Here is a 227,832-nt window from a genome sequence, read left to right on the forward strand (position 1 = left end):
AGTGCTGGCGCAACTATTCGCTTATTGTGGCAACCCACGCCACCGCTTCGATTTACCGCTTGCAGCGGCGGGAACCGCTTTTCAGCGCCGTGTCTGGACATTGCTGGTCGAGACGCCTTGTGGCTCAACGCGAACCTACGGCGAGGCGGCACGCAAACTGGGCAGCGCCGCGCGTGCTGTAGGTCAAGCTTGCGCCGCAAACCCCCATGCGCCGGTAATTCCCTGCCACCGTGTCGTGGCCGCAACGGGGCTTGGCGGCTTCGCTCATTCGCTCGATCCCGGCGGAGAGCTGTTGCGCATTAAACGGTGGTTGCTGCAACATGAGGGAGCGGTTCCGACCTTCGCTAAGGCGAGCCGGTGGGACGGCGGTGCTTGATGGGCGGGCCGCTTCGAGATGATCCGCTTTCCAGGCCGCCGCACGCGGCCGGTGCGGTGTCGGCACGTGAGATTGCCGCCGGCAATGCGCCCGAAGTGCGTGTGCCTCGGCGCGGCCGCGCGGCTGCACACGCCGACTGGCCTGCTGCGCCGTCGGCGTGTGCGGACGTGATCCAGCGCTTTTGCGACGGGCTATGGCTCGAGCAGGGCTTGGCAACGAACACGCTGAGTGCCTACCGTAGCGACTTGGTGCTGTTTGCCCGTTGGTTGGCACAATCAGGCCGGCAAGGGCTGCTCGCAGCGAGCGAAGCGGATTTGATGGCCTATCTGGCTGCCCGCTTTGCCGGTAGCAAGGCCACCGCATCCAACCGGCGTTTGGCCAGCATGCGGCAATTCTTTCGCTGGACTTTGCGTGAGCGGCTGCGGGGGGACGACCCCACGCTGAAGCTGGAACGGGCACGACAGCAGCCGCGCAGGCCCAAGACGTTGAGCGAACAACAGGTGGAAGCACTACTGCAGGCGCCCGATGCGACCACGCCCTTAGGTCTGCGGGACCGCGCCATGCTTGAAATCCTGTACGCCAGTGGCCTGCGTGTGAGCGAGTTGGTCGCGCTCAAAATCGTGCACCTTAGCTTGTCGGACGCGGTGGTGCGCGTGGTGGCTGGCAAAGGGGGCAAGGATCGATTGGTGCCCTTCGGCGAGCAGGCAGGGGACTGGTTAAGGCGCTATTTGGCAATTGCACGGCCAGCCTTGCTTGATGCCGGTGAAAGTGCCTATTTATTTGTTACAAGGCGCAGCGCGCACGCCGGCAGGCGTGCTACAGGCGGGATGACGCGGCAGTTGGTGTGGACTTTGCTCAAGCGCCACGCGCTGCACGCAGGCATCGATACACCACTATCGCCACATACCCTTCGCCATGCCTTTGCCACGCATCTTCTCAATCACGGTGCCGATCTGCGCGTGGTGCAGCTCCTCTTGGGGCACGCCGATATTTCCACGACGCAGATTTACACGCATATCGCGCGTGAACGGCTCAAGCAGTTGCACGCCCACCACCATCCCCGGGGCTAAAGCTCGTGTTAAACAATGATTTCTGGTCTGCCTTCGTCCTTCTGCTACTGATCCTCGATCCTTTTGGGAATCTGCCGTTTTTCATCGCCATCATGCGACAGTTGCCCGAATCCCGGAGGATCCCTGTTGCGCTTCGCGAAATCGGGATCGCCTACGTCGTACTTCTTATGTTCATGTGGGGAGGGAAGGGTTTTCTCGGCCTCATCGGTCTGAGTCAGCCTTCGCTCGAGGTCGCTGGCGGGGTGATTCTGCTTCTGGTTGCCATTAAGATGATTTTCTCCACCACATCGGAAATCTTCGGTGGGGGCGATGGCCGCGAACCCATGATCTTCCCTTTGGCCATCCCGCTACTTGCCGGGCCCTCGGCGCTCGCTGCCGTGCTGCTTCTGACATCGCGTCAGCCCGGGCAATTGTGGACGTGGGTGGCGGCTCTTACAGGAGCCATCGTCGTTACAAGCAGCCTGTTTCTGATGGCGGAGACCCTGCTGAAATGGGTGGGCGATTCGGTCATGCGAGCCGGGGAAAAACTCATGGGGTTGATTCTCACGGCGATCGCGGTAAACATGTTACTAGGGGGCTTGCGGACCTATTTTCTCGCCTGAGACGGGACTTTGTGGCTAGCATTCCTCGTGGATTCCTCACCATTGATGAGATAGCGACCAACCATGGAAAACCTACCAATCACGCAGCAAGACCGCGAGCACTTGGCCCATTTTCTGGGAACCTTGGGGGATACGAGCATCCTTACTCAGCGGGAGATCCATGATTTTCTCGATTATTGTGATCTGATGGCCCCGAAGAGAGGGGAGATCATCGCAGATATCGGCGATGTTGGTGAATCTTTGTTCTTCGTGCTGGAAGGGCAAGCGTGCCTGATGGCGCAACTTCCTGAGAGCGAGATGGAAATTGGCAAGATCCAGCCAGGCGAGATGCTGGGGGAAATGAGCTTTTTTGATCGCCAGCCACGTGAGGTTCGCCTGCGCGCCGGTGCGGACACCCGCCTGCTGCGCATCAAGCGCGGCATGTACGAGCGCCTGCGTCTGGAACGTCCCATCTTGGCCGTGCTATTGCTTGAGGTGGCCATCATCAGCCTGGATCATCTCTATCGCCGCACCTCCACCGATATGGCACAACTCAATCGCTACATCCACCGCACCGGGCGGTGAGTGGGCAGCCTTGGAACCCACTTTTACGCCTTTATTGAGAGCAATTGCCTTGCCATCCGGCAAAGACGCGGTTGCACGGCGGACGCTTCGGCCGTGCCTGCTTGCATCAAGTTAATCAGATGTCTAGCCGAATGCGCGACGGAGCAAAACCCGCAGCCGGCCAGCGAATTGGTTCACGGCCAGTCCGCTCAGAACCAAGGCTCCAGCCGCGATCTTCCACGTCTGTAGGGATTCGTGCAGAACGATGCTGGCCGACAGCATGCCGGCAACTGGCACGAGGAGGCTGAAAGGTGCAACCTGTGCCGCCGGGTAGCGGCGCATCAGCATTGACCATACGCCGAAACCGAGCAGCGTGTTGGGGTAGGACTGGAAGAGTACCGCGAGCGAGGATTCGAGGGTCAACGCGTGAAGGGCGTGCCATATCACGCGCGGGCCTTCGATCAGGGCCGAGGCCATGAGTAGGGGTGGCACGGCGATGAGGCTGCCCCATACGGCTAAGGCCAAGGGCTGCACCCGGCCCATGCGTTTAGAAAGAATGTTTGCCACCGCCCAGGACAAGCCGGCGCCCATGACGAGCAGCAATCCGACCAGCGTGGATCGCGTATCAAGATGCCAAGCCACAATGCCCATTCCGCTCAGTGCAATGCCAGCCCCGATCAATTGGGTCGCACGCGCATGCTCATGCAATATCCACCATGCCAGGGCGATGGTGAAAAAGGCTTGAAGCTGGATCACCAGTGACGACAAGCCAGCCGGCATGCCGAGCTTCATGCCGACGAAGAGCAAGGAAAACTGCAAAGCAAATTGCGCCAACCCCCAGCCTGTCAGAAGGTGTAAAGGAATCTCCGGCCTGCGCACAAAGAATACGAGAGGGACCGCGGCGAAGAAAAACCGCAAGCTGGTGAAGAGCAGTGGTGGCAGATCGCGCAGGCCAATCTTGATCACGACAAAGTTGAAGCCCCAGATCGACACCACGATCAGGGCCAGGACGAGATCCCTGGCTCGCATGCGAAAAGCTTCGTCAAGCCTCAAGGTGTTGGCGGCACAGTTGCCGAGAGCTGCTCTAGCCAATCGATCTCGGACTGCGTGAATCCTGCTTGCAGCCGGGCTGTGTGGTTGAACGGTGCTTTCAACCGTGGCGCCTGGTGGCGGACGGTCAGCTCGGCATAGGCGGCAATGGGGTCCAGGCCAGCTTGCGTGCAGGCCCAGCGGTACCAGGAATTGCCAATCTGCACGTGGCCAATCTCGTCCGCCAGGATGCGATCGAGAATGGCGGCTGCCGACGTATCGCCTGCAGCTGCCAGCTTGGCGCGTATGCCGGGGTTGACGTCCAATCCGCGTGCCTCCAGCGTGCGTGGCACCAAGGCCAAGCGGGCAAGCAGATCGTCCGCAGTTTTTTCGGCCATGTTCCACAGCCCGTTGTGCGCGGGAAAGTCGCCGTAGTCGTATCCCAGCGTCCGCAGATGCTCAAGGAGAAAAGTGAAATGAAGCGCTTCCTCGGCCGCTACATTGAGCCAATCACGGTAAAACGACTCGGGAAGGTTGGGGAAGCGCCAGACGATGTCTAATGCCAGATTGATGGCATTGAACTCGATATGAGCGAGAGCATGCACCAGCGCGGCACGTCCCTCCAGACTGCCGAGTCGGCGCCTGGGCACCTGCTGAGGTGGCAGCAGTACAGGGCGAGCGGGGCGCCCTGGCAGCGTTGCTGACGGCGCTTTGACGATGCGTTCGGAGGCAATGCTTACCGCACCACGTCTCAAATCATCACGCAGTGCTAAGGTCAAGCTTGTCTTGGCTGCAGGATCGCCACAAAGCAAAGCCTGCAGCGCTGCCTCGCGCGCGCAGCTTATGCACGAGCGGGCAGCGCGTTCGCTGCTTCCGGCAGCAGATGCTTCATCGGTTGGTGCGCAATGGCCGCGATTCAAGGCTGCAAGCTCACTGGGTCTTCTTCAGCACAGCCATCGCCGAGGCGATCAGCCCGGCCGCCTGGCTCATGTCGCCGGGTACGACGAGAGTTGTGCTTGCTTTGGCCAAGTTGGCGTATGCGTCCAATGCCTGCTGTGCGACTTTGAGCTGCACAGCATCGACGCCGCCAGGTTTTCCGATCGCCGATGCAACAACTTCCAGCGCACGCGCTGTGGCGTTGGCCACGGCCTCAATAGCGGCCGCTTCGCCTTGGGCTCGGTTGATCGCTGCCTGGCGCTCGCCTTCAGAGCGGGCGATGAAGGCCTGTCGTTCCCCCTCAGCCTGGTTGATCTGTTGCTGGCGCGCGCCCTCAGACGTGGCAATGACCGCACGCTTTTCGCGCTCTGCCGTGATCTGGCGTTGCATTGCGTGCAGAATTTCCGCCGGTGGCGTGAGGTCCTTGATCTCATAACGCAGCACCTTCACGCCCCAGTTGGCTGCTGCCTCGTCCAGTGCCGACACGACGCTGTGGTTGATGAAGTCGCGCTCCTCAAACGTCTTGTCGAGCTCAAGCTTGCCGATGACGCTGCGCAAGGTGGTTTGTGCCAACTGCGATATGGCAACCACGTAGTTTGAGGATCCATAGCTTGCGCGCATCGGGTCCGTCACTTGGAAATAGAGAATGCCGTCGACCGTGAGTTGAGTGTTGTCGCGCGTGATGCACACCTGGCTGGCGATGTCCAGTGGCACTTCCTTTTGCATGTGTTTGTATGCCACGCGGTCAACGAAGGGGACAATGAAGCTCAAGCCTGGCGCGAGCGTGCGGTCGTATTTACCCAGGCGCTCAACCACCCACGCATGCTGCTGCGGCACGACCTTCACGCCTCGAGAGACGATGATGATGCCGATGATGACCAGGACGAGTGCAAGTTCCACTGCGAATCTCCAGAATGGGCGGGTTGTTGGGGTGACCGTGCCTAATGAGGGTAGCCCGTCAGGATGGGTGAGCCCCTGATTGTGCACGCGCGTGGGCGGCGTCGCCGGCAAGCGGCTCAAGCACCAGCGTGTTGCCGTCCAGCGCCTTAATGCGGAATTGGCCCGGCTGCAGCGGACCCTTTCCTCCGAAGCGCGCCTGCCAGTCGCTTCCGCGGTAGCGGATGCGAGCTTCGCCACGGTTGTCCCAGGCATCGACTTCGACCACCGAGCCGATGTCCAAATTGATGTCGCGATTAGCCCCTGGCGCGGGTCTGACTCGTTTTTTTCGCAGCGAGTGCAGCGCGTAGACCGAACCGGTGCCAACCAAGGCTGAGCTCACCCACTGCAGCGGCACGTTCAAGCCCAGATGCGCGGCCATTGCCCCGGCCACGGCTCCCACCGCCAGCATCAGCAGATAGAAGGTGCCGCTGGTGAGTTCCAGTGCCACCAGCAGAGCAGCGGCGATCCACCATTGCATTGGGGTGCTCATCATGGCTTTTTCCTTAAACGAGACATTCATCATAGACACGGGGCGCGTGAACGTCGCAAGCATGGTGATTGCGGATCGGCGCAGCGCATCCTTAAGGCAGGCGGCTTCGCCGTGCATGGGTAGCCTTGGACCAGATGCGCTGGGGCTCGCGGTTGCATGTCCGCTCGAATGCAGAGGGTGAGCGCCCGCACGGCCACGCGACTCGGCGCATATTGTCCTCTAGTGACGCCGTCTGCGCGAGCCCAGATGGCGTTGCGGGCAGCCGCGCATCTGGGGCAACGAGGTAGGGCGAGCGGTCGAGATCTGAGGGTGTTGACGCCATGTGCGGAAGGCACGGACCAAAACGCCCGTGATCACGACTAGCAAAGGCTACCGGCTTTGCGGCGTGTACATGCCGCATTGCGCACGTTGCGCTCCGTGTTGGCCTCCAGGAAAGGCACACTGAATCGCGATGGTTAACGGGCTGCATCCAGAGTTGCGCCTTGGCGCTTCACGCAAATATGGCAGTTGTTTGCGCTGAAACAAACACACCGGTACGTTTCGAAGCGTACGCTATGAATCGTTGTGATTGTGGTGATTACGCATGCGAACAGCTGGGAGCCTGTCATGCAACTTGACGAAGAAACCCGCGGTGATCTGGAAAAGGGCATTGAAATCCTGAGCGGCATCTTGGACGGCGAACCGGTGGATCCCGATCTGATGCATTATTTGGGCATGCTCTGCTTGACTCTGTCGCAGGAAGCGCGCGAGGCCGATGATGATGAAGACATTGACCCATTGATCGAGCTTCCCTGACGCCACCAAGCCTTCGTTCGACGAACGCAGCAGAGAACAGCAATGGGCAATACAGTGCTTGATGCCTTGGTCGCGGTTTTGCTCACAACGCACACGTGGTTGATGTGGCAGCTGACTCGTGAGCATTGGAGCCTCGATAGGGCGCAGCCCGAGTGGCGCGCGATCGACCCATTTCAGGACGGCTAGGGAACGACCGGCCGGCGGCGAAGGCGGATTTGTGTTCTTCGTCGCGTTTCGGGGTGGGCCAAGGGCACAACAATCTCATTGTGCCCCCAGGATTTTCTACACTTCCCGTTTCGCTCAACTTCTGAGCGGGTCCCTTACCGGAGCTCATCATGCGCTTTCGTTTTCCGATCGTCATTATCGACGAGGATTTTCGCTCCGAAAACAACTCTGGCTTGGGCATCCGCGCCTTGGCGCAGGCCATTGAGGCCGAGGGCATCGAGGTTCTGGGTGTGACAAGTTTCGGCGATCTCTCCAGCTTCGCCCAACAGCAATCACGCGCGAGCGCCTTTATCCTGTCCATCGACGATGAGGAGTTCGCTGCGGCCGAGGCGGGGGCCGAAGCGCAAGTGGTGCAGACCCTGCGCAAATTCATTGAGGAAATTCGCTTTCGCAATGCCCAGATTCCGATTTATCTCTATGGTGAGACCCGTACATCGCGCCATATTCCGAACGATATCCTGCGCGAGTTGCACGGATTCATCCACATGTTTGAGGACACACCGGAATTTGTCGCACGCCACATCATCCGCGAGGCGCGTACCTATCTAGACTCGCTTGCACCACCGTTTTTTCGGGCTCTTGTGGGCTATGCGGCGGACGGCTCCTACTCCTGGCATTGCCCCGGCCATTCAGGCGGCGTGGCCTTCCTCAAGAGCCCAGTTGGGCAGATGTTCCACCAGTTCTTCGGCGAAAACCTGCTTCGCGCAGACGTGTGCAACGCAGTGGATGAGTTGGGACAGTTGCTCGACCACACAGGCCCCGTGGCTGCAAGCGAGCGCAATGCGGCACGCATTTTTTATGCAGACCATCTGTTCTTTGTCACGAACGGAACCTCCACCTCGAACAAGATGGTGTGGCATTCCACCGTGGCGCCCGGCGACGTTGTCGTGGTGGATCGCAATTGCCATAAGAGCGTGCTGCACGCAATCATCATGACCGGGGCACTGCCGGTTTTTCTCACGCCTACGCGAAACCACTACGGCATTATTGGGCCCATCCCGCGCGACGAATTCAAACCCGAAAACATTGAACGCAAGATTGCCGCCAATCCGCTCACCGCGCATCTGGCGGGGAAGGTCAAGCCCCGTGTGCTGACCATTACCCAATCCACGTACGACGGCGTGCTTTACAACGTGGACACCATTAAGCACATGCTCGACGGTTATATCGACACCCTTCATTTCGACGAAGCGTGGCTGCCGCATGCGACCTTTCACCCTTTTTACGGGGGCATGCATGCCATAGGTCAAGGGCGCCCGCGGACGCGGGAATCCATGGTTTTTTCCACCCAGTCGACGCACAAACTCTTGGCCGGCTTGAGCCAGGCCTCGCAGATTCTGGTGCAAGATTCCGAAACGCGCAGCTTGGACCGACCGCGATTTAACGAGGCCTATCTGATGCACAGCTCCACGTCACCGCAGTATGCAATCATCGCATCCTGTGACGTGGCGGCCGCCATGATGGAGCCACCTGGCGGTACCGCATTGGTGGAGGAAAGCATTCTGGAGGCCCTGAATTTCCGGCGCGCCATGCGTAAGGTCGACGAAGAGTTCGGCCACGACTGGTGGTTTCAAGTTTGGGGGCCGGACGAATTGGCGCCAGAGGACATTGGCGCGCGCGAGGATTGGCTGCTTGGTCCGCAGGCCAACTGGCACGGATTTGGCGAATTGGCGCCAGGATTCAACATGCTCGATCCGATCAAGGCCACGGTAATCACACCGGGCCTTGACATGCATGGGCGCTTCAGTGAGACGGGCATTCCAGCGGCCATCGTTACGAAATATCTGGCTGAACACGGTGTCATCGTTGAAAAAACGAGCCTGTACAGCTTTTTCATCATGTTCACCATCGGCATTACGAAGGGCCGTTGGAACACCTTGGTAACCGCACTGCAGCAGTTCAAAGACGACTACGACCGCAATCAACCGCTGTGGCGCATCCTGCCCGAGTTCATCGCCAAATATCCCATATATGAACGCGTCGGGCTGCGTGACCTTTGCCAGCGCATCCACACCGCTTACGAGGCTGCTGACGTGGCGAAGCTGACGACTGAAATGTACCTTTCCGATCTGCAACCGGCCATGACCCCCACAGAGGCCTACGCGCGTATGGCTCACCGTGACATTGAACGTGTCGGCATCGACGAGTTGGAAGGGCGGATCACGACAGCGCTACTCACACCGTATCCACCAGGCATACCGCTGCTGATCCCGGGGGAACGATTCAATCGCAAGATCGTTCAGTACCTGCAGTTTGCGCGGGAGTTCAATCGGCAGTTTCCCGGTTTTGCAACCGACATTCACGGTTTGGTGGAGGATGACGGGCCGAACGGCAAGCGCTATTGCGTCGATTGCGTACGCGGCGCGAGCGCAGGGGCGAACAAGGCGAGCGGCTTAATCTAGCCAGGAGTGGGGCAGTCAGCGCTGCCGTTCGCGGTATTGCTCCCTCAGGCGTTTTTGCTCTTGTGGCGACAAGCTTTGGTAGCGCTGTTGTTCGCGCAGGATGCGCTGGCGCCGATCAGGCGGCATGCGTTCCCATTGCTGCATGCGTTGGTTCCACTGTGGCCCTCCACCGGGGTTCGGGTTGGCTACCGCGGGCAGGGCAGTCACAAGCTCAGCCAGCATGATGGCCAGCAGCGTTCGACGCAGCGCGGACAGTCCGGTGCGACTGCCGATGTTGCGCCGGTCACCAAGCGCAGACTCAGGCCGGATTGCCATGGCGCACGTCCTGCAGAGCTTGGGGATGAGCGGCCAGCCACTCATAGAAATCCATATTCTGCACAGCATCCGCCAGTTGTGGGTTCACCTGCGCATTTAACTGTGCGGGTGGGGCAGGCATTCCGGCGCGGCTGGACAGCAGGGGAAGCGCGCTGATGGTGAAAATGGCAACGGTGACAGAGACAAATCCCGCTGCCATAACCCTGGGCCAGCGCAGCTTGCGCTGGGCTGGGCGCCGGCGTGCGGCCAGTTGGGGTAAGGCCGCCAATCCAGCGACAACCTGAGTGCCGAATTGTGCTTGCGCAGCGAGGTGAGCATCGGATTGCATGGCCAGCTTTACGGCATGCGCTTGCTGCGCGTCAAGCAAGCCAGCACGCCACCGGTCGAGCTCGACCGTAGTGATGGATGTGTCGGTGTTCATGGCGTCACCTTTCACGATTGAATACCCCCGAGAAACGGATTATCGCTCTGCAGCAGTTGGCGCAGCCTGGTGAGCGCGCGCAGATGGTGTGTTTTGACGCTGCCCTCGCTTACATGCATGACGCGGGCCGTATCCGCGATCGAAAGCCCTTCCATTTCGCGCAGCAGGAACGCTTCGCGCTGGCGCACGCTCAAGCTTGTCAGCGCATCAGCAATGCGCCCGGCGAGTTGCTGGTTGCTCAAGGCATGGTCGGGGCCGGGCGCCGGGTCAGCCAAACTCTCCCAGGGAGCAGGCAGATCTTCATCCTCGTCACTGGCGAAAAAAAAGTCGAAGACCTTCTCGATTTTCTTGCGCCGGTGCCAATCGGTAATACGGTTGCGCAGGATGCTATAAAAAAGAGGCGGCCATTCGTCGGCGGGCTTATTGCGGTAATTGCTGATCAGCTTCGCCAGACTGTCTTGCACAAAATCCGCTGCGAGATGAGTATTGCCAGCTGTTTCTAACAAAGCCAAGCGCATGGCGCGCGGACGTACCTCTACGCAGAACCTGTCGAGCGCAGGATCGGAACTCACGGCGTCAAGCGGGATCGTGAAGGCATGTGACATAGGATAGTGCGCTGCGGCTCGGACCAATCATGCACGAATTCGTTGCCACAACGTTTAACTGGACTGATTACGCGACAGCGTTGCGCAATGAGATGTAACGGTATGTTCTTTCATGTTCTGGCCCCGTCCACACTCATCGGGCCCATGCACGCGAACTTACTCACGCTAATTTCTACAATGCACGTCCACTCTGCCGTCTTGCCGTGAATCCCCTGCTCAACCGCCTTCAGCCTTACCCATTCGAGAGACTGCGCGCGCTCATGGCCGACGTGCGCCCCAGTCCAGCCTATAGGCCGATTAACCTTGGAATCGGCGAGCCGCAGCATCCGACTCCGAACTTTATCCGGCAAGCACTGGCCGACCATCTGGAAGGGCTGGCACGTTACCCGGCGACCGCAGGTGGTCCCGAGTTGCGCCAGGCCTGCGCGGCCTGGGCGGGCCATCGCTATGGGGTAACCATCGATCCAGGCACGCAGGTGCTCCCCGTTAACGGCTCGCGTGAAGCGTTGTTTGCACTGTGCCAAGTGGTGGTTGACAGCAGCCGGCCGCGCGCGACCGTCGTGTGTCCGAATCCCTTCTACCAAATCTATGAAGGGGCAGCGCTGCTGGCGGGGGCACATTGCCATTTCGCGCCGGTTGATGCGGCGCGAAATTTCGCGGTGGACTGGGATGCGGTGCCCGAGCAGGTCTGGAGCCAAACGCAGTTGCTGTATGTGTGCTCGCCTGGAAACCCCACGGGGGCGGTGATGTCCCTGGCTGAATGGAAGCGGCTCTTCGCGCTGGCGGATGAGTATGGATTCGTCATCGCGAGTGATGAGTGTTATTCAGAAATATGGTTTGGTGAAAATCCGCCACTCGGTGGGTTGGAGGCAGCCGCGCAACTGGGTCGGAATGATTTTCGGAGCCTGGTGATGTTCACTTCGCTATCCAAACGATCCAATGTACCCGGTCTGCGCTCGGGTTTCGTCGCTGGCGATGCGCGGATTCTCAAAGCCTTTTTGCAGTACCGCACATACCATGGCAGCGCGATGGGACCTGCCGTGCAGGCGGCAAGCTGTGCGGCTTGGGGCGACGAGGCGCACGTGGAGGAAAATCGACGCCTATATCGGGAGAAATTTGCGCGCGTCCTACCGATTTTGCAGCCTGTGATGGACGTGCAGCAACCGGACGCCGGGTTCTATCTATGGGCGGGAACGCCGATTGACGATGTCACCTTCGCGCGTGGCCTGCTCGAAAACTACAATTGCACCCTTTTGCCTGGCAGCCTGCTCGCGCGTGAGCAGGGGGGGCGCAATCCTGGCGCCGGGCGCGTTCGCTTGGCGCTTGTGGCCGACGTGGATTCCTGCGTCGAATCGGCCGAGCGCATCGCAGCCCACATTCGCAGTCTTTGAACGACCTAACCATGACGACACAACTCCAAACTCTCATCGACCAGGCTTGGGACAATCGTGCCAGCTTGAGCACTACGTCGGCAACCCCCGAGCTTCGCCAAGCGGTCGAGCACGTGCTGGCTGAACTTAATGTCGGGCGTCTGCGTGTGGCACAGAAGCTGGACGGGGCTTGGGTTACGAACCAATGGCTGAAAAAGGCTGTATTGCTGAGCTTTCGCCTGACGGACAACGCCATGATGCGGGCCGGCGATCTTCATTTCTTCGACAAGGTGCGCACCAAATTCAGCCGTCTGGGGGAGGAAGAAATGCGTGCAACGGGCGTGCGCGTGGTGCCACCTGCCGTGGCGCGGCATGGGTCATACCTGGCCCCGGGCGTGGTGTTGATGCCGTCCTACGTCAACATTGGCGCCTATGTCGACGAAGGCACGATGGTCGACACCTGGGCCACTGTGGGGTCCTGTGCGCAGATCGGAAAGAACGTGCACCTGTCAGGCGGCGTGGGCATTGGCGGCGTGCTAGAGCCGGTGCAGGCCAACCCGACCATTATTGGCGACAACTGTTTCATCGGAGCGCGCTCGGAAGTCGTCGAGGGTGTAATCGTGGAAGATAACTGCGTGATCTCCATGGGCGTGTACATCGGAAAGTCCACCAAGATCTACGACCGGGCGACTGGCGAGGTGATGTACGGGCGCGTGCCCGAGGGCTCAGTGGTGGTTTCGGGCAATCTGCCCAGCAGTGACGGCAAATACAGTTTGTATTGCGCCGTGATCGTCAAGCGCGTTGACGCACAAACCCGCGCCAAGACAGCGATCAACGAATTGCTGCGCGACTAGGTCGCGCAGCGCGTCAAGCCGAATTCGCCAACCAGGGGAAAAACGCATGTCCACCATGGAACGCCTGTTCAAGCTCATGGCCGAAAAGAAGGCCTCGGACATCTACATCAGTCCGCATGCGCCCATTCTCATCCGCATCAATGGCCAAGCGGTTGCTATCAATCGCCAAGTGCTCACCCCGGAAGATCCCTCAAAGCTGCTGAGTGAAATCGTCGATGCTGCGCGGGTGAAGCAGCTATATGACGAAGGCGAACTCAACATGGGGATTGCGCGCACTGGTATCGGCAGCTTCCGTTTGAGCGCGTTCATCCAGCGTGGCAGCGTGGCGATGGTGATCCGCTACATCCCAAGTGATATCCCCGCGCTGGAAAACCTGAATCTGCCGGGTGTGATGGCTGACCTGGTGATGGAAAAACACGGCCTGATTCTCATGGTGGGATCCACCGGTTCGGGCAAGAGCACAAGTTTGGCTGCAATGCTCGACCACCGTAACGCGCGCATGACCGGTCACATCCTTACGCTGGAGGAGCCGATTGAGTACCTGTTCACGAACAAGAAATCGATCGTGAATCAACGCGAGGTCGGCATCGATGCAAAGAGCCTGTCAATGGGGCTGAAGAATGCGCTGCGTCAGGCGCCAGACTGCATCATGATCGGTGAAATCCGAGACACCGAAACGATGACGGCGGCGTTGAACTATGCCCTGTCGGGCCACCTATGCCTGGCGACGTTGCACGCTAATAACAGTTACCAGGCACTGAACCGGATTCTTGGTTTTTACCCGCTGGACATGCGACCCGCCCTTTTGTCAGATCTGGCGGCAGGGCTGCGCGCCGTGGTTTCCCAACGCCTTTTGCGCGCCACAGCCGGGGGGTTACTGCCGGCCGTGGAGGTCTTGCTCAATACACCGCTCATCCGCGAACTCATCGCAAAGGGTGACCTGTCCGCCATCAAGGACACGATGGAAAAGACGATGGCCGAGGGTTCCCAGACGTTCGAGCAATGTCTTGCCCGTTTGGTCGTCGACGGTCAGGTCACGCGGGACGAGGCGCTGGCCTATGCGGACTCGCCGACCAATCTGATGTGGCGCTTGCAGAATGACTTCTCCAGCCGGCCAGCGAGCCAGCCGCCAGCCAATGCCATTCTCGATTCGGACGAGCCATCGTTTCGCGAGATCTCGCTCGACCTCGGCGTTCACTGAGGCACTCCTCAATGTCATCATCCACGCGCGCCCTCGCCGAGGCCCTGATCGCGCGGCGTTCCGTGACGCCAGACGACGCCGGCTGTCAGGACATCATCGCCGAGCGCCTCCGGGCCTCGGGGTTCACGTGCGAGTTCGTCGAGGCGGGCCCGCCGGGGTTTCGCGTGCGCAATCTCTGGGCATTGCGGTTGGGGCAGGGCGGGGCAGATGCGCCAGTCCTGGCGTTTGCGGGCCATACAGACGTGGTACCGACGGGTCCTCTTGAGAACTGGCACAGCGAGCCCTTCACCCCCACCGAGCGCGATGGCAAACTCTACGGCCGCGGCGCGGCGGACATGAAGACCTCGCTGGCGGCGATGGTGGTGGCTGTGGAGGCGTTCCTCGCGGGTCATCCGGCGCCTCAGGGCAGTATTGGTTTTTTGCTGACGAGCGACGAAGAGGGCCCGGCACGCGATGGCACGGTGCGCGTGTGTGACTTGCTGGCGACGCGCGGCCAGAGGCTGGACTGGTGCATTGTTGGCGAGCCAACGTCCACCACGTTGCTCGGTGATGTGATCAAGAACGGTCGTCGTGGCTCCCTCTCGGGTCGGCTCGTGGTGCATGGGGTGCAAGGCCATATCGCCTATCCGCATTTGGCGCGAAACCCAATTCATCTCGCAGCGCCAGCCCTGGCCGAGCTCGCTGCAGCGCAATGGGATGCTGGCAACGCGCATTTTCCTAAAACCGCATGGCAGATCTCCAATATCCATGCAGGCACGGGTGCCACGAACGTGATTCCTGGAGATCTGACAGTCGAGTTTAATTTTCGTTTTTCCACCGAGTCCACGCCCGCCTCCCTCAAGGAGCGCATGCAAGCCGTGCTCAACCGACATGGCTTGCAATACACGCTCGACTGGACCTTGGGTGGCGAGCCTTTTTTGACTCATCCTGGTGCGCTGTCAGAAGCACTGCGGATTGCCATTCTTGCGGAGACCGGCCAGCATGCAGAGCTGTCGACTACGGGCGGCACCTCGGATGGACGCTTCATTGCCAAAATCTGCCCGCAGGTTGTGGAGTTCGGCCCGCCGAATGCAAGCATCCACAAGATTGACGAGCACGTGGAACTGCGGTTTCTCGACCCATTGAGCGCAATCTACCGGCGCGTCCTTGAGGCCTTGGTGGCATGAATCGGCATGACGCGTAAAGCGGCGGCGCCACAATTTGGCCCGACTTGGCGCCGCGCTGTGCGCTCGCTTCGGGCCGCTGCCTTGCACTTTGGTCACGGGGCCGCCAGCGCCGAGGATGAAGCTGCGTGGATGCTGATTCATGCGCTTGGTTGGCCAGTCATGGAGAGCTTTGCGGCATTCGGCTCGCTTGCGCGCCGGCCAGTTCCACCGGGCGCAATGGCGCGATTCAATGATCTTGTTGGCCAGCGCATTGCCACTCGCAAGCCCGTCGCTTACCTGCTCGGCGAAGCCTGGCTCCAGGGTGTGCGATTCGTCGTGGATGAGCGCGTTATCGTCCCCCGCTCCTTCATTGCAGAACTGTTGCCAGAAGCGCTTGAGCCGTGGCTTGAAGCCGAGCCCCGCCGCGTGGCCGACATCTGCACCGGTAGCGGTTGTCTGGGGATTCTTGCAGCGCTGCGCTGGCCGCAGGCACGCGTGCTCTGCACCGATATTTCGGCAGATGCGCTGAAAGTGGCCGAGGCAAACGTGAGGCTGCATCGACTCTCGGACCGCGTCGAGTTGCTCCATTCCGATCTGCTGGATGCGATGCCAACCCCACCGGCGGGCCAGGGCATTGACCTTCTGTTGTGCAATCCGCCCTATGTCAATGCGGCGGCCATGCGAGCGCTGCCCCAGGAATACCAGCACGAACCCGCACTGGCCCTGGCTGGCGGCCGTGATGGCATGGAACTGGTGCGGCGTTTGCTTGCCGACGCCCCGCGGGTGCTGGCGCCACTGGGCCTCGTCGTGGTGGAGATCGGGCATGAGCGCGCGCATTTTGAGGCGGCTTTCCCCCGGCTGCCGGTAATCTGGCTCCCCACAAGTGCAGGGCATGACTCAGTGTTCCTGGTGCACGCTGCCGCGCTGCGGGAGGCTGCATGATCCGGCTGCAATCCGTGACGCTGCGCCGCGCTTCCAAGGTCGTGCTGGACGCTGCCGATCTCACGATACAACCGGGTGAAAAAGTGGGCCTGGTTGGCGCCAATGGCGCTGGAAAGTCCTCGTTATTTGCGCTGCTTCTGGGGCATTTGCATGAAGACGGCGGCAGCCTTGCGTTCCCTGCGCATTGGCGCGTAGCGGCTGTGGCGCAGGATGCGCCGGATTCAACATTGGCAGCCACCGATTTCGTTTGTCAGGCCGACACCGTCTTGCAGGGCGCCATCGCGGCGATGCACGATGCCGAAGTAAAGCGTGACGGCATGCTGCTTGCGGCTGCGGCGGAAGCGATGGAGTTGGCTGACGGTTACACCGCCAATGCTCGCGCCGAGGCATTGCTTCTGGGTCTGGGCTTCGCACCGCACGAGCTTCGGCGGCCAGTGCACGATTTTTCTGGTGGCTGGCGCATGCGCTTGGCGCTCGCACAGGCGCTGTTTCAGCCGAGTGACTGCATGTTGCTGGACGAGCCAACCAATCACCTTGACCTCGATGCGTTGGTATGGCTTGAAAACTGGCTTTCACGCTACCCGGGCACGTTGCTGATCATCTCGCACGACCGTGAATTTCTCGACGCGGCGACCCGAGTCACCGTGCAACTTGAACAGGGAAAGTTGCAGCGTTTCGCGGGGGGCTATACCGCATTTGAAGAGCGCCGCGCCCAAGCCATGCAGCAACAGGCGCAGGCGTATGCGCGTCAGCAGCAGGACATCGCCCACCTCACCAGCTTCGTCGAGCGTTTCCGTGCAAAAGCCACCAAGGCCCGACAGGCGCAAAGCCGGCTCAAGGCTCTTGAACGCATGGAGCGGCTGGCGCCAGTGATGCTGTCAAACCCATTGCGCTTCGATTTTCTGCCGCCGGTCCGTCAGCCGCAGCAACTGCTTCGGCTGCGCGGCGCAGATTGTGGCTATTCAGCGGGCCAGCCGATCCTTCACGGCGTCGAGCGCGACATCATCGCAGGCGCACGCATTGGCGTGCTTGGGGCTAATGGACAGGGTAAGTCCACCCTGGTTAAAACCTTGGCCGGACTGTTGCCGGCCTTGGCAGGCCGCGTGCAGCCGGGGGTCGACGTCGTAGTCGGCTACTACGCGCAGCAGGAGATGGATGTGTTGCGCCCCGACGAGTCGCCATTGCAGCATCTCGCGCGACTGGCTAAGCAAACCCAGCCGCAAACCACAACGCAAGACTGGCGCAATTGGTTGGGGCGCTTCCAGTTCAGCGGGGATATGGCAGAGCAGCATGTGGGGTCGATGTCGGGCGGTGAGAAGGCACGCTTGCTACTCGCCCTTCTGGTCTGGCAGCGACCGAACGTGCTCCTCCTCGACGAGCCGACTAACCATCTGGATCTGGCGACGCGCGAGGCGCTGACCTTGGCCTTGCAGGAATTTGGCGGGGCCATGCTTCTCGTGTCGCATGATCGGGCACTTCTGCGTGCGGCCTGCGATGAGTACTGGCTTGTGGCCGACGGCCAGGTGAAAACCTTCGAGGGAGACCTCGACGACTACCAGCGATGGGTGCTGGAGCGTGCACGCACTCGCATGCGCGAAGGCGCACAATCGGCCGGCGATGCTGGGGCCGCAGGTGCCGCAGCGGGATCCGCGTCAGCCAACAGCACTCGCAAGGAGCAGCGTCGTAGCGCTGCGCAATCGCGCCAGAACCTCGCACAGCAGGCCAAGCCGTTGAAGGCCGAGCAGGCGGCTCTTGAGAGCGAATTGGGCGCCCTCGAAGCCGAGCGTGCGGCTCTGGAGATGAGCCTGGCCCAAAGCGCAACCCCCGCCGCCCAACGCGTTGAGCAGGGCAAACGGCTCAAACTGGTGGCCGAGCGTATCGCCAGCTATGAGCAGCGCTGGTTGGACCTTGCCGAGTCGATTGAAACACTGCAGGTGTGAGCAAATGGAGCGTCGACACAGGGTGCGTTCAAGGTCGCCGCGTTACGCGCCACAATAGCCAGGCTAAGCTGCCAGCCGCCAGCGCCAGCCCTGCCGAGTTGCCCATCCAGAATCCGGCTGCACCTTGCAAGGCTGGCGCATGAAGGCCCAAGGTGTTGAAAGCCAGTACATAGCCTCCCCCCAAGCCCACGCCCCATAGAGAAAGAGCATACAAGGCGCTGGGCAGGGAGGCGATGTGATACGAGCGAAGCACGAACGCGCTGCAGGCCTGCACGGCGTCAAACACTTGGTACGACGCGATGAACACGAACAGATGGCTCGCTACGGCCTGCACGCCCGGATCGGGCGTGTACCAGGCAATAATCCGCATGCGCTCGAGCCACACCATCGCGCCCATCCCTGCTGATAGCAAGGCCGCTGCGCCAACGCCGCCCCAAGCTGCATGGCGGGCCGCACTGACGTGGCCAGCGCCTAGTTGTTGCGCCACCAGCGATCCGGCTGCAATGGAGACCGACAGTGGCAGCATGTACAGCACGGTTGCTAAATTGGCGGCGATCTGGTGTCCTGCCAGTTGGGTGTCGCCCAACCGGGCGATGAAAAGGGCCATAAATGTGAAGGCGGAGACCTCGACCAACAGGCCCAGGCCGATCGGGCCGCCTAGCCGCCAAAGCGCCCGTTGCTGCGCCCAATCCGGCCATTCCCAATGGCGAAGCGCTTTGTAGGGGCGAAGGGTGCGGCTGCGCTGGTGCTGCAGGAGGGCGATACCCACAAGCAGCCATTGCGTGACAACTGTGGCGATGGCGCACCCTGTGGAACCGAGCGCTGGTAGGTGGTGCAGACCAAAGCTTGCAGGGAGCAAGAACAAGGCGTTGAGCGCCAATTTCAGCAGAAGTGCGGCGACTTGCAGCAACGTGACCAGCAGCGGCTTTGCGATGGCCTGGCTAAGCGCTGTGTGGACTCTAAAAAAGAGGGCCGCCGGCAGGCCCAGGGCCAGGATTCGCAGATAGCGATCGACCGATGGATCATGCCAATTGCCGGTAAGCCGCAGCAAGGGCGCGGGCCAAACCAGCACCACAAGACCCAGCGCGCAAAGCATGACGGCCAGCCACATGCCTTGTCGGAACGCACCGCTTAAGAGTTGCGGCGAAGCTGCGCCATGTGCGCGGCCGAAGGTTGGAAGCAGCGCCTGCGTTACTCCCGAAAGCGCGACGAACATTGTGATGTAAATCGCTTGCCCAAGGGACAAGGTAGCCAGGCTCGCAGTGTCCGCATAGCGGCCAAGCATGACCGTATCGGCAACGCCAAAGCCGATGACGGCGAGTTGGCCGATAAGGACGCCGGCAGCAAGACGAAGCAGCGAAATGACCGATTGCCCAGGGAATCTGCCGGGTAGCGACATGGCGCTTTTAACCCCTCTTGAAAGGCGCAGAGGCAAGCATGCGGGGACCAGCCTTCACTTTGCAGCAGATTTGCCGTAAAGGCTCATGCTCTCGTCCGGCTCCCCTGGTCGATGTCCACTCCAAAGCAGAACGCCTCGTTCGGCCTGACGCATGGCGCGGATCTCGCCATGCATGTGCTCGGGCATGTGCCGGATGTCGCCGGGCGCGACGGCACGCAGAGGCCTCAGCACAAGGGCGAAGCGGCAGCCTGCGCCCCTTAACCCCGGCACCAATGTCGCGCCGCTGAAATATCCCACCAACGCTTGTTGCGGCTGGCTGAGCCCCAAGGTTTGCACGCAGGATGCTGGTTGCTGCGATCCCTGTTGTGCACGCAACACCGCAGCGAGGCTCGCCGCCAGCGGGCGGTAGGTACTGGCGTAATTCAGGACGGGAAGCCAAAGTAGCGCAACAAGAACCCACACCAAGGTGACCCCGCCAGCCGACAGGACCATGCCTTTCCACAACGGATGCCGGTGTCGTCCTGCGCGCCAGAACACCACGGTCGCCCAGCCCAGCGTGGCGAGCACGGAGAGGAGCGTGGGCCACCAGGAAAAATGCGCGACGAACCCCGGTGCGAGGCGCGCAATGTTGGCGGCAGGTTTGGCCGGAAAGCCGGTCAGCATAGCGAGCCACAACACCCACACGACCAGTGCGAGCAGGGTGAAGAACATTAGCGAGAACCAGTCAAGCGCCGCCAAACTGCCGCGGCGCATCACCGGCAATGCCAGAGCGGCTAGGACGGCAGCCGGGGGCAGGGCTAGCACAAGTGTGGCCGCATTGCCTGCTGCAAGCATCGCTGCTAGCGTGGCTAACGCCAGTAGCGTAAGCGGTGCAAGCACATGCCATTCTCCAAGTGATTCGCGCCATCGCCACACGGCCCATGCTGCCAATGGCCAAGCTGGCCACATGAACCACGCAATCGTGCCGAAAAAATGCTGGAGTGCGCCCCAGCTTGGCCACTGTGCCGAGGATTCGCCATGCAGTATGAATAAAACACCAAGGGCGGCGGTGATGCCGGCAGCAAGGGCCAATCCCGGGATCAGCGGCCTGCTGACCGCTGTGTGACGCGCGACGAGGATCGCCGCAGTCAGTGCCGCGAACAGCGCAAGCCATGGAGCTCCGCTGGCTGCAAGGATGAGTAGTCCGCCGAGTGTCGTTGCGGAAGCCCGGAGCGGTTTGGAGGGAAGCAAAGACAATCCCAGAAGCAAGGAAGTGAAGCCACCCAATTGCACCAACTCGGGAATGGTTTCATGCCCTCTGCCGAGCAAGCCGAGGCAGGCGACGAGGCTGAGTAACGCCCCATCCGCCATGGCCCTCGCATAGCTTCGCGCTGAGATGGGTGCTGCAAACGCAGGCTGAACTGGCTGCGCCGTGTCGCGTAGCGTGAAATGGTAAGCCGCGTACCAAGTTTGAACCAGGGTAAGGCCGAGCATGGCGACGAAGGGCACGCGGCTCGCGCCAATGGCGCCAAGCCAAGAGCCAAAGGCTCGCACGCTGATGGCCCCCAGCCAGTATTCCAGCCATCCACCCCCGACGCGCCCACCGTATAGCGTGGGCGTAAGCCAGTGTGAATGCCCCTGCGCAATCTGCCACATGACCCCGAAAGCCAAGCCGTCCCCTTTCCAAGGATCACGGCCGATGAATCCAGGCAGCACATACGCAACGCAAAGAAGCCATAGCGGCCAGCGCGGAAGCCTCGCCACGGCTTCAGGCGAAACCACAGGGCGCGCTGGCAATCTTTCTTGGCCAGGGATGGCGTTGGGCGTGCTCATGGTCCAGGCCTGCGGGGCGGCAATTGGCGTCGTGGTCAAGAAAAACGGGCAGCCAAGCTGCCCGTCTTGTGAAGGTGCAACGCGTCGCTGGCCGACCCGTTGCAAAAGCGCAGTGTTTTACTTCTTCGGGCCAGCGGCAGCGGCAGCTCGCGCAAACTTTTGGCGGAACTTGTCCACACGGCCGCCCAATGCGTCCACGCTCTTTTGGGTGCCGGTGTAGAAAGGGTGCGATTCCGATGAGGTGTCGAGCTTGAACAGTGGTAGCTCACGGCCATCGTCCATCTTGACGGTTTCGCGACTCTGCGCAGTCGAGGGGATCACGAATTTGCTGCCATTGGACAGGTCGACGAAACATACGTCGCGATATTCGGGGTGGATTCCAGGTTTCATGGTCGATTCCAAAATGAAGGTCAGCCGCAGCGCAGACAACAAGGGATGATGCGTGCCCGCTGTACTTAACCAAAAACGTAATTATTTCACGAATTCACCTTGCCGCAAAAACCGATGGTCGTCAGGCGGCAGGCCATATGGGGAAAAGCGGTTTGAGGCCTTCATCCTCCCCTGCGCATCATGTCGAAGAACTCCGCGTTGTTTTTCGTCTGTTTCATCTTTTCAAGCAAAAATTCCATCGCCTCGATTTCGTCCATTGGATAGAGCAATTTGCGCAGGATCCAGGCCTTTTGCAGGATGTCCGATTTCAGCAGGAGCTCCTCGCGACGCGTGCCCGATCGATTGAGCAGGATGGCGGGATAGACGCGCTTCTCCGCCAGGCGCCGTTCCAAGTGGATTTCCATATTGCCTGTGCCCTTGAATTCCTCGTAAATCACTTCATCCATGCGGCTTCCGGTATCGGTCAGCGCACTGCCAATGATGGTCAGGGAACCGCCTTCTTCAATATTGCGCGCCGCGCCAAAAAACCGCTTGGGGCGTTGCAGCGCGTTGGCGTCCACGCCGCCGGTAAGGACCTTGCCCGAGGCGGGAACCACGGTGTTATAGGCGCGCGCGAGGCGGGTGATGGAATCGAGCAGGATGACGACGTCTTTCTTGAGTTCAACAAGGCGCTTGGCCTTTTCAATGACCATCTCCGCGACCTGCACGTGCCGTAGGGCAGGCTCATCAAAGGTCGAACTGACTACTTCCCCCTTGACGGAGCGTTGCATTTCCGTCACTTCCTCAGGACGCTCGTCAATCAACAGGACAATCAGTACGACCTCGGGGTGGTTGGCCGTGATGGCATGAGCGATGGATTGCAGCATCACGGTCTTTCCGCTCTTGGGTGGCGCCACCAACAATCCGCGCTGTCCCTTGCCGATCGGGGCGATGATGTCAATGACGCGGCCGATGATGTTTTCCTCAGCGCGTATGTCGCGTTCGAGCTTGAGGTGTTCCGTGGGGAACAGCGGCGTCAAGTTCTCGAACATGATTTTGTTCTTGTTTTCCTCGGGCGTAACGCCGTTGACGCGATCCACCTTCACAAGCGCGAAATAGCGCTCGCCGTCTTTCGGTACACGCACCTCGCCTTCAATGGAGTCGCCGGTGTGCAGGTTGAATCGGCGGATCTGGCTCGGCGAGATGTAAATGTCGTCCGGTGACCCGAGATAGTTCGACTCCGGCGCCCGCAGGAAACCGAAACCATCAGGCAGCACTTCCATCACCCCGTCGCCGAAGACTTGTTCACCCGTGCGGGCGCGGCGCTTGAGGATCGCGAACATGAGCTCCTGCTTGCGCAGGCGACTAGCGTTCTCGATCTCCAGGCTCGTTGCCATTTCGAGCAACTGGGAGACGTGCATGGCTTTGAGTTCGGACAGGTGCATAGCAGGCGGGTGAGGCGAGGGAAGGTGAGGTGTGCGATATCCCAGGCGCTGGATTGGGAGTCCGAGATCGGAATCCGGCAATCTCGGCCTGGATCAGGCGCGTGACAGAACGCAAGAAGGGGTCGGATCTGTAGGGAATGCCGGCCTGACAGGCCGTACATCAGACGCCCATGAACACATGAGGTCGTCAAAGAGACCCGACTTGAGCCGGGATCTCAACACATGGCAGGGTTCTCTGCCATGTGTGTAAAGATGGATTATATATTGGCGTCCAAAAAGGACGTCAGTTGCGACTTGGACAGTGCGCCCACCTTCGTGGCCGCGACCTCGCCGTTCTTGAACAGCATAAGCGTGGGGATGCCCCTAATGCCGTATTTCGCTGGAATGGAGCGATTCTCGTCGACATTGACCTTCATGACATTCAGACGACCCTGATATTCGCCTGCGATTTCATCAAGGATGGGGGCCACCATGCGGCAGGGGCCGCACCATTCGGCCCAGTAGTCGATCAGCACAGGGGTGGCAGATTTGAGGACGTCTTGGTCAAAGGACGCATCGGTGGTGTGTTTGATGAGATCGCTCATGTGAATTCCTGATCAGAAAGCGCCGACTCTGACGCCGGGGCGCAGCCAATGCAAATGGTCGATTGAAGGGGCAGAACCCGTCAACACCCTCTATTTAACCCCGAATTCGCATTTCTGGCAGAACGGCGTGCACTGGATTGCAATATGGTTGCGCGAGATCAGCACTTCTTCGGTCGACTGGATGGTAATGCGCGGTCAACTTAACGGGGCCGGCGACCCATCGCCGCTTTTCCAGCACACCCGCAGCGACCCCCGGCCGAGGCGAGCACAACGCGCTGACGATGCGGTGCCACGCGAGGCCCCTGGCTGTCGCGACCGACCCGATCTTGCCACGTCCGGCCGCATCGCCGTGCCCGCCGCTGACCGGGACATATTCCGTACTTGCAAATCCTCGATACACCCCATCGCGTTGCTTTGGCTGATCGCAGCCGAGATGTTTTGCGGGAAGTCCCGGCGAGCATTGCCGATGCGGGAATGAATCCGCTAGACACGGGCTATCGCCTCTTCCAGTTGTTGCTGAAGCCGTTGAGGGGCGCGTGGAACGTGCTGCCCGAGACGGCGGCACGTTGGCGACACCCAGTTGGCACGCGCTGCTCTGCTGTTCGGGATCGACGTGGACCGCACGCCGCATGCCAAACTCACGGAGGACATTTCAGCGTGTCATTACCGTGTGCTCGCCCAGCAACGCACACATGTGTCGACGCAGGGCCAGCATCTGGCGCTTCAATTGTGAACGCATGAGCCATGGTCCCAGCAGCGGAGGGATCCAGACCCTGGGCAGGATAAGCGCGGTGTAGGTCACTGCACTACCCCGGTCATGGCCGGACACCTCAGCATTGCCACGCGACTCCAGGTTGCCGCGGGTGGTCACCCAGCTCGCAGCGTCTCTTTGCAATGTAATGGTCAACTGGCTGCGCAGGTTGACGCGGAACGGTGCAATGCCTGCACGCCCCTCCTGCAGGACCTGAATCGTATTGCCGCTGACGGCGAGCACCTCGCTGCGCAGCATGCCCGGCATGTAGCTGGCCATGGCGTCATAATCAGTCATGGCATGCCACGCCACACGTGGCGGCACAGGCGCGAAAAATTGAGTTTGCAAGTCAAAGCCCTGGCCCTGTTTCGAGGGCTGAAGGCTGACATGCAATGGATAGCGTTGCAAAGCGGCCTTGCACGCGCTGGCAGCGACGCGGCTCGAGGCGCCAGCGTGTGAAGGCGCGAAATCTGGGCCTGCACCGTAAGCTCCGGATTCCTGTGCCACAGCGGCTTGGTTTGAGTGCTCGGCGGTTGAGTACACCGGTGCCGCGAGGCCGTGGGTGCCTGCCAAGGAGCCATACGCCAGCAAGCTACCGAGCGCCGCTGCATGCGTTAACTGGTATCGGTTCCATTGCATGCCACATTGTGCACAGCCGAGCGACCATTGTGCGTAAAGGGGTCAATTGCAGACCGACCTTCGCCAGCAGAGGCGTTGCTTCAGCCAGTAGGCCATGAGACTAAGGCGATGGTGACGAGCCGTACCCCCGGCACTTGCGGTAAGCGGCTGTGGCTGCTCCGTTCCCGGCCTGACCAGATTCACCGCGCCACAATGCGGGGCGGCCCGTCACTGGACATTGTATAGCCCGGCGATGGCAGGCTCCTTCGCGCAGTGCTTCAGGGGGCCGGTTTTCGACCCCTACAATCCAGCTCATGTCCAGTACCGTCCTGGCGCGCAAATGGCGCCCCAAAACCTTCTCAACCCTGGTGGGCCAGGATCATGTGGTGCGTGCCCTCACGCACGCGCTTGAACAACGCCGCTTGCACCACGCATATCTGTTCACAGGTACGCGCGGTGTGGGCAAGACCACGCTTGCCCGCATTCTGGCCAAATCCCTGAATTGCACCGGCCCAGATGGCAATGGCGGGGTCACGGCCGAACCGTGTGGCGTATGCCAGGCGTGTTCCGAAATCGACGCGGGTCGCTTTGTGGACTACATCGAGCTCGATGCCGCCTCGAACCGTGGTGTAGACGATATGACCCGCCTGCTCGAACAGGCCGTCTACATGCCGACTGCCGGGCGTTTCAAGGTCTACATGATCGATGAAGTGCACATGCTGTCGAACCATGCCTTCAACGCAATGTTGAAGACGTTGGAAGAGCCGCCTGAGTCCGTGATATTTGTTCTGGCCACCACGGATCCCCAGAAGGTCCCTGTGACGGTACTCAGCCGCTGCCTGCAGTTCAGCCTCAAATCAATGACCCCGGCGGCCATTGCTGGACACCTCGAGGGTGTGTTGCGCGCCGAGGGCACGGCTTATGAGTCCGTGGCGTTGCAGGCTCTGGGCCGTGCCGCACATGGATCGATGCGTGACGCACTATCGCTTACCGACCAGGCGATTGCCTACAGCGGTGGCCACATCACACTTGAAGCCGTGCGGCAGATGCTGGGCTCTGTGGATTCTGGCTACTTGTTTGGCCTGGCAGGTGCCTTGGCTACGGGTGATGGCGTCGCTTTGCTGCGCCTAGCCGACGATATGGATGCGCGTGGTCTTTCGCTGTCCACCGCCCTGGAGGACCTGGCAGCGCTGCTGCAGCGCATCGCCGTCGTCCAAGTTGTGCCACAGGCGTTGGACGCCGCTGACCCGGATGCCAACGACATCCAAGCGCTCGCGGATGCCCTCAGTCCGGAAACAGTGCAGCTTGCTTACAGCATGGTTTTGCATGGTCGCAGTGAGTTGGCCTTGGCGCCCGACGAATTGGCCGGGTTCACAATGGTGCTTTTGCGTCTGCTGGCGTTTGCTCCCGTGGCCACATCGCCGGCCGCTGAACATCGCATCGGTGCATCGGCGCGGGCGGCTGTTGCGCCCCGCAGTGAAGGCACGCCGCCTGTTGGAGGCCATCCACCAGCGCAGTTCCTCGTCACGGCGCATCGTGCATCTCCCATTGCGGCGCCTGCCACGGCTGGGCAATCTTCACTTGATCGGGCGGGATCTGCGTCGGCAGGCAGCAACGTGGAGGGAGCATTGACTCCGCCAGAGCCAGCAGCGCCGCTTGTTCCAGAACATGACGCTGCGAGTGCCGCTCAGGCACCAAGGGCTACGCCCAATCTTGATCCGGCAGCGCAGACCGCGCCAGCCGCTGGTGTCGCAACCCTGCCTGAACTTGCATCCGACACGGCTGTTTTTCCAGGACCTGACGCCGATTGGCCCACGCTGGCGGCCCGCCTTGAACTCGTCGCCCTGGCTCGGAGTATGGCGCTGCAAAGTGAGTGGGTCGGGGCTCAGAGCGACACCTGGACCATACGCGTTCCCAGTGAGCAGTACGCGCGGGCGGGTTCGCTGGACAAATTACAAGCTGCGTTAGCCGATGCATTGGGCCGCCCGATTACCCTGCAAATCGAGGTGGGCCCGGTGCGTGACAGCGCCCATCTTCGCGCCGCGGCTGCCCGCATCCAGCGTCAGCAGCAGGCTGAGGCAACAATCGCGGCCGATCCGCTTGTGCGCCAGCTGGTCGAAGACCTGGGCGCGCAGATCGTGCCTGGCTCCGTGCGCCCGCTTAGCCCTGGCAACTGAGCAGGCGCGCAAATCTCCGTTTTTCACACTTCAAGAGGACATTCCCATGTTCAATAAAGGACAACTCTCAGGCCTGATGAAGCAAGCGCAACAGATGCAGGACAACATGAAGCGCGTGCAAGAAGAGCTCGGTCACATCGAGGTCGAGGGCCAATCGGGCGCTGGTTTGGTGAAGGTGTTGATGACCTGCAAGTACAACGCGCGCCGGGTGAGCATCGATCCCAGTCTGGTGGCGGAAGACCGGGACATGCTCGAAGATCTGGTCGCTGCTGCTTTTAACGACGCCGTGCGCAAGGCCGAGGCGACCACGCAGGAAAAGATGGCTGCGGTGACCGCGGGCATGCCATTGCCACCGGGCATGAAATTGCCGTTTTGAATGTGCTTGCATGAGCAGCTCTGGCCAACTTACGCGCGTTGCAGCGCTTGACGCGCTTATCGACGCATTGCGGGTCTTGCCGGGAGTGGGGCCGAAGTCGGCCGCTCGCATGGCCTTTCATCTCTTGCAGCATGACCGCACCGGCGCCGCGCGCTTGGCTGAATCCCTGGATCAGGCGCTGGCGGCGATCCGCCGCTGCAGCCTGTGTAACACCTACACGGAGCAAGAGATTTGTGCGACTTGCTCCGACCCGCGGCGCGACCGGAGGTTACTTTGCGTTGTGGAAAGTCCTGCCGACCAGGCTGCAGTTGAGCAGACGCTCACTTACGCCGGGCTGTATTTCGTGTTGATGGGCCATCTCAGTCCCCTTGATGGCATGGGTCCCAAAGATATTGGCATGGATCTCCTGATGCAGCGGGTGCAAGGTGGCGACGTGGAGGAAATCATCTTGGCCACCAACTTCACCAATGAGGGCGAAGCCACGGCACATGTCATTGCCGAAACTGTGCGTTCGCTGGATCTGCGTATCTCCCGACTCGCGCGGGGCGTGCCGGCCGGGGCTGAGCTTGAATACGTTGATCTGGGCACCATTGCTCGCGCCTTGATGGATCGGCGTGGCGCATGAACTCGACACACAAGCATGGATGACGTGAGGCATTAGGATTCCGGTCTCAATGTCAGCGACACACCACCTTTAGACGAGCCCATGCCAATCACACGTCGCCAGAGTTTGCAATGCACCGCCGGTCTTCTGTTGCTGGGGACAATGCCCTTTTTGCGATCAGCGCGCGCCAATGCACCGGGTGGAGTCCTGAGTTTGTTTGCAGGGCAGACAGACCTGCATGGTCACATCGATGGTCGGGGCGGTGACGCAACATTCTTCGACCCGCGGGGCCTGGCGTTGGATCCGCGAAATGGTGACACCATCGTGGCAGATGCGGCCAATGCGCTCATCCGCCGTGTCACCCCTTCAGGTGATGTCACGACTCTCGCGGGCGGTGCCGAGCAGCGCGTTAGCAAAGATGGACAAGCCTCCCAAGCACGTTTCGTTGGGCCCGATGCCGTGGCCGTGGCGCCCGACGGCACCATCGTCATTGCGGACTCTTATGCCAACACAATCCGTCTGCTAAGGGGCGGCACCGTATCCACACTGGCCGGGCAGGCAGGACGGCCGGGGTATGCCGATGGGCACGGCACGGCGGCGCAGTTTAATCATCCGGTGGGAATCGCCCTTGACCCGCAGACAGGCGACGTACTGGTCGCGGACGCCTATAACAGCACCCTTCGCCGTGTCACTGCTGAGGGAAAGGTGAGCACGATGGCTGGTCAGCCAGGCTTGAACGGCCACCGCGATGGCTCAATTCAAAAGGCGCTGTTCAATACACCAGTGGGGATCGCAGTGGCATCTGATGGCACCATCTATGTCAGCGAATTTTTCAACCAGGATGTCCGAAAGATCACCACGCAAGGTCAGGTTTCGACGTTGGCCGGCAACCCCGCGCAGCGTGGCGATGCCGATGGACAGGGTACAGCAGCGCTGTTTCGCAAGCCCCAGCAACTGTGCGTGGATGCGACCGGGAACGTCATTCTGGCTGACGGCGGCAACCACAAGGTGCGGCGCATCACGCCGGATGGAAGCGTGACCACCTTGGCTGGCAAGGGCCAACTCGACAAGGTGGAACTTGGCGCCTTGCCGGGAGCGCTCATCACGCCCTATGGCGTGGCGCCGGGGCCGCAAGGAAGCATTCTTGTGAGCAGCGGCGACGCGATTCTTCGCATTGTTCACAATGCCTAAACCCCGTGCCGGCTGATCCGTGTCTGGTGTTGCGTTAGCTTCCCGCTACCGCGGGTTGTCCCAACTCAAAGTGGGCCAGGTCTACGCGCGGTCGGGGTTTCCAACCCCGCTTGTGGTGTTCCACAACCACATTGGTGTAGATACCCCCGCGCACATACCACTGGGCGGTAACACGCAGGAAACGCGGTGCGATGGCCGCCACGACGTCGTCGAGAATCGTATTGGTCACCTTCTCGTGAAAGGCTCCCTCGTTGCGGTAACTCCACATATACAGCTTCAGACTCTTGAGTTCCACGCACTTCTTATCAGGGATGATGTCCAGCACGATGCGCGCGAAATCCGGTTGGCCCGTCAAAGGGCACAGGCAGGTAAATTCAGGTACCTGCATATGGATATGAAAATCGCGCTCAGGGGCAGGGTTAGGGAAGGTCTGCAGGTGTTTACTGGGCTTGGTGCTCATGGTGGAGGCGGGTACGCCGCTGAAAATTTGCATTATCGGGCGCCGTCACATTGACGCAGATGCCTGGGACGCCAGCAGGTCGATGCTATCATCCAATGCAAGTCTGATAAATGACTATTTTTCTTTGTAAATCAATTAGTTAACTCAGTGCGTCTTTCCTGGATCAAGCTCGCCGGATTCAAGTCCTTCGCTGACCCCATAGCCTTCCAGTTACCGGGTCAGCGGGTGGGTGTGGTCGGCCCGAACGGTTGCGGCAAGTCGAACATCATCGACGCTGTGCGCTGGGTTCTCGGGGAATCCAAGGCCTCGGAACTGCGCGGTGAGTCGATGATGGATGTCATTTTCAATGGCTCGACCACGCGCAAGCCAGCAGGGCGCTGCAGCGTTGAGTTGGTCTTCGATAACAGTGACCACCGCATCACCGGGAGCTTCGGTCAGTACACGGAAATCGCCGTCAAGCGGGTACTCACGCGCGACGGCACGTCTAGCTATTTCATCAATAACCAGCTTGTGCGCCGGCGTGACGTCCAGGACATTTTTCTTGGCACCGGACTTGGGGCTCGCTCCTACGCCATCATTGGGCAGGGCACGATCACACGCATCATCGAATCGCGCCCCGAGGAGTTGCGGGTGATGTTGGAAGAAGCAGCGGGCGTATCCAAATACAAGGAACGCCGGCGCGAAACCGAAAACCGCCTCCTCGGCACGCGTGAAAACCTGCTCCGGGTCAATGACATCCTGCGTGAGCTGGAAAGTCAGCTCGACAAGCTGGAACAGCAGGCTGCCGTCGCGCAGAACTTCCGCAGGCTTCAGGAACAACTGGAAACGAGCCAGCATGGACTGTGGTTGCTGCGTTGGAGGGAAGCGCAGGATCGGCAGGATCGCATCGCGCAGGATTCGACCCTGGCGCTGAATGCCCTTGAGGCAAAGACGTCGGAATTGCGCGCTGCCGAATCTGAGCTTGAAGCGCTGCGCCAGGCCCAATATGCCGCGACCGATGCGCTGGGCATCGCACAGGCCAATCTCTATGCTGCCCAGGCGGAAGTGGCGCGCCTTGAAGCCGAAATCCGCTATGTGGTTGACGCGCGCGACCGCGCTCAGCGGGGCCAACTCGAGCTGCAGTCCCAGCACGCACAATGGCAGGCACGCCAGCAAGAAGCGCTGCGAGATTCGGAGATGGCAACTGCGAAGTTGGCCGACGCGGAGCTTGCGCAGGCCGAGGCCGAGGGGCGAGTGAGCGAGCAGATGGACCAAATTCCTGCGCTCGAGGCTCGCCTGGCCGACGCGCAATTGAAGGCAACCGAGCAGCGCTTGCAGGCCGCCGCCGCACAACAGCGCTTGCAAGTGGAGGCGGAGCGTCAGCGCGCCCTTGGCCAACAGCTCCAGCAGATCGAGCAGCGGATGCAGCGCCTGCAGGCGGAGCGTCGCAGCTTGCACAAACCCGACAGCCTGCGTCTTGACGACCTCGGCCGGCAGCAAAGCAGGTTGGCCGCCGAGCGCGATGGAGCGCAGGCGCGTCAACAAGAACTGCATGAGCAACTGCCCGTTCTGCAACAAATTCGTCAGGAGCAGCAAGCAGCCGCGCAGGAAACCGCTTCTGCGCTGGCATCAACCATCGCGCGCGTGCACGCGCTCAAGGCGTTGCAGGACAAGGTGATGACGCAGGGGCGCATTCAACCGTGGCTGGCGCGCCATGGGCTCGAGGGCATGGCGCGGTTGTGGACGCGCATCCATATCGAGCCAGGATGGGAAACCGCCCTTGAAGCCGCGCTGCGCGAGCGATTGGCCGCGCTTGAGGTGCATTCCCTGGATGCCATGGCTGGATTCGCCGCCGACCCGCCGCCGGCGAAACTCACTTTTTTTGCAGCACCGCAGGCGGCTGGCCCCATGTCGAACGCCAATGGGCTGCAGCCACTGGCGAGTCTGCTGAACTACGTGGACCCGGGGTTGCGTGCCGTGCTCGACGAGTGGCTGGCCCTGGTCTTTACTGCCGAATCGGTCGAACAGGCCATACGGTACCGCACGGGGCTGCCGGCCGGTGCCATGCTGGTCACCCGCGAGGGGCATGCTGTGAGTCGCCACAGCGTGAGTCTTTATGCTGCGGACAGCGAGCAGGCCGGCATGTTGGCTAGAGCACAGGAAATCGACAACTTGGAGCGCCAGGTCAAGGCGCAGCAGATCCTCGCTGACGACACGCGCAGCACGGCGTTGCAGGCGGATGCGGCCTGGAGCCAAGCTCAGGAGCAGGCGGCTGCGGAGAGTCGCCGCATGCAGACGCTGACCCATCAGTTCCACGCGGTTCAGGTGGAGTGGCTCAAATTGCAACAGCAGCAGCAGGAATCAGTGAGTCGCGCTGAACGCCTGGATGCTGACCTTGGCGAGTTGGACGCGCAAGCCGAGGAGCTCTCGGCCAGTCAGGCCGAGAGCGAGGCTCGTTTTGAGCAACTCGACGCCGATCTCGCGCGGTGCCAGCAGGCCCAAGCGGACCTTGATGGTGATGTGCTACGTGAGCAGGCTGGGTTGGCCGCGGCGCGCTCCAGCCTGAGATTGCTGGAGCAGACCCAGGCCGAGGCCCTGTATGCGATACGCAGCTTGGAGCAGCGTCGAAGTGACTCTGCCAGAATGGCTGAAACCGCGAAGCAACAGCTCGCTGAACTCGCGGCGCGATTGCAAGCAGTTGACGAGGAGCTGACACGCCTAAGCGATGCCACGGCCCGCGCAGGCCTTCAGGATGCGCTTGCGGCTCAGCAACGTAGTCAAGAGCATTTGGCCAGTCGACGTGCTGAACACGACGAATTGGCCGCACGCTTACGCACGCTGGAGGAGTTCCGGGTGCAATTGGAGCGCGAAGCGGAGCCGCTGCGCGGCGCCATCACAGCGCGCCAACTGGAGGAGCAGGAGGCCAGGTTGCAGGCTGAGCAGTATCGCCAGATGCTGGCCGATGCGCAGGTTGATGTGGAGCAGCTTGCCGCGCGCCTACCGTCGGACTGCAAGCCCGAGGAGCTAGGGCGCGAAACGCAGCGCCTGAATCGCGAGATCGCCGCGCTCGGCGCGGTCAACCTTGCCGCGCTCGACGAGCTCGGTCACGCGCGCGAGCGCAAGGAGTTTCTCGATGCGCAGCTCGATGACTTGGAGCAGGCTGCCCGCACGCTCGAAGACGCCATCCACAAGATTGACGCCGAAACACGCGAGCAACTCCGCCTGACTTTCGACCAGGTCAACACACACTTCGGGCGCGTGTTTCCGGAGCTTTTCGGGGGCGGTGCGGCACGCCTCATCATGACGGGTGATGAGATTCTGGATGCCGGCGTACAGGTTATGGCACAGCCACCTGGCAAGCGCAACAGCACCATCCATTTGCTGTCTGGTGGCGAGAAGGCGCTGGTGGCAATTGCGCTAGTCTTCGGTATCTTTCACCTTAACCCGGCGCCATTTTGCATTCTCGACGAGGTGGACGCTCCACTGGATGACGCCAACACCGAGCGTTTTGCCAAGCTTGTGGAAGCCATGTCGGGAGCGACGCAGTTCCTGTTCATCTCACACAATAAGATTGCGATGGAAATGGCAGAACAGCTGGTGGGCGTCACGATGCAGGAGCAAGGTGTTTCCCGCTTGGTTGCAGTGGACATGGACACGGCGGCGCAATTGGCAGAAGCTGCAGCCTAAACATGCGGGCCGCACCGAGAAGCTCGTGGTGCGGAGGTCTATCGGCCCACCCGACAACACGCTAGACGACGAACGAGGACGATATCCATGGGTCAATTGCAGCAGGCCTTGCTAGTAGTGGGCGCGCTGATCATTGCTGCTGTCGTGGCATTCAATCTCTGGCAATCCTGGCAGCTGAGGCGACGTCGGCCGCGATCCGAGGGCGCGGGCCCGCTCATGGGCGACGAGCCGGGCACTGCTGCCGGCCGCGATGTGCAAAGGGAGCCGGGACTCGATGGTGAGCCGCAGTACGTCGAGCCACAACTCGCGTCTGCAGAGCCCACCCGCCTGCGGCCACCAGCGCTGCGCATTGATCCGCTTATCGACGCCATTGCCAGTTTCATGTTCGAGCAGCCAGTACCTGGCGAATCTCTACTGTCGCGCATGCCGCGCATTGCGCGTGTCGGAACCAAGCCTTTACTGTTCGAGGGGCGCAATGCGCAATCGGGTTTGTGGGAGACGCTACAACCCTCGGAGCGCTACGCGGAACTACAGGCTGGCGTGCAGTTGGCCAGCCGCAGCGGAGCGCTCAATGCGATCGAATACTCAGAGTTTGTCACGAAGTGTCACGCGCTCGGTGAAGCTCTCGGTTCATCGCCAGACCTACCGGACATGGCAGACGTGCTGGAGCAGGCTCGCGATCTTGACTCGTTCGCAGCAGCGAATGACGCTCAGCTCTCCATCAATTTGCAGGCCCATGGTGTAGCCTGGGGGGTTGACTACCTGCGTCAGCAAGCGCAAGCCGTGGGATTTAATACATCCCTGGCGGCAGGCCGATTAGCGCTCGTGGAGCAGTTCCCGGCGGAAGCTGCGGCCGATGGGTCTGATGTGGGCAGGCTGATTCCTTTGGTGCAGCTCCACTACGACAGTTTGGCGGACTTCGCGGAAAACCCAGAAATGCCGGTGAGTCGGGCGACCCTTTTACTCGATGTGCCCCAAGTGCCCCAAGCCCTGCAGCCGTTTGCACGTATGCGTGATGCGGCACGCCGGCTTGCCCAAGGGCTGGATGCGAGGCAGGTGGATGACAACGGCGCCCCCCTTTCACCAGCAGCATTAGACCAAATTGAGCAGCAGCTGACGCAGCTCTATGCCGCGCTCGATGAGCGTGGTCTGCAAGCGGGAACGCTCACCACGCAACGCCTCTTCAGTTAGGCGGTAAGCCTGTTCCACCCCAATCCTGGCTGGTTTTTCACTCGCGTCTTGCGCCATGCGGCCTGACTCAACTGATACTGCGGCGGCAGCCCGTGCAGCTAGCCTGCGCGAGCTGATTGCGCGCTATGACCGTGCCTATTACCAATTCGACGCTCCGCTCGTCGCGGACGCCGACTACGACGCGCTGTTTCAGGAACTGCAGCAACTTGAGGCCGCACACCCCGAGCTGCGCACACCCGACTCGCCGACGCAGCGCGTTGGAGGCCGGGCACTGGCCGCATTCGCCCCGGTTCGCCACAGCGTGCCGATGCTGTCCATTCAGACTGAAACCGACACCACGCCGGCAGGCGCGATCGCCTTCGACCAGCGCGTTCGCGCCAAGCTTGGGTTGGGCCCGCACGACCCGCCGGTTGGATACGAAGCTGAGCTCAAGTTCGATGGACTGGCCATCAGTCTGCGATATGAAGACGGCGTACTCGTGCGAGGCGCAACTCGGGGTGATGGCGAAACGGGCGAAGACGTCACACAAAACCTGCGCACCATTCGCAGTTTGCCCCTACGCCTTGCTGGCGCCCATCCGCCAGCGGTACTGGAGGTGCGAGGCGAGGTGGTGATGAAGCGCGCTGATTTTGAGCACTACAACGAGCGTCAGCGTGCGCGTAGCCTGCCAACGCTTGTCAATCCGCGCAACGGTGCGGCGGGCAGCATTCGGCAACTCGACCCCAATATTGCGGCGCAGCGGCCCCTGGCTTTCTACGCCTACGGTTGGGGGGAGATTCGCGGCTGGGCTGAGCAGCCTGGTAGCCAGCATGGGATGCTTGACGCTTTGGCGGAGTTTGGGCTTCCCGTGGCGAGTCAACGCGTCCATGGCCCAGGGCCGAACGCCCTGATCGACTTTCACGCTCGCATTGCCGCTCTGCGTGACCAACTGCCTTTTGATATCGACGGAGTGGTGTACAAGGTCGACAGCCTTGCGCTGCAAGAACGCCTCGGTTTTCGTAACCGCGAGCCGGTGTGGGCGGTGGCCCACAAGTACCCAGCGCAAGAGCGTGCGACCCGAGTGCTGGCGATTGACGTCCAGGTCGGCCGCACCGGTAAGCTCACGCCGGTGGCGAGGCTTGAGCCTGTGTTCGTCGGTGGTGTGACCGTGACGAATGCGACGCTCCACAACGAAGATGAAATACGGCGCAAAGACGTGCGCGTCGGTGACACTGTGATTGTGCGCAGGGCAGGCGATGTGATCCCCGAGGTTGTGGGCGTGGTGCTCGAACGCCGCACGCCTGAGGTTGGCTCCCCGTTTGCCATGTGGGCTTGGCTGGGTGGAAAGTGTCCGGTGTGCGGTTCGGCCATTGTTCGCGAGGAAGGCGAGGTTGATTGGCGATGCATCGGCGGCTTGTACTGCCCGGCGCAGCGCAAGCAGGCGCTTTTGCATTTTGCCAGCAGGCGGGCGATCGATATCGAAGGCTTGGGCGAGAAGTTGGTCGATCAACTGGTCGATGGCGGGATCGTTCGCGTCCTTCCGGACCTATACAGACTCGGCGTGGCCAAGCTTGCCAATCTTGAGCGCATGGCTAACAAGAGCGCTTCCAATTTGGTCGCTGCCATTGAGGGCAGCAAACACACGACGCTGGCCCGCTTCATTTATGCCTTGGGCATCCGGCATGTGGGCGAGGCGACGGCCAAAGACTTGGCGCAGCATTTCTGCAGCTTGGATGCCATCATGAGCGCCAGCGTGGAGGACCTTTGCCAGGTGGCCGACATCGGCCCGATCGTCGCGCAGAGTATCCACACCTTTTTCGAGCAGCCGCACAACCGGGAGGTCGTCGAACAGCTTCGTGCTGCCGGTGTGCATTGGAGCGAACTGCGGAGCCAGCGCGAGGGATCCAAGCCGCTCGCTGGAATGACGTTCGTGCTAACCGGGGCCTTGCCGAACCTAACGCGCGACGAGGCGAAGGCGCGGATCGAAGCCAGCGGCGGGAAAGTGGCAGGCTCGGTTTCGAAAAAAACCAATTACGTCGTGGCGGGTGCTGAGGCGGGCAGCAAGCTGGCAAAAGCGCAGGAGTTGGGCGTGCCCATCCTCGATGAAGCTGGTTTGCTTGGCTTGGTCAGCTAGATCAATTTCGATGAAAGACGACATCCTGCTGGGCATTGACCTCGGTGGCACCAAGATTGAATGTGCGGCACTCGATGTAGTTGGCAGCGTCATATGGCGGCGGCGCCTTCCGACGCCGCAAGGTGACTACCTTAATACGTTGGCTGCGATCGCCGAACTGCTGAGGCAGGCCGAGCTTGCATTGGGGTTAGTTGGTTGGCCCAACAAATTGCCGGTGGGCGTTGGGATCCCCGGCTCGGTTTCGCCCGTGAGTGGCTTGGTCCGCAATGCCAACTCCACCGTGCTTAACGGCAAACCATTCGTGCACGATCTGGAGCAGTTGCTCAATCGTCGAGTGCGCGTGCGCAACGACGCCAACTGCTTAGCCGTGAGTGAGGCAGTCGATGGTGCAGGGCAAGGGGCGCGCATGGTGGTGAGCGTGATTTTGGGCACGGGAGTCGGTGCAGGAATTGCAGTGGATGGGCGCGAGTGGTTGGGCGCCAATGCCATTGCTGGGGAGTGGGGCCACAACCCGCTGCCGTGGCCGCGATTGGCCGCGGCGTGGCGCGAGTTGCCCGGCCCCAACTGTTGGTGTGGACAAGCGGGTTGCATCGAAACATGGCTATCTGGCCACGCCCTCGCCATGGATTACGCCGCCCACTCGGGAGAACAACTCGCTGCTCCACTGATCGTGGGGGCCATGCGGGCGGGAGATCCTGTCGCGCGGGCCAGCGTGGTCCGCTACTGCGACCGCTTGGCTCGGGCCTTGGCGCACGTTATCAATCTCCTCGACCCTGAAATCATCGTGCTTGGCGGTGGCATGAGCAATGTCACTGAGCTCTACGCGGAAGTTCCACGGCGCTGGGGTAGTTGGGTGTTCTCCGACATTGTCCGCACGCGCGTGGTGCCAGCTTTTCACGGAGATTCGTCTGGGGTGCGGGGTGCAGCTTGGCTTTGGCGCCATGGCTGAAAGTTCGCTCGACGCAAGATCGGCTGTCCACCTGATGGTTGCTGGAGATACTTGGCATGGGAGCGGCGCTTAAGCCGTAGCCCTGGAAACAGCCCCGCGCCGCTGTGGCAGAACCGGCGGACCCGCACGACAACCGCAACAGCCGTTTGGTGGCGTGTGGTTTCGTTGGCCGTACCGATTTATGGGCGTCGTCTTGGCGCGCCAGTACGTTCAGGTTCGTTGGCTTTGGTCCTGCAATAGCCGCTGCACATAGCTCCGAACGCCCGTGCTGACGTCTGCGAACAGATGGTCGCAGCCCGCATTGCGCAGGTTGTGCAGACTGGCCTCGGTGAAGCATTGGTATTTCCCGACTAGCGCGGCCGGGAACTCGACATACTCGATGAGGCGGTCGGCCACCATTTGCTGCAGGCTGAGCACGTTGAGGCCGTGTGCAAAACGCATTGTGTTGATCACGGCATCGGCCACGTCATTAAAGGGCTGGGCGCGTCCGGTGCCGAGGTTGAATACCCCGCTGCTCTCAGGGTGATCAAAAAACCACAGGTTCACGGCAACGACGTCGTCGATATACACAAAGTCGCGCATCTGCTGGCCGGGTCCATAGCCGCCATAGGCGCCGAACAATTTGACTTTGCCTTCCGCGCGGTACTGGTTGAAGTGATGCAACGCCACCGAGGCCATTCGGCCCTTGTGCGCCTCCCCAGGGCCATAAACGTTGAAATAGCGAAAGCCCGCAACCTGACTGCGCGCCGTCGGCAGGGCACGACGCACGACTTGGTCAAAAAGCAGTTTGGAATAGCCGTAGACGTTAAGGGGCTGCTCGAATTGCGGCTGCTCGGCAAAGCTCGTGGATGCTCCGTAGGTTGCTGCGCTGGAGGCATATAGCAAGCGCGTGCCCTGAGCTAGGCAGGTGTCCAGCAGCGCGCGGCTAGTCGCATAATTGTTTTCGAGCATGTAGCGACCATCATGCTCCATCGTGTCAGAGCAAGCACCTTCGTGGAACACGGCCTGCACGTGGCCATAGCGTCCGCGACGGAACTCGTCATAGAACGAGTTTTTGTCGATATAGTCGCTGATCTGCAATCCAGCCAGGTTGTGAAACTTGTCGGCCTGCGTAAGGTTGTCGACCGCAATGATGTCGGTGATCCCTCGGGCATTTAAGCCTCGCACAATGTTGCTGCCAATAAACCCGGCGGCGCCGGTAACAATGGTACGTGTGGACATGGCGATCTTCGGGAATCAGATTGCGGGCCAAAGTTCTGCGGGACTGCAGCACGCCGTTCCCAGCTTGCCCACGACGATGCCAGCGGCACGGTTGGCGGTGCGCACGGCCTCTTCCAAGCTGCTGCCAGCGCCCAACATGACGGCTAGCGTAGCGATGACAGTGTCGCCAGCGCCAGAGACGTCAAACACCTCTTTAGCTTGCGCAGGGACATGCAAGGGGACGCCTTCCGTGAACAGGCTCATGCCATCCTCGGCGCGGGTTACGAGCACGGCCTGTAAGTCCAGAGCTGTACGCAGGGCATCAGCGCGTTGTCGTAGCTCAGCTTCGCTGTGCCAGTCCCCAGCGGCCAAGGTGAATTCGGCGCGATTCGGGGTGATGAGTGTCGCACCCTTATAACGCGAATAGTCGCGTCCCTTGGGGTCGACGAGGACAGGCAGCCCCCGGCGCTTCGCAAGTTCGATCATGCGCACCACGTGCGTCAATCCTCCCTTTCCATAATCTGACAGTAGCACCACATTGTGCATGTCAAGCTCCTGCTCGAACCGGTCCATCAGGTCAAGCAGCACTTCATGGTCTGGGGTGGACTCAAAGTCCATGCGGATGAGCTGCTGCTGACGGGAAATCACGCGCAGTTTCATTGTGGTCTGCAGGCCTACGACCTGTCGCAGTGCGCTGCGAATGGGCGAATCCGTTACCAGATGCGCCAGACGCCGGCCGGCGTCATCAGATCCCACGACGCTCAGCAACGTGGTTTGCGCGCCCAGCGTGGCGGCATTGAGCGCGACGTTCGCCGCGCCACCCATGCGGTCTTGCTCGCGCTGTACCAGCGCCACTGGGACGGGTGCCTCTGGCGAAATACGCTCGACCGCACTGAACCAGTAGCGGTCGAGCATGACGTCCCCGACGACGAGCACGCGGGCATTGGCAAGCTGTTCAGGAGTCATGGTGCGATGAGTTGAAGTTCTTCCGTACGGCGGGGTGGGTACGTTTCCCAGCCCTGGCAGGCAGGGCAATGCCACGTGTAATTCCGAGCCTCGAAGCCGCATGCGGCGCAGCGATAGCGCTGCCGGCTTTTCATGGCGCCATCCAGCGCCTGCGCCAACGCCAATCGGGCGGGTTCGGGTGAAATAGGGCTGCTGGCTTGGTCGAGAATCCGCCGTGCAGCCAAGAGACTTTGATGGGTTTGCAGATAGCCCAGCGCGAGATGGTAGCGCTCGCTCGCGTCATTTTCGAGTTGCAGGACGGCATCGAGAAGGTCGATGGCCGGATAACCCTGTAGCTGGGTGATAAGCCAAGCGCGACCCTCCTCGCTTTGACCCAGTTCCTGAAATAATCGGGCCATTTCGAGCGCGACGAGGGCGGTGAAGTCGGGTTGGATCTGCGCGATGTGGCGCAGATTGTCCAGCGCTCGTTGCGGATCGTGGCTCTGGATAGCCAGGGCGGCACGCAATTGCCAGGGGCGCACTGCTTGCGGCTGAGCCTGCATCGCTCGATCGAGAGCATCCTGAGCGGCCGGCAAATCGCCGGCCTGTTGGTGCTGCAGCGCCAGTTCGCACCAATAGTGTGCGATCTGGCGCCCATAGCTGCCGGCCCCGAGTCGCTCGAGTTGGCCGGCAATGTCAATTGCTCGCGGCCACTCCTTGGTTCGTTCGTGGATTTGTAATAGGGCCGCCAGCGCCTCCGGTTGGTAGGGCGTCGTGGTGAGAGCCGTGTAAACCGATTCAGCGCGGTCGAGCAACCCAGCCTTGAAAAAATCCTGTGCCAAGGCAACTTGCGCACGCTGGCGCTCAGCGGCAGGAAGGTCTGCGCGGGACAGCAGGTTCTGGTGCACCCGAACCGCGCGCTCATACTCGCCTCGCCTACGAAACAGATTGCCGAGGGCAAAATGCAGATCAACCGTGTTGGGATCTGCTGTAACGGCCTCGATGAAGGCGTCAATCGCCTTATCCTGCTGCTCGCTAAGCAGAAAATTTAGGCCGCGGAAGTACGCGACCGGCGCATCGCGTCGGATCTCACCTTCGCGCCTCCATTGTTGCAGATCCAGCCGCGAAGCCAGCCACCCGAGCGCAAACGTGATGGGCAACGCGAGCAGCCACCACAGTTCAAACTCCATCGGGCGTTCCGTCGATCACAGTTGGTGCAGAGCGGACAGGTTCATCGATCGTTGGCTCGGGCTTTCGCTTCTCGGTAGGCCAGGCGCGCATACGGCGATTGCGTATCCAGCCTGGCAACATCGCCAAGGCTCCCAGTACCGCGCCCAAGGTGAATGCTGCCAGCAGCAGCACGAATAACGGTGCCTTCCATTGGGTGCCAAACAGCAAATGCAGAACCGTGGGCTCGAGGTTGTTCAGCGCCAGGCCGAACAGCAGCATGAACAGGATGAGGCGAATGAACCAGTTAAGGGCGCGCATGGGGCGTTAAGGTTAGGTCACCTGGAGGACCATTCTAGGCTGGCAATCGCCCTTGCCTAAGTGCTCAGCCTTGGGGTGCGAAGTGCCAGCAAAAGGTCCACGTTCATTTGGCAGTTGCGTGAGTGGGCCTTAAGCCGGTGCCAGGATCACGAAGCCGCATCTAAGGGGGCGTCGATGGTGCCTTCGGTGCTCTGGTCAACAAGAAGGCGCAAAGACTTTCCAGGCTTGAAATGCGGCATCCGCTTCTCGGGTACGACGACCTGTTCACCGGAGCGCGGATTGCGCCCGATGCGGGCGGGGCGGTGGCTGACGGAAAAGCTGCCGAAACCGCGGATTTCTACGCGATGACCGCTCTCCAGTGCCTCCGAGAGGGCGTCAAGGATGGTTTTGACGGCGAGCTCTGCGTCACGATGGGTCAGCTGGGCGAAGCGCTCGGCAAGCAAATCCACCAGATCGGAACGGGTCATGGGTACGCTCGGGAAAAAGGTCAAGATATGCCCCGCAGGTGTTGATCGCGAGGCTCGATACCACGTGCGCGTCGTTCAAAAAAACGCCCGCGAGGCTTTTGACCTGCGGGCGATTGCTTGAAGCAAGCTTACTCTTGATTCTGGTTGTCGAGCTTGGCGCGCAGCAGGGCTCCAAGGTTGGTCGTCCCCGTGGCTTCGCGTTGCTCGCCAGCCAAGCGATTCATGACCTCCTGTTGGTCAACGCTATCTTTGGCTTTGACCGAAAGCTGGATACTGCGGTTCTTGCGGTCGATATTGATGACCATGGCCGTAACCTCGTCGCCGTCTTTCAGCAAATTGCGGGCGTCCTCGACCCTGTCACGCGAGATTTCAGAGGCGCGCAGATAACCTTCAATGTCCTGCCCCAGGTCGATAACGGCACCTTTGGCATCCACGGACTTCACCGTGCCGGTGACGACCTTGCCTTTGTCATTGATGGCGGCGAAGTTCATAAACGGATCGCCTTCCATCTGTTTGATTCCGAGGGAAATGCGCTCGCGTTCGATATCAATGCCCAACACCACAGCTTCGACTTCCTGGCCCTTTTTGTAGTTCCGCACAGCGGCTTCGCCAGGCTCGTTCCACGAAAGGTCGGACATGTGTACCAGACCATCGATGCCGCCGGGAAGGCCGATGAACACGCCGAAGTCCGTGATGGACTTGACTGGGCCAGTCACCTTGTCGCCTCGGTTGTGGTTCGCGGCAAATTCATCCCACGGGTTGGGACGGCACTGTTTCATGCCCAGGCTGATGCGGCGACGGTCTTCGTCGATTTCCAGAACCTGTACCTCGACTTCGTCACCCAGCTGGACGATTTTGTTCGGGGCAACATTCTTATTGGTCCAGTCCATCTCCGACACGTGTACCAATCCCTCGATGCCGGGTTCAATCTCGACGAAGGCACCGTAGTCCGTGATGTTGGTGATCTTGCCGAACAGGCGGGTGCCTGCTGGGTAGCGGCGGGCGACCCCAACCCAGGGATCATCCCCCATTTGCTTCAAACCGAGCGACACGCGGTTTTTCTCAGCGTCGTATTTGAGAACCTTGGCGGTAATTTCCTGGCCCGGTGTCACCACTTCGCTGGGGTGACGCACGCGGCGCCATGCCAGGTCAGTGATGTGCAGCAAGCCGTCGATGCCGCCGAGATCCACGAACGCGCCGTAGTCGGTAATGTTCTTGACCACGCCAGTGACAATCTGGCCTTCCTTGAGATTTTCCAGGAGCTTGGCGCGTTCCTCGCCTTGGCTGGCCTCAACCACGGCACGGCGCGACAGCACGACGTTGTTGCGCTTGCGGTCAAGCTTGATGACCTTGAACTCCATGGTCTTGCCTTCAAACGGCGTGGTGTCCTTGACCGGGCGCGTGTCAAGCAGCGAACCGGGCAGGAAGGCGCGAATGCCGTTGATCATCACGGTGAGGCCGCCCTTGACCTTGCCTGTAACCGTTCCCGTGGCGAACTCGCCGGATTCCAAGGCCTTTTCAAGCGACATCCAGGAAGCAAGACGCTTGGCCTTGTCCCGCGACAACATGGTGTCGCCATAGCCATTTTCTAACGCATCAATCGCCACGGACACGAAGTCGCCGACCTGGACTTCCACTTCGCCATGGTCGTTCTTGAATTCTTCGATGGGGATGTATGCGTCGGATTTCAGGCCGGCGTTGACGATCACGAAATTGGGGTCGACACCGACCACTTCTGCGGTGATGACCTCACCGGTGCGCATGTCGCGCGTCTTGAGCGACTCTTCGAACAGGGCTGCGAAAGATTCGCCAGACGTGCTGGCGCTGGGGTTGACTGACATGGACGGACTTTCTCATCCGCAAGAAGCCTTGCGGGGTTGGTTGCACAAACCTGACGCGGAATTTCCTGCGCTCAGGAACGTTGACGCCACCACTCCAACACCTGACCCACGGTCTGATCGACATCAAGCGTGGAGGTGTTGAATGGCACCGCGTCTTGCGCCGGCTTGAGAGCGGCAACGCTGCGTTTGCTGTCACGCGCGTCGCGCGCCTCAAGGTCGCGCAGGACATTCAACATTGTAGTTGAAATGCCTTGCGAAATCAATTGCTTATACCTGCGCTCAGCGCGGGCTTGCGCGTCTGCCGTGAGAAACACCTTTAGCCTGGCATCTGGGAACACCTCGGTGCCCATATCCCGACCATCCGCAACCAAGCCCGGTGCGCGGCGCAGACTGTGCTGAAGCGCGAGCAGCGCCTGCCTTACCCCGGGCAGCGAAGCCAGCGACGAGGCGGCCCGGCCGACTTTCTCGGTGCGAATTGCAGTACTGACGTTCTCTGGTCCGACCCAGACCTGGCTGCCCTCGCAGCGTATAGGCAAGCGCAAAGCCAGTTCGCTCAGCCGTGGTTCGTCATCAAGCTTGATGTCCTGGCGCAGCGCCAGCAGAGCTGTTGTCCGGTATAGAGCGCCGGAGTCGAGATAGTGAAAACCGAGCACTCCGGCCACTTTGGAAGCTACCGTGCCTTTGCCCGAAGCGGTAGGTCCGTCAATGGCGATTACGGGAACCGGGCGTGCGATGGAGGCAAAGGTCTGGAAATAGTCGGGAAAGGTCTTGGACACACAGCCCGGGTCGAGGATGCGAATGTCCGCTGGGCCAAAGCTAGCCAGCGAAAAGCACATGGCCATGCGATGGTCGTCATAGGTGCCGATGGAGGCGCTGTGCCATTGGCCCTCAGGCAGCGGATGGACCCGCAGCCAGTCGGCTCCGGCTTCGACGCGGGCGCCAATCTTGGTCAATTCAGCGCTCATCGCGGCAATGCGGTCGGTTTCTTTCACCCGCCAGCTGCCAATGCCGGTGAGCAAGGTGGGCGCATCAGCAAATAAGGCGGTGATCGCCAGGGTCATCGCTGCATCGGGAATGGCGACGCAGTCGATACTTCCGCCCGCCAAGCGCTTGTGCGCTGGCTTCAGTCCATGGGTGGAGATGAAACCGTCTCCCCATTCCACTTGGGCGCCCAAGCGTTCGAGCACGCGTGCAAACTCCACATCGCCCTGGATGCTATGCGCGTCCACCCCCTCCACACGTACCGCCGCGCCGTGTCCGTGCAGGCTGCCGAGCACACCTGCGGCGAGAAAATACGAGGCTGATGACGCATCACCCTCCACAGTCATACGTCCCGGGCTGGCATAGCGGCTACCAGTCGGAACGATGAAGCGCTGCCATCGCTGGTTTTCGACCCGCACCCCGAAGCGGGCAAGCAGTGCCAGGGTGATATGGACGTACGGCCGCGAAATGAGCGTACCCACGACTTCGACCACTACATCGTGCTGCTGCGAAACCAGGGGTAGTGCCAACAGCAAGGCCGTGAGGAACTGGCTGGACACGTCGCCGCGAACCCGGATCGGTGCGTCCACGTTCGGACTGCCCATATGGATGGCAAGTGGCGGGTAGCCCGGGTTTTCGAGGTAGTCAATGGAGCAGTTGATGGCGCGTAGCGCGTCGACCAGATCGCCGATGGGGCGTTCGTGCATGCGGGGCACACCGCGCAGGGTATACGTGCCACCAAGCAGTGCAAGCGCTGCAGTGAGCGGACGTATGGCCGTACCAGCATTGCCCATGAACAGATCGGCCCGATCCACCGGCAGACGCCCCCCGCAACCGTGCACGATGGCGTTCGTACCTTGCCTGACCACCTTGACGCCCAGGGCGTGCAGCGCCGAGAGCATCACCCGCGTGTCATCGGAGTCCAACAGCCCCGTGATGCAGGTTTCACCCTCTGCAAGCGCTGCAAGGAGCAGCACGCGGTTGGAAATGCTCTTGGATCCAGGCAACCGGGCTGTGCCGCCAGCACCGATGAGCGGCGGCAGGTCTATATGGTCAGACGATATCATCGGCGGGTGAGGGTGAGGCCCAATCCTTGCGCGATTGACTGGCTTGACGAATCAAAGACTCGAGCACGCTCCAATTGCCTTGGCGCATTTGCGCCTCGAATCCGGCGATCGCTTGCTTGAACAACTGCAATTGCTCCAGTACTTCAGCCCCATTGGTCTGGAAAATGTCGCGCCACATCGTCGGGTCACTCGCGGCGATGCGCGTGAAATCGCGAAAGCCGGGCCCCGCGAGTTGCAAGTAGCTACCACCCTTGGACTGGCGCGCGATGGCATACACATAAGCGAACGCCAAAAGATGGGGCAGATGGCTGACTGCGGCGAAAGCTGCGTCATGGTCTTGCGGGCTCATGACCGAAACCACGCCTCCCACTGCCTCCCAGATTTGGGTGGCGACCTCGACGAAACGCTCCGGATTCTCGACCATGGGCGTAATGACCACACGCCTGCCATCGAACAACGCAGATCTCGCGTACTGCAATCCGCTGTTCTCGCTTCCGGCGATCGGATGGCAAGGCACGAACTGGCGGCTCTTCTCTCCCAGCGCCTCCTGTGCAGCCATCGCCACATCGCTCTTGGTGCTGCCGACGTCCATTACCAGCGCGTACTGCGCCACCCCAAGCCGGATTTGTTTGAGCATCGGTCCGATGGCGGACACCGGAACGGCTAGCAAGATGAGATCGGCCCCCGTTGCTGCGTGCAAGGCGGAATCCGCGCCGTGATCGATGATGCCTGCGGCCTTGGCGGCTTTGAGGGTCGACGGTGACTTGCTGTATCCCACCACCTCCTGTGCCAGTCCTGCATGCTTCGCCGCCAGTGCGAACGAGCCGCCCAAAAGGCCTAGGCCCAGAATGGCCAAACGCTTGAATTGCGTCGGCGGCGGAGTGTCAGAGTCGGCGTAGGAGCCGATAAGCGTATCCATGCCTCAAACTGTAGTGAGGGCCACTTGCAACGCGCTGATGCAGCGGGCGTTCTCGGCCTGCGTGCCCACGGAAATGCGCAACCACGAACCCAATCCATAATTGGCGACGGGACGCACGATCACGCCCTTGTTGAGCAATTCGGCGTTGACGCGCGCGCCCGCCTGGTCGTCGTCGCCCACACGCACCAGCACAAAATTGCCATAGGAGGGGATGTAGCGCAGACCCATCGCGTCAAAAGCCTGTGTCAATTGGGCCATGCCCCTACGATTGGTGTCGACGGATCGATCGAGAAAATCTTGATCCTTCAGGCTGGCAATTGCCGCGGCCTGCGCCACGGTGCTTGTGTTGAACGCTGAGCGCACGCGGTTGAGCACATCGGCCAGGGCGGGCTGTGCGGCCGCATAGCCTAGGCGTAGGCCCGCCAAGCCGTAGGCCTTGGAGAACGTGCGGGACACCACCAGGTTCGGATGCTCGCGCAGCAGTGCGATGCTGTCCGTGCGCAAAGCCGGATCAATATATTCGATATAGGCCTCGTCGAGTACCACGACCACGTTGGCGGGGACCTGCTTCATGAATGCGGCGATGGCGTCATGCGAGGCCAGCGTGCCTGTGGGGTTGTTTGGATTGGCCACGTACACGAGCCGCGTATCGCGCTCAATGGCGGCTGCCATCGCGGGCAAATCATGGCCGTAGCTCTTTGCCGGCACCACGTGATGACGCGCGCCAGCCTGCTGCACCGCAAGGGCGTAGACGATGAAGCTGTATTGCGAGTACACGCACGAGTCCGCCTCGCTCAGCAGGGCACGCGCTGCCATCTCGAGAATGTCGCTGGAGCCGTGACCCAGGATGATCCAGTCAGCCGGCACGCGCAGATGCGTTGCGAGCGCCTGACGCAAAGCGTAACCGTCGTTGTCGGGGTAGCGTGCAGTTTCGCCCAGGGCGTCGACGACGGCTTGTCGGGCCTTGGACGACATGCCCAGCGGATTCTCGTTCGAGGCAAGCTTGACGATATTCGCCTCATCCATGCCAATCTCACGGGCCACTTGCCCGATCGGGCGCCCCCCCACGTAGGGTGATATCGTGCGGACATACTCTGTGCCCCATTGCGGGCGCGCGTTTGTGGTGGATGACATCGCTCGGGATGAAAAGTGGTGAGAAGTCCGGAGGGTCAATCCTGCCAGACGGGATATGAGCCAAGTTGTTTGAAAAATGCGCAGCGGTCGCGCAGATCCTCAAGGGCGGCGTGCACCGCGGAATCTTCGCTGTGGCCTTCAATATCCACGTAGAAGACGTATTCCCAACCTCCAGAGCGGGCTGGGCGGGATTCAAAGCGGGTCATGCTCACCCCATGGTCGGCCAATGGTTTGAGCATTGCCACCATGGCGCCGGCGCGGTTCGGAACCGCGAGAATCAGGCTGGTGCGGTCGTGGCCGGTTGGTTTCGCGCCATGGGGCCCAAGCACGATAAAGCGTGTGCGATTTTCAACTTCGTCCTGAATATGCGCGGCCGCTACGTGCAAACCGTAAAGCGAAGCCGCTTGCTCGCCGGCGAGGGCGGCCAGACGCTCATCGGCTGCCGCTAGGCGCGCGCCCTCGGCATTGCTTGACACAGCGCGACGTTCCACGCCAGGCAAGTGCGTGTCCAACCACTGGCGGCACTGGGACAGTGCCTGTGGATGCGCAAGGACTGCTGAGATGCCGTCCAGGCCCGGGTGCTTGCGCAGGAGATTGTGGTGGATGGCCAAGCTGATCTCGCCACAAATTTGCACCGGATGCGTCAGCAGCAGGTCCAGCGTTCGGGCGACTGCGCCCTCGGTCGAGTTCTCGATGGCGACTATGGCGTAGGCGCACGCGCCACTCAGCTGCTTGCGGAAAACCTCGTCCAGGTTCGCACACGCGACGAAGTCTCCACTGGAGCCAAAAAATCGGCGCGCCGCCTCCTCGCTGTACGTGCCCTCGGGGCCGAGAAAGGCCACCAACTGCCGCGCCTCAAGTGCACGGCAGGCTGACATGATCTCACGCCAAACGGCGGCCAGGCCATCATCCAACAGTGGTCCGCTATTGGCACTCTGCACCTTCTCGATGACTTCACGCTCGCGCTCAGGTCGGAATACGGGTAGCCCGAGCCGATGCTTTAGGCGCCCGATTTCTTGCGCCAGCCGAGCCCGTTGGTTCAGAAGATCAAGCAACTGTTGATCCAGCGCATCAATGCGCTCGCGAAGGGGAAGAAAGTCGGTATCCATGAACAGGAGGGTCTTTCAGTGGCTGCGCTCGAACTCGCGCATGTAGGCAACCAGCGCCTGTACGCCGGACAGCGGCATGGCGTTGTAGATGCTGGCGCGCATGCCACCTACGGATTTGTGCCCCTTGAGCTGCAGAAGACCACGCTCCACGGCACCTTGCAGAAATGGCTCATTGAGGCGTTCGTCACGCAGAAAGAACGGCACGTTCATGCGGGAGCGGCATGCCGGATTGACGCGATTCGCAAACAGGGCAGATTCGTCAATGCAGCGGTACAGCAAGTCAGCCTTCTTGCGGTTGCGTTCGGCGATGGCGGCAATGCCTGTAAGACCTTCCTCTGCCTGGCGCTTGAGCCACCGAAATACAAGCCCGGCGATGTAGATGGCGTAGGTCGGCGGGGTGTTGTACATTGAGTTGTTCTTGGCAACAACGGAGTAATCGAAGGCGCTCGGGCAGACGGGCAGGGCGTGCCCGAGCATTTCTCGGTGCACGATAACCAGTGTGAGCCCGGCGGGGCCGATGTTCTTCTGCGCGCCGGCGTAGATGCATGCGTGTGCACCCACATCAATGGGCCGCGACAATATCGAGGACGACATGTCGGCTACCAGCGGTAGGGAAAATTGCGACGGCAGATCGTGGAATTCCACACCGTCAATGGTCTCGTTCGCACAATAGTGCAAATATTGGGCCTCAGCCCGTGGCTTCCACTGCGAGAAGGCGGGAATCGTGCTGTAGTTGACGGTTTCATGGGCATTAATGACCAACTGCACGTCGCAGTACTTGCGTGCCTCAAGTTGGCTTTTTTGCGACCATGACCCCGTGACGACGTAATCTGCCTTGGCCCCGCGTGACAGATTCAGCGGCACGATGGCGTTTTCGGCCAGCGCACCGCCCTGCATGAACAGCACGTGGTATTCGGCCGAAATCCCCAGTAGTTCCCGAAGGTCCGCTTCAGCCTGCGCAATGATGCGTCCGAACTGTGGACCCCGGTGGCTCATTTCCATAACGCTCATGCCGCTGCCTTGCCAGTCGAGCATCTCGGCGGCAGCCTGTTGCAGAACTTCCTCGGGTATCGCAGCTGGGCCTGCGGAAAAGTTGTAGGGGCGGGCTGACATGGCAGTTGTGGTCGCTTTAGGCTTCGTCGGAAGGCAACGCAGCGCCGGGTCCGGCGTCGTCGGATTGCGCGTCGGATTCGGCCACGCGCTGCACACCGATAAGATTGGCTTTGTCGTCGAGCGCAATCAGTGTCACACCCTGCGTGGCGCGGCCGAGTTCGCGAATTTCCGCGACTCGGGTGCGCACTAGCACGCCAGTGTCCGTAATCAGCATGATTTCATCGTCTGGGCGTACCAGGCAAGCGGCGACGACCTTCCCGTTGCGTTCGCTCGTCTGGATTGCGATCATGCCCTTGGTGCCGCGGCCATGGCGGGTGTATTCGCCAATGGGGGTGCGCTTGCCATAGCCGTTTTCCGTGGCGGTCAGCACACTTTGGCTTTCATCCTCGGCGACGAGCATGGCAATTACCTGCTGCCCATCCTCCAGGTGCATGCCGCGTACGCCGCGCGCCTCACGGCCCATGGGGCGTACGTCGTTTTCGTCGAAGCGCACGGCCTTGCCGGCATCGGAGAAGAGCATCACGTCATGCTTGCCATCAGTGATGGCCACACCAACCAAATAGTCATCGTCGTCAAGGCCGCAGGCGATGATGCCGGCGGTACGGCGGTTGGCGAAGGCCGCCACTGGTGTCTTCTTCACGGTACCCCGCGCAGTGGCCATGAACACGAAATGGTCCTCGTCGAATGCCTTGACTGGTAGCACTGCGGTGATCTTTTCACCTTCGGTCAGCGGAAAGAGGTTCACCAGCGGCCTGCCGCGTGAGCCACGGCCGCCCTGCGGCACCTCATACACTTTCATCCAGTACACGCGCCCACGATTCGAAAAGCAGAGCAGCATGTCGTGGGTGTTGGCCACGAATAGCTGGTCGATCCAGTCATCTTCCTTGGTTCCGGTGGCGAGCTTGCCGCGGCCACCGCGCCGCTGGGCCCGGTATTCGTCAACCGGCTGACTTTTCACGTAGCCCACATGAGAAATCGTCACCACCATCTCCTGCGGGGCGATGAGGTCTTCAATGTCGAGCTCGGTGGCATTAGGTTCGATGGTCGAGCGCCGTGCGTCGTTGAACTCGCCCTTCAGAGCTGTCAGTTCGTCGGCGATGATTTGAGTGATGCGCTCGGGCCGCGCAAGGATGTCAAGGAGATCGGCAATCTGCGCCATCACGTCCTTGTATTCCTGCACGATCTTGTCCTGCTCCAGCCCTGTGAGGCGCTGCAGTCGCATCTGCAGAATCTCCTGCGCCTGCACGTCCGACAGATGGTAGCCGGCGGGCTTCAAGCCATAGCGAGGATCGAGGTCGCTCGGCTGGAAGTCCTGCGGATTGCCTTCAACGCGCGCAAGCATGGCGCGGGCCTCACCCGGTTCCCAGACTTCGGCGAGCAGTCGTTCCTTCGCAATGGGCGGGGTTGGCGCAGCCTTGATCAGTTCGATCATCCGGTCCAGATTGGCTAGTGCCACGGCAAGGCCTTCGAGGACATGGCCGCGCTCGCGAGCCTTGCGCAACTCAAACACACTCCGGCGGTTGATGACTTCGCGCCGATGCTGCAGGAAGGATTGCAGCATCTGTTTGAGGTTGAGCAGGCGCGGCTGGCCGTCGACCAGGCACACCATGTTCACGCCGAACGTATCCTGCAACTGGGTTTGCTTGTACAGCTTGTTGAGCACCACTTCGGCAAGTTCGCCGCGCTTAAGCTCAATCACCACGCGCATGCCGGATTTATCCGACTCGTCCTGAATGTGGCTGATCCCCTCAAGCTTTTTCTCCTGCACCAGCTCAGCGATGCGCTCCAGCAGGGTGCGCTTGTTCACCTGGTAGGGCAGTTCGTCGATGATGATGGCTTGACGTTGGCTGCGCTCGATGTCCTCGAAATGGCAGCTCGCACGCATGATTACCCGACCCCGTCCGGTGCGGTAAGCCTCGCGGACCCCACTGAGCCCATAGATGATGCCCGCAGTCGGAAAATCAGGCGCTGGAATATGTTGCATCAACTCCTCGACGTCCGCCTCGGGATGTCGCAGCAGGTGCTGGCAACCATTGATGATCTCCCCCAGGTTGTGAGGCGGAATGTTCGTGGCCATCCCCACCGCGATGCCTGCCGATCCGTTGAGCAGCAGATTAGGGATGCGCGCTGGCAGAACCAGCGGCTCCTGCTCCGAGCCGTCGTAATTGGGGCCGAAGTTGACGGTTTCCTTGTCAATGTCGGCCAGCATCTCATGCGCGATCTTCGAAAGACGGATTTCCGTGTAGCGCATCGCTGCCGCATTGTCGCCATCAACGGAACCGAAATTGCCCTGGCCGTCCACCAGCATGTAGCGCAGCGAGAAATTCTGTGCCATGCGAACGATGGTGTCATAGACAGATTGGTCACCGTGCGGGTGGTATTTACCGATCACATCGCCCACGATACGGGCAGACTTCTTGTAAGGGCGGTTCCACGAATTGCTCAACTCATGCATCGCAAATAGCACGCGCCGGTGCACCGGTTTCAAACCGTCGCGCACATCGGGTAAGGCACGCCCGACAATCACGCTCATCGCGTAATCCAGGTAAGAGCGGCGCATTTCTTCTTCCAGGCTGACCGGAAGGGTTTCTTTGGCGTAGGCGGACATTCGGGACCCAGTACAGGGCGCCGCCGCAAGTTTCAGAGCGCGGCGCCAATAAAAATCAAGCCTTCAATGGTAGCAGCGCGGGTTGGGATACCAGCAGGGCACCCAAAGGCTAAATCGCTGCTCGGTGGGGCGCAGCGAGTGACAAAGAGTGTGTGTGCCGCAGAGCCATCAAAGTACTCGTCGCTGTGGCAGAATTGAAACTGCAGGTGGTTGATCAGGGCCTTCCCTTGCGGCCTCCCTATAAATATGAGGCTTGACGGCTTATGATGTGTGTATAAGATTGATTGCGGTCCTTACTTTTGAAAGGAAAGAACGATGATTAAAGCCAACAAATTCGCAAAACTTTTGATAGTGTCCGCGCTTGCCGCCTCTGCGACGACGGTTGCCTTCGCTCAGGACGCCACAACCATTGACAATTGGCAGAACCCGTTTGGCCTGGATTGGAAAAACGGCGACAACTCCCTGTGCTGGCGTGACAATTTCTGGACCCCGGCTACCGCCGCCCAGGGCTGCGACGGCGCCATTGTTGCTAAGGCGGCACCGGCACCAGCCCCGGCACCAGTGCCCGAAGCTGCTCCGGCACCCGCTCCGGCCCCTGCTCCGGTTCCGGTAAGCGAGAAGGTGACTTACTCGGCGGATGCGTTCTTCCAGTTTGACAAGGCCGTATTGCAACCTGCAGGCAAACAGGCATTGGATGATCTGGCTGAGAAAATCAAGGCCGTCAATCTTGAAACTGTGGTTTCCACCGGTTACACAGATAGCTTCGGTAGCGTTGCATACAACCAGAAGCTTTCCGTGCGCCGTGCTGAAGCGGTCAAGGCCTATTTGGTAAGCAAGGGCATTCCAGCCGACAAGATCTACATCGAAGGTAAGGGCAAGACTGACTTCCGCGTCGACCCGAAGAGCTGCAAAGGCACGTTCAAGATGCGTGTCGAGTGCCAAGCTCCAAACCGCCGCGCTGTGGTCGAGATCGTTGGCTCCCACACCGTGACTCAGTGAGTTGGTGTTGGGATGCAAACAACCCCGCTACGGCGGGGTTTTTTCATGGGTTGCGCATGGGTGCATGGCGGTGTCATACTTTTTAATTGGTAACTGATCGCTTTCTCCGAATCGGGTCTCTTGATGAATGCTGAAGCCTCGGAACTGAAAAAATTTGCTGATGCCGCTCACCGTTGGTGGGATTTGGACGGGGAATTCAAGCCATTGCACGATATCAATCCCATTCGCCTGGATTGGATCGCCGGCCATGCAAGTCTACGGGGGGCCCGAGTGTTGGACATTGGCTGTGGTGGAGGAATCCTCAGCGAGTCCATGTCAGCTCAAGGGGCAGAAGTGACGGGGATTGACCTTGGCGACAAGGCGTTGAAGGTGGCCCGTTTGCATGCATTGGAAGCCGGGATCAAAGTTGATTACCGGCTTGTGTCCGCGGAGCAACTGGCCGCCGAGCAGCCGCGAAGCTTCGACGTGGTGTGCTGTATGGAAATGCTCGAGCATGTGCCGCGCCCAGCATCCATCGTGCAGGCGGCGGCCGAGCTGGTGCGCCCCGGAGGCTATGTTTTTTTCTCGACCATCAACCGCAATGCAAAGGCATTTGCGCTTGCAATACTCGGTGCCGAATACCTGTTGCGCATGCTTCCCAAGGGGACGCACGAATATGCGAAGTTCATCCGCCCCAGTGAGCTTGCCGCATGGGCACGGCGAGCGGGCCTCGATCCGGTGGAATTCAAGGGTCTCGAGGTCAGTCTTCTCGATCGCAGCTTCCGGCTAGGAAGGGACGTGGACGTGAACTATTTCCTCGCGTGCAGGCGACCCGCATGACCGGTGTATACAAGGCGATCCTGTTCGATCTTGATGGGACATTTGCTGATACGGCACCAGATCTTGCTGCGGCAGTAAATCGCATGCGCATGGATCGCGGTTTGCCCGCGTTGCCAGTCAAGGAACTGCGTCCCATGGCCTCTCACGGGGCCCGGGGGTTGCTCCAGATAGGCTTTGCGACGACACCGGGGGATTCGGGCTACGAGGCCTTGCGCGACGAGTTTCTTCGCAACTATGCCGAGAATATCTGCGTGGATACGCAGCTTTTTCCGGGTGTCGACCAGGTACTTGGGTATTTGGATCGACACGCTATCCCTTGGGGTATTGTGACCAATAAGATCGCAAGCCTCACGCTCGCTTTGCTCGACGCCCTGCGTCTGCCCTCCCGGCCTGCATGTGTCGTCAGCGGCGACACGACCGCCCATCCCAAGCCGGCTCCTGATCCTTTGCTGCATGCGGCAGCGATGATCGGCATTGCGCCGGCGCAATGCCTTTATCTTGGGGATGATCTACGTGACATGCAGTCCGCCCAGTCTGCGGGTATGGGCGCTGCAGCGGCGGCGTACGGTTACTGCGGTCAGCAGGAACCACGGAGTTGGGGAGCACACTATGTTCTAGAGCAGCCCGAACAATTGCTCTACCTGGGCTTGGTGTAACCTCAGCTGTGACACCTAGACGATAGGCTCAATGTCCTTGCCATAGGGAAAGAAAGACAGGCCAGCCAGCTTGAGGTGCTGCAGGGCGAACGGAATCCCGATAATGGTCGCGGCGCAGGCTACGGCCGACACCAGGTGTCCAACTGCAAGCCACCAGCCGAACAGCACCGCCCAGATCAGATTGCCAAGTGCGCTGAAGGTGCCCGCCACGGCGCCTTCAGGTCTGTCCACAACCCGCCTTCCAAAAGGCCAGAAACTGAAGGTGCCAATGCGAAACGCGGCGATGGCCCAAGGTATCCCAATAAGCGTGACGGAGCAAAGAAGGGCTGCGAGCCACCAAGCTATGCCCATGAGGAAGCCGCCAAAGATCAGCCAGACAATATTGCCGATAAGCCGCATGGACGAGTTGGAAGGCCAGGGACGAATGAAACGCCAAAGTCTAGCGGCTACACGGCGCCATGGGCTGCCCGCAGTATTGGCGCGTCTCAAAGAGGTGTGACATGTATGTCCTCTGGGTGCAGCTCGATGCGTATTGAATCACCCGGTGCAAGGCGCCATCGGCGCAACTGCCATGGCAGCACGTGGGCCATAACGACGACACCGTGGGCAAGCTCAGACTGCAGTTGGACAAAAGATGGCAATGGCCTCATTGCCATCAGCCGAGCCTCCATCACGTTTTCCAGGTCCATCGGCGCTTGTGTGCCAGGAGTAACGATGACGTTGGCGGCGCGCACGCACACGTGGACTTGGCTGCCCAAGCTCGGCGTGCCGTGACCGCTTTCACTTGGCGCAGCCTCTAGGTCTATACCCCCGGTCGGGCCGATGCGCACCCGTAATCGTCCTGTCGGCATGACTGCGGTAACCTTGCCGGGCCAGATGTTCTCGACATTCAGAAGCTGTGCCGTCAGCAAGTCGGCAGGGCGCGCGAACACCTCCGCAGCCGGAGCACACTGGCGCAGTTCACCCGCATGCATCACGCCCACCAATTGGCCGAGAGCCATAGCCTCCGTGGGGTCGTGCGTGACGATGATGGATGGCGCATGGCAGCGCTGCAAATGTCGGGCCAGTTCTTCGCGCAGGGCTGGACGGGCTGAAGGGTCAATAGCGGAAAGCGGCTCGTCGAGCAGCACGATGTCGGGCATCCCAGCCAATGCCCGGGCAAGGGCCACACGCTGGCGTTCCCCTCCACTCAACTGCCCGGGTCGTCGCGCGGCTAGTGCACGCAGATTGAACCGGTCGAGTAGGGCGCCGAGGTCTTCCGAGGCGAGGCGGCCAAATTGCAGGTTTTCCGCGACGCTACGATGCGGAAATAGCGCATCGGTCTGAAATAGATAGCCGACACGGCGGGATTCGGGTGCCGCCTCCGTGCAGTCGCGCCCTGCAATCCACACCCGCCCGCCTTGCGGATCAAGGAACCCGGCAATGGTGTCGAGCAGGGTACTCTTGCCCGCACCGTTGGCACCAACCAAGGCGAGTGTCTGCCCCCGCTGCAGGCGCAGGCTGATCGGCTTGCTGCGGTAGCGACCTACTGCAGTAACAAGCCCTTGCAACTCGAGCGCGGGCCCGGGCGGCGAGGGTGCAGGGCACACTGCGTCAGCGCTGGGCAGTGCGTTCGATGCGGCGTCCATAGGCCAGCAAGCGCAGAATCCAGAAAAGCCCGAGCACGATGATCAAGAACAGTACAGACGCTGCAACCGACTCATTGAGGCCGGCCTGCAAAAACAGCTCATAGATTTTCACCGGAGCGCTCATCGGATAGTAGGCGAGGAGGACGACGGCGGCGAATTCGCCGATGGCGCGCGCAAAACAAAGCGTCAAACCCGTCATCACGCCGCGCCAAGCCAATGGCAGGCTCACCTTCGCGAAGGTTTCCCAGGGCCCCGCCCCCAAGCTTCGAGCCGCCTTTTCCAGGCGGGGATCAATGGCATCAAAGCCCACCATCGAAGCATTCACAGCATAAGGCAGGCCAACGTAGGCCATGGCTAGGACCACACCGGCGAACGTGCCCCAGAACGACAGCCCAATTTGCGCTGCGGCTGGCCCCAGCCACCCATTGCGCGAAAACACAAGCAGCAGCGCGATGCCCGCAATGGTGTGGGGGATCGTCAGTGGTAAATCGACGATTGCTTGCACGATAGTCTTGCCGCGAAACTGCTGGCGCGCCAGCACATAAGCGAGCGGCACGCCCAGAAGCATGGACAAGAGTGTCGCAAGCCCAGCGCCTTCAAGACTGACAAAAAAAGAGTCGCGAATGCCCGCGTGCATGGCCGCCTCGCGCAGCTGACCGAGCGAGGGCCGCAACAGCAGCGCCAGCAGAGGCAGGCTGATGAAGGCGAGCACCACACTGGCGGCTAGCCAAAACATCCAGAACATCAGACCGCGCTGGGCCTTCATGGGCGTGCAAGCGTGGAGTTGGCGGCCCCAAAGCACCTGCACCAGCGTTTAGGGCCGATGTGCCGCAACGTCACTGGCCCGGCCAAGCCACCGTGAGCTTACGCAGCGTCTGCGGCATCATGTCCGCATGTTGGGCGTAGGCCGGATGCACCGGTGCGAAGCCGTTCTTCTTGATCAATGCCTGCCCCTTCGGCCCCAACATGTAGGCAATGAATTCAGCGGCGAGTTTAGGGTGCGGTGCGTCCTTGGGAATGGTTAGCGCATAGACAATGGGGCGTCCTGGCAAATCGCCGTTAGCTGTATGCGCAGTGGCATGCGCATAGTCGGCAGCGAAGCGCGGATCGCTCAGGTTGATTTGCGGCGGCAGCTTGATGTAGTTGAGGTGGTGCTGCAGTGCATCCGACTGGTAGATCGCCAGATAGTCAATCTGCCCTAGTTGAAGCGCCGACAGGAGGTCAGTTTCTGTGTCGCGCATATTCGTCTTGGGCGCGTTCGCGAGCACCTTTTCTGCAAGCTGGGGATCGTGGTAATACTTCGAGGCAAGATCGAGCATTTGCAGAGTCTGGTAGCCGGAAGGATCCGTGTCAGGGTTGGATCGGCCGATCTGCACGCCAGGCTGACTCAACACCTTATACCAGTTCTTTGTGTTGATCGTCCCGGCATCCTTACTCTTCGGCGTGTACACGAACGTGATGGCGTTGCCCAAAAAGCCAATCGACCAATCGGCCGTGGCCGCTTGGGTTCCGTGGGCGTACATGTATTTCGGGATGACCGAATAGTCGGCTACCGCCACCACGTCGGCAGGCTGATGCAACTCGGTGACCATTTTGACCATCTTCACACTGCCACCGAACTGTGGCTGCACTGTCACGCCGGGATGCAATTGCTCAAAGTTTTTTGCCGCTTCCTTGAACGTCTTGCCCAAGGTGCCGGCGGCAAGGATTGTGAGGGTTTCGGCTTGGGCCTGGGTGGCTGCTGCGAAGGCGAGGACACCGAGTAAAGCAGCTATCTTGGACGATTTGGTGATGTTTCGGGGGCGCATGTGGATCTCCATTCTCATTTTTATCGATGTATGGCCGACCATTTACGCGTGGCGGCCTCTGCAATGTCCATCAATCGATAGACATTTCCAGCATATCGTATGCGAGAACACATGCGCCTTGCAGGGATTGCCGTGGCTTGGCGAAAAAGGGTCAGCGTGGACGTCGCTGAGCCGATTTGGGGCGAAAGGCGGCGCAGACTTCGGGATTCGTCTCCATATAGGGGCCGCCAATGAGGTCGATGCAATAAGGTACGGCTGTGAAGACGCCCCTCACGGTGACCTGCCCCTGGGCGTCGCGCACGCCTTCAAGTGTTTCGCGGATGGATTTGGGCTGTCCCGGCAGGTTGATGATCAAGGTGGATCGGCGAATCGCGGCGACCTGCCTCGAAAGAATGGCGGTCGGTACGAAGTGCAAACTGATGCGTCGCATTTCCTCACCAAACCCTGGCATGAGCTTGTCGGCAACGTCTATCGTGGCTTCGGGCGTGACGTCGCGCACAGCTGGGCCCGTGCCGCCTGTGGTCAGCACCAAGTCGCAGCCAGCTTCGTCCACCAGTTCACGCAAAGTCTGTGCAATGGTTTCGCGTTCGTCCGGCACGAGACGTTCCGTGAAGCGCATGCTGTTGCGCAAGGCGCTTGCCAACCAATCACGCAGAGCTGGCAGTCCCTCGTCAGCATAGACACCGCTGGATGCACGATCGCTGATCGAGACCAGGCCGATGTGAACCGCGTCGAAATCGGCTGCGGGCAAAGCGTCAGAGGTTATCGGATTCATGGCCTTGAGGTTCGAGCAGAGCTTTGAGTCGTTGGAAGAGCGCACGGTACTGGCGGGGGGGTTTGCCGGCGGCTTGTTCGGCACGGGTTGCACGCACCAATTGGCGCAGCTCTTGTGCATCGGCGTGCGGGTACTGGCTGAGGAATGCGCTGAGGGCATCGTCGCCGCCGAGGAGGCGCTCTCGCCAGTCTTCAAGCAGATGCATGCGCGCTATGGCCTCGCGGCTGTCGCCCGTCGCGTCGAGGAGGGCCTGGCGCAGCGGAGCAGGGTCGATTTTGCGCATGAGTTTGCCGATGTACTGGGCATGGCGCCGACGCCCCTCGTGCGAGTGGATGCGTTGCATTTCGCGCAAGGCTTGGCGCAGGCCGTCCGATACATCAAGGACGTCGATGCGATGCGCGGGAAGCGCGGCAAGGCGTTCGCCCAAATCCTGAAGTGCCTGCATCTCTCGCTTGAGCTGGCTTTTGCTGGGGGGAAGGTCCAGCTCGGCCCCAGCATTTTCACCGTAAGGCTTTGCTGCAGAAGTGCGTGAGGTTCTCATCGACCGGTATTATCGTTTGGCTTGCGCGAGGACGGGTTTGGTGGCATCACCGGCCCGGTAGCATCGTGGAGCTTCGCTTTCCATTTCCAAGACCAGCAAAGGTTCAATGTGGGCCAATTCGCATACACCAAATCTCAATTTCAAGATCTTGCCGCGCTGGCGCTTCAGGAGGCTCAAAACGCGGGTGCCACCGATGCGGCCGTAGAAATCTCGGAGGGCCAGGGTCTGAGCGTGAACGTGCGCCGCGGAGAAATCGAGCAGGTCGAGCACAATACGGACAAGGGGTTGGACATCACGGTCTACGCAGGGCTGCGCAAGGGTCACGCCAATACCTCGGACTTTTCGCCGGAGGCCATCCGCCGTACTGCATTGGCTGCATTTGATATAGCCCGTTACACGGCTGAGGACGAATGCGCGGGCCTTCCGGAGCCGGGCCTGTTGGCCAAGTCGGTGCGGGATCCTCTGCTCTACCACCATTGGAACGTGGACGTGCAAGCGGCGGCGGAACTTGCGCGCCGCGCGGAAGATGCAGCCTTTGCCACGGACCGCCGCATCCATAACAGCGAGGGTGCGAGCGTCTCGGCCCAACACATGCACTTTGTGCTGGCGAACACCCGTGGGTTTTCCAATGGCTATGCAAGCAGTCGCCACAGCCTGTCGTGCGTGCCCATTGCTGGCCGCGGCAATGATATGCAACGCGACTACTGGTACAGCAGCAAGCGCAATCCGGCTCAGCTGGCGCGCCCGGAGGTCGTGGGCCGATATGCTGCGGAGCGGGCGCTGTCGCGTCTGCGCGCGCGCAAGTTACCAACGGGGCAATATCCAGTGCTGTTTGAGGCGCCTCTAGCCGCCGGGCTTATCGGCTCGCTTGTGCACGCGGCGAGCGGCGGAACGCTGTACCGCAAGGCATCTTTTCTGGTCGATCATCTAGGCAAGCCAGTGATGGCTGCACACCTTGACTTGGTGGAAGACCCGAAAATTCCCGATGGCATGGGCTCGGCACCCTTCGATGATGAAGGCGTCCGTACTCGCGCCCGGCGTGTGGTGAAGGCAGGTCGCCTGGAGGGTTACTTCTTGTCCAGCTATTCCGGGCGCAAGCTCGGCATGCCCACAACCGGCAACGCTGGTGGCCCTCATAATCTGACGCTGACGAGTGGGCTCACGCAATCGGGCGATGACCTGCCAGCCATGCTGCGCAAACTGCATCGTGGCTTGTTCGTGATCGAGCTCATGGGTCATGGCATCAACTACGTCACTGGTGATTACTCGCGCGGCGTCATGGGGTTCTGGGTGGATGGCGGTGCCATTCAATATCCTGTGCAGGAAATCACCATCGCCGGCAACCTTCGCAGCATGTTCCTCGGTATTGCAGCTGTCGGCAGTGACGTGTATCAAAGCGGAAGCCGTCGAACTGGATCCATTCTTGTCGATGGCATGACGGTGGCCGGCAGTTGAACCCAGCGGCCGAACTGCAGAGCATCGAGCCGCACAGTGGCGCAAGGAGCGAAGGCGTTTGTCGAACCGATCGTACGGACGCGACTTTCTGTGATGCGCGAACCGTGTGAGCGCAGCCGAATCAAGGACTCAGAACGCGTCGCGCTGCAACAGTTGTGTTGCTTCCGTGCGGTTACGCGCACGCCAAGTGCGCAAATAGGTAACTCACACTAGCAGGGAAGCCGCGCCAGGAGGCAGCTGCGTCGGTGCGAATTTGGCATCAGGCTTTGCGCTCGTATAGCGCGAAGTCAAAGGCAGGGAGGTCGCCCGTGGCTTCATGGGGATCGCGACTCGCCTGAACGAACGCTGAACGGTCCCAAGGGGGAAAATGTGTATCGCCTTGCGCGTCGGCGTGGATTTCCGTGAGCCACAGCTGTTGTGCCAGCGGCAGTGCTTCGGCGTAGATCTCGCCGCCACCCACCACGAAGACCTCGGGAGCGTCGGTGCAGAGCTGCAAAGCAGCATGTAACGACCCGGCGACCTCGGCTCCTCGCGCAACATACGCGGGATCGCGGCTAATCACCACGTTGCGCCGACCCGGCAGTGGCCTGCCGATGGCTTCCCAGGTTTTACGGCCCATCAGGATTGGATGTCCTAAAGTGACACGCTTGAAGTGGGCGAGATCGGCAGGCAGGTGCCAGATGAGGGCATTGCCATGACCAATCACCCCGTTTCGGGCAACTGCGGCAATGATGGCCACGCGCGGTAACGCAGCTAGGGGCGGAATAGTGGAGGAATTCGTTGGCATCTCGTTGCTTTCAAACGGCGACCGGGGCCTTGATTGCCGGGTGGTGCCGGTAATCCACCACCTCAATGTCGTCCAGGGCATAGTCGAACATGCTGGGCGGACGGCGCTTGAACCGCAGGCTGGGCGCTGGGTATGGTGGGCGCGAGAGCTGTAGCCGCACCTGTTCAAAATGATTGTGATAAATGTGGCAGTCTCCACCGGTCCAGATGAAATCGGCCACCTCCATGTCGCATTGCTGGGCCACCATGTGCGTAAGCAGCGCATAGCTTGCAATATTGAACGGCACACCCAGGAAAAGGTCCGCGCTGCGCTGATAGAGCTGGCAACTTAGCAGCGGCCTTCCGCCGGGGCGTTCTGGCGGCCCCACATAGAACTGGAACAAGAGATGGCATGGTGGAAGCGCCATCTCCCCGAGTTGGCCTACGTTCCAAGCGCTCACGAGATGGCGGCGCGAATCGGGGTTGCGCTTGAGGCCCTGGATAAGCTGGGCGATTTGATCGACGTGGCGCCCGTCGGGCGTAGGCCAAGCGCGCCATTGCACTCCGTACACCGGGCCCAGTTCCCCATCTGCCCGCGCCCATTCATCCCAGATCGTCACGCCATGCTCGTGCAAGTAGCGTACGTTGCTGTCGCCGCGTAGAAACCAGAGCAATTCAACGATGATGCTCTTGAGGTGCACCTTCTTGGTCGTGACGAGCGGAAAACCAAGCCGGAGGTCAAAGCGAAGCTGCGCGCCAAAAATGCTGCGCGTACCGGTACCGGTACGGTCCTCTTTGTCAACGCCGTGACTTAGCACTGTGCGCAGCAGGTCCTCAAAGGGGGTGGGGATGTTGGGAGACATAGTGAGGATACCGTCTGGGTCTTGCATCTGACTGAGAGTGTATTGATCTTGGCCGTGTGCGACCAATCAGGACGGCTCGCTCTAAGATCCGGGTCCACACCCTCACACGCGAGAACTGCAATGGCGGACGCCTCTGAAGCGCGGCTCGATTTCGTGCAATGTATACATCCTGGCGGGTTGCACCGCATGGCCTATTGGGAATGGGGCGATGCGGATAACCCGGACGTTGTCGTCTGTGTTCATGGCCTGTCGAGGCAAGGGCGGGACTTCGATCGTTTGGCACGGGCCCTGCAAGGTCGCTTCCGCGTGGTGTGCCCGGATGTTGCAGGCCGCGGGCGGTCGGACTGGCTAGCCAACCCCATGCACTATCAGTTGCCCCAATACACGGCGGACATGGTGACGCTCTTGGCGCGGCTCAACCCACGGCGACTGGCTTGGGTTGGAACCTCCATGGGAGGGCTGATTGGCATGGGATTGGCGGGATTGCAGGGCAGCACCATTCATGCGCTGGTGCTGAACGACATCGGCCCGTCGATCGCTGCCGACGGTCTGCAGCGCATTGCCGGTTACGTTGGGCAGCGCACGGCGTTCTCGAACGTGCAGGAAGCGGCGGACTACCTTGAGCAGATCTCCGCCGGTTTTGGTCCGCATACCCCGCAGGAATGGTTGGAACTCACCAAGCCGATGCTGGTGCCCGACGGCGCCGGTTGGCGTTTGCATTACGACCCACGCATCAACGTAGCCTTCGCGCAGGTCACACCGGAAGCGGCACAGGCAGGCGAGCAAGCGCTGTGGGCGCTTTATGACCGCATCACTGCGTTCACGCTTGTCCTTCGGGGCGCCGAGTCGGACATCTTGGCAGCATCCACGGCCCAATCCATGACACAGCGGGGACCAAAGGCCGATTATGTTTCGCTGCCCGGGGTCGGTCATGCACCGACACTCATGCATGAGGACCAGATTCAGTTGGTCATGCGGTTTCTGCTCCGTCATACGGACTTGCCATGAGCGCAACGCACACGCCGGCAGATACCGCCGAGCAGCAAGGCGACTCCCTTCTCGACAAGGCAAAGGCCTACGCAGCCGCCTTGCTTGAGGGCGCGGTCATGGAGACCGGCGAGCCTGCGCTGCAACATGCGGCTGGCGCATCCAGCATTCTCGAGGCGATTGGCGCCGACGTGCAGACCCGCGCAGCGGCCTACTTGAGCCAAGCGGCAACGCAGCTTGCGAAGCCCGAGGAGCAGATTCTTAAAGTTTTCGGGCGGGATCTTGCGCTGCTGGCGATGGAAAATCGCAAATTGGTTGACGTGTTTCGCGTTGCACGCAACGTCAGGGGGCAGGACTCGGGGCATGAATCGGCGCATCATCAGGAGTTGATGCGGCGATTGCTGCTCGCGTTCTCGCAGGACCTGCGCGTCGTTCTGTTGCGGTTGGCCTCGCGCTTGCAGTCTCTGCGCTACTACTTGGCTGAGGCAGGGCAGCCGTCGCCGGAATTTACGGAGGAATCGCTTCAGGTGTATGCGCCGCTGGCTAATCGTCTTGGTCTGTGGCAGATCAAATGGGAAATCGAGGATCTTGCATTCCGTTTTGCCCAGCCGAAGGCATATGGGCAGATTGCACGCTGGTTGGAAGAGCACGCCGCGCAACGCGAGGCCCTCATCTCCGAGGCAACAGCGAAGATCCAGCAAACCCTTGTGGCGCAGGGCATCGAGGCGCGCATCAGTGGTCGCAGCAAGCATGCCTACAGCATTTGGCGCAAGATGCAGGGCAAGGGGCTTAGGCTCGACCAGGTAATGGACTTGCTTGCTCTTCGCATCATCGTACCGAGCGTGGATGCCTGTTACGCGGCTCTCAGTGCCGTGCATGCGATTTGGACTCCACTCGATGCAGAGTACGACGACTACATCGCCAAGCCGAAGCCGAACGGCTACCAGTCGCTGCATACGGTGGTGCGCGGGCCTGAGGATGTGCCGATCGAGATCCAAATTCGCACCCAGGCGATGCACGATCATGCCGAACAGGGTGTTGCCGCGCATTGGGCCTACAAAGAAGCGGGGGCGCAGGGCTACAAGGGCGTGGCTGCGACATCCGACTATGACGCGAAAATTGCACTTGCGCGTCAATTGCTTGCCTTGCGTCGTGAGATTGTGGAGCAGGGCACCCATGCGCGTCCTGGCACGGCGGGTGAGACAAGTCCATTTGATGACCGCATCTACGTGCTCACGCCCCAGGCGCGCATTGTCGAGCTCGACAGCGGTTCGACTCCTGTGGATTTCGCCTACGCCGTGCATACCGACCTCGGTCACCGATGCCGTGGCGCGCACGTGAACGGCGCGCTCGTGCCGCTTAACACGCCTTTGCGCAGTGGACAGACGGTAGAAATTGTCGCGGCTAAACAGGGCGGTCCATCACGCGACTGGCTCAACCCTGAACTTGGTTTTCTGCATTCACCGCGGGCCCGTGCAAAAGTGCGTGCTTGGTTTAACGCTCAGGCGCTGGAGCAGACGCTGGCCAATGGGCGTGTTCTGGTTGAAAAGATCTTGCAGCGCGAGGGCAGGACCGGCATGAGCCTGCAGGAGTTGGCCGCCGGACTGGGCTTCCGCAGCCCTGAGCAGTTGTTCGAGCGGGTTGGCAGCGATGCCCTGCCTTTGCGACAAATTGAGCTCCACTTGCGCGGCGCTGGGGGCGGGGCGGCCCAGCAGGCCAGTCCGGAACTTTCTCTCAAGTCGGCCAAGACGCACCAGCAGGCAGGTGTGCTCGTTGTGGGGGTGGATGCGCTCCTGACGCAGTTGGCCAAGTGCTGCAGACCCGCGCCGCCCGATGCCATCAGCGGCTTTGTCACGCGCGGACGCGGGGTCTCCGTGCATCGCGCCGACTGTCCGAACGCTCGCAATCTCGCACGCCAGCATCCTGAACGCGTGATTCCAGTGACCTGGGGCGCGCGTGGCGATGCGATCTATCCGGTTGATCTCATCGTCGAGGCTTCGGATCGGCAAGGTTTGTTGCGTGACATCTCCGAGGTGTTCTCGAAAGAGAAGGTCAATGTCATTGGAGTGCAAACGCAAAGCCGCGGAGATGCGGCGCACATGCTGTTCACCGTGGAGTTTGCCGGTTTGGAAAAGCTGCCGCACGCGTTGCAAATGCTGCGCGAGGTCAAAGGCGTGCGCAGCGCAGCGCGTCGTTAGATTGGGTCGTTGTGCAAGCTCTGGTATGATTATGAGTTCACAGGCGGTTAGCTCAGATGGTTAGAGCGCTTGCTTGACATGCAAGAGGTCGTTGGTTCGATTCCAATACCGCCTACCAGAACTCTCTCCCGCACGAATTTGCGACACCATGGTTATGACACCGCGAACTTGCTCCTAGGCTTGAATTGCCGGGGTCTGGCTCGTGCGCTTTCCCCATAGAGGCGAAAGCGTCTGAAAGTGCGGCTTGACCGCAACTCTGTCTTTCCGGGTGATCATCCATGTTTCAAATTACGCTTCCCGACGGATCGCGGCGCCAGTTCGATGGCGCTGTCAGTCTGTCCGAAATAGCTGCGTCCATCGGTCCCGGCCTTGCCAAGGCGGCCATCGCGGGCAAGGTCGACGGCCGTCTGGTGGACCTTGGCACGACGCTGGACCGTGATGCGCATATCGCGATTGTCACGGACAAGGACCCGGAGGGGTTGGAAATCATTCGCCACTCCACGGCACATTTGCTGGCGTACGCAGTCAAAGAGCTGTTCCCTGAAGCGCAGGTCACCATCGGCCCGGTGATCGACAACGGCTTTTATTACGACTTTGCCTACAAGCGACCCTTCACGCCCGAGGATCTCCCGGCCATCGAGTCCAAGATGGTGGAGCTTGCATCACGCGATGAACCCGTGGTGCGCCGAGTGCTTCCTCGCAACGAGGCGGTGGCGTATTTCAAGAGCCTGGGTGAGCATTACAAGGCGGAGATCATCGCCGACATCCCTGCTGGCGAGGATGTATCCATCTATGCCGAGGGTGGCTTTACCGATCTGTGCCGTGGTCCCCACGTGCCATCGACGGGCAAGCTCAAGGTGTTCAAGCTCACGAAGGTAGCCGGCGCATATTGGAGGGGTGACCATCGAAATGCGCAACTTCAGCGCATCTATGGCACAGCTTGGGCGCGCAAGGAAGACCAGGCTGCCTACCTTCAACGCCTGGAGGAAGCCGAACAACGCGACCATCGCCGCCTTGGCAAAGAGCTGGACCTGTTTCATTTCCAGGAGGAAGCTCCGGGCCTGGCCTTTTGGCATCCCAAAGGCTGGGCATTGTGGCAAGCGGTCGAGCAATACATGCGGAGCGTGTACCGCCAGAGTGGCTATCAGGAAGTGCGCGCGCCGCAGGTGCTTGACGTCAGCCTGTGGAAGCGATCTGGTCACTGGGACAATTACGCAGAGAACATGTTTTTCACCGAGTCGGAGAAGCGTCAGTACGCGCTCAAGCCGATGAATTGTCCGGGCCACGTGCAGATTTTCAACGCAGGGCTTCGAAGTTATCGTGACCTGCCGATTCGTTACGGGGAATTCGGTGCGTGCCATCGCAACGAGCCATCAGGCGCCCTGCACGGGTTGCTGCGCGTGCGCGGGTTCACGCAGGATGATGGGCACATCTTTTGCACCGAAGATCAGATCGAATCCGAGGTCACGGCTTTTCACCGGCAGGCCATGCAGGTTTATGCCGATTTTGGGTTTACCGATATTGATTTGAAGATTGCGCTGCGCCCCGACAAGCGCATTGGCGATGAGGACGTATGGGATAAGGCGGAAGGCGCCCTGCGGGCCGCACTCAATGCGTGCGGTGTGGCGTGGACCGAGTTGCCGGGCGAAGGCGCGTTCTACGGACCCAAGATTGAATATCACATGAAGGACTCCATCGGCCGAGCCTGGCAGGTGGGGACGATGCAAGTCGATTTTATGATGCCCGAACGTCTGGATGCGTCATACGTCGACGAACGCTCGTCGCGGCGCCGCCCCGTGATGTTGCACCGCGCCATCGTTGGGTCGATGGAGCGCTTCATCGGTGTGCTCATCGAGCACCATGCGGGAGCGTTGCCGATATGGCTAGCGCCCTTGCAGGCCGTCGTTTTGAGCATTACGGAAGAATCTGCCGCTTATGCGGCAGAAGTGACACAAGAGCTGAAAAAACAAGGCCTTAGAGTTGACTGTGATTTGCGTAACGAGAAAATCACCTATAAAATCCGCGAGCATTCGTTGCAAAAAATTCCCTATCTGCTCGTGGTCGGCGGAAAGGAGCGTGAATCGCAGGCGGTTGCTGTGCGGGCACGTGGCAACAAAGACCTGGGTGTGCTGCCCCTTTCCGAGTTCTGCCAAAGAGCGCTTAAGGAAGTTGCTGATTTGCAATAGCCGCAGCACAGTATCGTCCACTTTATTGAAAGGTTGAACCATCGCTACTGTACAGAGCCGCAACGCCCCGGAAAAAAGGGCTCACCGCCTCAATCGTGAAATTACCGTTCCTGAAGTTCGCCTAAGTGGCGAGGACAACGAGGCTCTCGGCATCGTGTCCATCACTGAGGCCTTGCGTTTGGCCGAAGAGCAGGGCGTTGATCTTGTCGAAATCGCGCCTACCGCAACTCCGCCGGTTTGCCGCCTGATGGACTACGGCAAGTTCAAGTACCAGGAACAAAAGAAGTCGCATGAGGCGAAGCTCAAGCAAAAGCAAATCCAGATCAAGGAAGTGAAGTTCCGCCCTGCAACGGACGAGGGCGACTACATGATCAAAATCCGGAACTTGAAGCGTTTCCTGGATGAGGGGGATAAAGCCAAGGTGTCCTTGCGCTTTCGCGGACGTGAAATCACTCACCAAGATATCGGCATGCGTCTGCTGGAGCGTGTTCGGGACGATCTCGAACCACATGGCCAAGTGGAGCAGATGCCTCGTCTTGAAGGGCGCCAGATGATTATGGTGCTGACGCCCCGCAAGAAAAAATAGCGGCCGTCGGCTGCCAACAATCCGATGTGCAGGTTTTTGTCCTGTACACGGTTCACAGCCGGGTTCGCACAAGGCGAAGTCGGCTGATAACAAGTGGGCGCAGGCCCAAGTCCCGCATTGCGCGGGCGCCTGCGAGCATGTCAACTTCAAATGGAGCTTTCAATGCCCAAGATGAAAACCAAGAAAAGCGCTGCCAAGCGCTTTCGTGTTCGCCCCGGCGGCTCGGTCAAACGTGGCCAGGCCTTTAAGCGTCACATCCTCACCAAGAAGACGACCAAGAACAAGCGCCATCTGCGTGGCTCCACCGAGGTGCACGCCACGAACATGGGCCATATTGCCCAGATGATGCCGTTTGCCTAAGCCTCGTGCTCAGGCCTCTTTTACTGATGAAGGAGTGATGAAATGCCTCGCGTCAAACGTGGTGTAACGGCTCGCGCCCGCCACAAGAAAGTTCTGGATCAGGCCAAAGGTTTCCGCGGCCGCCGCAAAAATGTCTTCCGCATTGCCAAGCAGGCGGTGATGAAGGCCGGTCAATACGCTTACCGTGACCGCCGTGCAAAAAAGCGTGAGTTCCGCGCTCTGTGGATTACGCGCATCAACGCCGCCGTGCGTGAGTTCGGCATGAGCTATAGCGTGTTCATGAACGGCATGAAAAAGGCCGCCATCGAAATCGACCGCAAAGTCCTGGCTGAGATGGCCGTGAACGACGCGGCTGCCTTTGGCAAGATTGTCGAGCAAGTCAAGGCGAATTTGGCTTGAGTCGCCAATTTGCGGCGCGCGCTCTCGGGCGTGCGCCTGTTCAAGCTGTGCAGGCCTGGTCGTACCGGGCCTTTTTTCTCGCTGCAGCCTTTGCATCTCGACGGGTTTTTCAGCCATGACGCAATTGCAGGATCTGGTGCATCAAGCCGAGTCAGAGTTCTCGGCGATTTCACAGCCAGCCGAACTCGAAAACGCCAAGGCCCGCTACCTGGGTAAATCGGGCGTCATCACCGGGTTGATGAAAGAGCTGGCGCAGTTGCCGCCCGAGGCTAAGCGCGAGCGTGGCGCGGCCATCAACTTGGCAAAGCAGGGGATCGAGCAAGCGCTGCAGCGCCGGCGTGACTCGATGGCGGAAGCCGAGCTTCATGCCAGGCTCGCCGCGCAGGCGATCGATGTCACGCTGCCCGGCCGCGGCCAGCAAGGGGGTGGACTACACCCTGTGGTGCGCTCATGGATGCGTATCGAGTCGATCTTTCGCTCCATCGGATTCGACGTGGCGGACGGCCCGGAGATTGAAGATGATTGGACCAATTTCACGGCATTGAACTCACCGCAGAATCATCCGGCGCGTTCGATGCAAGATACGTTCTATGTCGACGTGCAGGACGCTCGCGGGCAGCCGCTGCTGTTGCGCACGCATACTTCACCGATGCAGGTTCGCTACGCGCGCGCGCACGTCAAACGCTACGCTGGCGCGGACATGCCCGACATCAAGGTTATCGCGCCTGGGCGAACCTACCGCGTGGACAGCGACGCGACGCATTCCCCGATGTTTCACCAGTTTGAGGGTCTGTGGATTGGTGAGAACGTGTCGCTCGCCGATCTCAAGGGTACCTATACCGAGTTCCTGCATACGTTCTTCGAGCGCGATGACATCACGTTGCGCTTCCGCCCGTCCTATTTTCCGTTTACCGAACCGTCGGCAGAGATCGACATGATGTTCGACAGCGGCCCGCTCCAGGGTCGATGGCTGGAGATCTCGGGCGCGGGCCAGGTGCATCCCAACGTGGTGCGTAATTTCGGACTTGATCCGGAGCGCCATATCGGATTCGCGTTTGGTTCTGGCATCGAACGGCTCACCATGCTGCGGTATGGCGTGGGCGATCTGCGCCAGTTCTACGTTGGTGACCTGCGGTTTCTCGAGCAGTTCAATTCAGACTGAGTGGGGCGCGCGAGCGTCTCGCCTCCTGCCTATTCTTCGCTCACAGCATTTTCCCACCCATGCAAGTGCCCGACTCCTGGCTTCGCCAATTTTGCAACCCTGCTCTAACCAGTGAGCAGATTGCCGACCGCCTGACGATGGCCGGCCTTGAAGTCGAAGAGATGCAGGTGGCTGCGCCGGCATTCAGCGGCGTAGTCGTCGGCGAAGTGATGACTGTTGAACCCCATCCGAATGCAGACCGACTGCGCGTTTGTCAGGTCAATGCGGGAGGCCCCAACACACTTCAAATCGTATGCGGTGCGCCGAACGTTGCAACGGGCATGAAGGTGCCTTGCGCGACGATTGGAGCGTTATTGCCGCCAACCAAGGACGGCGATGCACCGCTGCGCATCGGGCCGGCCACCATGCGGGGCATCGCATCGGAGGGCATGCTGTGCTCGGGCCGGGAACTGGGAATGTCTACTGATCATTCAGGCTTGTTGGCTTTGCCGCCTGAACTCGCGCCCGGCCAGAATCTGCGTGAGGCGCTGGAACTGGATGAATGCATCTACAGCATCAAACTCACACCCAATCTGGGCCATTGCCTAAGCGTGTTCGGCGTTGCACGGGAACTCGCTGCCATCACTGGGGCGCCGCTCAATCGGTCCGAGATCATGCCCGTTGAGCCGACCCTCGCTGAAACGCTGCCAGTGCGTATTGATGCGACGGATCTCTGCGGGCGGTTTTCTGGACGCATCATCCGTGGGGTCAATGCTCGCGCACTCACACCGGCTTGGATGCGCCAGCGTCTTGAGCGCGCGGGGCAGCGCAGCATCTCGGCACTGGTTGATATCTCAAATTACGTGATGCTCGAACTCGGCCGACCGTCACACGTGTTCGATTTGAACAAGATTGATGGTGCTCTGGAAGTGAGGTGGGGCAGGGCGGGCGAGACGCTGAAGCTGCTCAACGGTCAGGAGATCACGGTGGACGATCAGGTTGGCGTGATCGCTGCAGGCCGCGGCATCGAGTCCCTTGCGGGCATCATGGGGGGGGATGCGACTGCCGTCACGCTCGACACGCGCGATGTATACGTGGAGGCAGCTTTCTGGTGGCCTGACGCGATTCGTGGTCGGGCGCGGCGCTACAACTTCTCCACGGATGCGGCTGCCCGCTTTGAACGCGGCGTGGATTACGCCACCACGGTGGATCATGCCGAGCGCATCACGCAGCTAATCCTGAACATCTGCGGGGGACGCGCAGGTCCCATGGATGATCAAGTGCTGAACCTTCCCAAACGCGAGCCGATACGCATGCGCGTGGCTCGCTGCGAGAAGGTGATTGGCATGCCGATTGGGGAATCACGCATGGGTGAAATCTTCACCCGGTTAGGCCTCCCATTTCAGAAGGAGTGTGCTGCAGCGGGCGATGCATTTGTCGTGACGCCCCCGAGCTATCGCTTCGACCTTGAAATCGAGGAAGATCTGATTGAGGAGGTGGCGCGTATCCACGGCTATGCGCAGATTCCTGTGACCTCACCAAAGATGGCAGCGCGCATGTTGCCGGCACCGGAGGCGACGAGGAGTCTGCACGCACTGCGTCGAGCGCTGGCCGCGCGCGCGTATCAGGAAACTATCAACTTCAGTTTCGCTGAGCTTGAGTGGGAGGCCGACCTGGCCGGTAACCTTCAGCCGATCGCACTGCTCAACCCAATTGCCGCACATGCCAATGTCATGCGCAGCACTTTGCTCGGCGGGTTGCTGCAAGCCTTGCGGCTCAACGTGAGTCACAAGGCGCGCCGCGTACGATTGTTTGAGATCGGGCGCGTCTTTATGCGCAGCACGGAGCCAGCGGACGACAGCCGGCCCGGAGGTGTGAATCAGCCCATGCGGGTGGGGGGGCTGGCATATGGCCCGGTTGAGCCCACAGGTTGGGCTACGCCTGAACGCTTGGTGGATTTTTTTGACGTGAAGGGCGATGTTGAGCAGTTATGCGCCGGAGTCGGCCTGCTCGCGTTTGAGCCCGTTAACCATCCTGCCCTTCACCCTGGCCGCAGTGCTGCGGTGTTGGTCGACGGCCAAGCCATTGGCGTGGTGGGCGAGTTGCATCCGCGGTGGCTGCAAAAATATGCGCTTGCGCATGCCCCGGTCGTTTTCGAGCTTGATGCCGTGGCTGTGCAGGGCCAGGCCATGCCTGTTCTGCAACCAGTACCACGTACTCCCGCGGTGTTGCGTGATCTCGCCTTCGTCGTGGATGCCAATACGGCTGCGTCTCGCATACTGGAAGCGGTGGAGCGTGCAACGGTGAGCGACACGCGTTGCGCCATCGTCGCCAAGACCGTGATCTTCGATGTTTTCCAGCCGCAGCAGCAAGACGGCGTGCGAAGCAAGAGCGTTGCTCTGCGTCTGACTCTGCAGGGCGAAGAAACGCTGACCGACGCGCGGGCGGAAGCCGCCTGCGCTGGGGTGGTTGAGGCTCTGCAGGAGGCGCTAGGCGCTCGGCTTCGCGCCGCCTAGCTGACGGCTACGCAAACGCCTGCATCAGGGATCATTACGGGGAGAGGGGACCATGGAAAAGATTGTCACAAGCTTGCAGACGCCTAGCTTGACGAAAGCGGAATTGTCAGAGTTGCTCTATGAGCGGATTGGATTGAACAAGCGCGAGTCGAAGGATATGGTGGATGCCTTTTTTGACCTGATCCGGGACACGTTGGCATCAGGGCACGATGTCAAGCTTTCGAACTTTGGGAATTTTCATCTGCGCAACAAGGCCCAACGCCCTGGGCGTAATCCCCGAACTGGAGAGATCATCCCCATCCAGGCGAGACGCGTTGTGACCTTTCATCCGAGCCAAAAATTGAAGGAACAGCTGCAGGTGCAGGTGGAGGTTGATCCTGTGGGGAAGCGTTGAGTCTGAAGAGATTAACCCAGCGCCGCCTTATAGTCTCATCAACGCTCCTCACACCCTTCGCCCCCAGCCTCGACTGCAGCCATGACCGCCGCTTCGGACTTGCCACCAATACCGTCCAAACGCTATTTCACAATCGGTGAGGTGAGCGATCTTTGTGGCGTCAAATCGCACGTGCTGCGCTATTGGGAGCAGGAGTTCAGTCAGTTGCGACCCATGAAGCGGCGGGGCAATCGTCGCTATTACCAACATCACGAAGTGCTGCTCATCCGCCGCATCCGGGAATTGCTGTATGAACAGGGGTTCACGATCCATGGCGCGCGTGCACGGCTTTCTCAGGGTGACCTGCAAAGCGAACAGCAGTCATCGGAGGTGGCGGCTACAAGTTCAAGTGCGGACCTGTCGCATGGCAGTGAATGGAAAGACGCAGTCGATAAAGGCAGATCAGTTTGGCCTCGAGGCGAGCCGCTGACGTGGCCCGCACCGCTGCGCGATGACCTGCGGAGTCATTTGAAAGCCCTGCGTGAGCTCTTGGACTTGGAATAATCTGCTATAGTTTCCAGCTTGGTCGTCGGGGCGTAGCGCAGCCTGGTAGCGCACCTGCATGGGGTGCAGGGGGTCGGAGGTTCGAATCCTCTCGCCCCGACCAATACCATCGAGGAATAACGAAGGGCCGCGACAAGCGGCCCTTCGGCTTTATCGCGAGGCGCGATGAAATCTCCACGATTTCCCGCCAAGAACGCGCAGAACCGGGCTGAGCCCCGCGTCCCAATGGTCCCGGGCGTCCAGGCATGGACAGCCGCCTTACCCCGCGTTGGTCGTGTGTGTGCAATCGATCCCGATTTCTGGCGTGGCCGGCACCGGCCGGGTACTGCACCGTCACCCTGGTCGAACCGCCGTCGCCCCAACTCACGCAGGCGCAAACAGCACGTTGCCGCCAGGACGCGCACCCGTGTGGACCGATCTGCGAGATTTGTGCTGGCCATCCCATGGCGGCTGGCTGCGCCCCAGCTCTACGGCGCCGATTTACCTATGCACAGGGCCGAGTGACGTCGCGTCAGCCGCATGATCGAGCAATTGGGACAGCCGGACACGGTCGATGATCCGCACTTGGCGCAGATGCACCTGCAGCAGTCCCATTTCATCGAAGTGCGTCATCAACCTGCTTATTGTTTCCAGCTTCAATCCCAGGAAACTGCCCAACTCTTCCCGGCTCATGCTGAGGTTGAGTGCGTCGCCCGATAGGCCTCGCGCCTTGAAGCGGTCCGATAAATCCAAAAGAAAATACGCCAGACGCTCGGCGGCGTGCATGCTGCCGAGGGCAAACTGAGTCCGTTGCGCGGCTTCCAGGCAATTGCCAATGAGGCAATGAATCTGATGCTGCAAACCGGGCAGTTCGCGGGCGCAGGCCTCCAGAGCGCTCATGTCAATCGGGCTGGACTCGCAGTCTTCAAGAGCAACTGCATCAGTTGAGTAGGTCCTTGTGGCAAAGCTCTCCAATCCCAATATTTCGCCCGGGAGATGGAAACCGATGATCTGCTGTCGACCATCGGGGCTGCCCAGGATGGATTTGAAGGATCCCATACGCACGAGGTAAAGCTTGTTCGCCAGTTGCCCCGCCTCGAATAGCGGATTGCCTTTTTGTATCCGAATCGTAGACTGCACCATGTCCTGTATGCGTTCGCACGCGTCTTGCGATAGCAAGAGCGGGAGACAGAGCGGATTCTGAACGCCTGAGTCACAGGCAGAGGCGCCTGTTTGGGGGACGGTCTGTACGTGCCTAGTGTCCATATGCGGCTGAAGGATGCGTAAGCCGCAATATCGCATAGTTTGCATGTATTGCCCACTGGATATTTTCGTGCCTATGCCTGAGGCCGCCTCAGACAAGGAGGATGAGACGCCGATGCCCGCTGACTCGATCGACCTGGTTGTCACACTGAATGCGCTGCAAGCCCAAGCGCTCGCCCAATTTTTGACCAGCGCAAGCTTGGAGGATTTCGGGCGAGTGGCCGTGGATCGTCGCGAAGCCGCATTGATGGAGCAAGCGTCCGAGGTCATCCGTCGATCGTTGGCGGAGCATGGATTCGATCCGCGTCGCGCAGGCTCTGAGCATGACATTGGCTGAGCACGCGATCGGGCTTCCGACATTGCTGTTTGAGAACCAGAACCGCTTGTAGGGGCGCTCTTGCCGACAGTGACTGCGGGTTCGGAAGACGGTCCGATATTTCGCGTCGAATTGATCTGGATCACTCGGCCAAGGACTTACCCCGAAGACCGTGCGGGACGGCGTTCGCTACAAAGCGAGAATCTGCAGTTCACCCAGTGACGGGAACCAGTTGGTGACCGGGCCATGTTCGGTCGGTTCGCCTTGCGCAGTGGCGTCTGGTGATGCGGTGCGGAATCATTTCTAACAGCAACCTGAGAGGAATACCCCATGAGCGCCGTGCTCGATCCTGCGCGTGCAGGGACCCCTGCTGCCGATCATGCCCATGACCATCCCCGCGGGTGGCAGCGTTGGCTTTTTTCTACCAATCACAAGGACATTGGCACGATGTATCTTGTGTACGCGCTGGCGATGTTGTTTGTTGGCGGGGTGTTGGCACTCGGTATTCGTGCGGAGTTGTTTGAGCCGGGTATCCAGTTTCTCAATCCCCAGTTGTATCTGTCATTTTCCACGATGCACGGCCTGATCATGATTTTCATGGCTGTGATGCCCGCGCTCACCGGGCTTGCCAACTGGATGATCCCGCTGCAGATCGGGGCGCCGGACATGGCCTTTCCGCGCATGAATAATCTCAGTTTCTGGCTGCTCATCCCTGCTGCACTCCTCGGGGTGGCGGCCTTTTTCGTACCAGGCGGCGCCCCTGACGTGGGTTGGACCCTGTATGCGCCGCTTACGGTTCAGCAAGGCATGGGCATGGATCTGGTGATCTTCGCCGTGCACATCCTTGGTGCCTCGTCAATCATGGGGTCGATCAATATCATCGTCACGATCTTGAACATGCGCGCACCCGGCATGAGCTTGATGAAGATGCCGATGTTTGCCTGGACTTGGCTGATTACGGCTTATTTGCTGATCGCAATCATGCCTGTGCTGGCGGGCGCGGTGACCATGACATTGACGGACCGCCACTTTGGCACAAGCTTCTTCAATGCGGCCGGCGGCGGTGACCCGGTTCTTTATCAGCACCTGTTCTGGTTCATGGGGCACCCTGAGGTGTATGTGCTGATCCTGCCGTCATTTGGCATCATGAGCACCGTGGTGCCCACCTTTTCGCGCAAGCCCCTGTTTGGCTACAGTTCGATGGTCTATGCAACGGCATCCATCGCTATTTTGTCGTTCATCGTCTGGGCGCACCACATGTTCACGGCGGGCATGCCAACGTTCGGCCAGTTGTTCTTCATGTACGCCACCATGCTCATTGCAGTGCCAACAGGAGTGAAGATTTTTAACTGGGTCGCGACGATGTGGCGTGGGTCGCTGAGTTTTGAGACCCCGATGTTGTTTGCCATTGGCTTCATCATCGTCTTCTTGATCGGAGGCTTCACGGGCTTGGTATTGGCGCTGGCGCCGATCGACGTCCAGGTGCATAACACCTACTACGTGGTTTCACATTTTCACTACACGATGGTGGCTGGTGCACTTTTTGCGATTTTTATGGCCTTTTATTACTGGTCACCGAAATGGACAGGCACGCGATACAACGAGCGCGCTGGGCAGGTCCACTTCTGGCTGTCGATGATTGGCTTCAACCTGACGTTCTTCCCGCAGTTTTTCCTGGGCCTGGGCGGCATGGTGCGGCGCTACGCGGACTATCCCTTGCAGTTCACGGATTTCAATCAACTGTCGTCGATCGGCTCCCTGATCTTCGGGTTGGCTCAGGTGTACTTTCTCTTCGCCGTGGTGCTGCCCGTGGTGCGTCGGCATGGTGAGAAAGCCCCGCAGCGACCTTGGGAGGGGGCACACGGCCTGGAGTGGGAAGTGCCTTCACCTGCGCCGTTCCACACCTATTCGACCCCTCCAAAGCTGGACCAAACAGCAACGAGAGTTCTTGCAGGCGAATAACTTGCTAGCCCCGACGACGATCGCCGTCCCATGCGAGGCGGACGCTTGTCGCTGGGTGGCTGCACATATCTCCACTCAAGGCTTTTCCCCATGACCGCACCGTGCCATGCCTGCTCCAATCGGGCGACGTGTGGACTCTTGGGACTCTTGGGGGACGCACGCAATAATCCGCAGGCGAGGATTCAGATCGACGAATATCGTGCCGACGCCGTGATCCCCGTTCACCCAGCACATTTATACGTCGTCAGATCTGGGGCAGTCAAAGCGGTCTGGAATGCAGTTGGTCGTGCGGCTGAAACGGTCATTGAATTCAGCTTGCCCGGACAATTGTTCGGACTCGAAGCGCAAGTTGATGCGCAGACTCTCGAGAAGCATTTCAGGGCGTCGGTCGCCATGACATGTGTCTGCAGCATCGGATGCGCTATCAAGGGAAAGAGCCGCCCTTCGAAGGAATTATGCGAACGATTCAATGCCGCGCTTGCCAGTCGGATTGGATCGACGTACAGGCATACGCGCGTCATCCAAGCTGCGGCGCAGGCTCGCGTGGCGGAGTACATGATGCAAGTTCTCCAAGCGGCTGGGGCGCGCGGCGTCTGCATACCCCGAAGCCTGCCAAATGTGCCCCGGTCGGATATCGCCAGTTACTTGCGTTTGCGCACGGAGACGCTCAGCCGTGTCTTATCGCAGTTTAGGAAAGAGGGGTGGATACGCGGGCCGATTCATCGCATCGAGGTCCTCGAACCGGATGCCATTGCGGCGCTTAGGGAGCCGTAGGGAGAGAAGGCTCCGGAATTTTCGACCGGTCATTTGATAGCGCCCGGATTGCGCTTTTTGGGGGACAGATGACGGGCGCAACGCCGCAATCGAAACTGGACTTGCGCACCGCCTGCTTGGTCTTGGACGCGATTAGTCAGCCGCAAGGCCTTGGGCTTTTTTGGAAGGGGCGCGGTCTGTCGTGTACATGTGAACCTGGGGACTCGAGATTTCAGGCGGGGGCAAGCGGGCGTTTGTCGGACGCTACACCCGTGGGGAGCGGCGCGAGAAGCTGGCGCGGGATTTGCGGCGGGCATTGCTGGCGGCGTGAGGCGAGCGGCAAGAATCATTTTCAATAAGGTGACATTCGCGATGAAACTGAAGCACTATGTGACGGCGGCCTCGGCCTTGTTTGTTTGCACGGCGTTTGCCGACCAGAGTCTGCCGGGGGGGCCGCAGGTCAACGGCATTGATTTTCAGCATCCGGTGACGAGCATTGCGCGCGACCAGCGCGATCTGAACTACATGGTGATGCTGATTTGTCTGGGGATCGGCATTTTGGTGTTTGGGGTGATGTTTTATTCGGTGTTCAAGCACCGCAAGTCCAAGGGGGCGGTGGCGTCGCAGTTTCACGAGAGCACAACGGTGGAGATTGTGTGGACGGTGGTGCCGCTGCTCATTGTGATTGCCATGGTGATTCCGGCGACGAAGACGGTGGTGGCGCAGCAGAACGTGTCGGACTCGTACATGACGGTGAAGGTCACGGGTTATCAGTGGAAGTGGGGATACGACTACGTGGACGGTCCGGGCAAGGGCATTGCCTTTTACTCGACGTTGACCACGCCGATGTCGGAGATTTACGGCAGCGCGCCCAAGCCGGACAATTATTTGCTGCAGGTTGATCATCCGCTGGTGGTGCCGGTGGACAAGAAGATCCGGATTCTGACCACGTCGATGGACGTTTTGCACGGTTGGTACGTGCCGTCGTTCGGGGTGCAGATGGATGCCATCCCGGGGTTCATCCGTGAAACCTGGTTCAAGGCTGATCAGGTGGGTACCTATTACGGCCAGTGCGCGCAGGTTTGCGGCAAGGGTCACGCCTTCATGCCCATTGTGGTCAAGGTCATGTCGCAGCCCGATTACGACAATTGGGTCAAAACCGAGCAGGCCACGCTGAAGAAGGATGGCGGCGCCCTGGCCCCTTCCGGAGCGACGAGCTGATCGTCAAGACTGCGCTTGCATAGGTCGCTTGGCGGGCTTCGAGCTTTGAAGATGCCGAACTCAAGCGTGAGGTCGCGGGCTTCCCATGATTACCCGCCCGCATACTCCAGGGCTGTCCGCTGCACTTGATCAAGTACTCCATAAGCTCCGTCCTTGAAGGGCGGTGAAGGATGGCGTGGATGCCACAGCCATCCTTTTGGCGCTTGCGCGGGATTTTGTGGACTGCCTATTTAACCTAGATGCTACGGGCGGGAGATACCCGGAGCGTCGGTGAAGTCATTGGTGTAGCCATGCCGGCAGCAGCGGAGCTCACCGAAGCAGCTCAGGGGTAGCTTGGCGCTATGCCACACCTACGCGCTGCAGGACTCGCCGTCCTTGCCGCACAAGCGGTGGCTGCAGGCGAAGGGCTAGGCGATGGCCAATGCTGATTCGCTGGATTGGGTGACGGTCCTTTGGCATATGGCGCGCTGCGACCGAGTCAAATTTGGCTCATTCCTCGGGGGTGCCGGTGGATAGCCGCCGCACGGCGTGTACGAAGCGCTCCAGGGTTGGTGACAGTACTCCCGGAGCTAGCCTTATGTCCAGCAACTGAAACCGCCCGCGTGTGGCGTGCGCATGCTTCAGCGCGCTTTTGAGTTCCGCGCGGGTGCGAACCACGACGCCATCGCCTCCCATACCCGCCGCCATGGACGCAAAGTCCCAGGCTGGCAGCGTATTGAATCGCGCCGAAGGCTCAAACACGTGCAACATCTCCCAAGCGGCGTTATTGAACACGAGCACGATCGGATCCCAACCGTAGTGAGAGGCGTTTCCCAATTCCCACCCGGTCATTTGAAAGGCGCCGTCACCCACCAGAATAATGGGTCGTTGCCCAGTTGCCGCTTGCAAGCCAAGGCCGGCTGGTACGCCATAGCCCATTGTTGCGTAGTAACCGGGCGCAATCATCTCGGCGGGGCCTATGTCCATGGCCGTGAATAAACAGTCCCCGACATCGCTGGCCAGCGGCATCGACCCGTGTTGGCGGATCAGAGCGTTGACGGCCGCGGCGATGTCAATGGGCGCGACTGGCGAGTCATCCGCGACCCAGGCACCAGCAGGCAAAGTGTCCGCTCGCGGTGTCGCAACCACATGGGCATCGATCGGAGTCCGTTCCAGCATTGCGTCAATAAGCGCCGTGAGTGGTAGGTCCGGATAAACATGGTGGCCCATCACGACACGCCCCTCAAGCGCCTGGATGGCATGGCGAAGATCAATGCGTTGGGCCGACACGGCAAAGTTGGTGTCGGACACGATGACCCCGAGCAGCAGAAGCGCGTCAGAGCTTTCGACCAGCGCAGTGATCGACGGATCTCCCGCGAGACCAAGGTAAGTGCCTCGCAGATCGGCCGCGGATTCTGCCAGTAGCCCGCGTCCCATGAAACTAGTCACCACAGGAATGCCAAGCCTGCGCGCAAGCTCAGCCACGCGGGATTCCAGTGCGTACCTTCGCACCTCCACGCCGACCATCAAGACCGGATGCTGCGCGTCCTTAAGGCGGGCCAGGAGTTCAGCAGCGCAGGTGTCCAACGCCTCTTGATCAGGTTTTGGCAAAGGCAGCGTGGGAACTTCATCGCAGGTCCGCGAAGGCATATCTCGCGGGATTTCGATGTAGACGGGGCGCGAGGCGCGTAGCGCCGTGTCCAAAACTCGGGCGATCAATTCAGGCGCGGCCGACGGGTCATCCAGTCGTACGCGGTCCGCGGTGATCTCCTGATAGATCTTCCATTGGGAGTCGAGAGTTTTGACTTGGTGGTGCAGGAGAAAGCCGCTGGCAGCCTCATGCGTCGCTGGTGCCCCAGAAATTACGACGACGGGAACTCGCTCAGCGTAGGCGCCTGCCACCGCATTGATCATGTTCAGAGCTCCGGCGCCATAGGTGACGGCCGCCACCCCAAGGCCACCGCGCACGCGCGCCGAAGCATCCGCGGCGAAGCCAACGCCGGGTTCGTGGGAGAAGGTGTAGAGCGGCAGCACAGCGCTGCGCTCGAATTCGCGAAACAGTGGCAGGGCAAAGTCGCCTGGAATTCCGAATATCTCCGTAGCTCCCCGTTGCCTGAGGGCTTGAAGCAACCGTTCCGTCAATGTAGATGGCATTTCCTGCACTCCTCGAAGATCAGGTCACTGATGTTTTGCACCATAAGACATGGGGGACTCCATGCGCCATCTCGAGATGGTTGCAGGCCGAACGGGGTCGACTTAAGGCGCTCGGGGTTCCCCCTTTACCCCCACAGTGGGCCAATGGCATCCAGTGTGTTTTTCAGCAGCAAACCGAATTCAGTGTCGCCCTCCATCACCAATGCTCGCTCAAAGAACAAGCGATCGGCGTCATCGACTCCTCTGGCGAGGCGCCAAAGGGCTACGCTTGTGCTGTGAATGGTCACAGCTGGGGTCGATTGCGATGGAGCCAAACCGAAGCCTCGCGCATTAAGTTGCAAACGCAGACGCAAGCCGAGATCCTGGAGCTCCACATGTACCGCTCGCCCGGACAGCGCCAAGCGGATCTCGGCATCCAAGTGTGGCAGTAAGACGCGATCAAGCACACGAGCCAGCGCAAACGAGGGGGGCTGCGTCGGTAATGCGCGGATGATATTGCGCACCGGTTCGGGGACGGCGCCAGCCATGCGCACTGCAGTTGCACCCAGGCCATTGAGCCAAGATCCAAAGATGAAGTCGTGTGTGCCGGTGGGTCCACGTTCGCGATCAAGCGGCAATGTCATGTTGCGGTTCCATCAAGGGGTTCTTTAGGCATCATAGACTTCGCCGCCAGGTTCCACAAAATGCATCCCCGGATGGCGGTAGATATAGCCATTAACCAATGTCCCTGGCAAGGGAAGAGTGCGCAGGCTGGCCAGCGCGTCAATGGCTGATCCCCCGTGGTTGTAAACAGTATCGAAACACGAAAGCACATCCGTGAAGCGTTCGCTGCATGGTGAAAGGCGGACGCGCGAAACGCCAGCTTGGCGCAGACTGTTCGCCTCGCCAATAAGGGCCTGCATCCCTGCGGACTGGATCTGAGTGCCATTCAAGCTAAGAAAGGGCTCACCTTCGCTGCTGTTCAAGAGCAACCCATCCGCGTCATTGCGGCAGCGGAATTCACACGCATCCTTCGTCAAACGATGGTGTCGTGCGGTGAAGCATCGCGCCGAAAAAGACAACGGTATCCGGCCGAAGGCCCACACTTCCGTGGCGACTTCGCCTGCAACTCCACGTACCCGATCATCAACGGGATTTACTTTGGCAATGGAGCTCAAAGGCAGTTCGGGAGGAGCGACCCAACGGCACGCACCCATTTCTGCGTGTTCCGTGAGTGCTTCGCGGTTGTAAACATTGATGTGGGGTCCAAGCACGAAAGGCAGGCTTTTCCCTTGCCCCTGTCGCACTTGGGCAATCGCCTCAAGCGCGGAGGCGTCACCAGCCTCCACGGCAAATTCCTCCTGCTCCGCAATAACGCGCACTGATCGCAACTCGCCTTCACTCATGATCAAGGCCTGAGAGGCCAGAACAACCTCTTTGCCAGCGCGGGTCAGATCGCGCCCCAGCGCAAGCCAGTCCGAATGCTTCATTTCGTTGCGCCGCGAGCAGACGATCTCCCCCAACACGACGGTGTCGGCAGGACTGTCGGCGATGTGCTCATAGAAGTCGAGCAATGTGGACCGGGGCCACCAATATTGAAGTGGCCCGACGGTGATTGCGATTCTGGCGTGATTCATGGACTCGGGCATGGTGTGAATTCTCATGAGCGCGAAAAATTGACGGAACCCGGTGTTACCGCCACGGACGGTCATAAGCGCCAAGCGTATGCTGTTGGCCTTCGGCCCATCGACCAAGTTGGCTTGACCAGGTTTGCTGTACCGCGTACCGCTTGCCCGACGCAGCCAGGTCAATCGCAGCGCGCCAAACCCGCGTGACTTCGGCGACATAGCTGGGGCTACGTTGGCGGCCTTCGATCTTGATGGCTTTGACCCCGGCATCGACCAACTGGGGCAGGAGCTCGAGGGTGTTGAGACTTGTGGGCTCTTCAAGCGCGTAATCGTGCACGCCATTGACTTCGAAGCGGCCTTTGCATAGCGTGGGGTACGCACGCGGCTCATCTGGTGCATACCGATCAATCAGCACGCCATTCAGGCGAGCTTCCACGGCTCCGTGCTGATCAACCCAACGCACGGCAGACGGGGGCGAACAGACCCCAGCATTGTTGGGCGATGATCCTGTGGCATACGACGACAGTGCGCACCGCCCTTCCACCATCACACACAGACTTCCGAAGCCGAAGACCTCGATGTCCACGCTGGTGTGGCGAACGACATGCGCCACTTGTGACAGGGTCAGGACTCGCGGCAGCACGGCGCGCTGGATGCCATAGCGTTGGCGGTAGAACTCGATGGCTGCGTAGCTCGTGGCCGAGGCCTGCACAGACAAGTGCAGACGTACCCCTGGATGATGCTGGTGGGCATAAGCCAGCACTGCAGTGTCAGCGACGATGAGCGCGTCGGCGCCGAGGTCAAGCGCTTGGTCGACCGCCCGAAACCAGGGTTTAGGGTCGCGTGCATCCGCAAAGGTATTGAGCGCCATGAACACCTGCGCGCCGCGTTCATGGGCGTACGCAATGCCTGCGCGGACCTGCGCTGCATCGAAGTTCAATCCAGCGAAATTGCGTGCATTCGTCGCATCACGCAGGCCCAGATAAACGGCATTTGCGCCTGCATCAACCGCCATCTGAAGGGCACGAAGGGATCCGGCCGGGCAGACCAGTTCGGGTTGGCTATGCGTGGTTGGCATGGGAACTTTTCATGGAAGATTGAGAGAATCGCGAGGCATATGGGTCCCCTCAGGCTGCTTGGGCACCCAACTCGCGCAGCCCGACCCTAAGACCTCGCAGTGCTTTAAGCCGATCGGTAGGAAAACTTTGATCGACGGGCGCCCCATTGCGCATGAGTTGCGCAGGTAAGCGGCAGCCTTGCACTGTCCAACGACGCACACCTTGCGCGGCCAGTGCCGCTCCCATGGCAAGCAGCCTCTCCTGGCTATAGAGGCCAGCGTGCCAAGTGGTCCGGCACTCGAATGCCACGCCGCTATCCAAGAGTTGGCCAAGAGACGCCTTGGCGCGTTCTCCGCTGCCCGGCACGCCAGTGAGCGTGTCGTAGCGATCCCATGGAGCTTTCACATCAAAGCCAACCCAATCGGCTATTGCAAGCACCTCCTTCAGGCGCTGGGGATACATGCCTGCTGTGTGCAGGCCAAGCTCAAACCCGAGGTCCCGCACCTGCGTCATCGCCTCTGGCAGAGCAGATTGCAAGGTGGGCTCGCCGCCGGAAAAAACAACTGCGTCGAGCAGGCCTCTGCGACGCTGCAAGAGGGCCAATATGGCGCTCCAATCGTGCGCAACCGGGGCGCCTGCTTCAAGCAGGTGTGGGTTGTGGCAATAGCCGCAGCGCCAAGGGCATCCCTGACAGAAAACCACTGCTGCAAGCTTGCCCGGGAAGTCGATCGTGGTCATGGGAGTGAGCCCACCCACGCGCAGTGCCTCCATACGCACGCCTCAGGTGCCGAGCGCGCAGCGCTGCTCGCCGAAGAACTGACGTTCGTGGTGTTCACCTTGCTTGCCGACATTGAAGCTTGAGACGGGCCGGTGGTAACCCATAACGCGCGTCCAGACCTCGCAGGGTTGGCGTTCATCATCGCGCAGTTGTAGATATTCGGATTCATTGCAGGGGGCCGGGTTCGAGAAGTTTGTCATCGTGTTGCTCCGTCGTCGGTTGGGAAGCTCGCGCCGATCTCATGCGGCGAGCAAGTTGCGCTTGCGGGCCAGAATCTCGTCGTCACATTTCGGACAGAACCGGTGTTCACCGGTGAGGTAGCCGTGGGTTGGGCAAATTGAAAACGTGGGCGTAATGGTGATGTATGGCAAGCGAAACCGTGTGAGCGCGCGGCGTACGAGATCTCGGCAAGCTGAACCGCTTGAGATCTGCTCGCTCATGTACAGGTGCAGGACAGTGCCTCCTGTGTACCTGGACTGCAAAGGCTCCTGGCGCTCAAGCGCCTCAAAGGGATCATCGGTGAAGCCGACAGGCAGCTGCGAGGAATTGGTGTAATAGGGTTGTGCTTGGGTGCCCGCTTGGATGATCCCCGCATAGCGCTTGCGGTCCTCCTTTGCAAAGCGGTACGTTGTGCCTTCCGCCGGTGTTGCTTCAAGGTTGTAGAGGTGTCCGGTCTCCTCCTGAAAGGCGGTGATGCGGTCGCGAACATGGTCCAGCAACCGGATGGCGAATGCTTGCCCCCAGGACGTGGTGATGTCATGCTCGTTCGCAGTGAAATTGCGGATGAGTTCATTGATGCCGTTGACGCCGAGCGTGGAAAAATGGTTACGCAACGTGCCGAGATACCTTTTGGTGTAGGGAAACAGGCCTTCATCCATAAGGCGCTGGATGACCTTGCGTTTGATCTCCAGGCTTTGCCTTCCCATATCCAGCAAGGTGTCGAGCCGGCGCAGAAGCCCCTGTTCATCGCCGCTGTGTAGATGTCCCAAACGCGCACAATTGATTGTGACTACCCCGACCGATCCGGTCTGTTCGGCTGAGCCGAACAGACCGTTTCCGCGCTTGAGAAGCTCGCGCAGGTCAAGTTGCAGGCGGCAACACATGGAGCGCACCATGTTGGGCGCGAGATCAGAGTTGATGAAGTTCTGAAAATAGGGAAGCCCGTATTTGGCGGTCATGTCGAAAAGCCGCAGCGCATTCTCTGATTCCCATGGAAAATCCTTGGTGATGTTGTACGTGGGAATCGGAAAGGTGAACACGCGACCTTTGGCGTCGCCGGCGGTCATCACGTCGATGTAAGCCCGGTTGATGAGGTCCATCTCGGCCTGAAGGTCCCCGTAGACGAAGGGCATGTCCTGGTCGCCGATCCGGGGTGTCTGCCCGCGAAGATCCTCCGGGCAAGTCCAGTCGAACGTCAAGTTGGTGAAGGGCGTCTGGGTACCCCAGCGCGAGGGCACGTTGAGGTTGTAGATCAACTCCTGCACACACTGGCGGACGGCCGGATAGTCCATCCCATCCTTGCGCACAAAAGGCGCCATATATGTGTCGAACGAGGAGAACGCTTGCGCTCCAGCCCATTCGTTCTGCAAAGTCCCCAGGAAATTGACGATCTGACCGACAGCGGAACTCATGTGTCGAGGTGGTCCCGCCTCCACCTTCCCCGGTACACCATTGAGTCCCTCAGTAAGCAGGGTACGCAGGGACCAGCCCGCGCAATAGCCAGCCAACATGTCCAAGTCATGAATATGGATGTCGGCGTTGCGATGGGCCTCGCCAATCTCAGCGGGATAGACGTGGGAAAGCCAGTAATTTGCAGTGACTTTTCCCGCAACGTTGAGGATAAGGCCCCCGAGGGAGTAGCCTTGATTGGCATTGGCGTTGACGCGCCAATCGCTACGCGTCAGATACTCATTCACCGAGCTTTGCACATCCACCCAGGACCTTTGGTCTTGGCGCATCTTGGCATGCTGCTCACGATAGACGATATAGGCGCGTGCCGTTTTGAAGTGGTCCGCGGCGATCAGCGTGTGCTCGACAACATCCTGGATTTGCTCGACGCTTGACGCGCGGTTTCCGAAGCGATGAATGAGGACTTTGACCGCGGCATCGCAGAGGACTTGTGCTTGCTCTGAGCCAAACTCCCCGGTTGCCTCACCAGCGCGCCGCAGGGCCGATCGAATCTTGCCTGCGTCGAATGCGACTCGAACATCATTGCGCTTAATTACCTCACGTGGAAGCGTCAGACTATGGTCGGTGCTTGTGCTATTCATGGGGGTCTCCGTGCTTTGATGGCACTATATCTAGTGTCTGAAGCCTAAGTGATCTACTAGATGCAGTTATGCCTTAGGTCAAACAAGCTGAAGATTTTGAGCCTTTCCCGGAAATGCCGATGGGGGAGAATCGGCGCCTGCAGGTCCCATTCGCCTGCGCTGCGGGGGGGCTACGCGAACATCGCCGACCTTGGCGGCGCGCTCGATGCGTCAGGGGAAACGGCCTTGAAGCCCAAAGTTCAGTTTGCCGGCCGTGACGTCCCGCATGCCAATCAAGGCTCGTCGTGGAGCCGCATGCCTGGTGTGGAATGGGCCCGATGCACTAAAAGATTAGGCGACCCCGTTGTCGGATACCGGTTGGGTAGCGCACGGCGGCCGATTCGTGCGTCGCGAGCCGCGGGGCGGTGCAATCGCGGAGAATTGGCACAGTCGGGTTGTTCTGTGAAGCAGCAATCCATCGAAGCGTCCGAGTATGAGCTTACACGCGCCTCGCACGTCGTGGAAATTTCGTCCCATCCCGCGCAAGCGGTTGCCGCTGGCCAAGGACCGCGCTGTGTAGGCCATATGAACTCTTCCGCCGCTAAACGCATCGCGTTGTAGCGTGGGCTTCGCGGGTCAAGGATCTGGACTTGCCACGTTGCCGTGGCAGAGGTTTAGGTCTCGCCGACACGCCCGTCCCAGGCGTGTCCCGAAAAGAGATTTGCTGCACTGCATGCGCGTCGATGAGAACCACCAACGCGCTGTTCTGGTCGCGCGGCATGATGTTCCCGCAGTGCGGGCGGACATGCATGCGCTCGGCAAGCGTCTTGGGAGCGAGTTCCCAACAGGCCGAGCAGCGCTGCGACGGTTTGAGCTGGCGCGTATCGCTCAGGTGCAGTCGCGTCCAAGCCTCCAGCCGCGCCATCTGCGCGGCATTGGGGTACAGCTTGAGTGTGGTTTTGCAACGTTGCATGCTGTCGTGTTGTGCAGCTAAACACGGAACAACAAGCGAAAACCGCCCGCTTGCCCCCTCCTGCCCGGACGGCTTCGCCTAAGTGACGCTGCGCGTCAGCCCGGGCGAGGAAGGGGAATGCACGGGCATGTGTTCAATCGACACCGTGCGTCAAAAAAAGCTGGTGCAAGGCAGCAAAGCGAGCTGAAAAATCCCACCGAACGCATGTAATGCCAAGGCACGCCAGGAAACATTGCTCGCTCTCAGGATGCAGCGGGGCTTTGCGAAAAACTTGTCGATCGATTTACCAATTCCAAACGATCCGGTGTATCCAAGTCGATCGCGATTCTCATGCAAACCGTGCGACAGACCTGAAGAACCTCCTCGCTTTGAACGCGGTAGACAATCTCGTTGCCCATGCGGTGCTTCGCCACGAGTCCGGCAAGGTACAGCATCTTGAGGTGCTGTGAGACGTTTGGCTGTGTGGACGCAACTGCCTTAACAATCGCGCCCACGCTTTTGCCTTGATTGCAGATGGTGCTCAAGATGCGGAGTCGAATCGGCGTGGCCAGCGCGCTGAAAAACTCGGCGGCCAAGACGAACACCCTTTCTGATGCCTCGTCTTCAACGATACGTGTGAAGTTTACGGGGGGCACGGGAATCATTTTTGACTGCATGGGGGAGCGCCTTTGGATTGGTAATGAGCACCGTTGCGAGATGCCGGCTGATCATGTGCGCAAAGCGTTGCGTTTGAGGGGAGGCCCATGCGCGGATCAACGGGGCATGGCGCCGTAGTTGTGCGTATCAATCAGGAGCAACGGGGCTTGCGCCGACGATCCTCAGAGATACTGACTGGCGGCCAAGTAGCGCGGCAAGGGCAGTGCGGTCGGGGATCTGCACTTGATGCCGCCGCGTCATTTGAATCAGGCCTGCATTTTCAAATCGCGCAAAGAGTCGACTGACCGTCTCTGAATACATACCAAGATAGCTGCCGATGTCCTTGCGCGTCATGCGCAAAGCAAATTCGCGCGAGGAAAGCCCGAGCCCGCGATGACGATCCGACAAGTCCAACAAAAAATGCACCAGACGCTCAGCGCCTTGCATGCTGCCAAGGACAAGCAAGTTTTGCTGTGCGCGTCGCATGCTGTCGGCCACGAGGGCCTGGATCCGTCGCTGCACGATTGGGCGGGCCCTCGCAGCAGCGTCCAATGCGCGCGCATCGATCTCGCAGGCTTCGCTTGCTTCCACGGCGACGGCATCGCATAGATAAACCTGAGCGGCATATCCGTCGAGGCCGATCATGTCTCCGGAAAAATGAAACCCAAGCACCTGTTGCCTTCCGTCAGGCGCCCGCATCACTGATTTGAAGGACCCGGTCCGGATCGCATACACGCGATCCAACGTCCGACCGGCCGCAAAAAGGCGCTGCCCTTTCCGAAGTCGAACGGCTGCCGTTTGCCGCACCCGACGGTCACCCCCCTCATCTTGTAGCAAGGCAGCCTGAAAGCAGCTGCGACTCTGGAAGCATCGTGTGCAGGGATCCGACTCGTCCATACGGTGAAGGACGGAGCGTGGCGCCAAGCCGATTGCGCTGGATGTTTCCGTGCGGCAATTCAACAGTTTCTCGCAAGTGTCGCGCATCGCATTTCCTCTGAATCAATGAGCTTTTTTCGAGTGAATGAAGGCACCCATGCCCCTGCCTCGGCGACGCGTTCTTGCGGGCTCCGGTGCCATTGCATGCCGATTTCTCTATGGCACCCGTGCACTTGACGGGGCGGCTGTAATGCCCTCAGGACCTTGGGGTGGATCTGGAATCTGGAATCCAGCGCTCGGCCATGACCGAGCTGAGATAACGCACAAGTCGAGGTTCTTGCTGAAAATCGGAATCAACAGTGACCTCATAGATCGCGATTCCATATTCGGCGGCGCGCCGCTCATGCTCGGCGAGAGCCAAGTGTTCGACGCGTTCCTTGTGGCCGACGCAAACAACATAGCTGTGGCGCTCGGGATCGCCATGATGGAACGCTTGGGCGAGATACAGCGTAGACGGGGTCGTGGACATGCGAGCATCCTTGGTGGTTCAACACGAGGTGAGCGAGTTTCGGTGGCTTCCAAGCCGGCGCAAGTATCGGCGGACACCACATTGCTGACCAAAGTGATGGCGACATAGCACGAGCAGGTGACGCCCTGTGTCTCTCGCCCTGGCGTACGGATTTGGATTACATCTAGAAAGTGGGGCGGAGCAATGTCTGCCGCCGGAGACTCCCGATCGTGGTTGGTGCGTGCTCAATGCGTCAATGCAGGCCTGCAAGGAAATCCCGGACATGCTCATGGTGAAGTGATCGTCATGCCGCGTATGTATGAATGCCGCTGTTGGCATTCTCAGAACAGGAGTCGGGGGCAGAGTTGACCGGAGTCAAACAATGGAGCCTTTGCTTGTCTAAGCAGGCACGAAATCTTGTCGAAATGTTGCTGGCGATTCGGCTTGTAGGTCGTCCGGGGGAATTGCGTCGGCGCGTGGCTGTCTGCTCATCCGCCGCATAAGCAAACGATCTCCGTGATCTGCCCCCTTCAGCTGACAGCTGAACGCTGTGAGCGGAAGCATCAGGAATTAATCAGGGCGCATGCCGGCAGGGCAGGCCGATGGCGTTTGCGTCGCGCGCACGTTACGTAACACGTCCCAAAGAAGGGCCAACTGCACGGGCCAAACCGCTGGGGAGCGGTTGGTGTTGCACATGCCCATCATGCTGCAAATGCCACGGGGACCCCGACAACCATGAGCACAGCGCCGCCAAAGCGCCACCCAGTCTGCTTCCAAAGCAGCTAAGCCTTCCCATCGGCGAGCGGGTGCCCGCTCTTGCGGCGATTTCGGGCCTGCCGTCGAACCGGAGCGGTGAACGCCTGGCGTATCGCCGACAAATCAGTGAGTTCAGCAGCAACCAGAAAATTGATGGTTCCTTCCGGGACCATTCCATCTGCGTCAAGCTCGCCGGCAGGCACACCCGTTAAAAGCTCGATGGTTTCGTCCACGTTATGCACCGCATAGACATGAAATTTCCCTTCGGCGCAAGCTGTCACGACATCTGGCCGCAGCATCAGGTGTTTGACATTTGCGGATGGGATGAGAACCCCCTGTTCGCCCGTGAGGCCGCGAGCGCTGCAGATATCGAAGAACCCTTCGATTTTCTCATTGACGGCGCCTACTGCCTGTACATCGCCGAATTGGTTAACGGAGCCGGTGACCGCCAACGACTGCCGGATTGGCAGGTTGGCCAAATCGGACATCAAGGCGCATAACTCCGCCAAAGAAGCGCTGTCGCCTTCTACCGGGCCGTAGGATTGTTCGAAGACCACGCTGGCCGAAAGAGACAGGGGAACGGCACGGGCATACCGGGCCCCAAGGAAGGAGGCCAGGATCATTACCCCCTTAGAGTGAATCGAGCCTCCGAGCTCCGCCTCGCGTTCGATGTCTATGACTCCACCCTCCCCGATACGAGCCGTTGCGGTGATGCGCACCGGGTGGGCGAACTGGAAATCGTCCAGCGCTATCACAGATAGCCCATTGACCTGGCCGATGCGCTCACCGGTTACTGAGATGAGAAGGTTGTCGCGTAGGATTTCATCATGCAGGCGGCTTCGGAACCGGTCGACGCGGCGGACCTGTGCATCGAGAGCCGCGTCGACGTCTTCGCGTTGCACAACTGCGTGCGAGGCGCCTGCTGCGCAGTGATTGGCCTCCTGCAGGAGGTCGGCCATCTGCCTCCGGTTTGCACTCAGCCGCTGCGCGTCACTACAAAGACGAGCGCTATGCTCCACGAGGCGGCAAACAGCCTCGCGATTGAAAGGGCGAAGTCCAGCGTCGTGCGCCAGGGTGGCCACAAACTCGGCGTAGAGGTTCGTGTTCTTGGCGTCGCGCACCAGATCGCTCTCAAAATCCGCCGCAATCTTGAACAAGTCGGCAAAGTCGGGGTCCACAGCCTTGAGCAAGTAGTAGATCCGCCGCTCTCCAATCAGCACAACCTTGACGGCCAGCGGTACTGGTTCCGGTTCCAGCGGGACGGTCCCAACCAAGCCGTACGCCTGCCCGACGGACTCGATACGTACTTGGGAGGACCGCAATGCGCGCTTAAGTCCTTCCCAAGCGTATGGCTGGGATAACACCTTGAGCGCATCGAGCACGAGATAGCCGCCATTAGCCCGGTGCAGGGCGCCGGGCTTGATCAGCGTGAAGTTGGTCACCAAAGTGCCCAGCTGCGCGATCTGGTCAATGCGGCCCACAAGATTGGGGTGAATGGGGTTGTCCTCGAATACGACGGGTGCAGCGCTGGCTTCGGAATTCGCAACGAGTGAGTTCACCCTGTAGCGTGCCTGCGAGATGCTTCCGGTCATCACCAAGGTGGCGAGGCCATCATCGTTTTTCGGCTGCTCACGCAGTTGTTCGCCAACTTCAACGACGTCGCGCATGACCTCATCGAGGAAGGCGAGCACTTCAGCCAGGTCGTGATAGCGCTCCTTGAGTTCATCAATGAGATGTCCTGCTGCAATGCCCAGCGTGTCGCGACTGGCGTCCTTGATCTGTGCCTGTGCCTCGCGCCGCCAACGAGGTAGCTGCAGCATGAGTTGGGAAAGCCTTTCACCATACATTTCAATCAGTTTGCCTATACGCTCCTTGCGTTCGCCAGGAAGCTTGTCAAATTCCTCCGGCGACATGGCTTCTTCGTCTGCCTTGAGCGGTGCAAAGACGAAGCCTCGTGGGGTGCGAACCAAGGCGATGCCTTCCGCGGCAGCGCTCTTGCCAAGTCCTTGTAAGGCGGTTTCCTCCTTCTCCTTGTACACACCGTTGATTGCAGCAATGCGTGCTTGATATTCGTCACTGTCGAATGCCATTGGAATGGCTCGAGACAGCTCGGCAACAAATTGCTCCATATCGCGCGCGAGAAACCCGCCGCGGCCGGCCGGTACCTTGAGCAACCGAGGCTTGCTCGGTTCCGCAAAATTGTTGACATAGCACCAGTCACTCGGCGCAGATTCGCTAGCCGCCTTGGCATCCAGAAGCCGCCGGACGACGCTGTGGCGTCCGCTCCCTTGCTCCCCCAGAACAAACAGGTTGTAGCCCGGTTGCCGCACCGCGATGGCCAGTTCGATGGCTTCAACCGCGCGCTGCTGGCCGAGGACCTCAGTTGTGGCGCCAAGTGCGGCCGTGGTGTCAAATGCAAACTGCGAAGCGTCGCAGCGCGCATAAAGCTGCTCAGCCGTCAGCGGTTCAATGGTCGGCATAAATGGGTACCTATTCCTTTTTGCGTTCTTTTTTACGTACAGTTGGAACCGGTAAGGGAGGGTGTGTCGCCATTGCAGTGGAGCAGATTTTGCGCACGATCGCGACGACCTATTGCTCCTTGTCACTGGGAGCGTTGTTTGAATGGCACTTTCTAGTACCAACAGAAGGTAGCCAAAAATCATACGCAGCCCAGCCCCAGTCGCCTACTCTACGAGCAGCGCGATGGTTTGCCGCAAACGATCCGCCTGCTGCGCTTTGGTTTCGGGGGCAGGTCGGCGGGTTCACGGCCCAGCCGCGTCGGCTGACATCAATGGGGCAGCGCATCTTGCGGGTTTTGAAGCGGACACAGCCCTGGCGCGGCACTGCGCTCGGTTTGGCTCACGGTTCATGGTACGCCGCCAGGAAGCGTTTCGCGAGCAGGGTCCATGTCGATATGGTTGACCGTTCTTGTGCACAGCATCTCGGTACACCAATGCTGGTTTCGGCCTTTTCTGTGTAATTGACCGCGGTAACGCCTACCGCACCGCGTCAGACGTTACCACATCATGTTGCCAACCTTTGATCCCTGGCTTTCTGCTTACGTTGCCGCCGACGTGGCCTCATGCACGTACCTTCCGGCGCACCAATTGGCTGGCGTGCGCGGCCGAAGGTTGGCTTTGTTGCTCCGCGCGTCGGCGCAGAAGTCGCCCCTTTATCGGCGGATCCTTCGGGGTAAAGATCCGGAGGCCTGGCGCCTGGAAGATCTGCCAATTCTGAGCAGGGCTGAGCTCATGCACAGCTTTCAACAATGGGTTGGGGACGGGGAAATCCGCCTCGGGGCGCTGCGCCAATTTACCGCCGCGCGTGATCTCATCGCCGAGCCCTTCCTCGGGCGTTATACGGTTTGGGAGAGTTCGGGAAGCGGGGGCGGGGAACACGGGATCTTTGTTCAAGATGCAGCGGCGATGGCCGTGTACGACGCGCTGGAAGCCGTGCGGCGCATAGCTCTCCGACCGGGAATGCGGCTGGTCGACCCCTTTTACCTGGGAGAGCGTATTGTCTTCGTGGGTGCAACTTCAGGGCATTTCGCAAGCGCTGTATCGCTCGAGCGGATTCGTCGGCTCAACCCGCTTCTCGCGCCGCGTCTGCGTAGCGTGTCGATCTTGCAGGCGCTGGACAAGCAGATTGCAGAGTTGCATGCGCTCCAGCCAACTGTTGTGGCGACCTACCCAAGTGTTGCAGTGTTGTTGGCCGAGGAACATCATGCGGGGCGGCTAGGCATTGCGCCTCAGGAAATCTGGACTGGGGGCGAGACACTGACAGCGAACATGCGCGCCATGATTGAGAAGGCGTTCAAGTGTCCGGTGGTCAACAGTTACGGAGCGTCGGAATTTTTGACCCTTGCCTCACAATGTCGTTGCGGTGCTTTGCATCTCAATAGCGACTGGGCCATCCTTGAGTCCATCGATGAGGATGGTCGGCCTTTACCCACTGGAACTGCAGGTGCGTCGGTGCTGCTGACGAATCTGGCCAACCGCTTGCAACCGCTGATTCGCTACGACCTCACGGACAGCGTCACCTTGCACGCCGGTTCTTGTGCCTGCGGATCCAGTCTTCCCGTTATTGAAGTCCTGGGTCGTCGCGACGACATGTTGCGCCTTATTGGGGACAGCGATCAGTCCGTCAGAGTCGTGCCGCTAGCTCTGACCACGGTTCTAGAGGAGGAAGCCGGGTTGTTTGATTTCCAGATCGTCCAACAAGGGCCGCGTGACGTTGCGTTGTACAGCGGACTGCGTGGCAACACAGCGGCGGCAGCCTTAACGCGGGCGAAGGCGGCGCTCGGTGCGTATTTGAAGCGGCAAGGGGCGCATCACGTGCGCATCCATTGCTACGGCGGCGTGCCAGCCAAGCTAGGCACAAGCGGCAAGATTCGGCGCGTGATTGGCATGCACTGCAGCCCATGAAGCTGGGGGTTTGCGCGCGAAACGGGCTAAGGACGGCAGCGTGAGAAGCGCACAGTCATCGCGGTCGTTTTTGAACTGCCTGCCGCGAACGATGATGCTGGCTGGTCCGAGGAATCGTTGACGCGCGTGTTTCCGTCGGCGTCCGAATCGGGCAGGCATTTAGGCGAAGCAGCCGCAGCGACACCGGTTAGCCGAAGATTGGCTTGTATTTTCGCGCAAGCGGGAATGAGATTTGTGCGCTAAGTCAAAACAACAGGGGTGGAGTTGCGCCCACAATTAGCGAAAGGCAAATAGGAGGACCTGTCCCGATGCGGACACGTGGCAAGGAGCAAATGCGTGGCGCGCAGGCGATTCATGGATTCACATGGGGCCAGGGCAATGGGCCCACCCTGATGCATGGGCGACATCCATCCTTGCGGCTGCTCTGGCGAGCTTTTCAAGTCCATTTCTAGCATTTCCGATAGTGAGCAACGCGTTCAATTGATGGTGCCAGGGGCGTTGAAGAGAACGCCGACGGCGGTGCTCAGCGCCAGCCCTGCCCACGAAGCGTCGGGGGCTGCCTATGACAGTAAGCCGATTCGTAGCGAAGGAGAGATAAGCATGCAGATCGAACCAAGCATTACATTCCGCAACGTGCCTCGAAGCGAGGCTGTTGAGGCGAAGGCCATGGAGCGGGTCGGTCGTCTTGACAGACTCTTCCCCAATTTGACGAGTTGCCGTGTGATCATTGAGCAGCACAATCGGCATCAGCACCAAGGGCATCTTTTCCATGTTCGGATCGATGTCACGGCGCCGGGCCATGAACTCGTCGTTAACCGTGAGCCGAGTGAAAACCACGCCCACGAAGACGTGTATGTGGCCGTTCGCGATGCGTTCAACGCCATGGATCGGAAGGTGGAAGACCTTGCACGGCTGATGCGCGATGACGTGAAGCAGCACGAAGTGCCTCCGCATGGACAGGTTTCAGATCTCGTTCCTGAATCGGGTTACGGGCGGATTCTTGCGTCGGACGGACGATCCATCTACTTCCATCGAAACAGTGTGTGCGGGGAGCGTTTTGAAGACCTGCACTTAGGCAGCGAAGTCCGTTTCATCGAGGTCGCGGGCGAGGAAGGTCCGCAAGCAAGCGCAGTGCTGGTCGTTGGTAAACACCATTTGGTCGGCTAGCCTGCCTTTTGGGCGTCGTGTAGAGGCTGGGTGATCTTTGCTTGTGCGCCAGCTTTGGGCCCCATTCACCATGTTGACGTTGGGCATCGCTCAAAATGGTGATGGGATATCGAGACGGCAAAACCGACTCGATCAATGGCGCCCGATGCAGGACACGCCAGCATCGGGCGAGGCACGCCCTGAACACATGCCCGCGCATTCCCGTTCCGAGACCGTCCCGACGCGCCGCGTCATGCGGGCGAGGCCCGTCCGGGCCGGACGGGGACAAGCCGGCGGTTTTCGCGTGGCTGTCTGCTTTTGTCTGAATAAAATCACAGCATGCAAACTTTCTTCCGTTTCCGCTTTGAATCCGCCGCCGCACGGGTCCAAATCCTGCCGCACCGGATCGGCTGTCAATTGGCGCCGCAGGACCAGCAAGACGCGCAGTTAATCGGTGAGGGCACGGCCAGGCTACACGAGGGACTGTCTCTAATCCTTCGCAATGTTGCATCCGCCAAATCGGGGCTCAACGCCGCGATTCTGCGCAGTGCATTGGGTCTAGACCAAGGAATGCAGCACCGACAAGGCGCTACGCGCGGGCAAGCTGTGCCTGGCCGTGCCGGCGCAGTACATCTCGCAGGACTGTGCTGAGTGCGGCCACCTTCACCGGGACAACCGGCCCACGCGGCCGGTATTGGTCTGTCGGGCAACGTCCGACATCAACGTATCGCAGGTGATTGTGCAGCGCGGCGTGGATCGTGTCCTCTCGGATTCGTGCCGGGAGCGCGAATGCAAGCGCATGATGCACCTACGCCGAAACAGCGAGGGCAGGAGCGGTTCGAAGTCACGCCCACGGAGACCACCGTCAGTCGCGGCCGCGCAGACAGCCTCATACTCGATTCGGTGAACTGGGAAGCCCTCACGACCACGCCGTGCGTTGAACGGCAGGAGAGTTCATGATTCGCCCGCTTCCCTTAATTGTTTGGCTAATCTGTTTTGCCACCCCCGCCATTGCGGCTCGTCACGGTTCGGGCGGCGTGGCCCATCAAGGTCGTTATGCGGTTGTCTTCCCTGAGGCAGCAGCGCTGCCGAACCCACGAATCACGCCGGGCGCTTTGAACCCAGAGGTCACCCAGAGCAACTTGCGAGAGACGATTTGCAGGCCGGGCGGCTACACAAGATCCATTCGTCCGCCTGAGCGTTATACCGAGCGACTGAAGCGGCTACAGATCCGTCAATACGGTTACATTGATCTTCGCCTGCGCGACTATGAGGAAGATCACCTGATTTCGCTTGAATTGGGCGGATCACCCAGAAGTCGGCGAAATTTGTGGCCTGAGCCCCATCATGTCATCGGCGGTTGGGGTAGCTATGCGAAAGACAGATTAGAGAACAGACTTCATACCTTGGTGTGCCGCAGACAAATTGCGCTGGCAGTGGCGCAACGCGAGATTGCCACAGACTGGCGTGAATCCTACAAGCGCTATGTTGGGCCAGTCCCCACCGGTGGAAGATCACATAGGTACGGAGGCTGATCCGCTCGGTCTGCCGTTTTCTGCCGTCTGTCGATGTCCAGTCCGTACGCGTGTGCACAGGCCTCATGACCTGCTGCGTGACGCTCAGCACCCTTGCTGACATAGCTGCTGGCCGGACGGAAGATCTTCGCCAAGCTGTGCGCCTGTTCTGGGTCGGCGTTATCGCGGTTGATCGTCTTGGGATGCGTGCCTGCGACTTCTGGTGCTGTCAGGGGCCTTGTGCGCCGACCGAACGCGTGCATTCAATCGGGACGAACGCGAATGGCGCCAAACCGGAAATGTCTGCGGGTCATCAAGCGCGTTTGAGGCGCGCAGGTCGGCGCGATGTAATGGAGGCGGGGGTCGGAATCGAACCGGCATAGACGGCTTTGCAGGCCGCTGCATAACCACTCTGCCACCCCGCCAGGGTAGGCCGATGAACCCCGAAGCTCATGATCGTGGTTCATCGTTGCATACATCGAATACCAATCAGCGTTGCACGGACCAAGCCGTACACAGAATTTTCGCCGAAAAAAAAGGGAAGCGCTGACTTCCCTTGCGATTTGGTCTTTACCCTTTAACAGCCAAGGTAATGCTTTTGGCTGATCGCGCAAAAACCAGGAAAAATGGAGCGGGAAACGAGTCTCGAACTCGCGACCTCAACCTTGGCAAGGTTGCGCTCTACCAACTGAGCTATTCCCGCGAAACCGAAAATTATAAAGTAAAAATAGGGGCTGTCAACGGCCATCCAAAGCAGCCTTCGCGGATGACACCTCTTCCCTTGCCAGGTCGGCCCCAGTGAGCGACGGAGCGCAACATCCCTCGAGCAAGCGGGATCGCAGGAACATTCGCCAAAGCGCGCGTTCCCCCATGCATCCGAATTGACAAAGGGGCCCGATTCCCGAGTCTCTCAGCATGCAGTGCTCTCGCCACAATGCCAGCTCCGGGAGCGCGCACCGCTTTTCCCGCGATCTCTGCGATCCAGTGAGGCGCCGTACCGTTGTCGGTCAAAGCTGTCCAGCCAGCCCGCCAACGACTGCGTGCATGCCGGCGTCCACGTGCAAGATTTCTGCGGTGATGCCGCTGGCTAGATCCGACAGCAGGAAAGCGCTTGCATTGCCGACCTGTTCAATGGTCACGTTACGGCGCAGTGGGGTACTGGCTTCGTTGAATTTGAGCATTTTGCTGAAATCAGCGATGCCCGACGCCGCCAACGTTTTGATGGGCCCTGCGCTCACGCCGTTCACGCGCATGCCGCGTGGGCCAAGTGACTCGGCGAGGTAACGCACGGTGGCTTCCAGGGACGCTTTTGCAACACCCATGGTGTTGTAATTGGGCACTACGCGTTCGGCGCCGAGATAGGTCATGGTGATCAGCGACGGCATGCCACCTGCGGCCACGCTGGACTGCAGCATGGGCAATGCGGCCTTGGCCAAGGCAGGGAAAGAGTACGCAGAGATGTCATGCGCAATGCGAAATCCCTCGCGCGAGAGGCCGTCGATAAAGTCGCCTGCGATGGCTTCGCGCGGTGCGAAGCCGATCGAATGCACGAGTCCGTCGAGTTGGGGCCAGTGAAGCCCGAGACTGTAGAACAGCGATTCAATCTGCGCGTCGTCGCCAACGTCGCAGGGGAAAATGAGGGTGCTGCCAAACTCGGCCGCAAAGCTCTTGATGCGATCTTCGAATCGCTCGCCGACGTAAGTAAATGCGAGTTCCGCACCCTCATGATGGCAGGCCTTGGCGATGCCGTAGGCAATGGATCGGTTGGACAACAAACCGGTGATGAGGATGCGTTTGCCTGCGAGAAAGCCCATGGAGATGTCCTGTAGGTTTAGAGTCGATAAGAACCCGCGCCGGCCACTGGAACAGCAGGTATGGGTGTTGCCGGATTCCTGTCGCGCCGGCGATGCTGCAGAATTCTCGCATGGCCCACGCTCTCAGCCTTTCCCGTCGTAGCCTTTTGCAAGTACTGCCCCTTGGCCTGGTGCCTTGGTCCAGGAGCGCGCGCGCAGCGGATGGCTATGCGTTATATAGCGCGCCGAAATATCCGGCAGGTTTCAGCCACTTTGATTATGTCAATCCGCAAGCGCCAATTGGCGGCACCCTGTGGCTGACGCCGCCGTCGAGCGCCGGAAGCTTCGACAAGCTCAATCCATTTACTCTGCGGGGCACAGCTCCTCCGGGCCTTAGTAGTCTTGTATTTGAGTCGCTCATGACGCCGAGTTGGGATGAGCCCAACAGCATCTACGGACTGCTTGCCGAGGATATCGAGGTTGCAGCCGATGGGTTGTCGGTGCGCTTTCGCCTGCATCCCGCCGCAAGGTTTTCGACCGGCGATGCGGTAACCGCAGCGGACGTCTGCCACAGCTTCAATACCTTGACGGGATCCTCAGCCGCACCTGGCATCAAGGTGCAGTTCGGCGACGTCGCGCGCGTCGTGGCTGAGGGTGTGCAGCACGTGCGCTTTCTGTTTCGGCGCGCAAATCACGAGTTGCCCTTGATTGCCTCGGGCATGCCCGTTTTTTCACGTAAATGGGGAGCTGGCAAGACGTTCGATCAAGTGGTGAGTGACCCACCTGTTGCCTCTGGCCCCTATCGCATCGAACGTATGTCCCAGAATCGTGACATCATCTATGCGCGGCGCGATGACTATTGGGGCTGGATGCTGCCCACTAGACGTGGGCAATTCAATTTCGCTCGTGTCGGTTACAAGCTCTACCGCGATGACACGGCGCGCCTGGAGGCCTTCAAGGCTGGAGATTTCGACCTGATCCAGGAGTTCATCGCCAAGAACTGGGTGCGGCAGTACAGCGGTCCCAAGTTTCAAAGTGGGGAGCTCATCAAACGCGCGTTGGCCAACCACAACCCGGCCGGGTTCCAGGGCATGGTCATGAATCTGCGTCGCCCGCTGTTCCAGGACTGGCGGGTGCGCGAAGCATTGGCGCTTGCTCTGGACTTTCAGTGGCTCAACCGGATGCTGTTTTATGGTCAGTACGCGCGCATTCATGGCTATTTCGCCAATAGCCCATTCGAGGCCAAGGGCACACCGGAAGCCGACGAGCTAGCCCTCCTGGAGCCGCTGCGAGCACGATTGCGGCCCACCGTGTTTGGGCCGCTACCAACATTACCCAGCACAGACCACCCAGGCGGCCTGCGCACGAATCTGCTGGCGGCACGCAGCCTTCTTCGAGCCGCCGGCTGGCATTACCGTGATGGTGCTTTGCGAAATGCACGCGGTGAGGCTTTTGCGTTCGAATATCTTGACAGCCAAGGCTCGATGGCCCGGGTCATGGCACCATACGGGCAGGCGTTGGAAAAGCTCGGGATCAGCATGCGGTATCGGCAGGTGGACTTTGCCTTGTATCAGCGGCGTATGGACCGTTTTGAGTTTGACATGACCACGGTGCGCTATCTGGGGAGCCCCAGTCCCGGTAACGAGTTGCGCGACCGTTTTGGCTCGGCGGCAGCATCGGTAGAGGGAACAGACAACGTTTGGGGTCTGCGCAGCGCAGCCGTGGATGTTTTGATCGGCCATGTGGTGCGAGCGCAAACCTGGGCTCAACTGGTGGCTGCGTGCAGGGCGCTGGATCGAGTGCTGGTATGCGGGTGGTACTCCGTTCCGCAGTGGTATGCGGCGCAGCATCGTGTGGCATATCGCGCCAAGCGGTTCGGCATGCCCGATACGCTTCCCCTGTATTACGAGCCCGAGAGCTGGGCGATTGCCTGTTGGTGGGCCTCGGCGGCCCAGCTTCCAAACGCGGAGTCGCGCGCATGAACTTGAGCTGGTACATCGCCAAACGCCTGCTACTGATGGTGCCGACACTTCTGGGTGTGCTTCTGTTGACCTTCGCGGTTATTCAGTTCGTGCCGGGTGGCCCGGTGGAGCAAATGGTGGCGCAGCTGCGCGGCAAGGGGCCGGCCACCGAGGCGGCTGGGGGACTTGCCTATCGCGGACAGCAGGGCATTGATCCCAAGCAGCTCGAGGAGATCCGCAAACTCTACGGTTTCGATCAACCCCCAGCAAAGCGCTTCGTGCACATGGTCGGGCGATTTTTGCGCTTTGACCTCGGGCGCAGCTACTTCTACCACGAGAGCGTGTGGCAACTCATCGTGCAGCGCATGCCTGTGTCCATCACCCTTGGCCTGTGGAATTTCCTGCTCACCTATCTCATTTCCATTCCATTGGGTATCGCCAAGGCAGTGCGCAACGGTAGCCGCTTCGATTTTTCGACAAGTATTGCGGTTCTTGTGGGGTACGCCGTACCCGGGTTTGTGCTGGGCGTGGTGTTGCTTGTGCTGTTCGCAGGAGGCAGCTTCTGGCAGTGGTTTCCGCTGCGCGGGCTGACCTCTGATGGGTGGAGCACGCTATCACCTTGGCACAAGGTCACCGATTATTTTTGGCACATCACGCTTCCGGTGGCATCGATGGTCGCGGGCAGCTTTGCTGTCGTCACAATGCTGACCAAGAACGCATTTCTGGAAGAAATCGGCAAACAGTACGTCCTGACTGCTCGCGCCAAAGGCGCAAGCGAAAGCCGTGTGCTCTGGCGCCACGTGTTGCGCAATGCGCTCATACCGATTGTCACTGGCTTCCCCTCTGCGTTCATCGGTGCGTTTTTCGCGGGGTCCTTGTTGATTGAGACACTTTTTTCGCTACCCGGGTTGGGACTTCTATCGTATGAATCTGTCATGCGACGCGACTATCCGGTGGTCATGGGCACGCTTTATCTATTCACGCTTATTGGCCTGATGACCAAACTCATTTCCGACTTGTGCTATGTGTGGGTGGATCCTCGAGTGCAATTCGAGAGCCTGCAATGAGCGCGGCACTCGCCTTGGTGTCGCCCCCAGGCGGCACGCCGGTTGTAGCGGTGTCGCCGTGGCGACTGACTTGGCGCCGTTTCAAGGCGCAACGCCTAGGGTACTGGAGCCTTTGGGTGTTCGGTGTGTTGTTTGGTCTGAGCCTGCTCGCTCCCGTCTTGTGCAACGACAGGCCACTTTTGGTGCGGTACGGGGGACATTGGTATCTACCGCTTTTTCACGATTACCCAGAAATCACCTTCGGCGGCGATTTCCACACTCCAACAGATTATTTGGACCCCCTGATCCGCGCGAGGCTCTCGGAAAATGGCAATTTCGCCGTTTTTCCCCCGTGCCTTATCGATATGACACCATCAACTACTACGCCACGCAGCCCAATCCTGCTCCGCCGTCGGCCGAGAATTGGTTGGGCACCGACGACAGGGGCCGCGACGTCCTGGCTCGCCTGGTCTACGGTTTCCGCGTCTCGGTTTTGTTTGCCCTCGCGCTGACGATCACTGGCACCTTATTGGGCGTTCTCATGGGAGCGCTGCAGGGTTATTTCGCGGGATGGCTGGACTTGACGATGCAGCGCTTCATGGAGGTATGGGGCGCAATGCCAGAGTTGTATCTGCTCATCATCTTCTCTTCGATCTTCTCGCCCAGCTTTGCGATGCTTCTCGTACTGCTTTCGTTGTTTGGCTGGATGGGGTTGACGGACTATGTGCGCGCGGAGTTTTTGCGCAACCGACAGATGGACTATGTGCGTGCAGCGCGCGCGCTCGGCGCGGGTCATTGGCAAATTATCTGGCGCCATATCCTTCCAAACAGTATGACCCCGGTGATCACCTTCCTGCCATTTCGTATGAGTGGAGCGATCCTTGCGCTCACCAGTCTGGATTTCTTGGGCCTTGGCGTACCACCGCCTACGCCCAGTCTGGGCGAGATGCTTGCGCAGGCAAAGGCGAATCTGGATGCGTGGTGGATCTCAATTTCAGTGTTCGTCGCCCTCGTGCTTACGCTATTGCTTTTGACTTTCATTGGCGAAGCCTTGCGCAGCGCGGTCGATCCTCGCCATGACGCGCGCTGAGCGAGACGCCCCCAGCGGCGGGCTCCAGCCCGTGCACCAGCCGCCGCTGCTGCGCGTGCAAAACCTGCACGTGGCTTTTGGCACGAAAGAGGCGGTCAGCAACCTGTCGTTCGACTTGTTTCCGGGGGAAAAGTATGCATTGGTGGGGGAGTCAGGATCCGGCAAGACGATCACCGCACTGTCCATTCTGGGCTTGCTGAGCAACGCGCACAGTAGCGGGCACATTTTGTTCGATGGTCGCGACCTGATGGCGTTGCCCGAGCGGGAAATGCGCGATGTGCGTGGGCGCGACATCGCCATGATTTTCCAGGAACCAATGAGCGCGCTAAACCCGTTGCAACCGATCGGCAGACAAATCGCCGAGTCGCTGGAGTTGCACGAGGGGCTCTCGCGCAAGGCGGCATGGACGGGCGCCGTGGAGTTGCTTGCGCGCATGGAGATTGGGGAGCCTGCTCGACGCGCGAATAGCTTTCCCTATCAACTCTCTGGTGGTCAACGCCAACGGGCGATGATTGCGATGGCCGTGGCTTGCAAACCCCGCCTGCTGCTGGCCGACGAGCCAACCACGGCGTTGGACATGGGCGTTCGTGCCCAAATCCTGGCTTTGCTTGGCGAACTCCAGCGGGAGTACGGATTGGCCGTGATGCTGATTACGCACGATCTGCATCTGGTGCGAGGCTTTGCTCAGCGCATCGGTGTCATGCGAAGGGGGCAGTTGGTGGAGCAGGGGGCAATGGGCGCGGTATTTGCTCAACCCCGCCACCCTTACACGCAGACGTTGCTGGCAAGCCTGCCCCACCGCAATGTTCGGCCGCTCGCCGCGGATGCCCCGATAGTCCTGCGGGCGCAGAGCCTGCGCGTCCAATTCCCCGCAGGCGGCGGCTGGTTGCATCGGCGCCATCACACTGTCGTGCGCGATGTATCGCTGGATTTGCGAGCAGGCGAAACGCTGGGATTGGTGGGTCAATCGGGCAGCGGCAAGACCACGCTGGCCATGGCCCTTCTGGGCCTGCAAGCGATCACTGGCGGTGAGGTTCGGCTGGGGGGTGTGAAGCTTTCGACGTTGAACGCCCGCGGATGGCGTCAGGCACGACGCAAGATCCAAGTTGTGTTTCAGGATCCCTTCTCGTCGCTGTCGCCGCGCCGCACCATCGAGCAGATTGTCGGTGAAGGACTCATGATTCATGCTCCTGGGCTGTCGGCGGAGGAGCGTCGCACGAAAGTGGTCGAATCCCTGTCCACTATGCAATTGGAAGCGGGCGTGCTTCCCCGGTTTCCCCATGAGTTCTCGGGGGGGCAGCGCCAGCGCATTGCGCTGGCGCGCGCGCTCATTGTCGAGCCTGCCGTGCTCATTTTGGACGAGCCCACCAGCGCCCTGGACATCTCGGTGCAGCACCAGATCCTGCAGCTGCTCACTGGATTGCAGGAGCAACGAGGCTTGGCATATCTGTTCATCACCCATGATTTGGCAGTGATCGCGGCGATGGCTCACCGCATTGCGGTCATGCATGAGGGCCAAGTGCTGGAGATGGGCGAAGCGAAGCAACTATTGCATGAACCTCAGCACCCGTACACGAGGCAGCTTGTCAATGCCGCTGCACTTGTGTTTGATGGCAACGATGTCTAGCCAAGTGGGCGAAGGACTCTGTTTTCCGGAACAAGCGCGTGCTTGGGTCGGTTTGACTTGCTATGGCGGAGGATTTCCCCTAGAATTCATAGGCTGTTATCCCGTCGATTGTGATGATCGACGCGTGAATTGAGGCAGGGTTGACCAAAAAAGGGCGACACCAATCGCCCTTTTTTTTTGTCGGTATTCGTTCGCTGTGTAGATGCACAAGGCGCGTCGGCAAAGCGCTGATGGAGCAGTAGGTTCCGTAAAAGTGGGGTCTCGGGGTGTTGGGTTTGGGGCAGGGCGGCAGTGGCATGCATCAGTCATCGGTGATCGAGGCAACCATCGGAGGGATGGGGTACGCGTTCGTCGAGGCCATCTGGGCTTCGGGTGGCCTGCTGCGCGTGACGATCGATCGCACCGACGGCAAGTTCATCACGGTGGACGATTGCGAGCGGGTCACGCGGCAGTTGCAATACGCGTTGGAAGTTGAGGGCATCGACTACAAGCGGCTTGAGGTGTCCTCTCCAGGTCTAGACCGATTGCTTCGCCTGCCCGAAGACTTTATACGGTTCGCGGGCCAAACTGTCGATGTGCGACTGCTCATGCCTTTCCAGGGCCGCAAGAAATATCGTGGCGTGCTTCAGGCGCCCGAAATCGGCCATAAGGGCGAGGTGCCGAGTTACGTCATCGTCTGGGATGACAAGCTGTTGGCGGATATGGCTTCCGCAGTTCCGGGAGCCAAAAAGGCAAAGAGCGTTAAAGCCGGCGGGGTCAAAACGGCCAAGGCGGTTGTTGAGAATTCCGTCACCGGTGCAGCCGGCGGTGGAGTGCATGAATTGCGTTTTTCCTTGGCCGAGGTGCGTGAAGTCCGCCTCGTGCCCGTGCTTGACTTTAGGGGTCGAAAATCATGAACCGCGAGCTGCTGATGCTGGTCGATGCACTGGCGCACGAGAAGAATGTGGACAAGGATGTGGTGTTCGGCGCAGTGGAGGCCGCGCTGGCATCCGCCACCAAGAAGCGCTACACAGGCGAGGTGGACATTCGCGTGGCCATTGATCGCAACACGGGCGCCTACGAAACGTTTCGTCGTTGGTTGGTCGTGCCCGACGAGGCTGGTCTTCAGCAACCAGACGCGGAAATCCTGCAATTCGAGGCCGTTGAACAGATTCCCGATATTGAGGTGGGAGACTACATCGAAGAGCCGGTGGAAAGCGTAGAGTTCGGGCGCATCGGCGCGCAGGCGGCCAAGCAAGTCATCCTGCAGAAAATCCGTGATGCCGAGCGTGAGCAGATTTTGAATGATTTTCTCGAGCGTAATGACAAGATTTTTGTCGGCACGGTCAAGCGTATGGATAAGGGCGACGCCATTGTCGAGTCTGGCAAGGTGGACGCGCGGTTGCGCCGCGGCGACATGATCCAGAAGGAAAATGTCCGGGTTGGTGATCGTGTGCGCGCTGTCATCGCGAAAATTGATCGTCAAGCGCGCGGACCACAGATTGAGCTTTCGCGCACTTCGCCCGAGTTCATGAAGGAGCTGTTCCGCTTGGAAGTGCCTGAGATGGAGCAAGGTTTGCTGGAGATCAAGTCCTGTGCCCGCGACCCGGGCGTGCGGGCAAAGATCGCCGTGCTCTCGCACGATCGCCGCATCGACCCCATTGGCACCTGCATCGGCGTGCGCGGCTCGCGGGTAAATGCTGTGAGCAATGAACTCGGTGGTGAGCGCGTGGATATCGTGCTGTGGTCGGAAGATCCTGCGCAATTTGTAATCGGCGCGCTGGCACCGGCGAATGTGCAGTCGATCGTCGTCGACGAGGAAAAACATGCGATGGAGGTTGCGGTTGACGAGGAAAACCTCGCGCTGGCGATCGGCAGGGCTGGACAGAACGTGCGATTGGCTTCGGAGCTTACTGGTTGGGCGATCAACCTCATGTCGGCAGAAGAATCTCAAAACCGGCAAAATGCGGAAACCGAGGCGATGCGTGAGTTGTTCCGCACGAAGCTCGACGTAGATCAGGAAGTTGCCGACATTCTCATCCAGGAAGGGTTTACCAGTCTTGAGGAGGTGGCCTATGTGCCGCTAACCGAGATGCTGGAAATCGAGTCGTTCGACGAGGATACGGTGAATGAGTTGCGTAAGCGCGCCCGCGATGCCTTGTTGACCCAGGAGATCGCCCGCGAGCAAAAACTCGAGGAAGTCTCTCAGGATCTCAAGACCCTCGAGGGTCTGTCGACAGAGCATATCGCGAAGCTGGCTGACGCAGGCATTAACACCCGTGACGACCTGGCCGATTTGGCCGTGGACGAACTCACGGCCATTACAGGGGCCGACGAGGCCCAAGCCAGCGCGCTCATTCTCAAGGCTCGCGAACATTGGTTCAACGCCTGAGAGCCGAGGAGCAAGGAACCACCCATGGCACAAACAACCGTCGCGCAACTCGCCACCGAACTGCACATCCCCGCCGCTCAGCTGCTGGAGCAACTGGCTGCTGCCAGCGTGCACAAGCAAACGCCCGACGATCCCATCAGCGAAGCCGACAAGGCGCGCCTGCTTGATCACCTGCGCATTGCGCATGGGGTCGCCGGCGCGGAGCGCAAGAAGATCACGCTCACGCGAAAGCAAACCACGGAGATCAAGCAGGCCGATTCCACCGGCAAGGCGCGCACCATTCAGGTAGAGGTGCGCAAGAAGCGCGTGTTCGTCAAGCGCGATGAGGCGGCTCCCGTCGAAGCTCCGGCACCTGTCGCGGCACCGGTCGTTGACGAGGCCGAGTTGCGGCGCCGAGAAGAAGAAGCCAAGCGCCAATCAGAATTGCTGGCTCGCCAAGCCGAGGAGATCAGCAGGCGCCAGCGCGAGGAGGAAGAAGCCGCTCGCGCTCGGGAAGCAGAGCTTGAGCGCATCGAGCAAGAGCGCAGACTGCAGGCAGAGGCGCGGGTCAAAGCAGCCCAAGAGGCGCAAGCGGCCCAGCAGCCAACGGCCGAAGCCGAGGACAGCACCCGCAAGGCGGAAGAAAAGGAAGCTGCCGAGCGAGCCACGGCGCAGACCGATGCCGAAGCGAAGCGAGCGAGCGATGCGGCCGCGGCAGCAACGCGTGCAGCGGAGCTGGCGTCGGTGCAGTCGCGGCGCAACGCCGCGGAAAAGGAGGCGGCGGCTATTCGTGACATGCTGTTGCGTCCGCGCACGGTGCTGCACGCGCCCAAGCCGGAAGCGCCAAAGCCTGTGGAGGCGGCAATCAAGGGCACGATCCACAAGCCGGCTGCTGGCGCTGCCAAGCCGGCGGGTGCCGCTGCCGTTGCCGCTGCAGGCGATTCAAAGGCCAAGAAACAGGTCAAGTCCGAACAACTGTCGTCATCGTGGGCCGACGAAGCAGCCAAGCGACGTGCCATCAAGACGCGTGGCGACACCAGCGGCGGCACGGCGGCATGGCGTGGCGCAAAAGGCGGCTCGAGACGGGATGCGCGCGAGAAAGAACAACCGCGCTTTGTGGCCCCTGCGGAACCCCAGGTGCGTGAGGTACACGTTCCGGAGACGATTACGGTTGGGGATCTGGCGCACAAGATGGCCGTGAAGGCCTCCGAGGTCATCAAGATTCTGATGAAACTCGGTCAGATGGTGACGATTAACCAGGTCCTGGATCAGGAAACAGCGATGATCATCGTGCAGGAAATGGGCCATACTGCCATTGCCGCCAAGCTCGACGATCCCGAGACGTTCCTTGAAGAGGAAGATCAGGTTCCCCATGAGATCGAGTTGCTGCCCCGCGCTCCGGTGGTGACCGTCATGGGGCACGTCGACCATGGCAAGACTTCGCTGCTTGACTATATTCGCCGCGCCAAAGTCGCGGCAGGTGAAGCTGGGGGTATTACGCAGCACATCGGCGCCTATCACGTGACGACCCCGCGGGGCATGATCACATTCCTTGATACTCCGGGTCACGAGGCGTTCACTGCAATGCGAGCGCGTGGAGCAAAGGCCACCGACATTGTCATTTTGGTCGTGGCAGCTGACGACGGTGTGATGCCGCAGACCAAAGAGGCGATTGCTCACGCGAAGGCCGCAGGTGTGCCGATCGTTGTGGCCATTAACAAGATCGACAAACCCGAAGCCAACCCGGAACGGGTGAAGCAGGAATTGGTCGCCGAGCAAGTCGTTCCTGAAGAGTACGGGGGGGACTCTCCCTTTGTTCCGGTGTCGGCAAAAACTGGCCAAGGGATTGATGAACTGCTCGAAAATGTGCTGCTCCAGGCTGAGGTGCTTGAGCTTAGAGCGCCGGTCGAGGCTCCCGCCAAGGGGTTGGTGATCGAGGCGCAGTTGGACAAGGGCAGGGGGCCAGTGGCTACGGTGTTGGTACTGTCGGGGACGCTCAAGCGCGGCGATGCCGTTCTTGCAGGCTCCAGCTACGGCCGTGTGCGCGCCATGTTGGACGAGACCGGCCGTCCCGTTCAAAGCGCGGGCCCCTCAATACCAGTAGAGATCCAAGGTCTGAGTGAAGTGCCAACGGCGGGCGAGGAGATCATCGTGCTCGGGGACGAGCGCAAGGCGCGCGAGATCGCGTTGTTCCGCCAAGGCAAGTTCCGCGATGTCAAGCTGGCAAAGCAGCAAGCTGCAAAGCTTGAGAACATGTTCGATCAGATGGCAGAGGGCTCGAAGACGCTCAATCTCATCATCAAGTCTGATGTGCAAGGTTCGCAAGAGGCATTGGTACATGCTCTCACCAAGCTGTCCACGGAAGAAATCAAGGTTCAGGTTGTGCATGCGGCAGTCGGCGGGATTACCGAGAGCGACGTCAATCTGGCCATCGCTTCGCAGGCCGTGATCATTGGGTTTAACACCCGTGCCGACGCAGGTTCGCGCAAATTGGCCGAGCAAAACGGTATTGATATCCGCTACTACAACATCATCTACGAAGCGGTAGACGAGATCAAAGCGGCCATGTCAGGCATGCTCACACCGGAAAAGCGCGAGGAGGTGCTGGGTTTGGTCGAAGTGCGCCAAGTCTTCCGCATTACCAAGGTTGGAACTGTGGCAGGTTGCCGCGTGCAGTCCGGGGTTGTGCGTCGTTCGGCACAGGTGCGCGTGTTGCGCAATAACGTAGTCATTCACACTGGCGAACTCGATTCGCTCAAGCGTTTCAAGGACGACGTGCGCGAGGTTCAGGAAGGCTTCGAGTGTGGCCTATCGTTGAAGAACTTCCAGGACTTGGAAGAAGGTGATCAACTCGAGGTATTCGAGGTCAAAGAAGTCGCGCGCACGCTTTGATGCTATATACGAGGTGTACCTGCCCGCTGTGCGGGCAGGTCATCATGCGCCTTGACCTTTCAAGTCTCCAGACCCTTGCAGCTCATCATGCCACGACAGGCCAGCACTCCGCACCGTATTCACCGCATCGCCGATCAGATCCAGCGCGACCTTTCTGAGCTGATTCCGCGCGAACTGCGTGACCCGCGCACTGGTCTGATCACGATCGCCGATGTGCAACTCACACCGGATTACGCACACGCGCGCGTTTATTTCACTGTGCTCGGTGCGGAGCCCGAGCACGTTGCTGCTGTATTAAATGAGCGCGCAGGCTATCTCCACAGCTTGCTGTTCAAGCGTTTGCATATTCACACGGTTCCCACCCTGCATTTTGTGTTCGATGAATCGACGCGCAAGGCGAGTGATATGAACACGCTGATCGCGAACGCGGTTTCCAATACGGCAAAGGACGACTGAGCTGCGGAGCTCAGGAGTGCGGCGATGGCAGCAATGCAACAATCCCGGTGGCAGGCCGTGCATGGCGTCATGCTGCTCGACAAGCCGCGAGGATGGACTTCCCACGCGGCGCTGCAACAGGTCCGACGCGCGCTGAGAGCCGAAAAGGCTGGGCATACTGGTACGCTCGATCCACTGGCTGAAGGTCTGTTACCGCTGTGCTTCGGCGCAGCAACCAAATTTGCGCAATTGCACCTCGAGGCGGACAAGGCATATCGTGCGGTGTTGCAGCTTGGGGTGACGACGACGACCGACGATGCCGAAGGCGAGGAAGTGGAGCGCAAGCCGGTTCCACCATTGACGCGAAGCCAAGTTCAGGCGATGCTGCACTGTTTCGTCGGTGATATCGCGCAAACTCCGCCTGTTTATAGCGCTCTCAAACGTGATGGCAAACCCCTTTATGCCTACGCGCGCGCCGGACAGGAAGTCCAAATCCAGCCACGACAAGTCCGCATCGAAAACATGAGTCTTGTTGCTCTGGACGGTGACCGTCTCACTCTGGATGTGCGCTGCGGGAAGGGCACGTATATCCGGGCGTTGGCACGGGATATCGGCCAGCACCTCGGTTGTGGTGCACATTTGGCGGCTCTGCGCAGAACGGCTAGCGGCAATTTCGAGGTGGCGCAGGCGCACAAGCTCGACGCGCTGCGAACGCTCAGTGCGGAGATCGTGCAAGGCTGGCTGCTTCCCGTGCACTGCTTGGTGCAAGGCCTAGCTCGAGTGGATCTGGATTTGTCGCAAACCGCACGCATCTTGCATGGTCAGAGCTTGGCGTCTGATGCCTGGACACTCCTGCCTGAAGGACCCGTGCGCGTGTTTGGCGCAACGGGGGATCAAACACAGCTTTTTCTTGGCGTTGCGCAGTGGGATGGGCAAGTCCTGTCCCCGCAGCGCCTTCTCAGCAACGAGGAACTGCGTACGCAGTGAACATATCATGACCCGATCAATCCGCAATGTAGCCATCATCGCCCACGTCGATCACGGCAAAACAACCATGGTCGACCAACTGCTCAGGCAGTCGGGAACCTTCCGGCAGAACCAGCAAGTCGCTGAACGGGTGATGGACTCCAATGACCTCGAGAAGGAGCGCGGGATCACGATTCTCTCGAAAAACTGCGCAGTGGAGTGGAAAGGCACGCACATCAATATCGTCGATACACCCGGGCATGCCGATTTCGGTGGCGAGGTCGAGCGAGTGTTGTCCATGGTGGACAGCGTGCTGCTGCTGGTTGATGCGGTGGAAGGCCCGATGCCGCAGACCCGTTTCGTCACTAAAAAGGCACTAGCGTTAGGCCTCAAACCCATTGTCGTGATCAACAAGGTGGACCGGCCCGGTGCGCGCGCCGACTATGTCATCAACGCGACCTTCGAGTTGTTCGACAAATTAGGTGCGACGGAGGAGCAACTGGACTTTCCAGTGGTCTACGCGTCCGGGCTGAACGGCTGGGCTACGCTCAATCCGGGCGAAGTCGGCACTGATCTGTCGCCCTTGTTCGATGCGATCTTGCAGCACGTCCCCGCTCATGAGGGCTCAGCGACAGACCCCCTGCAGCTGCAGATCTGCTCGCTTGACTACTCCACCTTTGTGGGGCGTATTGGCATCGGGCGCATTAACAGTGGAACCCTCAAGCCTATGCAGGAGGTCGCCGTTTACAGCGGGCCTGAGTCCACGCCGTTTAAGGCCCGAGTCAACCAGGTCCTGAAGTTCGAGGGGCTGGAGCGCAAACAAGCCGAGAGCGCGGAACCGGGTGATATCGTGCTGATCAATGGCATTGAGAATATCGGTATTGGCGTGACGCTCACCAGCGTCGACGACCCTCGTCCACTTCCAATGCTCATGGTCGATGAGCCAACATTGACCATGAACTTCTGCGTCAATACGAGCCCGTTGGCCGGGCGCGAGGGCAAGTTCGTCACGAGCCGTCAAATTCGCGACCGACTAGACCGTGAGCTGCAAAGTAACGTGGCATTGCGCGTGCGCGATACCGAGGAGGATGGCGTGTTTGAAGTCTCGGGGCGTGGAGAGTTGCACCTGACCATCCTCTTGGAGAACATGCGTCGTGAAGGTTACGAGTTGGCAGTGTCCAAGCCGCGTGTGGTATTTCATGAAGTCCATGGCCAGCGCCAGGAGCCGATTGAAATGGTCACCGCCGATGTGGAAGAGCAGCATCAAGGTGGTGTGATGCAGGCATTGGGGGAGCGCCGCGGCGAGTTGGTGAACATGGAGCCAGACGGCATGGGCCGCGTGCGTCTGGAGTATCGCATTCCCGCACGCGGGCTCATCGGGTTTCAGAACGAATTCATGAATCTAACTCGCGGAACGGGGCTCATCAGCAACATCTTTGATGGCTATGACGCATACAAAGGCGAAATATCTGGCCGCAAGAATGGCGTGCTGATCAGCCAGGACCAAGGGGAGATCGTGACGTATGCATTGGGTAAGCTTGATGATCGTGGGCGTATGTTTGTCAAGCCTGGTGACCCGGTTTATGAAGGCATGATCGTGGGCATTCACAGTCGCGACAACGATCTCATTGTCAATGCGGTGCGCGCCAAGCAGCTCACCAATTTCCGGGTTTCAGGCAAGGAAGATGCGATCAAAATCACGCCACCGATCGAGCTCACGCTGGAATATGCGGTGGAGTTCATCGAGGATGATGAACTGGTGGAAATCACGCCCAAGTCCATTCGTCTGCGCAAGCGCTACCTGACCGAGCACGAGCGCAAGCGCGCAGGACGAGCGGAGGCACAAGCCGCCTGAACGCGGCGCTTTGTCGTTTTGCCCCAAAGCCAGATCGCCAGCATGCGCAACCCTGGGTCGCTGCGAGCGTCGATTAACCAGAGCGGCTCCCATCACCGCCTTGCTGTTCTGGCCATGGTCGGAGCCACGCTTCTGTGGAGCATCGCGGGGGTGGTCACCCGCCATCTTCATCGCAACAACGGCCTTGATCTGGTTTTCTGGCGGAGCAGTTTCACCGCAATCACCGTTCTGGTCTGGTTGCTATGCAAGCAAGGCGCAGGTTCTCTTTGGTCCGAGCTGCGAGGCGCCACAAAGCTGCTGTGGCTCTCCGCATTGTTCTGGGCTGTCATGTTTACCGCCTTCATGGTGGCACTGAGTCTCACCACCGTGGCGCAGACTCTGGTGACTGACAGTATGAGTCCCTTGGTCGCCGCGGTGCTGGGTTGGCTGATTCTTCGCCATCCACTGCCAGTGCGAACCTGGGGCGCCATTTTTTTAGCCATGCTCGGCATGGGTTGGATGGTTTGGCATAACCTTTATGCAGCCGTCAACCATCGCCAGCTTGTGGGGCTTCTTGTGGCCTTTGCTGTGCCGCTGGCGGCAGCGAGCAATTGGGTGAGCCTGCGTCGAGCGGGAGGCGTTGTGTCTATGCAGCCGGCCCTGATGATCGGCGCCGCGCTGTCCGCCGTCGCTGTGATTGGGTTCGCCACCCCTTTCGCGGTCGATGGCCATGATCTGGGTTGGCTTGCCTTCCTCGGGGTCTTCCAGCTTGCGGTTCCAGGTTTGCTCGCCATCTGGGCGGCGCAGCGCCTTGCACCGGCCGAGACCGGATTGCTCGGACTCCTCGAAGTCATCTTTGGCACTTTGTGGGCTTGGCTCGGCGCCGGAGAGCGGCCGGCGGTGAGCACCCTTCTCGGCGGTTTCCTGATTCTTGTCGCATTGGTGGGCAACGAGGTACTTGGGTGGCGCCAGGCACGCCGCCAATTTCGCAAGGCGTTGCTATGTAGCCGAGACGGCGCAGGGGCAGCGTTTTCGAGCGAGCGGGTGCGGTAGCGATCGACAGCCATCGCCTTTTCGCATTTCGTTGTGAAAGACGCTTGACACCTGTTTTAGTCTGTGCAAGAATCTCTTTCTTCGCTGCAAATGCAGCAGCTGCCGGAAGCGCCTGAGGGTGCGGAGGGCAGGATCCTTAACAAGAAGCAGCCGATAAGTGTGGGCGTTTGACTGTCTTGCAAAAGAGATAGTTGAATGCTCATGAAGAAGTACGGAGAAATCCGTGATTTCGATTGAGTAGCCTTCAAGGCAAAACCGAGATTGAACTGTAGAGTTTGATCCTGGCTCAGATTGAACGCTAGCGGCATGCCTTACACATGCAAGTCGAACGGCAGCACGGGGGCAACCCTGGTGGCGAGTGGCGAACGGGTGAGTAATGCATCGGAACGTGCCCAACGATGGGGGATAACTGCGCGAAAGCGTTGCTAATACCGCATACGACCTACGGGTGAAAGCAGGGGACCGCAAGGCCTTGCGTCGATGGAGCGGCCGATGTCGGATTAGCTAGTTGGTGAGGTAAAGGCTCACCAAGGCGACGATCCGTAGCTGGTCTGAGAGGACGACCAGCCACACTGGGACTGAGACACGGCCCAGACTCCTACGGGAGGCAGCAGTGGGGAATCTTGGACAATGGGGGCAACCCTGATCCAGCAATGCCGCGTGTGGGAAGAAGGCCTTCGGGTTGTAAACCACTTTTGGCAGGGAAGAAATGGCCTGTGTGAATACCACGGGTTGATGACGGTACCTGCAGAATAAGCACCGGCTAACTACGTGCCAGCAGCCGCGGTAATACGTAGGGTGCGAGCGTTAATCGGAATTACTGGGCGTAAAGCGTGCGCAGGCGGTTGGGAAAGATAGGTGTGAAATCCCTGGGCTTAACCTAGGAATTGCATTTATGACTGCCCGACTGGAGTACGGTAGAGGGGAGTGGAATTCCGCGTGTAGCAGTGAAATGCGTAGATATGCGGAGGAACACCGATGGCGAAGGCAGCTCCCTGGACCTGTACTGACGCTCATGCACGAAAGCGTGGGGAGCAAACAGGATTAGATACCCTGGTAGTCCACGCCCTAAACGATGTCGACTGGTTGTTGGACGGGAAACTGTTCAGTAACGAAGCTAACGCGTGAAGTCGACCGCCTGGGGAGTACGGCCGCAAGGTTAAAACTCAAAGGAATTGACGGGGACCCGCACAAGCGGTGGATGATGTGGTTTAATTCGATGCAACGCGAAAAACCTTACCTACCCTTGACATGTCTGGAATCCTGAAGAGATTTGGGAGTGCTCGAAAGAGAGCCAGAACACAGGTGCTGCATGGCTGTCGTCAGCTCGTGTCGTGAGATGTTGGGTTAAGTCCCGCAACGAGCGCAACCCTTGTCATTAGTTGCTACGAAAGGGCACTCTAATGAGACTGCCGGTGACAAACCGGAGGAAGGTGGGGATGACGTCAAGTCATCATGGCCCTTATGGGTAGGGCTACACACGTCATACAATGGACGGTACAGAGGGCAGCCAACCCGCGAGGGGAGCCAATCCCAGAAAACCGTTCGTAGTCCGGATTGCAGTCTGCAACTCGACTGCATGAAGTCGGAATCGCTAGTAATCGCGGATCAGCTTGCCGCGGTGAATACGTTCCCGGGTCTTGTACACACCGCCCGTCACACCATGGGAGTGGGGTTTACCAGAAGTAGTTAGCCTAACCGCAAGGGGGGCGATTACCACGGTAGGCTTCATGACTGGGGTGAAGTCGTAACAAGGTAGCCGTATCGGAAGGTGCGGCTGGATCACCTCCTTTCTGGAAACGCTTGATGGTCAAGCGCTCACGCTTATCGGCTGGCAGCCTGCAACGCAAGTTGCAGACGTTGGTGGCTAGATTGCAGTCCTCATGGGGGTCTGTAGCTCAGTTGGTTAGAGCACCGTCTTGATAAGGCGGGGGTCGTTGGTTCGAGCCCAACCAGACCCACCAGCCTGGCGCGAAGGCGTCAAGGGGCGTGGCAGGATCTGGGGTGTAGCTCAGCTGGGAGAGCACCTGCTTTGCAAGCAGGGGGTCATCGGTTCGATCCCGTTCACCTCCACCACAGACGATCAAGACACGGGGGAAGCTGGATCAAACGCCAGGGTACGCACGCGAGTGTGTGCGTTGACGTTTGATTCCGATCAAAAGATAGGCTGCGTTCTTTAACAATTCGAAAGCTGACAATTGCATATTGATTTATGCATATGCGATTGCATCAAAACTTTATCAACGAGAACTATGCTTTGGCCTAGGTCAAAGTTATAGGATCAAGCGACTAAGTGCATACGGTGGATGCCTTGGCGACTACAGGCGATGAAGGACGTGGAAGCCTGCGTTAAGCTGCGGGGAGCTGGCAATCAAGCTTTGATCCGTAGATGTCCGAATGGGGAAACCCACCCGCAAGGGTATCCCCTGCTGAATACATAGGCAGGGGAGGCGAACCGAGTGAACTGAAACATCTAAGTAACTCGAGGAACAGAAATCAACCGAGATTCCGAAAGTAGTGGCGAGCGAAATCGGACCAGCCTGTACGTTTTAGCATCGAGATCAGGGGAACGCTTTGGAAAGGGCGGCCGCAGTGGGTGATAGCCCCGTACCTGAAAATTTCGGTGTGGAACTAGGCGTACGACAAGTAGGGCGGGACACGTGTAATCCTGTCTGAACATGGGGGGACCATCCTCCAAGGCTAAATACTCGTAGTCGACCGATAGTGAACAAGTACCGTGAGGGAAAGGTGAAAAGAACCCCGGGAGGGGAGTGAAATAGATCCTGAAACCGTATGCATACAAAAAGTCGGAGCCCGCAAGGGTGACGGCGTACCTTTTGTATAATGGGTCAGCGACTTACATTCAGTGGCAAGCTTAACCGCATAGGGAAGGCGTAGGGAAACCGAGTCCGAACAGGGCGTTGAGTCGCTGGGTGTAGACCCGAAACCGGATGATCTATCCATGGCCAGGATGAAGGCTGGGTAACACCAGCTGGAGGTCCGAACCGACTAGTGTTGCAAAATTAGCGGATGAGCTGTGGATAGGGGTGAAAGGCTAAACAAATCCGGAAATAGCTGGTTCTCCTCGAAAACTATTTAGGTAGTGCCTCGTGTATCACCTTCGGGGGTAGAGCACTGTTTTGGCTAGGGGGTCATGGCGACTTACCAAACCAAGGCAAACTCCGAATACCGAAGAGTGTGAGCACGGGAGACAGAGCACCGGGTGCTAACGTCCGGACTCAAGAGGGAAACAACCCAGACCGCCAGCTAAGGTCCCTAAATATGGCTAAGTGGGAAACGAAGTGGGAAGGCTTTGACAGTCAGGAAGTTGGCTTAGAAGCAGCCATCCTTTAAAGAAAGCGTAATAGCTCACTGATCGAGTCGTCCTGCGCGGAAGATGTAACGGGGCTAAGCCATATACCGAAGCTGCGGATGTGCGTCAAGCACATGGTAGAGGAGCGTTCCGTAAGCCTGTGAAGGTGTTCTGAAAGGGATGCTGGAGGTATCGGAAGTGCGAATGCTGACATGAGTAGCGTTAAAGGGGGTGAAAAGCCCCTCGCCGAAAGCGCAAGGTTTCCTACGCAACGTTCATCGGCGTAGGGTGAGTCGGCCCCTAAGGCGAGGCAGAAATGCGTAGCTGATGGGAAACAGGTTAATATTCCTGTACCACTGTCCAGTGCGATGTGGGGACGGAGAAAGTTAGGTGATCCGGGTGTTGGATGTCCCGGTTCAAGCACGTAGGCGTGCCCCTTAGGCAAACCCGGGGGGCTGAGCTGAGATGCGACGACGAGGCGGCTTGCCGCTGAAGTCACTGATACTCTGCTTCCAAGAAAAGCCACTAAGCTTCAGCTGGACATGACCGTACCGCAAACCGACACTGGTGCGCGAGATGAGTATTCTCAGGCGCTTGAGAGAACTCGGGAGAAGGAACTCGGCAAATTTGTACCGTAACTTCGGGATAAGGTACGCCCCTGGTATGTGAAGCCGTACAGGCCGAGCAGAAGGGGGCCGCAGTGAAAAGGTGGCTGCGACTGTTTATTAAAAACACAGCACTCTGCAAACACGAAAGTGGACGTATAGGGTGTGACGCCTGCCCGGTGCCGGAAGGTTAAGTGATGGGGTGCAAGCTCTTGATCGAAGCCCCGGTAAACGGCGGCCGTAACTATAACGGTCCTAAGGTAGCGAAATTCCTTGTCGGGTAAGTTCCGACCTGCACGAATGGCGTAACGATGGCCACACTGTCTCCTCCCGAGACTCAGCGAAGTTGAAATGTTTGTGATGATGCAATCTCCCCGCGGAAAGACGGAAAGACCCCATGAACCTTTACTGTAGCTTTGCATTGGACTTTGAACAGATCTGTGTAGGATAGGTGGGAGGCTTTGAAGCCGGAATGCTAGTTCCGGTGGAGCCAACCTTGAAATACCACCCTGGTGTGTTTGAGGTTCTAACCTTGGTCCTTGAATCAGGACTGGGGACAGTGCATGGTGGGCAGTTTGACTGGGGCGGTCTCCTCCTAAAGCGTAACGGAGGAGTTCGAAGGTACGCTAGGTACGGTCGGAAATCGTGCTGATAGTGCAATGGCATAAGCGTGCTTAACTGCGAGACTGACAAGTCGAGCAGATGCGAAAGCAGGACATAGTGATCCGGTGGTTCTGTATGGAAGGGCCATCGCTCAACGGATAAAAGGTACTCTGGGGATAACAGGCTGATACCGCCCAAGAGTTCATATCGACGGCGGTGTTTGGCACCTCGATGTCGGCTCATCTCATCCTGGGGCTGTAGCCGGTCCCAAGGGTATGGCTGTTCGCCATTTAAAGAGGTACGTGAGCTGGGTTTAAAACGTCGTGAGACAGTTTTGTCCCTATCTTCCGTGGGCGCTGGAAGCTTGAGAGGGGCTGCTCCTAGTACGAGAGGACCGGAGTGGACGCACCCCTGGTGTACCGGTTGTCACGCCAGTGGCATCGCCGGGTAGCTATGTGCGGAAGAGATAACCGCTGAAAGCATCTAAGCGGGAAACTCGCCTCAAGATTAGGCTTCCCTGGAGACTCGATCTCCCTGAAGGGTCGTTGAAGACTACAACGTTGATAGGCTGGGTGTGGAAGCGCAGTAATGCGTTGAGCTAACCAGTACTAATTGCCCGTGAGGCTTGATCCTATAACTTTGATCTAGCATTGACGCAATCGCAGTCAGCTTCTCGAATTGGGTGCACGCCCCAGGCCTGCGCCAACAAGTTACGCCTGATGACCATAGCGAGGTGGTCCCACCCCTTCCCATCCCGAACAGGACCGTGAAACACCTCAGCGCCGATGATAGTGCGCATTCGCGTGTGAAAGTAGGACATCGTCAGGCACCCCTCCCAGCCCGGCCATCACCATGGCCGGGCTTTTTTTTGTCCGCCCGGCGCATTCCCCCGGCGAGACGTTGGGACAGATGCCCGCAGGCGTCAAATCGACTATCCTTGGAAGCACTCACGAACCACGGAGGCTTCGATGCAATACGCGCGTTTAGGCAAGACGGGCCTCACAGTTTCCCGCATTTGCCTCGGCTGCATGACTTACGGCATCCCCTTTCGGGGGGCTCATCCGTGGACGCTTGACGAAGCGGCAAGTCGGCCGTTGATTCGCCAAGCCGTAGAGCTCGGTATCAATTTTTATGACACCGCAAACGCATATTCCGATGGCACGTCTGAGGAAATCGTCGGCCGTGCATTGCGCGATTTTGCAAAACGCGACGAGATCGTCGTGGCGACCAAAGTGCATTACGCGTCGCGTCAAGCACCAAACGTGGGCGGACTTTCCCGAAAAGCGATTTTGTATGAGATCGACGCCAGCTTGTCCCGCCTCGGGATGGACTATGTCGACCTATATCAAATCCACAGATGGGATCCGGCGACACCCATCGAGGAAACGATGGAGGCACTACATGACGTTGTGAAAGCGGGCAAGGCCCGATACATCGGGGCCTCATCGATGTTTGCGTGGCAGTTTGCCAAGGCCCAATTCGTCGCACAGAGGGAGGGGTGGACACGGTTCGTGAGCATGCAGCCCGAGATCAATTTGCTCTATCGCGAAGAGGAACGCGAGATGTTGCCGCTTTGCCGGGACGAATGCATTGGTGTGCTGCCCTGGAGCCCTTTGGCTCGAGGGCGCCTTGCAAGACCGTGGGGCGAACAGACCGCACGCATGACCAGTGATAGTTTTGGGGCAAGCCTGTTTGCGCAAACGCAGGAGGCGGACCGACGGGTAGCGGAGGCTCTTGCCGAAGTCGCGGCGCGGCGAGCGGCGCCACGTGCGCAGGTCGCGCTGGCATGGCTACTGCAAAAGCCGGGCGTCACGGCTCCCATCATCGGCGCCTCGAAATCTGGTCATTTGCATGACGCGGTTGCATCACTTGAGCTGACGCTTACCGACGAAGAAATTTCAATACTCGAGGGCCCTTACGTGCCCCATGCGGTCGTGGGTTTCGAGTAAATGTAAGTGTGGAATGACATCAAGTCAGGCGGGCTCACGCGTACCTGACGTCGTCAAGACGCTGGTATTCGACCGCCAGACATCTCGAGGTGTTTGGCCATGGCGCCAGCCACTCTTGAGCCTCCTGCCGAAAACCCAAGTAGAACCCAAGCTCTGCATCGACTGTCAACAAAAGAGTCAGCGACAACGCATCTGCCGCACGCCATGCGTGAGCTGCGACCGGGGCATTGGACGGCTGCGTCCGAGAAAGGCCTACCTTTGGCGGCGCCATTCGCGCCACCAAAGCCACAGCCGGCGCCACCAAGGAAAGCGTCTTGGCGCTCGCTTTTTATTTGACATCACAGATCCAATACTTCATCCAGCAATGAAGCAGAGCTCTTGACCCCGAGCCCACCATGCTCCTCGTTTCGATGGTGCGATACCTAACACTGACCTTAGAAGGTCTCGCATTGGGGTACCCTCGCAAGATTTGCCAACAGTGAGATCGATAACCTCCAAACTACATTTCTGCGCCAATGGCAAGACGTGTCTGAGTTTGAGCAGATTGTTCGACGAAAATCTGCGCCAAAGGACGTCACGTTATTTGGCCAGGCATTGCCCGCGTGGAACGCAGACTCAGTTCAGGTCTCCTTCGCCGAACGTACGACCAACGCAGCATTTGTTCCCCCAAACCCTGCAGACAGCGTCATGGCGTACCGTACGGGATGATTCAGGATCGTTTCGGGGACGTGGTAGAGCCCGGTGCACTCAGGGTCCAGGTCGTCCAGAAATGCCGTTGCAGGGATAAAGGAATGGCGCATAGCCAAAATACACACGAGCATTTCCATGGCGCTTGCGGCTCCGAGCATATGGGCATGAAGGGCCTTTGTTGCACTGACTGGAACAGTGTGCGTTGCGTCACCGAGCACTTCTTTCAATGCCGCAACCTCAATAGGGTCGCCGCCGCGCGTGGCAGTTGCGTGCGCATTGATGTAACCGAGTTGTGACGCGTTGATCCTGGCACCCTTCAGCGCGGCGCGCATGGCGGCGATTTGGCCCCGCTGATGCGGAGCGCCAATGTGATGCCCGTCCGACGCGATGCCCCAGCCATCAATGAAAGCAAGAATTGGCGCATTGCGACGCTCCGCGTGTTCACGGGACTCCAACACATAAAACACGCTTCCCTCGCCCAAGACTAAACCTGTGCGCCTGCGAGAAAAAGGCCGGCAACTCTGCGAAGGCATGTGATCTACATCCGCCAAGGCGCGCAATCCATCCCAGGCACCCAGGAACATGGGCTGAAGAGCGGACTCCGCGCCGCCGGCAACGGCAATGTCCAATTCACCACCGCGGATATGCCGGCAGGCGTCAGCGATCGCCGCACCCGAGGACGAGCATGCGGATGAATGACACGCTGTCGGGCCCAGAATTTGATGACGGATCGAAATCTGCGATGCTGCTGCATTGGCCATGCAACCCATGATCACGTAGGGCTTCGCCGTCTTGCGGCCCTCTAAGTAAAACTGTCGTATGCCCTCCCATTCAGTGGCGCCACCACCACGGACCGTGCCGTAAAAAACCCCTGCACGGTCGCCAAACGTGGAAAAGTTGGCAAGTCCAGCGTTTTCTGTCGCCTGGCGCGATGCCAGGATCGCCATCTGCGTAGTACGATCAAGAAACGGGAGTTCAACCCGCGTGAACGCCTCATTGAACTGAGCGTTTACTGCCCCGATGGGAAAGGGACGCGCCATATCTGGTGAGTCAAAGGCACTGATCCCGGATTTCAGACCAAGAAGACTTTCGAGAACCTCCGTCTCGGAGGACCCAATAGGGGAGATGACTCCAATGCCCGTAATGGCAATTTCAAGCATGACTTGGAGCTTTTATATTTTTAATGACCATGTTCGCGACATCGATCAATGTCGGGTTTTTCGGTAAATCAATATCTTTGAGCTTGCAACCCATCGAATCTTCGAGAGTCATAATGACGTCAAGCACACCCATCGAATCGAGCCCAATCTCCGCGATATGCATCGAGTCGGGCTTGCCCGTCAGATCGATGTCAAACGTTTTATGAGTTATGCTTTTAATAGCATCAATGATTCGGTTTTGATCCCAGACTTGGCTCATGGCTTGCCTTCATGAAGGTTAATAGCTGGATGATAACCGAAAAATGGTGGCGGTGCAATCGGGTTTTGGTAATAATTGAACAGATATTATTTTGCGTCAAATTCATGAATCCTGCCGTGTGGCGTTTCTGAGAGTCTGAAGGGGGTTCACAATGCATCCGACAGCTATCGACCAAGGATGGGTCCGCGAGCCCGTTATTATCATCGTTGATGATCAATCGACAAACTGCCATCTGTTGGCGGAAATTGCGCACGGATTCTGTCCGGACGGAAAAATTCTTTCTTTTGATGACCCCCTGGCTGCGGTAGCCTACGCAAACGCGCATCAAGTTGATCTTGTGTTGACTGATTATCGTATGCCGCAAATGAATGGCGTAGCGTTAATACGCACACTCAGAACCATGAAGCACCTGAATGAACCGCCAATCATCTGCGTGACCGCAATCGATGATCTGAAAGTTCGTTATGAAGCCCTCGACGCGGGTGCGAATGATTATTTAAGTCGACCGCTTGACTATCGCGAATGCGCCGCGCGCTGCCGCAATCTATTAAATATGCGGCGATTTCAGCTCGCAACACTGCATCATGCGAAGGAACTTGAAAATCGCGTCGAGCAAGTTGTTCAGGATCTGCAGAAGAAGAAAATGGAAACCCTGTTTCGCTTAGCCAAAGTGGCGGAACAGCGCGACACAGATACAGGTGGCCATCTCAATCGCATCGGGCGTTACTCGAGGTTGTTGGCGCGAAAAATGGGCTGCGAAGAATCGTTCGCGACAATGATGGAGTTGGCAGCACCGCTCCACGATATCGGAAAAGTTGCCATTCCTGATAATATTCTTTTGGCGGAGCGCGTTTTGACGCCAGATGAGTGGGCAGTTATGAAAACGCACACGATCATCGGACACGCCATGCTTTCTGGTGGAGATTCAGAGGACTTGATGATCGCCGCAGAGATTGCTAGGTTTCATCATGAGAAGTTCGATGGAAGTGGATACCCGGACGGACTGTCGGGACAAGGTATTCCCATCTCCGCGAGGATCCTCGCAGTGGTCGACGTTTACGATGCGTTGACATCCAAGAGGCCGTACAAAAAGGCGTGGCCGAATGAGGAGGCTATCGCCTACTTGCGGGCGCAAGCGGGGAAGCACTTGGATCCGGAATTGGTTAATATTTTTCTTTCGTGCCGGCCCGACATCGATAAAATCCGGGTGCATTTGCAGTAGTCTTGCGTCCCGAATAAGCAGTGCTAAAGGCTGTTCAAGATCTCGAATCGACTCCACGTTTGTGAGGTGATGCGTCCCCCGGAGTTCGACAGTTTGAGTCAAAAATTGGCTGAAAACGCCGACCCCGGCCTTGACGGAACAAAGGGTTAGCATCGTTTTTGGAAAAGTACGTGTGGTGGCACGTTTTTCCACATTGTGAGGCTGTTGCCATTTGCAGATGGGTTGGTGTATTGTGGCGGCATGTTTATCAAGATCACCACCTCCGGCGGTCGCCGCTATGTCCAGCTCGTGGAGTCCTACCGGGATGAGAGCGGGCGGGTGAAGAAACGCACGGTGGCCACCCTGGGGCGCGCCGACCAAGCTGGCAGCCAGCTTGAGAGCGTGATCCGCGGCCTGCAGCGACTTCGCGGCGACATGCCGCCGGAGGCCGGCGCGGTGGCGACCGTGGCCGACGTGCGGTTCGAGTCCAGCCGCGCCCTGGGCGACGTATGGGCGCTGACCGAGCTGTGGGACGAATTGGGATTCGGCGAGCTGCGCCGGGTTTTTGGTCGCACGCGCAGCCGCATCGACGTCGAGGGGCTGGTGCGCCTGATGGTGCTCAACCGCCTGTGCGATCCGACATCCAAGCTCGGGGTGCTGCGCTGGCTGCAGACGGTGGCGCTGCCGCGCTTTGCGCCCAAGGAAGTGACGCACCAGCAACTGCTGCGGGCGATGGACGCGCTGGTCGAACACCAGGACCGCGTGCAGGCGGCGCTGGCCGGGTTGCTGCGCCCGCTGATCGACCAGGACCTGTCGGTGGTGTTCTACGACATGACCACCATCGGCGTGGAGGGCGAGACCGAGCTGGCCGGCGACCTACGCCAGTTCGGCATATCCAAGGACGGCGGCATTCGCCGCCAGTTCATGCTCGGAGTGGTGCAGACGGCCGAGGGACTGCCGCTGACGCATCGGGTCTGGGAAGGGAACACGGCCGAGGCACCGACGCTCAGCACCGTGGTTCAAGAGGTTCTGGCGCTGTACCCGGTCAAGCGCGTGGTGCTGGTGGCCGATCGCGGTCTGCTCAGCCTGGACAATCTGGAGTGGCTGCGCGGGCAACGCGTGGGCGGCACCGAGCAGCCACTGGAGTTCATCCTGGCCGTGCCGGGGCGGCGTTATGCCGAATTCTCGGAGATTCTGGAGCCGATCCACGCGCAGCGCTGCGCGGCAGCCACCCGCGAGGTCCTCGGCGAGACCCGCTGGCAGGACATGCGCCTGGTCTGGGCCCACGATCCGCGCCGCGCCCTGGAACAAACCGCAGCGCGCCGCCAGCATATCGAAGAACTCACGCAGGAAGCCCAGCGGCGTGCTGGCAAGCTTGATGCGCAAGAAGGCGGCACCGCCTTCAGAGGCCGGCGCCTGAGCGACTCCGGTGCTAAGGCCTGGCTGTACCGCGCGGTCTCCGAGGCGCATCTGGGCTCGATCATCAAGGTCGACCTGCAATCGGATCTGTTCACCTACGTCATCGACGACAAGGCGCTGGCGCGTGCAGAACTCAACGACGGCAAGCTGTTGTTGGTGACCAATGTGCCAGAGTTGTCGGCGCTTGAGGTTCTGCGACGCTACAAGAGCCTGGCCGACATCGAGCGCGGCTTCAAGATTCTCAAATCCGAGATCGAGATCGCCCCGGTGTTCCACCGCTTGCCCGACCGCATCCGTGCCCATGCGCTGATCTGCTTCATCGCTCTGGTGCTGTACCGCGTCATGCGCATGCGCCTCAAGGACGCCGGCTCCAAGCTGTCGCCCGAACGTGCACTCGAGCAACTGCGGCGCATCCAATACCACCAGGTCCACCTCGGCGGCGAGCGCCGCGACGGCACGTCCTCGCTCAGCGACGCCGACCACGCCATCCTCCAAGGACTCAAGCTCCCGAAACCCGCCATCGACGACCAACTCGCACTCCTGTAGGGGCACGTTTCAACGCTCACCCTAACGATATCGCGTACTTACGACCGTAACTGTCGAACTCCGGCGTCCCCGGGGCGAATCGCGCACGCCGAAGGTTGGATGGGAGCCAGACGCGGATGGGCAGCGGGATATGGCGATGCGGTCGAAATCGACCGGCGCGATAACACGTGGCGCAGCGAGCAAGCTCGGCCTCAGCGGCCGCCGGCTCATTGGCTTGGCAGGACGCGGAATGGAGCAAACCCAGATGCCGAGTCACCATTGGCGGCCGCGGCTGCGAAAAAAGTGGATACAGATGGATTGGCACGCGCAACATTGCCGAAACATGGAGCGCATAGTCTTCAGGGATGCGCCATTTGCCTCGTTCGACCGGTCTCGGAGTTGCATTACTCTTCCTGCTGTCTCCATCAAGCCAGGCTCTCGGGCTGGATTCGATGCGGAATTGGGTGGACAGCGCCGACCAGAATTTGACGAATATCTACGATAACGGCACGCCCGATGTGTTTTTCACGGGCTACACCTGGCATGACCCAGCGACCTACACCGCGGCCAAGCGCGCAACGCTCAACAGCCACGCTTGGGGATTGGGCTGGGGCAAACATCTGGTAGACGCGAACGGCAATGACGAGATGGTGTACGCGATGATGTTTTCTGACTCTCACCGCAATGCGCAGCCTGTTGTGGGGTATGGCAAGCAATGGTTATGGCGCCCGGCAGGAAAGCTGCACTTAGGGGTGGGATATACGGCTGGGATCACATCGCGTGCTGATATTTTCAACAATATTCCGTTTCCCATCGCATTGCCGCTGGTGTCCGTTGGTTATGGGCGATTTACGCTGTATGGCACGTTTCTGCCAAAGGTAACTAGCACATTGAACAATGGCAACGTGGCGTTTTTTTTCGCACGGTATGCCTTTCGATGAAGCGCGGGTTAAGCAGGCAACGCATGCCTGAGCAGTCGCCATGAGGACTCGCTCAAAGCGTCTTCGTCTGTGCATGCGGAGAAGCAATTGATCGGCATCCCGATCGTGTTGTGACCAAGTTCCACCCAGCACCTCCCTCGAGGTGACGCGCGTGTCTGACGGACGCCCCTGATAGGTCGCTCGTCAGTGCGCTGGTCAATTGGGCATCGGATCGAACTGCCAGTACGACTGCCTTGACACTGCCTGCGAAGTACTGAGAGTCACTGCGTTGGCAGACATGCGTGAAAACTGGCTTCGCCGCCACGCGATAGCTCATCGGGCCGCCTCGGATCCGGGGTACACGCATTTCCGTGATGTGCGTCAAAGCCGCAAAGGCTCTTGCCGGCGTATAAGCAATCCTATCGGGTTGTATTTGGACAAGGGTCTCATCTTGAGGCAAGAGCTAACAAATTGCACCGGCGGCAGGGACGCATTGCGCGTGGCAAGCCAAAGCGGCTTTATACGTACGCGCTGGGTCGTGACTCTTGGCATCGTTTTGTTTTTCGGGTTTGCGGGCGCCGGTTGGTGGGCCACACATCCCAAGACGCAAGTGGTTTACGTTACTGCACTTGCGGCGCGAGGTGCAGTGGCACGCACCGTTACGGCAACCGGAACGGTGAATCCTGTGCTCACGGTGATCGTGGGCACTTACGTTTCAGGCGTGATCCAGTCCCAATACTGCGACTACAACACCAAAGTCAGAAAAGGACAACTGTGCGCAAAAATTGATCCGCGCCCCTATCAGACGATTGTCGACGAGAACATGGCTCAGCTTGCGGTGGCACGGGCGCAGCTCGTGAAGGACCAAGCCAACGTCGAGTACACAAGGATCAATTTCAAACGCTTGGTGGGGCTTGTTGGCCGAGGTGTGGTTTCGCAGGATGCGGTTGACCAGGCAAAAAGCGCTGTGGACCAGGGCGCGGCTCAGGTCCAACTGGACAAAGCGACGGTGCAGGAGCGTGAGGCTTCGCTCGAGGCTGCCAAGGTCAACCTCGGCTACACGGATATAGTGTCGCCAGTTGACGGCACGGTTGTTTCGCGCAATGTCACCATCGGGCAGACTGTGGCCGCCAGTTTCCAGACGCCCACGCTATTCCTTATTGCCACCGATCTCACGCGAATGCAAGTTGACGCCAATGTCAGCGAAAGTGATATCGCTACGATCAAAGATGGTGATAAGGCGAGCTTTACCGTGGAGGCATACTCGGGCCGCCTGTTTCCGGGACGAGTCGTGCAGGTTCGCCAAGCGCCACAGTCGGTCCAAAACGTCATTACCTATGACGTGGTCGTTGCTTTGAACAATACCGATTTGCTGCTCAAGCCTGGAATGACGGCCACAGTGGGCATTGTGACCGCTGAGCGCGATAGTGTGCTGCGCGTGCCCGATCAGGCACTGCGTTATTTGCCGACAGGCGCCAGCGTCGCGCCCAAGTCCAGCAAGGGACTCACCAGGGTTTGGGTATTGCGAGACGGACGCCCTGTAGCCGTGTCGATCAAGACCGGTCTCGATGACGATACGTATACGGAGGTCGTTGGCGGCGACCTCAAGGCCGGGGATCGCGTGATTGTCGGCGAGCAGCGTGCGGGTGCTGCGACCCAGGGTGGCGCATCGGTGCGCTTCGGGCTTTAGGGTAGCGAGTCAAACGCCATGGCCGCGCCCGTGATCGAACTCCGGGACGTTTCACGCGTCTATCGCGTGGGCGACACGGAGGTGCGCGCACTCGATGGCGTGAATCTTTTGATCGAACGTGGTGAGTTCGTCGCCATCATGGGTTCGTCGGGCTCCGGAAAATCGACGCTGATGCACGTGTGCGGATGCCTCGATCGTCCTACGGGCGGCCAATACCTGCTTGAGGGTGTGGACGCCGTGCGTCTGAGCGAAACGGAACTCGCGCGCATCCGCAGTGAGCGCATCGGTTTCGTGTTCCAGAGCTTTAACCTGCTCGCACGCACAAGCGCCATCGAGAATGTTGCCCTGCCACTGTTCTACGCGGCATCCGGCCCCGCGCGGCGGTCGGAGCGCGTGGCCCGTGCACGGGAGTCGCTCCAGACGCTAGGCCTGAGCGGACGCGAAGACAACACTCCTAGCCAACTCTCGGGTGGACAGCAGCAACGCGTGGCCATTGCCCGTGCGCTCATCAATCGTCCCAGCCTTTTGCTGGCGGATGAACCCACTGGAAACCTCGACACGCGAACCTCCCACGAGATCATGCAGACACTGCGCGCTCTCAATCGGCAGCAAGCAGTCACCGTGCTGCTGGTGACCCACGAGCGCGATATTGCCGACTATGCGGATCGTGTCGTCACCATGCGCGATGGCAAGATCATTTCTGATGAACGCAATGTGGCTCCAGCCGGCGGTGGGTTGGCCCCAAGTGTTGCGGAAATCTCGGCAAGCGGGGCCAACCCCACCGCAGGTGGACTCGCCGACACGCTGCGCAAGACGCCGTCCCTGGGCTTCACCACCATGATTCTGGCAGCTGCCGCGCAGGCGATCGTCCGCAACAAGATGCGCTCAGCGTTGACCATGCTGGGCGTTTTCATTGGGGTGGCCGCACTCATCGCGATGGTCGCCGTGGGGCAGGGGGCTAATGCCGCTGTACGCAAGCAAATCGAAAGCCTCGGCACTAACTTGCTGGTTGTCATTCCTGGGGCGACCACCAGTAGCGGAGCGCGCGCCGGATCGGGCAGTGCCTCGACGTTGACAGTGACTGATGCTCAGGCTCTGCGCCGAGATGACCCAGCAGTGGACCAGATCGCCTACATGATCCGGCAAGCTAGCCAAGTGCAGTACGGGGGACAGAATTGGTCGACAGTGATCCAGGGCGTTACACCCAGCTACCTGCCGATGACGAACTGGCAGATCGCGGCAGGCCGCACACTGGAGCGCACCGACGAGACAGGCGCGTCCATGGTTGCAGTGATCGGCAACACTGTTTATCGCCAGTTATTCCGTCCCTACGAGAACCCCATCGGCGCCCATATCCTGATCAAGGGGCGCAGCCTGCAAGTTGTGGGATTGCTGGTGTCAAAGGGCCAGACTCCCTTCGGGCAGGACCAGGATGATTTGGTGATGATCCCCTTCACGACTGCGCAGCAAAAGGTATTGGGCGTCGCCGCACCGAGCCAGGCGCAAAACCTGGCAACAACGACGATATCGGGTGCGAGTGTGCCGGTCAATACGACGGCATCGGCATTCCCCGCACCGCCTAATCCCTACAACATCCCACCACGCCTCGCCGGATACGTGAACACTATCTTTGTGCAGGCCACGGGCGCTGGACAGGTTTCGGCTGCACTGACGCAGGTTCGCGAGACATTGATGCGTCGCCACCGGATTGGACCGGGCGCCACACCCGATTTCTCCGTGCGCAACCTTAGCCAAATCGCGCAGACTGCCGAAAGTTCATCCAGGATTATGGCGCTGCTGCTGGCCGTGGTGGCATCGATTTCCCTGATCGTGGGCGGCATTGGGATCATGAACATTCTGCTTGTCTCAGTGACCGAGCGCACACGCGAGATCGGCCTGCGCATGGCGATCGGTGCCAGGCGCGTGCATGTGCTGCTGCAGTTCCTAGCCGAAGCGGTGTTCGTGAGTGTCACTGGGGGAGTGGCCGGCATCGTCTTTGGCATCGCAGTCTCAGCGCTTGTCTCGGCTGTGGCGCACTGGCCCATACTGCTTTCGCCCGGTGCCATCGCAGGGGGGTTTGTGTTTTCGGCCGCGGTCGGCATTTTCTTCGGCTATTACCCGGCGCGCAAGGCCTCACGTCTGAACCCAATCGAGGCCCTTCGTTATGAATAAGCTGCGCAAAGGACTGTGGGCAGTGCTGGGTACGCTGGGATTGACCGCTTGCGCTGTCGGCCCAGACTTTAAGGCGCCTCCGGCACCGACGCAAAAGGCCTACACAGCGCGGCCGGTCACGCTTTCGCAGGCTGGCACGGCTCTTCCGGAGCAAAGCCTGACTATCGGCGCAACGGTTTCCACGCAGTGGTGGCGTCAATTTAAGTCTTCCACGCTTGATACAACCGTGGCGCTGGCTGTAAGCGATAGCCCGACGCTCGAGCAGGCTCGCGCTACGCTCGCTCAGGCGCAGCAGTCCTTGCGTGCGGCGCAGGCAGCCTTGTATCCGCAGTTCGATCTCGGGGCAGGCGTCAGCCGTGCCCGCTCACCTGCAGCTAATGGCTCCGGCAGCAGTGACCTGTTCAGCGTTGGTCCACTCGTGAGCTACAACGTTGATGGTTTCGGCGGCACACGGCGGCTCATTGAGGAGCAAAGCGCGGTCGCCGATGTGCAGCGAGCGCAGCTCGCTGCTGCACGCCTCGCTCTAACCGGAAACGTCGTGGCTCAAGCTATCGGTATCGCTGCAGCGCGCGACCAAACAGCGGCCGTCGAGGCAGTGTTAGCGGTCGACCAGCAAAACGTTGAGCTGGTGCGGCTGTCGGTGCAGTCGGGAATTGCCGCCGCAGCTGATCTCGTCGCGGCACAAAGCCAGCTCGCCGCTGACGAAACCCTGCTTCCGCCGCTGCGGCAGCAGCGCGCTGCTGCCGAGCACGCGCTGGCGATGCTGGTCGGCCGTTCCGCCGCGACTTGGACGGTTCCGCAATTCGGCTTCGAAACGCTCATCTTGCCCGCGAATCTTCCGGTTGTGGTCCCTTCTGCTTTGGTTCGTGTGCGCCCCGATATCCGCGCTGCCGAAGCGCAGTTGCACGTGGCCAGCGCGGCCATCGGCGTCGCCACGGCAGCGCTGTATCCGCAGATTTCCCTATCGGCATCGTGGACGCAGCAGGCGGCGACGATGGGCGCGTTGTTTGATGGAACCAACGGTTTATGGGCTGTGGCGGCGAGTCTGACGGCGCCGATCTTCCATGGCGGTGCCCTCAGAGCGCAGCAGCAGGCTGCGATCGATGCTTTCAATGCGCAACTTGCCGCATATCGCCAGACCGTGCTTGTGGCGTTTAACCAAGTGGCCGATGTCATGCAGGCTCTCGAGCATGACGCACAGCTGATTGCTGCACAGCGCAGGTCGCTCGACGCCGCATCCGAGTCATTGCGTCTAGCGCGTGACAGCTACGCTGCAGGCGCAGGAAGCTTTCTTCAGGTGCTTGCCGCGCAGCGCATCTATCAACAGGCACGATTAGGGTACGCCCGCGCCATCAGCCAACGCTACATCGATACGGCACTGTTTTTCGCGGCCATGGGAGGCGGGGCTGCCCAGCCTCCAGCGAGCCCCCCCGATTAAATGGTTTGCCGGGGCGGCGCTTCGATCCCCGGACACGCCCCAAGTGCACCGCCGCTGCGGACGTTTGCCGCCTGCCGAAGATATGCCAGCGACCGTCCCCGGCCAAATGCTTCAATCTGCGCATGGGCTGCGCGTGTGCGGAGGCTGTTTGATCGCTTCGGGGCCTCGGCGAAGAGCCTCACCTTGCTTGGCGGCGATGGGTGGGGAAGGCATCGGATTCGTAGACAGCGAAAACTTAAAGAGCAGCCTGTGCAAGCAACGCGGCATTGCCACCCGCTGCAGCGGTGTTGACCGTGACAGTCTGTTCGCTGCAAAAGCGCAGGAGATAGTGCGGGCCACCGGCTTTGGGGCCTGTGCCTGAGAGGCCTTCACCGCCGAAGGGTTGGACGCCGACCACGGCACCGATCATGTTGCGGTTGACATAGACGTTGCCGCAACGTGCGCGCGTGGCGATGCGCTGGGCGCGACCGTCAATGCGCGTTTGCACGCCCAGCGTGAGGCCGTAACCCAGTTCGTTGATCGCATCGACGAGTGCGTCGAGCGTGCCGGCCTTCCAGCGCACCACCTGCAGCACGGGCCCGAAGATTTCATCGCGCGCTTGAGCGACGTCAGTAATTTCGAACAGCGCAGGTGCGACGAAGTGCAGATTGCGCCCAGGAGGCTGAGCACATGGTGAGAGGGCAGACTCTGTGCACTGCAAACTCAGGGCGCCGGCTTCGGGCTTTGCGTTTGCCACAGGGGTTGCGCTGCTCGCGGCGAGGAATTCAGTGGGCCATGGGGTCGTGGCAATCAGTCGCGCTTCGCGTTGCAAGCGCTGGGTGTGTGCACGCAAACCTTCCCACGCCTCGGCGTCAATCACGGGCGGGACATCGGTGGCCAGATCGCAAGCCGGGCCGATGCGTAATTCGGTCATGGCTCCAGCGAGCATGTCCAGCATCGCGTCGGCCACGTCGTCCTGCACGCACAGCAAGCGCAGAGCGGAGCAACGCTGGCCGGCGCTACGGAATGCGGAGCTCACGACGGCATCGACGACCTGCTCGGGCAAGGCGGTGGAATCGACGATCATGGCGTTGACCCCTCCCGTTTCCGCGATCAGCGGGATGATGGGACCCGACTTCGCCGCCAGGGTGCGATTGATGATCCGAGCCACGGCCGTGGAACCGGTGAAGGCCACGCCAGCGGCGAGGGGGTGGCCGACGAGTGCCGCGCCGATCGTCTCGCCGGGGCCATGCAGCAGGGCGAGCACGGCGTACGGCAGGCCGGCCTCGAACAAAAGATTGACAAACGCTTGCGCGCAGGCGGGTGTCTGCTCGGCTGGCTTGGCGGCCACAGTGTTGCCGGCGGCCAGTGCTGCAAGCACCTGACCGGCGAAGATGGCCAGCGGGAAATTCCAAGGGCTGATGCACACGAAGGCTCCGCGTCCGCGGCTGCGCAGCTTGTCACTCTCCCCAGTGGGTCCGGGCAGGACCTGCTCGGCCAGGAGATGGCGCCCCTGCAGCGCGTAGTAGCGGCAGTAGTCAATTGCCTCTCGAACCTCCGACAAGGCATCGGCCACGGTCTTGTGCGCTTCGCGCATCATTAACGCGATGAAGGCATCGCGGCGCTGCTCGAGCAGATCCGCAGCGCGTAGCAAGATAGCACAACGCTCGCTCAGTGGCGTGGCATCCCATGCCGGAAACGCCGCATGCAAAGCGAGCATCGTCTGCTCGACCGCTTGCGGCGTGGCCTCGGCCACAGAAGGCAAGGGAAGGGCGCGCGCCGCCGCAAGCACGGGCTCGCGCGCAGGTGCATCGGCAATGTCAAAGCCCAATGGGTTAAGGCGTCGTTCGCCATGCAACAGACCGTACAACTCACGCGGAGAGGGAAGCGACGCACGCTCAGCTAACCACAGCGGATCCTGGAGCAATTCCTGCGCAGGCACGGACGTATCGGCCAGCAGATGCACGAACGACGTGTTGGCGCCGTTCTCAAGCAGACGGCGTACCAGGTAGGCAAGCAAGTCGCGATGTTCGCCGACCGGTGCGTAGACGCGACAGCGCAGCGTCGCATTCTTCAGCACTTCGCGGTAGATGCCTTCACCCATGCCGTGCAGCCGCTGCAACTCGAAGCGGGCTTGTGGACGCTGCGAAGCCAAGTTCAGCACCGCAGCGATGGTGCTGGCGTTATGGGTGGCGAATTGCGGGTACAGGGGTGCATCAACGGCAGCGGCCGCGTCCAGCATGATTTGAGCGCATGCGAGATAGCACGCATCGGTGTGGTGCTTGTGCGTGAACACCGGGTAGCCCCCGAGGCCAAGCTCTTGGGCGCGTTTAATTTCGGCGTCCCAATACGCGCCCTTGACCAAACGCACCATCAGGCGCATGCGGCGCGCGCGGGCGATGGCCACCACGGCCTTCACCGTCTCTGGCGCCCGCGTCTGATAGGCCTGAACGGCGAGGCCCAGCCCGCCCCAATGGGCTGTTGTCGGATCAGCAGCGAGGCGCTCGGCCAAGGCGTCGAGTAGGTCGAGGTGCAATTCCAGGCGCTCACTTTCTTCTGCATCGAGCGTGAGGTTGACGTCCGCAGCGGCGGCCTCGCGCGCCAAGGACTCGACCACCGGGACCAGTTCGGCAAATACGCGCTCGCGTTGAGTCTCCTCGAAGCGCGGGTGCAGAGCCGAGAGCTTGATGGACATGCCGTCACGCAATTCGGGTCCGCCGGGCGTTTGTTGCTTGGCCAGCGTGGCCAGTGTGGCCCGGTACGACGCGATATAGCGTGCGGCGTCCTGCGCCGTGCGTGCGCCCTCGCCGAGCATGTCATAGGAGAAGGTAAGGTTCGGTTGTTCACGCCGCATGGCCAGCGCGCGCTTGGCGGCGTGATCGAGCGTCTCCCCCAGCACGAACTGTTTGCCGAGCAAAGCGATGGCGCGCACTGCAGCAGCCACCACCGTGCCCGCGCCCAGGCGCGCAATGAGGCTGCGTGTGGCCGCATCGTCCTCGGGGAGCAATCGTCGCGAGAAGCCAAGCAGGCGCCCCGACAAAGCCTTGAGCGTGGAGTTGGTGTCGTCTTTCTCGAACTTGGCCTGTCCCAATTGATCGGCCGCGAGCAAGGCTGCCGTTCCGGTATCGGGCACACGCAGCAGCGCTTCGGCTAGGCGCATCAGCGCCAGCCCCTCGCTGCTGGCGATCGGGTATTCGCGCAGCAGCGATTCCAGCGCCCAGAACGGTGCCGGATGGGTGCGTACCGCCACCACCCATGGTTCAGCGGCCGCCATCGCGCTTGCCCAGTCGAAAGCGGCAAGGGTTTCGAGCAGCTGGCGGACAACTTCATTCTCATCGCGGACCGGGGCAGGCAGGCGGGGTGGAGCAGACGTGAGCGGGGTCGCGGTTGCAGTGGGAGTGTTCATATAGTCGGAGCAGTGGATTTGCGTTTGAGGTGAAGTGGGCAGGCACGCAGCGGCGATGGTTGCATCAGGCGGCTGAGGTGTGCGCGCGACGTGCTTGCATGGCTATCGGATCGCCTTCGCGGCTGATTACACTGCCTGCGGCGCGGGCGCCGCGGCAGCAGATTCCTTGCCGAGGTAAGTCGCCTGCACGTCTGGAGACTGCAGGAGCGCCTGCGCGCTGCCTTCCAACATGATGCGGCCGGTTTCAAGGACATAGCCGCGATCGGCCAATTTCAACGCCATACGGGCGTTCTGTTCCACCAGCAGCACAGTCATGCCTTGTTCGCGGATCTGCCGTAGCGAACGAAAGATGTCACGCACAATGATCGGGGCGAGGCCAAGGCTGGGTTCGTCAAGCAAAAGCAGCTTGGGCTTGGCCATCAACGCACGTCCGATGGCGAGCATCTGCTGCTCACCGCCGGACAGGGTGCCGGCAAACTGTCTGCTGCGTTCTTGGAGACGAGGAAACATCAGCAAGACCTGGGCAAGGCTCTGAGCGACTTCACCGGGAGGGCGCGTATAGCCACCAAGCATCAGATTTTCGGAAACGGTTAACGTGGGAAACACGCGCCTGCCTTCGGGGACCTGTGAAATGCCGAGGCGCACGATGCTGTTGGCGCCAAGCCGCGCAATGCTTTGTCCACGAAAGCGCAGGTCGCCGGAGTGCGGACGCAATAGGCCGCTAATGCTGCGCATCAGCGTGGTCTTGCCCGCGCCGTTGGACCCCAGTAGCGTCACAATTTCGCCCTCGGCCACACTCAGGCTCACGCCCTTGAGCGCCTGGATGTGGCCGTACCGCACATCCAGGTTGTCAATGTCGAGAAACCTCACGCTTCACCCCCTGCGATTTCAAGTGCCGGCGGGACGCTCGCGTCCGCATCCTCATCTTCATCCTTGCCCAAATACGCCTCGATGACTTCAGGATGGTTGCGGATGGCCTCAGGCGTGCCTTCAGCGATCTTGCGCCCAAAATTAATGCAGACGATACGGTCGGTCACGTTCATCACCACGTTCATGTCGTGTTCCACGAGCAAGACACTGATGCCTTGGTCACGCACGGCAAGGATGGTGCGATTGAGTGCCGCTGACTCCTGGTCGTTGAGACCGGCAGCGGGCTCGTCCAGAATCATCAGCTTGGGCTTGGCAATCAGCGCCCTGGCCAGTTCCACGCGGCGCTGTAAGCCATAGGCCAGCGCAGCCACGTCCTCATGGGCTACGGAATCGAGTTCCAGTCGTGTCAAAAGCTCCATGGCCTTCGCGCGTAGTTCCACCTCCTCGCGGCGTTGTGAGGGCGTGCCCAGCAATCCTTGCCACCAATGTTGGTGGGTCTGAAGGTGCATGCCCGCCAGCACATTCACCAGCACGCTCTGGCCGTAAAAAAGACGAATGGTTTGAAACGTGCGGAAAATTCCCGCACGAGCGACTCGATGCGGTGCCCACCCTGTGATGTCCGTGCCCTCGAGCGCAATCCGGCCTTCAGTGGGCCTGTAAACCCCAGTGATCAGATTGAAGACAGTGGTTTTGCCTGCTCCGTTCGGCCCAATCAGTCCGAACACCTCGCCGTGTTCAACGGCGAAACTCAAGTCCGCAACTGCTTGCAAACCACCAAAGCGGATACCAATGCCCTCCAACGTCAAAAGCGCCGCGCTCATTGCTGCAGCTCCTTACGCTGGCTCCGGGGCCAGATCCCTTGCGGGCGTAGAACCATGACCACGACCATCGCGATGCCAAACACGAAGTAGCGGTATTGGGCAAAGCCACGGAAGGCCTGCGGCACCACGAACATTAATGCCGTTCCCAGCAGAACGCCCGGAATTGAACCTTGTCCACCCACCAGAACAATCGCGAATAAGGTTACCGATTCCGTAAAAACAAAAGCGCCTGGACTGACCGCGGCCATCAGCGCCGCGAACAATGTGCCGCCGAACCCAGCAAGCGCTGCGCCCAGCGCGAATGCCAGAACCCGGTAGGCGCGCGCGTCCACGCCCATTGTGGTTGCAGCTAGCTGGTCATGCTTGATGTAGTACAGCGTACGACCCAGATGCGAACGGTCGAGATTCCGGATGAGCAGCAACACCGCTGCGAAGGCCAGCCAATCGAGCCAGAATTGGGCGTTCTGGCTTCCGATTTGCCAACCGAAAAGACTGGGGACGCCGATGCCGAAGATGCCATCCGCACCGCCCGTCATTCCAGCTACGTTATTGTTCAGAGCGAGGATGAAAATGGCATTGAAACCGATGGTGGCCACGAGCAGATAGTCGCCACGCAGTTTGGCGATCGGCGCGGCAAGGACGGCGCCTACCAGCGCTGCGGCAACCACGGCCAGGGGCCAAGTTGCAAAGACCGGCCAGTTGAATTGCGTGTTGAGAATCGCGGTAACGTAAGCGCCGACGCCAAAATACACCGCATGCCCCATGTCGAACATGCCGGCGCGGCCAAGCACGATGTCCTGGCTCAACGCGACAATGGCATACACGGCAAAAAGCGACGCGATGAACACCCAGGTTTGGTTCAGCAGGAGCGGCACCATAAGGCCGCCAACCCAGAGTGCAGCGCCAACCCAGGGGTGGCGCAGAATTGCCAGCATTTTCTTCATACTTTCTCCGCCACGCGTTCGCCCAAGAGCCCAGACGGCCTAATGAGCAAAATGCCTATGAGGAGCCCAAACGTGATGGCCTCCTGCCAGGAACTGGAGACGAAGCCTGCAGCGAAGGCGTTGAACAATCCCAGCAACACTCCTCCGAGCATTGCGCCTGGAATGTTCCCTATACCTCCAATGATGGCCGCAATAAAGGCATTCAAGCCGTAGGTCCAGCCCATTGTGAAATAGACCTGCCTGTAGTAGAGGCCGACAAACAGCCCGCCGACAGCGCCGATGGCTGGTCCGATCACGAACACGCTGGCAATCACCCGGTTGACGTTGATGCCCATCAACCGTGCTGCGTCCTGGTCGCTGGCCGCGGCACGCATCGCCGTTCCATAGCGCGTGTGATGCACAAACCAGTACAAAATGCCCATGAGAATGGCAGAGCCGGCCATGATGAGAAGTTGCACAAGGTCGATGCGAGCCCCGCCTAGCGTCCAATGCATGGATGGAAGCAGGTTGTCGGGAAATACGCGCAACTGGGGCCCCCAGATGAGCATGATGCCGTTTTCGATAAACAACGACGCCCCAAGCGCGGAAACCACGGCCGACAAGCGGTCCGCTTTGCGCAGGGGCCGGTAAGCCGTGAACTCAAGGAGCAACCCAGCGGCTCCTACCACCACCGCGGCCAAAATGAAGGCGGCACCGACCAAAAGCAGATGAGTCTGCCCGCTGCCAGCCCCGGATCCCAAGGCCACCAAGCCGATGTAGGCACCAAAAATGCACAGATCACCGTGTGCGAAATTAATCAGCCGCAGGACGCCGTAGACCATCGTGTAGCCCAGCGCGATGAGCGCGTAGATGCCACCGACGGTCAGGCCGTTAGCGAACTGCTGAAGCACTGTGCTCAGCATGAACCTGTCTCCTTGCCGAAACTCTTGACGGTCCGGCACGGGCCTCCAAGCCCGTGCCGCCGCGCCCTGTTCCGGGCGTGCCTTGCTTACTTCGCGACTGCTTCGGGCGGATAGGTGATCTTGTAGCTGCCAGTTGGCGTGACTTCAAAGGCAACATAGGGACTTCCTGTGCGCTCACCGACTGCGTTCCATGAGAACGTGCCCGTCAACCCCTCAAAGTCCTTCAATTGATGCAACGCGGGAATCAGCCGGCCCGCGTCCACGCTCTTGATCTTCTCAGCCGTGTAGACGATGGCGCGCAGGCCGTCAGCATTCGTTAGCGTGAAGATGCTCGGTGGCGGATGGCCATACGCTTGCTTGAATTGAGTCAGGAACTCCTTGGCCGCCGGGTAAGGCAGGTCCTCGGGTGCTGGGACATTGATGATCACAGCACCCGCCGCCGCCTTGCCTGCGATCTTGGCAAACGCCACATTCTGGTTGGCGTCACCGCCGACGAACTGCGCCTTCATGCCGAGCTGCGCCATCTGTGCTTTGACCAGGCCGCCATCCGTGTAATAGCCCGAGAAGTAGACGACTTGCGGGTTAAGGGCGTTGAGCTTGGTGAGCACGGGCGTGTAATTCTGGGATCCGGCGTTGATGAACTCCTTGTCCAGAACGTCAATGCCTTCCTTCTTGGCGTCCGCGATCACCGAATCGGCCAAGCCGGTCGAAAAACTGGAGTGGTCTGTAACGACGGTGATGCGCTTGTAGCCCATGGCCTTGAAATACGTGGCGGTGAACAGGGCCTCAGCGCTGTTCGGAGGGGCATTGCGGAAAAAGGTTTTGTAATTGCGCGCTGTCAGTTCATCGCTCGTGCCGTCCGACGTCTGAATCACATTCGCGCGCGCGTAGATGGGCTGTGCCGCCAGCGCTGCACCGCTTGTATAACTCCCAATGACGGCCAATACGCCGTCATTCACCAATTGCCTTGCGCAAATCGCCGCTGGTGCTGCCTCACCCTGGTCGTCGCAGACCTTCACTTCCAGCGGGTGTCCAAGCAAGCCACCCTTGGCGTTTTGCTGTTTGACCAAGAGCTTGACCGCGTCAGCGATGCCTTGGCCTTCGTTGGCATATTGACCGGTAATCGGCGCCTGCACGCCAATCTTGATTGGCGTTGCTGCGTAAGCCGAAGCAACGGAAAGGGACAGGGCCGCAACGGCAAACTGCAACGTTCGGGGTAAGGTTCGCATCTGAGTCTCCACTTTCGATGGCCCTAGGGCCGGTTGAATGGAGCCGCTCTTCGTTCTTGTATCCGCGAACAGACGAACTGCAACGGCAGCCGCATGATGACGGGCTGCATAAGCAAGTAGGCATGCTGCGCGGTTCATTGTGTGAACAGGCGGCCATCTGCTGAAACCAACGGGGTAAGTTGGCTGCAGCAGCGGGGAGTGTAGGCCGAACTCTTCGCGATTGGCAAATGCGATTGCCCGTGAAGCGGCGGCCGGCGAGCGCAACACTTGTCGGCTTACTCCGGTGGACGGCGTGCAAGCGCCGTGAGTGGCGATGCGGCATATCGCCTGTAGAACCACCGCTTCCCGAATTCCACCAGAGTTAGATAGAGCAGCAACATGACGATCAAGAGACCGAAGAACTCCAGCGGTAGCGGCACAAATCCCAGTTGGTTTGCCAGTGGTGAGAACGGCAGCAGCATGGACAAGCCGACCACTCCGAGGGATAGGCGTGTGAGCCAAGCCTGTGGATGGCTGCGAAGAGGGTTGCGGCGAGTGCGTATGACAAAAATAACGAGAACCTGGGTGGCGATCGATTCCACGAACCAGCCGGTGTGAAAAAGAGCCTCATCCGCTTTGAGCAATCTGATGAGCAAATAAAAAGTGAGCAAATCGAATACTGAGCTGATGGGGCCTATGGTGAGCATGAAATTGCGTATAAAGGCCATATCCCAGCGCTTTGGCATGATCAGGTCTTCATCATCCACGTTGTCCAGTGGAAGCGGCATTTCAGAGATGTCGTAGAGCAAATTGTTGAGAAGAATCTGGAGCGGCAACATGGGAAGGAACGGTAGCACCAAGGCGGCGCCAGCCATGCTGAACATGTTGCCGAAATTGGAGCTCGTGGCCATCATGATGTATTTCATGACGTTGCCGAAGGTGCGACGTCCTTCCAGAATGGCTGTGTGAAGCACATTGAGGTCATTCTGCAGAAGAATCATGGCTGCCGCTTGTTTCGCCACATCAACAGCGCTGTTCACCGAGATGCCCACGTCGGCTGTATGCAGCGAGGGCGCATCGTTGATGCCGTCGCCGAGATAGCCTACAACGTGCCCGCGTGACTTGAGGGCAAGAATGATCCGATTTTTCTGAGCGGGATTGGCTCGGCAGAAAATGTTCACGTCGGCCACGCGTGCACGCAGCGCATCGTCATTCATGGCAGCGATGTCGCTTCCGGTCAAAACGCCGGAAACCGTCACTCCGAGTTGCGCACAGACGTAGCGCGTAACCTTTTCGTTGTCCCCAGTGATGATCTTGATCGCTACCCCGCCATTCGCCATTGCTGCAAGCGCCTTGGCAGCGCTGGCCTTTGGTGGGTCGAGGAATGCTGCGAAGCCCGCAAAAACGAGCGCAGACTCATCGGTCAAAACTGCACGGTCTTGCGTTGCAGGAACCTTGCGCCAGGCAATAGCCAAAATCCGAAACCCGTCCTCGCCGAGGGTGCTGAAAAGGGCGTCGATGCGCTCTCGGTCGACCGCGCCCAGTGCGGTCGGTACTCCGTCACTATCTTCGTAGTCCGTGCACAGTGCAAGTATGTCCTCGGGTGCTCCTTTGGCCACCAGGATGCGCCCTTCATGGCCTTCGAGAAGGACGGAGACGCGGCGGCGTTCAAAATCGAACGGGACTTCGTCGAGTTTTTTCCAGCCCTCGATTTCGATCTCACCGTGCTGCAAGATGGCATCATCAAGTGGGCTTTTCAGACCAGTCTCAAAGGCGCTGTTCAGGTAGGCGAATACGAGGACCCTCGAGCTCTCTTGGTTCAGCGCGTTGACATGCCTCTCCAGGCGGATTCGCGCTTCCGTCAATGTGCCCGTCTTGTCTGTGCAAAGCACATCCATGGCACCCATATCCTGAATGGCGGAAAGACGTTTGACGATCACCTTCTTGTGCGCCATGCGCATGGCTCCACGCGCAAGCGTCACGGATACGATCATGGGAAGGAGTTCAGGCGTCAATCCGACGGCAAGAGCCACAGCAAACAGGAACGATTCGAGTAAAGGCCGGTGCAGAGCAATGTTCACCAGAAGGACAAAGAGCACCAACCCAAAGGTCAGGCGCATGATCAAGATGCCAAATTGGCGGGTGCCCCGCTCGAAGGCAGTGGCAGGCGGTTGCTTATTCAAAGACGTGGCGATCTGCCCAAACGCGGTGCGGATGCCTGTGCGTATGACGAGGAGCGTGGCCGATCCGCTTACCACCGAACTGCCCATGAGAATTGCATCGGGCGCATCGGGATCCCAAGTTTCAGGCGTGGGGGTGGGGCTGGCATGCTTTTCTACCGGATAGGGCTCACCGGTGAGCTGGGCCTGGTTGACGAAGAAGTCTTGGACCACGAGCGCCACTCCATCTGCTGGAACCAGGTTGCCGGCAGACAAAAAGACCACGTCGCCGGGAACCAACTGCGCCAGCGGGAGATCTCGGCGCATGCCGTCGCGCAAGACGCACACGGTTACAGCGACTTGGGCGGCCAGACGTTCTGCTGCTTGCCCCGCCCGATGCTCCTGAAAAAAATCAAGGGTGACGCTCGCCACGACGATGAGGCCAATGACCCAGCTTCCGGTCATGTCTCCTGTGAGCGCGGAAATGCCGATCGCTGCCAGAAGGATAAGGACCAGCGGGTTTTGAAATCGGGCGAGGAACTCCCAGACAAGATGGCGATGGTGTTCCGGGACGATCTGGTTGGGGCCGGATCGGCGACGCCGCCTCGTAGCTTCCGCGCTGCTCAATCCACGAGTCAAGGATGCCTGATCGGTTGTCGTCATGGCAGCGGGTCAATCTGGCGCGCAGGCATTTGTAGATACCGACCTGGTCGGTGCGCACATTGCAATCGTGAATTCACCAAGGCCGGCATTTCCTGATTTCTCTGGCGGCGAATCGCAAAAGACACAAGGTCAATGAATGCACCGCGATGCGAATGCGGGAGCTCGGTGGCGAGCTGCGCCGTGAGCGATGCGTCTGCGTTTTTCCTTGGAAGGGCATGGGCTTGAATCCCCGGCAAGTTGGGTGGGATGGTCCAGAGACGGCTGCAAACTTTTTGCAGTCTCGACGGCCCTGATGCTGCCGCTCTGCTGCGCAATGCCCTTCGAGCACGGGCGCCTCATCGCCAGCAATCGGCCCGCAGCGAGTATTGAAACCGGACGAGGGCTCACGCGAGTCCCCACTGCGCCGTTGCAAAGGCGTCGAGAAATTGGCCGAGCTTATGCTGTGGCAGGTGGTCGATGCCAGCCGCGCCGGCGCGTCCACTGCCACCGAAGCGCGTGCATAGGGTGCTCGCCCCCGACCCCCTGACAAGTGGCGCGCGCACGCTCACGACAAAGTCGCCGGTGGCATGTTGTCTTAGAACGGCATGGGCAAGAAGGGGCTCAGCCGCCGCCAGCGCATTGGCGAACGTTCCCATGACCCGTCGGCTCCAAGGCGCGTCATATAGAAGCCGCGCATGGCCTTGCGTGCACTCGAAAAGGACAGCGGACGTCTGGGCCAGCGCAAGATCTGCGCGGCGCATGGTATTGATGCGGTGGGCAATGCCCTCGTGCTCGAGGAAAAAAAGGGGAGTCGAATAGGGCGCCATCAATGCGTAGAGCTTGGAAGGTGCGATGTAGACATCGCTTTCATCGTCACCGTAGGCGTTGTAATTGATGGACTCTCCAAGTTGCCGCAGACTTTCGCGCTGGGCCGCGCTCAAATTGAGCGTGGAGGCTGCCTCGTCGGCAACGGCGTGCAGGTTGTCGCCGTAGGCGCCAACAACCGCCCACGCGCGAAAGCGCCCGGCGAGGTAGCGGTCGACCAACAGGCTTGTGCAGATGCTGGGAGAGCCGTCAATATGCGCCAACAGTCCTGGGTGTCGTGGAACGTCATGCACGTCGTGGTGATCGAAATACTTCACTCGTACCCCCGATTGGAGCAGCCGCATGAGCGCCGGACGATTGCGTTGCATCGATAGATCGCAGACAAGGACCTCATCGCCCGAGCACGCATGTACGCGGCCGAGTAAGTCGATTTGGCGCTTGAGCCCCGTGATCAGCTCGGCGGGGGCGGGCGTTGCGAGTCGCCATTGAAGTACCGCGCACAGGCCATCGGCATCCCCATTGCAAACATCGAAGTAGCGTTTGCACTGGATTGCGAGGGGGTCAATCGGGTTCGGATTCATGAAGCCACCGTCGAGCGAGGGTCTGCACGTCGATAGGCCCTCCCGTGTCAATATCGATGCAATGCAGCTGCTCCGCTTGCGTCAAAGGTTCGCAAAATCCGCGCTGTCGCTCAAGCACGGCAAGATCCGCTTCGGATGGATCGTTGGCACGGCAACGGCGCGCTTGAACGCGTCCGCGGAGCGTTGCATCATCAGCGTGGCAGTGCAGGATTGAGAAGCGAACGCCTTTGCGCCGCGCCAGATTGCGGAACGCGTCGCGCTCGTGCGCACGCAAAAATGTCGCGTCGACAATCACTGGGTAGCCGGCATCGAGCACCACGGCAGACGCGGCGTACAGCGCCTCGTACGTGCGTTGCGATGCAGCGCGCGCATAGATCCCCTGTGGCATGCGTGCCGAGGAGACATCAAGAGCGCTGAGCCCGAAGAGGCGCTTGCGCTCAACGTCCGAGCGCAGGCGAATGGCGCCGGCCACCTCTAAAAGTCGCTGCGCGACATAGCTCTTGCCCGATCCGGAAAGCCCGTGTGTGATCAACAGGCTCGCATTGTGTGCCTCCGCAAAGCTTCGCGCGACAGCAACATAGTCCGGCCCTGCCGCCTCCAATCCCTCGGAGCGGCGTAGGCGTATGACAAGCGCGCGGACCAAAGCACGGTAAACCTCGTAGTACCGCAGTACTGCAAGGCCTGCGTAATCGCCATGGACTTCAAGCCACCGGTCAAGAAATCGCCAAGCTAAGTCGCCGCGATTATGAGCGGCCAAATCCATGGTGAGAAATGCGATGTCACACTGCACGTCGATCCACCGCAAGTCGGGATCGAACTCAATGCAGTCAAACGCCGTGATGTCATCTCCGAGCGCGACAATGTTCTGCAGGTGGAGATCACCGTGACCCTCCCGCACCCATCCCTGGCGTTTGCGTATGTCGAACGTAGCGGCCAGATCGCGCCCCTGCGCATCACACCACGCATACAGCTTGCCAAGTTCACCCGTAGCGTCTTGTAACCCTAAGCCGGCGAGAACCTGTGCGGTCTGAGCACGAATTTGAGGCGCGCTGCCATGGGCCGTGACGGCAGGTGCGACGGCGGCAGCTTGATGAAAAGCCGCCAAGCGTGCCGCCAATCGATCGATCAGCGCACCGTTCACACAACCTGAAGCCAGTCGTTCACTCAGCAACGCACCCGAGGCGAATTGCCTCATCCGCAATGCATATTCGATGGGTTCTCCCCCATCGCCCAAGCATGGAGCATCAGGCCTTCCATGAATTGGTACAACGTCAAGATAGAGCGTTGGGGCAAGTCGCCGGTTCAAGCGCAGTTCATCCTCGCACGCGCGATGTCGAAGCTCGAGCGACGTAAAGTTCAGGAAGCCGAACTGCACAGGCTTTTTAATTTTCCAGGCGTGCTCCCCGTCAAGCAGCACCCACGATATATGCGTCTCGATACGCCGCACGGTACGCCCTGTGGAGATCTCCAACCTGCGCTGCAGGGCATGCGCCAGCACATCGCCGGCAGCCGCGTCGTTTCGTGGAGATTCGGGCATGGATGAATGGGGCCGGAGGCCGTTTCGTGTGCCGTTGGAAGAGCCATTCTCCATGTTTCATCGCTGGTCGCCTTGGATCAAGCGACTCCGCTCATCGTCATTCGCCACGCCCTCCAAGTTCCCTGAGCCGTTCCAGCCACTTTCCAGCCAGTACCGGGTCAAGCTTGCCGGTCATGCCGATCAGCGTTTCCTTGACTGGAGCGATGCCAACAAAGCCCAAAATATTGCGTTCCAAGGAGCGCACGCTGTGGGCGCGGAAATACCAACGATACATCGAGGCTGGCATCCCCATCGTGACAACTACCCGTGCCGAGCGACCAACAAGGCCCTTGTGGGCAAACGGATTCCCGGCTTCACTGGAGAAAGCAAAACCGGGGCGCGCAACCTGCTCAAGAAACCCATTGAGTAGCGCCGGCATATCGCCCAGCCACAGCGGAAAAAGCAACACAATGTGATTGGCCCAGCGGATCGCCGCTTGGGCGCGCCCCAAGCCCATGGGCAGCGTTCCGTGCTCCCACTCCTGCCGGCTGCGCGGGATCGGAAAATCCAAGGCCGCGACGCTGACGTTCTGGACCTTATGCCCGGTGGCCATCGCCCCCTCCGCATATGCCTTTTCAAGGGCATGGCAAAAATGCTGCTGGCTGAGGTCGGGGTGGCCTTGGATCAGGAAAATGTTCTTGTTCATGGGCCGCCTCTAATGGAAACAAGCCTACATTACGCGCTCCTCAGCAGCTTTTCTTTCATCTTGCGCATGGGCGTCGTTAGCGCTTTGCAACCACGACTGACTCTACATCTTGAGCGAGCAGGTACACCTGCGCGGGCATTCCCGCTTTTGCGCGCCCGCCCATGATTTTGTCCATCGAGGGAATGCGGTTGCTCTGCACATGCTCGCGAAGGTTGTGGAAGACCATGCCGATGCGGTTGGACGCGCGCAGGGCAGTGCGGTCTGGGAACCAGACGAGTTTACAGACCGCACCCATAGCGTTGCGGCTTGAGCTTGGCATCCAGGCAAAGAGGCTAGTACAACATCCCCTAAATAACGTGACAACAAAATGGGCATGAAGTAGACTGCTTGCCATGAGTCGTGAGCGCGTGGCATCGGTCATCAAGTTGTCGAGGAAGGATCAGGCGAAGCTGCGAGAGACACTGAGTCGCAGCACGGCGCCGCAGCGCGACGTGCTGCGAGCGCGGATCGCGTTGATGCTCCACGACGGACACACGATCTCGTCGATCGCATCGACGTTGCAGGTGTCGCGGCCGACCGTGATGCGCTGGCGAGAGCGGCTTGCGCAATCGGGTGTGGAAGGCCTGCACGAGGGGCTGCGCCCGGGCCGACCTCGACAGATTGACCCGGCGCAGCGTTTGCAACTGCTGGCGCTAGCGTGCGAGACAGGCGAGGATCGCGCCGGTGCGCTGCCGACGCTGGATGAGCTGTGCGTGCGCGCCGTGGAGCGAGGCGTGGTCAAGCACATCAGCCGTAGCCATTTGCAGCGCATTTTGCAGGCTGGCGACGTGCGGCCGCACCGCGTTCGGCAATAGTTGCATTCGCCCGACCCACAATTCCGCGAGAAGGTCAACGCGATTTGTGCGCTGTACCGGCGCGCGCCCAAGGGCAGCGTGGTGCTGAGCGTCGATGAGAAGACCGGCATCCAGGCCGTCGAGCGCAAGCATGTCGATCGCCACGCGCAACCCGGGCGACTGCGCCGCTACGAATTCGAATACATTCGCCACGGCACGCAGGCGCTGACCGCGGCGCTGGACGTGCATAGCGGCCGTGTGCTGGGGCGCTGCACCGATCGCCGCACCCAGGCCGACCTGGTGGCTTTCATGGAAGACGTCGCGCGTGCGTATCCCAGCGGGCCGCTGCATGTCATCTGGGACAACCTCAATACCCATCGCGCCTGGGGCGTGTGGCAGGCGTTCAATGCCCGACACGGCGGACGCTTCGTCTTTCACGACACCCGGCTGCATGCCAGCTGGGGCAACCCGATCGAGTTGCTGTTCGGCATCTACGCCCGCCGGGTGCTGCGCCGTGCCAGCCACATCTCGGTGCACCATCTGCGCGGGCGCACCGAGGCCTTCATTGCCCAGCGCAATCTCGATCCGCGACCGTTCCGCTGGACGTTTGCAGGCTTCGAGTGGCAAACTGGGGAGCCTAGGCATCACGTCCATCGCTCTCGCCATGACCGCACCCCTTATCCCCGACCGCGCCAGTGAATTGCAGGGCTTGCTCGCCAAGTTGACGGGGCACGCCGCCGCCCGAGTGCGCCGCTATGGCAAGCATCTGCTCATCCAGATGCAGCGCGACGAATCCCTCGACACCGTCGCCCGATTGACCCAGACCGGAACCAACCACTACGTGGCTGCCTTCCGAACCCATTCAGGGCGCTGGGAACCACTGCCAGCCTCCGGCAACCTGCGCCAAACCGCCGAGATCGTGGTCGCCATGCTGGCCTCATACTTTGATCCTGATGTGTAATGATATTTACGGGATGTTGTCCTAGCGGGCCCCCTCTCCCACATGTGATGCACGGGCTGGTTCATCGCGATCAAGTCGGCTGGGTCGCCCGGGTCGAGATCATGCATGTCACCCACGAGAAACCGCGAGCTGCCGCCGAACCCTTGCTCACTTTCAGGGCGCGAGCTTGCGAGACGTTTTCCGCAGTGCCGTCAGAGTCAGTACCCGATCCGCGCAGGTTGGGATACCTTGGGGCCAGCGCGCGAAGGTGCCACCCATAGCCACAACCCGGGTCCACCGCCAACCGCTCGCGCCCATGCGCCTCGGCAAACGCGGACACGCCGGATCGGTGGTGCGTTCAAACAATCGATGCATCGCTGCTCTTGAACATGGTGCCAAAGCAAGGACGTATGGTTTGGTGTTCCGCTAGGATGGGCTCACCCGGGCGCCGGTCAGTGTGCATCAATCGGGTAGCCTGTTCGGCCACCGGAGATTGATACTGGTGCAGGGGTCGCTGGAGTTTGGCTCGAAAATTAGGTTTCGCTGTCAATTCGGGCACCGGTGTCACGAACGCACTCCAGGGTCTTTGGGTCCCTTTCGGCAGAAAAGTACTTCTCCAGCGCACGCGTGAACTCCGAACCAGCGCCCCCTGCAAGCTCGAAGAGCGTCATCGATGAATGAAACTTGGCATCGTCAGGGTTCCCGAAAATCTGGTGTGCAGAGAGGCCCTGCAGACCATTCACGATTCGTGTGCATTCCAGAAGCCGCACTCCCAGCAAGGGATGCAGTAAATACGCCTTTGCTTCGGTTAGGCTCCTGATGGCGTAGCGTTGGGACATGGGACTGGTGCCGAGGCCGGTGAACTGCGGAAAAATGAACCACATCCAGTGTGATTTCTTATGACCCGAACGCAGTTCGCCAACCGCTTGCGCAAACGCGCCTGCTTGAGCCGTCAGAAAGCGATCCAGATCGAAGCGATCAGGATCATGAGGATGTGGTTGGGTCGCAGGATCCATGTCTGAATCGGGATGCTCCGGAATTTTGCATGCTGAACCATTGGACGCCACTCGTCAACGCGGAGATCACGACTTGGCCGGACCCCGAAGTGAAGGCCTTTGCTCGCCCGGCGATTGACGGGCGCTTCGCAAGGGCCCCGCTAGTGGACGCGGCGTGAAATGCACCGAAGCCGCGTCCGGCATGCCTTAGGACCAAGCCGCGCCGTGGGATCCAAAGGCGGGAAAGCCGATCTCAAGTAATGCGGGGAACCTTGCTGCGAATCGTGCGTGAGCGTTCCCCATTGGGTTTTCATCATGCCGAATTGTGCAGTACGGGCGAATTTACATCGCGCTTTCGCTGGAGGGGCGCCTGTGGCATCATGAGTCACTACATGGGCGGCATGAAGACAAAACCGGAGCCATCGTGTCGAAGCTAGTTGGAATCTCAGGTAGTTTGCGCCAAGGTTCATTCAACACGGCTCTGCTCAGGGCTGCATCGGAGCTCGTGCGACCAGGTATTGAGCTCACGGTCAACACGATTCGCGGAATTCCGCTGTATGACGGTGACGTCGAGGCCAACCACGGCATCCCAGAGGCGGTTGACGCACTGAAGGAAATGATCGCGGCCTCGGATGGGGTGCTCCTTGTCACCCCAGAGTACAACGGTTCCATCCCGGGAGCGTTCAAAAACGCAATCGACTGGCTTTCGCGCCCGCCGAACGACTCACGACGAGTGTTCCGGGGCAAACCCGTCGGATTGATTGGTGCTTCGCCCGGAGGTCTTGGGACTGTTCTTAGTCAAGGGGCCTGGCTGCCGGTGTTGCGTGCACTCGGGGTGGAATTCTGGACTGAAGGCAGGTTGCTCGTGTCGCGCGCTCAGACGGTTTTTTCGCCAGACGGCGTCCTCACTGATGAGGCCGTAAGACGGCAGCTCGGTGACTTTGTTCGTGGTTTTGCGTCGTTTGCGGATTCGCATCGGCGAATGTGGGCAAACGGGGCCGACGCCCGACTTTAGGCCGAAAGGGTGACTGGATGGCATGGTGCCCTGCATCGAAGACAAGACAGGGCCGTGCTCTATGACACGCAGTCCCAGTGTGATCGCAACCCAGAAATGCTCGCCATCAGGTCGTGGTCGCACGAAGGCCTTGCAGGTATGCTTCAGTGCGCAAATTCGGAGCGTTGCATCCTCACCAAAGTGTCGAGCACGCGCATCTCATCGTCGGTGAGGTGCATGGCAGCCGCGACCCAGTCATCCACCACTTTGGCCAACTCTTCGTAGTTGAGCGGCATCATCCTGCTTTTTGCCTGCTGAAGAGCGTGCCGCGCTTTGCGCCTCTTGCTATGTTCCGCGATGAAATCGCGGGCCGCGCGTTCACCGCTGCCACGGGGGCACACGTGTTCCACAATTCCCATCTCGTAAAGTTCCCTGGCGGAATAGATGCGGCCGTTGCGCATCATTTTCTCGGCTTCGTTGAGACCGACCCGTCTCGCCAAAAGGCTCATACCGCCAGTGCAAGGGAAAAGTCCGAAGAGTATCTCCGGCAAGCCAAATTCAGATTGCTCTTCCGCGATAATGTAATCTGCTGACAAAGCGGTCTCAAATCCGCCACCCAAAGCGCGCCCTTGGACAAGCGCGATGGTTGTGCATTTGTTTGTAATATTTGTCGCCCATCGATACATCATATCAAGGCACTGCATGGAATAACTGCGCAACGATTGGAAATCGCCACCTCGAATGCACTCGAGAAAATGTCTTAGGTCGCCGCCAACACTGAAGTACGTTGGGTGGAGGGATTGCAGAATCGCATAATGAACGGGCTGGTCTCGCAACCCGTCGCTCCAAACACCGCCATTATCGTGAACCCAATCAATGAGGCTTTGTAGCGATTGCAGTAATAACGTCGAGAAATTTTGTGGCCTACCTTTCTGTACGGCCATTGTGATCCACAACACACTCAGTGCCCCATCGTATCTTGTCTCCACGAGGGGCTGGGAAAACGCGAGAACCTTGGCATCGGGACGGTACACCGTGTTGTTGTTCACGCGCGCTCCTCATTCGAACGTATGACCAATGCGACATTGGTGCCGCCAAACCCCGCTGACAAACTCATCGCGTGCCTGACAGGTCGGTCGCGAATGACTTCAGTGACATGATGAATGCCACTGCACTCGGGGTCAATCTCGTCAAGGTGTGCTGTGGCAGGAATAAAGGAATGCCGTGCAGCAAGAATGCACACCAGCATTTCCATCGCACTTGCTGCACCAAGCATATGTGCATGAAGGGCCTTCGTCGAACTGACAGGAACGCGACTAACGGCCTGACCGAGAACCTCCTTAATCGCCGAGACCTCGACAGGATCACCTCCGCGCGTGGCCGTGGCGTGCGCATTGATGTAATCAAGTTGCGATGCATCGATCCCGGCGGCCCGCAAGGCTGAGCGCATGGATGCAATCTGGCCGCGCTGATGAGGTGAGCCAATATGGTGTCCATCTGACGCGATTCCGAAACCTGCAATGAACGCGTGAATCCGCGCACCCCGGCGCTCCGCGTGTTCGCGCGACTCAAGCACGTAGAAGACACTACCCTCGCCGAGTACTAAGCCGGTGCGTTGACGCGAAAATGGCTTGCAGCTTCGCGATGGGTCTTCGTCTACATCTGCAATCGCGCGCAGGCCATCCCAAGTTCTGAGAAAAATGGAAGCCAGAGTGGTTTCAGCTCCACCTGCGATGGCGACGTCAATCTCGCCCGTTTGAATGTGTCGGCAGGCATCGGCGATCGCGGCTCCCGACGAGGAGCAGGCGGACGTATGGGTCGCCGTTGGCCCGAAGATCTGATGGCGGATTGATATCTGCGCTGTTGGGGCGTTCGGCATCGACGCCATAAGCACGTATGGCTTGGCCGGCTTCATGGTGTCTTCCATGTATTGCCGAATTGCTTCCCATTCCGTTGTGACGCCGCCACGCCCCGTTCCGAAAAAGACCCCCGAACGTTCTCCAAATGTGGAAAAGTTGGCAATTCCGGCGTTTTCTGTAGCCTGCCGAGCCGCAAGAAGCGCCATCTGTGTAATACGATCAAGCAAAGGCAGCTCAACCTTGGTGAAGTGCTCCGAGAACTCTGCGTCAACTAAACCCACGGGAAATTTTCTCGGCAACTCAGGGGGGGCGACGACGCGAACCCCCGATCTTGACGCGAGGAGGCTTTCCAGGACGGATGATTCGTTCAGGCCAATCGGCGAAATAACGCCAATCCCGGTGATTGCAATGTCATTCATATGATGCGGAAATTTCCCAAACGTGCTTGGATGTCATTTTGCCACGGTGCGCTACATGGTGCGCCGTCATGCGCAAATTTTCCGTCCTTGCGCAAGCAAGACGCTCGGAGTGCCGGTTTAACGTGCCGTATGACCAGACGACGGGGCCTTTGGCGTGCATTCAGCAGCACAGTGGACCAGAAACAACGGTGTTCTTCCGACCGAGTGCTGGCGATCGCCGCGCCCTTGCCTCGATGCATCCGCTGGGACATTGCCATGATCGACGAGATTTCTCCAACCGCCAAGGCGTTATTTCTTAAAAGACGGGCAAGGCCGCTCACCCGCGCATTGGGATACACACCGTGCAGGCGCGCGGGAGGCTTAGAGGATGATAGGCGAGTTCGACCGCCACTCCAGCAAGCGCGTGCTGCGAGCTTGACCGACATGCGGTTGCTGACCCAAATCTGTGGCGCTTACCTTGACGTCCCGGGTGCTCGAATGAGGACCGGGTCGTGTGTGGCTTCCTCGCCTGGCCGAACTCAAGTTGCACACGAGCAGGCAAGCGGATTGCGGAGCGCGAAACGAATGCTCGATAGATGGGCGATGCGGATCAAGATGGCGTCTGTGCTAGCACTGCATTGGAAGTCTGCGCCGTGCAGATCATCACTGGATGCTCCGAGGAGCCAATAATTATGAGCAATCCCGCTATTTTTGATATTGCATTGGCATTAAAAAAGCAAGCCAAACTGCGCCTGTGGTTGGTCTCGGCACTCGTCACGGCAGGGTTCCTTTTGATCCCATTTATTGGGAAGCCTTCGCCGGCAATATTTATGATGGCGGCAATGCATCTCCTGTATGCCGCGTTTGTTTACCTGGCGATTAATCGGGCAAAAAGTGATTTCTCCAGATGGCCAGTTGTTGTTACAGCGATCACCGATGCATTAATGCTGACGGCGTGGATTATTTTGATGGGAAAATTTGGGGCATTGATGACTCCACTTTACAATTTTGCAACCATTGGCTACGGAATGCGAAGTGGCAGTCGGAGGCTTTTGCAAATTTCTCAGGCCACGTCATTTCTCGGGCTCGCCATTCTTCCGTTTGTGGATTCGTATTGGCACAGCAATCCGATTGCTTGGGCTTCCTGCTTGATCGCCGTGATCATCATTCCGTGGTACGCAGGGGGGCTCACGGATCGACTCCATCTTGCAATCGAGTTTGCAGAGAGTGAAAGCAAGGCGAAGACAAATTTATTGGCCAGAGTCAGCCACGAGTTGCGCACGCCGCTTGGCGGTATTTCAAATGCGGCTGAATTGATCAAGCGGGAATCCACGACTGAGCGGCCGCGCCATCTCGCCGATACAGTTCTCGCGTTGAGTTCGCACCTGCTGGCTGATATCAACGATTTGCTCGACCAAAGCAAGCTTTCGCTTGGCAAGCTACAGCTATCGAGTGAGCCTGCGGATTTGTCCCAGCAGATGGATTTGATTCGTGCGGCAATTGAGTCAAATGCTCAGAAAAAGGGAATTTCCTTCACCGCTGTGCTTGATCCGCGAATCGTCGATCGTGTCATCGTGGACGCGCGCTGGCTGGCGCGCGTATTAATCAACCTTTTAGGCAATGCGGTCAAATTCACGGAAGTTGGTGAGGTGTCCTTAAATATTTTGCTGATGCAGAAATTAGGCACGGAATATATTGTGCGGTTCACCGTGAAAGACACGGGAGTTGGGATTCCCAAGGAGCATCAGAGGGAGATATTCGACCCGTTTGTCCAGATGACACCGACAAGCTCATTCTCGATGGGGGGGGCGGGGCTGGGATTGGCGATCAGCAAGCAGGTTGTCGAGCTGATGGGAGGCACCTTGCGCGTGAGTTCCGAATCGGGGATGGGCAGCACCTTCTGGTTTGATCTGCGCATGCCGCGCGCGGCGCAAGCTCCCACTGAAGAAGCGGCTGCGGTAGAGAACGGCGCTACGTCTGCGACGGACGCAAAAATGGTGCGTCAGCGGAAGATCTTGGTGGTTGATGATAATGCAACAAATCGTTATTTGCTGCAGGAGCTCCTGCGATCCGAGGGGTATGCTGTTTTGGCCGCTTCAAATGGCGAGCAGGCCCTTCAGATTCTTTCAGCGGATAATAAATTTGACCTTCTTCTCCTGGACTATAATTTGGGAGATATGGACGGTGGGCAAGTGCTGAAAACATACAGATTTGGATGCATCAATCCTGTTCCAGCCTATTTCCTTACGGCTGACGCCACTGAGGTGACAGCGCTTAAGTTAAGAAACTCGGGGGCATTAGGGCTTTTAACAAAGCCTGTGAGTTCTCAGGAATTGCGCGCGGCGGTTGATCATGCTTGTGCCGTGTCCAATGCGGCAAAAGGTAAGCTTTCAGTGGCCGGGGAAATCCCTGCGGTTCAACAGCCATCATCTCGGATTGTCAAACCTCTCCGGCCGGTTCCAGTGGTTTACGTGGACATGGAGGTTATCGAGAAACTAAAGAATATTGGCACTCGGAATGGATTTATTGTGGAATTGTTGGAGAGCGCCAATAAAGATATTTCGAAAAATACGATAAAGATCATTGAGGCACTGTCGGCGAAGGAATTTAAGGCATCCCGCGATGCCAGCCATGCTCTAAAGGGTATTTGCTTGGAAACTGGTGCCATTCGTTTGATGAATATTGCGCAGGCTGTCATGCGCGCAGAAGATATTTACCTTTTGGAGCAGAAGAGTAAGCTGATCGCTGATCTGCGCGATGCAAGCAGAAATACGATTGAAGCATTGCGTGATGTGATCGCGGAAACATTGGACCGCGCGTCAGGATTCTGAGGTCGGATTTGGAGTCTCCCAAGCGATGCGCGAGCGGATCGGATACGTTCACGCAGGTTCACGCAGGCGCAGGAGTCTCGGTGGTCGCCAGGACGGAACTTTAAGGCGCATGGCCGCCGCGGCCGACATGCTGGTCGAGAGGGCGCTTCAGCGGAAAGGCGTCATTCCATGGTTGGGCAAATAAGGGAATGGAGTTCACTCGGCGTTCAGGGTTGGAGGATCCTTTGCAATCATTCGTCAGCCGCGGATCGTTGGGCCGCCGTTGCAGCCTTGCCCTCGCGGTGCCTGGGGTGTGGCTACTGGGCGATGCCTGCATGCCGTGCCGGAGAGCCTTTACGTGTGCGCGAGGCGGCCCTCCCGTTCAACAGACGTATGCCCACGGAGCGGTAATGCGCAAACCGCAGAAATCCAAAGCTTGGGTTTGCAGGGGGAGCTTGCATGCAGTGGGAGCGCGCTGAGGACCTCCACAGCCTGCGATTGGACACCGTCGCGCAACTGCTGTTGCAAAGCGGAGCCCGTAGCGTGTTGGATCTTGGCTGCGGCCACGGCGAGCTGCTGCTTCGGCTGGCGTCTCAACCCTGCTTCACTCGTGTGATTGGGATTGATATCGACCCCGATGCGCTGGTTGAGGCTCGCATCGCACTCGGACTAGGGCTGCCCGACCCTTCGGCGCGCCTGCAGGTGCGTTATGGGTCATTTGAAGAAGCCGATGCGGATCTCTGCGGATTCGATGCGGCGGCATTGGTGGAGACGATTGAGCACATTGACCCCGCACGCCTGGGGCACGTGGAGCGCGCAGTCTTTGGCAGGCTGCGGCCGCGCCTAGTGCTCGTTACGACCCCCAATCAGGACTACAACGTGCTGCACGGCATGCCGCACGGCGCGATGCGCCATGCCGACCATCGCTTTGAATGGGGCCGAGCGCGCTTTGCGCAGTGGTCTAGACGCGTCGCTGCCCAAAATGGCTATTCGGTATCCTTTGGCGCCATTGGCCCGCCAGACGCTATTTTGGGGAGCTCAACCCAGATGGCGCGATTCGATAGGGAGGATCTGCCAGCGCATGGCTGAACGCCTGGCACGCCTGATCCGTTGTGCGCACCGCACGCTTGCATCAGGTCTTTACCGGGGATGGGTAGGCGTTGGCCTGACGTGACTGGGCCCGTAGACGTCGATCCTAGCGGCAGCATGATGACGACAGTTGGCATGACTGGCAATTGTGAGGGCAGCGCCCACACCGGGCGTAAGCGCAGAGCCGTCAAGCCCGACAAGGAGTTGAAGGGCGGGCCCTCCACACATGCGACGGCTTGCTGCATCTGCGCTTGCATGCCATGCATTTGGTGGCCTGCCCATGGCCGTAGCCGCACGCCTCCAGCACGCTGAAGCGAAACCTTAAAGGGGGCACGCAGTCGCCGCTCTGGCTCAGCATTCGATGATGTTGACCGCCAATCCTCCTCGCGAGGTCTCCTTGTATTTGCTTTGCATGTCAAAGCCGGTTTCGCGCATGGTCTTGATGACCTTGTCGAGTGATACATAGTGCCGCCCGTCGCCGCGCAGTGCCATGCGGGCCGCGTTGATGGCCTGCACCGCACCCATGGCGTTGCGCTCAATGCAAGGAATCTGTACTAAACCGCCCACCGGATCGCAGGTCAGCCCCAAGTGGTGCTCCATGCCGATTTCGGCCGCATTCTCCACCTGCTGCGGGCTGCCGCCGAGGACTGCGCATAGGGCGCCAGCGGCCATGCTGCAGGCTACACCCACCTCTCCTTGGCAGCCGACCTCTGCGCCGGATATGGAGGCATTTTCCTTGTAAAGCAGACCGATAGCACCTGCTGTAAGCAGGAAGTCGATCACGCCTTGAGCATCGGCGCTAGGCGTCATGCGGTCGTAATAGTGGAGAACGGCGGGGACAATGCCAGCGGCGCCGTTGGTCGGTGCAGTGACCACGCGCCCCCCGGCGGCGTTTTCCTCATTCACAGCAAGCGCCCAAAGATTTACCCAGTCAAGTGCGCGCAAGGGGTCAATGGGGCTTGTCGCCGCCTTGCCTTGCAGTGCGCGGTAAAGCCCTGGGGCGCGCCGTTTGACCGTGAATCCGCCGGGCAGCACACCATCGGTTCGACAGCCGCGTGCGGCGCAGGCTTGCATCGCATCCCAAATTCGTAACAACCCGCTGTCGATCTCGCTATCGCGTCGCCAATGCCGTTCGTTGATGCGCATGACGTCAGCAATACTGCACCGTAGGCGCGCTGCTGTGTCGAGCAAAGCGGCGCCGTCGTGAAAGGGCAAGGGAAGCACTGAGGTATCGGGCGCAATGCTGGCATGGCGGGTGTCGTTGGCAAGGAACTCGTCATTGAGCACGAAACCGCCGCCGACCGAATAATAGATGCGCTCACTGACTGCTCGGCCCGTTGAATCAAAGGCGGAAAATCGCATTCCATTGGGGTGCAGCGGTAGCGGCTTGCCTCGCTGGAACAAAAGATCGCCTTGCACATTAAAGGTGATTTCGCGCGTGCCGAGCAATACCAGGCGCGCATTCTGGCGAACTCTCTCGATTTGCGCAGGGATCTGCTCTATGTCGACCGATTCCGGATCCTCGCCCATGAGCCCGAGAATGACAGCTTTGTCGCTGCCATGCCCCTTACCTGTGGCGGCCAGCGAGCCATAAAGGCGGCACTGCACGCGCGTCGTGGCGGCAATCAAACCCTGCTGCTGCAAAGACGATGCAAACAGGCGCGCGGCGCGCATTGGTCCGACTGTGTGCGAACTCGACGGCCCGATGCCGATCTTGAACAGATCGAATACCGAAACGGCCATGTTGGATCCTCGGAGGAAAGGGTGCTGTCAATCAGGTCTGCTGGTCGCCGGTGCCAGTTCAGGCGGCTTGGGCGCAGGCGGCGGCCAGATCCGCGGCGAATGCGTCAACCGTCTCGGGCTGGGTGTCCCACGCGCACATCAAGCGGCAACCGCCGCCGGCGATGAATTCGTAAAAAGACCAGCCTAGAGCATGCATGCGTGCGATGCTTGATGCGGGCAGTTGGACAAACACGGCGTTGGCCTGCGGCGGATGCAGAACATGCACACCTGGCATGGCGTTAATAGCCTGGTAGAGTCGGTGTGCCATGGCGTTGGCGTGGCGAGCATTGCGCAACCACGTGTCGTGCTCAAGCATGCCGACCCAGGGCGCGGAGATGAAACGCATTTTGGAGGCGAGTTGGCCAGCCTGTTTGACACGCCAGGCAAAATCAGCCGAGAGGTCGCGGTCGAAAAAGACGACAGCCTCGCCCACTGGAAGACCGTTCTTGGTTCCTCCAAAACACAGCACATCGACGCCGGCGCGCCAGGTGATCTCAGACGGGTGGACCTCAAGCGTGGCCACCGCGTTGGCAAAGCGAGCGCCGTCCATATGCAGCTTGAGATGCCGTCGCTTTGCGATGGCAGCAATCGCGCGTACCTCCTCCACCGTGTATACCGTACCCAATTCCGTGGCCTGCGTGATGGACACAACCTTCGGTTTGGGGTAGTGAATGTCGTGGCGTTTGGTCACCAGATATTCCACGGCATCGGGAGTCAATTTGCCCAGACGGGCGGCGCTGCTTTCGCTTTCCGCCACAAGCAATTTGGAGCCGTTGGAGAAGAATTCAGGTCCGCCGCACTCATCGGTTTCGATGTGCGCCACAGGCGAGCAGATCACGCTGTGGTAGCTCTGGCACAGCGATGCAAGTGCCAGTGAATTAGCCGCAGTGCCGTTGAACACGTAGTACACATCACAATCGGTCTGGAATAGCTCACGGAGCATGTCGGTGGATTTTTGAGTCCACAGATCGTCGCCGTACGCGGGTTGGTGGCCACTGGCGTTAGCCTCGAGAAGGCATTGGAGAGCTTCGGGGCAAATGCCGGCGAGGTTGTCGCTGGCGAATTGTTGGCGTGGAGCAGTGCTTGCTGTCATGGGGGTGCGCGAACAGGGTGGGGCGGAGAGTGCTTTGCGGGATTGAGCTAGGGTAGACAATTCCACATTCGACGCGCTTTTCGCATTACCTTCAAGCCACCATGCGCCTGACCCAGTTTTCCGACTATGCGCTGCGCGTGCTGATGTACGCTGCGGCGCACCCAGAGCGCTTGGTGACGATTACCGAGCTTGCCTCGTTTCACCGCATCTCGCGCAGCCATCTCACCAAGGTTGTCATGCACCTGGCAAGCTGTGGATACCTGCAGTCGGTGCGGGGCAGGGGGGGAGGTTTGCGGCTAGCCCGTGATGCGGCGTCAATCTGTGTAGGGGAGGTTCTGCGCAGCACTGAGGAGGATTTTCAGCTGGTGGAATGTTTTCAAGGCGGCAGCGCAGCCTGCATGCTTGCGCTGGATTGCCGGCTCGCGCGGGAGCTACGCGACGCGCTCGATGCATTTTTCTCGAAGCTTGATGGGCTGACCTTGGCCGACCTGCATCCGACAACGAAGGCTCTCTATGCGCCCATAGTTTTGCAAGGGCCATTGGCAAGGTCGGGAGAGAGCTCTGCCGAAGCATCGACCTCACTGCCTGTGCGCGTGCGAAGGCGCTGAGTTGGCCGGATATAGTCGTTTTTTGCTTGTGAATTTGGAGCGTGCGCAATAAGATTCATTTCTTATGAATCAAAAAATTGCTCCTGGCACCCTTGGCACCAGCAATGAAGAGCTCGCTTGGCGGGTGAGCCAAGCCTGCCATTCGGTCACAAGCGGGAGCATGCCATGGCGGGACCAATAGTGCATCGCCGAACCGGCGTCCCGGCGCGTCGATCAAGTTGCCGCCGTGCCTCAGCGGGAGATGGTGGAGGTCGCCGCGAGCGCAAGCATGCCCCGCGCCAAGTCTGTTGTCTTAACCCGTTGGAGCTCAATAGGAGCTAACGTTGCTCAGTGTTCGCCCCGGTTGTCCGGCGACGTGGGCGTGATCCGCGGCGCGCACATTTGCCGAAGAACATCCATGATCCTTGAGTCTTTGCTTGCTTATGCCCATATTTCTGCCATCTTGCTCGTTGTTGTCTTTCTGACGAGCAAGACAGCACTTATGCGCCCCGATTTGCTCGAAGGACGCACAACCGTGCCGCAGCGCCTTTGGCAACTTGACCTCTGGCTTTGGGGAAGCTTCGTCGCGGTGCTGGCGACCGGCCTTGCGCGCATGGTTTGGGGCGTCAAGGGTTTTGGATGGTATGCGGGAAATCCTTTGCTTTGGAGCAAAGTCGCGCTTTTTGGCCTGATGGTCCTCATGTCGGTTCCCTCGAGCCTTGCGTTACAGCGCTGGCGACGTATGCCGCCCCAGGCAGGCGCCATTCGCGCGCAGCGGCGCTGGCTGATGTGGCAGGCGCATGTCATGGTGGTCATCCCGCTTTTGGGCACGCTATTGGCCTACGGTATTTAGATGCATGCAAGCGAAGATACAGATTGCAACATCACTCACATTTCGAGCATACGGCGCATGACTTGGCGCAATGTGCAGCATCCGCCATTGCTTATATTGGCGAGACAAAATTGTCTGCAGCGAGGCGCGAAGACAATTCGCGATACATCCACTCTGAGGAGAAGTTAGATGCAAGAAGAAATGCCCTATAAGCCCCTGGCCGTGCTCGGACCAGACGGGAGCACGACGGATCAAGCGGATTTGCCCATGCCAGAGATGCAATTCGCGCGCCCGCTTGGCGCGTGGGTCATCGTCGGCGCCCTTTTCGTTGTTGTCGTGGGTCTCTGGGCGATGGTGGCCACTTATTTCTCCATCCACGCCTGAGGAAGACATATGGCAACGACGACGCATGATGAATTCGAAGACAAGTTCCACCACGTCGCGCTTCGGCACGAACGCAGCTGGGTATTCATTGCAGTGGCGATGACCGCCGTCCTTTTTATTGTTGCCGTGTATCTCGTGGTTCACGATTATGGCCTCGTGGCCAAGACAACACGCTTTTACGCGAACCCGGACACCCCGGCAACCTTGGCCGATTTCCAGGGTACGGGCATCAAGCAAACAGGGCCGAGCAGCTACAACGTTTATGAGATGGGGCGCGCTTGGAGTTGGACGCCCGGAACCGGCACACCGATCACGCTTCCCGTTGGTTCGCACGTGACCTTCTATGTCACCAGCGGCGATGTTTTGCACGGCTTCGAAGTACAAGGCACCAGCATCAACCTGACGGCCATTCCCGGCGTAGTCGGGCATGTGAGCTACACGTTTGACAAACCTGGAACTTACTACATCATCTGCAATGAGTACTGTGGTGCCGGGCATCAAGCCATGATCGGCAAGATTGTCATCACTGGAGCCAAGCAATCATGAGCGCAGTCCTGTCTCCCGCGGCACGTTCTGTGCCCACGACCCGCGAGATCGCGGGTGAGAAAAAGATGCTTCTGGCCTTCTGGGTCACCGGCTTTCTCGCCCTGATGGTCGGCATTGCCATTGGCGTGCTGCAGAGTTCTAACTATGCTGGCGTCGACCTCTATCCTTACCTGCAGCCCTTCCTCAAGTCCTACTACCAGGGCTTGACGATGCATGGTGTGCTCAACGCCTACGTCTTCACTTTTTTCACAATTTCCGGATGGCTGATGTATTTGCCGGCTCGTGAACTCAAGTTGCGCCCCAATATGGGCCTGGCTTGGTTTACCTACGCTCTGATGCTTGTGGGCACGCTCATGGCCGCCTATGCCATGTTCGACAACTCCTCGAGCGTGCTTTATACCTTCTATCCGCCGCTCAAGGGCAGTGCCTGGTTCTACCTTGGAATCACAGTTGTCGTTGTGGCCAGCATCATTCCTCTATTTGTCGTGCTTGAAATGCGCGCGCGATGGAAGAAGGCCAACCCTGGCAAGCTCACTCCGCTGGTCACCTACATGAGCGCCACCATCCTGCTGATGTGGCTGCTGGCGGCCTTGGGCGCCGGATCGGAAGCGGTATTTTTACTGGATCCCTGGTCGCTTGGGATGACACACACGATCAATCCGCTTCTCGCGCGCACACTGTTTTGGTGGACGGGACACCCGATCGTCTATTACTGGCTTATGCCCGGCTACGTATCCATCTACGCGCTGCTGCCTCGGCAGGCGGGCGGCAAGCTTGTGTCCGACCCACTGACGCGATTGGCTTTCTTGCTGCTTCTGGTCTTTTCAGTACCCGTGGGCACGCACCACCAGTACATGGACCCTGGGATTTCGCCCATGATCAAAGGTGTGGTTACGGCGCTAACCCTTTCCGTGGCCATCCCCAGCTTGATCACTGCATTTACGGTGGCGCTGAGTCTTGAATACGCAGGCCGCCGGCGCGGGGGAAAGGGGCTAATGGGTTGGTGGTTCGCGCTACCCTGGAAAGACCCATCGGTGGCCGCTCAAGTCCTGGCGCTTGTCACATTCATCTTTGGTGGTGCCGGTGGGATCGTGAACGCGAGCTGGCAACTGGATAACGTTGTGCATAACACCTTGTGGATTCCCGCGCACTTTCACCTGACAGTGGGCACCATGACCACCCTGGTTTTCATGGGCGTGAGCTTCTGGCTTTTGCCACATCTGACGGGGCGCAGGCTGTATAGTGCAAAGCTCGCCTTGGCCTCAGTGTGGCTGTGGTTTGTCGGCCTGATGGTGTGGGGTTTTGCGGGGCACTGGGCAGGCATGGATGGCGTGCCGCGACGCGCCTGGGTCTCGGGACTTCCCCATGACCAGTACATGCAGCTCTATGGCGGCGTGCATCCGGCGTTGATCATGGTTGGTATTGGCGGGGCCATCGCAGCGCTCGGGGCCGTCGGCTATTACGTTGTATTTTTCGGCACGCTGTTCGGCAGGAAGGACGCCAAGGCCATGGTCGAGATTCCGTTTACCGAGGTGATCGCCGGACCCGAAGGCTCAACCATGTCGCGCATCGCGGAGCATTTAGGTTTCTGGACGGTGGCGACTCTTGTCATCACGCTGGCTGTTTACATCCCAGTGCTTTGGCCAATGATTACACATCCCATTCATGCGCCTGGTTTTGTGCTGTGGTGACGCAGTGACAGGACAGCCCGCCGCGCCTAGGCAGCATCGCCCTTCGGACACCGCGGCGGGTTGGCAGGGCTCGGCCTTTCGCGCCGTGCTCGTATCGTTGCTCTTGATTGGGGCATTGCTCGGGATTTCGCGGTTGCAGGGCCCGATGGTGCGGCTGCATGGCACGCCGCTTACAGCGGAGCGCGCACCCGATTTTTCGGGCCTTCTCGATACCCAAGGCAGGCGGTTTTCGTGGCAAGCTGAGCGGGGTCGCGCCGTGCTGGTGTTCTTCGGTTACACGCACTGCCCAGATGTGTGTCCGCTCACGCTCTCAGCATTGAGGCAGAGCCTGGACCGCATGGGCTCGCTGCGACGCAACGTCCGGGTGATTTTTGTCAGTCTGGATCCCGTCCGTGACACACCTGCCGTTTTACATGCTTACCTGGACGCGTTCATTCCCGACGCTGTTGGGCTGCGCGGTCCCTTGAAAGACGTGGCCCAATCGGCCCGCCAGTGGGGTATCAGCTGGCGGCGTGTAAACACTACACATGGCGATTATTGGATTGATCACACCGCAGCCGTCACTCTCGTGGGGCCGCGGGGTCATCTTCGCGCACGCTACGGCTATGGGCAGCTTGCCGATCCGGCATGGCTGGCTGCCGATTTGCACGCCATACTCTCGCGCCCATGAGCCCCGCCACATGGCCCCTTGCCGCGTGGAGCGGATGGTTCGCCGCGGTGGGCCTTGCGGCAGCAGGGTACGCATTTTCTGCGTGGCGCCGGCGCTGGCGTGTTTGGCGCGTCGCGCTGTTTGCGCTTGGCTGCGTACTTACGCTTCTTGCGGTCTGGGGGTTGAATAATCCACTGGCTTCGATGACGGGCTATACCGTCGCTCTCATGACGCTGGGGCAGGTGGTGTCACCGTTGCTGCTGCTTGGTTTTCCTGCCTCTGAGCGCGCTCGATGGCAGCAAGCTCGTAACCGCCAATGGGCGGTTTGGACTCTCGATGCGTGGGTCGCTGCTTCTGTGTTCGTCCTGCTTACATTGGGCGTGAATTTGCCGGGAGTGTTCAATACCGCCTTGGCGGATGCGCTGTATTCGGCACCCATTGGCCTCCTGGTGATGTTGGCGGGGCTGATGATCTGGGCCCAATTGTTGGACGGTAGCAGCGCGATCCGAAGGCGCTGGGTCGCCGGCATCTACGGATGGCTGGTGGGTTTGCCCATGATGGTCATTGGAGCAGTCTGGGTATGGAGTGGGCATGTGTTGTACACACCGTATCTGGATGTACTGTGCCTTTGGAACTTGAGTCCACTGGACGATCAGCATTACGCTGGACTGGTGATGCTGATTGCAGGGCTGCCCTTGCAATTACGAAGCGCGTGGCTGCTGATCATGCCGGGGGACGAGGAGAGCTCGGAAATTTGATGCGCTGGGGCTGGGCGCCGATTTATGTAGAAATGCCTTAAAGTTTTACATTTGGCCTTATTCTCGGGCATCCATGAGCCATCGGGAGTAGCAGTATGCCGGACGCTGAACGAAATCAACCTCCATCCAACTCCACCAGGGGGGCCGGCAAGCCGCCAATGCTTGATCCCAAGGCGCGCGTGCATCTGATCTATTGGATGATCGCCCTCGTGGCTTTCTTTTGGCTTCAGGCCCTTTGGTCGTCTTACCAGAACGTGCAGACGGTACCGTACAGCCAATTCCAGAACTATCTGGAGCAGGGCAAGCTCACTGATGTGGTCGTGGGTGACCAGACCATCACCGGAACACTCCAGGCGCCGGGCGAAAACGGCAAGAAACTGGTCGTGGCGGTGCGCGTCGATCCTCAACTGGCCAACCAGTTGCAGAAATATGGGGTTACGTATTCACACGTCTACCAAAACACGTGGCTTTCGAACATCTTGTCGTGGGTGCTTCCGGCCGTGGCATTTTTCGGGGTTTGGTTTTTTATGGTGCGTGGCTTTGCTGAAAAGCAAGGTGGGCTGGGCATGGGCGGGTTCATGTCAATCGGAAAGAGCCGGGCCAAGGTTTACATGGAGAACAGCACCGGAGTGACCTACGCGGACGTGGCTGGCGTGGACGAAGCCAAGGATGAGCTCAAGGAAGTTGTGGACTTTCTGAAGGATCCGGTCGAGCACAGCCGACTGGGCGCGCGCGCGCCCAAGGGGATCTTGCTGATTGGACCACCGGGAACCGGCAAGACACTTTTGGCCAGGGCCGTCGCAGGTGAGGCCAGCGTGCCGTTTTTCTCGATCAGCGGCTCCGAATTCGTCGAGATGTTTGTTGGCGTGGGCGCGGCGCGTGTGCGCGACCTATTCGAGCAGGCGCGCGCAAAAGCTCCTGCCATCATTTTCATTGACGAACTTGATGCGCTCGGACGCGCCCGCGGCGCGAGCCCCTTTGGTGGCGGGCACGACGAGAAAGAGCAGACGCTTAACCAGCTGCTTGTCGAACTTGACGGATTCGACACGGGGTCCGGGCTGGTCATCCTGGCCGCGACAAATCGCCCGGAGATCCTCGATCCCGCGCTGCTGCGCGCGGGCCGCTTCGACCGTCAGGTATTGGTCGACCGGCCTGACAAGATCGGGCGAGTGCAGATTCTGCGTGTCCACGTGCGCAAGATCCGGCTCGACCCGGCGGTGGATCTGGAGCAGGTTGCGGCGCTCACGCCAGGTTTTTCCGGCGCCGATCTGGCCAATCTGGTTAACGAGGCGGCGCTTTTGGCCACGCGCGAGAACGCGCAAACGGTAACGTTGGCGGATTTCACACGCGCTGTGGAGCGAATCGTGGCGGGGCTGGAGAAAAAGAACCGCCTGCTCAATCCCAAGGAGCGCAACATCGTCGCGTACCACGAGATGGGTCATGCCCTTGTGGCCATGAGCCTGCCGGGCAGCGATGTTGTGCACAAGGTCTCCATCATTCCGCGCGGCGTGGGTGCTTTGGGTTACACAATCCAGCGTCCCACCGAAGATCGATATCTGATGACCCGGGAGGAGCTGGAAAACAAGATGGCAGTCTTGATGGGCGGCCGAGCGGCCGAACACATTGTGTTTACACACTGGTCCACTGGCGCGGCCGACGACTTGGCCAAGGTCACTGACATCGCGCGCAGCATGGTCACGCGCTACGCCATGGTGGAAAAGCTCGGCCAGATGACTCTGGAAGAACCACCGCAATCGTTTCTCGGCGGGCCGGCCATGCCGCAAATGCGCGAATACAGTGAAGAGACCGCACGCGAAATTGACTGCGCCGTGCGCGAGTTGGTCAACGCAGCATTTGCTCGAGCCGAGGCGATCTTGAAGGAGCGGCGCTCCATCCTGGAAGAGGGTGCTCGGCAATTGCTGCAGAGGGAGACCCTCAATGATGCCGAACTTAACGCGTTGCTGGATCGCGGCTCAATACGTGTGATGCCTGCATGAAAAACGCCGGCGCGAGGCCGGCGTTGGTTGATCCTAGGGTTCGCGACTTATTGCGTAACCTTGGCTTGAGCCAGAAGTTCCTGTTGGTATTTCTGGACGGCCTCGCGCTGGAGTTCCTGAACGATCTGCGGCTTGAGCTGCTCAAGGGTCGGCGGCTTGGCCGGGCGCGTTTTGTCGAGCTTGATGATGTGCCAGCCAAACTGCGTCTGCACAGGCGCGGTGGTGTACTCGCCCGGCTTGAGCTTCGTGAGCGCTGCGGCAAAGGGTTCCACGTAATTGCTCGGCGTTGACCACCCCAGATCGCCATTGTTTGCGGCCGAGGCGGTGTCCTTTGAATACTTCTTGGCCAAGTCGCCAAACTTCGCGCCTTTCTTCAATTGGGCGATGATGTCCTGCGCTTCCTTCTCGGTGGGCACGAGGATATGCTGAGCTTCATACTCTGTGCTGCCGAAGGATTTGGCGAACTGATCATACTTCGCCTTGATCTGGGCGTCGGTGATTGGGTGCTTCTTCAAATAGTCAGCAAAAACCGTGCGGATCAGGATGTTCTGGCGGCTGATCTGGATTTCGTCTTGCACGTCCTTTTGCTTTTCCAGACCCTGCTTCTCCGCTTCCTGCACCACGACTTCGCGCAGGATCAGCTCTTTCTTGATCTGGTCCTTCAGCTGCGGCGTGACGGGTTGGCCGGATTGCTTGGCCATGTTTTCCGCCACGGTGTTGACCATGGCCTCGGAAATGGGCTTGCCGTTGACTGTGGCAGCAGTCTGGGCATTTGCCAACGGGCTGAGTAACGCGATCGCCAAGGCGGCGGGCAGGAGTTTGAGCAGGGGTTTTTGCATGACGGAGGGAAAGGGAATGGGGAATTGGTGAAGAGACGCCTTACTGCCCGCGAGGGCCAGAGGCTTGGTGCAGAGGTGTGTTTGACACCTCACCCGGAGCACGTAGATCGAGCATGAGGGCATGGATGTCGTGCACCAGCATCGAAGCCAAAGCATCATACACGAGCCGATGCCTGGAAAGTCTTGACATCCCCGTGAAGGTCCGGCTGACTAAAAAAATACGGAAGTGGCTACCCTTTGCATCAAAGCCGCCATGGCCAGCGTGACTTGCCGAGTCGTCAACGACCTCAAGCTGCTCGGGTTCAAAGGCCACGCGCAAAGTCTGCTCAATGCGGTCAATGCGGCGCATCAGGTGTTTTTTTGCGGTAGGTAGCGCGCAATCATCAGTGACTGGATGATTGCGAAGACCAAGGTGAGTCCCAGGCTTCCAAACAGCTTGAAATCGACCCAAATGGCCGTTGAATAGCGATAGGCAACCCAGATGTTGACGATACCCATGACTGCAAAATATGCGGACCAAGACCAGTTCAGGCGTGTCCAGGCAGCCCCGGGCAATTGCATCTGGCTGCCCAGCAAGGATTGGATCAGGTTCTTGCGAAATAAAACCTGCCCCCCAACCAGTGCCGCGGCGAAGACCCAGTACAAGACTGTGGGCTTCCACTTGATAAATGTGTCGTTGTGGAGCAGCAGCGTCGCGCCACCGAACAGCACCACGATTACCAGGCTCACCCACAACATGGGCTCGACTCGGCGGCCCTTGAACCAGACCCAGCCGATCTGGGCGAAGGTCGCCGCAATGGCCACGCCAGTGGCCACGTAGATGCCACCGATCTTGAAGGCGACGAAGAACAGGATGATGGGGAAGAAATCGAACAGGAGCTTCATGCCGCCATTATCCCAGTTCACGGGCCTTGCCCGGATGTACGCCAGGCGCAAAATCGAGCGCAGCTGAGTTGATGCAATACCGATGGCCTGCCGGACCAGGGCCATCCGGAAATACATGGCCAAGATGGGCGTGGCATTTGGCGCAGCGCACCTCCGTGCGCGTCATGCCATGGCTGCCGTCCATCCGTTCCTCGATGGAGTCGCCCCACACGGGCTCGGTGAAACTGGGCCAGCCCGTGCCGGAATCGAATTTGGTCGTGGAGTCAAACAGCACAGTGCCGCAGCAAACGCATCGGTAACTGCCGTCAGCATGGTGGTCCCAGTACTTCCCTGTGAAGGGCGCTTCGGTTGCGCTGCAGCGTGTGACCTGGTATTGCTCAGGGGAGAGAGATTCGCGCCATTTGGCATCATCTTCGGAACTTGGGTCAGACATGGGGTTCTCCTCATGCGTGCGCGCGGTGCCCGTGGGGCATCAGGCACGGGGTCAAGATGAACAGGACAGGGCTGGAGCCACAGCGTCCTGCGGTGGCGCCGCGGCAAAAATGTCACGGTCGGGTTGCTCAGAGTAAGGATGCCGCAGCACCTCCATGAGTTCTTGTGTTACGGAGAAGTCGCCAGCTTCGGCTCGCGCAATGGCATGCTGCGCGAGGTGATGGCGCAGCACAAAGCGAGGATTGATAGCGTTCATTGCGGCACGACGCTCGGCGTCGGTGGATTCGTTTGCCTGCAATCGTGCGCGATAGTCAGGAATCCAGGCTCGCATGCGCTCAGGGCGCGTTGCGAACAGGGCCTGCAAAGCTGCAGGGATTGGATCTCCGGGGTTCGCCGAAAGTTGGGCGAGAAGACGAAAGGCCAAGGTCCAGTCCGCGCGGTTCTCAGCCATCGCGGCCAACCAACGGTCGACCAGATCATCGTCGCCGGGGCGTGCTTCGCCCAGTCCGAGTTTGCGTTGCAGCAAACCGCGCATGCTGCGTGAAAAGGTAGCATCGAATGCCTCAACGGCATCGACGGCGGCTTGTCGGTCGTCAATCAAGGGCAACAGTGCTTGCGCGAGCGCCAGCAGGTTCCAGCGCGCGATGCTCGGTTGACGTGCCCAGGCGTAGCGTCCGAAGCGGTCCGTGGTGTTGGGCGTGTGATCCGGGTCGAATCCGTCCATGAAGGCAAAGGGGCCATAGTCGAGTGTCCATGCGAGCATCGACATATTGTCGGTGTTCATCACCCCATGGATAAAACCGACACACTGCCACTGTGCGATGAGGTGCGCGGTGCGCTGGACCACCTCCTGTAACAACGCCAATGCCGGGTTGACCGTTTGCGCGCAGGCTGGGTAGAGTTGGGAGATTGTCCAATCGGCCAGGGTGCGCAAAGCCGTAACCTGGCCTGTGTAGGCGAAATGCTCGAAATGCCCGAAGCGAATGAAGCTCGGCGCCAAGCGCGTGACCACTGCTGCTGTTTCCATGCGCTCGCGAACCACCGGTAAGGGCGAGGTCACGAGGCACAGTGCCCGCGTGGTGGGGATGCCCAGATGCCACATGGCCTCGCTACAGAGGAATTCGCGAATGGACGATCGAAGCACAGCGCGGCCGTCGCCGTGGCGCGAATATGGCGTGCGTCCTGCCCCCTTGAGCTGCACTTCCCAGTGCGTGTGCCCCCCGTTTTGGCTGGCGTCGGGTGCTCGAACCGTACCCAGCAGGTGCGCCCGACCGTCTCCAAGCTGACCTGCCCAATTTCCGAACTGGTGGCCCGCATACACCGTGCATATGGGGTCGCATCCCGTTGGGGGTCGGTTGCCGCTGAACAGCTCTGCCCAGTTCTGGGCAGCGGCAGAATTGTTGGGCGTAGGCTCAATGCCGAGCAATCGCGCCGCATCGAGACTGACCAGGCGCAAACGCGGTGTTGGCAGGCCCTCAGGGCGTACGACGCAAGCAAAGGCATCTCCAAGCCCACCAAAGGCCTGGATAAAGAGCAATTCGGATACGGGGGGGGGCGAAGACGGACGGCTCGACATGCCATGAATTGTCCCTGAGTGTGCAAATCCATGTTGAGCGTGGTTGACTTGCCCGGGTTCATTCATGCCAATGCGTGCAAGGCACATGGAAAATACAAGTGCCGGGTTATGATGAATTATTCGCGCACTGATGAAGGTCTTCGGAAATGCGTTCAGGGTTTACCCAGGGTTAAAGAGCTTGAATAGGCACTGTGCGTTGCAGCAGAATGTCGTAAACCCAAATTGAAACAACAATGTCGAGTACAGCTATCCTGAGGGTGCAAGGGCTCAGCAAGCAGTTTTCGGGATTCGCGGCAGTCCAGAACGTCAATCTGGAAATCGCGGAAGGTTCGATTCATGCGCTTGTCGGTCCAAACGGCGCGGGTAAAACAACCTGCTTTAATCTGCTCAGCAAGTTTCTCGAGCCGACTTCTGGTGTTATTTACTTTCAGAATCGGAATATTACGAAAATGCAGCCCGCCGATATTGCGAGGCTGGGAATGGTTCGTTCTTTCCAAATTAGTGCGACTTTTGCGCACATGAGCTTGCTCGAAAATGTGCGTGTGGGTTTGCAACGTGCCGCAGGTCTTGCTTACCAGTTCTGGGTCTCATCGCGCGTCCTCAGAAAGTTGGATGACGAAGCCATGGGATTTTTGGATTTGGTCGGGCTATCGACGCACGCGCACGAACTGGCCGTAAATTTGCCGTACGGGCATAAGCGGGCTCTGGAACTGGCGACGACTTTGGCAATGAATCCAAAACTGCTATTGCTGGACGAGCCCACTCAGGGTCTGGGCCATGAAGACGTGCAACAGGTGACGAATTTGATCCAGCGCGTGGCGCAAGGCCGAACGGTGTTGATGGTCGAACACAATATGTCGGTTATCGCGCGGATCTGTGATCGGGTGACGGTCATGCAGCGTGGGCAAGTATTGGCAGAGGGCAGTTATGCGGAAGTGTCGCGCAACCCCGAGGTGATTGCTGCCTATATGGGTGATGCCGAGGAGGAATTGGCCGCATGAGCGCAATTGCGACGCCGCAGCATGCGACGACAGGCGCTGCCGAGCAACGCACGGCCGCCGGCTTCGAGGGGGGGGTGGAAGCCCTGAATATCGCCAATCTGCATGCATGGTATGGCGAGTCGCATGTCCTGCATGGCGTTGATCTTGTCGTTGGGGCTGGCGAAACCGTCTGCTTGCTGGGACGCAACGGCGCCGGTCGCACCACTACTTTGCGGGCGATCATGGGGCTCACCAGCGCACGCAGCGGCGGTATCCGCGTCTTCGGTCAGGAGGTGATCGGCTTGCCCAGGCACCGTGTGGCGGCCTTGGGGGTCGGTTATTGCCCGGAGGAGCGGGGCATTTTTGCAAGCTTGTCAACCCGCGAAAACCTTTTGTTGCCACCAGAATTGCCAACTGGATTTTCAGGTGTCGCGTTAGATGAGATTTATGCCCTTTTCCCAAATTTGAAAGAGCGTGCAAACAGTCCCGGGTCGCGATTATCCGGGGGCGAGCAACAGATGCTTGCAGTCGCCCGTATTCTTCGCACCGGAGCACGCCTTCTCTTGCTTGACGAAATCTCGGAGGGCTTGGCACCGGTGATCGTGCAGGCGCTGGGTCGGGCAATCGAGGAACTGAAGAGAAAGGGATTTTCCATTTTGCTCGTTGAGCAGAATTTCAGATTTTCAGCGAACCTGGCGGACCGTTTTTACGTGATGGAAGGTGGCCGGATCGTTCTGGAAATTGCACGCGCCGATCTCGATGGGCACCGTGCTGAGCTCAGGGGTTTACTCGGTATTTGATTCAACACATCCACTAGGAGACTTGCATGAAACTCTCAAAACTGACCGTAGCCCTTGCATTGGCATTGGGCACGGTAGCCATGGCCCAAGCTGAGGCGCCGGTGAAAATCGGCTTCATTACGGATCTGTCCGGGGTGTATTCGGCGGTGGATGGTTCCGGGGGCGTGGCCGCCATCAAGATGGCGATCCAGGACTTTGGCGGCAGTGTGCTGGGGCGCAAGATTGAGCTCATGAGCTTTGATCACCAGAACAAGGCCGATCTCGCCGCGGGTAAGGCCAAGGAGTACTTTTCGCAAGACGGCGCGGACATGCTGATCGGCGGCACCAACAGCGCCACGGCACTGGCAATGGAACCGGTTGCCGCGCAGTTCAAGAAGCCGTTCTTCGTGGTTGGCGCCGGCGCCTCGACCATTGTGGGCAAACAGTGCACGCCATACACGGTCATGTATGCATACAACACCACTGCCTTGGCCCGCGGCACGGCAAGTGCCATGATCAAAAACGGGGGTAAAACCTGGTACTTCTTGACCGCGGATTACGCGTTTGGCAAATCCCTGGAGGGCGAGGCGGCGAAGGTGGTCGAGGCCGACGGAGGCAAGGTTCTGGGCCAAGTGTATGCGCCGCTCGGATCGGCTGATTTCTCGTCCTATCTGTTGCAGGCTCAGGCTTCAAAGGCACAAGTGCTTGGGCTGGCCAATGCAGGTGGCGATTCGGACAACTCCATCAAGCAGGCGAATCAATTCGGTGTGACCAAGACCATGAAGCTAGCTGGTCTCTTGCTGTTCATTACCGATATCCACGCAGTCGGTCTTCCGGCCGCGCAGGGCTTGTACCTGACGACGCCCTGGTACTGGAATCAGAATGCCCAGTCGCGCGCCTGGTCTGAGCGTTATGAGAAGGAGATGCACGCGATGCCAACGTTCGTACAGGCTGGCGACTATTCGGCCACGCTCACCTATCTGAAAGCCGTGAAAGCGGCAGGAACGACCGATGGCACCAAGGTGATGGCCGAACTTCACAAGATGAAAGTCAACGACATGTTCATGCATGATGGATTCATGCGCCCGAGCGGCTTGATGATCCACGACATGTATCTTGAACAGGTCAAGACGCCGGCGGAGTCAAAAGAGCCTTGGGACTACTACAAGCTGGTGCAGACCATTCCTGGCAATGATGCGTTTGGGCCAGCGTCCGCTTACGGTTGCCCTCTGGACAAATAAGGGAACAATCCCCCTGAGCGGCGGATCAGGCTCCATGGCGGGCCTGATCTTCTTGTAACCACGAATTGACCATCGATCGAGGTCGCGATTGCCTGAACTTTTCGGATTCCCCCTGCCTCTGCTGCTTGGCCAGTTGATGCTCGGTCTGGTCAACGGTGCTTTCTATGCCATGTTGTCATTGGGCCTTGCGGTGATTTTCGGCCTTATGGACGTGGTGAATTTCGCCCATGGCGCGTTTTTCATGATGGGCGCAATGTTTACCTGGATCGGCAGGCAGTATTTCGACCTCGGGTTCTGGTGGATGCTGTTCATTGCGCCACTTCTAGTGGGATTGATCGGCGTGGGGGTCGAGCGTCTGATGCTGCGACGCTTGCGTGGGATGGATCCGATCTACGGTTTGCTGTTGACCTTTGGCCTGACGCTGCTGATTGAGGGCATCTTCCGCTCCTTTTTCGGCGTGGCGGGCGCGCCCTATAACCCGCCCGAGGTACTCGGAAGCACGCTGAATCTGGGCTTTATGTTCTTGCCTTCCTACCTGGCCTTTGCCGTGGTGGCCAGCGTCGTGGTGTGCTTCGGCACTTGGCTGTTGATCGAGCGCACCAAGCTCGGCTCCTATTTGCGGGCGGGGACCGAGAATCCCGCCTTGGTTCAAGCCTTTGGCATCAATTTTCCGCTGCTGGTCACGTCCACGTTCGCATTCGGCTCAGCACTTGCCGGATTGGCCGGCGTGTTGGCCGCTCCGGTCATCCAGGTATCACCGCTGATGGGGTCCAATCTGATCATCGTGGTCTTCGCCATCGTGGTCATTGGCGGTATGGGCTCGGTAGTTGGGGCGATCGTCTCGGGCTTGGCGCTGGGCTTAATCGAGGGGCTTGCCAAGGTCCTTTATGCGCCCATTTCCACCACGGTCGTGTTTATTCTCATGGCGCTGGTGCTTACCGCAAGGCCCGCGGGGCTGTTCGGCAGGGATCGATGACCATGCTCTGGCGTACTCGCATTCCCGTTGTTGTGGCCTGGGTCGCGCTAGCTCTGGCTGTGGCTGCACCCTGGCTCGGCCTGTATCCGGTGCTGGGCATGCGGATGATGTGCTTTGCGTTGTTCGCATGCGCCTTCAACCTGCTGGCTGGTTACGCGGGGCTCATCTCCTTCGGTCATGCCGCTTTGTTCGGTGGGGCGGGTTACCTCACCGGTCTGGCGCTCACCACTTGGGGTTGGCCAACCCCGGCGGGAGTGCTCATTGGGGTGCTGGCCGCATTGGCCATCGGTTTGGTGATGGGATTGCTTGCCGTGCGCAGACAGGGCATCTATTTTTCCATGATCACGCTGGCGCTCGCGCAAATCGTCTATTTTTATTGTCTGCAGGCGAATTTCACGGGTGGTGAGGACGGTCTGCAGGGTATACCGCGCGGCAGCATGTTCGGGCTGTCGTTGCAGTCCGACCGTGTGATGTACTACCTGGTCTTGGCGGTGTTTGTGGCAAGCTGGTGGTTCATGCGGCGCGTGGTGAGTTCACCGTTCGGGCAGATCTTGCAGGCTGTGCGCGAAAACGAGCCGCGTGCGATTTCACTGGGTTACCGCGTCAACCGCTACAAGCTTGGCGTGTTCCTGCTATCGGCCGGATTCGCGGGGTTGGCCGGGGCATTGAAGGCGGTAGTCATGGGCTTTGAGACTCTCACCGATGTGCATTGGGCCACATCGGGTCTTGTGATCCTCATGACCCTACTGGGCGGTCTGGGTACAGACCTTGGTCCAGTCCTTGGTGCGCTCATTGTTACAGTGCTTGAGGAGAAGATGGGAACCATCGCGCGGTTCTTGGTGCATGTCACTGGGATTCAATGGTTCAGCCAGCTCAACGACTCAGTGAGCATGGTGATCGGCGCGATCTTCGTGCTGTGTGTACTGCTGTTCCGGCGCGGCATTGTGGGCGAACTGCGGGCTCGCCTGCGGAGTGCACAGCCGGCGGCCAGCTGAACGAGCGTGTGTCTTTCCCCTTTTTGGCTGTCAATTCCCATCTGGCGGGAGTGCCTCATGGTCTGGCGCGATTGTCTGGCGTGACACCAGAACCTTGTCGATACGCTTGCCATCCATGTCCACTATCTCGAATCGCCAGCCGCCCCAATCGATATGGTCGCCCGTATGTGGTAGGCGGGCCAGCAGCAGCATGAGCATGCCGGCCAGGGTGTTGTAGCGTGCCTTCTCTTCCTCTGGCACGGACTTGAGGCCCAACTTGTCCTTGAGATCGCCCACGGGAATCAGGCCATCAAGAAGCCAAGATCCATCTTCGCGCTGAATGGCCCAAGGCTCTTCCGATGGGTGACTCTTGAACTCGCCCGCAATGGCTTCCAGAATATCCTGCACGGTGACGATGCCCAGAGTCTGTCCATACTCGCCCAGAACCAGTGCCGTGTGATCCGGGCTTTGCTTGAAGGTCTGCAGCAGTTCGAGCCCCGTGAGACTCTCGGGCACGAAAATGGCATGACTGGATGCCTTGCTTAGATCCTCGATTCCCTCGCGACGTATGAACCGACCGAGAAGCTCCTTGGCTGAGACCAAGCCGATCACATCGTCCAAATCACCACGGACAAGGGGAAAGCGGGAGTGGGGCGACTGCGCGATCTTGTTGAGATTGTCGGTCAATGGATCCTCGACATCGAGAAACTCAATTTCATTGCGCGGGGTCATCAAGGAGGCAATCTGGCGGTCGTCAAGGCGGAATACATTGCGGACCATTTCATGTTCCTGAACCTCGATCACGCCAGCGTCGGATCCTTCCTCCAAGACCACGTTGATCTCCTCTTCGGTGACGTGCGTCGGTGCGTCAGTGCGCACGCGCATGAGCCGCAGCAACAAATCGGTGGATACGGAGAGCAACCGGACGAACACGGACACGCTGCGCGCCAGGATCAGCATCGGCTGGGACATCACCAGTGCGATCTTCTCCGGCGCCAACTGCCCAAGGCGCTTCGGGACGAGTTCGCCGATGACGATCGAGAGGTACGTGATGACGATGACGACGAGTGCCGTGCCTGCAATGTTGGCGAACTGCGGCAGCATGCCGAAGCCCTGAAACCAACTGCTTAAGGGGGCTGAAAACGCTGCCTCGCCGATGATGCCGTTAAGCACCCCGATGGACGTGATGCCAATCTGTACAGTGGACAGAAGCCGCGTCGGCTGTTCGGTCAATTGGAGGGCGGCCCTTGCGGGGACGCTGCCCGACTCTGCCATGGCAGTCAATCGGGCTCTGCGGGCAGTGACCAGTGCAATTTCCGACATGGCGAACAGGCCGTTGAGCACGATCAAGGCGAGAAGAATCAAGACTTCCGTCATCATGGGAGCACTCAGGAGGTAAGAGGGCCAGTGGCGTCGGGCAACCAGCCGCACGCCAAGGCGCGCATGCAGGGCATTCCAGGGGAAGGGGGCGCCGAGGGCGCGCAGGCACCGGCTCCGGTTTCGGCGATCAGGGGTGAGCGGCGCGTGGGTGTGGGGGCTGGGTCCAATGCAGAGGGCATGGGCATTTGCGGATCTCGCGCAGGTTCTATGCTTGGATATTGAACCGAGGCTCGAAAGAGCGTAGCGATGGAGAACCTTCACCCATGTCCAGTAACGAACACAGTTCCCAATTAGACCAGAACCCCGACACAAAGCCTGAGACGCTCGGACACACGCGTGCTGTGGCCACCAGTCTGCAGCATCCGTCTTATGAGCCGCCTGCCGGGTTCGATGCCGTGCAGCCTGCCACTCACCGTGCCTCGACCGTCATTTTTCCAAGCGTGGCAGCGATGCGCTCGCGCGACTGGCGCCATAAGAACGGGTACACCTACGGTTTACACGGCACCCCGACGACGTTCACTTTGGAGGCCCGATTGGCTGCGATCGAGGGTGCACGGCATTGCATGCTTTGCCCGTCGGGTTTGTCCGCCATCGCTCTGGTCGATCTGGCCCTTGTCGCGCAAGGTGAAGCCGTCATGTTGCCATCCAACGTCTATGGGCCAAGCCGCGAGCTGGCCGAGCGGCTCCTCACCGGATGGGGAATCACCGTACAAATTTACGACCCCCTCGACGTGGTGGCCGCGCGCGCAGCCATCACGCAGCACACACGGCTGATGTGGCTGGAAGCGCCCGGTTCAGTCACAATGGAGATGCCCGACCTCCGTGCCCTGATAAAGCTCGCACGTGAGCATGGTGTCATCACCGCCCTTGACAATACTTGGGCTGCGGGAATTGCGCTCAAGCCGTTTGATCTTGGCGTTGACATCGCCATGCAGGCGCTCACGAAATATCAGTCTGGTGGAGCTGATGTGCTGATGGGCGCCGTGATGACCCGAGGCGACGCGCTGCACGAAAGGCTTCTTTATGCCCATATGCGCCTTGGCCTGGGCGTGGGCGGTGACGACGCAAGCCTCATATTGCGTGGCTTACACAGCCTGGCTCTGCGTTACGGCGCGCACGATGCGTCTGCGCGACGCATCGCTGCCTGGCTGCAGACCCGTCCCGAGGTTCAGACCGTACTCCACCCGGCCTTGCCGGGCAGTCCTGGACATGCCAACTGGGTGCGCGACTGTAGCGCTGCAGCCGGCCTGTTTAGTTTCACGTTCAGACCTTGGGTGAATGCGGCGCAGGTTGACGCCTTCGTTGACGCGCTGCGGCTGTTCAAAATCGGCTATTCCTGGGGCGGCCCGCTCAGCCTGGTGGTGCCCTACGATATGGGCGCCACGCGCGGCGACGCATGGGCTCACGGGAGCCCCTTGGTGCGTCTGAGCATCGGCTTGGAGGATCCGGACGACTTAATCGCAGATATCGCGCAGGCCATACGCGCGTGTCTCCGCTAACGGCGCGGTGCCGCCGCTCAATATCGAAAAGGGAAACGCCATGGGATTACGCTCCATCGTGTTCATTGTGTTGTTTATCCTGGTGGCGGCCTTCGCCGCGCTCAACTGGGGGGCGTTCACTGCGACAACGACGCTTTCGCTGGGCTTTGGCGCCGTGCAAGCGCCGTTGGGCTTGGTCATGCTGGCGTTTAGTGCCGCCGTCGCGCTCGTTTTTTTCGCCTTCGCCATTTACGTCCAGACCGCTGCTTTGCTGGAGAGCCGCAAGCAGATGAAGGAGTTGCAGGTCCAACGCGAGTTGGCCGAGAAGGCTGAGAGTTCCCGAATCACGCAGCTGCAGCAGAGCCTGGAAGCTGGTTTCAACCGCTTGGCCGGGCTGCTCGAAGCGTACAAGGCGGAACTCACGGCCCACATGGACAGCCTGGAACAGACACAGGCCCAGCACATTACTGAAACGGGCAACGGGTTGTCCGCAGCAATTGGCGAGTTAGACGAACGTCTCACGAGCCACAGAGGCACCTAAGGGGGATCATGCCTCGAACAGAGGCAGAACTCCATCGAGTCCGCAGTATGTCAGAGCCACGGCTGCTGCATCCTGCACAGCCGGTTTGGCGTGGTAGGCCACGCTCAAGCCTGCAGCATTCATCATGGCGAGATCATTGGCTCCATCGCCAACGGCGATGGCTTGTGTTGGAAGGCAACCGATGCTGGCGCACGTGTCGAGCAGAGCGCGGCGCTTGCCGTGGGCGTCAACAACGGGACCCACCAGATGGCCCGAGAGTTTGCCACCGAGGATCTCAAGGGTGTTGGCCGCCACAAAATCCAGCCCAAGTCTGTCTTTCAGCCTTTCGGTGAACCAGGTAAAACCGCCGGTGGCCAGCAGCACTTTCAGACCGGCTTGCTTGGCTTCGGCAATTAGCGCTTCTGCGCCGGGGTTCAGTCGCATACGGGCGTACACCGATTGCAGAACGCTTTCAGGAGTCCCGGCCAAGAGGGCTAGGCGGCGGCGCAGACTTTCGGCATAGTCGGTAATTTCGCCCCGCATGGCGGCCTCGGTGATTTCCGCGATCTGCGCTTTCTTGCCGCCAGCCTCTCCCAGTTCGTCGATGGTCTCCATTGCCACCAGGGTGGAATCCATGTCCAGTGCCAGCAGTTTGAAATCGGCCAGCCGCATCGAAGCAGGAACGATGGCCCAATCCAGGCTGTGCTCGAGTGCAACACGCGGCATCAGGGCGCGCACCACGTGTGGGTCCACGGCGATCGACCGCAGGCGCACGGCCTGCAGCCCCCAGTCACCTTGCGCGCTTGGCAGCTTTTCCAATCCGCAGGGCTGAACGCGTTCGGCAATCGTGGCAACGAGGTCAGCATTCAGGGTGGCGGGGGCGGCAACTTGCAGGACAAGGTGGTGCATGATCAAAGGTCGAGAGTAAAAGGTGGGATCGGGGGTGCTGGACGATGCGTGGCCTAAAACAAAACCGGACGGAGCGTAATTCAGAGCGCGAGAACCTCGCCGCGAGGCTCACCGAGCAATCCCAGGGTTTCGCGTACCAAGCGGGCGCGGGCAGCCCCGTCTTTGGCATCGCGCTCAATGCGCAGCCTATCGTTGCCAGCCAAACGCACATGTCGGTGATTCTGCACGAGCCAGATGATGCGCGCACTGTCCACGGGCGGATTCGGGCGGAACTGAAGTAGAGTCTGCGTCTCGGCCGCGTCCACCTTTTGCACGCCGTAACGCGCGGCCAGGAGGCGCAGGCGGTGTGTCTCCAACAGGTTGAGCGCCGCAGCGGGCATGCGGCCAAACCGGTCGATGACCTCCTCTGCTACCTCCTGCAATTGGGCGTCGCTGCCGGCGCTTGCCAAGCGCTTATACAGGTTGAGGCGGGCATGGACGTCAGGACAATAGTCCTCGGGTAGCAAGGCGGGCTCGTGGAGATTGATTTCGGTGGTCACGCCCAGGGGGTGCAGCAGGTCCGGCTCGCGACCGGCCTTGAGTGCCTTGACGGCAGCGCCAAGCATGTCCACGTACATCTGGTAGCCAATGTCCTGCACGTTTCCCGACTGTGCTTCGCCGAGCGCCTCGCCGGCCCCGCGAATTTCCAGGTCATGCATGGCAAGGTAAAAACCTGAGCCCAGTTCCTCCATCTGCGTGATCGCGTCAAGCCGCTGCTGCGCCGCTTTGGACAGCGACTGCACGTCCGGTACCAGGAGGTACGCATAGGCTTGGTGGTGCGAGCGGCCCACGCGCCCGCGCAGCTGGTGCAATTGGGCAAGGCCGAACTTGTCGGCCCGGCTCATCACGATGGTGTTTGCCGTAGGCACGTCAATGCCTGTTTCGATGATGGTCGAACAAAGCAGAAGGTTGAATCGCTGGGCGTGGAAGTCGCGCATCACGCGTTCGAGCTCGCGTTCGTGCATCTGACCGTGGGCGATTTCGATGCGGGCCTCGGGTACGAGTTCAGCCAGCATCTCGCGCCGGCGCAAGATGCTCTCCACTTCGTTGTGCAGAAAGTACACTTGCCCGCCGCGCTTGATCTCGCGCAGGATGGCTTCGCGGATTACGGCGCGGCTTTCATTGCGCACGAAAGTCTTGATGGCCAGGCGTTTCTGCGGGGCGGTGGCAATCACAGACAGGTCGCGCAGGCCTTCCATCGCCATGCCCAAGGTGCGTGGAATTGGCGTTGCCGTGAGTGTGAGCATGTCCACCTCGGCGCGCAGCGCCTTCAGCGCCTCCTTATGGCGTACCCCGAAGCGGTGCTCCTCGTCGACGATGACCAGTCCCAGGCGCTGGAATTTGACGTCGGCTGACAGCAGCTTGTGGGTGCCGATCACGATATCGACCGTTCCTGCAGCCAGGCCCTCCAGTGATGCCTTGACCTCCTTTGCCGAGCGAAAGCGTGAGAGCTCGGCGATCTTCACGGGCCAATCCGCAAAGCGATTACGGAATGTTTCCACGTGCTGCTCGGCCAGCAGTGTCGTTGGGGCAAGCACGGCCACCTGCGTGCCGCCCATCACTGCGATGAAGGCGGCACGCAACGCGACCTCCGTTTTGCCAAAGCCCACATCGCCGCACACCAGGCGGTCCATGGGTTTGGGCGCAATCATGTCCTGAACCACGGCGTGGATGGCCGCACGCTGATCGGGCGTTTCCTCGAAACCGAAGCCAGCGGCGAAGGCCTCATAATCCTGGGCGGAAAAGTGGAATCCGTGTCCGGGGCGCGCAGCCCGGCGCGCATAAATGTTGAGCAGTTCCGCTGCCGTGTCACGGATCTGCTCGGCAGCCTTGCGGCGCGCCTTATCCCACTGCCCTGAGCCGAGCGTATGCAGCGGGGCATTGTCGGGATCCACGCCGCTATAACGAGCGATCAGGTGCAGCTGGGCCACTGGCACGTACAACGAGGCATCCTGCGCATAGCGCAGATGCAAAAACTCGGCCGGGCCGTCACCCAAGTCCAGGGAGACCAGTCCCTGGTAACGGCCGATCCCATGCTGCTGGTGGACAACAGGGTCGCCGGGCTTGAGTTCGGACAGATCCCTGACCAGGTTTTCCACGGCACTGGCACGCTCCTGCTTGCGGTGCTTTCTCTGGCTCGGTGAAAGAGCAAACAGCTCGGTCTCGGTAAGCAGGCCTATGCCAGCGGCGGGAAGCGCGAAACCCGTGGCCAGCGGGGCTACGGCCAGGCCAAATGCGGTGTCGGCAGAGGTAAACGACGCCCAGTCATCGACGATTTGCGGGGTCAATTGCGATGCGCGCAACAGCTCAAGCAGGGTCTCGCGGCGTCCAGCCGATTCGGCGCACAGCAGCACGCGCAGCGGCGCATGCGCATCGCGGCCGCCGGCGTCGAGCCAGCCCTGCAGGCGCCTTAGGGGCTTATCACTTCGCCGTTCGACCGAAAGGTCGGGCAGGGCTTGCGCGGCCAGCGCGTGCTGCGGACCGGCTGGCGCAGACGCATTCGGATCGCTCGTCGCTTCGGCCTTGATCGGCACGAGCGCAGGGGCCGCTTGTGTGACCTCCGTCGCTCCTTCAACTGCATGTTCGGCAAGCGGCGCCTGTCGCAGGCCCAGTTGGACCAGCGGCTTGATGCTCAGAAAGAACTCCTCTTCGCTCATGTACAGCTGAGCAGGCGGAAGAGCGGGGCGCTCGGGGTCATGGCGTAGCAGCCGCCAGCGCTCGCTCGTGTCGGCCCAGAACTGGCGCATCGCCCCGGCCACGTCGCCCACGAGTACCACGCCCCCATGTGGCCCCGCATAGTCCAGCAGGGTTTCAGTGTGTTCGAAGAACAGCGGGAGGTAATACTCGATTCCTGGGCCAGCCACGCCGCTACCCATGTCCTTGTATAATGGGCTGCGGCTGGGGTCGCCCTCGATGCGCTCGCGCCATTGCGCGCGAAAGCGCTGGCGGGCTGCGTCGTCCAGCGGGAATTCGCGGCCCGGAAGCATGCGCACCGCGTCGACCGTGTAAAGGCTTCGCTGGCTGTCCGGGTCGAACGTGTGGATGGATTCCACCGTGTCGCCGAACAGGTCCACACGCAGGGGCAGGGCGCTACCCATCGGGTGCAGATCGAGAAGGCCACCGCGCACCGCATACTCGCCTGGCGCGACCACTTGCGTGACGTGCGCATAGCCAGCCAGCACCAGTTGGGCACGAAGCGCGGCCTCGTCCAGTCGCTGGCCCTTTTGGAAGTGAAACGTGTGTGAAGCCAGGAAGGACGCTGGCGGCAAGCGCTGCAAGGCCGTTGCGGCCGGCACCAGAACAAGGTCCAGTGCCTGCTGATGCAGTGTCCAAAGCGTGGCCAACCGTTCCGAAACGAGGTCCTGATGCGGCGAGAATGCATCGTAGGGAAGTGTTTCCCAGTCCGGAAGCACACCAGCGCGCAAACTCGGGGCGAACCAGCCAATTTCCGCTAACAGGCGTTGGGCGTCGGCAGGATCGGCAGTGATGACAACCCAGGGCCCGCAACCGATTGAGGATGGCGCGTTGGCCTTTGCCAATTCGGCCAGCAGGAGTGCATCGCTGCTTCCTGGCGGGCGGGGCAGCCACAGTCGGTTTCCTGGCTTTAGCGCCGGCAGGCCTGGGGCGAGAAAAAGGGTTTGCGCAATGGAATCTTGGGACATGCCTAGAATTTTCGCAGGTGCGGCTTGTTGCCGTGGCAAAGTGATCCGATGTCCATGCATGTCCTCATTCCAAGCGCAGGTGCAGGTTCGCGCCTTCCTGGTGACGCGCCCAAGCAGTACCGCCGGGTGGCAGGTGCGCCCATCGTGGCGCATGCGGTGAGCGCGTTCCTCGCGTGCCCCAGGGTGACGGATATCACTGTGGTCGTACAGCCAGGCGATGTGCTGGCCCATGCGGTGTTGCCAGCGCACCCTCGCTTGCGCGTTGCGGAGGCAGGCGGTGTCACGCGCGCGCAAACCGTGATTCAGGGACTTCAGTGGCTGCGGGCTCGCGGGGTGGATGCGAAGGAGTGGGCGCTGGTGCACGATGCTGCGCGCTGCTGTGTCACGCCTGACGCCATTGAAAGGTTGATGGATGCGTGCGAGCATGACACCGTGGGCGGGCTTCTGGCGGTGCCGCTGGCTGATACGCTGAAGCGGGCAGCGCTCGGTTCCATTGGGCGCGCGCGGCACGTTGCGACGACGGTGCCCCGCGAGGGGCTGTGGCTGGCACAGACGCCGCAGATGTTTCGTATCGGTACGTTGCTCCAGGCGCTGGAGCGAAGCGATCTGGCACAGATTACGGATGAGGCCTCGGCTGTGGAGCAGATGGGCCTGAGCCCGCTGCTGGTTGCCGGCAGCAGCAGCAACTTCAAGGTCACCTATGCCGAGGACCTGTTGCTGGCCGAAGCGATACTGCTGGCTCGCAGCGCACCGGCACCAACGGAGTGCAAGCATGGATGAATTGCGCATGGAGTGGCGGGTGGGGCAGGGCGAAGACATCCACGCGCTGGTGCCTGGCAGGCGCCTCATGTTGGGAGGCGTGGAGGTTGTGCACCATAGTGGCCTCCTGGGCCATTCGGATGCCGATGCGCTCCTGCACGCCATCATCGACGCCCTGCTTGGAGCAGCCGGGCTGGGTGACATCGGTACGTACTTCCCCGACACCGACGCGCGTTGGAAAGGTGCCAACTCGGGCGATTTGGTGCGCGAGACCGTGAAAGCCATTCGCGCTCAGGGCTGGCAAATCATGAATGTGGACAGCACCGTTTGCGCGCAGGCGCCAAGGCTCGCTCCATACCGCGAGCCCATGCGAAACGCCATCGCCCAGCTGTTGGGTGTCGCACTGCAGCAGGTCAACATCAAGGCCAAGACAGCCGAGCGCCTGGGTTTCGTCGGGCGCCAAGAGGGCATCGCCACCAGCGCCGTTTGTCTGCTGCAGCGCCAAGTGACGTGAGGCAGTTCTGACAGGGCGCGGTGGACTCCGTCCAATTGCGGCGAAGCATGCCGCTTGTCCGTGATGCGGTGCCGCATTACACTTATGCCTTTCGACGGTCTTTCCCGCTGGTGGTAGCGTTCGGAGCATTCCTGAACATGCCGTTCCCCAGCTAACCCGCAGATCGCGCGACAGAGTCTCAAGAGCAGGCCACAAGCCTGACTGGAGAGGAACCAACGGTTTTTCGTTAGAGAAAATCATCGAGGTGAGATTATGGATATTTCAAGCGCGGAATTGAAATCGGCTGCTACGGCGGCCTCTCAGCAAACGTCACACAAATCTTCGAGCGGCACCGCTGAAATTACGGGTGCCGAAATTGTCGTCCGCTGCCTGCAGCGCGAAGGTGTCAAGCACATCTGGGGCTATCCTGGCGGTGCAGTGCTCTACATCTACGACGAAATCTACAAGCAGAACACCATCCAGCACGTGCTCGTGCGTCACGAGCAGGGCGCTGTGCACGCAGCTGATGGGTACGCGCGTGCGACTGGAGAGGTCGGCGTCGCGCTCGTGACGTCCGGTCCGGGAGCGACCAATGCCATCACGGGCATTGCCACCGCTTACATGGACTCGATTCCCATGGTGATCATCACCGGTCAGGTTCCCACTCATGCCATTGGGCTTGATGCTTTCCAGGAATGTGACACAGTGGGTATCACACGTCCGATCGTCAAACATAATTTCCTGGTCAAGGATGTGAAAGATCTGGCGCTGACGATCAAGAAGGCGTTTCATATCGCGCGCAGTGGCCGTCCGGGCCCGGTCGTGGTGGACGTGCCCAAGGATGTGTCGCGCAATGTCGCGCAATTTCACTATCCTGACCATGTGGAGATGCGATCGTATAACCCGGTGCGCAAGGGCCATGGGGGACAGATCCGCAAGGCCGTGCAGTTACTCATGCACGCCAAGCGTCCCTATCTCTATAGCGGCGGCGGAGTGGTTTTGGCTAATGCCTCGGGGCAGCTGCGCCGACTCGCGGAGTTGCTCGGATTGCCTTGCACCAACACGTTGATGGGTCTGGGCGCAATCGCGGCATCCGACCCCAAATTCCTGGGCATGCTGGGCATGCATGGCACGTATGAGGCGAATATGGCCATGCAACATAGCGACGTCGTCCTCGCAGTGGGTGCGCGATTCGATGATCGCGTAATCGGCAACCCCAAGGATTTTGCGCAGATCGAACGCAAGATCATTCATATCGACATTGACCCGTCTTCCATCTCCAAACGGGTGAAGGTGGATATTCCCATCGTGGGCGATGTGGGCGAAGTGCTCACGGAACTCATTGAGCAAATCGAACAGCAAAGGGCCGAGGGCCACAAACAGGATATGGCGGCCCTTGCCACGTGGTGGGGCCAGATCGAGGAGTGGCGCAAGCGCGACTGTCTGCACTATGAGAAGTCCGATCGCGTGATCAAGCCGCAGTTTGTCATTGAGACCCTTTACGAGTTGACCAAGGACCGCGAAACCTATGTCTGCTCGGACGTTGGCCAGCACCAGATGTGGGCCGCGCAGCACTACCACTTCGACCATCCTCGTCGCTGGATCAACTCCGGCGGCTTGGGCACGATGGGCGTCGGCCTACCGTACGCAATGGGTATCAAGTTGGCCAAGCCCGATGCAGAGTGCGTGGTGATCACGGGTGATGGCTCGATTCAGATGAATATCCAGGAGCTTGCCACCTGCTTGCAGTACGAGACACCTGTCAAAGTCCTGTTGCTCAACAACCGCTATCTGGGCATGGTGAGGCAGTGGCAGGAAATCGAATATTCCGGTCGGTATTCGCATTCCTACATGGATTCGCTGCCTGACTTTGTCAAGTTGGCCGAGGCCTACGGGCATGTGGGTGTGCGTGTGGACAAGCCCGAAGACGTCCGCCCGGCACTGGAAAGGGCCTTCGCGATGAAGGATCGCACGGTATTCATCGACTTTGCCGTGGATCCCACAGAGAACGTGTGGCCAATGGTCCAAGCTGGCAAGGGCATCACCAACATGCTGCTGGGAGCAGAAGACCTCTGAAGCATGCGTCGTCTGCGCACATCGCCCGAAGGGCCCACACGGCCGGCGCGACGCGATGTGTGCGGTCTCAGGCACGGTCCCATCGGCTTTATTCCTCCACCATCACCACTCGAGAGCCAGGCGCTGCTTACCGGCCGCGCGCGAAGCCCGAGGCGGGAGATTGCATATGAAACACATCATCGCTGTCCTACTCGAAAACGAACCCGGCGCCCTTTCACGAGTGGTCGACCTGTTCGCCGCGCGCGGCTACAACATCGAATCGCTTTCGGTGGCGCCCACCGAAGATGACTCGCTTTCGCGCATGACAATCGTCACGCGTGGCTCGGACGAGGTGATTGAGCAGATCACCAAACATCTCAACCGGTTGATCGATGTCGTCAAGGTGGTTGACCTCACCGAGGCCAATTACGTCGAGCGTGAACTCATGATCATCAAGCTGCGCGCGGTGGGCAAGGAGCGCGAGGAGATGAAGCGCATGGCCGATATCTTCCGTGGCCGCATCATCGACGTCACGGATAAGACTTACACGGTCGAACTCACGGGCGACGCGCCGAAGCTTGACGCTTTTATCCAGGCTGTGGAACGCACTGCCATTCTGGAGACTGTACGCACTGGCGCAAGCGGCATAAGCCGTGGTGAGCGCGTGCTTCGAGTCTGAAGCGATTTTTCCATCAGGGCGGCCCCGCCCGACATTCCCACCGATTTCCAGAAAGGCACCGGGCCGTCCCTGCTTTTTTGGCAGCACATCGGGCGAAAGGTACGTGGGAATGCATCCGTTGATCCTTTCGCCAGGAGGAGCTGAAATGAAAGTGTTTTACGACAAGGATTGCGATCTTTCCCTCATCAAAGGCAAGAAGGTCACCATCATCGGCTATGGCTCGCAAGGGCATGCCCATGCCCAGAACCTCAACGACAGCGGCGTGAAGGTTACCGTTGGCCTGCGCAAGGGCGGTGCGTCTTGGGATAAGGCGAAAAAGGCGGGTCTGACCGTCAAGGACGTGGATGATGCCGTCAAGGGTGCCGACGTCGTGATGATTCTGTTGCCGGATGAGAATATTGCGCAGGTGTATCGCGATCATGTTGAGCCAAACGCGAAAAAGGGGGCAGCGCTGGCCTTCGCGCATGGCTTCAACATTCACTACGGCCAGGTTGCGCCGCGCGCTGATCTTGACGTGATCATGATCGCACCCAAGGCCCCCGGTCACACCGTGCGTAACACGTACACCCAAGGCGGGGGTGTGCCCCACCTGATCGCCGTGGCGCAAAACAAGTCCGGTAAGGCCCGAGACTTGGCCCTGTCGTACGCGATGGCCAATGGCGGCGGGCGAGCAGGCATCATCGAAACCAGCTTCCGCGAAGAGACTGAGACGGATTTGTTCGGCGAACAGGCTGTGCTGTGCGGCGGTACCGTCGAACTTATCAAGGCTGGCTTTGAAACCCTGGTGGAAGCCGGTTATGCACCCGAAATGGCCTACTTTGAGTGCCTGCACGAACTCAAACTCATCGTGGATCTGATCTACGAAGGCGGGATCGGCAATATGAATTATTCAATTTCCAATAACGCGGAATACGGGGAGTATGTGACGGGCCCGAAGGTTGTCACGGACGACACCAAAAATGCCATGCGCCAGACCCTCAAAGATATCCAGACGGGCGAATATGCAAAGAGCTTCATTCTGGAAAACCGCGCTGGCGCTCCGACGCTGATGTCACGCCGTCGCCTGACGGCCGAGCATCCAATCGAGAAGGTGGGCGAGCAACTCCGGGCGATGATGCCTTGGATCAAGGCGAACAAATTGGTCGACAAGTCCAAAAACTGACCGAGAAATCCGACCTCGACGCCCCCGGCGGCAGTGGAGGGGCGCACTGTGCGGCCTTGTGCGCGTTGTCGTACGAGGCCGTTTTTCTTCCGCGACGCGGTGTCAGGCGGACACGCCCGCCACGTCGCCTTAAAGGGTGCGGTTCATTGGCGCGACCTGCCGCCACGCGGTACCGCGCCTGTGATCATCGCCCCGCGACTACACTTCGCCTATGCACTATCCTCATCCTATTCTCGCCCGTGAAGGCTGGCCCTTCATCGCCGGCATCATTTTGGTGTCTGCTCTGGTTTGGGCGGTGGCCGGTTTCTGGTGGTCGCTGCCGCTTTGGTTGATTGCCATATTCGTCATCCAGTTTTTCCGGGATCCGCCGCGGGCCGTACCGCAGGATCCGCTGGCCATTCTGTCTCCGGCAGACGGTCGCATCGTGTCAATCGAGCGTGCCCACGATCCCTATGCTCAGCGCGACGCGTTGAAGATCAGTGTGTTCATGAACGTCTTCAATGTGCACTCGAACCGCGCGCCAGTCAGCGGTACGGTCCGGGCGGTGAACTATTTTCCCGGCAGGTTCTTCAACGCGGATCTGGACAAAGCGTCGCTGGAAAACGAGCGCAATGCGGTCGTGATCCAAAATGACGCGCGCCTCGTCACGGCGGTTCAGGTTGCCGGGCTGATTGCCCGGCGCGTGCTGTGCTATGTCAAACCAGGGGACACCCTGCAGCGTGGCCAGCGGTTCGGGTTCATTCGCTTTGGCTCACGGGTGGACGTGTATTTGCCGTTGGATGCCACTGCACGCGTGTCCATTGGCGAGAAGGTCTACGCGACCACGACCATACTGGCGGCGTTTGCGCCATAAGTACCCGCCTGATTTCGGAGATCTCAGACCATGATTCGCAACGTCACTAGGTTTCCGGATTCCCGCACCGAGGCGCGCGCATCCGGGGGCGGGGCGGTGGACGATGACGTCTCGCTGGACGCGGGCCTTCCCGACCCTAGTGAAGACCTGCAGCGCATGCCGCACCGGCAGCGGCGCGGCATCTACCTCCTGCCCAACTCCTTCACAGCCGCAGCCCTTTTTGGTGGTTTTTACGCGATTGTGATGGCCATGGGGCAGCGTTACGACTTGGCGGCGGTGGCGATATTCGCCGCAATGGTGCTCGACAGCTTGGATGGGCGCGTCGCGCGACTGACCCACACGCAAAGCGAGTTCGGCGCACAATTCGACTCGCTTGCTGACATGGTTTCGTTTGGTGCGGCACCGGCACTGATCATGTATCAGTGGTCGTTGCACGGTCTGGGCAAACTGGGTTGGTTAGCCGCATTTGTCTACTGTGCTGGAGCCGCGTTGCGTCTTGCGCGATTCAACACCAACATCGGTGCGGTCGACAAGAACTACTTTCAGGGCTTGCCCAGCCCTGCTGCCGCAGCTTTAGTCGCCGGCTTTATTTGGATCATGTCGGATGCCGACGTTCGGGGCACGCATGTGCCCTGGGTGGCGTTTGCCATCACAGTGTTTGCCGGCGTGACTATGGTCACCAACGTGCCTTTCTATAGTTTCAAGGCCGTGAGTCTGCGGCGAAGCGTGCCGTTCATCACTCTTTTCCTGATCGTGCTGCTGATCGGCCTGATTGCTTACAAGCCGCCGCTGGTGCTGTTCGGCCTGTTTGTCGTGTACGCGCTGTCGGGTTATGCCGTATATGCGTGGCGCCGCATGAATGGAAAATCAGCCAGCGTGATATCCACGTCAACCGACGAGCCCGACGAGCGGGGGCTGCACCACTGAGCGCGAAAGCATGGCGTCGGCCTCAATGAACCGGCTTGCCATCTCGCCGATCATCATGCTGGGAGCATTCGTGTTGCCGCCGATGAGCCCCGGCATGATGGATGCATCGGCCACGCGAAGGGCCTCGATGCCGCGAACTCGCAAGCATCGGTCTACGACGGCATCGGCGCCTGAACCCATCTTGCAGGTCCCCACGGGGTGATAGATGGTTTCCGCGTTGCGGGCGATGTAGGCATCGAGTTCGGGGTCAGCTTGCACTCCCGGACCTGGTTCAAGCTCGCACGACCCAAACGGCGCCCACGCCGTTGAGGCCAATATGCGTCGGGCAAACTTGAGCCCCGCACGCAATACACCAAGGTCTTTCGGGTGGCTCAGATAGGCAGGATCAATACGCGGGGCCATGCCGGCATCGGGTGATGCGAGCGAGATGCGGCCGCGGCTTTGCGGGCGCAACTGGCAGACATGGAGCGTGTAGCCATACCCCCAGACGAGATCGCGCCCGTGGTTACGCAGCAGTGTGGGCAAAAAGTGAAACTGCACGTCTGGACGGTCGAGATGCGTGTCGGTTCGGGCAAAACCGCCCGCCTCAGCTGCATTGCTGGCCAGCATGCCAGTGCCGTGGTTGCGGTACTCGGCGAATGCCCGCAGCAGGCGGGGAAGGGCGCCAAATCCGACTCCCACCGACGTTGCCGTGCTCTCGCGCGCCATGGTGGTGACGTCGAGGTGGTCTTGCAGGTTGCTTCCCACTGCGGGAAGATCGAAGACGACGGGGATGGCCAGATCCTGAAGATGGCGTCCGGGGCCGACGCCCGAGAGCATGAGCAATTGCGGCGAGTTGACCGCCCCGGCGCACAAAATGACCTCGCGGCGCGCGCGCAATTCACGCTCGTGCCCACGTTCGCGCACGCGTACGCCAGTGGCGCGTCGGTTGTCGATGCGTACTTGGGAGGTCAGGCAGTCCGTGAGAATAGTCAGATTGGGTCGGTGGCGCACTGGATCGAGAAATGCGCGTGCTGCGCTCCAGCGTTTACCCTCGCGCTGTGTGACCTGATAAAGGCCCACGCCCTCCATGCTGGGCCCGTTGAAATCCTCGCAGCGGGGAAGGCCTGCCTGGATGCCTGCTTCGACAAATGTTCTGCTCAGCGGGTTGGGTTGCGCGAGATCGCTCACGTGCAGCGGCCCGTCGGCGCCATGCAGTTCATCGGCCCCTCGCTGCTGGCGTTCATGCAGCTTGAATATGGGGAGAACGTCCTGCCATGCCCAGCCAAGGTTGCCGGCTGCAGCCCAGTCGTCGTAGTCCGATGGATGTCCACGCATGTAGATCATCGCATTGATCGAGCTGCTTCCACCGAGGGTCTTGCCTCGAGGCCAATACAGCTTGCGGTTGCCGAGCGCGGCTTGCGCCGTGGTCTCGTAGTACCAGTTGTAGCGCTTCCCCCGAAGGAGCCGAATGATGCCCATGGGCGTGTCGATCCAGGGCGTGTGGTCAACGGGCCGGCCTCGACCAGGCAAACGCGCGCATCGGCATTTGCGCTAAGCCTGTTGGCAAGCACACAACCGGCCGAGCCAGCCCCCACGATGATGTATTCGAACTCCGACGCATCCGTCATGCCGCCCCTTTGTCAGCCCCATGCAGCGCGGGGCCTTGCTGTGGCAGACATCTTACGCAACGGCGGCGTCCATGCGTCCCCTGTGTTTGTCGGCGCCAGGAGCGCTTCGGCGGGCGATCAAGCGCGCTTAGCCAAACAACTTCTTCGCAATGCTGGCCACGTGCTGTCCCTGATACTTGGCAACGGAAAGTTCGTTGCTGCTCGGCATGCGGCTGCCGTCGGCCTTGCTCAGTGTGGTGGCGCCATAGGGTGTGCCGCCGGTGATTTCGTCCATGTTCATGATCTCGGTACAGGCATAGGGGACCCCTACAACGATCATGCCCTGATGAAACAAGGTGGTGTGGAAGGATGTGATGGTCGTTTCCTGCCCACCGTGCTGGGTGCCCGTGCTCGCGAACACACTGCCGACTTTGCCGACTAACTTGCCTTGTTGCCACAGCCCCCCAGTCTGGTCGAGAAAGTTGCGCATCTGTCCGCACATGTTGCCAAAGCGCGTTGGCGTGCCAAAGATGATCGCGTCATAGTTAGCCAGTTCCTCAGGCTTGGCGAGGGGTGCGCTTTGGTCAACCTTCGCGTGGATGGCTGCCAATGTTTCCGCCGGCATGGTTTCCGGCACCCGCTTGACCGTGACCTCCACGCCAGCGACGCTGCGCGCGCCGTCGGCGATTTCCTGCGCCATGCGCTCGACATGTCCCCACGTGCTGTAGTAAAGAACCAGGACCTTGGCCATGAAAGACTCCTTGCTTGATGGTGGATGGAATGTCTATGATGCATGCGAAAGTTACGAATGAAAAGTAGGTACCCTTTAGTAAGCAATTCATTTCGTAACTGAATCCTTGCCCTTGCATTTATTGGGCCGCATGGGAGTGGCGACACACCCTTCACGTCCCAGGATTAGAGCCCTAAGCCTTGAAGAGGAACCTGGTGATGCGCGATCATTCATCCACCCGATGCCCAATGGACATGCTCCTGCGGTTGCTGACGGGGCCGTGGACGACCTATGTGCTGTGGGTCCTGCGCCGGGATGGGCCTCAGCGCTTCGGGGTTCTCAAGCGCGCCGTGCCAGGTATTTCCTCGCGCCTGCTCACGGAGCGGCTGCGATTGCTCGAGCAGGCGGGGGTGGTCTGTCGCGAGCACAGGTTCACGATCCCGCCTCAAGTCACCTACAGCCTGACACCACGGGGACAGCAGCTCGTTCCCGTTCTGGATGCACTTGACGAGATTGCCCGCAGGTGGAGTCTTGAACATGTGCCCGCGCATTCCCCTTCCTCGCCCGGCCCGACGCGCAGCGTCGCATAGGCGAAGCCGTCCGGGCAGGAGGGGGTCAAGCGGGCGGTTTTCGCTTGTTGTTCCTCGCGAGGCTGGATAAAATACCAGCATGCAACGGCGCAAAGTCACGCTCAAGCTGTATCCCAATGCCGCGCAGATGGCGCGGCTGGAGGCGTGGACGCGGCTGCACTGCGAGTTGTACAACGCGGCACTGGAAGAGCGCATCGACGCCTGGCGCAAGGCCGGCAAGTCGATCAGCTACTACGACCAGCAAAACGTCCTGCCACAGATCAAGGCCGATCGGCCTGAGTTCGTGGAGCTCGGCAGCCATGCCTTGCAGCAGACGCTGCGGCGTCTGGATCTCGCCTTCCAGTCGTTCTTTCGCCGGGTCAAAGCTGGTCAAACGCCCGGATTTCCGCGGTTCAAGTCCGCGAAGCGGTTCTCGGGTTTTACCTATCCCGATCCCGCTGGCTGGAAGCTCATGCAGCACGGCGGCCGTGGTACCACGCTTCGGTTGGGCAGCGGCGATGCGGCCCTGTCCATCCGGGCACGCGGGCGTCACCGCTTCGGGGTTGAGGCCAAACCCAACGACATCACGCTCACGCGCAGGAACGGTCAGTGGTTTGTATCGGTGACGCTGCGCGTGCCCGACGCGGCCTGTGCGCGTGAGCGCACGGGCGATCAGCGCCGTGGGGTGGACTTCGGCGTCACCGACTGGGCGACGTTCGACGATGGACGGACCATCGACAACCCGCGCTGGCTGCGCGTCGATCTACCGAAGCTGGCGGCGCTGCAGCGGCAGCGCGCCAGGAAGAAGAAGGGATCGCTGCGCTTCAAGCGTATCGGGCGTCGCATCGCGCGGCTGCATGACCGCATCGCCAATCTGCGCCGTGACTTCGTGCACAAGAAAACGACCTGCATGGTCCAGTCCTGCGCCGTCCTGGCGACTGAGCAATTGGCCCCGAAGAACATGAGCCGCAGCGCGAAGGGCACGGTGGAAGCACCGGGCCGTCGCGTGCAGCAGAAGGCCGGACTCAACCGCGAGATCCGCTCGGCTGCGTTCGGCATGGCGCATCCGATGCTGGCGTACAAAGCGGAAGAAGCTGGTACGCGACTGCATCTGAGCCATACGCGCCAACTCAAACCGTCGCAGCGGTGCTCCGCCTGTTGGGAGATCGTGCCCAAGACGCTGAGCCAACGCATGCATGTGTGCCCGCACTGCGGGCACACAGCCCCGCGCGACCAGAACAGCGCAATGGTGGTTCTCATCGACGCGCACAACACGCAGGACACGCCTGGGACGGGCGTGGCGGCGAGACCCAAACCTCGGCCACGGCAACGTGGCAAGTCCAAGTTCTTGACCCGCGAAACCCCCACTACAGCGCCGTCAGGCGCTTAGTGGCGGGAGAGTTCATGACGAACGCAGGCAGACTCCGCCCAACGGGCGCATTGGCCGCGAGACTGCCGCGGCTTCGGGGTAAGTTCTTGGCCTTTGCAAATGCCCGATCAGGGTTCAGGGATACCGTCGATCTGTGATCAGGTCAAGCGGAACGGCTTGTGCCATGGCGGCGTAGCCAGCGTCGTTCGGGTGCACATGGTCGCCGCTGTCATAGCGTGCTCGCAATCGAGTCGGTCTGGCGCGGTCGCGCAAAGCGGCGTCAAAATCGATCACACCGTCGAATGCTGCGCTGCTGCGTATCCAAGCATTCACCTGTTGGCGGATCGCTTCACGTTGTGGTGGCAGACCAGCCGGGGTGATGGTGCCGCCGTAGATGGTGATCCCGCGGTGATGCGCCTGCGCGATCAAGTCGCGATAGCCGGCGATCAGTTCCGCTGCATTCACTTTTCGATGCGGGGTGTCGCAATCCAGACCGGCGTGTGGGGGCACGTAACCGAAGTTGATGTCATTGATGCCGATGAGCACGATCACCTTCTGGACATTGGGCAGATCCAGCGCATCTCTGGCAAACCGGCGCACGAGCTTTTCGCCATAGCAAGGCGAGTCGTGCAGAAGTCGGCCGCCGCTGATGCCCGCGTCAAGCACAGCAACATCATGCAGGCCTGCAGCGCGCAAGCGCCGGGATAAGTCGTCGGGCCAGCGCCTGTTGGCATTCAGCGTGGAGCGCATACCGTCGGTGATCGAATCTCCAATGGCCACCACGGCCGATGCCCTTCGTGTGACGTGGGCATCGACACCATCAAGCCACACATAGGCGGTGAATCGCCGCGCAAAGGACGTACCAGCCGCATCCATCGTGTGGTCACCTGTAGCCGAGATGAAATTCACTTGACTGGCGAGCTTGTGCCAGGTTGCCGGCGCAACGACTTCGGGTATGTAAATACTCACAGCGAGTGGCTCGCCCGCGTGAATGGGTAGATGCACGCTGTCGCTGACGAGCGCACCGCCAGGCGGGACGGATGCGCTCTCCTGGCCGTCGAAGCGAGCCGTGTGCAGGCTGTCCTTGCGCACTTGGGCGCCGCGTAACGCAATCCCCACGGTGACTTTGCCGAGATGCACAGCTTGCTTGCCATACTCGTTGCTGATGCGCAGGCGAAGAGCTTCACCCGATACGCTGGGTACGACGATTTGGCGTACCGTTTCATTGTTGATCGCCGGAGCGCGGTTGAAGGCTGGCGTGGCGGGGCCCTGAGCAACTGCCTGGGGTGCCATTGTCCAGGACGCGACCCAATGCCGCTCCTCATTGACCGTCGCAGGCGTACTGAACGCAAGTTGCGTCGCAAAAGCGACGAGCAACAGCAGGGCAAAGCGAGGGACAGTCATCGTGGGGAAGCCGGGCTTCGGCCGAGTATTGCTTTTACAAGGGGAGGCTGATTCTAGGTTGGCGCGCGGCGAGCCGTTTGACGATGTCATAGCCCGTGTCCAATGCTCCCCAGGAAAAAAGGGGACGACCGGTGCGCCTTGGGATGGCTATGGCGAATCCCCGGTGATTGGTGATCTGCCTGGGCGGATTTGAGGCGCGCCTCGCTTCGGGGCGCAGGCGCTCATCCGGCTGCTCGAGGCAGGTCAGCCCAATAAAGCGGACAAATGCGGTGCGAGCAGGACCATGAGAATTCCGGAAAAGACCATGGTCAGGCTTGCCACAGCGCCAATCTCACTGTCGAGCTCGTAAGCCTTCGCCGTGCCTGCAGCGTGTGCCGACGCACCCAGGGAAGCGCCCCGCGATATGTTCGAGCGTAGACCCAGCCAAGCCTGCACGGCTTCGCCAACCAGCATGCCGAAAAGGCCAGTGGCAAGGACACAAAGCACGGTGATGTCGGGTGATCCCCCAAAGTATCCCGAGGCAACGATGGCAAATGGCGTGGATACCGACCGCGGTAGAAGACTTCGAGCGATCTCGGGGGGGAGCGCCAAGAGATGGCCGAGCGCCCAGGAGCTTAGGAGTCCCAGGCACAGACCGGCGAGTATGCCCACCATTAACGTCACGGGGTAACGTTGCAAAAGGCTCCGACGCTGGTAGATCGGGTAGGCATAGGCAACCGTTGCTGGTCCAAGCATCCAAAGTAGCCAGTGAGTGTCGCGCGCGTAGACAGCGTAAGACGATCCGCTGATCAAGAGGAGAACAAGCAGCACAGCAGGTGCAACCAAGAGGGGGGACAGCCATGCCCGCCGGTGCCGGCGGTACAGCCACTTTGCGCCAGCGTAGCTCAGCAGCGTAGCCAGCAGATACAGCGATCCTGATGCGGCGCTCACGACTTGGCCCCCCTTCGCGCGGTAATCCCATGTAGCCGTGAACGTTCCCATCGAAGTGTCCGCTCCACAATTAACCCTGTACCCACCATCACGGTCAGGCACCCCAACACGATCGCAGCAAGAATTTGCAGCCCGTGACTAGCTAACAGGCTTCTGAACTGGATGATGGCCATCAGCGGCGGGATAAAAAACAGAAGCATGTCTCCCAACAACCAATTGGCCCCGGCGGCGATGTGATGCGCAGGCACCACCCCGGCCAGCAATAGTGCGACCACGAAAAATAGCCCAACCACGGCTGCGGGCACGGGCAAGTGGTAGACCGTGACGAATCGCTGAGCGACCAGCCAGATGGCCACGAAAAACAAGGCCTGTATTGCCCCCTTCAATGGGTTCAGCATGATGAAGATCTTTTTGGCGACGTTGTTCGAAAGGTTAGCTTTTGTGTGTCATGTCATGAATGCTGATTTATGATGGAATCCATTCCAAAAAGGAATTCTTGAGACATGGATTTCCGTGCGCTGCAAGCCTTTGTCGCTGTTGTCAGGGCGGGAGGATTCACCGCCGCCGCCGATAGCCTGCGAACGACGCAGCCAACGGTCAGCAAGCTGGTCCGGCAACTGGAAGACGAGATGGGACAGCAGCTGCTTCAGCGCAACAGCAGGCAGTCCCGACTGACTGACGCAGGCCGGATCGTCTTTCTGCACGCTGAAGCATTACTGCTTTCAGCGGCCAACATTAACGCCGAACTGGCCGATCTCAAGGAGGCGCGCCGGGGCGAGCTTCGCATTGGGGTCCCACCGCTCGGCCCCCATCTTTTCGTGCCGCTGATCAGGGCGTACAAACTCCGGCACCCCGAGATCGAACTGAAATTTTTCGAGGACGGGTCTAGGGCGATCGAAGCGGAATTAATCGAAGGGAAACTGGAGCTCGGGGGTTTGCTCGCGCCACTGGACGAATCGCGCTTTGATCACGTCATGCTCATCGACGACAGACTGGCGCTTTTGGCGCCAACGCGCTCCCGCTGGGTGCGTTTCGATACGGTGCGATTGTCGGAGCTTGCGCAGGAACCATTGATCATGTTTCTCGAGCCCTACATGCTCAACGAGCGCATTGAGGGCGCCTGTCGGCAGTGCGGGTTCACGCCGAAAATTGCGGGACGCAGTGGACAAATCAGCTTCATCCATGAACTGGTGCGCAGCGGTGTTGGCGTTGCGCTGCTCCCCAAGTCCGAGCTTCAGAGCCTTGGACCCGGAGAGTTTGCCGTGTCGGCGCTGGTCGATCCGGAAATTCCATGGCGCATCGATCTGGCTTGGCTCAGGGGGGGCTATCTCTCCCAAGCGGCCCGCAGATGGCTTGACCTCATCCGTGATAAGCAGCCGATGATCGCGACCCACGCGCACGGCTGAGTCGGGCTCACCCGCTTTCAATCTCGTGGAACATTCGTCTGGCAGGAGCCACGGCGCGTGCCCCGATGGGGGTTGCGATAGACGCTGGAGGCGCCCAACACGGTGCTGACTCGGCAGTAATTTTCTGGACCGACGAAAGACAACGGGGCGATGTTTGTGTCCGTTCACTGAACTGTCCCCGCTTGATGCGATTCAAAACTTGAACTGCGCCTGGGTTCATCGTCGAATGCCATGCGTCACCGGGCGCGCCGGCAACGCGACCGCCTCGTCAGGGCCTAGAAATTCGTTGTGAAACTGCGGCAAAGCTGAGATCATTACGTGCCTTGCGAAAATAATCCCTTAGTCGGGCTTTTGCGACAAAAATTTCCTTGAATTACAAAGACTTGCCAAGGAAATGATGCTGCTGTCCCGCAGCGGCGACAAAAAAGGGCATTTTGGGGTGCATTTGGCGATCCGCAGCGGCCGGTGCGGCGCAGATGTAGACAAGGCATTGATTCAAAGAGGAAAGCGCTGAGTGGCACGAGAGTTGCTCGGATACGGAGCCCAAGTGCACCATGTCCATCAGTCAACGAGCATCGCGGCATGCTCTCTTATGCTTTTCCTCTTATGTTGACTCGTGGAACCGGTGCTGGGTCTTTTGAGACAAAGCTCACGTAGCAAGGAGGCTTGATCATGCATGCAGACCAGATGCCAATGACGAACTCGCCAGCAACCGAGGATCCCAATCATCTCGCCATCTCGCCGCTTGGCGCGATGGCAGTTGATCAGCATGAAGCGCTAGCCATGGGTTTGCATTGCAAGGCGATGCGCGACTATAGCCAAGCGGTTGCGTGGTTCTTGAAATCGGCACAACAGGGCAACGCGCCCGCCCAATATCACTTGGGGGCCCTCTACAAGCAAGGCAACGGTGTTGTGCAAGATTTCGCGAAGGCGGCATTGTGGTTTGGAAGGGCAGCCGCGCAGGGATATGCAAGGGCGCAAAGTGGCCTCGGTCTTCTTTACAAGAACGGGCAGGGAGTCACAAGGGATTTCATACGAGCGTTTGGCTTGCTGCGGGAGGCTTCCGAGCAAGGGCTTAGCACGGCGCAGTATCACCTCGGCGATCTTTACGCGCAGGGTCTGGGCGTGGCTGAAGATCTCGGGCAGGCCGCGTTCTGGTTTGCCCGGGCCGCCGAACAAGGGTGCGGCTCTGCGCAATACCGTCTTGGCGTTCTGTATCAGGAGGGACGAGGCGTGAGCCAGAATCTCGCGCAGGCGGCCAACTGGCTGCGCAAAGCCGCCGAGCAAGGTTGTAGCCCTGCCCAATTGCGCTTGGGGATGCTTGGCCAAATTGGAATGACCGTCGGAGCCGATGATCAGACTGCATCTTGGTTGCGCAAAGCAATCGATTACGGATATGTCGAAGCCGGGGCGCTCGACAAGTCGCGGCAACCCCCGCGGGGATCAACCCCGGAACATCCGCCCGTTTAGGCGCTGCGTGACGGAGGGAGTATTCTCGGGTTGCTTCGGCATGGGATGGTGCTATGCGCGACATCGCAAGGCTCTGGGCGTTCCAATCTGAGTTCAACGCAGGGCCATGCGAGGTTTCGTATGGCGGCCAGCGGCCTCGACATATTTGGTGGCGAGTGCTTGGAAGCAGAAAAGACTGGCGAGATGCATCGTCTATCGCAATTGCATCGAGAGTGAGGCTTTGCCCAACGCCTCAGAGCTGCTATGTTGTCTTGGACGGCCAAGTTGTGGCATGAAGGCGAGAGAGCGCGATGAGCACCGAGACGACTGTTCTGCCATATTTCAATCAGCCGGCACCGGAGATCGTTCCGATGGTGCACCTTGAGGCTGGGCACAAGGGTGCTCTCATGCAACATTTCTTGACCCTGACCTCGCGTGACCGGTACCTGCGGTTTGGGTACGCCATCAGCGATGAACAGATGCAGAACTACATCAACCAGATCGACTTCGATCAGGACGAGATTTTCGGCATCTTCAATCACAAGCTCGAGCTCATCGCAGTTGCCCATATCGGCATTTCGCGAATGCCTAAGGACACAGGTGAAGCCGAGTTTGGGGTATCCGTAATTCCCAAGGCTCAAGGCAAGGGTTTCGGTTATCGTTTGTTCCAGCGTGCGGTGCTGTTCGCGCGCAATCATGGCATCCAGACGCTGACTTTGCAGTGTTTGAGCGAGAACGGCCCCATGATGCACATCGTGCGCAAAGCTGGCATGACCGCTCAGAGTAGCCACGGGGAAACTATGGCAAGCCTGAAGATTCCTCCCGCGAATTTGCCGAGCGTGCTGGATGAGTGGATGCAGTCGGCGTCGGCAAGAGCTGACTTAGCGATCAAGAAAATGACTTACCGGGCGGCTGCGCCAGGCTAGATTGCATCGCCCCGCGAAGCCTAGAGGTAGGTAGGGTCAAGGTTGGCATGTACATGCGCGTTATGAGAGGGTTCAAACACGACTTACTGGCCGCGACCATGAAAACAATCCCCGCTGCGACTGTCCAACAATTCCACAAACCGCATCCATGTGACCGGTGCTACCAAAGTCGGTTCTGCTTGCCGACTGCGTTGCCCCGAGAGCAGTTGGGTCGGATGCGAGAGATCGTGCACAGCACGATGCAAGTGGAAAAGGGCGAGTGCCTTTTCAGTTCAGGCGCGGCAATGGACAAGGTGTATGCGGTACACGTGGGTTCGTTCAAGTCTGTGGTGCATACGCCGGATGGGCGGCATCAAATCCTTGGCTTTCACGTTCCGGGCGAGTTGATGGGTCTGGAAAATCTTGTTGCACAGAGGTACGCCATCGACGTTGTCGCTCTGGAGGAGAGCGAAGCATGCGAAGTCAACGTTCGAGACTTGGAACTCGCTGCGCGGGACGTGTCCACATTGCAGCATCAACTGCATTGTCTTATTGGCGACCGCTTGGCGCGCGCCCAAAAAGACCAGTTCAACCTGGGTAGCGCACATGCCGAGGAACGCCTGGCACGATTCCTACTTGATCTTTCCCAGCGCTTCAAGGCCAGAGGCTTGTCACCGTGGCAATTTACGTTGCACATGAGCCGGGACGAAATAGCAAGCTATCTTGGCCTGAAGATGGAGACGGTGAGTCGGCTTTTATCCCGATTTCATCGCGATGGGCTTATCAAATTGAGCGTTCGAGAGTTGCAGATCACCGATCGAGAGGGATTGGCTTCCCTAATCGCTCCGCTTGAGCCCTAACGCAGAGTCGTTTTCGCGCATTTCAGCGGGCGTTGGCGGCGGTCAATCAACGCGAAAGCTGGTGGGTGCGGCCCGCATGCGGAATCGACCGGCTTATACCGGTTGCTTTCCTCGTGGCGTCTGTTGGCTTAGACCCATTTTTGCACGCGTTAAGCGGGGATCTGTTTTACCAGGGCAGGTCAGACCCACTGGAGTCTTTCACGAGGCGCAAAGCGGAGGAATTGAGCAAGTTGATGCTCAATGCACGCCAGCAGCGTCAGCGCTTGCCGCCGAACGCGGGGACGGCTTGACGAGCCAGACGAGCATGATCATCGCAAGAAATAGCCAAGCGCTCAGGCGGAACATCTCGTCCACTGAGATCGTATAGGCCTGCTGGTCGATGAGGCGGTTGATCAACCCCAGCGCCTGTTCATGGCTGAAGCCGCCCTGTTGCAGGCCCTGGATGACGGAGTCCGAGACCGGGTTGCCCGCGTAGATATGGCTGGCAAGCTGTTCGTGGTGCAGGCTGGCGCGGTCGCTCCATACTGTGGTGTAGATCGAAGTACCGAATGAACCCGCTGTAATGCGCACGAAGTTCGACAAACCAGCCGCTGAGGCAATGCGCTGCGGAGGCAAGCCGCCGAGGATGATGCCCAGCAGCGGGATGAAGAACGTGGCCGTGGCGATGCCTTGAATCACCGTGGGGATGGAGTATTCCCAGTAGCTGTCGCCCGTTGTGAAGTGCGAGCGCATCCAGAACACGTATGCAAAGACAAGGAAGGAAAATGACGTCAGCCAGCGTGTGTCGACGAGACTCGCGTAACGCCCGACGAAGGGCATGAAGACCAGAGCAAAGACTCCAACCCAGGCCAGCACGCCTCCTGCGTCAGTTGCCGTGTAACCGATGTACTCCTGAAGCCACAGGGGTAGCAGCACCAGGCTGCCGAAGTACATGCCGTAGGCCAGCGCCAGCATGACGGTGCCGAGGGTGAAGTTGGGCAGATTGAACAGAGTGAGGTCCACCACCGGATGATCGTCGTAGATTTCCCAAATGAGAAAGAGCACAAAGCCGCTGAAAGCGCTCACCGCCAGTGCCACGATGACGTTGGAGCCGAACCAGTCGAGTTCCTGTCCCTTGTCCAGCATGATCTGCAGCGACCCCACCCAGATGACCAGAAGGCTCAGCCCCGTCCAGTCGATCGGAAGCTTGCGGATCGGGGTCTCCCGGTCTTTGTAGATGGCCAGCGTGACGAGCGCACAGATGATGCCCACGGGCACATTGATATAGAAAATCCACGGCCAGGAAATGTTGTCGGTAATCCAGCCGCCGAGAAGGGGTCCCGCGATTGGCGCAATCAGCGTGGTCATCGACCACATGGCAAGCGCCATGCCGGCGCGCTGCGGCCGGTAGCTCGACAGCAGGAGCGTTTGCGACAGGGGAATCATCGGGCCTGCGCTGGCGCCCTGCAGCACGCGGAAAAGGATCAGGACTTCCAGGCTCGGCGCCTGGCCGCAGAGGAAGGAAAACAGGGTGAACAGCAGGATGCTGGAGAGAAAGACCTTGACCGCTCCGAAGCGCTGGGTGAGAAAGCCGGTGAGTGGCACGGCGATGGCATTGGCCACGCCGAAGGATGTGATGACCCAGGTGCCCTGCGACGAGCTTACGCCCAGATCGCCTGCAATCGAGGGGATCGACACGTTGGCGATCGAGGTGTCGAGCACGTTCATGAAGGTCGCCAGGCTCAGCGCAATCGTGCCCACCACGAGGGCACTGCCCGTGAGCGGTTTGAGGTGCGTGGGATGAGCAACAGGTGCTGGATCCGGAGTGGCTCCTGCAGCGGCCTCTTCAACGGTGGTGATGTCGGTCATGGGTTGGTGCCGTGATCATTTGGGCACTTTGCCTGCAGGAGAAATGAAAGCCGATGCTGTGCGCCTCGTCCAGACCGGTGGGGATCGCGCCGGCACTGTCGGCATTCACGCGTTCATCGGTTGCCCCGGTTTTTCTTCCGGGGACGTGATGGGGGAGCACTGTGGTTCATAGTTCGGCATCAATCGTAACATGTGGGATCATATCGAACGATTGAATAGCAAGGTGCGCTGTAGGGGGCGCGCTTGATGCAGTGCTTGTTTCAGGCGTGCATAGAGGTCTGGGTTATCTTTCAATCTCCGTGCCAAGTTTGATGCCGCTGAGCAGTGTCTTGGCGCACTGGTGGCTGCGGCGAGAGGTAAACATCATTTTTTCGCAGCGCCGAACTTGCGCGAACGCGGCGCGTTGACAAACGGAGGCAATCGACCCCATATGATGGACATTGCACGCAATTTCGGATTTTTATTCAGTGAGGTGAGTCGACGATATGTCCAGCGCTTTGAGAGGAAGGCGCAGAAGATGTCATTGACGCTTCCGACGTGCAAGGTGCTGGCTTACCTCGAACGAAACGCAGGAATCAGTCAGGCAAGGCTTGCCGAGCTTACAAATATCGAACCGATGACGGTTGTGCGGATCCTTGACCGGATGGAAGCGGAAGGGCTGGTTGAACGCAGGCAGGATCCCATCGATCGACGAGCGCACTGCCTTTGCCTGACATCACAGGCAAAGCCCGCATTGGACGAAATCTGGCGCCTCGCCGACCAGACTCGTGCAGAGATATTTGCGGGCGTCAGCCAGGCGGAACGCACAGCTTTTCTCCATGTTCTTGCGCGCTTGGCACACAACCTCAGGGTCTTGGAAGAACCGTCGATCGACGGCGACCCAGGGGTGGCGCAACCATCACCCGGGAGAAAATCACTCGCCAGTACGCGCTGCACACGGATTCCGGTTGACCGCACGCGCTGACAAAACGCCCTAGTGTCGGACGTCTGACGGGGCCCAGCGGCGCAATTGGTATGCCTGCGGGAGGGAGCCGCGCTCCTGATTCAGGCCCGTTGCTGATTGTCAGGCTTGAGCTGGCGCATTGGCCTTAGGGAGACAAGGCCGGGTAGGGCATGGATCGCATCAAACTTTGTGCGAATCGGTGTAGGCGAGATCATGCCTGCATTCCTCGTCCGAATGTTGCGCCGAATCGACGAGCAGGGCGCCGCGCTTGTTCATGTCCTGAGGCTAAACTGCGGCGCATGCCTCGAGTTCGCGGGGAACGGGCGCTGCCATTTGGCGTCGCGAGGAAAGGATCATGCGCTTGGGAACCTATCAGTTGGTTTTTCTGGTGCTCTTGGTCATAAGGGCCATCGCGACCGATTTGCGGTTCGCGCCCAATGAAGCACGCGGTGCCGGCCACCGAGGGCATGTGCTTGGCATGTTCTTGTTGTCAATCGTGACAACGACACGCTGGCAAAGGGCTAGCACGGCGTACCAGCGAACCTCGACTGCCGCATGCATGCGGTACAACCCCGAGCGTCTTACCTGTGCCTGACCTGTGAGGTTGAATTTTCTCCGTCGATTGCCGCAATCGTTGATTGCGCTACCCAACAGAGGCCTGCGTACAGTCTCTCGTATCCGCTTGAAATCGGGAAGCGGGATTCTTTCAGTCGTGCAAAGTCGGGACATTCTTGATGGGATAGGCGGCGGGGGACGAGGTCCTGACCTGTTTGCGCGTTATCTGGCCCTTGAAGAAGCGATTGTGGGAAGTCCTTTGAGCACTGGAAACCGGGTGCTTCTGCTTCAAGATGGTCCAGCCACGTACCAAGCCATGTATGCGGCCATCTTGGGTGCGCAGGACCACATCAACATCGAAACGTACATCTTGGATGATGACGCTGTTGGGCAAAGTTTTGCGCAAGCTCTGATCGACAAACAGCGTGAAGGCGTCCAAGTCAACATGATTCACGACAGCATCGGTACCTTCACGACCCCAGCTTCATTCTTCCAGCGGTTGGCCGAAAGTGGTATTCGCGTGCTTGAATTTAATCCTGTGAATCCTTTGTCGGTGCGTAAAGTCTGGGAATTGAATCGGCGCGACCACCGCAAACTGCTGATCGTGGACGGGCGCATTGCTTTCCTGGGGGGAATCAATATCAGCAGCGTGTATTCGGGCGGATCATTCAACGCTGGCTCGCGCATGGGTCCTGACACTGCGCTGGCGTGGCGCGATACCGATCTGCAATTGGAAGGGCCAGTAGTTGCGGAGTTTCAAAAGCTCTTTCTCGCCGCATGGGACAAGCAGTCGGGGCAACCACTGGCGTTGAGGAAGTATTTCCCGACGATCAAGAGTGTCGGCCATGAGGTGGTGCGCGCGATCGGCAGTTCGCCAGAGGACTCCTACAGCCTGATCTATGTGACCCTTCTCTCGGCCATTCGTAACGCGCGAGTTAGCGTGCACCTTATCAATGCTTACTTTGTTCCCGATCCACGTTTACTCGCAACTCTTGAGGCGGCGGCTAAACGTGGTGTGGACGTCACTCTAATCTTGCCCAGCCGGACGGATGCTTGGCTCGTCTTCTACGCGGGCCGCAGCTACTACGGGCGATTGCTCCGTTCGGGGGTGAAAATCTACGAGCGGCGAGGGGTCATCTTGCACTCAAAAGTGGCTTTGATCGATGGCGTTTGGGCCACGATCGGATCGACCAATTTGGACTGGCGCAGCTTTCTCCACAACTACGAAGTGAACGCTGTGGTGCTCGGCGTGAACTTCGGCAACCAGGCCCAAGCCATGTTCAGCAAGGATCTGGATGGCTCCGAAGCAATCACGCATGATCAGTGGAAGCGCCGTCCCATGGTTCAGCGGGCGAAGGAGATGTTCGCCCGCATGTGGAAGTACTGGTTGTGAGGAGCAGGCCGTCTTAGGTGCGCTGTTGGCTTAGGCCGGGCCAAGGGTCAGCGCCACGACGTTTCGTCAGCTCGATGCGTCAGATCAAGGGACTTCCGCTGGTACGCAGAATTTGCATATCCGACAAAATAAGTTACATACTTGCGCATTGTGATACGAAGGGCTAGCCTTCAGCAATCAATCGTGAATTGGTGGCCGTGATTTGGTTGAGTCTGCCTGCCTGGTTTGGGCAAAGGAAGGTGCGGCGGGATGCATCGCCCATTTTTTATAAGTGGGCTTGGCGCGCTTGTCGGCAGTATTGAAGGCAAGAGCGGCTGTGGTGCCGGGATTCAGTGGATTCTGTATTGCTTCCGGGGCCTCAGGTCATGGCGTTAATGCGCATGTTGGCTAGACACAAATCAAAGAGGGCCCTGTGCTTTTCCTGTTTATCGTCAAAGTGCCATTTTTGCCGGCGGAGGCTCGCAGTTGGTGTCCGAGAATCATCTAGGGTTGGAATCACCATCTCCGCGTCACATTTCGCTTTCATCTTCTTGGGGGCTCATCATGAAGCAAGTCAACAGAGTTCTTTCGGCGGTATTTCTGGCCTTTTCGCTGCTTTCCGTCGTGGGTTGTGCGTCGACAGCAAAGCAGGAGGGAACCGGTGAGTACCTTGATGACAGCGTCATTACTGCCAAAGTGAAAGCTGCCATATTGGGTGACCCCACGCTGAAGGTCGCCGAGATCAACGTCGAGACTTTCAAAGGCGTCGTTCAACTCAGTGGCTTTGTGAGTTCACAAGCGGATATCAACAAGGCAGTGGAGTTGACCCGCAAAGTCCATGGTGTTGTCTCTGTCAAAAACGACATGCATGTCAAGTAACGCAGGATCGGATGCGGCTCGCGCCATCTCTGGATCACACCGGAACGTCAGCGAGAGCCGCATGCGTGTTCGTGCTGGGATGCCTCACATGGCACAGAGTGCAGACGCGCACGTTCTCGGCTTTTAATCGGAGGTAGAACTATGCGCTACGCCATTTGCATTCTGTGCATGATGGTTTTCTCGGTGACTTCGGCCACCGCACAGGTGAGTATCGGTATAGGGCTTCCCGGATTGAGCATCGGCATCAACATGCCGGTATATCCGGCTTTCGTTCGCGTGCCGAACTATCCCGTCTACTACGCTCCTGGAGTGTCCTCGAATTACTTCTTTTATGACGGTGTGTACTGGGTTTTCCAGAACGACAATTGGTATGCGAGTTCTTGGTACAACGGGCCTTGGACGTTTGTGAATCCTGACGCGGTTCCGCTGTTCGTCCTGCGCATCCCTGTGCGCTACTACCGGGCTCCACCAACTTATTTTCGCGGGTGGCAACCGGATGCGCCGCCCCGTTGGGGCGAACACTGGGGTCCGCAGTGGGAGCAGCACCGCCGTGGATGGGATCAGTGGAATCACAGTGCAGTGCCTGCTCCGGCTCCACTGCCCACCTACCAGCGGCAGTATTCAGGGGATCGGTATCCTCGCGCCGAAGAGCAGCATATTCTTCGCAACGAGAAATACCGCTACGCGCCGCGCGATCCGATTGGTCGTGAGATCTATCAGGAACAGAACAGGCAAGGGGGGCCTGGACCTTCCCAGCAGAAGCCCGCAGCAGTGCCGCAACAGAGAAGCCCCGCGCAGCACGGCATCCAGCGATCGAACCCTCCTGGACAGTCCCGGCAGTACAGTCCAGGGGCGCCCTCTGACAGGTCCCCGCAACGGCAGGGCGCCAGTCCTCAGCGCCCATTACAAGCCCCAGCGCCGGTACAGCAAAGAGGCCCAGCTACGCCGACCCCACGCGCTGCGCCACAGCCAGGCCCAGCCCAGCGTCAAGTGCCAAACTCAAGCCCGACACCGATGCCACAAGGGAAGGGGTTGAAGCAAGGTCAAGGTCAAGGTCGCGAGAAGGACGACCAACGCGGGCAGGGGCGTAATCAGTAACTCCTGTATTGCCCAACTTAATGAACATGAGGAGCGCATCATGAAACTGTTGAACGGATTGCGTGTCGCGCTTGGTCTGGTGGCAATCTTGCTGCTGGGTGGATGCGCCTCACCCGGCTATCCCAGCTCGACCAGCTACCCAACAAATACCACCGGGTACGCAGGGTATGGTGTTATCCAATCCGTTGAACTGGTCAAACAGTCGGGTACTGCGAGCAGCGGGATCGGCGTGGGCACGATTGCAGGGGGCGTCGTCGGAGGCATCCTTGGCAATCAAGTTGGCTCCGGAACCGGGCAAACCGCGGCCACCATCGGAGGGGTTGCAGCCGGTGCATATCTGGGTCATCAACTGGAAAAAAATCAGCAGGGTTCAGGCAACGTCTATCAGTTCACCGTGCGCATGGACAACGGGTCCTATCAAACATTGACTCAAAGCACGAGCGACAACTTTCAAGTGGGCGAGCGTGTACGCGTACAAAATGGCGCCCTCATGCGCCCCTGATTTCTATGGCGACGGCAGGGTGGTCACAGCGCGGTTGACCCATCTTGTGTTGCGGAAGCCAACTAGCGCTTGTTGCCTCCCACCAGCAGGAGTACCCCACCGGCCACAATCGCCCCGACGCCAGCCCAGATCGGAATGTTGACCGTTTCCTTTTCCTTGACCGACAGTTCGATCGGTCCCAGCTTGGCCTCATGGGTCTGCTTCGTGTAACTAAAACCTCCATATACCAAGCCCAAGACCCCTGCGAGGATCAGAGCGAGTGCTGCAATCCGAAGTGGATTCATGACGTCTCCCGTTATGCAAACACATGCCGGATCCTCGGAAGAGGAGCCGCATCATGGCGTTTTCCTCGCTGACTGACGAACTTCAACCAACTCCTGCGGTTGAACAGCTAAACCATATCGAATCCCGCTCAACCCCGTCAAGAACGTCGGCCTTGAATGACATTGAGCACAATCAGCACGATCGCAATGATCAGAAGCACATGGATGAAACCCCCCATTGTGTACGAGCTGACAAGCCCAAGAATCCAGAGAACAACCAAAACAGCCGCGATAGTCCAGAGCATTCTTTTTCTCCTTCTAAAACGATCTGACGATTCAATAAGCTAGTGTAGTGAATCATTCTTAAGTGAACTTAATGTCTTGCTGCATCTCCAATGTTTTACTGTGGACTGGCGTGGAGAGAGCGAGTGCGAGTTGCCCCTGAGATTGTTTTGACCAATGAGGAGCGAGCCGAGTTGACGAAGCTGGCTCGTTCCAAGCTCACCAGCGTGAGGCTGGCGCAACGCGCACGCATCGTGCTGCTGGCTTCGCAGGGCATGCAGAGCAAGGAGATTGCCGCCGAGCTGGGCATTGGGCGAGTCCAGGTCTCGCGCTGGCGCGAACGCTATGCCGAGTTCAGGCTTGCGGGCATCGAGCACGACTTGCCGCGCGGGGCACCGCCGGTGACTGTGGATGTGGCGCGCCTCATCGAACTGACCACCCAGCGCAAGCCCGAGGCGGCCACGCACTGGAGCACCCGAACCCTGGCCGCCGAGTTGGGGGTCAGCGCAGCCAGCGTCTCGCGGCATTGGCGCAAGAACGGCCTGAAGCCCCATCTGGTGCGTGGCTTCAAGGTCTCGCGCGACCCGAAGTTCGTCGAGAAGCTCGAAGACATCGTGGGGCTGTACCTGTGGCCGCCCGAGCACGCCTTGGTGCTGTGCTGTGACGAGAAGAGCCAGGTGCAGGCGCTGGACCGCACACAGCCTGGGCTGCCCCTGAAGAAGGGGCGTGCGCAGACGATGACGCACGACTACAAGCGCAACGGCACGACTACGCTGTTCGCGGCGCTGAACGTGCTCGACGGCCAGGTCATCGGCCAGTGTCAGCAGCGCCACACCCACACCGAGTGGCTGAAGTTCCTGCGGCAGATCCACCGCGAGACGCCCAAAGGCAAGACGCTGCATCTGATCGCCGACAACTACGCCACGCACAAGCATCCTGCCGTACAGGCTTGGTTGACCAAGCATCCGCGATTCAACATGCACTTCACGCCGACCTCGGCGTCGTGGCGGAACAGGGTCGAGCGCTTCTGCCGCGACATCACCGTCAATCGGCTGCGCCGCGGCGTGTTCACCAGCGTGCCGCAGTTGATCACTGCCATTGATGAGTACGTTGCCCATCACAACACCAAACCCAAGCCGTTCATCTGGACCAAGAGCGCTGCCGACATCCTGCAGAAGGTCATTCGTGCCAACAGTCACTTAAGTTCTAAACAGAATGCAACACTACACTAGCTCTTCTTGAACCATGAGTCACTCGCCTTGCGTTGCCATTCGGCAATTTGTTCATCAGCTTTGTCCTTGGCAACGCCGTAGCGCTCCTGGATCTTTCCGGCGAGCTGCTCGCGCCGACCTGCCACGACATCAAGGTCGTCATCGGTCAACTTCCCCCACTGCTCCTTGGCTTTCCCGGTGAGCTGTTTCCAGTTACCTTGAATTTGATCCCAGTTCATTTCAGAGTCCTCTCATGATTGCGGTAGAACACGAGCCCTTGTTGGATATCGAAACGGGTACGCACTGTTTGTTACAGTAGTCCAAACCTAGGCCAATTGCCAGGAATCATTTCGCCGAATTTTCGACACGATTGAATGGCAGCGGTCATGCCGGCTCGATCAGCTGCTTTCCATCAAACGGCTCCCCGATAATCAAGATGATTCCACCTGATGATCATTCATCCGCGCGTTCGGAGAGCGGGGTGCTTCTTGCCCTTTTGGTCGTCGTCTCACTCGCGTTCGGGTGGATTCTGGTGCCGTTTTATGGGACGGTCTTGTGGGGGTCGATCATTGCGTTAACCTTCGCCCCCTTGTACCGGGCGCTGATTGCGCGTCTGAATGGACGCCGCACGCCAGCGGCACTTTTGACACTGATCATCGTCGCGTTGATCGTCGTGATTCCTTTTGCGCTGATCACCGCCTCGCTGGCGCGCGAGGCAACGCTGCTGTACCAAAGAATGCAGTCGGGAGCGCTCAATCCAGCGATTTACTTCCGCGGGGTGTTTGACGCGCTCCCCCAATGGGTTCTGGGGCTGATTGAGCGGTTTGGGCTGGCTGACTTCGATAGCCTACAGCGACGACTGGCCATCGCGGTAACGCAGGGCATGCAGTTCATTGCGACGCACGCTCTCAGCATCGGTCAGAACACCTTTGCGTTCGTCGCCAGCCTTTTCATCACCCTGTATCTCGCTTTCTTCCTCATCCGCGACGGCGACGGTGTAGCGCGCGCCGTGCAGCAGGCGATTCGTCTGGCGGCCGAGCACAAACAGGAGTTGCTAAACAAGTTCACCACGGTGCTCCGTGCCACGGTCAAGGGCAACCTGCTGGTGGCAGCCGTCCAGGGCGCCCTGGGTGGCATCGCTTTCTGGCTCCTCGGCATCAATGCGGCCTTGCTATGGGCGGTGTTGATGGGTTTTTTATCGTTGTTGCCTGCGGTCGGTGCCGCCTTGGTGTGGTTGCCTGTGGCAATCTATTTGCTCGTGACGGGCGCCATTTCGCATAGCATCGCGCTCACTGTCTACGGCGTGCTTGTGATCGGCCTGACTGACAACCTGCTGCGCCCGATTCTCGTGGGTAAAGACACGCGATTGCCTGACTATGTGGGCATGATGGCGACACTTGGTGGCATGGCGGTCTTCGGGATCAATGGGTTCATCTTGGGCCCAGCCATCGCGGCCATGTTCATCGCGGTCTGGCACATCTATGGCACGACGCGTGGCAACGCTATGCCCTAAGCCGCGCATTGGGTAATTCGGGGCGTTGCCTTACAGCCAATACTCCCACGCCCGCGCGAATAATTCCCTGATCCTCTCGCAGTGCGGGCGTCTTGGTCACAGCCGCCCAGTCAACAAAAGCACGACGATGATGATCACGACTAACCCCAGCGCACCGCTCGGGCCGTAGCCCCAGTTTCGACTGTGTGGCCAAGTCGGGATGACACCGATGAGCAACAGAATCAATACGACAAGCAGGATGGTTCCCAAGCCCATGATCTTCTTATATGGATGCCTCCCGGCGATCAAGAGCAATCGGCGTTGTGCTGTGAAGAGTCGGCTGCCGCCTTATATCCGGCCTCGATCGCGGGTTGTCTGGTTGCCCAGACGCGCCGCCGGCCCCGATGTCATTCGCGGACAAGCGCCTCATCTCCTAGAGCGGACTGTTGAAGTCCGACAACGGATTCAGGTTTGGCTTGCCCCGGTCCGACCGGTTCACATCACGCTGCGTCTTGCTGCCTCATCGCCTACAAAGGCGGTCCATTCCTTTCATCAAGTAAGAGTTGATCCATGGTCACCGTTCGTTCAGGCCGCTTGCGGCCGCACGCTGCGGTGGCCCCTCTGGTAATCCTGTTGTCTGGCCGTGACGGCCCAGATCGTCCGCGCCATCTTGGCCGCCTGGGCCACGATGACCACGTTGGCCGGGCGCCGCTGCCGGATCTGCTCCAACCATGGCCCCGGTTCCTTGGCGTGCGTGAGCACGGATCGCGCGCCGTGGATCAACAGCGTTCGCACGTAGGCGTCGCCGCGTTTGGAGATGCCCTGCAGGCGGATCTTGCCGCCCGTGCCTCGCTGTGCGGGCACCAGGCCCAGCCAGGCGCAGAACTGGCGCGCCGAGCCGAAAGCGCGGGCGTCGCCCATGGTGGCGATCGCCGCTGTGGCGGTGAGCACCCCGACGCCGGGGATCTCGGCAATGCGCCGCATGTCCGGATCCTGGCGGAGTTGCCATGCCAGACGCTTGTCGATGGCGGCGATGTCCTCGCCCAGCGCCTTGATCCTTTGCACCTGCTCGCGCAGACTGTCGGCCACCATCTGCGGCAGCGCCGTCGAGAGTGCCTCCAGCGCCGCCTCGACCTCGCCCAGCATGGCCCGGCTGCCCTTGGCGAAGACGGTGCCGAACTCGTACAGCAATCCGCGCAGCGCGTTGGTCTGCATGACGCGCATCTTCATCAGCAGCTCGCGCTGGCGATGCAGCGTCAGCGTGGCCTGCTGCGCCAGCGACTTGACTCCGACGAACTTGGTGCCCGGCTGCTGCACCGCCAGCCAGATCGCTCGCGCGTCCGTCGCATCGGTCTTGTTGCCCGACACGAACGGCCGCACCGCCCGGGCGTGCAGCAGCCTCACCTCATGGCCCAGCGCGCGCAGCTCGCGCGCCCAGTGGTGCGCCCCGCCGCAGGCCTCGATGCCGACCAGGCACCGCGCCCGGTTGGCGAAGTGCTCCAGCACCTTGGCCCGCTTGATCTGCACATTGGCAATCTCGCCCGTGAACATGTCGACCGTGTGCATCTGAAACACCAGCTTGGCGATGTCCAGCCCCACCACCTGCAGGCCGTCCATCGTGCCGATGATTTGCCCTGCGCTCATGCCTGTCTTACGATTCATGTCGGGTCTCCGAGGGTGTTTGTGAAGACCGTGGTCTATCACGTCCTGGGCACATCGATGCCGTATCCACTCGGGGACCCACCCCGCCACCCTGGCGGCCAGGTCGACTCCGAACGGCCTCGCGTTCATCTCCATACTCCTGTCTCAGTCCCCGCAGGGAGGGAGGCATCCATCACATCTCCGAGAAACCCCGCCGTTCAGGGCAGCGAGCGAAGAAGCGCCAATCGTTGATGTTGTCGAGTTATTGCTGAAATCGAGCTTCGTCTTTCCGAACCCCCACGCGGGTCAAATATCCGCGCGGACCCCGTGTTCGCATGCAGGGCGCAAAATGTACTGATGAAAGCACCCCCGCGCCTGCAACCCCTGATCAACGAGGGTTTGATCGATACAGTGGTACGCCAGCTCACAAGTGGCAAAGAAGCCATGGTCTATGTTGTCCGCCGGGGCGAGGAGGTGTGCTGCGCCAAGGTCTACAAGGAAGCCACTCAGAGGAGCTTTCGCCAAGCAGTGGACTATACCGAGAATCGCAAGGTGAAAAACACGCGCCAAGCGCGCGCGATGTCCAAGGGTACACGCTTCGGGCGGCAGGCGCAGGAAGCAGCGTGGCAGAGTGCTGAAGTGGATGCGCTTTATCGACTTGCGGGCGCTGGTGTACGCGTTCCAAGACCCATCAACTTTTGCGATGGTGTGTTGCTGATGGAGTTGGTTGTTGCCGAAGACGGGGACGCCGCACCGCGGCTGAACGACGTCATCTTCACGCAGGAACAGGCACGCTTGCACCACACGATGATCCTGCGTGAAGTCGTACGCATGCTGCGCGCCGGAATCGTTCACGGGGACCTCTCGGAGTTCAACATCCTCCTTGGGATCGACGGCCCCGTCATTATTGATTTGCCCCAGGCAGTCGACGCGGCTGGCAACAACCACGCGAAGCGGATGCTATTGCGTGATGTGGCGAATCTGAGTGCGTTTTTCGCTCGCTTTGCGCCAGAGCTGCGAAACACGCGACATGGCGAGGAGATCTGGGATCTATACAGCCGCGCAAGCTTAGACCCCGGAGTCGCACTCACCGGGGAGTTTGAATCCCACGAGCGCGCGGTGGACTTAGGCGGCGTTCTAAGGGAGATTGATGACGCGCGCATCGAAGAACAATTACGCCGACTGCGCGCTCCCTAGATGCAGCTTGCGGCGGTGGCTGCATCGGCATCGAGCGGCGGCTGAGCGCAACATGCTCGCGATCCCGATGAAGCGGCGGGCATGTGAGCGGTAGGGCAGGGGGCCATGCCGCGGCAACGGTCTGCAGCGGGAGGAGGCGGGTCATGGCGTCACATGCAAGCCGTCGCGGGGCCATTTTGTGACAAGCAGAAACACGCACCGTTAACTAAGATGGCTTTCAGTCCGTCGAACTTTGACGGCTGTCAGACGCGGATCGCGTGTGTTGCGGAACTGGAGGGGCATCATGATTCGATTCAATCTCAATGGCCAAGCGCATGCCTTGGATGTCAGCCCGGATACGCCTCTGCTTTGGGTTATTCGCGACCACCTCCAGCTCAATGGCACCAAATACGGCTGTGGGATTGCGGAATGCGGCGCCTGCACAGTTCATCTCAATGGGGCGGCGGTGCGTTCGTGCCAGATTCCGGTATCGTCTGCCGATAGCGGCGAGGTCGTCACGATTGAGGGCTTGACGGGGCCTGAGGCGAAGGCCGTTCAGGCGGCGTGGGTTGCCAACGCGGTTCCGCAATGCGGCTACTGCCAGTCCGGGCAGATCATGTCAGCAACCGTCTTGCTGCGGCAGACTCCTCGCCCCACGGATGAGCAGATTTCCGAGTTCATGCGTGGCAATATCTGTCGCTGTGGAACCTACCAGCGAATTCGTGCAGCCATTCATCAAGCATCACAAGCATTGCACGAGGGGGCTTGAAATGCGTTCCATCACGATGCCCGCACGGCGCCAATTTCTGAAAACGTCAGCATTAGCCGGTGGCGGATTAATGCTGAGTCTGTACCTGCCTGTACGCGACCGGATGGCGCAAGCCGGCGGCATCGCAGGTGATGCGGACGAGGCGCTTTTTGTGCCGAACGCATTTATTCGGATCACGGCCGACAACTGGGTGACGTTGATGGTCGATAAATCGGAAATGGGGCAGGGTGTGATGACGTCCTTGCCCATGTTGCTGGCCGATGAGATGGATGCGGACTGGACGCGCGTGCACATCGAGCAGGCGCCTGCTTCTCCGGCTTACGTTAACCCCATGCTCGGCATGCAAGCCACTGGCGGCAGCACCAGCGTGCGGAGCTCTTGGCTGGCATTGCGTCAGGCCGGTGCTGTGGCGAGGGCGTTGCTGCTTGAGGCGGCGTCGGCGCAATGGAATGTGGATCGTGGCAACTGCCATGCCAGGTCGGGCGTCATCTACGGACCGGCTGGGCAGCAGGCCAGCTTCGGAAGCGTGGCTGCTGCAGCGGCCAAGTTGCCTGTGCCGGTAGACGCCAAGCTCAAGGATCCCAAGGACTTCACCCTCATCGGCAAGCCCGTTGCGCGTGTCGATGTGCCGTCAAAGACTAATGGGACGGCGGTGTTTGGTATTGACGTGCAAGTGCCGGGAATGCTGATTGCCTCCGTGGTGCAATGTCCGAGCTTCGGTGGCAAGCTGGTCGCGGTTGATGATCGTGCAGCCTTGAAGGTTCCAGGCGTGCAAGCGGTTGTCCCCATCAGCAGCGGCGTTGCGGTCGTTGCGACTGACTTCTGGTCGGCAAAGACGGGACGAGAGGCCTTGAAGATCCACTGGGATCGAGGGCCCGACGCGACAATGGACGACGCGTCCATCCTGGCAATGTTCCGCGAAGGGGCCAAAGAGGCCGGCGCGGTGGCCTGGCGGGTGGGTCAAGGCGATGCGGCGCTGCAGCAAAAGCCCGGCTGGACAATGCTCGAAGCCACCTATACGGTTCCGTTTCTTGCGCATGCCACAATGGAGCCGATGAACTGTACTGCCCATGTGCAGAAGGACCGTTGTGACATTTGGGGTCCGACCCAGGCGCAAACCTTCAACCAGATCACGGCAAGCAAGATCACTGGGCTTGCGCAGAGCGCCATCTATGTGCACACCACCTTTCTCGGCGGCGGCTTTGGTCGGCGCTTTGAGCAGGATTTCGTGGCCCAGGCCGTGGAGATTTCGAAGGCTGTTTCACGCCCAGTCAAAGTGATCTGGCTGCGCGAGGACGACACGCGCCACGACGCCTACCGCCCCGCAAACCTCGCTATCCTGCGCGCGGCAATCGGACCTGACAAACAGTTGGGCGCATGGAGCCACAAAATCGTCGGGCCGTCCATCATGTCGCGCGTCTTCCCGTCGCACGTCAAAGGTGGACTCGACGAAACCTCGGTACAGGGAGCGGTCGATTTGCCCTATGACTTGCCCAATGCGCAGACGCGTTATGTCATGCGTAACACGCCCATTCCGGTTGGTTTCTGGCGCTCGGTCGGTCATTCGATCAATGCGTTCACGGTCGAGTCGTTCATGGACGAAGTCGCACACGCGGCGGGGCAAGACCCGTATCAATTCCGTCGCGGCCTGCTGGGCCACGACAAGCGGGCATTAGAAACGCTCGACATCGCAGCGCGTATGGCAGGTTGGGGTCAGCCCCTGCCGCCTGGGCATTTTCACGGGATCGCCATGCATCACTCCTTCGGCTCCTATGTTTCGGAGGTGGCAGAAGTTTCAGTGAGCAAGACCGGTGAAGTCCGTGTGCATCGCGTCAGTTGTGCCGTTGATTGCGGGCATGTGGTGAATCCCGACACGGTGCGAGCGCAGATGGAAAGCGCCATTAATTTTGGATTGACGGCTGCGTTGCTTGATGGGATCCAGGTCCGTGACGGCGGGGTTGTGCAGGCAAACTTCGACACCTATCGCATGCTGCGGATCGATGCGGCGCCACATATTGCGGTCCACATCGTTCCAAGCATCGAAGCCCCGGGCGGGATCGGCGAGCCCGGTACACCGCCCATCGCGCCGGCCGTGACCAATGCAATCTTTGCTGCGACGGGCAAGCGCGTCCGCCAGCTCCCCATCAGTACGCATCAGCTCAGGACCTGAGCGAGACGAGCCCGCTGGAGCAACGCCCGCCGCCGCAGCGGCGGGGAAGACCCCGCGGCATCTTTACCGCTGCAGGATTCTGCGCGGTCTGCGGTGCTGATTTTTTGTGTGACCAGTGGTTGCCTGCGGCGCTGTGCACAATCCAGTGTGACATGCAGGACCGGCCCGGAGTACAAGAAAAGATCGGGTTCAGCGGAGAACCGCATCATGATGATCTGCGCGTGTGATGGTCTCACGCCATTGCCCGATTGTGGACCAAACAAATTCGGGTAACTTCGCATTAGCTTCGATCATGCACGGGCTATAGTCGAAGCAGTGCAGCTCCTCAGCTCGAAAGGAAGGGGATGGGACGTGGCGTAAACGGCGGACCCTCCTGTGTGGCGTTAACTTGGTCTTCGCGCAGGCGCAAAGTCGAGCGTCGATCGACCGGCGCAGACGTGGGGGCTTGCGTGGGGCGGCTTGGCTTCTCAAGGGGCGTTCGCCGACGCCGCCCCCTGGATTGAGGCGGACGGAGCCCGGGTGAAGGCGATGTGGTTGATCGGCGACTTTGGTTGGGTGGAGTCGTTGTCCAGGATTTGTTTGCGTTTTGTTTGCGCTATGCGGGAGCGATATGCATGTTCAAGCCCGGTCAGCCGGGGCTAACATGAAACGGCGTTCAATCTTGCCGGACAGAACAAGCATGTCGGGTGAAGATCGCGGCTGATTACCAACAATCTACCAACAATCGAGGTGGTCATGGACGTTCAAGGCAAACGCATCATTCCTTTGACACCAGTGAAGACTTGGGAGGCGCTGAATTCGACGCGCATGCTACGGGCATCGATCCCGGGTTGCGAATCGGTCACTCAGTCGGGCGACAACTCTTTTGAGGTTGTTCAGGTCTTGAAGCTCGCGGGGCATGAGACACGCTTCACGAGTACCTTGACTCTGGAGGACGTGGACCCTCCACACAGCTATGTGCTCCGCTTCAGCGGGAATGGTGGCCAGGGCGGTTTCGGGATGGGGCATGCCTTGATCGCGCTGCAAGCCATTGATGGCAGCACACAGATGAACTATCAAGCTGACATCGAGGTCGGCGGCACACTTGCGCAAATGAGTCGCAGCGTGGCAGAGGTCGCAGTGAAGGGCCTGATGGACGATTTTTTCAGCCGCTTTGAGCGCGCCGTCCGGGGTGAGGTCGGCGATCTCGCACCGCGGGGCATGGTTGAGCGTCTTTGGTTCATGATGCCCCCCTGGGCTTGGGCGGTCTCGACGCTCGTAGTCGTGTTTATTCTTTATTGGGGCTTGCACGGGACCTGGTGAAGGGGTTCTGAGGATTGCCTTCATCGATAAGCATGCCACGTGTCGAGCTTCGTGGCGTCGCAAAGCCACACGCTTCTGGGGGTTGATGACCATGCCGCGCAAATGCGTCGAGATCGAGCTTGCACAGACGGTTGTTTTTCGTGATCGAGTCCTGCTCAAGAGTGCACGAGGGAACATCTATGCGTGGGCCATCAAGGAGGAGCTTGCCCGAAGCCGAGAGGACTTTTTTTTGTTAATGGCTAGGCCGGGCGATATCTTGCGTTTGGAAGTTGAGTACCGCGACAGCCACGATCCCCATAGCCGGTTTATCGGGGAATACGTCATCAGCGTCGAACTGCCCAAACTGACTGAGGACAAGGGCTATTAATCAGCGTATTGGACTGCCGCGGCGATGCCGCGGTTTGTCGTGCCGCTCCAATGCACCGCATCGGCATGGCCACCGTGGCGCAAAGGCGCAGGAAGGCGATGGTCGGCACCAGCGTAGTCAGGCTTGCCAACCGCCCGAAGGGCCGGGCGCTTGTGCTGGCGCACGGCGACGGCACACGGGGTTTGTGCGCGAGGCGGCGCTCAGGATGCGCTTGCAATTTGAACCGGTTACGGGGACATATGGGACGGTTCCTTCGCCATCTCATTTCATGCGGGACGGCAGGCGAATCGTGTCGCCAGCGACCATGAAAACGCCATTTCCACGATGATGGAGTGTCTTTGGATTTTTGTTGGATGGATCCACCCACGTCTTTAGGACTTCAAGGATGAACATTCCATACTTGTTAACCAACCGTGTGTCGACGACCTTGCATTCCAGGCTGGCGTAGCACTCGTCGATGATCGGCGCAGCGACCGTGGTGGCAGCTTTGGCTGTCAAGCCAAACTGTTCAAACTTGTCGATGCCTCGACCCGAGGCGTTGCCGCATGCGACGACCTGTGGTGCGAGTTCAAGCGTCGGAATATTGATCACGCATTCCCGCGTCTTTTTCAAAATGGAAAAGGTGTAATCCCCATCGCCAAGGACGCATGCCACCGCTGGCGGCTCGAATTCGACCATGGTGTGCCACGACAGGGTCATGACGTTATTGCGCCCCTTCATTGACGTCGTGAGCAAAACCACGGGTCCCGGTTCAAGCAAACCATAAACGTGAGCTAGGGAAAGCTCTGTCTTGCGCATGCCGATGCTCCAACACCATTTGCTGCGTCGACGCGAATGAAACCAGGCCCATTCGCCGTCCAATGTGATGCGGCCGTCCCTTGCTCGGCCATTTCGCAGGCTCCCATGCAGGGCCACTTCTTGTGCACAAGGGCATGTACGGGGCGCGATTGGACGGCTAGGGCGACATGTATAACCACCCTTCTCGTTCATGCTAGGGGCCGGCGCAAGTTAATCAAGTCTGTTATTTGCGATAGGTCAAACGGCTTCAGGCAATTCCGACTAGCCTGCTCAATGGGGGCAGGCCGATCGAGTGGAGGAAGTCGATGAGTACGATCACGAAGCTGGCGCTGGGGATGATGGGGCAACTGCGCCCAAAACCCGCGCGGGGGGATGCGGCGACATCAATCGTGTTGCCGCCACCGACCATGCACGGCGGCGCGCAGTTGATGGACGCATTGCGCATGCGGCATTCATCGCGCGAGTTTTCGTCTGCCGAGCTTCCGTTGCCCTTGCTATCGGATCTGCTGTGGGCGGCCTATGGGGTGAACCGGTCCGAAGGCAAGCGCACAGCTCCCTCGGCCCTGAACGCCCAAGAGGTCGATGTCTTTCTCGCCTTGCCATCCGGTGCCTATCGGTACGATGCCGCCGCCAATGCGCTGCATCGGGTCGCAGCAGGCGATTTGCGTCGCATCACGGGCTATCAGGACTTTGTCGACGACGCCCCATTGGATCTTGTTTATGTCGCCGACCATGGGCGGATGGGTATGGTCCCCGTGACGCAACGCGAGTCCTATGCGTCTGTCGCTGCCGGTGCGATCGCGCAAAATGTTTACCTGTTTGCCGCCTGCCATGGGCTGGCCACGGTTCTACGCGCATGGATCGATCGGGGCGCCATTGCGGATGCGCTTGGCTTGACCCATGATCAGCAGGTCTTGTTATCCCAAACTGTGGGATATCCCCCATAGGCGAGTCCTTCGTGGTGCGAGGTGCACGGTCACAATGTGAGGGCCGAGATGCCATACGGGTCGAATTTCGATCTTCCACCATCCGTGCGCGAGCATTTGCCCGAGCATGCTCAGGACATTTTTCGTGAAGCATTCAATGCCGCTTGGGATACCTACGGTGAACGACCCGAAGAACGCGAGGCATTGGCGTTTCGCGTTGCTTGGGCGGCAGTCAAAAGAACCTATCGGAAGCTCGGCCGCGATTGGGTTCCAAAGTGAGTGATTCGTCCGCAGCTGCAAGGTCGGGGCGCGGATCGCCTGCCGGCGCTGCAAGCTCGCCATTTGTCTTGCGCGCCAGGCTGTCTGCCTGAGGCAAGCGTCGTGAATTCCGCAGCCCTGCTGCAGCCCCGAATAATCGGGCAGGTTTGGTGTGCCCTCAAGGACGGCGTTCGTCGCGCATCTGCCCTTGCCAGAACCTCGGCAAAGGCGCCACGTACTATGCTGATGCAGCTACCGCGTGGCATCATGCCACGCAAGCGGGGGTCGACGCTAACGCCTCGACCCTTCGAGCCTTCCCGGCGGGTGATTGAAATGCCGCTTCCGCTGGACGCCCAAGAGCATTCAGCAAACGAAAATTTGCGAAATCATCGGAGAACCACGCTATGTCATCATATGGATTTTCAGTCACGATCGAAGGGCCCTTCGAGGCTGCTGTCGACAAGGTCACGGCCGCTTTGAAGCAGGAAGGCTTTGGCGTTCTCACAGAAATTGATGTTGCCCAAACGATCAAAGGAAAACTGGGACTTGAAATGGCACCGTACAAGATTCTTGGCGCCTGCAACCCCGGCTATGCACACAAGGCATTGACTGCGGACCCGGACATCGGACTGCTGCTGCCCTGCAATGTGGTCGTGCGGCAAGAAACCGGCGGGCGTGCCCATGTGAGTTTCATGGATCCAGAGGCGGTTCTTGGTATGGTCGGGAATGCGCAGGTCACAGCGATCGGGCAAGAGGTCCGTGCGGCTCTGGAGCGTGTGCGCGCAACGCTCGGCCAATGAGTGTCATGGGTTCACGCTTCCTCGCCCATCGCCATTAAAGGCGCTGGGGATGGCTGCGAATCGAGCGTGGTGGCCAGGGGACATGCCCAGGGTGGCCTAAGCGCCCGTTCACCAGCCACGAATTGAAAAACGCGCCTCAGGCCTGCCTTGACCCGAGGGCCTCATGGTCCGAAGGGGTGCTTACCTCCATCGTCAGATGGGATATGTCGTGAAACCGCGAAAGCAGGCGTCGATAATGGGCAACATCGCGAGCGCCGGTGCGACTTCGAACAGCCACGATCGCTCCGAGGTGACCCGGACCAAGGCGCCAAAGGTGAAGATCGGAGATGCTGTCGCCCTGCGCCTTCACCAGAGCAGTGATGTCACGACTCAGGGCTGTGTCCGGATTCATGTCCAGCAAGATTGCGCCGGTGTCTCGGATCAATCCAAGGGACCAGTTGGCGATGACAACAGCGCCCACGATACCCATCACGGGATCCATGAAGGTCAGTCCGTAGAACTTGCCTGCCGCAAGCCCGAGAATGGCCAGGACGGAAACCGCGGCATCGGCCGCCACGTGCACAAACGCGGCGCGCATGTTGTGGTCGCGATGGTGGCTGCCATGTGCACCGGTGGCGTGCGCATGGCCCTCGGCTTCGCTGTAAAAGATGCTCTGCGTGAATGGAGTTCCACCAGCACGGATTTCCACACGCGCCTCGAAGGCGTGGGGCTCGGGGATGCTATTCGTTGACTCCCAATAGCTCCCGGCATCGCGGAATCGAAACGTCTGCGATTGCCCGTCGGCTCGCAGGGTCGTCAAAGTGACGTCCGAGCACGCAAGGGATCCTGGGGCTGAGCCAGTCGACACGTACTGAATTCGAAAACGCGGCGGCACGCCATCTTCATGGATGGCGATTTGCAGCGACCCAACCGGGGTTTCAACGACATGCGTGTCGTCCTCATGCCCATGTGCGCCGTGTTTTGGGCCGTGCGAATGCCCGTGTGCGTGTGCACCGCCGCTGAGAAGCCAGGCACTCGCGACATTCACGACCAGGCCGAGGAACGCAATCGCAATCGCCTGATTGAAGTCAATGTGCACTGGTTCAATCAGGCGTGCGATGGCTTCATAGCCAATGAGCAACGCAATCATCGCCAAGATGATTGCACTGGAAAAACCCGCGAGATCCCCAACCTTGCCAGTGCCAAAGCTGAATCGGGAGTCACGGGCGTGCGTGCGTGCGTAACGGTAGGCGAGCGCGGCGATCAGCATGGCAGCAGCGTGAGTACTCATGTGCATGCCGTCAGCAATCACTGCGAGAGAGCCGTAACGCCAGCCGCCGACCAGTTCGACAACCATGACGACCGTACACAAGACGATCACCGACCACGTCTTGCGCGCGTTGCGATCGTGGCCCTCGCCGAGAAAGATGTGGCTGTGCTCTGCGTCAAATGGGGTGGCGGCCATGTGGACTATTTGAAGTAGCGGCGTAGGACATCGATCAACTGCTCGGCTGCTTGGGCGGATTCCGCTTGGTGCCCTTCAAGTGGGTCAATCAAATGGGTCTGAATGTGATCCTCAACAACTTCACTCAGCAACCCGTTCATGGCACCGCGGCAGGCAGCAATTACGTGCATCACATGTTCACAATCGGCTTCACTTTCGAGGGCGCGCTCGATCGCATCGACGAGCCCCCGAATGCGCCGCACGCGATTGAGAAGTTTTGTTTTCTGACGGACCGTGTGTGTCATGTGAACAGTATAGGGGGGTAACCTATAACCATGCCTAAGACGTCCTTCTGCCGCCTGGCCTGCACGGCTGATGAAGACGGCGGGCGTGCAGTGCAGGCGCAGCTTGCCGAGGCGAACCCTGCAGGGCAATGCTGAGCACGCTAAAGCATTGCGACATGTGCGCGCGACAGATGTCGCGGGACACGCAACAAGCTCATCGGAAACGCAGCAATTCGTGTGCATCCAGGGATGAAATCGGGAACGCCATGCGAAGGCCCTCTTCAGAGTCCCCAATGCTGCTAACGGCAAGATCCGGCCCCGCCTCCACGCTCATCAGACTGCCATTGAACCGGGGGGCTTTTCATTGGAATGATTATTGCACCGCCTGATTGCGCGCCGTGCCGTCAAGGCACGCTCGTTGATGCAGTCACAAAAGGAGACCTTCTCATGAGTGCCAGTCAAGAACACATGCTCTGGATGTACGAGAAAATGATTGAAATCCGCCTTTATGAGGAGACCATGGCAAAGGTCTACCTTGAAGGCAAGCTGCCACCGGCCATCCAGAAGGGGCTGGCTTTTGATATTGGAAGCGGGCCAGTGCCGGGCGAAATGCACTTGGCTGCAGGTCAGGAACCCGTGGCCGTCGGGGTTTGCGCGCACTTGCGAACGGAAGATACTGTCGTCGGTGCCCATCGGCCACACCATTTCGCGATTGCCAAGGGAGTCCCACTCAAAGCCATGACCGCTGAGATGTTCGGCAAGGAAACCGGCTTGGGGCATGGCAAGGGCGGCCATATGCATCTCTTTGATCCTGCGCATAAATTTAGCTGCAGCGGCATCGTCGGGGCGAGCATGCCACCAGCGTGTGGCGCTGCATTGGCTGCGAAAAAGCGCGGCAAGGACTGGGTCGCCGTCGCGTTCTTCGGCGAAGGCGCTGCCAATCAAGGTGCATTTCACGAGTCGCTGAACTTAGCCTCTCTGTGGCACCTTCCCGTGGTCTTTGTCTGCGAGGACAACAAGTACGCCATCTCGGTCGAAAAGACCGATTCAACATCGGTCAGTTCGGACGCGGATCGTGCTGCAGCCTACGGAATGCCTGGCGTACGCGTGGGGCGCAACGACGCCCTGTCCGTGTATGAGGCGGCCGCGGCCGCTGTTGACCGGGCGCGGCGGGGACAGGGTCCATCCCTCATCGAAGTCAAGACCGATCGTTACCTCGGTCACTTTCAAGGCGACGCTGAAGCGTATCGGCCCAAGGGAGAGGTTGAGGAACTGCGCAAGCATGACCCGATTCCCCATCTCGGCGAGCATTTACGCAAGCTCGGGCTACTCGATGATGCGATGGATCAGGCCCTGCGTTCCCGCGTGGAATCGCGCGTGGCCGAAGCCTATGACTATGCCCGCACGAGTCCTTATCCAAAGCCCGAAGATGCACTGCATCATGTCTTTCATTGATGGGAGGTTCCAGCTATGAGCACAGCACGCAAACTGACAATGGCGGCGGCAATTTCCGAAGCGATTGGACAGGCGATCGAGCGCGACCCGGATGTCTTCGTGATGGGTGAGGACATCGGTAAGTACGGCGGCATCTTTGGCGCCACTGGAGGGTTGTTTGCGAAGTACGGGCGGGATCGCATCATGGATACGCCGATCTCGGAGACGGCATTCATCGGAGCCGCCATCGGTGCAGCAGCCGAAGGCATGCGCCCGATCGTCGAGCTGATGTTTGTCGACTTTTTTGGCGTCTGTATGGACATGATTTACAACCATCTGGCCAAAAATACCTACATGTCGGGTGGCAACGTTCGATTGCCGGTTGTGCTGATGACGGCCATCGGCGGCGGTTACAACGATGCAGCACAGCATTCCCAATGTCTGTACTCGACTTTTGCCCACATGCCTGGCCTCAAGGTCGTTGTCCCTTCCAACGCCTACGATGCTAAGGGCCTGATGAACCAGGCCATCCGCGATGACAACCCGGTCATTTACATGTTCCACAAGGGGATCATGGGGCTGCCCTGGATGGCCTATTTTGAGGGCAGCACGACCGAAGTGCCCGAGGACAATTACACGATTCCCTTTGGCCAAGCCAAAGTCGTGCGCGCAGGAAGCGACGTGACGATCGTGACACTGAGCCAGATGGTGCATAAGTCGTTGCTTGCGGCGCAGAAACTGGCGCAGTCCGGGATCGACGCGGAGGTGCTGGATCTGCGCACGCTTGTGCCGCTGGACCGTGCCGCGGTTTTGCAATCCGTGCGCAAGACGGGCCGCCTGCTCGTGGCGGACGAAGACTATCTAAGCTTCGGGATGTCTGCGGAGATCTCGGCTC

General features: G+C 59.7%; 197 protein-coding genes, 5 tRNA genes, 3 rRNA genes, 1 other RNA gene and 5 pseudogenes (2 of these 211 only partly in view). 116 read left to right on the forward strand and 95 right to left on the reverse strand.

Annotated features, from left to right (window positions below):
• The 4 genes from CD04_RS0101955 to CD04_RS0101970 form a co-directional block, all read left to right on the forward strand.
• On the forward strand, nt 1-376 hold the 3' portion of the coding sequence (locus CD04_RS0101955) for a methylated-DNA--[protein]-cysteine S-methyltransferase (RefSeq protein WP_051848856.1). Its footprint begins 185 nt before the window's first position; the window shows 376 of its 561 coding nt (coding positions 186-561); the start codon falls outside the window, past its left edge; it ends in the stop codon at nt 374-376.
• The gene (xerD, locus tag CD04_RS0101960) at nt 376-1,446 is read left to right on the forward strand and encodes a site-specific tyrosine recombinase XerD (protein ID WP_081857749.1); all 1,071 of its coding nucleotides are present in this window, start codon (nt 376-378) and stop codon (nt 1,444-1,446) included. Before CD04_RS0101955 ends, xerD begins: the two co-directional genes overlap by 1 nt.
• A 5-nt stretch (nt 1,447-1,451) precedes the next feature.
• A complete protein-coding gene (locus CD04_RS0101965) occupies nt 1,452-2,048 on the forward strand; it encodes a MarC family protein (RefSeq protein ID WP_031404138.1) in 597 nt (198 codons plus the stop codon).
• A 63-nt stretch (nt 2,049-2,111) separates the two neighbouring features.
• A complete protein-coding gene (locus CD04_RS0101970) occupies nt 2,112-2,612 on the forward strand; it encodes a Crp/Fnr family transcriptional regulator (RefSeq protein WP_081857750.1) in 501 nt (166 codons plus the stop codon).
• Between the two features lie 123 nt (nt 2,613-2,735).
• Here CD04_RS0101970 and CD04_RS0101975 read toward each other — a convergent pair whose 3' ends face one another.
• The 4 genes from CD04_RS0101975 to CD04_RS0101990 form a co-directional block, all read right to left on the reverse strand.
• Nucleotides 2,736-3,620 carry an EamA family transporter gene (locus CD04_RS0101975; RefSeq protein ID WP_031404140.1) on the reverse strand — a complete coding sequence of 295 codons (885 nt, stop codon included), beginning with the start codon at nt 3,618-3,620 and terminating at the stop codon, nt 2,736-2,738.
• Between the two features lie 20 nt (nt 3,621-3,640).
• The gene (locus CD04_RS0101980; RefSeq protein ID WP_031404141.1) at nt 3,641-4,465 is read right to left on the reverse strand and encodes a ferritin-like domain-containing protein; all 825 of its coding nucleotides are present in this window, start codon (nt 4,463-4,465) and stop codon (nt 3,641-3,643) included.
• 85 nt (nt 4,466-4,550) lie between these two features.
• A complete protein-coding gene (locus CD04_RS0101985) occupies nt 4,551-5,456 on the reverse strand; it encodes an SPFH domain-containing protein (protein WP_031404142.1) in 906 nt (301 codons plus the stop codon).
• A 58-nt stretch (nt 5,457-5,514) separates the two neighbouring features.
• On the reverse strand, nt 5,515-5,988 hold the full coding sequence (locus CD04_RS0101990) for an NfeD family protein (RefSeq protein WP_369792763.1): 474 nt from the start codon (nt 5,986-5,988) through the stop codon (nt 5,515-5,517).
• A gap of 603 nt (nt 5,989-6,591) precedes the next feature.
• On the opposite strand from CD04_RS0101990, the gene CD04_RS0101995 reads away from it, so the two are divergent.
• Complete coding sequence (locus CD04_RS0101995; protein ID WP_156030035.1) at nt 6,592-6,780, forward strand: hypothetical protein; 189 nt, start codon at nt 6,592-6,594, stop codon at nt 6,778-6,780.
• Between the two features lie 335 nt (nt 6,781-7,115).
• Nucleotides 7,116-9,407 carry an arginine/lysine/ornithine decarboxylase gene (locus CD04_RS0102005; protein WP_051848857.1) on the forward strand — a complete coding sequence of 764 codons (2,292 nt, stop codon included), beginning with the start codon at nt 7,116-7,118 and terminating at the stop codon, nt 9,405-9,407.
• 15 nt (nt 9,408-9,422) lie between these two features.
• Here the strand turns inward: CD04_RS0102005 and CD04_RS21275 are convergent, their stop codons facing one another.
• From CD04_RS21275 to CD04_RS0102020, 3 genes are read right to left on the reverse strand one after another with little or no spacing between them, the layout of a single operon-like run.
• Nucleotides 9,423-9,722, reverse strand: coding sequence for a DUF3106 domain-containing protein (locus CD04_RS21275; RefSeq protein WP_038167417.1), 300 nt, complete (start codon nt 9,720-9,722; stop codon nt 9,423-9,425).
• Nucleotides 9,706-10,143 (reverse strand): hypothetical protein, encoded by a 438-nt coding sequence (locus CD04_RS23500; RefSeq protein WP_031404146.1) that lies wholly within the window; start codon nt 10,141-10,143, stop codon nt 9,706-9,708. The genes CD04_RS21275 and CD04_RS23500 overlap by 17 nt, the downstream gene beginning before the upstream one ends.
• Nucleotides 10,144-10,154: 11 nt before the next feature.
• A complete protein-coding gene (locus CD04_RS0102020) occupies nt 10,155-10,748 on the reverse strand; it encodes an RNA polymerase sigma factor (protein WP_031404147.1) in 594 nt (197 codons plus the stop codon).
• Between the two features lie 203 nt (nt 10,749-10,951).
• Here CD04_RS0102020 and dapC point away from each other — a divergent pair, with 203 nt between their 5' ends.
• The 6 genes from dapC to CD04_RS0102050 are packed head-to-tail and all read left to right on the forward strand — an operon-like array spanning nt 10,952 to nt 18,200.
• Entirely contained in the window at nt 10,952-12,139 is a 1,188-nt protein-coding gene (dapC, locus tag CD04_RS0102025) for a succinyldiaminopimelate transaminase (protein ID WP_031404148.1), read from the forward strand.
• 11 nt (nt 12,140-12,150) lie between these two features.
• Nucleotides 12,151-12,972 carry a 2,3,4,5-tetrahydropyridine-2,6-dicarboxylate N-succinyltransferase gene (dapD, locus tag CD04_RS0102030; RefSeq protein WP_031404149.1) on the forward strand — a complete coding sequence of 274 codons (822 nt, stop codon included), beginning with the start codon at nt 12,151-12,153 and terminating at the stop codon, nt 12,970-12,972.
• Between the two features lie 46 nt (nt 12,973-13,018).
• On the forward strand, nt 13,019-14,173 hold the full coding sequence (locus tag CD04_RS0102035; protein WP_031404150.1) for a PilT/PilU family type 4a pilus ATPase: 1,155 nt from the start codon (nt 13,019-13,021) through the stop codon (nt 14,171-14,173).
• Between the two features lie 11 nt (nt 14,174-14,184).
• The gene (gene dapE / locus CD04_RS0102040; RefSeq protein ID WP_031404151.1) at nt 14,185-15,339 is read left to right on the forward strand and encodes a succinyl-diaminopimelate desuccinylase; all 1,155 of its coding nucleotides are present in this window, start codon (nt 14,185-14,187) and stop codon (nt 15,337-15,339) included.
• 6 nt (nt 15,340-15,345) lie between these two features.
• A complete protein-coding gene (gene prmB / locus CD04_RS0102045) occupies nt 15,346-16,260 on the forward strand; it encodes a 50S ribosomal protein L3 N(5)-glutamine methyltransferase (RefSeq protein ID WP_038167419.1) in 915 nt (304 codons plus the stop codon).
• Nucleotides 16,257-18,200: an ABC-F family ATP-binding cassette domain-containing protein gene (locus CD04_RS0102050; RefSeq protein WP_031404153.1), complete on the forward strand. Its 1,944-nt coding sequence runs from the start codon at nt 16,257-16,259 to the stop codon at nt 18,198-18,200. Before prmB ends, CD04_RS0102050 begins: the two co-directional genes overlap by 4 nt.
• 28 nt (nt 18,201-18,228) lie before the next feature.
• Here the strand turns inward: CD04_RS0102050 and CD04_RS0102055 are convergent, their stop codons facing one another.
• The 7 genes from CD04_RS0102055 to ffs all read right to left on the reverse strand — a co-directional run bounded on the left by CD04_RS0102055 (nt 18,229) and on the right by ffs (nt 25,408).
• Entirely contained in the window at nt 18,229-19,599 is a 1,371-nt protein-coding gene (locus CD04_RS0102055) for an MATE family efflux transporter (RefSeq protein ID WP_031404154.1), read from the reverse strand.
• A 54-nt stretch (nt 19,600-19,653) separates the two neighbouring features.
• A complete protein-coding gene (locus CD04_RS0102060) occupies nt 19,654-21,411 on the reverse strand; it encodes a hypothetical protein (RefSeq protein ID WP_038167422.1) in 1,758 nt (585 codons plus the stop codon).
• A 117-nt stretch (nt 21,412-21,528) separates the two neighbouring features.
• Complete coding sequence (locus CD04_RS0102065) at nt 21,529-21,801, reverse strand: type B 50S ribosomal protein L31 (protein WP_031404156.1); 273 nt, start codon at nt 21,799-21,801, stop codon at nt 21,529-21,531.
• Between the two features lie 161 nt (nt 21,802-21,962).
• Nucleotides 21,963-23,225, reverse strand: coding sequence for a transcription termination factor Rho (gene rho / locus CD04_RS0102070; protein WP_031404157.1), 1,263 nt, complete (start codon nt 23,223-23,225; stop codon nt 21,963-21,965).
• A 257-nt stretch (nt 23,226-23,482) separates the two neighbouring features.
• Entirely contained in the window at nt 23,483-23,809 is a 327-nt protein-coding gene (gene trxA, locus CD04_RS0102075; RefSeq protein WP_031404158.1) for a thioredoxin TrxA, read from the reverse strand.
• A 652-nt stretch (nt 23,810-24,461) separates the two neighbouring features.
• Nucleotides 24,462-25,199: an SRPBCC family protein gene (locus CD04_RS24965; protein WP_031404159.1), complete on the reverse strand. Its 738-nt coding sequence runs from the start codon at nt 25,197-25,199 to the stop codon at nt 24,462-24,464.
• 110 nt (nt 25,200-25,309) lie between these two features.
• An RNA gene (gene ffs, locus CD04_RS22895) (signal recognition particle sRNA small type) lies at nt 25,310-25,408 on the reverse strand.
• Between the two features lie 84 nt (nt 25,409-25,492).
• Here ffs and dnaX point away from each other — a divergent pair.
• The 4 genes from dnaX (at nt 25,493) to CD04_RS0102100 (ending at nt 29,526) form a co-directional block, all read left to right on the forward strand.
• Nucleotides 25,493-27,355: a DNA polymerase III subunit gamma/tau gene (dnaX, locus tag CD04_RS0102085; RefSeq protein ID WP_031404160.1), complete on the forward strand. Its 1,863-nt coding sequence runs from the start codon at nt 25,493-25,495 to the stop codon at nt 27,353-27,355.
• Nucleotides 27,356-27,401: 46 nt separating this feature from the next.
• Nucleotides 27,402-27,731 (forward strand): YbaB/EbfC family nucleoid-associated protein, encoded by a 330-nt coding sequence (locus CD04_RS0102090; RefSeq protein ID WP_031404161.1) that lies wholly within the window; start codon nt 27,402-27,404, stop codon nt 27,729-27,731.
• A 10-nt stretch (nt 27,732-27,741) separates the two neighbouring features.
• Nucleotides 27,742-28,356, forward strand: coding sequence for a recombination mediator RecR (recR, locus tag CD04_RS0102095; RefSeq protein ID WP_031404162.1), 615 nt, complete (start codon nt 27,742-27,744; stop codon nt 28,354-28,356).
• An 81-nt stretch (nt 28,357-28,437) separates the two neighbouring features.
• Nucleotides 28,438-29,526, forward strand: a complete 1,089-nt coding sequence (locus CD04_RS0102100) for a hypothetical protein (protein WP_081857752.1) — start codon at nt 28,438-28,440, stop codon at nt 29,524-29,526.
• A 34-nt stretch (nt 29,527-29,560) separates the two neighbouring features.
• On the opposite strand, the gene queF is transcribed toward CD04_RS0102100, so the two are convergent.
• A complete protein-coding gene (queF, locus tag CD04_RS0102105; protein WP_031404164.1) occupies nt 29,561-29,986 on the reverse strand; it encodes a preQ(1) synthase in 426 nt (141 codons plus the stop codon).
• Nucleotides 29,987-30,133: 147 nt separating this feature from the next.
• Between queF and smc the strand changes: the two genes are divergently transcribed.
• The 4 genes from smc to CD04_RS0102125 all read left to right on the forward strand — a co-directional run bounded on the left by smc (nt 30,134) and on the right by CD04_RS0102125 (nt 37,905).
• Nucleotides 30,134-33,652 (forward strand): chromosome segregation protein SMC, encoded by a 3,519-nt coding sequence (smc, locus tag CD04_RS0102110; protein ID WP_031404165.1) that lies wholly within the window; start codon nt 30,134-30,136, stop codon nt 33,650-33,652.
• An 87-nt stretch (nt 33,653-33,739) separates the two neighbouring features.
• Nucleotides 33,740-34,843 (forward strand): cell division protein ZipA C-terminal FtsZ-binding domain-containing protein, encoded by a 1,104-nt coding sequence (locus tag CD04_RS0102115; protein WP_031404166.1) that lies wholly within the window; start codon nt 33,740-33,742, stop codon nt 34,841-34,843.
• 55 nt (nt 34,844-34,898) lie between these two features.
• Entirely contained in the window at nt 34,899-36,956 is a 2,058-nt protein-coding gene (gene ligA, locus CD04_RS0102120) for an NAD-dependent DNA ligase LigA (protein WP_031404167.1), read from the forward strand.
• Between the two features lie 10 nt (nt 36,957-36,966).
• Nucleotides 36,967-37,905 (forward strand): ROK family protein, encoded by a 939-nt coding sequence (locus CD04_RS0102125; protein ID WP_031404168.1) that lies wholly within the window; start codon nt 36,967-36,969, stop codon nt 37,903-37,905.
• Nucleotides 37,906-38,115: 210 nt separating this feature from the next.
• Here the strand turns inward: CD04_RS0102125 and rfaD are convergent, their stop codons facing one another.
• The 12 genes from rfaD to gyrA all read right to left on the reverse strand — a co-directional run bounded on the left by rfaD (nt 38,116) and on the right by gyrA (nt 52,777).
• A complete protein-coding gene (gene rfaD / locus CD04_RS0102130) occupies nt 38,116-39,126 on the reverse strand; it encodes an ADP-glyceromanno-heptose 6-epimerase (protein ID WP_031404169.1) in 1,011 nt (336 codons plus the stop codon).
• A 15-nt stretch (nt 39,127-39,141) separates the two neighbouring features.
• The gene (gene rfaE1 / locus CD04_RS0102135; protein ID WP_031404170.1) at nt 39,142-40,071 is read right to left on the reverse strand and encodes a D-glycero-beta-D-manno-heptose-7-phosphate kinase; all 930 of its coding nucleotides are present in this window, start codon (nt 40,069-40,071) and stop codon (nt 39,142-39,144) included.
• Complete coding sequence (gene lapB / locus CD04_RS0102140) at nt 40,068-41,240, reverse strand: lipopolysaccharide assembly protein LapB (RefSeq protein ID WP_031404171.1); 1,173 nt, start codon at nt 41,238-41,240, stop codon at nt 40,068-40,070. The genes rfaE1 and lapB overlap by 4 nt, the downstream gene beginning before the upstream one ends.
• On the reverse strand, nt 41,230-41,538 hold the full coding sequence (locus CD04_RS0102145) for a lipopolysaccharide assembly LapA domain-containing protein (RefSeq protein ID WP_031404172.1): 309 nt from the start codon (nt 41,536-41,538) through the stop codon (nt 41,230-41,232). The genes lapB and CD04_RS0102145 overlap by 11 nt, the downstream gene beginning before the upstream one ends.
• 146 nt (nt 41,539-41,684) lie before the next feature.
• Nucleotides 41,685-42,005 (reverse strand): integration host factor subunit beta, encoded by a 321-nt coding sequence (locus tag CD04_RS0102150; RefSeq protein ID WP_031404173.1) that lies wholly within the window; start codon nt 42,003-42,005, stop codon nt 41,685-41,687.
• Nucleotides 42,006-42,133: 128 nt separating this feature from the next.
• The gene (gene rpsA / locus CD04_RS0102155; RefSeq protein ID WP_031404174.1) at nt 42,134-43,846 is read right to left on the reverse strand and encodes a 30S ribosomal protein S1; all 1,713 of its coding nucleotides are present in this window, start codon (nt 43,844-43,846) and stop codon (nt 42,134-42,136) included.
• Nucleotides 43,847-43,917: 71 nt separating this feature from the next.
• Nucleotides 43,918-45,894, reverse strand: a complete 1,977-nt coding sequence (locus CD04_RS0102160; protein WP_031404175.1) for a bifunctional 3-phosphoshikimate 1-carboxyvinyltransferase/cytidylate kinase — start codon at nt 45,892-45,894, stop codon at nt 43,918-43,920.
• Nucleotides 45,881-46,813: a prephenate dehydrogenase/arogenate dehydrogenase family protein gene (locus CD04_RS0102165; protein ID WP_051848858.1), complete on the reverse strand. Its 933-nt coding sequence runs from the start codon at nt 46,811-46,813 to the stop codon at nt 45,881-45,883. Before CD04_RS0102165 ends, CD04_RS0102160 begins: the two co-directional genes overlap by 14 nt.
• Before the next feature lie 3 nt (nt 46,814-46,816).
• The gene (gene hisC, locus CD04_RS0102170) at nt 46,817-47,947 is read right to left on the reverse strand and encodes a histidinol-phosphate transaminase (protein WP_031404177.1); all 1,131 of its coding nucleotides are present in this window, start codon (nt 47,945-47,947) and stop codon (nt 46,817-46,819) included.
• Nucleotides 47,948-47,982: 35 nt separating this feature from the next.
• Nucleotides 47,983-49,056, reverse strand: coding sequence for a prephenate dehydratase (pheA, locus tag CD04_RS0102175; protein WP_031404178.1), 1,074 nt, complete (start codon nt 49,054-49,056; stop codon nt 47,983-47,985).
• A 15-nt stretch (nt 49,057-49,071) separates the two neighbouring features.
• Nucleotides 49,072-50,169: a 3-phosphoserine/phosphohydroxythreonine transaminase gene (serC, locus tag CD04_RS0102180; RefSeq protein ID WP_031404179.1), complete on the reverse strand. Its 1,098-nt coding sequence runs from the start codon at nt 50,167-50,169 to the stop codon at nt 49,072-49,074.
• A gap of 16 nt (nt 50,170-50,185) precedes the next feature.
• A complete protein-coding gene (gene gyrA, locus CD04_RS0102185) occupies nt 50,186-52,777 on the reverse strand; it encodes a DNA gyrase subunit A (RefSeq protein ID WP_031404180.1) in 2,592 nt (863 codons plus the stop codon).
• A gap of 315 nt (nt 52,778-53,092) precedes the next feature.
• On the opposite strand from gyrA, the gene ompA reads away from it, so the two are divergent.
• Nucleotides 53,093-53,776, forward strand: a complete 684-nt coding sequence (ompA, locus tag CD04_RS0102190) for an outer membrane protein OmpA (RefSeq protein ID WP_031404181.1) — start codon at nt 53,093-53,095, stop codon at nt 53,774-53,776.
• A gap of 27 nt (nt 53,777-53,803) precedes the next feature.
• Here ompA and CD04_RS24310 read toward each other — a convergent pair whose 3' ends face one another.
• Nucleotides 53,804-54,025: a hypothetical protein gene (locus CD04_RS24310; protein ID WP_231480634.1), complete on the reverse strand. Its 222-nt coding sequence runs from the start codon at nt 54,023-54,025 to the stop codon at nt 53,804-53,806.
• Between CD04_RS24310 and ubiG the strand changes: the two genes are divergently transcribed.
• Together ubiG and CD04_RS0102200 are read left to right on the forward strand one after the other, a co-directional pair.
• On the forward strand, nt 53,921-54,595 hold the full coding sequence (gene ubiG, locus CD04_RS0102195) for a bifunctional 2-polyprenyl-6-hydroxyphenol methylase/3-demethylubiquinol 3-O-methyltransferase UbiG (RefSeq protein ID WP_231480597.1): 675 nt from the start codon (nt 53,921-53,923) through the stop codon (nt 54,593-54,595). The genes CD04_RS24310 and ubiG overlap by 105 nt on opposite strands.
• Entirely contained in the window at nt 54,592-55,251 is a 660-nt protein-coding gene (locus CD04_RS0102200; protein WP_051848859.1) for an HAD family hydrolase, read from the forward strand. Before ubiG ends, CD04_RS0102200 begins: the two co-directional genes overlap by 4 nt.
• 15 nt (nt 55,252-55,266) lie before the next feature.
• On the opposite strand, the gene CD04_RS0102205 is transcribed toward CD04_RS0102200, so the two are convergent.
• The 6 genes from CD04_RS0102205 to yjgA all read right to left on the reverse strand — a co-directional run bounded on the left by CD04_RS0102205 (nt 55,267) and on the right by yjgA (nt 60,003).
• On the reverse strand, nt 55,267-55,650 hold the full coding sequence (locus CD04_RS0102205; protein WP_031404184.1) for a YccF domain-containing protein: 384 nt from the start codon (nt 55,648-55,650) through the stop codon (nt 55,267-55,269).
• A gap of 86 nt (nt 55,651-55,736) precedes the next feature.
• A complete protein-coding gene (locus CD04_RS22370; RefSeq protein ID WP_051848860.1) occupies nt 55,737-56,879 on the reverse strand; it encodes an ABC transporter ATP-binding protein in 1,143 nt (380 codons plus the stop codon).
• Entirely contained in the window at nt 56,845-57,645 is an 801-nt protein-coding gene (locus tag CD04_RS0102215; protein WP_031404186.1) for an ABC transporter permease, read from the reverse strand. The genes CD04_RS22370 and CD04_RS0102215 overlap by 35 nt, the downstream gene beginning before the upstream one ends.
• 70 nt (nt 57,646-57,715) lie before the next feature.
• Complete coding sequence (locus tag CD04_RS0102220; protein ID WP_031404187.1) at nt 57,716-58,687, reverse strand: extracellular solute-binding protein; 972 nt, start codon at nt 58,685-58,687, stop codon at nt 57,716-57,718.
• A 151-nt stretch (nt 58,688-58,838) separates the two neighbouring features.
• Complete coding sequence (gene mog, locus CD04_RS0102225; RefSeq protein ID WP_051848861.1) at nt 58,839-59,462, reverse strand: molybdopterin adenylyltransferase; 624 nt, start codon at nt 59,460-59,462, stop codon at nt 58,839-58,841.
• A complete protein-coding gene (yjgA, locus tag CD04_RS22900) occupies nt 59,443-60,003 on the reverse strand; it encodes a ribosome biogenesis factor YjgA (protein ID WP_081857753.1) in 561 nt (186 codons plus the stop codon). Before yjgA ends, mog begins: the two co-directional genes overlap by 20 nt.
• Before the next feature lie 108 nt (nt 60,004-60,111).
• Between yjgA and pmbA the strand changes: the two genes are divergently transcribed.
• Nucleotides 60,112-61,458: a metalloprotease PmbA gene (pmbA, locus tag CD04_RS0102235; RefSeq protein ID WP_031404190.1), complete on the forward strand. Its 1,347-nt coding sequence runs from the start codon at nt 60,112-60,114 to the stop codon at nt 61,456-61,458.
• Nucleotides 61,459-61,717: 259 nt separating this feature from the next.
• On the opposite strand, the gene CD04_RS0102240 is transcribed toward pmbA, so the two are convergent.
• Together CD04_RS0102240 and CD04_RS0102245 are read right to left on the reverse strand one after the other, a co-directional pair.
• Nucleotides 61,718-62,197, reverse strand: a complete 480-nt coding sequence (locus tag CD04_RS0102240) for a dihydrofolate reductase (RefSeq protein WP_369792764.1) — start codon at nt 62,195-62,197, stop codon at nt 61,718-61,720.
• A gap of 58 nt (nt 62,198-62,255) precedes the next feature.
• Nucleotides 62,256-63,086, reverse strand: a complete 831-nt coding sequence (locus CD04_RS0102245; RefSeq protein WP_031404192.1) for a thymidylate synthase — start codon at nt 63,084-63,086, stop codon at nt 62,256-62,258.
• A 120-nt stretch (nt 63,087-63,206) separates the two neighbouring features.
• Between CD04_RS0102245 and CD04_RS0102250 the strand changes: the two genes are divergently transcribed.
• From CD04_RS0102250 to CD04_RS0102305, 12 genes are all read left to right on the forward strand, one after another.
• A complete protein-coding gene (locus CD04_RS0102250; RefSeq protein ID WP_031404193.1) occupies nt 63,207-64,094 on the forward strand; it encodes an alpha/beta fold hydrolase in 888 nt (295 codons plus the stop codon).
• Nucleotides 64,091-66,271, forward strand: coding sequence for a bifunctional (p)ppGpp synthetase/guanosine-3',5'-bis(diphosphate) 3'-pyrophosphohydrolase (locus CD04_RS0102255; protein ID WP_031404194.1), 2,181 nt, complete (start codon nt 64,091-64,093; stop codon nt 66,269-66,271). The genes CD04_RS0102250 and CD04_RS0102255 overlap by 4 nt, the downstream gene beginning before the upstream one ends.
• Nucleotides 66,272-66,312: 41 nt before the next feature.
• Nucleotides 66,313-66,389 (forward strand) — tRNA-Val (locus CD04_RS0102260).
• A gap of 160 nt (nt 66,390-66,549) precedes the next feature.
• Complete coding sequence (thrS, locus tag CD04_RS0102265) at nt 66,550-68,457, forward strand: threonine--tRNA ligase (RefSeq protein ID WP_031404195.1); 1,908 nt, start codon at nt 66,550-66,552, stop codon at nt 68,455-68,457.
• A gap of 40 nt (nt 68,458-68,497) precedes the next feature.
• On the forward strand, nt 68,498-69,043 hold the full coding sequence (gene infC / locus CD04_RS0102270; protein WP_081857754.1) for a translation initiation factor IF-3: 546 nt from the start codon (nt 68,498-68,500) through the stop codon (nt 69,041-69,043).
• 162 nt (nt 69,044-69,205) lie between these two features.
• Nucleotides 69,206-69,403, forward strand: a complete 198-nt coding sequence (gene rpmI / locus CD04_RS0102275; RefSeq protein WP_031404197.1) for a 50S ribosomal protein L35 — start codon at nt 69,206-69,208, stop codon at nt 69,401-69,403.
• Between the two features lie 42 nt (nt 69,404-69,445).
• Complete coding sequence (rplT, locus tag CD04_RS0102280; RefSeq protein WP_031404198.1) at nt 69,446-69,802, forward strand: 50S ribosomal protein L20; 357 nt, start codon at nt 69,446-69,448, stop codon at nt 69,800-69,802.
• Nucleotides 69,803-69,917: 115 nt separating this feature from the next.
• Nucleotides 69,918-70,964 (forward strand): phenylalanine--tRNA ligase subunit alpha, encoded by a 1,047-nt coding sequence (pheS, locus tag CD04_RS0102285; RefSeq protein ID WP_031404199.1) that lies wholly within the window; start codon nt 69,918-69,920, stop codon nt 70,962-70,964.
• Between the two features lie 59 nt (nt 70,965-71,023).
• Nucleotides 71,024-73,459, forward strand: coding sequence for a phenylalanine--tRNA ligase subunit beta (pheT, locus tag CD04_RS0102290; RefSeq protein WP_031404200.1), 2,436 nt, complete (start codon nt 71,024-71,026; stop codon nt 73,457-73,459).
• A 52-nt stretch (nt 73,460-73,511) separates the two neighbouring features.
• Nucleotides 73,512-73,853, forward strand: coding sequence for an integration host factor subunit alpha (locus tag CD04_RS0102295; protein ID WP_031404201.1), 342 nt, complete (start codon nt 73,512-73,514; stop codon nt 73,851-73,853).
• A gap of 81 nt (nt 73,854-73,934) precedes the next feature.
• Nucleotides 73,935-74,396 (forward strand): MerR family transcriptional regulator, encoded by a 462-nt coding sequence (locus CD04_RS0102300; RefSeq protein ID WP_031404202.1) that lies wholly within the window; start codon nt 73,935-73,937, stop codon nt 74,394-74,396.
• A 26-nt stretch (nt 74,397-74,422) separates the two neighbouring features.
• Nucleotides 74,423-74,499: transfer RNA gene (locus tag CD04_RS0102305), tRNA-Pro, on the forward strand.
• Nucleotides 74,500-74,876: 377 nt separating this feature from the next.
• Here the strand turns inward: CD04_RS0102305 and CD04_RS0102310 are convergent.
• Nucleotides 74,877-75,518 (reverse strand): helix-turn-helix domain-containing protein, encoded by a 642-nt coding sequence (locus CD04_RS0102310; RefSeq protein WP_231480430.1) that lies wholly within the window; start codon nt 75,516-75,518, stop codon nt 74,877-74,879.
• Nucleotides 75,519-75,753: 235 nt separating this feature from the next.
• Here CD04_RS0102310 and CD04_RS0102315 point away from each other — a divergent pair, with 235 nt between their 5' ends.
• The 4 genes from CD04_RS0102315 (at nt 75,754) to coxB (ending at nt 79,890) form a co-directional block, all read left to right on the forward strand.
• Entirely contained in the window at nt 75,754-75,975 is a 222-nt protein-coding gene (locus CD04_RS0102315; protein WP_156030038.1) for a hypothetical protein, read from the forward strand.
• Between the two features lie 309 nt (nt 75,976-76,284).
• Nucleotides 76,285-77,916 (forward strand): cytochrome c oxidase subunit I, encoded by a 1,632-nt coding sequence (gene ctaD / locus CD04_RS0102320; RefSeq protein WP_031404205.1) that lies wholly within the window; start codon nt 76,285-76,287, stop codon nt 77,914-77,916.
• A gap of 393 nt (nt 77,917-78,309) precedes the next feature.
• Nucleotides 78,310-78,690 (forward strand): helix-turn-helix domain-containing protein, encoded by a 381-nt coding sequence (locus tag CD04_RS25135; protein ID WP_031404206.1) that lies wholly within the window; start codon nt 78,310-78,312, stop codon nt 78,688-78,690.
• A gap of 351 nt (nt 78,691-79,041) precedes the next feature.
• On the forward strand, nt 79,042-79,890 hold the full coding sequence (gene coxB, locus CD04_RS0102335) for a cytochrome c oxidase subunit II (protein ID WP_038167428.1): 849 nt from the start codon (nt 79,042-79,044) through the stop codon (nt 79,888-79,890).
• A gap of 489 nt (nt 79,891-80,379) precedes the next feature.
• On the opposite strand, the gene ipdC is transcribed toward coxB, so the two are convergent.
• From ipdC to CD04_RS0102405, 14 genes and pseudogenes are all read right to left on the reverse strand, one after another.
• Nucleotides 80,380-82,023, reverse strand: coding sequence for an indolepyruvate/phenylpyruvate decarboxylase (gene ipdC, locus CD04_RS0102340; RefSeq protein WP_031404208.1), 1,644 nt, complete (start codon nt 82,021-82,023; stop codon nt 80,380-80,382).
• 125 nt (nt 82,024-82,148) lie between these two features.
• Nucleotides 82,149-82,646: an SCP2 domain-containing protein gene (locus CD04_RS0102345; protein WP_081857756.1), complete on the reverse strand. Its 498-nt coding sequence runs from the start codon at nt 82,644-82,646 to the stop codon at nt 82,149-82,151.
• A gap of 24 nt (nt 82,647-82,670) precedes the next feature.
• Nucleotides 82,671-83,651, reverse strand: a complete 981-nt coding sequence (locus CD04_RS0102350) for a U32 family peptidase (RefSeq protein ID WP_231480431.1) — start codon at nt 83,649-83,651, stop codon at nt 82,671-82,673.
• 43 nt (nt 83,652-83,694) lie between these two features.
• Entirely contained in the window at nt 83,695-84,708 is a 1,014-nt protein-coding gene (locus tag CD04_RS0102355; protein WP_031404211.1) for a peptidase U32 family protein, read from the reverse strand.
• Nucleotides 84,709-84,757: 49 nt separating this feature from the next.
• Entirely contained in the window at nt 84,758-85,459 is a 702-nt protein-coding gene (locus CD04_RS0102360; RefSeq protein ID WP_051848863.1) for an anaerobic ribonucleoside-triphosphate reductase activating protein, read from the reverse strand.
• A gap of 9 nt (nt 85,460-85,468) precedes the next feature.
• On the reverse strand, nt 85,469-85,666 hold the full coding sequence (gene nrdD / locus CD04_RS0102365) for an anaerobic ribonucleoside-triphosphate reductase (RefSeq protein ID WP_031404213.1): 198 nt from the start codon (nt 85,664-85,666) through the stop codon (nt 85,469-85,471).
• Nucleotides 85,667-85,705: 39 nt separating this feature from the next.
• Entirely contained in the window at nt 85,706-87,736 is a 2,031-nt protein-coding gene (locus CD04_RS0102370) for a ribonucleoside triphosphate reductase (protein ID WP_031404214.1), read from the reverse strand.
• 580 nt (nt 87,737-88,316) lie between these two features.
• Entirely contained in the window at nt 88,317-88,688 is a 372-nt protein-coding gene (locus CD04_RS23505; protein WP_231480432.1) for a transposase, read from the reverse strand.
• Between the two features lie 242 nt (nt 88,689-88,930).
• On the reverse strand, nt 88,931-89,344 hold the full coding sequence (locus tag CD04_RS0102385; RefSeq protein ID WP_231480433.1) for a metalloregulator ArsR/SmtB family transcription factor: 414 nt from the start codon (nt 89,342-89,344) through the stop codon (nt 88,931-88,933).
• Between the two features lie 127 nt (nt 89,345-89,471).
• Nucleotides 89,472-89,822, reverse strand: a complete 351-nt coding sequence (locus CD04_RS24315) for a helix-turn-helix domain-containing protein (protein WP_231480598.1) — start codon at nt 89,820-89,822, stop codon at nt 89,472-89,474.
• A 54-nt stretch (nt 89,823-89,876) separates the two neighbouring features.
• Nucleotides 89,877-90,308, reverse strand: a pseudogene (locus CD04_RS24320) (cyclic nucleotide-binding domain-containing protein); the annotation flags it as partial.
• A gap of 148 nt (nt 90,309-90,456) precedes the next feature.
• Entirely contained in the window at nt 90,457-90,729 is a 273-nt protein-coding gene (locus CD04_RS22910) for a hypothetical protein (RefSeq protein WP_081857757.1), read from the reverse strand.
• A gap of 761 nt (nt 90,730-91,490) precedes the next feature.
• Entirely contained in the window at nt 91,491-92,087 is a 597-nt protein-coding gene (locus tag CD04_RS25140; RefSeq protein WP_369792817.1) for a S16 family serine protease, read from the reverse strand.
• 243 nt (nt 92,088-92,330) lie between these two features.
• A pseudogene (locus CD04_RS0102405) lies at nt 92,331-94,127 on the reverse strand (AAA family ATPase); the annotation flags it as partial.
• A 588-nt stretch (nt 94,128-94,715) separates the two neighbouring features.
• On the opposite strand from CD04_RS0102405, the gene CD04_RS0102410 reads away from it, so the two are divergent.
• From CD04_RS0102410 to CD04_RS22915, 3 genes are all read left to right on the forward strand, one after another.
• Nucleotides 94,716-95,888, forward strand: coding sequence for a phenylacetate--CoA ligase family protein (locus CD04_RS0102410; RefSeq protein ID WP_197032997.1), 1,173 nt, complete (start codon nt 94,716-94,718; stop codon nt 95,886-95,888).
• A 396-nt stretch (nt 95,889-96,284) separates the two neighbouring features.
• The gene (locus CD04_RS0102420) at nt 96,285-97,055 is read left to right on the forward strand and encodes an HPF/RaiA family ribosome-associated protein (protein WP_197032998.1); all 771 of its coding nucleotides are present in this window, start codon (nt 96,285-96,287) and stop codon (nt 97,053-97,055) included.
• Between the two features lie 935 nt (nt 97,056-97,990).
• Nucleotides 97,991-98,569, forward strand: coding sequence for a hypothetical protein (locus CD04_RS22915; RefSeq protein WP_081857758.1), 579 nt, complete (start codon nt 97,991-97,993; stop codon nt 98,567-98,569).
• Nucleotides 98,570-98,899: 330 nt separating this feature from the next.
• Here the strand turns inward: CD04_RS22915 and CD04_RS0102430 are convergent.
• The 3 genes from CD04_RS0102430 to fabI all read right to left on the reverse strand — a co-directional run bounded on the left by CD04_RS0102430 (nt 98,900) and on the right by fabI (nt 100,362).
• A tRNA-Cys gene (locus CD04_RS0102430) sits at nt 98,900-98,973 on the reverse strand.
• A 202-nt stretch (nt 98,974-99,175) separates the two neighbouring features.
• Nucleotides 99,176-99,251: transfer RNA gene (locus CD04_RS0102435), tRNA-Gly, on the reverse strand.
• A gap of 304 nt (nt 99,252-99,555) precedes the next feature.
• Nucleotides 99,556-100,362, reverse strand: coding sequence for an enoyl-ACP reductase FabI (fabI, locus tag CD04_RS0102440; protein ID WP_031404222.1), 807 nt, complete (start codon nt 100,360-100,362; stop codon nt 99,556-99,558).
• Between the two features lie 110 nt (nt 100,363-100,472).
• On the opposite strand from fabI, the gene CD04_RS0102445 reads away from it, so the two are divergent.
• The 16 genes and pseudogenes from CD04_RS0102445 (at nt 100,473) to CD04_RS0102530 (ending at nt 122,065) form a co-directional block, all read left to right on the forward strand.
• Nucleotides 100,473-102,323 carry an extracellular solute-binding protein gene (locus tag CD04_RS0102445; protein WP_031404223.1) on the forward strand — a complete coding sequence of 617 codons (1,851 nt, stop codon included), beginning with the start codon at nt 100,473-100,475 and terminating at the stop codon, nt 102,321-102,323.
• A complete protein-coding gene (locus CD04_RS0102450; RefSeq protein WP_031404224.1) occupies nt 102,320-103,369 on the forward strand; it encodes a microcin C ABC transporter permease YejB in 1,050 nt (349 codons plus the stop codon). The genes CD04_RS0102445 and CD04_RS0102450 overlap by 4 nt, the downstream gene beginning before the upstream one ends.
• Nucleotides 103,366-104,438, forward strand: a pseudogene (locus tag CD04_RS21285) (ABC transporter permease). Before CD04_RS0102450 ends, CD04_RS21285 begins: the two are co-directional and overlap by 4 nt.
• Nucleotides 104,425-106,065: an ABC transporter ATP-binding protein gene (locus CD04_RS0102460; protein ID WP_031404225.1), complete on the forward strand. Its 1,641-nt coding sequence runs from the start codon at nt 104,425-104,427 to the stop codon at nt 106,063-106,065. Before CD04_RS21285 ends, CD04_RS0102460 begins: the two are co-directional and overlap by 14 nt.
• Before the next feature lie 296 nt (nt 106,066-106,361).
• Nucleotides 106,362-106,961, forward strand: a complete 600-nt coding sequence (locus CD04_RS0102465) for a ribosome maturation factor (RefSeq protein ID WP_031404226.1) — start codon at nt 106,362-106,364, stop codon at nt 106,959-106,961.
• Nucleotides 106,958-108,436 carry a transcription termination factor NusA gene (gene nusA, locus CD04_RS0102470; protein ID WP_031404227.1) on the forward strand — a complete coding sequence of 493 codons (1,479 nt, stop codon included), beginning with the start codon at nt 106,958-106,960 and terminating at the stop codon, nt 108,434-108,436. Before CD04_RS0102465 ends, nusA begins: the two co-directional genes overlap by 4 nt.
• 24 nt (nt 108,437-108,460) lie before the next feature.
• Nucleotides 108,461-111,307 carry a translation initiation factor IF-2 gene (gene infB, locus CD04_RS0102475; protein ID WP_031404228.1) on the forward strand — a complete coding sequence of 949 codons (2,847 nt, stop codon included), beginning with the start codon at nt 108,461-108,463 and terminating at the stop codon, nt 111,305-111,307.
• Nucleotides 111,308-111,394: 87 nt separating this feature from the next.
• Entirely contained in the window at nt 111,395-111,763 is a 369-nt protein-coding gene (gene rbfA, locus CD04_RS0102480) for a 30S ribosome-binding factor RbfA (protein WP_031404229.1), read from the forward strand.
• A 24-nt stretch (nt 111,764-111,787) separates the two neighbouring features.
• Nucleotides 111,788-112,729: a tRNA pseudouridine(55) synthase TruB gene (truB, locus tag CD04_RS0102485; RefSeq protein WP_031404230.1), complete on the forward strand. Its 942-nt coding sequence runs from the start codon at nt 111,788-111,790 to the stop codon at nt 112,727-112,729.
• Nucleotides 112,730-112,736: 7 nt separating this feature from the next.
• Nucleotides 112,737-114,563, forward strand: a complete 1,827-nt coding sequence (gene typA / locus CD04_RS0102490) for a translational GTPase TypA (protein WP_031404231.1) — start codon at nt 112,737-112,739, stop codon at nt 114,561-114,563.
• Between the two features lie 42 nt (nt 114,564-114,605).
• Entirely contained in the window at nt 114,606-115,595 is a 990-nt protein-coding gene (locus CD04_RS0102495; protein WP_081857954.1) for a DMT family transporter, read from the forward strand.
• Between the two features lie 263 nt (nt 115,596-115,858).
• Nucleotides 115,859-117,388: ribosomal RNA gene (locus CD04_RS21290) — 16S ribosomal RNA — on the forward strand.
• 94 nt (nt 117,389-117,482) lie between these two features.
• A tRNA-Ile gene (locus CD04_RS0102510) sits at nt 117,483-117,559 on the forward strand.
• Between the two features lie 315 nt (nt 117,560-117,874).
• Nucleotides 117,875-120,749, forward strand: a 23S ribosomal RNA gene (locus CD04_RS0102520).
• Nucleotides 120,750-120,831: 82 nt separating this feature from the next.
• Nucleotides 120,832-120,944 (forward strand): 5S ribosomal RNA (rrf, locus tag CD04_RS0102525).
• The 16S, 23S and 5S rRNA genes sit together here with 1 tRNA gene alongside, the layout of an rRNA operon.
• A gap of 140 nt (nt 120,945-121,084) precedes the next feature.
• Complete coding sequence (locus tag CD04_RS0102530; RefSeq protein WP_031404233.1) at nt 121,085-122,065, forward strand: aldo/keto reductase; 981 nt, start codon at nt 121,085-121,087, stop codon at nt 122,063-122,065.
• 620 nt (nt 122,066-122,685) lie between these two features.
• Here the strand turns inward: CD04_RS0102530 and CD04_RS0102540 are convergent.
• Nucleotides 122,686-123,915: a beta-ketoacyl synthase gene (locus CD04_RS0102540; RefSeq protein ID WP_031404234.1), complete on the reverse strand. Its 1,230-nt coding sequence runs from the start codon at nt 123,913-123,915 to the stop codon at nt 122,686-122,688.
• On the reverse strand, nt 123,908-124,174 hold the full coding sequence (locus CD04_RS0102545; protein ID WP_031404235.1) for an acyl carrier protein: 267 nt from the start codon (nt 124,172-124,174) through the stop codon (nt 123,908-123,910). Before CD04_RS0102545 ends, CD04_RS0102540 begins: the two co-directional genes overlap by 8 nt.
• A gap of 151 nt (nt 124,175-124,325) precedes the next feature.
• Here CD04_RS0102545 and CD04_RS0102550 point away from each other — a divergent pair, with 151 nt between their 5' ends.
• The 6 genes from CD04_RS0102550 (at nt 124,326) to CD04_RS0102575 (ending at nt 133,539) form a co-directional block, all read left to right on the forward strand.
• On the forward strand, nt 124,326-125,396 hold the full coding sequence (locus tag CD04_RS0102550) for an HD domain-containing phosphohydrolase (protein ID WP_038167437.1): 1,071 nt from the start codon (nt 124,326-124,328) through the stop codon (nt 125,394-125,396).
• A 240-nt stretch (nt 125,397-125,636) separates the two neighbouring features.
• Entirely contained in the window at nt 125,637-127,340 is a 1,704-nt protein-coding gene (locus tag CD04_RS0102555; RefSeq protein ID WP_031404237.1) for an IS1634 family transposase, read from the forward strand.
• A 344-nt stretch (nt 127,341-127,684) separates the two neighbouring features.
• Nucleotides 127,685-128,260, forward strand: coding sequence for a lipid IV(A) palmitoyltransferase PagP (pagP, locus tag CD04_RS0102560; RefSeq protein ID WP_038167439.1), 576 nt, complete (start codon nt 127,685-127,687; stop codon nt 128,258-128,260).
• A gap of 478 nt (nt 128,261-128,738) precedes the next feature.
• Nucleotides 128,739-129,929, forward strand: coding sequence for an efflux RND transporter periplasmic adaptor subunit (locus tag CD04_RS0102565; protein WP_231480436.1), 1,191 nt, complete (start codon nt 128,739-128,741; stop codon nt 129,927-129,929).
• A gap of 18 nt (nt 129,930-129,947) precedes the next feature.
• Nucleotides 129,948-132,101, forward strand: coding sequence for an ABC transporter permease (locus CD04_RS0102570; RefSeq protein ID WP_031404240.1), 2,154 nt, complete (start codon nt 129,948-129,950; stop codon nt 132,099-132,101).
• The gene (locus tag CD04_RS0102575) at nt 132,094-133,539 is read left to right on the forward strand and encodes an efflux transporter outer membrane subunit (RefSeq protein WP_031404241.1); all 1,446 of its coding nucleotides are present in this window, start codon (nt 132,094-132,096) and stop codon (nt 133,537-133,539) included. Before CD04_RS0102570 ends, CD04_RS0102575 begins: the two co-directional genes overlap by 8 nt.
• Nucleotides 133,540-133,774: 235 nt before the next feature.
• On the opposite strand, the gene CD04_RS0102580 is transcribed toward CD04_RS0102575, so the two are convergent.
• The 9 genes from CD04_RS0102580 to CD04_RS0102625 all read right to left on the reverse strand — a co-directional run bounded on the left by CD04_RS0102580 (nt 133,775) and on the right by CD04_RS0102625 (nt 147,071).
• On the reverse strand, nt 133,775-136,924 hold the full coding sequence (locus CD04_RS0102580; RefSeq protein WP_051848865.1) for a proline dehydrogenase family protein: 3,150 nt from the start codon (nt 136,922-136,924) through the stop codon (nt 133,775-133,777).
• A 126-nt stretch (nt 136,925-137,050) separates the two neighbouring features.
• Nucleotides 137,051-137,794: an ABC transporter ATP-binding protein gene (locus tag CD04_RS0102585; protein WP_031404243.1), complete on the reverse strand. Its 744-nt coding sequence runs from the start codon at nt 137,792-137,794 to the stop codon at nt 137,051-137,053.
• Nucleotides 137,791-138,615 carry an ABC transporter ATP-binding protein gene (locus tag CD04_RS0102590; RefSeq protein ID WP_038167441.1) on the reverse strand — a complete coding sequence of 275 codons (825 nt, stop codon included), beginning with the start codon at nt 138,613-138,615 and terminating at the stop codon, nt 137,791-137,793. Before CD04_RS0102590 ends, CD04_RS0102585 begins: the two co-directional genes overlap by 4 nt.
• Nucleotides 138,612-139,559: a branched-chain amino acid ABC transporter permease gene (locus tag CD04_RS0102595; protein WP_031404245.1), complete on the reverse strand. Its 948-nt coding sequence runs from the start codon at nt 139,557-139,559 to the stop codon at nt 138,612-138,614. The genes CD04_RS0102590 and CD04_RS0102595 overlap by 4 nt, the downstream gene beginning before the upstream one ends.
• Entirely contained in the window at nt 139,556-140,461 is a 906-nt protein-coding gene (locus CD04_RS0102600) for a branched-chain amino acid ABC transporter permease (protein WP_031404246.1), read from the reverse strand. Before CD04_RS0102600 ends, CD04_RS0102595 begins: the two co-directional genes overlap by 4 nt.
• An 86-nt stretch (nt 140,462-140,547) precedes the next feature.
• A complete protein-coding gene (locus CD04_RS0102605; RefSeq protein WP_031404247.1) occupies nt 140,548-141,690 on the reverse strand; it encodes a branched-chain amino acid ABC transporter substrate-binding protein in 1,143 nt (380 codons plus the stop codon).
• A 275-nt stretch (nt 141,691-141,965) separates the two neighbouring features.
• Complete coding sequence (mgtA, locus tag CD04_RS0102610; protein WP_051848866.1) at nt 141,966-144,491, reverse strand: magnesium-translocating P-type ATPase; 2,526 nt, start codon at nt 144,489-144,491, stop codon at nt 141,966-141,968.
• Between the two features lie 383 nt (nt 144,492-144,874).
• On the reverse strand, nt 144,875-145,876 hold the full coding sequence (locus tag CD04_RS0102620) for a hypothetical protein (RefSeq protein WP_051848867.1): 1,002 nt from the start codon (nt 145,874-145,876) through the stop codon (nt 144,875-144,877).
• On the reverse strand, nt 145,857-147,071 hold the full coding sequence (locus CD04_RS0102625; protein ID WP_231480437.1) for a bifunctional aminoglycoside phosphotransferase/ATP-binding protein: 1,215 nt from the start codon (nt 147,069-147,071) through the stop codon (nt 145,857-145,859). The genes CD04_RS0102620 and CD04_RS0102625 overlap by 20 nt, the downstream gene beginning before the upstream one ends.
• Nucleotides 147,072-147,131: 60 nt before the next feature.
• On the opposite strand from CD04_RS0102625, the gene CD04_RS24325 reads away from it, so the two are divergent.
• On the forward strand, nt 147,132-147,419 hold the full coding sequence (locus tag CD04_RS24325) for a hypothetical protein (RefSeq protein WP_231480438.1): 288 nt from the start codon (nt 147,132-147,134) through the stop codon (nt 147,417-147,419).
• Between the two features lie 91 nt (nt 147,420-147,510).
• Here CD04_RS24325 and CD04_RS0102630 read toward each other — a convergent pair whose 3' ends face one another.
• Complete coding sequence (locus CD04_RS0102630; RefSeq protein WP_031404251.1) at nt 147,511-148,098, reverse strand: NAD(P)H-dependent oxidoreductase; 588 nt, start codon at nt 148,096-148,098, stop codon at nt 147,511-147,513.
• Nucleotides 148,099-148,174: 76 nt separating this feature from the next.
• Nucleotides 148,175-148,519 carry a hypothetical protein gene (locus CD04_RS23510; RefSeq protein WP_156030041.1) on the reverse strand — a complete coding sequence of 115 codons (345 nt, stop codon included), beginning with the start codon at nt 148,517-148,519 and terminating at the stop codon, nt 148,175-148,177.
• Here CD04_RS23510 and CD04_RS21295 point away from each other — a divergent pair.
• Together CD04_RS21295 and CD04_RS0102645 are read left to right on the forward strand one after the other, a co-directional pair.
• Nucleotides 148,491-149,630, forward strand: a pseudogene (locus CD04_RS21295) (IS630 family transposase). The gene CD04_RS23510 and the pseudogene CD04_RS21295 overlap by 29 nt on opposite strands.
• Entirely contained in the window at nt 149,596-149,892 is a 297-nt protein-coding gene (locus CD04_RS0102645; RefSeq protein ID WP_031404253.1) for a hypothetical protein, read from the forward strand. Before CD04_RS21295 ends, CD04_RS0102645 begins: the two are co-directional and overlap by 35 nt.
• 512 nt (nt 149,893-150,404) lie before the next feature.
• Here CD04_RS0102645 and CD04_RS0102650 read toward each other — a convergent pair.
• Nucleotides 150,405-150,887, reverse strand: coding sequence for a DUF1810 domain-containing protein (locus CD04_RS0102650; RefSeq protein ID WP_051848869.1), 483 nt, complete (start codon nt 150,885-150,887; stop codon nt 150,405-150,407).
• A 403-nt stretch (nt 150,888-151,290) separates the two neighbouring features.
• On the opposite strand from CD04_RS0102650, the gene CD04_RS0102660 reads away from it, so the two are divergent.
• Nucleotides 151,291-151,881, forward strand: a complete 591-nt coding sequence (locus CD04_RS0102660) for an NADPH-dependent FMN reductase (RefSeq protein WP_031404255.1) — start codon at nt 151,291-151,293, stop codon at nt 151,879-151,881.
• A 143-nt stretch (nt 151,882-152,024) separates the two neighbouring features.
• Here CD04_RS0102660 and CD04_RS0102665 read toward each other — a convergent pair whose 3' ends face one another.
• Both CD04_RS0102665 and CD04_RS0102670 read right to left on the reverse strand, forming a co-directional pair.
• On the reverse strand, nt 152,025-152,909 hold the full coding sequence (locus tag CD04_RS0102665; protein WP_051848870.1) for a crotonase/enoyl-CoA hydratase family protein: 885 nt from the start codon (nt 152,907-152,909) through the stop codon (nt 152,025-152,027).
• Nucleotides 152,906-154,138 (reverse strand): beta-ketoacyl synthase, encoded by a 1,233-nt coding sequence (locus tag CD04_RS0102670; RefSeq protein ID WP_031404257.1) that lies wholly within the window; start codon nt 154,136-154,138, stop codon nt 152,906-152,908. Before CD04_RS0102670 ends, CD04_RS0102665 begins: the two co-directional genes overlap by 4 nt.
• Before the next feature lie 575 nt (nt 154,139-154,713).
• On the opposite strand from CD04_RS0102670, the gene CD04_RS0102675 reads away from it, so the two are divergent.
• Together CD04_RS0102675 and CD04_RS0102680 are read left to right on the forward strand one after the other, a co-directional pair.
• A complete protein-coding gene (locus tag CD04_RS0102675) occupies nt 154,714-156,948 on the forward strand; it encodes an ATP-binding protein (RefSeq protein ID WP_081857760.1) in 2,235 nt (744 codons plus the stop codon).
• A gap of 438 nt (nt 156,949-157,386) precedes the next feature.
• Complete coding sequence (locus CD04_RS0102680) at nt 157,387-158,016, forward strand: methyltransferase domain-containing protein (protein ID WP_031404259.1); 630 nt, start codon at nt 157,387-157,389, stop codon at nt 158,014-158,016.
• A gap of 351 nt (nt 158,017-158,367) precedes the next feature.
• Here the strand turns inward: CD04_RS0102680 and CD04_RS0102685 are convergent, their stop codons facing one another.
• Entirely contained in the window at nt 158,368-159,759 is a 1,392-nt protein-coding gene (locus CD04_RS0102685) for an L-serine ammonia-lyase (RefSeq protein ID WP_031404260.1), read from the reverse strand.
• Nucleotides 159,760-159,817: 58 nt separating this feature from the next.
• Nucleotides 159,818-160,891: a low specificity L-threonine aldolase gene (locus CD04_RS0102690; protein ID WP_031404261.1), complete on the reverse strand. Its 1,074-nt coding sequence runs from the start codon at nt 160,889-160,891 to the stop codon at nt 159,818-159,820.
• 101 nt (nt 160,892-160,992) lie between these two features.
• Between CD04_RS0102690 and CD04_RS21300 the strand changes: the two genes are divergently transcribed.
• The 8 genes from CD04_RS21300 (at nt 160,993) to ftsH (ending at nt 168,335) form a co-directional block, all read left to right on the forward strand.
• Entirely contained in the window at nt 160,993-161,499 is a 507-nt protein-coding gene (locus CD04_RS21300; protein WP_038167444.1) for an Rrf2 family transcriptional regulator, read from the forward strand.
• A 397-nt stretch (nt 161,500-161,896) separates the two neighbouring features.
• The gene (locus tag CD04_RS0102700; protein WP_031404263.1) at nt 161,897-162,331 is read left to right on the forward strand and encodes a DUF2214 family protein; all 435 of its coding nucleotides are present in this window, start codon (nt 161,897-161,899) and stop codon (nt 162,329-162,331) included.
• 168 nt (nt 162,332-162,499) lie between these two features.
• A complete protein-coding gene (locus CD04_RS0102705; RefSeq protein ID WP_031404264.1) occupies nt 162,500-162,694 on the forward strand; it encodes a hypothetical protein in 195 nt (64 codons plus the stop codon).
• Nucleotides 162,695-162,703: 9 nt separating this feature from the next.
• Entirely contained in the window at nt 162,704-163,240 is a 537-nt protein-coding gene (locus tag CD04_RS0102710) for a cytochrome c oxidase subunit II (RefSeq protein ID WP_031404265.1), read from the forward strand.
• The gene (locus tag CD04_RS0102715) at nt 163,237-164,931 is read left to right on the forward strand and encodes a cbb3-type cytochrome c oxidase subunit I (RefSeq protein ID WP_031404266.1); all 1,695 of its coding nucleotides are present in this window, start codon (nt 163,237-163,239) and stop codon (nt 164,929-164,931) included. Before CD04_RS0102710 ends, CD04_RS0102715 begins: the two co-directional genes overlap by 4 nt.
• Before the next feature lie 4 nt (nt 164,932-164,935).
• Complete coding sequence (locus CD04_RS0102720) at nt 164,936-165,601, forward strand: SCO family protein (protein ID WP_231480439.1); 666 nt, start codon at nt 164,936-164,938, stop codon at nt 165,599-165,601.
• Nucleotides 165,598-166,338 carry a cytochrome c oxidase assembly protein gene (locus tag CD04_RS0102725; protein ID WP_031404268.1) on the forward strand — a complete coding sequence of 247 codons (741 nt, stop codon included), beginning with the start codon at nt 165,598-165,600 and terminating at the stop codon, nt 166,336-166,338. The genes CD04_RS0102720 and CD04_RS0102725 overlap by 4 nt, the downstream gene beginning before the upstream one ends.
• Nucleotides 166,339-166,496: 158 nt before the next feature.
• Entirely contained in the window at nt 166,497-168,335 is a 1,839-nt protein-coding gene (gene ftsH / locus CD04_RS0102730; RefSeq protein ID WP_031404269.1) for an ATP-dependent zinc metalloprotease FtsH, read from the forward strand.
• Between the two features lie 47 nt (nt 168,336-168,382).
• Here the strand turns inward: ftsH and CD04_RS0102735 are convergent, their stop codons facing one another.
• Genes CD04_RS0102735 through CD04_RS0102755 form a run of 5 tightly spaced genes read right to left on the reverse strand, consistent with a single transcriptional unit; the run spans nt 168,383 to nt 172,067 of the window.
• Nucleotides 168,383-169,174: a peptidylprolyl isomerase gene (locus CD04_RS0102735; protein ID WP_031404270.1), complete on the reverse strand. Its 792-nt coding sequence runs from the start codon at nt 169,172-169,174 to the stop codon at nt 168,383-168,385.
• 40 nt (nt 169,175-169,214) lie between these two features.
• Entirely contained in the window at nt 169,215-169,523 is a 309-nt protein-coding gene (locus CD04_RS0102740) for a BolA family transcriptional regulator (RefSeq protein ID WP_031404271.1), read from the reverse strand.
• Nucleotides 169,523-170,059, reverse strand: a complete 537-nt coding sequence (locus tag CD04_RS0102745) for a septation protein A (RefSeq protein ID WP_031404272.1) — start codon at nt 170,057-170,059, stop codon at nt 169,523-169,525. The genes CD04_RS0102740 and CD04_RS0102745 overlap by 1 nt, the downstream gene beginning before the upstream one ends.
• Before the next feature lie 7 nt (nt 170,060-170,066).
• Nucleotides 170,067-170,492: a peptide-methionine (R)-S-oxide reductase MsrB gene (gene msrB, locus CD04_RS0102750; RefSeq protein ID WP_051848872.1), complete on the reverse strand. Its 426-nt coding sequence runs from the start codon at nt 170,490-170,492 to the stop codon at nt 170,067-170,069.
• Between the two features lie 51 nt (nt 170,493-170,543).
• A complete protein-coding gene (locus CD04_RS0102755) occupies nt 170,544-172,067 on the reverse strand; it encodes a YdiU family protein (RefSeq protein WP_031404274.1) in 1,524 nt (507 codons plus the stop codon).
• A 233-nt stretch (nt 172,068-172,300) separates the two neighbouring features.
• On the opposite strand from CD04_RS0102755, the gene CD04_RS0102760 reads away from it, so the two are divergent.
• The 5 genes from CD04_RS0102760 to CD04_RS0102780 all read left to right on the forward strand — a co-directional run bounded on the left by CD04_RS0102760 (nt 172,301) and on the right by CD04_RS0102780 (nt 177,038).
• Nucleotides 172,301-173,068, forward strand: a complete 768-nt coding sequence (locus CD04_RS0102760; protein ID WP_031404275.1) for an ABC transporter ATP-binding protein — start codon at nt 172,301-172,303, stop codon at nt 173,066-173,068.
• Nucleotides 173,065-173,847 carry an ABC transporter ATP-binding protein gene (locus CD04_RS0102765; protein ID WP_081857762.1) on the forward strand — a complete coding sequence of 261 codons (783 nt, stop codon included), beginning with the start codon at nt 173,065-173,067 and terminating at the stop codon, nt 173,845-173,847. The genes CD04_RS0102760 and CD04_RS0102765 overlap by 4 nt, the downstream gene beginning before the upstream one ends.
• A 26-nt stretch (nt 173,848-173,873) precedes the next feature.
• On the forward strand, nt 173,874-175,067 hold the full coding sequence (locus CD04_RS0102770; RefSeq protein ID WP_031404277.1) for an ABC transporter substrate-binding protein: 1,194 nt from the start codon (nt 173,874-173,876) through the stop codon (nt 175,065-175,067).
• Nucleotides 175,068-175,203: 136 nt separating this feature from the next.
• On the forward strand, nt 175,204-176,043 hold the full coding sequence (locus CD04_RS0102775) for a branched-chain amino acid ABC transporter permease (RefSeq protein WP_051849199.1): 840 nt from the start codon (nt 175,204-175,206) through the stop codon (nt 176,041-176,043).
• The gene (locus tag CD04_RS0102780) at nt 176,040-177,038 is read left to right on the forward strand and encodes a branched-chain amino acid ABC transporter permease (protein ID WP_081857763.1); all 999 of its coding nucleotides are present in this window, start codon (nt 176,040-176,042) and stop codon (nt 177,036-177,038) included. The genes CD04_RS0102775 and CD04_RS0102780 overlap by 4 nt, the downstream gene beginning before the upstream one ends.
• A gap of 30 nt (nt 177,039-177,068) precedes the next feature.
• Here the strand turns inward: CD04_RS0102780 and CD04_RS0102785 are convergent, their stop codons facing one another.
• Nucleotides 177,069-178,394 carry a hemolysin family protein gene (locus CD04_RS0102785; RefSeq protein WP_031404280.1) on the reverse strand — a complete coding sequence of 442 codons (1,326 nt, stop codon included), beginning with the start codon at nt 178,392-178,394 and terminating at the stop codon, nt 177,069-177,071.
• 266 nt (nt 178,395-178,660) lie between these two features.
• Here CD04_RS0102785 and CD04_RS0102790 point away from each other — a divergent pair, with 266 nt between their 5' ends.
• Together CD04_RS0102790 and CD04_RS0102795 are read left to right on the forward strand one after the other, a co-directional pair.
• On the forward strand, nt 178,661-179,896 hold the full coding sequence (locus CD04_RS0102790) for a cystathionine beta-lyase (RefSeq protein ID WP_038167448.1): 1,236 nt from the start codon (nt 178,661-178,663) through the stop codon (nt 179,894-179,896).
• A gap of 40 nt (nt 179,897-179,936) precedes the next feature.
• A complete protein-coding gene (locus CD04_RS0102795) occupies nt 179,937-180,416 on the forward strand; it encodes a LapA family protein (protein ID WP_031404282.1) in 480 nt (159 codons plus the stop codon).
• A gap of 6 nt (nt 180,417-180,422) precedes the next feature.
• Here the strand turns inward: CD04_RS0102795 and serB are convergent, their stop codons facing one another.
• The gene (gene serB / locus CD04_RS0102800; RefSeq protein ID WP_231480440.1) at nt 180,423-181,310 is read right to left on the reverse strand and encodes a phosphoserine phosphatase SerB; all 888 of its coding nucleotides are present in this window, start codon (nt 181,308-181,310) and stop codon (nt 180,423-180,425) included.
• Nucleotides 181,311-181,384: 74 nt separating this feature from the next.
• The gene (mfd, locus tag CD04_RS0102805; protein WP_051848873.1) at nt 181,385-185,005 is read right to left on the reverse strand and encodes a transcription-repair coupling factor; all 3,621 of its coding nucleotides are present in this window, start codon (nt 185,003-185,005) and stop codon (nt 181,385-181,387) included.
• A gap of 54 nt (nt 185,006-185,059) precedes the next feature.
• On the opposite strand from mfd, the gene ispD reads away from it, so the two are divergent.
• The 7 genes from ispD to pssA all read left to right on the forward strand — a co-directional run bounded on the left by ispD (nt 185,060) and on the right by pssA (nt 191,933).
• Nucleotides 185,060-185,785 (forward strand): 2-C-methyl-D-erythritol 4-phosphate cytidylyltransferase, encoded by a 726-nt coding sequence (gene ispD, locus CD04_RS0102810; protein ID WP_081857955.1) that lies wholly within the window; start codon nt 185,060-185,062, stop codon nt 185,783-185,785.
• Nucleotides 185,778-186,278, forward strand: coding sequence for a 2-C-methyl-D-erythritol 2,4-cyclodiphosphate synthase (gene ispF / locus CD04_RS0102815; RefSeq protein ID WP_081857765.1), 501 nt, complete (start codon nt 185,778-185,780; stop codon nt 186,276-186,278). The genes ispD and ispF overlap by 8 nt, the downstream gene beginning before the upstream one ends.
• Before the next feature lie 252 nt (nt 186,279-186,530).
• Entirely contained in the window at nt 186,531-188,333 is a 1,803-nt protein-coding gene (locus CD04_RS0102820) for an acetolactate synthase 3 catalytic subunit (RefSeq protein ID WP_031404287.1), read from the forward strand.
• A gap of 166 nt (nt 188,334-188,499) precedes the next feature.
• Entirely contained in the window at nt 188,500-188,991 is a 492-nt protein-coding gene (ilvN, locus tag CD04_RS0102825) for an acetolactate synthase small subunit (RefSeq protein WP_031404288.1), read from the forward strand.
• A 145-nt stretch (nt 188,992-189,136) separates the two neighbouring features.
• Entirely contained in the window at nt 189,137-190,153 is a 1,017-nt protein-coding gene (gene ilvC / locus CD04_RS0102830) for a ketol-acid reductoisomerase (protein ID WP_031404289.1), read from the forward strand.
• 211 nt (nt 190,154-190,364) lie between these two features.
• Complete coding sequence (locus CD04_RS0102835) at nt 190,365-191,006, forward strand: phosphatidylserine decarboxylase (protein WP_031404290.1); 642 nt, start codon at nt 190,365-190,367, stop codon at nt 191,004-191,006.
• 156 nt (nt 191,007-191,162) lie between these two features.
• Nucleotides 191,163-191,933, forward strand: coding sequence for a CDP-diacylglycerol--serine O-phosphatidyltransferase (gene pssA, locus CD04_RS0102840; RefSeq protein WP_051849200.1), 771 nt, complete (start codon nt 191,163-191,165; stop codon nt 191,931-191,933).
• Here the strand turns inward: pssA and CD04_RS21305 are convergent.
• The 3 genes and pseudogenes from CD04_RS21305 to wrbA form a co-directional block, all read right to left on the reverse strand.
• A complete protein-coding gene (locus CD04_RS21305; RefSeq protein ID WP_369792770.1) occupies nt 191,895-193,394 on the reverse strand; it encodes a GMC family oxidoreductase in 1,500 nt (499 codons plus the stop codon). The two genes, pssA and CD04_RS21305, sit on opposite strands and share 39 nt — an antisense overlap.
• A 44-nt stretch (nt 193,395-193,438) precedes the next feature.
• Nucleotides 193,439-193,543, reverse strand: a pseudogene (locus tag CD04_RS25145) (hypothetical protein); the annotation flags it as partial.
• A 127-nt stretch (nt 193,544-193,670) separates the two neighbouring features.
• Nucleotides 193,671-194,273 carry an NAD(P)H:quinone oxidoreductase gene (gene wrbA, locus CD04_RS0102850; protein WP_031404292.1) on the reverse strand — a complete coding sequence of 201 codons (603 nt, stop codon included), beginning with the start codon at nt 194,271-194,273 and terminating at the stop codon, nt 193,671-193,673.
• Between the two features lie 233 nt (nt 194,274-194,506).
• On the opposite strand from wrbA, the gene CD04_RS0102855 reads away from it, so the two are divergent.
• The gene (locus tag CD04_RS0102855; protein ID WP_197032999.1) at nt 194,507-194,842 is read left to right on the forward strand and encodes a helix-turn-helix domain-containing protein; all 336 of its coding nucleotides are present in this window, start codon (nt 194,507-194,509) and stop codon (nt 194,840-194,842) included.
• Nucleotides 194,843-194,921: 79 nt separating this feature from the next.
• Entirely contained in the window at nt 194,922-196,211 is a 1,290-nt protein-coding gene (locus tag CD04_RS0102860) for an RNA-guided endonuclease TnpB family protein (RefSeq protein ID WP_031404294.1), read from the forward strand.
• A gap of 114 nt (nt 196,212-196,325) precedes the next feature.
• On the opposite strand, the gene CD04_RS0102865 is transcribed toward CD04_RS0102860, so the two are convergent.
• The 3 genes from CD04_RS0102865 to CD04_RS0102875 form a co-directional block, all read right to left on the reverse strand.
• Entirely contained in the window at nt 196,326-197,594 is a 1,269-nt protein-coding gene (locus CD04_RS0102865) for an SGNH/GDSL hydrolase family protein (RefSeq protein ID WP_031404295.1), read from the reverse strand.
• 243 nt (nt 197,595-197,837) lie between these two features.
• Nucleotides 197,838-198,524, reverse strand: coding sequence for an LrgB family protein (locus CD04_RS0102870; protein WP_031404296.1), 687 nt, complete (start codon nt 198,522-198,524; stop codon nt 197,838-197,840).
• Nucleotides 198,521-198,922: a CidA/LrgA family protein gene (locus CD04_RS0102875; protein WP_051848875.1), complete on the reverse strand. Its 402-nt coding sequence runs from the start codon at nt 198,920-198,922 to the stop codon at nt 198,521-198,523. Before CD04_RS0102875 ends, CD04_RS0102870 begins: the two co-directional genes overlap by 4 nt.
• 105 nt (nt 198,923-199,027) lie before the next feature.
• Here CD04_RS0102875 and CD04_RS0102880 point away from each other — a divergent pair, with 105 nt between their 5' ends.
• The 4 genes from CD04_RS0102880 (at nt 199,028) to CD04_RS0102900 (ending at nt 203,144) form a co-directional block, all read left to right on the forward strand.
• A complete protein-coding gene (locus CD04_RS0102880; protein ID WP_031404298.1) occupies nt 199,028-199,930 on the forward strand; it encodes a LysR family transcriptional regulator in 903 nt (300 codons plus the stop codon).
• A 672-nt stretch (nt 199,931-200,602) separates the two neighbouring features.
• Nucleotides 200,603-201,400: a tetratricopeptide repeat protein gene (locus CD04_RS0102890; RefSeq protein WP_051848876.1), complete on the forward strand. Its 798-nt coding sequence runs from the start codon at nt 200,603-200,605 to the stop codon at nt 201,398-201,400.
• Between the two features lie 290 nt (nt 201,401-201,690).
• Nucleotides 201,691-202,305, forward strand: a complete 615-nt coding sequence (locus tag CD04_RS0102895; RefSeq protein WP_051848877.1) for a GNAT family N-acetyltransferase — start codon at nt 201,691-201,693, stop codon at nt 202,303-202,305.
• A gap of 215 nt (nt 202,306-202,520) precedes the next feature.
• A complete protein-coding gene (locus tag CD04_RS0102900; protein WP_231480441.1) occupies nt 202,521-203,144 on the forward strand; it encodes a Crp/Fnr family transcriptional regulator in 624 nt (207 codons plus the stop codon).
• Between the two features lie 237 nt (nt 203,145-203,381).
• On the opposite strand, the gene CD04_RS0102905 is transcribed toward CD04_RS0102900, so the two are convergent.
• Nucleotides 203,382-204,992: a DHA2 family efflux MFS transporter permease subunit gene (locus tag CD04_RS0102905; protein ID WP_031404303.1), complete on the reverse strand. Its 1,611-nt coding sequence runs from the start codon at nt 204,990-204,992 to the stop codon at nt 203,382-203,384.
• 430 nt (nt 204,993-205,422) lie between these two features.
• Between CD04_RS0102905 and CD04_RS0102915 the strand changes: the two genes are divergently transcribed.
• The 5 genes from CD04_RS0102915 to CD04_RS0102940 all read left to right on the forward strand — a co-directional run bounded on the left by CD04_RS0102915 (nt 205,423) and on the right by CD04_RS0102940 (nt 210,341).
• Nucleotides 205,423-205,956, forward strand: coding sequence for a MarR family winged helix-turn-helix transcriptional regulator (locus CD04_RS0102915; protein ID WP_051848878.1), 534 nt, complete (start codon nt 205,423-205,425; stop codon nt 205,954-205,956).
• A 583-nt stretch (nt 205,957-206,539) separates the two neighbouring features.
• Nucleotides 206,540-207,883, forward strand: coding sequence for a phosphatidylserine/phosphatidylglycerophosphate/cardiolipin synthase family protein (locus tag CD04_RS0102930; protein WP_231480442.1), 1,344 nt, complete (start codon nt 206,540-206,542; stop codon nt 207,881-207,883).
• A 543-nt stretch (nt 207,884-208,426) separates the two neighbouring features.
• Nucleotides 208,427-208,741: a BON domain-containing protein gene (locus CD04_RS0102935; protein ID WP_031404307.1), complete on the forward strand. Its 315-nt coding sequence runs from the start codon at nt 208,427-208,429 to the stop codon at nt 208,739-208,741.
• Nucleotides 208,742-208,909: 168 nt separating this feature from the next.
• Nucleotides 208,910-209,839, forward strand: coding sequence for a hypothetical protein (locus CD04_RS22920; RefSeq protein ID WP_231480443.1), 930 nt, complete (start codon nt 208,910-208,912; stop codon nt 209,837-209,839).
• A 40-nt stretch (nt 209,840-209,879) separates the two neighbouring features.
• Nucleotides 209,880-210,341, forward strand: coding sequence for a glycine zipper 2TM domain-containing protein (locus CD04_RS0102940; protein ID WP_031404308.1), 462 nt, complete (start codon nt 209,880-209,882; stop codon nt 210,339-210,341).
• Nucleotides 210,342-210,403: 62 nt separating this feature from the next.
• Here CD04_RS0102940 and CD04_RS0102945 read toward each other — a convergent pair whose 3' ends face one another.
• Nucleotides 210,404-210,625: a hypothetical protein gene (locus CD04_RS0102945; RefSeq protein WP_031404309.1), complete on the reverse strand. Its 222-nt coding sequence runs from the start codon at nt 210,623-210,625 to the stop codon at nt 210,404-210,406.
• 137 nt (nt 210,626-210,762) lie between these two features.
• A complete protein-coding gene (locus CD04_RS23515) occupies nt 210,763-210,909 on the reverse strand; it encodes a lmo0937 family membrane protein (RefSeq protein WP_156030047.1) in 147 nt (48 codons plus the stop codon).
• 90 nt (nt 210,910-210,999) lie between these two features.
• Here CD04_RS23515 and CD04_RS0102955 point away from each other — a divergent pair, with 90 nt between their 5' ends.
• Nucleotides 211,000-212,118 (forward strand): IS630 family transposase, encoded by a 1,119-nt coding sequence (locus CD04_RS0102955; RefSeq protein WP_197033000.1) that lies wholly within the window; start codon nt 211,000-211,002, stop codon nt 212,116-212,118.
• Here CD04_RS0102955 and CD04_RS0102960 read toward each other — a convergent pair.
• Entirely contained in the window at nt 212,115-212,336 is a 222-nt protein-coding gene (locus CD04_RS0102960; protein WP_031404311.1) for a CsbD family protein, read from the reverse strand. The genes CD04_RS0102955 and CD04_RS0102960 overlap by 4 nt on opposite strands.
• A gap of 197 nt (nt 212,337-212,533) precedes the next feature.
• On the opposite strand from CD04_RS0102960, the gene CD04_RS0102965 reads away from it, so the two are divergent.
• Nucleotides 212,534-213,610, forward strand: a complete 1,077-nt coding sequence (locus CD04_RS0102965; protein ID WP_051848879.1) for an AI-2E family transporter — start codon at nt 212,534-212,536, stop codon at nt 213,608-213,610.
• Nucleotides 213,611-213,706: 96 nt separating this feature from the next.
• Here CD04_RS0102965 and CD04_RS22925 read toward each other — a convergent pair whose 3' ends face one another.
• Complete coding sequence (locus tag CD04_RS22925) at nt 213,707-213,865, reverse strand: DUF3309 family protein (protein ID WP_038167452.1); 159 nt, start codon at nt 213,863-213,865, stop codon at nt 213,707-213,709.
• A gap of 309 nt (nt 213,866-214,174) precedes the next feature.
• Nucleotides 214,175-215,206: an IS110 family transposase gene (locus tag CD04_RS0102975; protein ID WP_031404313.1), complete on the reverse strand. Its 1,032-nt coding sequence runs from the start codon at nt 215,204-215,206 to the stop codon at nt 214,175-214,177.
• A gap of 381 nt (nt 215,207-215,587) precedes the next feature.
• Here CD04_RS0102975 and CD04_RS0102980 point away from each other — a divergent pair, with 381 nt between their 5' ends.
• The 5 genes from CD04_RS0102980 (at nt 215,588) to CD04_RS0103000 (ending at nt 221,014) form a co-directional block, all read left to right on the forward strand.
• Nucleotides 215,588-216,427: a PA4780 family RIO1-like protein kinase gene (locus tag CD04_RS0102980; protein WP_031404314.1), complete on the forward strand. Its 840-nt coding sequence runs from the start codon at nt 215,588-215,590 to the stop codon at nt 216,425-216,427.
• A 283-nt stretch (nt 216,428-216,710) separates the two neighbouring features.
• Complete coding sequence (locus tag CD04_RS0102985; protein ID WP_031404315.1) at nt 216,711-217,175, forward strand: (2Fe-2S)-binding protein; 465 nt, start codon at nt 216,711-216,713, stop codon at nt 217,173-217,175.
• Nucleotide 217,176: 1 nt separating this feature from the next.
• Nucleotides 217,177-219,345, forward strand: a complete 2,169-nt coding sequence (locus CD04_RS0102990; RefSeq protein WP_031404316.1) for a xanthine dehydrogenase family protein molybdopterin-binding subunit — start codon at nt 217,177-217,179, stop codon at nt 219,343-219,345.
• A 735-nt stretch (nt 219,346-220,080) separates the two neighbouring features.
• Nucleotides 220,081-220,647, forward strand: a complete 567-nt coding sequence (locus CD04_RS0102995) for a CoxG family protein (protein ID WP_031404317.1) — start codon at nt 220,081-220,083, stop codon at nt 220,645-220,647.
• A gap of 85 nt (nt 220,648-220,732) precedes the next feature.
• Complete coding sequence (locus CD04_RS0103000; RefSeq protein ID WP_031404318.1) at nt 220,733-221,014, forward strand: hypothetical protein; 282 nt, start codon at nt 220,733-220,735, stop codon at nt 221,012-221,014.
• Between the two features lie 261 nt (nt 221,015-221,275).
• Here the strand turns inward: CD04_RS0103000 and CD04_RS0103010 are convergent, their stop codons facing one another.
• A complete protein-coding gene (locus CD04_RS0103010; protein WP_231480444.1) occupies nt 221,276-222,004 on the reverse strand; it encodes a flavin reductase family protein in 729 nt (242 codons plus the stop codon).
• A gap of 113 nt (nt 222,005-222,117) precedes the next feature.
• Between CD04_RS0103010 and CD04_RS0103015 the strand changes: the two genes are divergently transcribed.
• The 3 genes from CD04_RS0103015 (at nt 222,118) to CD04_RS0103025 (ending at nt 223,796) form a co-directional block, all read left to right on the forward strand.
• Complete coding sequence (locus CD04_RS0103015; RefSeq protein ID WP_031404320.1) at nt 222,118-222,759, forward strand: SagB/ThcOx family dehydrogenase; 642 nt, start codon at nt 222,118-222,120, stop codon at nt 222,757-222,759.
• 48 nt (nt 222,760-222,807) lie between these two features.
• Nucleotides 222,808-223,017 carry a ChaB family protein gene (locus CD04_RS0103020; RefSeq protein ID WP_031404321.1) on the forward strand — a complete coding sequence of 70 codons (210 nt, stop codon included), beginning with the start codon at nt 222,808-222,810 and terminating at the stop codon, nt 223,015-223,017.
• 383 nt (nt 223,018-223,400) lie between these two features.
• Nucleotides 223,401-223,796, forward strand: a complete 396-nt coding sequence (locus CD04_RS0103025) for a DUF302 domain-containing protein (protein ID WP_031404322.1) — start codon at nt 223,401-223,403, stop codon at nt 223,794-223,796.
• 136 nt (nt 223,797-223,932) lie between these two features.
• Here the strand turns inward: CD04_RS0103025 and dmeF are convergent, their stop codons facing one another.
• Together dmeF and CD04_RS0103035 are read right to left on the reverse strand one after the other, a co-directional pair.
• A complete protein-coding gene (gene dmeF / locus CD04_RS0103030) occupies nt 223,933-225,240 on the reverse strand; it encodes a CDF family Co(II)/Ni(II) efflux transporter DmeF (RefSeq protein WP_031404323.1) in 1,308 nt (435 codons plus the stop codon).
• A gap of 5 nt (nt 225,241-225,245) precedes the next feature.
• The gene (locus CD04_RS0103035) at nt 225,246-225,524 is read right to left on the reverse strand and encodes a metal/formaldehyde-sensitive transcriptional repressor (protein ID WP_031404324.1); all 279 of its coding nucleotides are present in this window, start codon (nt 225,522-225,524) and stop codon (nt 225,246-225,248) included.
• 426 nt (nt 225,525-225,950) lie between these two features.
• Here CD04_RS0103035 and CD04_RS0103040 point away from each other — a divergent pair, with 426 nt between their 5' ends.
• Nucleotides 225,951-226,958 carry a thiamine pyrophosphate-dependent dehydrogenase E1 component subunit alpha gene (locus CD04_RS0103040; protein ID WP_031404325.1) on the forward strand — a complete coding sequence of 336 codons (1,008 nt, stop codon included), beginning with the start codon at nt 225,951-225,953 and terminating at the stop codon, nt 226,956-226,958.
• A gap of 15 nt (nt 226,959-226,973) precedes the next feature.
• Nucleotides 226,974-227,832, forward strand: partial view of an alpha-ketoacid dehydrogenase subunit beta gene (locus tag CD04_RS0103045; RefSeq protein WP_031404326.1) — the 5' portion only. 182 nt of this gene lie beyond the right edge of the window; the window shows 859 of its 1,041 coding nt (coding positions 1-859); its start codon is at nt 226,974-226,976; its stop codon lies off the right edge, out of view.

Origin of the sequence: Thiomonas sp. FB-Cd (assembly GCF_000733775.1) — a bacterium.
Classification (GTDB): Bacteria; Pseudomonadota; Gammaproteobacteria; order Burkholderiales; family Burkholderiaceae_C; genus Thiomonas_A.

What these genes read in the sequence shown, in the direction of transcription:
- xerD (WP_081857749.1), top strand. Translation starts at nt 376, where the DNA reads ATGGGCGGGCCGCTTCGAGATGATCCGCTTTCCAGGCCGCCGCACGCG.
- CD04_RS0101970 (WP_081857750.1), top strand. Translation starts at nt 2,112, where the DNA reads ATGGAAAACCTACCAATCACGCAGCAAGACCGCGAGCACTTGGCCCAT.
- CD04_RS0101975 (WP_031404140.1), bottom strand. Translation starts at nt 3,620, where the DNA reads ATGCGAGCCAGGGATCTCGTCCTGGCCCTGATCGTGGTGTCGATCTGG.
- CD04_RS0101990 (WP_369792763.1), bottom strand. Translation starts at nt 5,988, where the DNA reads ATGATGAGCACCCCAATGCAATGGTGGATCGCCGCTGCTCTGCTGGTG.
- CD04_RS0101995 (WP_156030035.1), top strand. Translation starts at nt 6,592, where the DNA reads ATGCAACTTGACGAAGAAACCCGCGGTGATCTGGAAAAGGGCATTGAA.
- CD04_RS0102005 (WP_051848857.1), top strand. Translation starts at nt 7,116, where the DNA reads ATGCGCTTTCGTTTTCCGATCGTCATTATCGACGAGGATTTTCGCTCC.
- CD04_RS21275 (WP_038167417.1), bottom strand. Translation starts at nt 9,722, where the DNA reads ATGGCAATCCGGCCTGAGTCTGCGCTTGGTGACCGGCGCAACATCGGC.
- CD04_RS23500 (WP_031404146.1), bottom strand. Translation starts at nt 10,143, where the DNA reads ATGAACACCGACACATCCATCACTACGGTCGAGCTCGACCGGTGGCGT.
- CD04_RS0102020 (WP_031404147.1), bottom strand. Translation starts at nt 10,748, where the DNA reads ATGTCACATGCCTTCACGATCCCGCTTGACGCCGTGAGTTCCGATCCT.
- dapD (WP_031404149.1), top strand. Translation starts at nt 12,151, where the DNA reads ATGACGACACAACTCCAAACTCTCATCGACCAGGCTTGGGACAATCGT.
- CD04_RS0102035 (WP_031404150.1), top strand. Translation starts at nt 13,019, where the DNA reads ATGTCCACCATGGAACGCCTGTTCAAGCTCATGGCCGAAAAGAAGGCC.
- dapE (WP_031404151.1), top strand. Translation starts at nt 14,185, where the DNA reads ATGTCATCATCCACGCGCGCCCTCGCCGAGGCCCTGATCGCGCGGCGT.
- prmB (WP_038167419.1), top strand. Translation starts at nt 15,346, where the DNA reads ATGACGCGTAAAGCGGCGGCGCCACAATTTGGCCCGACTTGGCGCCGC.
- CD04_RS0102050 (WP_031404153.1), top strand. Translation starts at nt 16,257, where the DNA reads ATGATCCGGCTGCAATCCGTGACGCTGCGCCGCGCTTCCAAGGTCGTG.
- CD04_RS0102055 (WP_031404154.1), bottom strand. Translation starts at nt 19,599, where the DNA reads ATGTCGCTACCCGGCAGATTCCCTGGGCAATCGGTCATTTCGCTGCTT.
- CD04_RS0102060 (WP_038167422.1), bottom strand. Translation starts at nt 21,411, where the DNA reads ATGAGCACGCCCAACGCCATCCCTGGCCAAGAAAGATTGCCAGCGCGC.
- CD04_RS0102065 (WP_031404156.1), bottom strand. Translation starts at nt 21,801, where the DNA reads ATGAAACCTGGAATCCACCCCGAATATCGCGACGTATGTTTCGTCGAC.
- rho (WP_031404157.1), bottom strand. Translation starts at nt 23,225, where the DNA reads ATGCACCTGTCCGAACTCAAAGCCATGCACGTCTCCCAGTTGCTCGAA.
- trxA (WP_031404158.1), bottom strand. Translation starts at nt 23,809, where the DNA reads ATGAGCGATCTCATCAAACACACCACCGATGCGTCCTTTGACCAAGAC.
- CD04_RS24965 (WP_031404159.1), bottom strand. Translation starts at nt 25,199, where the DNA reads ATGCAATGGAACCGATACCAGTTAACGCATGCAGCGGCGCTCGGTAGC.
- dnaX (WP_031404160.1), top strand. Translation starts at nt 25,493, where the DNA reads ATGTCCAGTACCGTCCTGGCGCGCAAATGGCGCCCCAAAACCTTCTCA.
- CD04_RS0102090 (WP_031404161.1), top strand. Translation starts at nt 27,402, where the DNA reads ATGTTCAATAAAGGACAACTCTCAGGCCTGATGAAGCAAGCGCAACAG.
- recR (WP_031404162.1), top strand. Translation starts at nt 27,742, where the DNA reads ATGAGCAGCTCTGGCCAACTTACGCGCGTTGCAGCGCTTGACGCGCTT.
- CD04_RS0102100 (WP_081857752.1), top strand. Translation starts at nt 28,438, where the DNA reads ATGCCAATCACACGTCGCCAGAGTTTGCAATGCACCGCCGGTCTTCTG.
- queF (WP_031404164.1), bottom strand. Translation starts at nt 29,986, where the DNA reads ATGAGCACCAAGCCCAGTAAACACCTGCAGACCTTCCCTAACCCTGCC.
- CD04_RS0102115 (WP_031404166.1), top strand. Translation starts at nt 33,740, where the DNA reads ATGGGTCAATTGCAGCAGGCCTTGCTAGTAGTGGGCGCGCTGATCATT.
- ligA (WP_031404167.1), top strand. Translation starts at nt 34,899, where the DNA reads ATGCGGCCTGACTCAACTGATACTGCGGCGGCAGCCCGTGCAGCTAGC.
- CD04_RS0102125 (WP_031404168.1), top strand. Translation starts at nt 36,967, where the DNA reads ATGAAAGACGACATCCTGCTGGGCATTGACCTCGGTGGCACCAAGATT.
- rfaD (WP_031404169.1), bottom strand. Translation starts at nt 39,126, where the DNA reads ATGTCCACACGTACCATTGTTACCGGCGCCGCCGGGTTTATTGGCAGC.
- rfaE1 (WP_031404170.1), bottom strand. Translation starts at nt 40,071, where the DNA reads ATGACTCCTGAACAGCTTGCCAATGCCCGCGTGCTCGTCGTCGGGGAC.
- lapB (WP_031404171.1), bottom strand. Translation starts at nt 41,240, where the DNA reads ATGGAGTTTGAACTGTGGTGGCTGCTCGCGTTGCCCATCACGTTTGCG.
- CD04_RS0102145 (WP_031404172.1), bottom strand. Translation starts at nt 41,538, where the DNA reads ATGCGCGCCCTTAACTGGTTCATTCGCCTCATCCTGTTCATGCTGCTG.
- CD04_RS0102150 (WP_031404173.1), bottom strand. Translation starts at nt 42,005, where the DNA reads ATGACCCGTTCCGATCTGGTGGATTTGCTTGCCGAGCGCTTCGCCCAG.
- rpsA (WP_031404174.1), bottom strand. Translation starts at nt 43,846, where the DNA reads ATGTCAGTCAACCCCAGCGCCAGCACGTCTGGCGAATCTTTCGCAGCC.
- CD04_RS0102160 (WP_031404175.1), bottom strand. Translation starts at nt 45,894, where the DNA reads ATGATATCGTCTGACCATATAGACCTGCCGCCGCTCATCGGTGCTGGC.
- CD04_RS0102165 (WP_051848858.1), bottom strand. Translation starts at nt 46,813, where the DNA reads ATGGATACGCTTATCGGCTCCTACGCCGACTCTGACACTCCGCCGCCG.
- hisC (WP_031404177.1), bottom strand. Translation starts at nt 47,947, where the DNA reads ATGTCATCCACCACAAACGCGCGCCCGCAATGGGGCACAGAGTATGTC.
- pheA (WP_031404178.1), bottom strand. Translation starts at nt 49,056, where the DNA reads ATGGATACCGACTTTCTTCCCCTTCGCGAGCGCATTGATGCGCTGGAT.
- serC (WP_031404179.1), bottom strand. Translation starts at nt 50,169, where the DNA reads ATGTCAGCCCGCCCCTACAACTTTTCCGCAGGCCCAGCTGCGATACCC.
- gyrA (WP_031404180.1), bottom strand. Translation starts at nt 52,777, where the DNA reads ATGTCCGCCTACGCCAAAGAAACCCTTCCGGTCAGCCTGGAAGAAGAA.
- ompA (WP_031404181.1), top strand. Translation starts at nt 53,093, where the DNA reads ATGATTAAAGCCAACAAATTCGCAAAACTTTTGATAGTGTCCGCGCTT.
- CD04_RS24310 (WP_231480634.1), bottom strand. Translation starts at nt 54,025, where the DNA reads ATGGCCGGCGATCCAATCCAGGCGAATGGGATTGATATCGTGCAATGG.
- CD04_RS0102200 (WP_051848859.1), top strand. Translation starts at nt 54,592, where the DNA reads ATGACCGGTGTATACAAGGCGATCCTGTTCGATCTTGATGGGACATTT.
- CD04_RS0102205 (WP_031404184.1), bottom strand. Translation starts at nt 55,650, where the DNA reads ATGCGGCTTATCGGCAATATTGTCTGGCTGATCTTTGGCGGCTTCCTC.
- CD04_RS22370 (WP_051848860.1), bottom strand. Translation starts at nt 56,879, where the DNA reads ATGGACGCCGCATCGAACGCACTGCCCAGCGCTGACGCAGTGTGCCCT.
- CD04_RS0102215 (WP_031404186.1), bottom strand. Translation starts at nt 57,645, where the DNA reads ATGAAGGCCCAGCGCGGTCTGATGTTCTGGATGTTTTGGCTAGCCGCC.
- CD04_RS0102220 (WP_031404187.1), bottom strand. Translation starts at nt 58,687, where the DNA reads ATGCGCCCCCGAAACATCACCAAATCGTCCAAGATAGCTGCTTTACTC.
- mog (WP_051848861.1), bottom strand. Translation starts at nt 59,462, where the DNA reads ATGAATCCGATAACCTCTGACGCTTTGCCCGCAGCCGATTTCGACGCG.
- yjgA (WP_081857753.1), bottom strand. Translation starts at nt 60,003, where the DNA reads ATGAGAACCTCACGCACTTCTGCAGCAAAGCCTTACGGTGAAAATGCT.
- CD04_RS0102245 (WP_031404192.1), bottom strand. Translation starts at nt 63,086, where the DNA reads ATGTCTCCCAACATCCCCACCCCCTTTGAGGACCTGCTGCGCACAGTG.
- CD04_RS0102250 (WP_031404193.1), top strand. Translation starts at nt 63,207, where the DNA reads ATGGCGGACGCCTCTGAAGCGCGGCTCGATTTCGTGCAATGTATACAT.
- CD04_RS0102255 (WP_031404194.1), top strand. Translation starts at nt 64,091, where the DNA reads ATGAGCGCAACGCACACGCCGGCAGATACCGCCGAGCAGCAAGGCGAC.
- thrS (WP_031404195.1), top strand. Translation starts at nt 66,550, where the DNA reads ATGTTTCAAATTACGCTTCCCGACGGATCGCGGCGCCAGTTCGATGGC.
- rpmI (WP_031404197.1), top strand. Translation starts at nt 69,206, where the DNA reads ATGCCCAAGATGAAAACCAAGAAAAGCGCTGCCAAGCGCTTTCGTGTT.
- rplT (WP_031404198.1), top strand. Translation starts at nt 69,446, where the DNA reads ATGCCTCGCGTCAAACGTGGTGTAACGGCTCGCGCCCGCCACAAGAAA.
- pheS (WP_031404199.1), top strand. Translation starts at nt 69,918, where the DNA reads ATGACGCAATTGCAGGATCTGGTGCATCAAGCCGAGTCAGAGTTCTCG.
- pheT (WP_031404200.1), top strand. Translation starts at nt 71,024, where the DNA reads ATGCAAGTGCCCGACTCCTGGCTTCGCCAATTTTGCAACCCTGCTCTA.
- CD04_RS0102295 (WP_031404201.1), top strand. Translation starts at nt 73,512, where the DNA reads ATGGAAAAGATTGTCACAAGCTTGCAGACGCCTAGCTTGACGAAAGCG.
- CD04_RS0102300 (WP_031404202.1), top strand. Translation starts at nt 73,935, where the DNA reads ATGACCGCCGCTTCGGACTTGCCACCAATACCGTCCAAACGCTATTTC.
- CD04_RS0102310 (WP_231480430.1), bottom strand. Translation starts at nt 75,518, where the DNA reads ATGGTGCAGTCTACGATTCGGATACAAAAAGGCAATCCGCTATTCGAG.
- CD04_RS0102315 (WP_156030038.1), top strand. Translation starts at nt 75,754, where the DNA reads ATGCCCGCTGACTCGATCGACCTGGTTGTCACACTGAATGCGCTGCAA.
- ctaD (WP_031404205.1), top strand. Translation starts at nt 76,285, where the DNA reads ATGAGCGCCGTGCTCGATCCTGCGCGTGCAGGGACCCCTGCTGCCGAT.
- CD04_RS25135 (WP_031404206.1), top strand. Translation starts at nt 78,310, where the DNA reads ATGACATGTGTCTGCAGCATCGGATGCGCTATCAAGGGAAAGAGCCGC.
- coxB (WP_038167428.1), top strand. Translation starts at nt 79,042, where the DNA reads ATGAAACTGAAGCACTATGTGACGGCGGCCTCGGCCTTGTTTGTTTGC.
- ipdC (WP_031404208.1), bottom strand. Translation starts at nt 82,023, where the DNA reads ATGCCATCTACATTGACGGAACGGTTGCTTCAAGCCCTCAGGCAACGG.
- CD04_RS0102345 (WP_081857756.1), bottom strand. Translation starts at nt 82,646, where the DNA reads ATGACATTGCCGCTTGATCGCGAACGTGGACCCACCGGCACACACGAC.
- CD04_RS0102350 (WP_231480431.1), bottom strand. Translation starts at nt 83,651, where the DNA reads ATGCCCGAGTCCATGAATCACGCCAGAATCGCAATCACCGTCGGGCCA.
- CD04_RS0102355 (WP_031404211.1), bottom strand. Translation starts at nt 84,708, where the DNA reads ATGCCAACCACGCATAGCCAACCCGAACTGGTCTGCCCGGCCGGATCC.
- CD04_RS0102360 (WP_051848863.1), bottom strand. Translation starts at nt 85,459, where the DNA reads ATGGAGGCACTGCGCGTGGGTGGGCTCACTCCCATGACCACGATCGAC.
- nrdD (WP_031404213.1), bottom strand. Translation starts at nt 85,666, where the DNA reads ATGACAAACTTCTCGAACCCGGCCCCCTGCAATGAATCCGAATATCTA.
- CD04_RS0102370 (WP_031404214.1), bottom strand. Translation starts at nt 87,736, where the DNA reads ATGAATAGCACAAGCACCGACCATAGTCTGACGCTTCCACGTGAGGTA.
- CD04_RS23505 (WP_231480432.1), bottom strand. Translation starts at nt 88,688, where the DNA reads ATGCAACGTTGCAAAACCACACTCAAGCTGTACCCCAATGCCGCGCAG.
- CD04_RS0102385 (WP_231480433.1), bottom strand. Translation starts at nt 89,344, where the DNA reads ATGCAGTCAAAAATGATTCCCGTGCCCCCCGTAAACTTCACACGTATC.
- CD04_RS22910 (WP_081857757.1), bottom strand. Translation starts at nt 90,729, where the DNA reads ATGTCCACGACCCCGTCTACGCTGTATCTCGCCCAAGCGTTCCATCAT.
- CD04_RS25140 (WP_369792817.1), bottom strand. Translation starts at nt 92,087, where the DNA reads ATGATCCTGGCCTCCTTCCTTGGGGCCCGGTATGCCCGTGCCGTTCCC.
- CD04_RS0102410 (WP_197032997.1), top strand. Translation starts at nt 94,716, where the DNA reads ATGCACAGCTTTCAACAATGGGTTGGGGACGGGGAAATCCGCCTCGGG.
- CD04_RS0102420 (WP_197032998.1), top strand. Translation starts at nt 96,285, where the DNA reads ATGGGCGACATCCATCCTTGCGGCTGCTCTGGCGAGCTTTTCAAGTCC.
- CD04_RS22915 (WP_081857758.1), top strand. Translation starts at nt 97,991, where the DNA reads ATGATTCGCCCGCTTCCCTTAATTGTTTGGCTAATCTGTTTTGCCACC.
- fabI (WP_031404222.1), bottom strand. Translation starts at nt 100,362, where the DNA reads ATGGGCTTTCTCGCAGGCAAACGCATCCTCATCACCGGTTTGTTGTCC.
- CD04_RS0102445 (WP_031404223.1), top strand. Translation starts at nt 100,473, where the DNA reads ATGGCCCACGCTCTCAGCCTTTCCCGTCGTAGCCTTTTGCAAGTACTG.
- CD04_RS0102450 (WP_031404224.1), top strand. Translation starts at nt 102,320, where the DNA reads ATGAACTTGAGCTGGTACATCGCCAAACGCCTGCTACTGATGGTGCCG.
- CD04_RS0102460 (WP_031404225.1), top strand. Translation starts at nt 104,425, where the DNA reads ATGACGCGCGCTGAGCGAGACGCCCCCAGCGGCGGGCTCCAGCCCGTG.
- CD04_RS0102465 (WP_031404226.1), top strand. Translation starts at nt 106,362, where the DNA reads ATGCATCAGTCATCGGTGATCGAGGCAACCATCGGAGGGATGGGGTAC.
- nusA (WP_031404227.1), top strand. Translation starts at nt 106,958, where the DNA reads ATGAACCGCGAGCTGCTGATGCTGGTCGATGCACTGGCGCACGAGAAG.
- infB (WP_031404228.1), top strand. Translation starts at nt 108,461, where the DNA reads ATGGCACAAACAACCGTCGCGCAACTCGCCACCGAACTGCACATCCCC.
- rbfA (WP_031404229.1), top strand. Translation starts at nt 111,395, where the DNA reads ATGCCACGACAGGCCAGCACTCCGCACCGTATTCACCGCATCGCCGAT.
- truB (WP_031404230.1), top strand. Translation starts at nt 111,788, where the DNA reads ATGGCAGCAATGCAACAATCCCGGTGGCAGGCCGTGCATGGCGTCATG.
- typA (WP_031404231.1), top strand. Translation starts at nt 112,737, where the DNA reads ATGACCCGATCAATCCGCAATGTAGCCATCATCGCCCACGTCGATCAC.
- CD04_RS0102495 (WP_081857954.1), top strand. Translation starts at nt 114,606, where the DNA reads ATGCGCAACCCTGGGTCGCTGCGAGCGTCGATTAACCAGAGCGGCTCC.
- CD04_RS0102530 (WP_031404233.1), top strand. Translation starts at nt 121,085, where the DNA reads ATGCAATACGCGCGTTTAGGCAAGACGGGCCTCACAGTTTCCCGCATT.
- CD04_RS0102540 (WP_031404234.1), bottom strand. Translation starts at nt 123,915, where the DNA reads ATGCTTGAAATTGCCATTACGGGCATTGGAGTCATCTCCCCTATTGGG.
- CD04_RS0102545 (WP_031404235.1), bottom strand. Translation starts at nt 124,174, where the DNA reads ATGAGCCAAGTCTGGGATCAAAACCGAATCATTGATGCTATTAAAAGC.
- CD04_RS0102550 (WP_038167437.1), top strand. Translation starts at nt 124,326, where the DNA reads ATGCATCCGACAGCTATCGACCAAGGATGGGTCCGCGAGCCCGTTATT.
- CD04_RS0102555 (WP_031404237.1), top strand. Translation starts at nt 125,637, where the DNA reads ATGTTTATCAAGATCACCACCTCCGGCGGTCGCCGCTATGTCCAGCTC.
- pagP (WP_038167439.1), top strand. Translation starts at nt 127,685, where the DNA reads ATGCGCCATTTGCCTCGTTCGACCGGTCTCGGAGTTGCATTACTCTTC.
- CD04_RS0102570 (WP_031404240.1), top strand. Translation starts at nt 129,948, where the DNA reads ATGGCCGCGCCCGTGATCGAACTCCGGGACGTTTCACGCGTCTATCGC.
- CD04_RS0102575 (WP_031404241.1), top strand. Translation starts at nt 132,094, where the DNA reads ATGAATAAGCTGCGCAAAGGACTGTGGGCAGTGCTGGGTACGCTGGGA.
- CD04_RS0102580 (WP_051848865.1), bottom strand. Translation starts at nt 136,924, where the DNA reads ATGAACACTCCCACTGCAACCGCGACCCCGCTCACGTCTGCTCCACCC.
- CD04_RS0102590 (WP_038167441.1), bottom strand. Translation starts at nt 138,615, where the DNA reads ATGAGCGCGGCGCTTTTGACGTTGGAGGGCATTGGTATCCGCTTTGGT.
- CD04_RS0102595 (WP_031404245.1), bottom strand. Translation starts at nt 139,559, where the DNA reads ATGAAGAAAATGCTGGCAATTCTGCGCCACCCCTGGGTTGGCGCTGCA.
- CD04_RS0102600 (WP_031404246.1), bottom strand. Translation starts at nt 140,461, where the DNA reads ATGCTGAGCACAGTGCTTCAGCAGTTCGCTAACGGCCTGACCGTCGGT.
- CD04_RS0102605 (WP_031404247.1), bottom strand. Translation starts at nt 141,690, where the DNA reads ATGCGAACCTTACCCCGAACGTTGCAGTTTGCCGTTGCGGCCCTGTCC.
- mgtA (WP_051848866.1), bottom strand. Translation starts at nt 144,491, where the DNA reads ATGACGACAACCGATCAGGCATCCTTGACTCGTGGATTGAGCAGCGCG.
- CD04_RS0102620 (WP_051848867.1), bottom strand. Translation starts at nt 145,876, where the DNA reads ATGAATCCGAACCCGATTGACCCCCTCGCAATCCAGTGCAAACGCTAC.
- CD04_RS0102625 (WP_231480437.1), bottom strand. Translation starts at nt 147,071, where the DNA reads ATGAGGCAATTCGCCTCGGGTGCGTTGCTGAGTGAACGACTGGCTTCA.
- CD04_RS24325 (WP_231480438.1), top strand. Translation starts at nt 147,132, where the DNA reads ATGAATTGGTACAACGTCAAGATAGAGCGTTGGGGCAAGTCGCCGGTT.
- CD04_RS0102630 (WP_031404251.1), bottom strand. Translation starts at nt 148,098, where the DNA reads ATGAACAAGAACATTTTCCTGATCCAAGGCCACCCCGACCTCAGCCAG.
- CD04_RS23510 (WP_156030041.1), bottom strand. Translation starts at nt 148,519, where the DNA reads ATGACCGATGCCACGCGCTCACGACTCATGGCAAGCAGTCTACTTCAT.
- CD04_RS0102645 (WP_031404253.1), top strand. Translation starts at nt 149,596, where the DNA reads ATGACCGCACCCCTTATCCCCGACCGCGCCAGTGAATTGCAGGGCTTG.
- CD04_RS0102650 (WP_051848869.1), bottom strand. Translation starts at nt 150,887, where the DNA reads ATGGATCCTGCGACCCAACCACATCCTCATGATCCTGATCGCTTCGAT.
- CD04_RS0102670 (WP_031404257.1), bottom strand. Translation starts at nt 154,138, where the DNA reads ATGAATGACATTGCAATCACCGGGATTGGCGTTATTTCGCCGATTGGC.
- CD04_RS0102675 (WP_081857760.1), top strand. Translation starts at nt 154,714, where the DNA reads ATGGGCGATGCGGATCAAGATGGCGTCTGTGCTAGCACTGCATTGGAA.
- CD04_RS0102680 (WP_031404259.1), top strand. Translation starts at nt 157,387, where the DNA reads ATGCAGTGGGAGCGCGCTGAGGACCTCCACAGCCTGCGATTGGACACC.
- CD04_RS0102685 (WP_031404260.1), bottom strand. Translation starts at nt 159,759, where the DNA reads ATGGCCGTTTCGGTATTCGATCTGTTCAAGATCGGCATCGGGCCGTCG.
- CD04_RS0102690 (WP_031404261.1), bottom strand. Translation starts at nt 160,891, where the DNA reads ATGACAGCAAGCACTGCTCCACGCCAACAATTCGCCAGCGACAACCTC.
- CD04_RS21300 (WP_038167444.1), top strand. Translation starts at nt 160,993, where the DNA reads ATGCGCCTGACCCAGTTTTCCGACTATGCGCTGCGCGTGCTGATGTAC.
- CD04_RS0102700 (WP_031404263.1), top strand. Translation starts at nt 161,897, where the DNA reads ATGATCCTTGAGTCTTTGCTTGCTTATGCCCATATTTCTGCCATCTTG.
- CD04_RS0102705 (WP_031404264.1), top strand. Translation starts at nt 162,500, where the DNA reads ATGCAAGAAGAAATGCCCTATAAGCCCCTGGCCGTGCTCGGACCAGAC.
- CD04_RS0102710 (WP_031404265.1), top strand. Translation starts at nt 162,704, where the DNA reads ATGGCAACGACGACGCATGATGAATTCGAAGACAAGTTCCACCACGTC.
- CD04_RS0102715 (WP_031404266.1), top strand. Translation starts at nt 163,237, where the DNA reads ATGAGCGCAGTCCTGTCTCCCGCGGCACGTTCTGTGCCCACGACCCGC.
- CD04_RS0102725 (WP_031404268.1), top strand. Translation starts at nt 165,598, where the DNA reads ATGAGCCCCGCCACATGGCCCCTTGCCGCGTGGAGCGGATGGTTCGCC.
- ftsH (WP_031404269.1), top strand. Translation starts at nt 166,497, where the DNA reads ATGCTTGATCCCAAGGCGCGCGTGCATCTGATCTATTGGATGATCGCC.
- CD04_RS0102735 (WP_031404270.1), bottom strand. Translation starts at nt 169,174, where the DNA reads ATGCAAAAACCCCTGCTCAAACTCCTGCCCGCCGCCTTGGCGATCGCG.
- CD04_RS0102740 (WP_031404271.1), bottom strand. Translation starts at nt 169,523, where the DNA reads ATGCGCCGCATTGACCGCATTGAGCAGACTTTGCGCGTGGCCTTTGAA.
- CD04_RS0102745 (WP_031404272.1), bottom strand. Translation starts at nt 170,059, where the DNA reads ATGAAGCTCCTGTTCGATTTCTTCCCCATCATCCTGTTCTTCGTCGCC.
- msrB (WP_051848872.1), bottom strand. Translation starts at nt 170,492, where the DNA reads ATGTCTGACCCAAGTTCCGAAGATGATGCCAAATGGCGCGAATCTCTC.
- CD04_RS0102755 (WP_031404274.1), bottom strand. Translation starts at nt 172,067, where the DNA reads ATGTCGAGCCGTCCGTCTTCGCCCCCCCCCGTATCCGAATTGCTCTTT.
- CD04_RS0102760 (WP_031404275.1), top strand. Translation starts at nt 172,301, where the DNA reads ATGTCGAGTACAGCTATCCTGAGGGTGCAAGGGCTCAGCAAGCAGTTT.
- CD04_RS0102765 (WP_081857762.1), top strand. Translation starts at nt 173,065, where the DNA reads ATGAGCGCAATTGCGACGCCGCAGCATGCGACGACAGGCGCTGCCGAG.
- CD04_RS0102770 (WP_031404277.1), top strand. Translation starts at nt 173,874, where the DNA reads ATGAAACTCTCAAAACTGACCGTAGCCCTTGCATTGGCATTGGGCACG.
- CD04_RS0102775 (WP_051849199.1), top strand. Translation starts at nt 175,204, where the DNA reads ATGCTCGGTCTGGTCAACGGTGCTTTCTATGCCATGTTGTCATTGGGC.
- CD04_RS0102780 (WP_081857763.1), top strand. Translation starts at nt 176,040, where the DNA reads ATGACCATGCTCTGGCGTACTCGCATTCCCGTTGTTGTGGCCTGGGTC.
- CD04_RS0102785 (WP_031404280.1), bottom strand. Translation starts at nt 178,394, where the DNA reads ATGACGGAAGTCTTGATTCTTCTCGCCTTGATCGTGCTCAACGGCCTG.
- CD04_RS0102790 (WP_038167448.1), top strand. Translation starts at nt 178,661, where the DNA reads ATGTCCAGTAACGAACACAGTTCCCAATTAGACCAGAACCCCGACACA.
- CD04_RS0102795 (WP_031404282.1), top strand. Translation starts at nt 179,937, where the DNA reads ATGGGATTACGCTCCATCGTGTTCATTGTGTTGTTTATCCTGGTGGCG.
- mfd (WP_051848873.1), bottom strand. Translation starts at nt 185,005, where the DNA reads ATGTCCCAAGATTCCATTGCGCAAACCCTTTTTCTCGCCCCAGGCCTG.
- ispD (WP_081857955.1), top strand. Translation starts at nt 185,060, where the DNA reads ATGCATGTCCTCATTCCAAGCGCAGGTGCAGGTTCGCGCCTTCCTGGT.
- ispF (WP_081857765.1), top strand. Translation starts at nt 185,778, where the DNA reads ATGGATGAATTGCGCATGGAGTGGCGGGTGGGGCAGGGCGAAGACATC.
- CD04_RS0102820 (WP_031404287.1), top strand. Translation starts at nt 186,531, where the DNA reads ATGGATATTTCAAGCGCGGAATTGAAATCGGCTGCTACGGCGGCCTCT.
- ilvN (WP_031404288.1), top strand. Translation starts at nt 188,500, where the DNA reads ATGAAACACATCATCGCTGTCCTACTCGAAAACGAACCCGGCGCCCTT.
- ilvC (WP_031404289.1), top strand. Translation starts at nt 189,137, where the DNA reads ATGAAAGTGTTTTACGACAAGGATTGCGATCTTTCCCTCATCAAAGGC.
- CD04_RS0102835 (WP_031404290.1), top strand. Translation starts at nt 190,365, where the DNA reads ATGCACTATCCTCATCCTATTCTCGCCCGTGAAGGCTGGCCCTTCATC.
- pssA (WP_051849200.1), top strand. Translation starts at nt 191,163, where the DNA reads ATGCCGCACCGGCAGCGGCGCGGCATCTACCTCCTGCCCAACTCCTTC.
- CD04_RS21305 (WP_369792770.1), bottom strand. Translation starts at nt 193,394, where the DNA reads ATGGGCATCATTCGGCTCCTTCGGGGGAAGCGCTACAACTGGTACTAC.
- wrbA (WP_031404292.1), bottom strand. Translation starts at nt 194,273, where the DNA reads ATGGCCAAGGTCCTGGTTCTTTACTACAGCACGTGGGGACATGTCGAG.
- CD04_RS0102855 (WP_197032999.1), top strand. Translation starts at nt 194,507, where the DNA reads ATGCTCCTGCGGTTGCTGACGGGGCCGTGGACGACCTATGTGCTGTGG.
- CD04_RS0102860 (WP_031404294.1), top strand. Translation starts at nt 194,922, where the DNA reads ATGCAACGGCGCAAAGTCACGCTCAAGCTGTATCCCAATGCCGCGCAG.
- CD04_RS0102865 (WP_031404295.1), bottom strand. Translation starts at nt 197,594, where the DNA reads ATGACTGTCCCTCGCTTTGCCCTGCTGTTGCTCGTCGCTTTTGCGACG.
- CD04_RS0102875 (WP_051848875.1), bottom strand. Translation starts at nt 198,922, where the DNA reads ATGCTGAACCCATTGAAGGGGGCAATACAGGCCTTGTTTTTCGTGGCC.
- CD04_RS0102880 (WP_031404298.1), top strand. Translation starts at nt 199,028, where the DNA reads ATGGATTTCCGTGCGCTGCAAGCCTTTGTCGCTGTTGTCAGGGCGGGA.
- CD04_RS0102890 (WP_051848876.1), top strand. Translation starts at nt 200,603, where the DNA reads ATGCATGCAGACCAGATGCCAATGACGAACTCGCCAGCAACCGAGGAT.
- CD04_RS0102895 (WP_051848877.1), top strand. Translation starts at nt 201,691, where the DNA reads ATGAGCACCGAGACGACTGTTCTGCCATATTTCAATCAGCCGGCACCG.
- CD04_RS0102900 (WP_231480441.1), top strand. Translation starts at nt 202,521, where the DNA reads ATGCGAGAGATCGTGCACAGCACGATGCAAGTGGAAAAGGGCGAGTGC.
- CD04_RS0102905 (WP_031404303.1), bottom strand. Translation starts at nt 204,992, where the DNA reads ATGACCGACATCACCACCGTTGAAGAGGCCGCTGCAGGAGCCACTCCG.
- CD04_RS0102915 (WP_051848878.1), top strand. Translation starts at nt 205,423, where the DNA reads ATGATGGACATTGCACGCAATTTCGGATTTTTATTCAGTGAGGTGAGT.
- CD04_RS0102935 (WP_031404307.1), top strand. Translation starts at nt 208,427, where the DNA reads ATGAAGCAAGTCAACAGAGTTCTTTCGGCGGTATTTCTGGCCTTTTCG.
- CD04_RS22920 (WP_231480443.1), top strand. Translation starts at nt 208,910, where the DNA reads ATGATGGTTTTCTCGGTGACTTCGGCCACCGCACAGGTGAGTATCGGT.
- CD04_RS0102940 (WP_031404308.1), top strand. Translation starts at nt 209,880, where the DNA reads ATGAAACTGTTGAACGGATTGCGTGTCGCGCTTGGTCTGGTGGCAATC.
- CD04_RS0102945 (WP_031404309.1), bottom strand. Translation starts at nt 210,625, where the DNA reads ATGAATCCACTTCGGATTGCAGCACTCGCTCTGATCCTCGCAGGGGTC.
- CD04_RS23515 (WP_156030047.1), bottom strand. Translation starts at nt 210,909, where the DNA reads ATGCTCTGGACTATCGCGGCTGTTTTGGTTGTTCTCTGGATTCTTGGG.
- CD04_RS0102955 (WP_197033000.1), top strand. Translation starts at nt 211,000, where the DNA reads ATGTTTTACTGTGGACTGGCGTGGAGAGAGCGAGTGCGAGTTGCCCCT.
- CD04_RS0102960 (WP_031404311.1), bottom strand. Translation starts at nt 212,336, where the DNA reads ATGAACTGGGATCAAATTCAAGGTAACTGGAAACAGCTCACCGGGAAA.
- CD04_RS0102965 (WP_051848879.1), top strand. Translation starts at nt 212,534, where the DNA reads ATGATTCCACCTGATGATCATTCATCCGCGCGTTCGGAGAGCGGGGTG.
- CD04_RS22925 (WP_038167452.1), bottom strand. Translation starts at nt 213,865, where the DNA reads ATGGGCTTGGGAACCATCCTGCTTGTCGTATTGATTCTGTTGCTCATC.
- CD04_RS0102975 (WP_031404313.1), bottom strand. Translation starts at nt 215,206, where the DNA reads ATGGACGGCCTGCAGGTGGTGGGGCTGGACATCGCCAAGCTGGTGTTT.
- CD04_RS0102980 (WP_031404314.1), top strand. Translation starts at nt 215,588, where the DNA reads ATGAAAGCACCCCCGCGCCTGCAACCCCTGATCAACGAGGGTTTGATC.
- CD04_RS0102985 (WP_031404315.1), top strand. Translation starts at nt 216,711, where the DNA reads ATGATTCGATTCAATCTCAATGGCCAAGCGCATGCCTTGGATGTCAGC.
- CD04_RS0102990 (WP_031404316.1), top strand. Translation starts at nt 217,177, where the DNA reads ATGCGTTCCATCACGATGCCCGCACGGCGCCAATTTCTGAAAACGTCA.
- CD04_RS0102995 (WP_031404317.1), top strand. Translation starts at nt 220,081, where the DNA reads ATGGACGTTCAAGGCAAACGCATCATTCCTTTGACACCAGTGAAGACT.
- CD04_RS0103000 (WP_031404318.1), top strand. Translation starts at nt 220,733, where the DNA reads ATGACCATGCCGCGCAAATGCGTCGAGATCGAGCTTGCACAGACGGTT.
- CD04_RS0103010 (WP_231480444.1), bottom strand. Translation starts at nt 222,004, where the DNA reads ATGAACGAGAAGGGTGGTTATACATGTCGCCCTAGCCGTCCAATCGCG.
- CD04_RS0103015 (WP_031404320.1), top strand. Translation starts at nt 222,118, where the DNA reads ATGAGTACGATCACGAAGCTGGCGCTGGGGATGATGGGGCAACTGCGC.
- CD04_RS0103020 (WP_031404321.1), top strand. Translation starts at nt 222,808, where the DNA reads ATGCCATACGGGTCGAATTTCGATCTTCCACCATCCGTGCGCGAGCAT.
- CD04_RS0103025 (WP_031404322.1), top strand. Translation starts at nt 223,401, where the DNA reads ATGTCATCATATGGATTTTCAGTCACGATCGAAGGGCCCTTCGAGGCT.
- dmeF (WP_031404323.1), bottom strand. Translation starts at nt 225,240, where the DNA reads ATGGCCGCCACCCCATTTGACGCAGAGCACAGCCACATCTTTCTCGGC.
- CD04_RS0103035 (WP_031404324.1), bottom strand. Translation starts at nt 225,524, where the DNA reads ATGACACACACGGTCCGTCAGAAAACAAAACTTCTCAATCGCGTGCGG.
- CD04_RS0103040 (WP_031404325.1), top strand. Translation starts at nt 225,951, where the DNA reads ATGAGTGCCAGTCAAGAACACATGCTCTGGATGTACGAGAAAATGATT.